Here is a 167,803-nt window from a genome sequence, read left to right on the forward strand (position 1 = left end):
GATGGAAGCCATTCGGGCGTCCGGAGGATTTGACCAAAATGGCCCAGCGCTACGTCGGCAGGCCTTGAGATATCGACATATCCCTTCGCCCTGCCTCCTTGCGCTGAGCCATTTTGCCTCAAACCTCGATGGTGCCATTTATGAGTTTACGCCCTAGCTCGGCGCTTTTCGCAACTGTAACCTCGCGCTTTGCAATGGCCCTGTCGCCATGCGCCTTCATATTGAGACCATGCTCATCCTGCCCGATCCCATCCGCGCCGTCATCTTCGACATGGACGGCACCCTCATCGCGACCGAGGCCGCGCATCACCAAAGTTATGCTCTGACATCCAGGGCGATCGGCTGGCCGCTGGAAGAAGACGTGCTGGATGCCATGGTCGGCGTCAGCCGCGACCTCAACGAGAAGATGCTGGTCGAACGGCTCGGCCCCGATTTTCCGCTCGCGCGGTTCTACGAAGAGGCCGACGCCCTGTTCTACGCGACGCTGGACAAGGGCATCGCATTGCGCCCCGGCGCCGTCCTGATTCTCGAGCATTTCCGCAGCGCCGGCATCCCTCTGGCGCTCGCCACCTCGACGATGGGCGGGCTTGCCCAGCAACGGCTGGAGAAGGCGGGGCTGCTCGACTACTTCGACGTCATCGTCACCCGCAGCGACGTTATCGAAGCCAAGCCCAGCCCCGAGCCCTACCTCCTCGCCGCCAGCCGCCTCGGCGTCCATCCGACGCAATGCCTCGCGGTGGAAGACAGCTATGCCGGGGTGCTTTCGGCGACTTCGGCGGGTATCGCCACGATCATGGTGCCGGACCTGCTCCCCGCAACCGAGGAGATGACAGCCATTGGCGCCACCGTGCTGCCCAGCCTGGAAGCGCTGCGCGACCTGTTGCTGGCACCGGTCGAGGGCTGATCGGCAGCCCATACCTGCCCCCTGATCGCAACTTAAGCGTGCGGCGCTATTGTACCGACTCGTCGATCCGTGCGGGTTCGCTCGGCACGACCTTCAGCACGCCGCGCCGGATCTGGTCGCGCTCCATGCTCTCGAACAGCGCCTTGAAGTTGCCGTTGCCGAAACCGTCGTCGCCGCGCCGTTCGATGAACTCGAAGAACACCGGCCCGACACGCGCCTCGGCGAAGATCTGCAGGAGGAGGCGGGGCTGGCCGCCTTCGACCGTGCCGTCGAGCAGGATGCCGCGCATCTTCAGCGCCTCGGTCGGCTGGCCGTGGCCGGGCAGGCGCTCCTCCAGCATCTCGTAGTAGGTTTCGGGCGGCGCGGTCATGAACGGCACGCCGAGCGCCTTGAGCTTGTCCCACGCGCCGAGAAGATCGTCGCAGATCAGCGCGATATGCTGGATGCCTTCGCCGTTGAAGGCGCGCAGGAATTCGTCGATCTGGCCCTTCCCCCCTTCCGCTTCCTCGTTGAGCGGGATGCGGATCTTGCCGTCGGGCGCCGTCAGCGCGCGGCTGGTCAGGCCGGTGTACTCGCCCTTGATGTCGAAGTAGCGGATCTCGCGGAAGTTGAAGAGCTTCTCGTAATAGTCCGCCCAGTAGGCCATGCGCCCACCGTAGACGTTGTGCGTGAGGTGATCGATCTCGGCGAAGCCCGCACCCGCCGGGTTGCGATCGACGCCGGGCAGGTAATCGAAGTCGATGTCGTAGATCGACAGCGCGCCGTCGCCGCCGCGCTCGTAGCGGTCGATCAGGTAGATGATCGAATTGCCGATACCGCGAATGCCCGGCAGGTGCAGTTCCATCGGCCCGGTCGCCACCTGCACCGGCTCGGCCGAGCGTGCCAGCAATTCTGCATAGGCGGCGCGCGCATCGCGCACGCGAAAGCCCATGCCGCAGGCGGACGGGCCGTGCTCGCGGCTGAAGAACCACGCGGGGCTGCCGGGCTCGTAATTGGTGATGAAGTTGATCGAGCCCTGCCGCCACAGTTCCACGTCCTTGGAGCGGTGGCGCGCGATGCGGGTGAAGCCCATGGCCTCGAACACCGGCTCCAGCACGCCCTTCTCCGGCGCGGAGAATTCCACGAACTCAAACCCGTCGAGACCGATGGGATTGTCGAAAAGATCGGTCATGCGAGTGCTCCTATCGGGGTTTCTTGCGGCAGCGCTTCGCCTGCCGGTAGCGGCGGTTCGTGCCGCCAGGTTTCGTAGACGGGCCCGAAATCGAGGCTGACGAGCGCCTCGATCAGCTGCGGCAGGCTTTCGAGGACGAAGTAGGTCTTCTGGAAACTGTCGATCATGTAGCCGGTGCGCATCACCCGCACCGGGTCGAACGGCAGGCGCAGCACCTCGCGGTCCTCGATCGAAAAGCGCGTCTCGCCCGCCGACGAGATGATCCCCGCGCCGAAGACCTTCAGCGCGCCGTCCTCCCGCACCAGTCCGAACTCGATGGTGTACCAGTAGATGCGCGCCAGCATGTCCAGCGCGCCCATCGCCATCGCCCGTGCCCCGGCCTTGCCGTAAAGCTCCAGGAAATCGGCGATGGTCGGATCGAGCAGCATCGGCACGTGGCCGAAGAAATCGTGAAACACGTCCGGCTCGGCGAGGTAGTCCAGCTCGTGCTCCTCGCGCAGCCAGCGGGTCACCGGGAAGCGGCGGTGCGCGAGGTGGTCGAAGAACACCGCATCGGGGATGAAGCCGGGCACCGCCACCAGCCGCCAGCCGGTCGCCGCCTGAAGCACGCGGTTGGCGTCGGCGAAGCGCGGGATGCCATCGGCGCAGTCCAGCCGTGCCAGCCCCTCGCGAAACGATGCGCAGGCATGGGTGCGCACCAGCGCGGACTGGCGCGCGTAGAGGCGGCGCCAGCGGGCGTGCATCTCCGGGGTGTAGGCATGCCAGCCCTGCGCGACGGTATAGTCGTCAGCGGCCCGGTCATACTCTCCCCGAAGGCCGCTGTTTGACGTGATCGTCGACGGCTTCTTCATAGGAGTACAATACCAGAGGCCCTGCTTCAGTTCCGTGCGATTGCGAGGGCGCAGGGACGTGCTATTGGTGGAATCACCCAAGAAAATCGATCTGGAGAGGTGATCCGTGCAACTGGACGAATTCGATCGCGGGATCATCGCGGCGTTGCAGGAAGATGCGCGCATGCCGGTCGCGCAAGTGGCGGAGCGGGTGGCGCTATCCGCTACGCCGGTCAGCCGCCGCATCAAGCGGCTGGAGGACGAAGGCGTGATCCGTGGCTATGCGCCGGTACTCGACCCCCGGCGGCTGGGGTTCGAGCTGGAAGCCTACGTGCTCATCAACCTCGTCGCTCACGTGGACGAGAACATCGCCCGTTTCGAGCAGGCGATCGCCGACAATCCCTACGTGATCGCCTGCCATGCGGTGACCGGGGACATGGACTATCTGGTCCGGGTGATCGCGCGCAACGTGGAGCATCTCTCGCAGATCACGCTGCGCACCTTGCTGCGGATCCCGGGGGTGCGCGACGTGAAGTCGATCATCGTGCTGGAGACGATCAAGGAAGACCGCGCCGTTCCGGTGGGGTAGTTCAGCCGCGCTTCCTCCCCCCTCGTCATTGCGAGCGAAGCGAAGCAATCCAGAGCGGTGCAAGACTGCCCTGGATTGCTTCGCTTCGCTCGCAATGACGAAAAAGAAAGAGGCACTCCGACCATCGCCGAAGTGCCTCCGGCGAAATCACCGCCCCAGCAGGTTCCGCGCCTGGCTGGCGATCTGCGCCAGCATCGCGGGCGTGATCGCCACCGCATTCTCCGCGCGGTGGACGATGCCCCGGAAGGCATCGATGGCGCTCTTGTGCTGGCGGCCCCATTCCTCGGTGGCGGCGAGCGGATCGCTCTTGCCCGCCTTGGTCCGGGCGAGGCCGCGCAGGAAGTCCAGCCGCATCTGCTGGAAATCGCGCGCGAGGCCCGCAACCAGCAAGCGCTCCCACGGGTCCGACGGGCTCATGAGCGCCGCCGAAGCCTGCGCCCAGTCGAGGCCCAGCCCCGCACCAACCCGCGTGAAGGCGGTGACGAGACGGCGCGGCGCAATCCCCGTCTCGGCCGAGAGCGAGGCGATCCCCACCGCGCCGTCGAGGTCGAACAGGTGCGCCACCTCGGCCGCCACATCCTCGGGCGCGCCGAGGTCGACCAGCCCGTCACGCAGCTTGCGCGAGTGGGCGGCGATACGCTCGCCGAGCAGTTCCGCCGTGTCGGTGGAGAGCGCCGCAATGCCCTTCTGCAGCCTTGCGGACAGTTCGGAAGGGGCGATCTGGCCCGCGCCCGCGCGCAGCAGGTCGGCCATGTGCCCGCGCACCGCGACGGCGACGGTATCGAACAGCGCAACGCGCGCCGTCTCGGCCATGGGCGCGGTTTCCAGCGTCTCCCACAGCGCGGTAAGCCCGAACAGGCCATCCGCCAGCGCGAAGGCGGCAGCGACCTGCGAGAGGTGTGCCCCCTCCTCTTCCGCCAATTCGAACGGCGTGACGATGCCGAGGCGGTTGACGATGCGGTTGGCCAGCTTGGTCGCGATGATCTCCTTCGCGAGGCGGTGGCCCTTGATGAACTTGCCGTACTTGTCCTGCATCGGCTGCGGGAAGGCGGCGAGCAGCAGCCCGGTCAGCGCCGGATCGGCGGCCAGCGCGCTGTCCTCGATCGCGGCCTGAAGCTGCAGCTTGCCGCTGGAGAGCAGCACCGCCAATTCCGGCCGGGTCAGGCCCCGCCCGTCCTGCGCGCGGCGGCTGAGGGCGTCGTTGTCAGCCAGCCCCTCGGTCTTGCGATCGAGGTGGCCGCTTTCCTCCATCGTCTCGATCAGCCGGATATGCGAGGGGATCGCCTGCGCCCCGCCCCGCTCGGCGATGGAGAGTGCGAGGGCCTGGAGGCGGTTGTCCTCAAGCACCAGTGCCGCGACCTCGTCGGTCATCGCGCGCAGCAGTTCGACGCGCTTCTTCTCGGGTAGCTTGCCCGCGCGCTTGGCGGCGGCGAGCGCGATCTTGATGTTGACCTCGTTGTCCGAGCAGTCGACGCCCGCCGAGTTGTCGATGAAGTCGGCGTTGATGCGCCCGCCGCGTGAGGCGAACTCGATGCGGCCCGCCTGCGTGACGCCGAGGTTGGCGCCCTCGCCGATCACCTTCACGCGCAGTTCGTTGCCGCTGACGCGCAAGCCGTCGTTGGTCGGGTCACCGACCTGCACGTTGTTCTCGGCGGACGACTTCACATAAGTCCCGATGCCGCCGAACCACAAGAGGTCCACCGGGGCCGAGAGGATCGCGGTGATCAGCGAATCCGGGTCGATCTCGGTCGCCGAGATGTCCAGCGCCGCGCGCACTTCCTCGCTCAGCGGGATCGACTTGAGGCTGCGCGGGAAGACGCCGCCGCCCTTGGAGATCAGCGCCTTGTCGTAGTCGTTCCAGCTCGACACCGGCAGGTCGAACAGGCGCTGGCGCTCGGTCCATGCCTTGGCCGGATCGGGATCGGGGTCGAGGAAGATATGGCGGTGATCGAAGGCCGCGACCAGCTTGAGCGCCTTCGACAGCAGCATGCCGTTGCCGAACACGTCGCCCGACATGTCGCCGCAGCCGATCACGCGGACCGGATCGACCTGCACGTCCACGCCCATTTCCAGGAAGTGGCGCTGGACCGAAAGCCACGCGCCCTTGGCGGTGATGCCCATCGCCTTGTGGTCGTACCCGTTCGAGCCGCCGCTGGCGAAAGCATCGTCGAGCCAAAAGTCGCGGCGGTCGGCGATGCCGTTGGCGACGTCGGAGAACTTGGCCGTGCCCTTGTCGGCGGCGACGACGAAGTATGGGTCTTCGCCGTCGCGGATCACGACGCCCTCGGGGTGGACCACCTTGTCGCCGACGATGTTGTCGGTGATCGACAGCAGCGTGTCGACGAAGACCTCGTAGCTCGCCTGACCTTCGGCCGCCCATGCGGCGCGGTCGCGGGCGGGGTCGGGCAACTGCTTGGGATAGAAGCCGCCCTTGGCGCCGGTCGGCACGATGACGGCGTTCTTGACGCGCTGCGCCTTCATCAGGCCGAGGATCTCGACGCGGAAGTCGTCGCGGCGGTCGGACCAGCGCAGGCCGCCGCGCGCGACGGGACCGGCGCGGAGGTGGATGCCCTCCACCCGGCGCGAATAGACGAAGATCTCGCGCCATGGCACCGGCTTGGGCAGGCCCGGGACAAGGGCGGAATCGAACTTGAAGGCCAGCGCCGTCTCGCCCGCTGCGGCAAAGGCATTTGTGCGCAGCATGGCCAGCACGATATCGCGGTAGGCGCGCAGCAAACGGTCGTCGTTGATCGCGTTGACGTTCGCCAGCCCGCCCCGGATCGCCTCTTCGGCGGCGCCCCGCGCCTCGGCCCGGTCGCCCTCGAACGCGGGGTCGTGGAGGGCGCGGAACAGCGCGATGATCGCGGTGGTGACGGCGGGCGCACCCTGCAGCGCGTCGACCACGGTGGGGATGCCGAAATGCGTCCCCGCCTGCCGCAAATAGCGATACCAGGCGCGCAGCCAGTTCGCCTCGCCGCTGTCGAGCCCGAGGCCGGGCACGAGCCGGTTGAAGGCGTCGTTCTCGCCCGAACCGTTGAGCACGGCGCGCAGCGCGTCCTCGATCGAGGCGGCCTGATCGAGCACGTCTGCGGGCGCGCGGCCGTCGAGCGTTTCCAGCACGAAATCGTGGATCACGCCCAGCTTGCCCTTTTCCAGAGCGGTGGGCACTTCGGCGATGACGCGGAAGCCGAAGTTCTCCAGCGCAGGCACCGCGTCGGACAGCGGCAAGCCGCCTTCGGACTGATAGATCTTGAGGTGGACCCATGTTTCGGGATCGCCCTCGCGCTTGTGGAAGCGCACGTCGCGGTGCGCGGCGGCCTCACCCTCGGTGCCTTCGCCGATCGCGATGCGGCGCAGCACGGCGATGTCGGTCGCGGCTTCGTGCGGGCCGAAATCGGTGCGGTAACCGATCGGGAACGCCTCGGCATAGCGGCCCGCGACGGCGGCCGCGCGGCCCGGCTCCAGCATCGTCGCCAGCGCCGCTTCGACCGCCTCGGTCCAGCCGCGCAGCAGGGTCTGGAGGTTATGGTCCAGCTCCTCTTCGGAAGGCTCGTGCACGCCGTCGCGAATATCGAGGGTATAGCGCAGCATCGCGAGGTTGCCCGCCTCGACCTGCATGCTCCAGTCGAGCGTCGGGGCCTGCGCCGCCTCCTCGATCATGGTCTGGATGCGGCGCTGCATCTGGGTGGAAAGCAGGTCGCGCGGCAGCCACACGAAGGCGAAGAGATGGCGCATCAGCGGCGAGCGGGTGAGCAGCAGGCGCGGACGCGGACGGTCGACGAGGCCCGTCATGGTCATCGCCAGACGCTCGACGTCGGCCTCGTCCAGCCCCAGCACGAGGTCGTGCGGCAGGCTGGTCAGCGCATGGGCGAGCGCCTTGCCGGTGTGGCCCTTGGGGTCGAACTCCAGCCGCTCGGCGAAGGCGGCGAGGTGGCGGCGCAGGCGGGGCACGCGGTCGGGCGGGGTGGCGAGCGCGGCGCTGGTCCAGATGCCCGCGTGGACCGACAGCGCGGCGACCTTGCCGTCCTCGATCACGGGGACGAGGAACAGGTCCATCGGCACGCGGCGGTGGACGGTGGCGATGCGGTTGGCCTTGACCACCAGCGGCGCGCTGACCTTGCCGGCCGCCAGCGCCTCGTCGAAGGCCGCGAAGGCGCGGTCGTAGCTGGCGTCGGAGAGCACGTCCCCCGACCGATGCCGGCAGATGCCGAGGCGCTGCTTGCGGCTGCCGTCGCGCCCGCGCGTGAGGTGGCCGAGCTGGGTCAGCATGGTCCCGGCGAACCAGCGCAGCAGTTCGGCGCCCTCTGTATCCTCGATCCGGTCAGCGTCAGCGCGCATCGCCTCGACCATCTGCGGCCAGTCGGTGACGGCCGCGCGTACGTCGGCCATCGCGCTTTCCAGCGCGCTCAGCAGTTCGCGGCGCTGGCGGGCGTCGCCGCGCGGCGTCTCGATATAGATCATCGACTCGCGGCCGGTCGCCTCCGCCGGGTCGGCGGGAATGTCGATCAGGCGGCCCTTATCGTCGCGGCGCACGGGCACGACCGGGTGCGCGAGGCGATCGATCACCAGCCCGGCCTCGGCCAGCACGGCGGCCGCCGAGTCGACGAGGAACGGCATGTCGTCGTTGACCAGCGCGATGCGCAGGATGCGGCGCTCCTCGCTGGCGGAAGTCAGGTCGATCGCGGGCTCGCCCGGCTCGCGCGCCTGCGCGGCGGTGAGGAGGAAGCGCACGGCCTCGTCGATCCACGATCCTTCCGGGTCATCGCCGGGAAGCAGCGCGTCGCGCACCTCCCCGGCCAGCGCTTTCTCAAGGGCGGCGGACGAGAGCGCCCCCCGCTTCTTCGAAGCCTTCTTGGGGACGGTCAGTTCGCCTGCGCTCATAGCTATCTCCGCGATCTTCCAACGTGTGCCGTGCCCTGCTTCTCGCGCGTCAGGACTGCGGCTTTGTGACCATATAGGCCGGTACAACCGATCCTGCATCCGGGTGATGGCAGGATTTTTGAAACGGAGGCGGGTGTAACACGATTTCCCAACCACGCAATATTCGTTCGTAGCCGATTTTGAAGGCTCCGCCTCAGAGACCGTTTGAGAAATCGCGCAAGAGCGATTTCCAAGGCGGCACCGGCCCGCTCCCCCACCCGGCCACCCATAGAATACTGCCGTTGGGTGGCCGGGTGGGGGAGCGGGCCGGTGCCGCAATGCGCCGAAAGGCGCATTCTCAAACGGTCTCTCAGGCCGAGACCGGGTGTCCTTCGAAGGCCTTCGCCGCCAGCACCAGCGAGCCCATCGGCCCGGCATCGTCGCCCAGCAGCGGCGGCACGACCATGCCCGCCAGCCGCTCACGCGTGCAATCGCGCAAGTATCCGCCGAGCAGCGCAGGCATGCGCGACACCGCCATCGGCAGCAGGTGGGGCTGCTTGCCCGCGACCCCGCCGCCGACGACGATCCGCTGCGGCGAAACCGTCAGTACCAGCATCGCCAGCAGTTCGGCGAGATCGTGGGCGACGAGTTCCCACATCGGGTTGTCCGGGTCCACCCGCGAAGGGTGCGTGCCCAGCCGCGCGGCCAGCGCAGGGCCGCTCAGCAGCCCCTCGACGCAATCACCGTGGAAGGCACAGGCGCCCTCGAACCGATCGGCGGCGGCACGGCGCAGGCGTACGTGGCCGAGTTCAGGATGGAGGAGGCCATGCGCCGGCGTGCCGCCGACCAGCACGCCCCCGCCGAGTCCCGTGCCGATAGTAAGATAGACCATGCTCTCGCAGCCCTGCCCCGCACCGAAACGATGCTCGGCCAGTGCGGCGCCGTTGACGTCGGTATCGAGGGCGATCGGGCAGCCGAGCGCCGCCACCGGGGCGACCACTTCGGCGCCGCTCCAGCCCAGCTTGGGCGTATCGAGCATCATGCCGTAGTCGGCGGCCTCTCGCGAGACGCGGATCGGGCCGAAGCTGGCGATACCGATGGCATCAATCGGCTTGTCGTCGCGCCAGCCGGCGATCGCCTCGATCGCGCGGCCGAGCGTCTCCGCCGGGTCGGTGGTGGGAAACTCCACCCGCTCGTCGATACGCCCGGGAGCGCCGAGGACAACGACGGTCTTGGTCCCACCCAGTTCGATACCCGCAAGCTTGTGCATGATCCTATCCGTTCTTCAGGGCCGCGCTCTCACCCTCCAGACGCAAGTGCAGGAAGGGGGCGAAGGTTCCGCCGAAGCGCGACCGGCCTTTCGGCTTGTGCGCGGCATCGGCATCGTCGATCCCCCAGTAATCGACGAAGCTGGTGACGGAAAGGTCCGGCAGCACCCACCAGCTGTAGCACTGGAACGGCTCGGCCGGCGGATTGGCGAAGACGAGGCCGTGCCCGTTGAGCAGTCGCCATGGTCCTTCGATACGGTCGGCCACGGCGCCGTAGAGGCCGGTCGGTGCCGAGACCCCCGGTGCGAAGACGCGGGCCTGGGTCGACCAGAACAGGTAGAGCCGGCCATCGTGGGCGACGATGTGCGGCCGTTCCAGCTCGTTGTTGACGCCCGAGGCATCGACCAACGGCGGGAGCTTCTCGAACAGCCCGCCCTGTGGATCGTAGGCGCCGCGCCGGGAGCAGCCGATGACGCCGTTGTACAGCCCCAGGTGCCGGGCGGACGAGCCGGTGAACAGCAGGTAGTCCTCACCCGCCGGGCTGCGCCAGGGCGCCGGATCGCGAAACGCCTTGATCTCGCCGAGTTCGCCGGTGCCGTCGTGGCGGCTCATGTAGACGATGTCGGCGGGGATGATCTGCTCGATCGGCTGCGACCAGCCGGTGAAGACCGCTGCGGCGTTGTCGCCATGCCCGTCGGCGAGCCGCGTCGTGGCGGCGAAGATCCGCTGCTGGAAGGTCAGCGGCGCCTCGCCTCGTTGTCCTGCGGCGGTGAAGTAAAGGGTGACGCCGCCGTGCTCGCATAGCGCCGAACCGGACCATTCGCGGCTGCCGGGGCTGAACTCGTCCGGAAAGGTCTGCCCCAGGTGGACGAAGCGCCCGTTGATGCGGTGGAAATGGTGGATGCGGGCAGAGCCATGACGCTCCTCCGGATCGGCGAAGGCGGGCGCTGCGAGTGCAAACCACAACTCGCCGCCGCGCCAGCTTACCGGCGTTCCTGCTCCATCGGCGAGGGGCCAGGCATCCCAGACGTCGAGATCGGGAGCGATCCGCCGCACGTCCGGCGCAGCCAGGACCGGTGCATGCGAGACGAAGCCATGGGCGAGCGGGAGCAGATCCCGAGCCGTCCATTGCAGAGTTGAGAAGGGCGCGGCCGGGAGTGTCATCGGCGAACGGGTTACAAACGTTTGCAGATTTCTCAAATGAAAATCTATTCCATTGTTGTGTTCAAAAATGCACTTTCAATCCTCCGCATTCGATGACGCCGAGCGGGATTACGTCGGCCACCGGGTTCCCCCACGGGCACGCTTCGCATAAGATGGCGATCTCGCACGAGGGAGATACGGATGCTCGAGGGCGCGAAGCCCCGGCTTTCCCTGTTGCGTATCGTCGAGATGAACCTGGGCTTCTTCGGACTCCAGTTCAGCTTCGGCCTGCAACAGGCGAACATGGGGCCGATCTACGGCTATCTCGGCGCGAGCGAGGCGCGCATGCCGTTGCTGTGGCTGGCAGGACCGGTCACCGGCCTGCTGGTGCAACCCCTGATCGGCGCGATGAGCGACCGCACGACCGCACGGATGGGGCGGCGCACGCCGTACTTCCTGATCGGCGCGGTGCTCTGCTCGCTCAGCCTGCTGGCGATGCCGCATTCCTCGGCACTGTGGATGGCGGCGGGACTGCTGTGGATCCTCGACGCGGGCAACAACGTGACGATGGAGCCCTACCGCGCCTACGTCGCCGACCGGCTCGCACCGGAACAGCGGCCGGCGGGCTTCATGATCCAGAGCGCCTTTACCGGGCTGGCCCATGCGCTGTCGTACCTTGCGCCATCGCTGATGGCGACGCTCGTCGATCGCGACCTGCTGGGGCCGAACGGCATCCCGGTGATCGTGCGCCTTGCCTTCGCGATCGGGGCGGTGCTGTCGATCTCGACGATTCTCTATTCGATCACCCGCGTCCCGGAACTGCCGCTCGCCCCGGCCGAGCGCGCGGCGATGGCCGGGGCCCCGCGCTCGGCCGGGGCGACCTTGCGCGAGGTGCGCGACGCCATCGCCGAGATGCCGCGCCCGATGCGCCAGCTCGCGCTTGCCATGCTGTGCCAGTGGTATGCGATGATGGTCTACTGGCAGTACATCGCCTGGGCCCTCGCCCGCTCGCTCCAGGGCGGCGCGCCGGTCCATTCGGCGGGCTTTCGCGCCGCCGTGCTGACCGCGCAGCAACTGGGGGCCCTCTACAACGCGGTCGCCTGCCTCGGCGCGCTGGCGCTGATCCCGCTGGTGAAGCGCATGGGTGCGCGCACGGTGCATGCCGGCTGCCTCACCGCATCGGGCTTCGCCATGCTGGCGCTGCCGGGGACGACGGGGCTGCCGCTGCTGGCCCTGCTGATGGTGGGTATCGGATTGGGCTGGGCGGGCATGATGGGCAACACTTACGTGATGCTCGCCGATTCGATTCCGCCGGCGCGCAACGGGGTCTACATGGGCATCTTCAATATGTTCATCGTCATCCCGATGCTGATCGAAACCGTGACGATGCCGCTCATCTACGAGCCCATTCTTCGCGGCGATGCCCGCAATGCACTGATACTTGCCGGATTGCTGATGTTGGGCGGTGCAATTGCCACCCTGTTCGTTGCGACGGGAGGGCGGTCAGGTCCGAAACCGGCAACTAACTGAACAAGTTACTTCCGGCATGCCGATCCCGGTGCTAAGGCTCTGCGCGATATGGCGGCAGGGATGGATGAGAGCAGCGGGGGACACAACGGCACGGACGCTTCCGGGCCCGACGTGGAGGTGCGCACGCTTGCCGATCTCGCCCGCGTGGCGGGGGTTTCCGCAGGCACCGTCTCGCGCGCGCTGGCGGGCAAGTCGCTGGTCAATGCCGAGACTCGCGAGCGCATCCAGGCCCTCGCCCGGCAATACGGCTTCCGCCCCAACCAGATGGCCAGCAAGCTGCGCTCGCGGCGCACCGGCGTCATCGGCGTGGTCATCCCGCTGGGGCACGAGAAGCGCCAGCAGATCTCCGACCCGTTCTTCCTGACCCTGCTCGGCCACCTGGCCGACCAGCTGACCGAAGCCGGCTACGACCTCATGCTCAGCCGCGCGATCCCGGACGGCACTTCGGACTGGCTGGAGCGCATCACCGGCTCGGGCATGGTCGACGGCGTGCTGCTGATCGGCCAGTCCGACCAGTCGGAGATCATCGACCAGGTCGTCTCGCACTATCGCCCGCTGGTCGCCTGGGGCAATCACCGCGAAGGGCAGAAGCACATCGTCGTCGGCACCGACAACGAACTGGGCGGGCGCCTTGCGGCCGAGCACCTGATCGCCTGCGGGGCCCGGCGCCTCGCCTTCTTCGGCGACACGGCGGGGATCGAGATAGCGATGCGCCTGCGCGGCGCGCGCGCGGCGGCCGAAGCTGCGGGCCTGCACATCACCCACGTCCCGATCAAGCTGGCCGACACCGAGATGGGCCCCCAGCTCGAAGCCGCCTTCGCCGCGCCGGAAGTGGACTACGACGGCATCGTCACCGCATCGGACCTCATCGCCATGTCGGCGCTCCACGTCCTGCACGAAAGCGGCCGCAAGATACCCGGAGACGTCCAGATCGTCGGCTTCGACGACCTGCCCCTCGCCCGCCTGACCTCGCCGCCGCTGACCACCGTGCGGCAGGAAATCGGCCAGGGCGCCAAAGTCATGGTCGAGAAGATCAGGGCGCTGATCGAAGGGGAGACGCGCATCAGCAAGGTCATGCCCCCGACGCTGATCGCGCGCGATACGACGCGGTCGTAGGACCGAGCGGCCGGGGACGACACCACTTCACCCTTTACCCACCGGCCACGATCCCGCTAGTCACCCAGGCATATCCAACTTTCGGGGAATAGCGTGCTTCTGAACGGATTGGCCGGCTTACGATGCTGATCGGGATCGATCTCGGCACCACCAACAGCGCGGTCGCCATCTGGCGCGGCGGCGAAGCGCAGCTGGTGCCCAATGCGCTGGGGCAGTTGCTGACGCCCTCCGCCGTGAGCATCGCGAAGGACGGCCAGGTCTGGATCGGCACCCCCGCGCTCGACCGCATGGCGACGCACCCGGCCGACACCGCCACCAGCTTCAAGCGCATGATGGGTACCCAGCGCACCGCGAAGCTGGGCGGCAAGGACTACAAGGCCGAGGACATCTCCGCCATCGTCCTCGAAGCGCTGGTGCGCGACGTCGAGGCGCTGGCGGGCGAGAAGCCGACCGAGGCGGTCATCACCGTCCCCGCCTACTTCAACGACCGCCAGCGCAAGGCCACCCGCCGCGCCGGCGAACTGGCGGGGCTGACGGTGCGCCGCCTCATCAACGAGCCGACCGCCGCCGCGCTCGCCTTCGGCCTGCAGGACAAGGGCGACCGCGAGCCATTCCTGGTGTTCGACCTTGGCGGCGGCACGTTCGACGTCTCGATCGTCGAGATGTTCGACGGCATCGTCGAGGTGCGCGCCTCGGCCGGCGACAACCGGCTGGGCGGCGACGACTTCGACGATGCGCTGGCCGCCTTCGTGCGCCCCCGCCTCGATCCGGAGGGCCTGCTCGACGCCGTGCCGCAGGAGCGCCGCGAGGCCCTGCTCAAGCGCGCCGCCGAGGCCTGCCGCCGCGCGCTCAGCAGCGCGCCCGAGGCCGAATTCGCCCTGACCGTGGGCGAAACGCGGCTGGCCACCACCGTCACCGAAACCGAGTTCGAGACCGCCTGTGAAGCACTGGTCCGCCGTCTGCGCGATCCGGTGGTGCGGGCGCTGCGCGATTCCTCGATCGAGGCGGCGGAACTGTCCGACATCGTCCTCGTCGGCGGCGCCACGCGCATGCCGGTGGTGCGCAAGGCGATCACCCGCCTGTTCGGCCGCTTCCCCAATTCATCGGTCCATCCCGATCATGCCGTAGCGCTCGGCGCCTCGATCCAGGCCGGCCTCGTCGGGCGCGACGCCGCGCTCGAGGAAGTGCGCATCACCGACGTCTGCCCCTTCACGCTGGGCGTCGAGGTGGCCGAGCACGATCGCTACGGCGGCCTGCAGCGCGGGCTTTTCTCCCCCATCATCGAGCGCAACACGCCGGTCCCGGTCAGCCGCGTCAGCACCTATCACACGATGGGCGACGGCCAGAAGCAAATCGAATTCGGGATCTACCAGGGCGAGGCGCGCGAGGTTTCGGGCAACGTCAGGCTGGGCCAGCTGCAAGTGCCCGTCCCGCCGCGTCCGGCCGGCGAAGTCAGCGCGCAAGTGCGCTTTTCCTACGACAGTTCGGGCCTGCTGGAGATCGACGTCCATGTGCCACTGAACGGCACCAAGCGGACACTGACGATCCTCGACGAGGAGGATCGCCCCGATCCGAAGGACATCGAGAAGCGCCGTGCCGTCCTCGCCAAGCTCAAGTTCCACCCGCGCGAGGAAGCGGGCAACGTCGCGCTGATCGCCCGCGCCGAACGCTGCTACGAAGACCATATCGGCGAGTTGCGGCAGGCGATCGGGCACTGGATCACCGAATTCGTCGGCGCGCTCGACACGCAGGATCCGCGCCGCATCGCCGATGCGCGCGGCTTCCTCGTCGAGCGCCTCGACGAACTCGACCGCGTCAGCCCGCTTTGAGCGTGACGGCGGCGTTCCCGTGGTCGCTGCTCGGCATCGCGCCGACCGGCGATGCCAGGGCGATCCGCAGCGCCTATGCCGCGCGGATCAGGACCATGGACCTCGATGCCGACGTCGAGGGCTACGCCGCACTGCGCCAGGCGCGCGACGCCGCGCTGCGGATCGCGAAGTCGATGGCGGCCGAGCCCGGCGCGGCGAACTTCGGCGAACAGGGCGAGGCGCCGGCAGCGGCAGCCGCCAGTCCCGCCGACAGCCCCGCCGGCACGCCCCCCGGCACTGGCGTCGGTACTGGCGCCGGCACCCCGGTGCTCGGCGGCGACAGGCACGGCGATCCCGCGCTCACCACGCAGCTCTCCCCCATTGCCGATGACGCGGCGGTCCGCTTCACGCCCACCGATGCCGGACCTGCGGCGGAGGCGGAGGCTTGCGGCGAAAGCCTGCTGCCCGTCCACCCGAACGTCCTCGCCGCGGTGCGGCTGGAGGGCCATGCGGACAGCGACGCGGTCGGCATGGAAGCGCTGCAATCGCCGTTCGCACGCCTCGCCGCGCTGCTCGATCCGGACGGCCCGCAAGGAACGGCGCCGCTGGACGACGCGCAGGATAGGCAGGCGCTGGCAATCCTGAACGCGGTGCTGGACGGCGTTCACTGGTCCCCGATCGACCGGCAGGACGAGATGGAGAACTGGCTTGCCGGCCTGCTCGCGCAGGCCTGGCCGCGCAGCGCACCGCTGCTCGAACCGGCGACCGACGCGTTCGGATGGGAACAGGAATGGGGCCGGCTCGATGCGCGCACGCCCGTCGAATACCTCGGGGCACGGCTGCGCGGCTATCGGTTCCAGCGCCGCGTGCTCGAGCCCAGCCACCGCTACCACAAGGCCTGGCTGGAACTGGCCCGCCCCGGTCGCGCCGGCCCCTTGCGGTTGCTGCGTGCCAACGGCGGCGACGTGCGGGGCCTGCTGGCCGGCGTCCGCAAGAACTTCCCCGAACTGGAAGACCACTTCGACCCGCAGCGCGTGGCGTCGTGGGAAGAGGCCAGCGGCTGGCCGACCGGGCTGATCGTGGGGGGCGGCCTGATGATGCTCGCCCTGCTGGTCGCGATCGCCGATCCGGGGCCCGCGTCGCACTCCGACTCCGGTGCGAACCCGGCCATCTTCACGCCGGCCGGAAAGGCGAGCGGTGATCCTGCGGCGGAAAAGCGCGCCGTCGACGAGGCGACGGCCGCCGCCGTCGCGGAAGTCTTCGGTCCGGACCGGGACACCGCGTGGCTCCATCGCCAACAGCCGGAACTGGCCATCGCCCTGGAGCTTTCGACCCGCGCCGAATTGCAGGACGGCAAGGGAACCGGCATCGCGGTGGAGCGGGCGGTGGAAAAGGTGCGCCAGCGCTTCTACCTCGATGCCGGAACGTTGTCGGGCGCTGACTTCGATCAGGCCATGCACCTGCGGCTTGGGTTGCTGGAGGCCGCCCGTCGGCACGGCACGGCGACCTGCCTGACGTATCTCAACGCGGGGGTGCTGGCGGCAACCGTTCCGGTTCCGGACACGCTTCGCACGCAGGAACGCGCGCTCGCAGCGTCGCTGGCGGATCGCGGCCTGCTGATCGCGCCGGGCCTGACCGGGCCGCGCACGGCCAGCGTGCCCGGCCCGCTCGTGCAGGACGTCATGCGCGCGACAGGGCTCGCGCACGGTGCGGTCGCCCAGGCAATGCAGGGCAAGGGCTCCGATGCCAACCGCTGCGCGGTCTCGATCGCGCTCCTGCAGGCGACGCTGCGCTGGAAGGGCGAACATCGCCGCGACGTGCTGCTGCTGTTGTGAGCCCGCCGGCGGTGGCGACGGCGCGATTTTCCTACATCCGCGCGGTCTGCTAGACTGGCAGCGGCTCTTTCACATCGTCGATCCGCACGCGGCCTTCGTTCATCGAAAAAGCCCCCGCGCGCATGTACTTCATCAACTAACGCTCAGATCGCCAGCCCGGCCGCCCGCGCACTGGCCCAGGCCCACTGGAAGTTGTACCCGCCCAGCCAGCCGGTGACGTCCACCGCCTCGCCGATCGCATAGAGCCCCGGCACACGCTTCGCTTCCATCGTCTTCGATGACAGTTCGGCGGTGTCGATGCCGCCTGCGGTGACTTCCGCCTTGGCGAAGCCTTCCGAACCATCGGGCACGAACGGCCAGCGCATCAGCCGCGCCTCGGCCGCGCCCAGCGCCTTGTCGGTCAGCGCGCCGAGTTCGCCTTCCAGGCCGAGCCGTCCGCACAAGGCTTCGGCAAGCCGCTCGGGCAGGCCGTCACCCAGTGCCTTGCGGAACGACAGGCGCGGCCGCTCCCGCTTGAGGGCGCGCAGCCAGCCGTCGGGACGATCGGGCAGGAACTGGGCGGTGACGGTGTCGCCGCGTTTCCAGTAGCTCGATATCTGCAGGATCGCAGGGCCCGACAGTCCGCGATGGGTGAACAGCGCCGCCTCGCGGAAGGAGGCCTTGCCGCACCGCATGACGACCTCGGTGGAGACACCGGAAAGCTCGCGGAACAGCGCCTCGTCGCCCGGCAGCGTCAACGGCACCAGCGCCGGGCGCGGCTGCACCACCTTCAGGCCGAACTTGCGAGCGAGATCATAGGCGAAACCGGTCGCCCCCATCTTCGGGATCGATGGCCCACCGGTGGCGATGACCAGCACCGGGGCGGTCTCCACCGTGTCGCCAAAGGCCACGCGGTAGAGGCCGTCGGCATGCTCGACCGAGCCCACCGCCTGACCACAGCGCAAGGTGACGTCGCCCTTGGCGCATTCCTCGAGCAGCATGGCGACGATCTGCTTCGCCGACCCGTCGCAGAACAGTTGCCCCAGCGTCTTCTCGTGCCAGGCGATGCCGTAGCTCTCGACCAACGCAAGGAAATCGGCGGCGGTGTAGCGGCTGAGCGCCGACTTGGCGAAGTGCGGATTGCCCGACAGATAGCGATCGGGTGCGGTGTGGAGGTTGGTGAAGTTGCACCGCCCGCCGCCCGAGATGACGATCTTGCGTCCCGGCTCTGGCGCATGATCGAGCAGCAGTACCCGCCGTCCGCCCTGCCCGGCCGTGGCGGCGCACAGCAGTCCGGCGGCACCGGCACCGAGAACGATGACGTCGTAGCTCACGCCCCCACCAGTTCCAGCGCCAGCGCCTCCGCCACCCGGATGCCATCGACCGCAGCGGACAGGATGCCGCCCGCATAGCCCGCGCCCTCGCCCGCCGGATAGAGCCCGCGCGTATTGAGGCTCTGGCAGTCCGCACCGCGCCCGATCCGCACCGGCGAGGAACTGCGCGTCTCCACCCCCGTCATGATGACGTCGGGATGATCGTATCCGGGCACCTGGCGGCCGAACACCGGCAGCGCCTCGCGGATCGCCTCGATCACGAAGTCGGGCAGGCACTCGGCAAGGTCGGTCAGGTGGACGCCGGGCTGATAGCTGGGGATCACTTCGCCGAGTTCGGTCGAAGCCCGGCCCGCCATGAAGTCCGCGACCTTCTGCCCCGGCGCCTTGTAGTCGGAGCCGCCCGCGACATAGGCCGCCGACTCCAGCTTGCGTTGCAGTTCGATGCCGGCGAGCGGGTGACCGGGGAAATCGCGCTCCGGGCTGATGTCGACGACGAGGCCTGAGTTGGCGTTGAATTCCGCGCGCGAATACTGGCTCATGCCGTTGGTGACGACGCGGCCCTCCTCGCTCGTCGCGGCGACCACCCGCCCGCCCGGGCACATGCAGAAGGAATAGACGGTGCGTCCGTTCTTGGCCTTGTGCGAAAGCGCATAAGCCGCCGCGCCGAGAATCGGGTTGCCCGCACAGGCACCATAGCGCGCCTTGTCCACCCAGCTTTGCGGATGCTCGATGCGCACGCCGATCGCGAAAGGCTTGGCCTCGATCGAGACGCCGCGCGCGTGCAGCACTTCGAAAGTATCGCGCGCCGAATGGCCCACCGCCATGATGACGTGCTCGGCCGGCAGGAACTCGCCGCTCGACAAGTGCAGGCCCTTCAGCCGCCGCTCGCCGCCGTCGTCGACGATCTCGAAATCATCAACGCGGGTGCCGAAGCGATATTCGCCGCCGAGTTGCTCGATCGTCTCGCGCATGCTCATCACCATGGTGACGAGGCGGAAGGTGCCGATATGCGGATGCGCCTCGGTCAGAATGTCCTCGGGGGCGCCGGCCTTGACGAACTCGGTCAGCACCTTGCGGCCCAGATGGCGCGGATCCTTAATACGGCTGTAGAGCTTGCCGTCGGAGAAGGTGCCCGCACCGCCCTCGCCGAACTGCACGTTGCTCTCGGTATCGAGCTGGGAACGGCGCCACAGGCCCCAGGTGTCGCGGGTGCGCTCGCGCACGGCCTTGCCGCGTTCGACGATGATCGGCCTGAGGCCCATCTGCGCCATGATCAGCGCGGCGAGCAGGCCGCATGGCCCGGCGCCGATCACCACCGGGCGCGGTCCCGCCCAGCCCTCGGGCGCCTGGACGGGGAACCTGTAGGCGATGTCAGGGGTCGGCCGGACGTGCGGATCGTCGGCAAAGCGGGCCAGCACCCCGGCCTCGTCGCGCACCGTCACGTCGAGCGCGTAGACCAGCTTGATGGCGTTCTTGCGCCGCGCGTCGTTGCCCCGGCGGAACACGGTCACCCGCTCCAGATCGGCCGGCGCGATGGCGAGCCGCTGGGCCACCGCCGCGTCGAGGTCTTCGGGCGTATGGTCGAGCGGCAGGGCGAGATCGGTCAGGCGAAGCATCCGCGCGCCTTTATACGCTCAGCGCCCGAAGCGCCATCGCCGCTTTGCCTCTGGCCGGGCAGGCGATTCGCATCCGTTCCGGCTCTATTTGTCGCAGCGCGGCAAAGCCGGATACGCAAGCCTCCGAAGCACTGGCATCGACCCGCACGATTCCCGATCCCGGCTCGGCCTTTCGAAACGGGGAATTTCCGTAAGTTTCCGGAGGATCGCTCCGGAGATGAGGCGATCGCTCGTTGCAAGCAAAAACGCACTCTCAAATATAGATGACAAGACAAGTCATCCCCTGATCATGGTATGACTGCAATTGTCATACTGCGTTGCAATACAATCTCTTAACTGTGTTGACTCTCTTAAAGAATCTACGGAATAAACCTGGCGGGGCAGACGTAATCAAACCTGAATGGTGGGACGAGTCCGCTTACCCGGAATTAGGGGGCGTTATGAAAAACGGTTGGGGGAAAGTGGTTCTGGCCACCGTCGGGATCGGTGCGGGCAGCCTTTGCGCAAGCGGGCAGGCGGCACGGGCCCAGGAAGCTTTGCCGGACCCATCCCAGGCGCAGTTACCGGGCCGTTCGCAGATCGAACAGCCACTGCCGACTCAAGAAGAACCCGGAAAGCCGCGCGTGCGGGTCGATACGCGCGGTGCGATCGCCGCCGGCCCCTGCGCGCTTCAGGACTCGGACGTGCGGGTCAACCTCACCGGCATCACTCTCGAACGCCCGGACGGCAGCCCGCTCCCGGCCGAACTGCAGAGCCTGCTGTCCGGCATCGACACCGAGGCGCGCGGCGACCAGCCGATCGCGGTCGTCTGCCGCATCCGTGACGACATCAACCAGCGGCTGAACGACGCCGGCTACGTCGCGCTGGCGCAGATCCCGCCCCAGCAGATCAGCAGCGGCGTGCTGCGCGTGCAGGTCGTCACCGCCCGCATCACCGAGATGCGCATCGTCGGCGATCCCGGCCCGTTCCGGGGCCAGCTGGAAACCGCCGTGGAGCGCATCCGCGCGCTCGACCCGCTCAACCGCGACGCGGCGGTGCGGCTGCTGCTGCTGACCGGGGACATTCCCGGTCTCGACGTTTCGCTGACACTCAGTTCGGCCAATGCCGCGCCCGGCGAGGTGATCGGCACGCTCAGCGTCAAGGCGCAGCGATTCGCGCTGATGGCCAACGTGCAGAACTACGGCTCGCAGCAGCTCGGCCGCTGGATCGGTTCGCTGCGGGCAGAGGCCTACGGGCTGACCGGCCTCGCCGACCGTACCTACCTCGCCTATTCCAACTCGTTCGACTGGAACGAGGTGCGCGTCGCCCAGGCCGGACACGACTTCGCGGTGACCGACAGCGGGCTGCGGCTGGGCCTGCGCGGATCGATGGCGTGGTCGCGGCCGGACCTCACCGACCTCGACTTGCGTTCGCGCTCTATCATCGCCGGGCTCGACGTGAGCATGCCGGTGATGCGCGACCTCGACCGCACGGTGCTCGCCACCGGCGGTTTCGAGATGATCGAGCAGAAGGCCGAGTTCCGCTCCAACGGCGGCACCATTCCCTACACCTTCGACAAGATCCGCGTGCTCTACGGACGCATCGATGGCGACTTCCGCTTCGACGACGGCCGCCGCGAGATCCTGCGCGCCCGCACCTCGCTCGAACTGCGCAAGGGGCTGGACGCGTTCGGCGCCTCCAAGCAGGGGGAGACGACCGCCAAGGGCGGGCCAAGCCGCCTCTACGGCAACCCGCAGGCCTTCGTCGTCAAGGGTTCGGTGGACTTCTCGCTTAAGCCCGGCGGCCCGTTCCAGCTCGACTTCGGCGGCTTCGGCCAGTGGACCGACGATCCGCTGCTCAACCTCGAGGAATTCTCGCTCGGCAACTACACGCACGGGCGCGGCTACGACCCGGGTTCGAACGGCGGCGATCGCGCCTACGGCTTCACGGTAGAGCCGCGCGTCAAGCTGCCGGTCCCGCGTTTCGGGGTCGAGGCCAGCGCCTTCTACGACTGGGTGCGACTGGAAAACCTCGATCCGGGCTCGCTGATCCCCAAGCGCACGCTGCGCTCGGTCGGCGGCGGGCTGCGCTTCATGCTGCCGCAGCGCCTGGTGCTGGACCTCACTTACGCGCATCCGCTCGACAAGGTCCTGCCCAACGATGAGAAGAAGCCGTCCGACCGCTTCCTGGTCTCGATCACGGCCAAGCTGTTCTGAGAGGGAGAGGTTCGATGACCGTCAACGCCCGCCGCACCGGCATTTCCGCTTCCCTTCGCCTCTCGCTGATGGGCTCCACCGCGCTGATCGGCTCCGCACTGCTGGCCGGGCAGGCCCAGGCGCAGACCGTGCCCAGCGTCGCCAATGCCGGCGGCGCCTCGATCGGCACCACCACCGCGCCCGGCGGCGCGGTGACGATGAACGTCAATCTCAACGATGCCAGCCGGATCATCGACTTCAACACCTACAATGTCGGCACTAGCGACACGGTCAATTATTCGACCACCACCGCCGGGCTGACCGACCTGGTGGCCGTCAACCGCGTGCTGACAGGCGGCGGCATTTCGTTCATCGACGGCACGATCAACGCCGCTGACGGCATCTCGGTGTGGCTCGTCAACCAGGACGGCATCAGCTTCAGTTCCAGTTCCAGCGTCAACTTGAGCGGCGGCAGCCTGATGCTCTCGACGCTCGACTTCGCCGACACCGTGGACGGCCCCTTCCGCACCGCCTTCGCGGCCGCTGGCGCGGCGAATGCCACCAGCTTCCGCTTCGCCAGCGGCGCCAGCAGCACCAGCCAGATCCTGATCGGCGGCAATCTCAACGTCGCCGGATCGATCGTGGCGGTGGCGCCCCGGATCGCCGCCGATTCGACGATAGACGCGAGCGCCGGTTCGGTCGTGCTGGTCGCGGCCACCGACGTCACCTTCACCAGCGGGCTGAGCAATCCGCTGCAGTTCACGGTCGGTGCCGGAACGACGCTGAGCGACGCGGTCAGCGTCGGCGGTGACGTCAGCGGGCAGTCGGTGCTGGTCGCCGGCGGCGTGCAGAACAGCCTCACCGCCGCACTTCTCAACGTCAGGGCGAGCGGCTCGCTGACGGCGACGGCCTCTGGCGGAACCGTGACGCTGGCGACCACCACGACCACGGTGGACGGCAATACCGCGACCATCACCAACGGCGCCGGAGCAGCCGGTTCGATCGCAGTGAACGGCGCTATCAGCGGCGTCGGCCCGGGTACCAACGCCGACATCGTCGTCAACTCGGCGCAGGACGTCACCGGCACCGGTACGATCACCACCCCCGGCGGCAACCTTGCCGTGACCGCCGCACGCGACATCACGGTGGCGGGCAGCGACTACACCGCCGGCATGAATGCCAGCTTCACGGCGGGGCGCGACGCCACGCTGGGCCGGGTTTCCACCGGCGGCGACGTGGCGACCTCCGCCGGACGCGACGCGACGTTCTCGGGCATCGTGACGTCGGGCGGTGAATTCTCGGTCCAGTCCATCCGCGACACCGCCATCAATGCCGCCATCGGGGCCGGCGGCGACGTATCGCTGGTGGTGCTCGGCGACACCTCGATCACCGACAACATCGGCAGCGGCGGCGCCTACAGCCTGACGCGCACGATCAACCTGACGCAATCGGGCGACGTGATCGCCGCCGGCAACGTCGATATCGCGGTGGTACAGGACGCCCTGGTCACCGGCCGCAACCAGTCGAGCGGCGGCGACCTCACCATCGACGTCGGCGGCGATGCCACGCTCGGCGCACTGACGGCGGCGAACACCGCCTCGGTCGTCAGCGGCGGCTTCACGCACGTAGACGGTGCGGTCGATGCAGGGGACTTCACCGTCACCGCCGGCGGCGACATCGGCTTCAGCGCCTCGATCGACAGCGATACCGATGTCAGCCTTTCGGCCGGCGGCGACACGCTCATCGAAGGGACGGTGAACGCCGGCCGGGACTTCCTGGTGACGCAGACGCAGGGCTACACGCAGGACGGCAACGTCTTCGCGGGTCGCGACGTCAGCCTTACGATCAGCGGCAACGCCAATGCCGGAGGATCGATCGAGGCCACCGGCGGCGCGGTCACCATCGACGTCGATGGCACCGCCGACTTCGGGGCCATCAGCGCCCTTGGCGACATCATCGCCGACGTCGGCCTCGATGCCCGCTTCATCGGCAGCCTGACGGCCGGAGGCGATGTCGACCTGTTCTCGGGCGGCACGCTCGCGGTGCGCGGCGACGTGGATGCCGGCGACGACTACCTCCTCGAGGCTGACGCGATCGAAGTCGGCCTGGCCGGCGTGCCTGTCACGCAGCAGGCGGCGCGGCGCGTGTTCTTCCACGCGGCGAGCGGCGACATCACCGGCTTCGACGGGCTCTCGCTGCAGTCCGACGCCGATGGCACCGGCCTCGCCAACCTTGAGCTGCAGGCGGACAACGGCACGGTCGCGTTCGCGCCCGGCACCACGCTCGTCGCCGGGCTCGCGGCCGGCCTGCCGACCCAGCGCAGCGATGTCGTCGTCACCAGCGCGCCGACCATCTCGCTCGGCGACGTCACCGGCGCCTCGCTCTATACCTCGGGCGACAGCGCGCTCACCGCGACGGGTGATATCACCACCGGCGCCCTCACCCTCGACAACGGGTTGACCATCAACTCGACCGCCGGATCGGTGACCACGGGTGCGATCGGCCTGCTCGGCGCCGACCAGGCCTTGGAGATCTACGCAGGCGGTGCCAGCGGCGACGTGACGACCGGCAACCTGTCCACCAACCATGGCGACATCTTCGTCTCCGCCGTGCGCAACCTCTCGGTCGGCGGGGCCTCCACCGCGCGTGTCGAGGGTGCTCCCGGACTGGGCGTGGCCGGCGACGTGGCTCTCTATGCCGGCGGCTCGATCCAGGCCGGCGCGATCGTCGCGGGTGAGGACTTCGCCGCCCTGGCCGGTGGTAACCTGACCGTCGCCAGCGCGACCGTCGGCGACGACATCGACCTGCTCAGCACCGGCGGCAACGTCTCGCTCGGTAACGGCCAGTCGTTCGCGACCGGAGACCTGGGCACCTCGATCGCCTTCGGTGCGACCCCGGGCCAGCCCGGATCGATCGGCGCGGCGCTGACCCTGCCCGGCACCTCGACGATCAGCCTGCGCTCGCAGACCGGCGACGCCGGTTCCGCGACGCAGCTCGTCACCGCCAATGGCGACGTGATCGTCAACGCCGCGCGCGACGTGTCGCTCGCCAGCGCCACCGCGACAGGCGGCGCCGTGGCCGTGCGCGCAGGCCGCGACGTCACGCAGACCGGCACCCTCACCTCCACCACCGAGGACGTAGCGATCGGCGCCGGCCGCAACGCCTCGCTCGGCGCCGTGATCGCGGCGGACGACATCGACATTTCGGCGCCCGGCACGCTCACCTGGACCTCGCTGCAGACGACCAACGCGGCCAGCGGCTCCAGCCGCTTCGTCGATGTCACCTCGAACGGCGCGGGCGCCAGCGACGGCGTGACCTTCGGCGGCGCCGACGCGCTTTCCGGCGGCAGCTTCGTGCGCATCCGCGCGGGCGACGTCGGCGGATCGGCGGCAGGGCCGGTCGGCCTGATCGCCGGAACGGTGACGACCAACAACTTCATCGGCAGCGGCGCCAGCTTCACCGCCGCCGCCGGCGACATCCGGCTCGGCACGGTCACCTCGCACACCGACATCTACGTCAACTCCGCAAATGGTTCCGTCACCGGCCTCCCCGATGGCTACACCGCCGTCTCCGGCGGCACGATCGATGGCGGCACCGGCGGCGCGGTGCTGCTCGACATCACCGGCAGCGGCGTGATCGGCGCGATCACTGCGGGTTCGGTCACCACGGCAGGCAATGCGGACACCCTGCGCATCCAGTCGATCGATGCGAACCTCGTCGATCTGAACGCGGTGACCACGCTCGATGTCGGCACCATCACCGCCAGAAGCGTCGACTTGTCCACCACCGGTGGTGCGCCCGCACCTGGCGCCAACCTCGAGATCACCGGCACCGATACGCTGCTGGCCGAAGGCTACGGCGCGGCGAACCTCTTCGCCGATGAGTTCGAAGCCTATATCGGCGTCCATGCCGCGAACGGGATCGCCCAGCTGGGGCAGGTCCGGGCGGGCGACAGCGGCTATATCTTCGGCAACGAGATCACGATCAGCGCCCGCGCCATTTCGGCCACCAGCGTCGATGCGAACGACGGATCCCTGTCGATGACGGCGAGCGACGGCCTGCTCGCGCTGGGCAGCGGCAGCGCACAGAAGTACATCGATATCGTCAAGCGCAACGACGATGGCGTCAGCGCCGGTTCGGGCACGACCACCGATATCGTCGATGTCGGCACCCTCAATGCCGGTTGGGCCATCAATGTCAGCAGCGCGACTTCGGCCAGAATCGCCTCGGCCACCGCGGGGGGGAACGATTCGCTGGCACGCGACATCCGTGTCAGCGCGGCGCAGGACATCGTGATCGCCGCGGCCGATGCCCGGTACGGAACGGTCGCGCTCCATGCCGGGGGCGGCATCACCGGCGGTTCGCTGATCGCCCGGAACGGCGACGTCGTGGCGCTCGCTGCGGGCGATATAGCGATCACCGCCGCCACGGCGAACGACGACATCGAACTGACCAGCACCGGCGGCGACATCACGCTGACCGATGGCACCGCCGGCTTCGTCGGCGGAACCGGTACCGGCGACGACTGGACCGCGTTCACCGGCACTCCCGGAAATGTAAGCTCGATCACGGTCAACCATTACGATACCGACCCGAACAGGGGCAACACGATCCTCCTGCGCGCGGAAAGCGGCGACATTACCTCGAGCGGCCTGCTGCAGACGCTTTCTCCCGGCAACGTGCTGGCCAATGCCAGCGGCGACATCGCGCTCTCCAGCGTGAACGCCCGCAATTCGATCGGCCTGCTTGCGGGCGGGACCATCGACGCGCTCAGCCTGGTCGCGGGGATCGATGTCTTCGCCCAAGGCGGCGGCGACGTGACGATCGGCGCGGCGAATGCGAACGACGATATCGACGTGCTCTCGCTGGCCGGCGACGTCTCGCTCACCAACGGTATCTCGCTCGGTTCTAGCGGGGGCACCTCGGTCACGGTGACCGGGGCCGCCGGCTCGCTCGGCGCCATCGCGACTGGCCTTGGCGAAGAGGACCAGCTCACCGGCTCGACCATCCGCCTGACCGCCGCGGCGGGCGACGTCACATCCACTGGCACTCTGGAAACGCAAGGCACCGGAGATATCTTCGCCAACGCGGCGGGCGATGCCTCCCTCAACGTGGCAACAGCCGCGCGCGGTTCGGTGGGCATGCTCGCTGGCGGCCTTGCCAGTGCCAATAGCCTCACCGCTTCGATCGACATCGGCGTCCAGGGCGGCACCGGGATCTCGGTGGGCACGGCCGATGCCGGCGACGACGTCGACATGATCTCGGTCACCGGCGATGTCTCGCTCGGCAGCGGTTCGTCGAGCGGCGCCGGCAGCAACCTCACCTCGGTCCTGTTCGGAACTGCGGGTGTGCTCGGGGACGTGGAAGTCGGAGCCCAGAACCCGCAGCTCGGCAACGCCACGATCCGCCTGCGGGCGATCGCGGGTGATGTCGTCTCCACCGGTACCTTGCGCACCAGCGGTCGCGGCGAGATCTACGTCAACGCGTTCGGCGATGCCGACCTGGCGACCCTCGATGTGCGCAACGGCTCGATCGGCGTGCTCAGCGGCACGGCGACAAGCGCGACGAGCCTCACCGCAAGCCGCGACGTGACCGTGCGCGGCGGCACCGGCGTGACCGTGGGCTCGGCCCGCGCCGGGGACGACATCGACATGGTGGCCGTCACCGGTGACGTCTCACTGGTCAGCGGCGTATCCACCGGGCTCGGCACCGGCGGCACTTCGATCACCTTCACCGGCGCGCCGGGCACCGATGCGGCACTGGGCGTCGCGGCCGGTGAGGACAGCGAACTCGCCAACGCCTCGATCCGCTTGCGCGCGGCGACCGGCGACGTGGTCTCCTCCGGAACGCTGCGTACCGAAGGCACGGGCGACGTCCTGGTCAACGCCGCCAACAACGCCACGCTTGCGCTGGCCGAGGCTCTCGGCGGCTCGATCGGCGTGCTCGCCGGGCGCGACGTCAGCGCCGGCACCCTTACCGCGAACGTCGACCTCGGCGTGCTGGCCGGACGCGACGCATTCCTCACCACCGCCACGGCGGGCGACGACATCGATGTTGTCGCCGGACGCGATCTTGGCCTCGTGACCGGCTCCTCGCTGGCGACCGCCGGGACCGGGGGCACCTCGGTGGCCTTCGGCACGGTCGGCGCGGCGAACGCGGTCACCATCGCCGGCACGGAAGACGGCCAGTTGACCGCCGCCACGATCCGCCTGCGCGCGGCGAACGGCAGCATCGCGGGCACCTTCACACCGGCGCTGGGCACGACGCTGACGACGGCGGGCGGCGATATTCTGCTCAACGCCGCAACCGACGTGAACGTGCTCGATGCCGACGCGGTGGGCTCGATCGGCGCCCTCGCGGGCGGACAGGTCACCGCCGCCACCCTGACCGCATCGCGTGACATCGGCGTGCAGGGCGGCACCGGCGTAACCATCGCCACCGCAAACGCCGGTGACGACATCGACGCCGCCGCGCTGACCGGCACCCTCACGCTCACCGATGGCACCGCCACCGGCACCGGAAGCGGGGCAACCTCGGTCCTGTTCACCGGCACCGCCGGAACGGCTGGCGCTGTGGGAACCGGTGCTGAAGACGCACAGCTCGGCGGTTCCTCGATCCGCCTGCGTGCGGCATCGGGCGATATCGCCTCGACCGGCACACTGCATACGCAGGGCACCGGCGAAGTCCTCGTCAACGCCAGCGGCAGTGCCTCGCTTGCAACCGCCACTGCGGACGGCGGCTCGATCGGCGTGCTAGCAGGCGGCCAGGTTACTGCCGCCACCCTGACCGCATCGCGTGACATCGGCGTGCAGGGCGGCACCGGCGTAACCATCACCACCGCAACCGCCGGTGACGATATCGACGCCGCCGCGCTGACCGGCACGCTCACGCTCACCGATGGCACCGCCACCGGCGCCGGAAGTGGCGGAACCTCGGTCCTGTTCACCGGCACCGCCGGTACGGCAGCGGCCTTGGGAACCGGTGCGGAAGATGCGCAGCTCGGCGGTTCCTCGATCCGCCTGCGCGCGGCATCGGGCGATATCGCCTCGACCGGCACACTGCATACGCAGGGCACCGGCGAAGTCCTTGTCAACGCCAGCGGCAACGCATCGCTTGCAACCGTCACTGCGGACGGCGGCTCAATCGGCGTGCTAGCAGGCGGACAGGTCACCGCCGCCACCCTGACCGCATCGCGCGACATCGGCGTGCAGGGCGGCACCGGCGTAACCATCGCCACCGCAAACGCCGGTGACGATATCGACGCCGCCGCGCTGACCGGCACCCTCACGCTCACCAATGGCACCGCCACCGGTACCGGAAGTGGCGGAACCTCGGTCCTGTTCACCGGCACCGCCGGTACGGCAGCGGCCGTGGGCACCGGTGCGGAAGATGCGCAGCTCGGCGGTTCCTCGATCCGCCTGCGTGCGGCATCGGGCGATATCACCTCGACCGGCACGCTGCATACGCAGGGCACCGGCGAAGTCCTCGTCAACGCCAGCGGCAATGCATCGCTTGCAACCGTCACCGCCAGCGGCGGCTCGATCGGCGTCCTCGCGGGCGGACAGGTCACCGCCGCCACCCTGACCGCATCGCGCGACATCGGCGTGCAAGGCGGTACCGGTGTGGCTATCACCACGGCGACTGCAGGCGACGACATCGACGCTGCCGCACTCGCAGGAAACCTGTCGCTCACCAACGGCACCGCCACTGGAGCGGGCGCCAACGGCAGCGGGGTGGTCGTCTCGGCCGCCGCAGGCACTGCTGCGGCCGTCGGCATCGGCACCGAGGACACCCAGCTCACCGCGCCGACGATCCGCCTGCGTGCCCAGGCCGGCAACGTCACCTCGACCGGCGCACTGCTCTCGCAAGGCAACGTGCTGGTCAACGCCGCGCAGGCGCTGTCGCTTAACACCGCGACCGCGACCACCGGCTCGGTCGGAGCGCTCGCGGGCACGACGGTCAATGCCGCAAGCCTCGTCGCCGGGCGCGACATCGGCGTGCAGGGCGGCACGGGAGTGACGGTCGGCTCGGCCACCGCCGGGGACGATATCGACGTCACCGCGCTGACCGGCAACCTCGCACTCACCAACGGCACCTCGACCGGCGCTGCCGGTGCGGGCGGGACCGGCGTGACCTTCACCGGCACGCCCGGCACCCTTGCCGCCGTCGGGATCGGCAGCGAGAACACCCAGCTTGCGGGTGCCTCGATCCGCCTGCGCGCAGCGACCGGCAGCGTGACCTCGACCGGCACCTTGCGTACGCAGGGCACCGGCGACGTGCTGGTCAATGCCCGAGGCGGCGTCCAGCTTGCCACCACCAGCGCTGCCGCCGGGTCGGTCGCGCTGCTGGCGGGCGGCAACGTGACCGCCGGAACCACCAGCGCCAGCGAAGACGTGGCCGTGTTGGCCGGCGGCGACGCTAGCCTGACCACCACCAGTGCCGGCGACGACATCGAAGTCGCCGCCATCGGCCTCGTCACCCTCGGCACCGCGACCATCACCAGCGGCGGCACCGGCCTCGATGCCCGTCATGCAGTGCTGTCGACCGCCCTGGCGGGGACCGTGAACGGCATCGGCCTGGCCGCCGGCGATCCGCGTGGAACCAAGAGCCTGCCTGCAGGATCGAGCCTCGCCAACGAAGCCAATGGCCGCAACATCATCGTCGAGGCATCCGACGTCGCCCTGAACGGCACGCTCACGGCCGGCAGCGGCCGCGCGATCCTGCGCAATACCGGCACGCGAGCGACGGTGGTGGGCGACCAGACCTCCACCGCAGGCAGCACCTTCGCGGTCAGCAACGCCGAACTCGGGTTCCTCAATGCCGATACCGTGGTCGTCGATTCGGGCGCCAATGCGCTCGAACTCGCGACGCTCACGGTCGCCGCCGATACCGGGCGCAGTGCCACGCGCTTCCTCGGTACCGGCGCGGTCGCAATCACCGGTCCGATCACCGTCGCCGGCACCACCCGCCGCACGCTGCAGATCGGCGGCCTGCTCGGCGATCTTGGCAACGATGCCGGGGCGGAAACACTCGCGACCTCGATCGTCGCCCAGCTCGACGGGGAGCATGCGCCCAAGATCATCGCCGGTTCGGCCGACGTCGAACTGCGCGGCGAGAAGATCCTGTTCGGGACCGAGGCGATGATCGCCGACTTCATCAATCTCGACAACGACGAGATCGCGAAACAGGTCTCCAACCCGGCATCCAAGCTCTACCGCGATCCCACCGCGATCAACGTCGGCGTCTTCCTGACGGCGAAGTCGGTCACGGTCGGCTACAAGAACTTCGCCTTGTTCCAGAACACGCAGATTTCCGCGAACCAGGGCGTGTCGATCAACTCGGTGACGGGCGGCGCGCCCGAACAGACGACGCTGGCACTGCGGCTCATCAGCACCGGAGACGAGGGCAACAACGCCTTCGCCATGTTCGGCGTGGTCAACAACTTCTCCGACACCACCGCCGCGCTGCTGACCAACGAGGCGATCCAGATCGTCAATCCGACCGGCAATTCGGACGACGTGCGGATCACCCGCTCGAACTCGCGGATCAACGGCTGCGTCATCGGCGCACCCGACCGCGGATGCCTGGCGACCGACGTGCCGCAGCCCAACTTCAACTTCTACGACGAGCGCAAGATCGCCCTCTTCGATACCGAGGAGGACACCACCATCGCGATCAGCCCGCTGATCGGTCGCGGCAACGACGGCCTCATCGTCAATGTCGCCGACGCGCCGGTGGGCATCGACACGCTCGAATGCCGCCCCGACGATCCCCAGTGCACCACCAAGGAGGGCAAGTAAGCCATGTCGCAGCGCAATCCCCGCTCCGGCGCCCGAGCCACCGCCCGCGCCGCAAAAGTCGCACTGGCCCTCGCCTCCTCGCTACCGGTCGTCGTCATGGCGACCCCGACGCTGGCCGCGCCCACACCCGAACGCTTCGCCCTGGGCACCAATGCCAACGGGGACTCCTGCTCCGCTTCGCGCGAGTGGGCGGCGGGTGACGGGCCGGTCCGCTATGCCGGCGAACAGTCCTACGTCATCAACTGCCGCGACATCGCCGCCGCCGACGTGCAGGGCTACGTCAGCGCGGCGGGCAAGGCCGCATCGGCCGAGAACTGCGGCGAGGCACTCTCCACGCAGCTGGCGGGCATCGGTGCGGCAGAAGTGCGCCGCTGCATTGACCCGACCCTGGGCAAGGCCGCGATCGACATCCGCTTCACCCACAAGGGCGTCGCCTGGCAAGGCGCGGTGATCGAGGGATCGGCGGGCGCGCTGGAAACCGCGCTGCGCGTGATCGTCGGCGGTGCCCAGGCGCCCAACGGCAACACCGCCGCCAAGGCCTCGTTCGATCTCGCCGCCGTCCCCGCCGGCCAGGCCGTCGCCACCGCTGGCGAGACCAAGGCGCTGACGGCGGAATCGGCGCTCGCCGACGGCGTCGTGGCGCTGCAGACCGGGCGCCTGCTCGATGCCTCGCGCACGCTGAACGACGCACTGCGCGCCTTCGCCAGCGCCGACGTTTCGACCCGCATCGACTTGCGCCTCGCGGCGGGCCTTGCGGAATCCAACCTCAGCCAGTTCGAACTTGCCGCGAACGACTTCGCCGTGGCCGACGGCCTGTTGCGCACCGGCACCGACCTTCCGCGCCGCGCCGAGCAGCTCCAGCAGTTGTCGACCTATCGCGGCATCGACCTCATCAGCCAGCACCGCTGGGCCGAGGCCATCACCACCCTCACCCGCGCGCAGGCCGAAGTCGGCAGCCTGGAAGACCCGGTGACGCTCAGCCGCCTCAACGAGGAATCGAACGGTGCAGGCGACAATGCCCGCGCCGGGCTCAGCGACCAGAACCAGCTCAACCGCTCGTTGCTGGAAGCACAGCGCTACACCGCGCTGAGCATCGCCTACCTCGGCGCCGACCGTGTGGACGAGGCGGATGCCGCAGTGCAGAACGCCGCGCGCGCCGCACGCATCGTCGTCGCCCGCTACGCGCCGGACAACATCGTCTGGCTGCGCACCATCATCGAGCGCCAGCAGGCCCGCATCGATGTGCGGCGCGGCGACATGAACAAGGCGCTGGCGCATCTCGACTGCGCGGTCGGCGGCCTCGCCGGCAGCGTCGCGGGCGGTGGTTGCCTGTTCCCCGGCGCCCGCCCGGTCAGCGATACCTTCCAGAACGCGCCGCTGCTCGCCGACACCCGCCTCGAACGCGCCTCGATCGCCTCGCGCGATCCGGCGCTGGGACAGGACAAAGTGCTTGCGAACTACCGCACCGCCGTCCAGACTCTGCCTGAACTGACCGGCACCGGCTACGTCTCGCTCGCCGCGCTGGAACGCTACTTCGGCCTGCTCACCCGCGCGCCCGAAAGCGCGGCGCGCGACGAGGAATACTTCCACGCGATGCAGATGATCGGCGAGCCCGCCATCGCCCGCGAATATGCGCAGCTTCAGAAGGTCGTCGCCGCCGACGAGAGCGTCGCCGACCTGCTGCGCCGCCGCGCCCTGCTCGACCGCCAGATGGTACGCCTTCGCACCGAGATCTCGAACCTGGGTACCAATACCGGCGCGGACTTCGACCGCCTCGAAAAGGAGCGCCAGGCCGCCGATACCGAGCGCGACACGATCAACAGCCAGCTGCTCTCGAGCAACCGCATCGGCGCGCTGCAGGACGAGCCTGCCACCGTCGCCGAGATCCGCGCGGCGCTGGCACCGGGCGAGGCCTATCTCAAGCTCGCCCAGCTCTATTCGACGATGGCGGGCATCGTCATCACCAGAGACAAGACCTGGATCTACATGGTCGATGGCGGCCTGGCGAAGACCGATGCCCTCACCAACGCCGTGCTGACCAGTGCCCGCCTCGACGAAGCGACCCGCTCGACCCGGCTGTTCAAGGTCGCCGAGGCCTCGCAGCTGTTCCAGGCGATCACCGGCCCGGCGGCCGAGGCGGTCGCCGGCGCCAGCCGCGTGGTCTACAATCCGGCGGGCAAGCTGCGCCAGCTGCCCCTCGCGGTGCTGGTAACCGATCCCGCCTCCGCCGAGGCCTATGCCAAGCAGCGCGCCAAGGGAGACTATTCCAAGGTCAAGTTCCTGGCGCGCGGCTCGGATACGGCGGTCGCCCTGTCGCCCCGCGCTTTCCTGCGCATTCGCAACGACGTCACCCCCTCGCAGGCCCCGGGCAAGTTCCTGGGCCTGGGCGAGAACGCCCCTGCCGAACGCGTGTCGGCGCAGGCGTCGGAGGACAAGATGCCGTTCGACTGCTCGGTGTCCTACGGCGCATGGGCAAGCGTGATGGCGTTGAACAAGCCGATCAGCGCGCGCGAACTGGGCCTCGCCGCCGACGCCCTGGGGGCAAGCGGCGCGCCCGAGATCACGCTGGGCGCCTTTACCGACGTCAACCTGCTCAGCGGTCCCGCCTCGGGCGAACTGGGCCGCTACCAGGTGATCCACTTCGCCACGCATGGCCTGCCCGAAACCCAGGTCGATTTGCCCCAGTGCAAGGTCCACCTGCCGCCCGCACTGGTGACGACGCTGGCGGCGCCCTCAGCCGACGGCCAGGTGTTGTCCGACGGCCTGCTCTCGTTCGACGAAGTGGCGCGGCTGCAGCTCGATGCCAACCTGGTCGTGCTGTCCGCCTGCGACACCGGCGCCGGCACCAGCACCGCCACGGCGCTGAAGGCGGGCCTGGAGAATGCCTCGCCCGCGCTGGACGGCCTCGTCCGCTCGTTCATCGCCGCCCGCGCCCGGGCGGTCATGGCGACGTTCTGGGCGGTGCCTGACTCGCAGCAGACGCAGGACCTGATGCAGACCTTCTACACCACCGGCCGCACCGCCGCGATGGGCGACGCGCTGAAGGTCGCGCAGAATCAGCTGATTGACACCCGCCGCTATTCCCACCCCTACTACTGGGGCGCGTACTTCCTGGTCGGCGACGGCGCCAAGACGATGCTGACCCAGCCGAAGATGGCGATGAAGTAAAAAACCTTCGCGGCAATCCAGCAAACGAGACAAGACGTACATGGGAAACCTATCGACGGATATCGCGGGCGGCTTTGGCAAGGCCATGCTGAAGGAAGCTGCCAAGGCCCAGGCCCGCTCCGACATCAATCGCGCCCTTCCGAACGATGCGAAGGCGGCGAAGCTGGCAGAAACCATGGTCGGCACCGTCATCGACGGACTTCACGATTCGGTCGTGAAAGGCGGTGTTTCGACCGCGACCCTGCAGGTCACGGTGTTGAAGGCGGGCGCGGCGATCTCCGGCCTCTCGAACGACGAGAAGCTCGAATGCGCCGCTGCCCTGCTTGAACTGGGCGCCAACGGGCTCACCCTGACGAAACAGGTTGGAGTCGCAGCGGGCGCCGAGTTCGCGACGGCGGGGCTCGCTACCCCGATCGTCGCCATGCAGGCGGTGCTGATCGCCAAGGCCGCCTACGACGTCACGAATTCGATCATAAAAGCGAACCAACAATGCGGTCCGCTCGTCATGCGCGGTTACACGTCACTGGAAGCGGACTGGTCGGAAGCGGTACGAGGCTTGGAAATTTCCATCACCAACGCCGTCATGGCACAATCTCTGCAATAACAAGGCAGCCTCTGGCGCCAGGTTACCCGGCGTTCGCCGTCGAACCGATTGCCGGGCAGCCGACCTTCACGAACGGATCGACGACGAAGGGATTTCCGCCCGCGAACGTGCGGATGCGAAAGTCGAAGCGAGCGCCGCCCTGGGTCAGGCTGCCCTCGCCGATCGCCGGTGAGGCACCGCCCTTGATCGCAGCCACCTTCATCATACGAAAAACGGCCCAAGGGCCGTTCCAGGTCCGCTGTGCCGGCGCGCCGCCCGCTAGAGTGAAGGATAGCGAAGCCCCCCCCGCTCCTGGCCAATCGAACGTGGAAGGGATGGCGGACTTGCCGTCGTAGCGCAGCGTCTGCCCGTCCACCTGCAGGCTCACCGCATCGGCGCCGGACAGCGCCACCGGCTCGATCTGGTACGACAGCCGCGGATTGTTGGGGTCGCTGGAAAAGAACGTGCGCGTGATGGTGTCCGCCGCCTGCATGGCGCGCACGGTGGCTTCGGTAAGGCCGATCTCGCTGGCATTCTCCTTGGCCGTCCAGGTGGGCGGCGTCTTGTCCAGATAGCCGCCGAGTTCGGTGTTTACGAAGTTCGCAAAGAGCCCCTGCGGCGAGAAGAATCGCGCGAAGTCGCCGACCGCGAGATCGACACTGGAGCCCGGCTGCACCGGATAGGCCTTCACCAGTCCATTGGCGCACGACTCGCCGAAACTGCCACTCATCGCCGCGCCCATCTGCGCCAGTCGCGCGCCGCCAAGCGCAACGTTGGCGTCGCTGGCGACGGCCTTGGCCCACAGACCGGCAGGCGCAGGCATCGAGTTGCCGTTCTGGTCGAGTTGCAGAATCGCCGCCTTGGCGTCCATGCTCTGCTGCGATCCGGTCTCGCCCCCGCCGCCCGGCAGCACCGCGATGACGTTGAGCTTGTCCGCCAGTTGCGTAAGCGTCTGCAACCAGGCGTCGAGTGGCGCGCCCGCTCCCTTGCCGACGAACATGCGCAAGGGCAGGAAGGCATCGACCACGGCCTGTCTCCCGCCGTCGCCGGTGGGCAGCATTCCCGCCTTGCCCGCCATGGCCAGACCTTGCGCCAGCTTGCCGCTCGCCTTGGGCATGCCGGCAGACGGCGTCATGTCGGTAGCCTTGGCGATCGCGGTGAGCAGCGGCTTGATCGGCGAGAGGGGCCCGCCGCCATCGCGCATGCGCTGCACGTTCTCACCCAGCGAAGAGACGGCGCGCACTTTGATCGAGGCGCTGTAGGACTGCCAGCGATCGAGGAACTCGGCGAAGTAGAGCCGTTCGAGGTCGGACTTCAGCCCCGCCAGTTCGCCCGGCGAAAGCTGCGCGGTGCCGGTATCGCCAACGACCCACTTCTCCTCTTCCAGCAGGCTCGCGCCCTTGGCGACGATCGGGGTGAAGATCTTGTCGTAGCCGCTGCGCGTGAACAGCGCCGGTACGCCCGCGCCGGGCGCGAAGGCACCGCTGGTGTCGAAGAACGCTTCGGGACGCGGCCCCGCATTCTCGCGCGCGGTCCACATTTCCTCGCCGGTTTCCAGGGCCTTGCTCTTGAGGCGGCCGTAGACGCGTACGGCGGCGGGTTGCGCGCGCAGCACCGAGCGCGCACCCTCGACGCGCGCGGCATCGATCGTCTGGGCTGCGAAGTTGCCGTCGAACAGCGCCTTGGTATGGCGTGCGAGTTCGCCGGCCTGGGTCTCGGCATTACCGCCGCCGCGCTCCATCCACGCCGGCTGGACCCAACCGACGACATGCTCACCCATCGCCGGGCCTTGTCCGCCGAGGATCAGGTAGGACTTGAGGTCATCATAAAGCGCGGTCGGGTTGTCACCATCCGAAGCCATGCGTTGTTCCGCCAGCCCGACAAGGATCGGCGCGAGACGACGCTTGAGATCGCGCCCGTAGATGCCGCCGAGATCGGCCGACAACCGGCTACCTTGCCCGAGGCCGAGGCCGAAGTCGCTCGCCTCTGCCATTTCGGTGGTCGCATCGCCCAGGATGCCGAGCGCGGCAACGTCCTCGTCCACCCCGCCGCCGCCATTGGCGCGCACGTTCGCATAAGCCTCGGCGGTGGCGAAGACCCGGTCGATCAGCGTCAGGTTGCGGAAATAGCCCCAGGTCCACACGCCGCAGCAGAGCGCCAGCGCGGCAAGGCTGGCGGCCACCGCGATCGTGTAGCGCTGTCCGGCGCGTTTCTCCGCCAGCGGGTTGCGTCCCGCCATGCCCTGTTCTGGAATCAGCAGGTCCGAAAAGAAGCGCTTGAGGAAGTAGCTGCGCCCCGTCCCCACGGTCTGCGCCGAATGCGTGGCAGGCGCGCCGACGCTGAGCAGGATGCGATCCACCGGGTTGCCGGTCTGGATCGAGGAGGCGAGATAGACGCCGCGCACCCGCGCTGGATTGTCGAACCGGCTCTTCTGGCCGAGCGCCTCCAGCAGCCTGCCGATCGGCGCCTGCAGCGAGGCGAGCTGCGCGGGGAAGGCCGCGATCTGCGCGCGCAGGTGCATCTGCGGCTCGTTCTGCATCCGCTCGACCACGCGCGAGGAAACCGAGGTGACGAGCGCCTCGAACCCTTCGAGCACAGACTGGTTATCGACTTGGTCGCTTTTGGCGGTCGCGCCGAAGACCTGATCCGATTCGCTGTCGGTGCTGGAACGGAAATACTCGCGAAAGCCCGCCAGCAGATCGGCCTTGGTGACGAGCACGTAGACCGGCAGATCCTGGCCCAGTTCCTTGCCGATTTCAGCCAGACGCGCGCGGATGTGGCGCGCGTGCTCGGCCATCTTCGCCGGATCGACGAAGTCGGGCGCGGGGATCGCGACGATCACGCCGTTGAGCGGCTGCAGCGGGCGGTATTGCTGGAGCAGGCCCAGGAACGACTTCCACCCCGCCGCGTCGGCGCTGGCGTCATCGTCCTGCGTGACATAGCGGCCCGCCGTGTCGATCAGCACCGCCTCGTCCGTGAACCACCAGTCGCAATTGGGGGTCTTGGGCTGGCCGCGCAGCGCGCGATACTCGCCCGCCACGGCGGTGGGAAAATCGAGCCCGCAATTGAGCAATGCTGTCGTCTTGCCCGCGCCCGAAGGCCCGATGATCGCGTACCACGGCAGCTGATAGGCATAGGCCCCGCGCGAGCCGACCTTGGCCGACTTGAGCATGTCGAGCGCCTGGGTCAGCTTGGCGGAGATCTCGTCCCGGTCTTCGGCGCCCGGCTCGGGCTTGAGCGCCTCCATCATCGCCGCGTTCTTCTTCTTCTCGCCCTTCACCGCGAGAAGCCAGAGCACACCGACGACGATCAGCGGCAGCAGCGCCGCGAAAGTATAGACCGGCCACCAGCCGAGCGGCCGGAACCCGGCGATCGACACCAGCGGGCCGACGAAGAACAGCAGCAGACCAAGCGCGAGTGCCCCGATCACGCGCCAGAACCAGCGGTTGCGGAAGAGTGCCTTCATCGCGTTTCTCCCCCCGGAACCGTGAATGAAGCAGCGGCCCTGCCTTCCCCGCGCCCGTCATCCTGAACGTGTTTCAGGATCAATTGCGCGATCGCGGCCGATGGCATGCGCCATGACACCGAACGCGCGGTTGGCTGTCTCGGCCTCAGGATGCGCGGCCCGATGGACCCTGAAAAGCGTTCAGGGTGACGGCGGGGCGAACGGTGAGCCTGCATCTTCATGTCCTCCCCCTCAGCGCCAGTTGATGTCATTGGCGACGCGCAGTTCGACGCGGCGGTTGAGCGTGCGGCCTTCGTCGGTCGCATTGTCGCCGATCGGCTGCGTCGCTCCGAAACCGGCGATCGACAGGCGCGAGGCGTCGACGAGGCCGGAGCCCTCGACCGCCTGCGCCACCGACTGTGCCCGCGCCTCGGACAGTTCCTGGTTCGACGGGAACTGCAGCGAACGGATCGCCTGGTCGTCCGTATGCCCCTCGACCTTGATCGGCCCCTTGGTGAGGTTCGCGGCCTCGGCCAGATGGGCGAAAGTATCGCTCCACGATCCCGATGCGTCAGCCTGCGCAGAGGCGAACAGACCCTGGTTGTGCAGGCGGATGACGATCTCGTTGCCTTCGCGCGTCAGTTCGAGGCGGCCCGCCGCCACGTCGGGCCGCAGGATGTCCTGGAACTTCTCGAACAGCGGCGTCGCGGCCTGCGCGGGTGGCGGTGGCGGCGGCGGCACGGCGACAGTGCCGACGGCGCGGTCCACCGCCTCGATCGCGGCATTGCCCCGGCTCGACAAATGCATCAGCAGCGCGGCGAAGACCAGCAGCGCGACGACGCCGATCGCTGCGAGCACCGCCCACAGCGGGATTTGCGAGCCGAAGCGGCCGGAGGCGATCTTCTGCCCGTGCCACTGCGGCGAAATCTCGCCGCTCGGCGCGGCGCGTTGGCGCTGGACCAGTGCGGCAAGGCCGGCGCGGCGCTGGACGAGGATATTCTGCCCGCGCGGATCGAGCGCCGCGCGCCCCTCGAACCCGAGCGACAAACACAGGTACAACAGTTCGATCAGGCGCGGTTCGCTGTTCGGATCGCGCTCCATCTGCTCCGCGAACTGGAACATGCGGTCACCGCCCCGCGCGTCCTTGTGATAGACGACGAGAAGACTCTGCGTGGACCACTGGCTCTGCCCGCCCCACGGGGTCGACATCACCGCATCGTCGAGAAAAGCGCAAAGGATATAGTGCGCCAACTGCACCGACTTGGCCTCCAGCCCCAGCGCGCGGGCGCGCTTGGTGAAGGCGTCGAGTTCGGCGACGGTGGTGCGGCGCAGCGCCTCCAGATCGGGGCCGACCGCCATGGTCTTGATGTGATTGGCGAGCAGGATCAGCCGCCCTGCTGCGGCGACCACCGGCTCGGGACCGTAGAGGTTTGGCTCGCCCGGCGCGAAATCGATGCGCCCGCCGCCTGCCTGCGGCGGAGCGGGAGGCGGCGGGGGCGCTCCCCACTGCGCGGCGCCGCTCGATACCGGCTGGCCCGGAGGGGGAGAAACCGGCACGCCCGGCGCGGCTGGCGGCGAGGGAAAACCCTGCGCCGGCGCAGGGCGCTGCGGCGGGAAACCGGACGGCGGCGGCGTGCCACCTCCCCCGGCGGGCCGGAATACGGTTGCGTCGTCTCCCTCGTCGTCGCCGCTCATTGCTGCTGCCCCCGGATCGCCCACATCTCCAGTTCGAGGGCGGGAATCTCACCCGCGACGTGCAGCGCCACCGCACCCGAGGTCCGCACCGCCTGCCACTGTTCATGCCGCGAATTGATGTTGAAATAGACCGTGTTGGCACGGAACGGGATCTGCCGCGGTTCCGCCGCCATCGGATAGAGGTCCGCCCCCGGCAGGTGCCGGTTGACGAGATCGCGAATATGTTCGGGCGAGCCGATCTTGCTGAGGCGCGGCATGTTGGCCCGCAACTGTTCGCTATCGACGCCCGCGCGCACCGCAAGCACGAACGAGGCGGTCGTGAACAGCGAGCGATCCTCGACCTGGCCGACGTGGATGCCGTAGCCCCGCGCGGTCAGCGGGATCGCCACCGCCGTCTGCTCGAACACCTTGCTCAGCGAACGGCGCAGGTCCGCCATCACCGCGTCGAAGCACAGGCGCGGCTGGCGATGCTGGTAGAGCGGCATGAACGTGGGCCGGTTCGAGGTCTGCGTGAACGTCGAAAGCTCCCCCGCCAGCGCGCAGAGCATGCCGTAGAAGTCCGCCGGGTGAATCGTGGGCAGGGCCGAAAGGTGCTTGAGCAGCGCCTCAGCGCGGTTGGCCACCATCAGCATGAGGAAGTCGGTGATGTCCGCCACCGCCTTGGCGCCCGGCGTCCCCAGACGTCCGGCGATCGCCTCGGCACGCTGGTGCAGCATGCCTTCGAGTTCGGTGATGAAACCCGACAGCACCGGGCTGGCCGTGACCGACACCGAACAGGGAATAAAGCCGGTATCGAGAACTACGGAATCGTCGGTGCGCCTTTCAACGACTTTCGCAATCGGTAAAGTAACGTAGCCTTCGAGCCCCTCGGCCTCGGTACGCAGCGAGAGTTGCAGGCGCCCGACGTTCATCGCCACGCGTGAACTGGCGCCGAAGACGATGTCAGCGGCCTCGAACTCCTCGCCGAGAAAGCGGGTTTCGGCCTGCGCGCTGCGGTCGAGGGCGACATCGGCGATCCCGGCGCGGCTTTCGGGGATGCACAAATGCACCACCTGATCGCGCACGTCGCGCATCACTTCGAGCGGCTTGGGCGCGGCGGCTTGTTCGGGAATGCGGAAAGGCGTGCCGTCCTCGAACACCCCCGAGCAGCGGTTGACGACGATCTTGCCGGTCTTCAGCGGACCCTCGCCGATCTCCAGCTGATGCACGCCATAGCCATGCGCGACCAGCGGACCGACACGCGATTCAAGCTGCGCCCCGGCGAAGCGTTCGAATTGCTGGAAATGCTGCGGCCGCAGGAACATGCCTTCCGACCAGACAGGCTTGTTCTCCCACGTCACAGACCAATCCCCCCCTTGCCCAAGACTTACGCCCCTAAAACGACTCTAACGTGTAGACTTCATGAACTTTTCATAGCCTTCACGGAAGGCCGAACTCATGATTCCATTGGCATTGGACGTCGCATCTTTTCGCAGGTTTTCATAGACGGTTACGTAGAGCGACCAGCGATCGATTCCGCGTTTCCCTAAAAAACCCTTCTTCTGACTTTGCGCCGCCTCGACCAGCTTTTCCATCTCTGCCGGCGCGAGGCGCGAAAAGGCGGTGGTCAGGGCGTTCTGCACGCCTGCCAGCATCGCCATCTGGTGCTTCTTGATGTCTTCGAACGAGGAGCGCACGGCCTCCTCGCCGTCCATGAAGCCGGGTAGCGGCTGGCCGATCACCACCTTGGCGGCGTCGAACGCGGGCAAGTGCTTGAGCGGATTGTTGCGGCCCATCGAAAGCTGCGTGCGCTCGACCCGGAACTCGTCCTTGAAGGTTGCGCGGTCCTGCATGATGTCGGCAAGACCAAGCACGACCTGGCGGTACAGGACACCGAGCCGGTACATCGCATCGGGCGGCAGTTTCATCTCGTCCGGCGTGAAGCCCGCGCCTTCGTAGAAGGCCGCCCACCCTGCCGCATCCGGAGCGGAGGACGCCAGGGTCGAGGGCGGCGACTGGGGTGCCGGAGCGACCGGAGCCGCAGGTGCCTCCCCGAAACCAGCGAAAGGTTCACCGGCAAATGCGTCGCCTGGCCCCGATGGCGCGGCGGCGGGCACGTCGAGCGCGGGAAACGGATCGAATTCCGGGATCGGCTGGCCGTCGCCAACGCCGTTGCCGGGGCTTGCCCAGTCCTCCGGAATACCGACGCTGCCCCCGAACGGCGCGGGATCGGCCATGATCGGGCGCGGCGCGAAAGCCTCGCCGAACGGTGTACCGAAGCCGAAATCGGCCAGCGGTGGCGGCGGCGCCCCGAAATCGATACTCGGCGCCGCCGCAAAACCGGACGGCGGCGGTGCCGGACTGAAACTGCCGCCGGAAAGGAAATCGTGGATGTCACCGCCCGCCAGATCACCAAGAAACGGGTCCGACGGCCCCGCACCCCAGATATCGTCGCCCGCCGTACTGCCACCCAGGGGCAAAGGCGGCGGTGGCGGCGCGGCGAAAGCGGCGCCCATCGCGTCGGCCGGCGTGCTGACGGTAATCACGAAGTCGTTGACGATCAGCCGATCGCCCGGTCGGATCGCCACCGCCTGCCCCGGCACGATGCGCTGCCCCGGCACGTTGAGTGCGACGCCGTTCTTGCTGGTGTCGGTCACGAACAGATCGAGCCCCATCGCCGCGATAGTGCAATGCTCGCGGCTGACGAAACCTTGCTCGTCAGGCAGGATCAGGTCGCAACTCTTCTCGCTGCGGCCGACCTTGATCTGGCCCGCATCGATCTGGCGGCGGTCGAAGAAACTGCCCGGCGGATCGTTCAGCCGAGAGAGAAGCAGGGTCCACATGCGTCTACGCGGTCTTCGCCTCGGCCAGCCTGCCTCGCAACTCCGCCTGAGCCTGGCCGCCGTTGCCGCCCGCCAGGAGCGCGAGACCGATCGCCAGCCAGTCGCCGAAGACATAACGTCCGGCAAGCGCCGTATCCTGTGCCAGCAGCAGCAACGCGATGCGCGCGGCCACCCCCGGCAGATGCGGCGGCGGCGACACCGCCTGCTGCCCCCGCGGCGCAATCGACGGGCCGGACCAGTAGGCCGCCGTCGCCACCCAGGCCGGAGCGAAATCCGGGTCGCAGGCATTGGCGATCTCGCCCGCCTGCTCGGCATCGTTGCCGCTGCCGCCCTGCACCCAGCGTTCGGCCGCGACGACGGCGGCCAGATCCTGCTTGCGCCGTTCCAGATCAGGCAACAGGCGAACCGCGAGACAGGCCCACCAGACCGCCTGCCGGTGCGGCAGGATCAGCGTCAGCACATGCACCGCATCGCGCGACAGACCGGCATCGATCAGCGCAGCGACGAGCTTCTCGGGATGCCCGATCCGCGCGAGCAGCGCCTTGCCTTCCTGTGACAGATCGGCCTTCGCCTCCAGCTCGGAACGCTGGAATCGCAACGGGATGGATATGGGGGGGCTCGACGACATCAGTTGATCTTCACCAGACTGCCCTGAGCCGTCAATATGGCGTCAGCCTTTACTTCAACCATTGCGCCCTTGAGCGAGGCCTGCGCAGTTCCCGTCATGTCGAGCTGGGCATCGGCCTTGATGGTGATCTTGGTGGATTTGATCTCGATCGCGGTCGGGGTCAGCTTGATCGATGAAGCGCCGACCTTTATTTCGATTTCTGTCTGCGATTCCAATAGGTTCTTGTCTGTAACCGTGACCGTGCGGGTCGATTTGACCTCGACCGTCTCCTTGCCGGTGACGGTGCGCTTGCGGTCGCGCTGGACCTCCAGCGTCTGGTCCCGCTTGACCGTTCCCCAATCGTCCTGGTCGATTTCGCGGCGATAATCGCGTCCAGTATAGAGCTTTATCTCTTCCTTCGTTTCCTTGTCGTCGAAGTAGAACTCCTGAATCACGGAGCCGTTCTTCTCGGTCACGGAGCGCCAGCCGGTCTGGGTGACCTTGCTCGCGGGGTCGAAGGGGTAGGCCTGGGACGGGGTATAGACGGTACCTGTGATGATCGGCAGGTCCGGGTTGCCGTAGAGGAAATCGATGATGACGCGCGTGCCGATGCGCGGGAAGAACTGCGCGCCGTGAGTCGCGTGCGCCCACTGCTGCTGCACCGGAAGCCACACGATCTGGTTGAACCCGGCACTCGAATAATCGCGCGCGTTGGAGATGGCGACGGGAATGCGCCATTCCTCGTCCACCTTGATCTCGCCCGCGACGGTCCCTTTCAGGTCGACGACGCCGAGCATCGGGCCAGGCGCCTGCTTCCCGGGATTGTCGACGCGCGGACGCACCGTCTTCGTCGCGTCGATCGCGGTGAAACGGTTCGAATAGTGCCCGGTCGCCGCCTCGCCGAACATCCACGGGTCGTAGGCGGAATGGATTACGCTGGTGAGCACCACACGCTTGGGTGCAAAGCCCGCGCCTTCTCCCTGGATCTCGACGCGCCCCCCGGCCATGAAGCTGCACTCGACCGCGCTGCCCTCGACCAGATCGGCGATCTGCTGGCCGTGCTCGTCGCTCGCCTTCTGGCGGCTGCCGACGTCGCCGGAAACGAGCGCCTCATAGCCGATCGTCTCATATTCGTGGCTGTAGACCGCCCCCCAGCTGTCGCTCGAGGAACTGTCCTTGAGGAACGGTTCGTCCAGCTTGTTGACGTTGAACGAGACGTGCTTGTGCTTGCGCGGCGCCGCCGCATAGTGGCGCTCCAGCGTGCCGATGTCGCCGATGCCGCTGCCGGCCTTGAACTCGACCGGGCCGGCGGCGATGTCGACGTAGTCGGCCGGCTTGCTGGTCACGATCATCTTGTGTCGATAGGCGCCGGCACTGCGATCGTAGACGAAGAAATACATGATGCCGTCCTGCGCCAGCAGACGGGCGAGGAAGTCGATCTCGCTCTCGTCGTAGCGCACGGCATAGCCGCGCTTGGGCGGCGAGGGGCTGACCGACATGGTCTTGACCAGGCCCGTGACGTCGGCGGTCATGCCCTCGAAGATCTCGACGCTGCTCTTGTCCTGCACGAAATGCGTGCCGCAGGCATAGGACAGCGCATGGTAGGCCGGGCGGATCTGCACGAATATGCGCCCGATCTCCTCGCTGACCACGTTGCGCGCGGCATAGATGCGGCCCGCGAAGACGCGCTCCTGGCCATTGCCCGGATAGATGTCGAACTCCGCCAGCTTGCCGATCCAGCTCGTCAGGTCCGGTTCGGCACTGGTTATCAGCTCGATCCGGTAATCGAACGGCTGGGAGATTTCCTCCCGCCCCTCGAAACCGACCAAGGCATAGTCCTCGACCGTCGCATCCGCGAGGACGCGAAGATTGAGCAGGTGTTTGTCCATTTTCGTTCGCCGCACCGGGACCGGGTCTGCGGGACGACCGCCCCTGCGGGGGCCGGCCGTCCACGCAGATCAGGTCAGCCGACCTTGTTCTCGATGAGGCTGTAGATAAGGTGAGTCGGGCTACCGCCCTGCTTGCCGTCACGGCCGGTGAACGACCAGTCGAACTTGGTGAAGTTCAGCGAGAACGATTCCGAAGGCAGATCGCCGCCGCTCGACATGCTGAAGCCCGAGATGATGACTTCCTCGAGTTCCAGCGTGGCATAGGCCACGGCCTCGCCCTTGCTCGCCGCGGTGAACGAGACGGTGCCCTTGCCGACCGACTCGCCCTTGAGCAGCGACTTGAACAGGCCTTCGGAGGCCTTGTCGACCGTCTTGGTGGCGGTGATTTCCGAGACGCTCGGCTCGCTGGTGGTACGGTCACCGCCGCGCGCGTTGCTCACGCCGACGCCAGCGCCCCACTGGAAGCTGCCGAGTTCGATCTGGTCCTCGAAACCCTTGGTGGTCGAGCTGCCCTTGATGCTGTCGATCTTGAGATAAATAGCCACTGCATGCCTCCTTCGACTTGATTATCCATACCCTCGCCGAACCTTCGGCGGGGCTTTTCACACTCAACTGATGGTGAAGGCGTAGTCCGCGCCGTCGCCTGCAGTCACCTCTACCCGGCCCACCGATTGTCCTTCGGCACGCAGTTCGAGCAGTTGTCCCGCGAGGTCGGCGAGAAGCCCGCGCTTCAGTATGTTTTCTATGTTTCGCGCCCCGCTTTCCACCTCGGTGCAACGCGCCACCAGCTTGTCGAGCAGAGCGTCGTCCCAGGTGAATTCCGCACCGTAATTGGCGACGATGCGCTTCTCGATCCGCCTGAGGTTGATGACCACGATCTCCTTGAGGATATCGGGCTCCAGCGGGAAGAAGGGCACGGTCGCGACGCGGCCCAAAAAGGCCGGCTTGAAGTATTCGAGCAGCGCGGGCCGAAGCTCGGCCGCCAGTTCCTCGGGCTCGGGCATCTCGTCCTTGCCCTTGGCGCGGCACAAGTCCTCGATGGTGTCGGTACCCGCGTTCGAGGTCATGATGATGAGGGTGTTCTTGAAGTCGATGTCGCGGCCCTGGCCGTCCTTCATCATGCCCTTGTCGAACACCTGATAGAACACGTCCTGAACGCCGGGATGGGCCTTTTCCATCTCGTCGAGCAGGATCACCGAGTAGGGCTTGCGCCGCACCGCCTCGGTCAGCACGCCGCCCTCGCCGTAACCGACGTAACCGGGCGCGGCACCGACCAGGGTGGAGACTTTGTGCTCCTCCTTGAACTCGCTCATGTTGATCGTGGTGATGTTCTGCTCACCGCCGTAGAGCAGCTCCGCCAGCGCCAGCGCGGTCTCGGTCTTGCCCACGCCCGAGGTGCCGCAGAACATGAAGATGCCGATCGGCTTCCTCGGATCGGCCAGCCCTGCCCGCGCGGTCTTCACCGTATGTGCGATCATGTCGAGCGCGTAGCGCTGCCCCTTGATCCGCGCCGCAAGCTGGTCCGCCACGGTCAGCACCGAGCGAATCTCGTCACCGCCCATCCGGCCCACCGGAATGCCGGTCCAGCCCGACAGCACCGCGGCGACGACATCGCGGTCGACGACGTCGTAGACCATGATCTCCTCGCTGCGCTTGGCAGAGAGTTCGTCCTGCGCCGCCCTGAGGTGGGCACGCGCCTCTGCGACTTTGGCGGAAATGTCCTGTGCGGGTGCCTCGATCAGCGTCGCTTCGCCATCGGACGCGGCGACCGGGGCATCAAGCACCGGCACTTCGACCGCAGCGGCCCGCGCTTCCTCGTTAAGCAGGCCGTCGAAGGCCATGCGCGCCTCCGCGACCTTTTGCACCAGTGCCTTTTCCTCGTTCCAACGGGTGGTCAGGACGTCCGCCTCGGCTTCCAGCTCCGCACGGCGATCGACACAGCCCTGCAGCGCGGCGGCATTGTCCACGCCGCTGCCCTGTTCACGCTTGAGCATCCGCACTTCGGATTCGAGCAGCCCGATCTGGCGCTGCACGTCCTCCAGCGCCGCCGGAGTCGCCGCCTGGCTGATGCCGACGCGCGCGCAGGCGGTGTCGAGCAGCGAGATCGCCTTGTCGGGCAACTGGCGCCCGGTGATGTAGCGGTGCGAGAGGCTGGATGCCGCCTCCAGCGCTTCGCCGAGGATGCGCACGCCGTGGTGCTTCTCCAGCACCGGCACAAGGCCGCGCAGCATGGCGACCGCCAGCGACTCGCTCGGCTCCTCCACCTTCACCACCTGGAAGCGGCGGGTGAGCGCGGGGTCCTTCTCGAAGTACTTCTTGTATTCGGCCCAGGTCGTCGCCGCGATCGTGCGCATCTCGCCGCGCGCGAGGGCGGGCTTGAGCAGGTTCGCCGCGTCGTTCTGGCCTTCCGCGCCGCCCGCGCCGATGAGGGTATGCGCCTCATCGATGAACATGATGATCGGGGTGGCGCTTTTCTTCACCTCCTCAATCACCGATTTCAGGCGGTTCTCGAACTCGCCCTTGATCCCCGCGCCCGCCTGCAGCAGGCCGAGGTCGAGCGAGAGCAGGCGGATGTTCTTCAGTGCCTCGGGCACATCGCCCTGGACGATGCGCAGCGCGAAGCCTTCGACCACCGCCGTCTTGCCGACGCCCGCCTCGCCGGTGAGGATCGGGTTGTTCTGGCGGCGGCGGGTGAGGATATCGACGATCTGGCGGATTTCCGGATCACGCCCGAAGATCGGATCGATCTTGCCGTCCCTGGCCTGCTGCGTCAGGTCGATGCAGAACTTGTCGAGCGACGCCGTGCTGGCCGGACCACCGGGCCGCGGCGCGGCGGAGCCTCCCGATGCCGCCGGGGCAGCCGAAGCCGCCGCCTTCGCTTCCTCGGAGTTGGCGGTGATCTTGTCGAACGCGGTCTTGAGCGTCTCGGCCGGGATCTTCGCGAACTGCGCGCTGATGTCGCGCGCGGTCCCGGTGAATTCATTGCTGAGCAGCAGCGCCAGCAGCAGGTGCCCCGAACGCACCAGCCCCGAGCCGTATTCCAGCGAGCCGACCAGCCAGGCCTCGCGTATCAGCTTGACGAGGTTGGGCGCGATCGCGGGGGTGCGGCCGTTGCCGGTCTTGAAGCCGTCGATCTGCCGATTGATGTCCTGTGCCAGACGGCCCAGGTCCACCTCGAAATGGCTGGCGATCACGGCAAGGTCCGACGTCTGCTTTTCCAGCAGCCGGTTCAGCCAGTGCTCCACCTCCACGTCGTAGTTGGTGCGCGACAGGGCCAGCCCCGCCGCCGCCTCCAGCGACTGCCGGCAGGTGTCGTCGAGTTTCCCGATGAGACTCTTGAGATTCAACTCCACGCCTCTTCCCCCAAAAGCTGCAAGCAGCCCGGCAGTTCGCCCGGCTGCACAATGACCTGCAAAACCCCCGCGTCAATTAACGTTGACTGTTATGTTGCGGCCCGTCGCAATTTGGTTCGGCGAAGAATTCACCGTGCGCGTTGCTGCAGCATGCTTAGTAACCGAAGCGACTGCACTCAACCGGTTTTTCGCACCATTGCAGTCGGATCGATGGGAATTAAGCAATCGTTCGCCACACCCCCGGACCTTTCCGGAGTACCCATCCATGTCGTCCATCCCAGCATTGCCGGTGATTCGGAATCGCCCAGCCGCAATTCGGGAATATCCTGCGTCTCGATCAGCAGCCGCATCGACGGGCGCTGCTCGATCCCTGCAGCAAGTGCGCACAATTGCGTGACCTCGCGCCGGGCCTCGCGGCGGCAGCAGAAGTCTTGCAGTTCATGGTATTTCAGCGGCCCGATCTCGACCACGTAGTGATGCTGCGCGTCCAGTACCGCAGCCCCGATCATCGCCGCCCCGATGCTCGCCGATCCGCCGACCCCCGACCTGGTGCCGGGCGAATCCTCGGGCTGTCCCAGTTGCACGAACTGCGCGCCGAAACCGCCAATGCGGGTCTGTTCGGAAGCGGGCACCGCCATCCACGTCGGCACCGCCTCCACCACGCGCAGCGGCAGGCCGGTCATGACCTGCAACACCGCCTCGACGCTCGCCGCGCTGCGCCGGGTGTCGGACAAATGGGCGACCAGCGTGACCAGCGCATTATCGCGCATGTCGAGTCGATCGCGCGCGCCGTCGTAGCCGATGCCCGCGAGGGTCACGAGCATCTTCTGCACCGGGTCCGAATCGCCCCTCCCGGCGCGCTCGGCCATCAGCGGCCAGGAGTATTTCTCGGCAATGCGCCAGAAGAACGAGAGTGCCCGGTGATCGAAGATCGCAAGGAAATGCCCGAAGGCGAAATCGCGCGCGCGCCGCCGCTGCAGCTGCAGTTCGCTGTAGGGCGGCGGCAGCGCGGGAGTAGCCCCAGCCAGGCCCAGGACATTGGCGAGGATGCGTACCCGCCCGCGCCCTGCCCCGCCGTTCTGGCCCTTCCCGCTGTCGTCCTCCGCTCCCGCGACATCGTTGGCGGGCGCGAACATGCGGTCGGATGCGGCAAAGCGCACCGGCTCGGCTGAGGGCAGATCGTCGCGCCCAAGTTCCGCCGCATTGCCGCCGCGGCGCGCCCAGCCCTGCACGGTGCGCACCGCCTGCACGAACGTCGAGCGACGCAGCCGCTCCAGCATGCCTCCCATGGCGATCATAGCGGGGGACGCCTCATATCAGTGGGCGGTCGCCGATGCGGGGCGCCCAGGTCTTCCACGCCCCGGTCTCACGCTGCAGCCGCGCGGTCACCCGCACGAAGCTGTTGAGCGCGCAGGCCCCGGCCAGGAACCGCTCGATCACCGCGCAGAGCAGGAACGAGCCCGAGCCCGACAGCCGCTCGTCGTCGATCTCCAGCGTGACGTCGATACCCGAGCACATCGCCGCATGCCCCTTGAACCGCAGGCGCGCCACACCTGGCGAGGAGCTGACCGAGATTAGCCGCTCGCGCAGATACTCGCTGTCGGGCGTATTGCCGGTGTCGTAGATCGCCAGCACCTCGCGCAGCGCCTCGCCAGAAAGTTCGTCGCCTACCAGCGTCAGGTAATTGAGCGAGAGCTGGCCGATCAGCTTCCAGTGCGCCGCAGCCCCGCGCGCCGGGCGCCGCGTCGGCGTCGGCTTGGTCAGCGCACTGACACCCGCCAGCCCGTTGATCGTGCCCGAGACTTCCAGATAGGGCCGCCCGCCGCCGAACGGCAGGCGCGCCGGCAGGTCGCGGTTGGTGGCGAGAATGCTGGTGTTCACCACCGTCGTATCCTCGGCCAGCAATTCGGCCTTGAGATCGGCGATGGTCAGGAACACATCGTCGCCGCCGCCGACGCTGAAGCTCGATCGCCGCGCGGTGGCGTGGAAGAACGACCCCAGCTCGGTCGACCCGCGCCGGAACGAATAGAGCGAGGGCGTCTCGATCCGCTCGCCGCTGGCCTTCTGCAGAGTGACGCCGGTGACCGAATGAACCTCTATCGCGTCCTCATGCTGCGCGCTGGGCACCACGCGGTACTCGACCGAGGTATGGTCGAGGTAGATCGGCTCGGCCTCCTGCGGGAACAGGTTGAGCGCCGGGGCCGCGTGCAGTTCGAAGTCGTCGGCCCGCACCACCCGTTCCAGTTCGGGCGAGATGCGGTCGAAGAAAAGATAGACCTCGAAGCGATTGCCGCCGGCATGGATCAGCCGCCGGTCGAGCCCCGATATCTCGAAGAACAAGTGCTTTTGCGGATAGGCGAAATGCTCCTGCAGCAAGGCATACGGCTTGCGCGCGGTGCGTGCCTGGGGGAGCAGCAGTTCGTCCTCGTCCAGCCCCAGCAGCCGTACGCTGTCGGGCCCCAGCGCCACTGCCTGCGGGTCCGTCGAACCGGTCGCCACGCCCATGCCGACGAGGTTCGCGCCGATCTGCTCCAGCAGGATCTGCGCGCGCCGCCCGTCGCTCTTGATGAAAAGGCGCAAGCTTTCGATGTCGAGCTTGGCGAGTTCGACTTCGGGTTTGGTCGTCTCGAACGTCAGGCGCAGCATGCCGCGCGCCGCGCTCATGCCGATCGGCGCCTCGAACGGCGGCCCGACCATCGAGGCCTCGGCCAGCCGCAGCGGCAGCAGCCGGGTGTCGCCGCACAGCCGATAGCGGCAGGCGACGCCGTCGATCGGCTCGGTGGTGATGGTCGTTCCGCCCGGCACCGTCACCGCCTCGGCCATGTCCGCGCCCGGCTCCAGCCTGACCACCATCAGCGAGGGCAGCGGCTGGATCAGATGCGGATAGAGCGTCAGCAGCAGCGCATCGGAAAGCTCGGAATAGTCCTCGTCCAGCTTGTGCCGCAGCCGCCCGTTGAGGAACGCCACCGATTCGATCAGGCGGCTGACGTGCGGATCCTCGATCGCGTCGCGGCTGATCTTGAGACGCGCAGCGTAGCGCGGATAGGCCTCGGCAAAGGCGCCCGCGTTGCGTTTGAGATAGTCCAGCTCGCGCTGGTAGTAGGCGATGAGATCGTCGATCATCCGGTAAGCGCCACCTCGATGGTGCGGTCGCCCGGGCGCACGGCGGCCTCGTAGACGACGGTTTCCTCGCTCTGCATGATGTTGAGCACCGCCGAGATCCGCAGCCGCATCCCGCGCGAGGTTGGCCCCTCGTCCATCTCGATATCGATGTTGGAGAGGCGCGGCTCGTGCTCGCGAATGACTTGCGCGATCGTCCGGCGCACGCGTTCGCGCACTGCCGCCACCGACATGTCCTCGGTCGAGAGGTCGGGAATCCCGTAACCGACGATCGTGCGGTCGAGCCCCGGATAGCGGTCGGTCACCGGCAGCCAGGGCCGCTTGGTGTTGAGCAGGCTCTCCAGATCACGGCGCAGCGCCACCTTGTAGCGCGCGACGGCGATCTCCTCGGTCTCGTGCGCGTCGGCCGAACCATCGGGATCGTCGTCGATCAGGCGGTCGACCAGCGACTGGGTGATGATCCGCGCCATCAGGCCGCAGCCTCGTTGCCGATCACCGTGGTCAGGCGGAATTCGGACGTGATCTGGTCCAGCTGGTAATGCGGGCGCAAGTGGATGTCGCAGCCGTAGCTGCCCGGCTTGCCCGGCACCTCGCGCACGCTGACGACACCCTCACGCAAGGGATAGCGCACGCGCATCTCGGGCGAGGCATCGTCGTTGCCGGTGACGTAGCTGTGCAGCCAGCGCTGCAGCAGCTTCTCGCATTCGGCCGCGTCGTTGTACTTGCCCACCCAGTCGCGGGCGATGACCTTCACGTAATGCGCGAAGCGGGCGACGCACAGGATGTAGTTGAGCATCGCCCCCATCTTGGCGTTCATCCGCGCCGCCTCGCCGTCGTAATCGGGCGGGCGGTGAAGGCTGGGCAGGTTCATGAAGGCGGCGTTGCCGGTGAGGTGCAACTGGCGCAGCACCATCAGCCCCTGTTCGTTGAGCGCGACTTCCTGATCCTCCGAAATCGCGTTCTCGATCGCGTAGCGCGCGACGAAACCGGTGCGGTCGCTCGGCAGGAAATGGCGGATGGGGCCATCAACGATACCCGCCTCGCCCGGCGGCACGGTGCCGCGAATGGCAGCAGGCCAGCGGTGCCGAGCCATCGCCCGCGCGGTGACATGGGCGACCCCGAAGCCGCCGTGAAGCCACAGCAGTTCGCGCGGGCCCGAGACCTTCTCGTCATAGACGAAGCCGAGGCGCGGATGGTCGCGTCCGCGATGCGGGCGGCGCACCAGCAGGCGCGGGATCACCGCGCCGAGGAAGCGGCTGTCGGGCCGCGAACGGATGCGGTTCCAGCGTGAAAAGGACGGGTCGACGAAAGTCGCGCTCAGATCCTGCCGCAAGTCGATCTCGTCCAGCCCGTCGAGCGATAGCATCGAGGGATCGACCCCGAAGACGAAAGGACAGAACGAGGCGGCGGCGACTTCCATCAGCCCTTCGAGCACTTCGACGTCATCGACCTTGCCGCGCCCGAGCCGGTGCGAAATCGCATGATCGACCACGACGACGCCATAGGGCTTGCCCCCCGGCATGCCGAATTCCTGGGTGTAGACGAGGTCGAACACCGTGCTCTGGTCGAAGTCGAGCGCACGTTCGAGATCGCGGGCGATCTCGGTCCAGCGCACGTCGAGGATGCGCAGGGCCACAGAAGGATCGTCGATACCGTCCGCCAGCCAGGCGACGCCGCGCCAGAGCGCCTCCAGCTTCTGTAGCGCCGGATGGTGGAGAATGGCGTCCAGCTGGCGGCCAAGATCGCGGTCGATCCGCGCGATCAGCCCCGCCGCCGTGGCGCGCAGCCGCGCATGCCGCTCGAAAGCCTTGGATTCGCGAGAGGATTGCGAGCCGGTCGCGGCCGCCTCCCCGTCCCCGGCAGTTGCAGGAGACACGTTTTCACGGGCCTCGCTTTCGCAAGACCGTTCCTGAGGCTCCGGTGGCTCCGCCCCGGCGCCCTCGGGCAACGGGGCGGCGAGCGGCGGAGCGCCAGGCACCGCAGAGTCCATCGGCGTCGTCGCCTCCTGCCCTTCGGCGATCAGAGGCGACGACGCCATGGCTTTGGCCGGACCGTCAGGAGGCGGTCGGGATGCGCGCGACGAGGCGCATCGAGGTGGTCAGTTCCTCGAACTGCAGCCAGGGCCGCAGATGCGCGACGGCGCTGTAGGAACCGGGCGAGCCCGGCACTTCCTTGACCTCGACCCGCGCCTCGCGGAGCGGATACTTGGCGCGGGCTTCCTGGCCGGCACCCTCGGTCGCGTCGACGTAGTTCTTGATCCAGCGGTTCAGCCAGGTCTCGCAGTCGCTCGCCTCCATGAACGAGCCGATCTTGTCGCGCGCCATGACCTTGAGGTAATGCGCGAAGCGGCTGGTCGCCATGATGTACGGCAGGCGCGCCGAGATCGCCGCATTGGCCGTCGCCTCGGGACGGTCGTACTTCTTCGGCGTTTGCGTGGTCTGCGCCCCGAAGAACACCGAATAGTCGGTGTTCTTGTAGTGGCACAGCGGCAGGAAGCCGAGGTCCGACAGTTCCTTCTCGCGCCGGTCGGTGATGCCGATCTCGGTCGGGCACTGGGTGTCCAGGTCGCCATCGTCCGACTGGAAGACGTGGGTGGGCAGGTTGGAGACCTTGCCGCCGCCCTCGGCGCCGCGGATCGCGGTGCACCAGCCGTATTGCGCGAAGGCATCGGTCATGCGGGCCGCCAGCGCGTAGGACGCGTTCATCCAGCAGTAGTCGTCATGATCCATCGCCTTGGGCGCGCCGGCGAGGTCGCGCGGGGCTTCCTCGTACTCGAAGGCATCCACCTTCTTGGTATCGCGCCCGTAAGGCAGGCGCGCCAGCACGCGCGGCATCGTCAGCGTGACGAAGCGCGAGTCTTCCGACTGGCGGAACGAATTCCACTTGGTGTAGTCGGCAGTCTCGAACAACTGCTTCATGTCCATCGGCTTGGATAGATCCTTATAGGTATCCATACCGAAGACATTGGCGTCGGCCGCCGAGATGAACGGGGTGAAGCCCGATGCCGCAACGCTCGAGATGTTGGTCAGCAGCTCGACGTCGTCGGGGTGCTTGGTGAAGTAGTAGTCGCCCACCAATGCGCCGAACGGGGTGCCGCCGGCCATGCCGAACTGCTCCTCGTAGACCTTCTTGTAGAGGGTCGACTGGTCGAAATCAGTCGCCTTCGACAAGTCGTTGGCGATTTCCTTCTTGGTTGCGTTGAACAGCTGGACCTTGAGCGTGGTGCTGATCTCGGAATTCTTGACGAGATAGTTGAGGCCGCGCCAGGTGCCTTCCAGCTTCTTGAACTTCTCGGCATGCATGATCGCCGCGAGCTGTTCGGAAATCTGCGCGTCGATCTTGGCGATCGCCTCCTTGAGCGTGACCGTCATGTTCTTGTTGAACTGGACGGTGCCGCTCATCGCCTCTTCGGCGAGCGTGCGCATGAGTTCCTCGACGCGCGAGGGCTCGGTCTGCTTGGTGACGCTGATCGCCTCGTCGAGCAGGCTGATCGGCGCATCGACGGTCTCGGCCTGCGCCGCACCGCCGCCCTGGGTTTCCAATTCGGACATGTCTGATTACTCCGCGGGCTTGTCGGTGCCGAGCTGGGCGGACAATTGCCCCAGCTTCTCCTGGTCGCCCAGGATCGTCTCGAGCAGGTTTTCCAGCTCTTCCGAACTGTCGGCCTTGGCCATCAGGTCACGCAGGCGGTTGCGCGTTTCCATCAGCTTGCGCAGCGGCTCGACCTGCTCGACGACCTTCTCGGGCTCGAAATCGTCCATCGACGAGAACTTGAGGTTGACCTCGAATTCCTTGCCGTTCTTCTCGAGCGTGTTCTCGACCTTCATCTTCACGGCCGGTTCGATCCGGGCCATGACCTGGTCGAACTTGTCCTTCTTGAGATCGATGAACTTGCGTTCCTTGAGGCTCTTCTTGGGAACCGTGGAATCGCCCGAAAAGTCGCCCATCACGCCGACCACGAAGGGCAGTTCCTTGACTTCCTGCGCACCTTCCGTCTCGACGTCATAGGTGATGTGGACGCGCGGCTTGCGCACCCTCTTGAGCTTGTCGTGTACCGAGTCAGCCATTGTGATCTCCCTCGACTACGTCGCAATTGCGAGGCGCCCGACTTGCAGCGCCCCGTGGCCCCCACCGGGCCGTGACTAGTAACCGTCGCTGTTCGCTTCTTCTTCCGCAGGCGGCTTGATACCCGAACGCCAGTAGAAGTCCCTACGCGCCGAGTCGTCGGGAATGAGCTCATTGAGCAGGTCATGAAGACTCATTCGCGCCCTTCGGTCAACCTCGCGCAGCGTTTCTCCAAGCGGGGATAAAGGTTCGAACTGGCTGAAGTAATCGGCCGCCGCCGCTACTGCCTTCAACGCATCTTCGCGCCGCGTGATCTTGCCCGCCACGAAACCGGGGCCCGCCGCCGGCGCGCCGCCGACGACCGCTCCACCGGCTTCGGCTTCACCTTCGGGCGCCGCCGCAGCGTCGTCGGCGCCGGCGGACGTCGGCGCCAAGGCGGCAAGCCAGGCGCGGATCGCCTTCAGTTCCTCGCCCAGCCGCGAGGCTGCGGGAAACTGCGGCTTCGTCCGCTCCGAAATGAACCCGATCGCGCGGCGCCAGCCATCGTCGGCCTCCCCCGCGAGCTTCGCCGCACGCGACAGCACTTCGCCGGAAACCCGCCGCCCGTGCGCCTCGATCGTGCGATAGAGTTCGTTCGCCTCCGCGATCCGCGCGCTCTTGGAATCGCCGGAAAGCCCCTGCGACGCGGTCATCGCCGCATCGGCGCGGACCTTGTCGAGATGACGCAGTTCGCCCTCGCTGCTGCGTGCGATCGCCAGCTTGCGCACCGGCTGGATCAGCGCGCCGTCCTTGTCGTTGCTGCCGCCGGAAAGCCCCGAAAGCGGCTGGAACCGCGCGGAAACGCCGTCATCCTCATCCTCGGGAGGGTAGAGGCCCTGATCCCAGAACGCCTCGACGAAATCGGCCAGCAGCGTCATCGCCGCCGCCAGATCGCCAAGGCCGTCGCTGCGCGCGGCAGCCTCGACCACGACGCTCAGCGGCTCGAGATCCTTGCCGTGTACCGACAGGTATTCGATCGAATTCTCGGCCAGGGTTTCCCAGTCCCAGCCGCCGTCGGGAAGCACGAATTCGTCATCGGTCATCGCCGCGGCCTGCTCCAGCCGGACGATCGCCTTGCGCTGCGAGCGGATCTCGCGCAGCAGATCGCCCGCCGCGCCTTCGTCCTCGCGACCGTCAAGACCGACCGAATCGTCGATCGGCGCAAGAATCGCCTGCCTGCGTTCTTCGTCGATAAGCACGATTTGTCCCAACTCCCCCAGTTAGCGCGCTGAATTTACAGCTTTCGCTCTTGCACACCACTTCTTTTTTGCATGCTGACAGCACTCGTCATAAGTTGCAGCGCGAAATCGGACTATAAGGTACTTCATGCCACCCGCATCACGACTTACCGACATGCATACCTGTCCGATGGTGACGGGTGTGGTCCCGCATGTAGGCGGCCCGATCCTGGCCCCCGGCGCCCCCACCGTGCTGATCGGCGGACTGCCCGCCGCGCGGGTGACCGACCAGTGCGTCTGCGTCGGCCCGCCGGACGTGATCGTGAAAGGCAGCGCGACGGTGCTGACCTCCAGCCTGCCGCAAGCCCGCATCGGCGACATGACCGCTCACGGCGGCGTCATCGTGCTCGGCTGCCCCACCGTCATCGTCGGCGGCTAACCCCTTACCTTGCCCCGAATGCTGCACTTCGATGTTGCAGCATTTTAATGCGCGACCAGGCGTTCGGGACGCGCGGAAAGCCCGGACGGCCTGTGCCATCCGGGCCCTCCCCCGACGGAATGACCGTCAGTAGCGAACGATCTCGACGCGGCGGTTGCTGGCATCGGCCGCCGTGGTGCCGTCACGCGGGTGGTCGAAGCCATAGCCGACCGCGCGCAGCTTGCCGGCCGGGACGCCCTGGCCGACGAGGTAGCTTACCACTGACTGCGCACGCTCACGCGAGAGCTGGCGGTTGTAGGCGGCCGAACCGACATTGTCGGTATGCCCCTCGATCACGAACTGGCGGGTGCCCGCCGCATCCTTGATCTGGCGCGCGAAGGCATCCGCCTGCGCGCGGGCCGCCGGTGTCAGCGTGGCCGAGGCCGTTTCGAACGACAGGCGCATGTCCAGCGACTTGCGCGTCGCCGGCATCGCCAGACGCGAGGCGCCGGCCACCTTGCCAGCCACCTTGCCGCCCGTGCTGGCCGCATAACGCGGGGCCGCCGGGCGTGCCGCCGAACCGCCCGGCTTGGTGGCCGCCTGCTTCGCCGGCGCGCCGGTCGAGAGGTGGAAGCCGCGCGTCTCGCCGACCGGGCAGATGCCCGAGGTCATGCATTCGTCGTCGTCACCCGCCTTCGCTTCTGCTTCGTCCGAAGCTTTCGCTTCATCGCAGCCAGAAACGAAGCACTTGATTTCTTCCTCACTCACGGCGTTCTGAGCCGAGGCGACTTGCGCACCTGCGAAAATGGACATGCCGAGCAGTGCCGCAATCGAAGCCCTGACCATGACAGACTTCCCCTATCCACCATAAAATCGAATCAATTTCGTCCGTGTACTCCCGCTACGAGTCACAAACAACCTTCGTGCAAGGGTTTAACAACGCTCGTCATGTACAGAAACAGTCCTTGTCATGCTAATGCGCACTTGAGCACGGATCGAATTCGGCTTGCCGACCTGGCCTTTTGTGCGATCCAGCGACGGCATTAAGTCAAAAAGGGGGCGGAACGTCGATGGTTAGGGCGCAATCGTCGGCCGGAATGGAGCCGGGACGGATCGAATCGCGACAGGTCGAAGCGGGCCATCCCGCCTGGGGGCTCGCCAGCCTGGCCATCGCCGCCGGTGTCGCCGGGGCGGTGCTGCTGGGGGTGCCGTACCTGTTCGGACGACTGCTGGAACTCCCTTCGTTCGCCGCGATGGCGCCCGCGACGCTGGAAACCGCGTTCACTCTGGTGGTATTCGGGCTGCTCGGCGCTTTCGCGCTGCTGGCGGTGCGCTTCTGCATGCTGCCGCTGCCGGTCGTCCCGGGTGCCGCCGCCTGCACCGCCGTCCGCACCGCCACCGGGCTGGGTATCGGCGTGATCGGCCTAACCGTCTCGGTCGCGTTGTGCGCCATCGCCGGAACGGCACAGACGGGGGCGGGATCAGGCGGAGGCCCTGGCCTGCTACTGCTCGAAACCGTGCTGCTGGTGATCCAGAGCGGGGCGGAGGAACTCTACTTCCGGGGCTGGCTGCAGAAGGATCTGGAACGCCGCTGGGGGGCATGGCCGGCGCTGGGCGCGGCCGCGCTGCTGTTCGCCGCGCTGCACTTCGTGGCCGCCGCCAGCGAGCCGCTGACCTTCGTGACGATGCTGCTGGGCGGTCTGCTGTTCGGCCTCGCCTACCTCAGGTCGGGCTCGATCCTGCTGCCTTGGATGATCCATTTCGGATGGAATTGGGCGGAGGAGATCGGCTTCGGGCTCACTCCCAATCCGGGCACCGGCACTTTCGGCGCGCTGATCGACCTCGACCTCGTCGGCTCGACCTGGTGGGGCGGCGGCGCCGAGGGGCTGAACGCCAGCCTGTCCCCGGTGGTGGTGCTGCTGGCGCTGATCGCCGCCATCGCCGCCTGGCCGAGCGGGGAAGCGGCACCGAGGCTGAAGTTGTATTCGGCGTAGCGGGCTGGACAAGCCCGCTATCGCGGCGATGGCGACTTACGCCCCGTTGCGGACGTTAGGTGCTAATGCCAAACAGTGCCGATGAACGGATAGGGAATCTGATGGACGCATTACGCTTGAAGCGTGCTCGACGCCGCATCCGCATTTACTTTCTCGGCGGCGGGATCGTACTGGCTTTCCTGTACCTCATCTGCGCTGCGTTTCTGGTCCGCATTATTGGCGTTGAATTGACGCGTTACTGGTCCACGGTGATGATGGCGGCTGGCGTCATGCTTGGTGGAACATATGGCATCGTCTTCTTCACATCTCTGGCCATTCACGTCGTTAGGCGATTGGCAACGGGGCGACCAGTAATGGCCCCGGAGGATTAGCCCTCGGTCTACTGCCCACCCCAATAAGCGCCTAAGCCGCCCCCTGCGCCCGGCTGACGTCGATCCGGTCCCGTACCTGCTCGAATTCGCGCATCTGCGCGGCGTCCAGCGCCTTGCTTTCCGAGGGGTCGGGCTGGAAGCTCAGCGGGTCGATCTTCTCACCGTTGACGTGGATCTCGTAGTGCAGGTGCGGCCCGGTGGTGCAGGTGCCGGTGGTGCCGACATAGCCGATCGTGAAACCCTGCGGCACCTGCTGCCCGGCGTGGAGCCCCTCGGCATAGCGCACGAGGTGGAAGTATCGCGTCTCCATGCCGTTGGCGTGGCTGATGATGACCATGTTACCCGCGCAGGCGCTGGGCGAGGCGCTCGTCACCGTGCCCGCCGCCGCCGCATAGATCGGCGTGCCGATCGGCGCGGCGAAGTCCACGCCGCCGTGCAGGCGGGTATAGTGCAGCACCGGATGGAAGCGCATGCCGAACTTCGAGGTGATGCGCGCACCATCGACCGGGGTGCGCATCAGCGACTTGGCGACGGTGCGCCCGCTGGCATCGTACCAGCCCTCTTCCCCGCTCGGGGGGGTGAAGCGGTAGACCGCCGCCGACTTCGCCTGCGTCGTCATCGCGGCATAGAGCAGGCGCGCCGCCCCCTGGGCCTCTCCGGCGGCATTGACCGACTGGGCATAGGCGAGTTCGAAGGCATCGCCCGCCGCGACCTCGCGCTGGAAGTCGAAGTCGAAGGCCAGCGCCTTGGCGAACGGCGAGATCAGCGAGTTGGGCACCCCGATCGCCACCGCCGAGGTGTAGAAGCTGTCCCCGTCCATGATGCCGTGCATGACGGTGATCTTCTCGCTGACTTGCGCGGCGAGGCGGGTGGTTTCGAACGCGCCGTCCTCACCCAGCCGCACGGCCGCGCCCGAACTGTCGGCGTTGGACGCCTGCAGGCGGTAGAACCGGAGCGCTCCGCCCTCGCGCGTGACTTCCAGCACCGCGCGCACTTCGCCCTGCGGCGCGAGCGCGGGACGGACTTCGGCGGCGACCTTGGCCGCGGTGACGGCGTCGATCCCGAACCCGGTCAGCGCGCCTTCCAGTTCGCCGGCATTGGCGAGCAGCAGCGTGCGGCGCACCGTCTCGGCTGCAGGCGCGGCCTCCGCTGCCGCATCGCCGCCGGAAGCCACCACGGCATCGGCCGTCGCCCCTCCATCCGGACGCGCCAGCCATGCGGCGAGCACGCCGGCCAGCACGATCGCCCCGCCCGCGCCCAGCCCAGCCAGCCGCCGCCGGTTCGACGCGCGGCGCGCCTCGCGCACCTCGAGCGGGCGCCGGGGCGACCATGCCGCCGCCCAGCGACGCGGATCGTAGGAGTCGACGAAAAGCTCAGTCATGCCTCGGCACCCCCCATATCCGCCCCATCTCTGGCACCCATGTCCGGCACACGTATTTGCCCCGGTTAAATAATGACAATAGTTATCCAATGAATAGACGCTGTTGCCCAAATTGGAAACGCCGGTCTATGACCTGTCGGGGACACCCGCATTACGGGCTCAGGAGGGGGATCGGTGATACCTATTCGTGCGGAATGGCAGGCGCTGACCGATGTGGGCGCCGTACGCAAGCACAACGAGGACCGCTACTTCGGCTCCGACACGCTTGGGGTGTGGCTCGTCGCCGACGGCATGGGCGGGCTGGAGCGGGGCGACTGGGCCTCCACCCAGGTAGTCGAGGCGGTCGGCGCGCTCGGCTGGCAGGACGGGGTGGAGGACGTGCTGGAAGCGGTCCGCGCCGCGCTGGTCCAGGCCAACGAGACGATCCTGGCCGAGGCGGAGCGGGTCGGCAAGCAGATGGGCTCCACCGCCGTCGCGCTGGTAATCCGCGAACGACGCTTCGGCATCGGCTGGGTCGGCGACAGCCGCGCCTACCTGCTGCGCGGCAAGCGGCTCTACCGGCTGACTCGCGATCACAGCCAGGTGCAGGATCTGATCGACCACGGCGTCATCGACGAGGCGGCGGCCGCCACTCACCCCTTGCGCAACGTGCTGACCCGCGCCGTCGGCGTCGCCCGGCCGCTGCAGATGGACACGATCGTCGATACGCTGCAGGATGACGACCTGCTGCTGCTCTGCAGCGACGGCCTCTACGGCGTGATCGGCGAACAGGAAATGGAAGCGACCCTCTCCACCCAGAGCTTCGAGCGCGCGGCCGAGACCATGATCGCGCGCTGCCACGAACTCGGCGCGCCCGACAACATCACCGTGATCGGCGTCTCGACGGCGGAAGTCACGCTGATCCAGTACGGCAGCGAGGCCTGACGTGAGCGACGAGAAGGACGAGACGGTCTTCCAGCCCTCGCAGTTCGGCAATGATGCCACGCCCGCGACACCGCCGGCGCCGCCTGAAGACGACGAAGGCACCGTCTTCGCGGCCGGTCCGGCTCCGAACCCGACGCCCAATCCACCACCCGCCGTCGCCGAGGAAGCGGAGGAAGGCACCGTCTTTGCTGCACCCGCCGCTGCAGCATCGCCGCCGCGCGAAGCGACGCCCCCCCCTTTTACCCCGCCGCCCCCTCAGGCACCGCCGCAACCCGCCCGCACCGGCACTTCGGCCTCGATCGCGGTGGGCACCGTGCTCAACCACATGTTCGAGGTGAAGCGCTTCCTGGCGCGCGGGGGCATGGGCGAGGTGTTCGAGGGCGTGAACATCGCCAGCGCCGAGCGCGTGGCGATCAAGACCATCCTGCCCGAACTCGCCGCCGACCCCAACGTCATGGCGATGTTCCAGAAGGAGGCGCAGGCGCTCACCCAGCTCTCGCACCCCGCCGTGGTACGCTATCGCGGCTTCGCGCTGGAGCCGCAGCTCGGCCTCTATTACATCGCCACCGGCTTCATCGAAGGCAGCAACCTGTCCGACCTGCTCGGCAAGTCCACGCTGACCGAGGAGGAACTGTTCGGCCTCACCCGCAAGCTCGCCGAGGGGCTGCGCGAGGCGCACGAGCTGGGCGTCGTCCACCGCGACATCTCGCCCGACAACGTGCTGCTCGACGGCGACCGGCTGGACCGGCCCAAGATCATCGACTTCGGCATCGTCAAGGAAACCGACCCCGGCTCCAAGACCATCATCGGCGATGGTTTCGCGGGCAAGCCCAGCTACGTCGCGCCCGAGCAACTGGGCGATTTCGACAAGCAGGTGGGCCCGTGGTCCGACGTCTACTCGCTGGCGCTCGTCACCCTGGCGATGGCGCAGGGTCGCAAGCCCGACCTCGGCGGCCTGCCCGCCGAAGCGATCATGAAGCGCCGCAACGGGGTGGACACCAGTGCCGTGCCCGGCCGCCTGCGCGCGGTGATAGACCGCATGCTCGCCGCCGATCCGCAAAAGCGCCTGCGTTCGATGGACGAAGTAATCGCCGCGCTCGATCACGCCAAGGCCGGCAAGGCTCCCCGTACGAAGAAGCCGGCCAGGGCCGCCGCGCTCGGCGAAGGCGGTGCGAAGAAGCCCCCAAAAGCCGCGTTGATCGGCGGCGGCGCGGTGCTGGGCGTCGCGCTGCTGGCGGGCATCGGCTACCTTGCCGCAGGAGGGAGCGACAAGCCCGCCGAACAAGCCGCGACCTCCGGCACCGCCCCGGCCGGCCTCTCGCGCACGCAGGTCGATGCGGCGGTGCAGACCGCGTTGCCGACGATCCCCTGTTCGTGGATGCGCGTCGCCACCGATCCCGCCGGTTCGGGGTTCTCGCTCACCGCCAGCGGGGTTTCGGGCGATCCGCTGGCGGCCGGCAACAGCGTGCTCCAGGCCGTGCGCAAGCTGGGCATCGAGCCCGATTCCGATGCCACCGGCGTCGCCCGGATCGACCCGAGCTACTGCCCGATCCTCGACGAACTGGCGAAATTCCGCGATCCGTCTCCCGAACGCATGACGCGCAAGCAGCCCGAGTACGAACTCGACATGGTCGATCAGGGCGAATACGCAGGCCAGATCGGCACCCACGTCGTCACCGACCTTGCGCTCGACGGGATCGCCGGGGACTATGCGCTCTATTCGATCGAGAAGTCGAACGTCATCACCCAGTTCGTCGACAACCGCAACGTGCTGCCGGGCAACGTCAACGGCACGACTATCCAGAAGCTGCCGGGCACGGACAACTACAGGCTCGACATCGAGACCAACGCCAAGCCGGGCTGGTCGGGCATCGTCCTCGTCACCGGCCGGGGCGGCTTCACCCCGGACGCGCTGAGCGACCTCGGCACCCCCGCCGGCCGCGCCGCCTTCGAACAGCGCGCGAAGGCCAACGACTGGAAAGTGCAGATTGTGTGGTATCGCTTCGTCGACAACCAGCCGAATACGGGGGCGCCGGCGGCAGCGCCACCGTCGTGACCGGCCCTCGCCTCAGATGAACGGCACTTTGAGATTGGCAGGTGCCGGACTTATCTGGGCCGGGCCGCTGTAACCACCTTTGACGACCACCGCCTTGTCCGCTTCCCAGAACAGGCCACGGCGATAGAATATCGAGCGACGAGGATCGCTCAGCAGATCGGCGCCGCTGATGCGGATCGTCGCGACATCGCCGTCGTCCCCATCGCGATAGGCCTGCGCGCCAAGTTGATCCGCGTCCGGCTCACCGAGGAAGAAGTAGGTATAGGACGTAAAGCCCTTGCCCGTGGCATCCTGGAACACGTCGAAGTTGACGACACGCAGATCACGCAAGGTGGCACGCATCAGCGCCAGCGGATCCATTCCGAAATTGCCGGTCATATCGATCCGGTAGACCGCCTGACCATCCGGACGCGCATAGACGCCATCGATCATCCGGGACAGATATTTCACCTTGGTCTTGTGCACCAGCGTGCCGACGCGGATCAGGTCGAGAATGTCCTGCGATGCCGGCACGGCCATCGAGAAACCGAATTTCAGATACTTGACGATGTCCATGCCCCGCCCCTTGTCGATCGTTTATGGCCGTACGTCTCCGTAGCCCTTGGCAAAAGCCTGCGCGAAGACCTCCACGAAGCCATCGTCCTTCGCCGCGAAGGCGCGTTCGTAGAGCTTCCAGGCCTCGGCATCGCCGCGCGCGTTCGTCAGGATCGCGGCGGGGGAGAACTGGTCGAGCGCATGGTGCAGGCTCGCCTGCATCGCCCCCAGCACCGCGCGCTGGTGCGCGTCGATGCCGCCGCACAGCGCGCTCACTTGCGCGGCTGCCTCGGCCGGGGGGAGCGCGAAGAGGCGCTGCAGCAGTTCCTCGGCGGAGCCGGCATCCTCCAGCCCGGTCGAGGCGCCTGCCCCCAGTTCCTCGCGCGCCTTGCGGCGGTCCTGCGCCAGCCGCACCAGCCCGGCGAGCGCCGCGCGCAGCACCGCTCCGGCAACGCCCGCGACGTGCGCATCCGCCGCGCCGACCTGCGCCCGCGAAAGGCCCGCTCCCTGCAACAGCAGGCTCACCGCATCCTGCGCCGCCGGGTTCAAAGCTGGGGCCGCGCCGTTCCAGCCGCCCGGCACTTGCGTGGCGGCGGCAGGACGTCCCCAACTGTCGCGCCCCGCCGGATTGGCCGCCGGATGGGCCGCCGGAGCCGCCCCCACCGCCTGCCCCTGCTCCAGCGCGACCGCGATCTCGGTCGCGCCGACACGGATCACGTCGCCATGGCGCAGGAATTGCGGCGCGGCGATCTTCTGACCGTTCACGAAAGTCCCGCCGCTGCTGGAATCGACGATGCGCCAGGCCTGCCCCTCGCCGCTGACGGTGCAGTGGCGGCGCGAGACCGCCTGGTCGCCCAGCAGCAGCTGGGCCCCCGCGCCCCGACCGACGACCACTTCCCCGCGATCGAGCCTGAGCGGCGGCGGCAGGTCTCCCGCCTGACCGGAGGCATTGCGCGCGGCAAGAATAACGGACATTTTAACTCCGATTCCGTTTACGGCATTACTATAGAAACAGAAACGCCGCGCAAGTACCGGGGGAGAGCGAACTTGCCACACGGGCCTACCGTCTACGACGAAGTGCAGTATCCTTCCGCGCTTTATCGCACCACGCACCCCGAACATCTCGCCGCGATCGCGCGGCTGCATGGCCTTGGCGCGGCCGACCCGCGCCGCGCGCGCGTGCTGGAGATCGCGGGGGGAGACGGGCTCAACGTGATGGCGATGGCCGCCGCGCTGCCCGACGCGCAGTTCGTCAACATCGACCTCGCGCCCAGCGCCATCGCGCGCGGGCAGCAGTTGGCCGCCGCCTGCGGGCTCGCCAATGCCCGGATCGAGGTGGCCGACGTGATCGCCGCCGCCGAAACCTGCGCCGACGACTGGGGGGGCGCGTTCGACTATGTCATCGCCCATGGCCTCTACGCCTGGGTGCCCCCGGCGGTGCAGCGGGCGACGCTGCGGCTGATCGATCGCGTCCTCGCGCCCGAGGGGGTGGCCTATATCAGCTACAACGCGATGCCCGGCGGCTACTTGCGCATGGCCCTGCGCGACATGCTGCTCTACGAGATGGGCGATACCACGGAAGACGCCGGGAACGATGAGGACCGCGCCCGGCAGGCCATGGCGATCCTCGGCGACTATGGCCGCGATCGCGACAGCGATACGCTGGAACAGGCCGCGCTGCGGCGCATGGCCCGGCGCATGACCGACAAGGATCTGCACTTCCTGTTCCACGACGAACTGGGCGCGGTCTACGACCCCAAGGCGCTGCATCGGATCGTCGCCGAAGCGGGCGCGCACAACCTTGCCTACCTGACCGAAGCGCAGCCGGGCGGGCTGTTCCACGGCATGCCAGGCGAGGCGCTCGACGATGACGCCGTGGTGCGCCGCGCGCAGATCGCCGACTACCGCGACTTGTGCTTCTTCCACCAGTCGCTGTTCGTGCGCCCCGGCCGCGCGCCGCTGCGCGTGCCCGACTGGCGGGTGTTCGAGACGCTGCTCGCCGGGGTGCCCGCCGGCCTCGCGCGGACCGGGCCCCGCGAATTCAAGATGGCGAACAATACTTTCGAGATCGGCGATGCCACGCTGGCGGATTTCATGGAACTGATGATCCGGCGCGCGCCCGCGCGGCTGCCGCTGGCCGCCTTCGCGCAATCCCCGGAACATGGCGAGGCGATCCTGCGGCTGGTCGACCGGGGCATCCTGGAGCTGCATTCGCTGCCCTTCCCCGGCGCGCTCGACGCCGGCGAGCGGCCGCGCGCCAATGCCCTGCTGCGCGCGCTGATCGCGCAGGGCGAAACGCGGCTGTTCACGCTGGACCACCGCGCCATCGCCATCGACGAGGAAGGCCCGCGCCTGTTCCTCTCGCTGCTCGACGGCAGCCGCGACCGCGCCGAACTGACCCGCGAGTGGGAACGCTCGGGCCGGCCGGAGCAGACCGACGTCACCAGCGCGCTGCGCCAGTTCGCGCGCGCGGGCATGCTGTCGGAGTGAGCCCCCGTTCCTCGGGACATTTCCGGATGTCGATGGCAACCGGGCGTCAGCCGCGATCGGGCATGCCGATGCGATGGCGCGCGAATCGCACAGGAACGAGGCAGACTACGGCGCGACGTCGACGCGGGGGCGGCGCGGCAGCAGCCGGCTGCGGGTGCGCCTGGCCGCGCGGTTGGTGACGCGCACCGAGACCTGGAACGTCGTGCTCTGCGATCTGTCGCGCCATGGCGCCCGCGTCGTCACCGGGCGGGCACTGGCGCCGGGGCTGGAAGTCATCCTCGAATGGGGCGGCTTCGATGCTTTCGGCGAAGTGGTCTGGTGCGACGGTGATCGCTGCGGCCTCGCCTTCGTCGAGCCGATCGAGGAAGCCGCGCTGATCGCCACGCGCGGCCTCGACGACAGCGCCCGCCTGCCGCGCGACAGCGACCTGGTGCGCGATCTCGCCCGCCGCTGGGTAGAAGGTTCGGCGCGGCTGTAGATGGCCTGAGGCGTCCGCTCGCGATGACGAGGGCCGCTGGCTTCAGATCGGTGCCGGGGCGGTCAGGGAGATCTCGGCGAAGTAGCGGGCCATCGCCTGCACCGCCTTGTCGCTGAGGTCGATGAAGGCGCGGCGCTTGTCGGTGCCGTCGCTCAGGCGCACGAACAGCCCCGCGTCGACCATCTGGCCGATCCAGCGCAGCGCCGTTGTCGGCGGCACCCCGGCGGCGATGCACAGCGAAGTGACCGAGACGCGCTTGCCCTCCAGCCGCGAGGCGGTGAGATCGAGCAGCATGTCCCAGGCGGGATCGGCGAACAGATCGTTGTCGAGGAAGCGCCCACGCAACTGGCGCTGACGGATGATGCGCCGCACCAGCCGCGCATCGGGCAATTGCGCCGGGGTTGCCGGGCCGCCCGGCAGCAATGGCGGCGGCGCCTTGGCCGGCGGGGCAGGTCGAGGCCCGGCGGCGCCAAGATCGAGCCGGTCGATCCGCCCGGCGATCTGGCCGACCTGCTCGGTCAGCCGCACCAGCATCAGGCGATCGTCGTCGGAGAGTTCGCGTACGCCGCCCGCCCCTCCACCTGCAGGCATCGCCGCCAGCACCCGGCCAAGCGCCAGGACACGCTCGGCCCGGTCGGGATCGACCAGCAGCACCGGCGAGGACTGGTCCATGCAGGCGAAGACATCGTCCAGCGCCTCCACCCCGGTCGAGACGATCAGCCGCATCGTCCCGCTCGCCGCGCGCATGTCCAGCCGGGCGAGCGCCGCCAGCACCCCGGCATCGACCTGAGGGCAATCGACGAGGATCACCTCGGCAAGCCGGGCCTGTGCCAGGTTCTCCCCCAGCGTGACGAGATCGGCCAGCGGCGCCGCCGCGACGAGGCGCATACCGGCAGCCTCGGCATCCTCCCTCAGGCTGGCGCGCAAGTGGGCGCGGTTGGCGTAGATGGACAGGCCGGGGCCCGGTCCGCCGCGCCCCACCGGTGATGTCGCCCCGCCGCCATAGGCAAAATCGGGCCGGAGAAAGTCCGCGTCGCGCATGATCCAAGTCCTTCCCTCTAGCCGGGAACAGAATTGGAACAGACCGCCGCCGCCGGACAGTTAAATTGCTGCAACCCAGCCCGAAAGCTCGCGCCGCACGAGGGTTTCGAGCATCGCCATGCCCGGCGCCCGGTCGTTCAGGCAGGCCAGTACCGCGAGCCTTTCCCCTCCCGCCTCGACGAAGACCTCGCGGCCCCGGATGGCGAGTTCCTCCAGCGTCTCCACGCAGTCGGCGGAGAAGCCCGGAGCGAGCACGGCGATGCGGCGGGTGCCGGCTTTCGCCTCTGCCGCCAGCACCGTCTCGGTCGCGGGTTCGAGCCACTTCGCGCGGCCGAAGCGGGACTGGAAGCTGGTTTCGATGCGCAAGCGGGGGAGGCGCGCGGCCAGCCGCTCGGCCAGCAGGCGCGAGGTTTCGCGGCAATGGTCGTGATAGGGATCGCCGAGCTGGCGCGTGCGCTCGGGCATGCCGTGGTAGGACAGCAGCAGCAGTTCGGGCGTGAAGTCCAGCGCCGCCACTTGCGCGACCACGTCCGCCTCCAGCGCGGCGATGTAGGCAGGGTCGTCGTAATAGGGCGGCAGGGTGCGCAGCGCGGGCTGCCAGCGCATCGCGCCCAGCGCTTCGCCCAGCTTGTCCATCACCGAGGCGGTCGTGGCGGCGCAGTACTGCGGATAGAGCGGGGCGACGAGGACGCGGTCGCACCCGGCGTCCTTCATCGCCTGCAGCCGCACGGGGATCGCCGGATTGCCGTAGCGCATCGCCCAGTCGACCCGGGCCGCATCGCCCAGCGCCGCCTGCAGCGCGCGCGCCTGCGCGGCGGTGATCGCGGCGAGCGGCGAGCCTTCCGGCGTCCAGACCTGGCTATAGGCATGGGCGGACTTGGCCGGACGGGTGCGCAGGATCACACCGTGCAGGATCGGCTTCCAGGCGATCGGCGGGATTTCCACCACGCGGCGATCGGAGAGGAATTCGGCGAGATAACGGCGCACCGCCGCCGGCGTCGGCGCATCGGGAGTGCCGAGGTTGACGAGCAGGACGCCGACCCTGGAGGCTGGAAATCGATCGGGCATCATATGTCCTCGGCAAAGAAGGGCAGGCGGCGCAGGCGCAGGCCCGTCGCCGAAAAGAGCGCGTTGGCAAGCGCGGGGGCGACGGCGGCGACGCCCAGTTCGCCGGGATCGGCTGGCTCCTCGCCGCTCTCGATGAATTCGACGTCGATCGCGGGGCACTCGGCGAGCGTCGGCAGGCCCATCGTGGCGAGGCTTTCGTTGTCGGGGCGCCCCCCGGCATAGCGCACCGAGCAGCCGAGCGCGAGGCCGAGGCCGAACACCAGCCCGCCCTCGACCTGCTGGCGGGCGATATCGAGATTGACGATGCGGCCCACGTCGGCAACCGCGCTCAGGCGATCGACGCGCACGCCATCGGCCTCGCGCCGGGCGCCGGCGATCACGGCGATGCGGCCCCTGCGACCTTCCGGCCCGATGACATGGCAGGCAAGCCCCTGCCCGCTGGCGTCGCTACCGCCGCCCCATTGCGCCAGCGCCGCGACGCGCTGCAGGCAGGCGGCGAGGCGCGGATCCTGGCCGAGCATCGCCATGCGGTAGGACAAGGGCTCGCGCCCCGCCTTGTGCGCCAGTTCGTCGACGAAGCTCTCGTTGAAGAAGGCGGTCCAGCCGTGGGCGTTGCCGCGCATGCGTGCGGTCGGCAGGCCGATCCGCACCGGAACATGGTCGATCGCGAGGTTCGGGATCGCGTAAGGCGGCACCGCGCCTTCGAGCGCCATCGGATCGGCATCGCCCGCCACTGCTTCGAGCGCCGCGAACGGGGTGTCGCCGCCGAGCACGCGGCGGCCGAATTCGCGCGCGGTGGCGGGGACGGCGATGCGCGCGCGCCAGCCGGCGATGTTGCCCTCGGCATCGGGCCGCGCCGCCATGACCGCCAGCACCGGCGCGCGCGGCAGGCCGGCGCGGAATTCCTCGCGCCGGGACCAGGCGAGCTGGACCGGCTTGCCGACCTCGCGCGCGATCAGCGCCGCCTCCACCGCATGGCCGAATTCGAGGCGGCGGTCGAAGCTGCCGCCGATGCCCAGCGGATAGAGCACGACATCGCGCAAGTTCATCCCCAGCGCGCGGGCAACGGCCTCGCGCGTGGCCTGCGGCGCCTGCGTGCCCACCCAGAGTTCGAGCCTGCCATCATGCAGCCAGGCGGTGGCGGCGGCGGTCTCCACCGTGACGTGGAGCGCGGGGGCGACCTCGTAGCCGATCTGGACCGGCAGGCGGTTCTTCACTTGCGAAGCGTCGCCCGCTGCATGGATGCGGTGGGCCCGCGCGCCGTGCAGCGCCTCGTCCATGGCCATGTCCACGGCGTCGGATTCGGCCCCGGCGGCGGCGCGGAAGCCCGGTTCCATGCGGGTGAGCGCCTGCTCGGCGGTCCAGCCGTCGGTGGCGACGGCGGCGATCCAGGCGGTGCCGTCCTCGCCCGCGCCTGCGGGACTGCGCACGGTGCGCAGGAAGCCCAGCATGTCCCTGGCCGCGCCTTCGTCGAGATCGGACTGGAACGCCTTGCGCGCCAGCGGGCCGTGGCGGATCGCCGCGAAGACCATGTCGGGCAGGCGCACGTCGCCCGCGAAAGTCCACGATCCGTCCACCTTGGAGGGCAGGTCGAGGCGCGGGTAGCGCAAGGCCGCGCCGGGCGGGAATTCGCCGGGCCGCTCGGCCATCGGCTCGGCCCGAAGCGGCGGCGTCGAGGGCGGGGAATAGCGCGCCGCTTCCTCGGCCAGCGGGCCGAAGGGGAGCCGCTTGCCCTCATGGACGATGAAGCCGTCCTTCGCCTCGCATTCCTCCCAGGCCACGCCCCAGCGCGCGGCGGCGGCCTGCGTCAGCATCGCGCGGGCAGAGGCGGCGGCGGCGCGGGCGGCGGCCTCGTAGGCGGCGAGTTCGGTGCCGTCGGCGGTGACGGTGAAACTGCGCCCCTCGGCCCAGCGGCGGGTGAGCAGGTCGCCGGGTTCGTCCGCCAGAGAGGGCAGCAGCGGCATCCAGGTCGGCAGCCACAGCGGCGCCCACTTCGCCGCCAGCGCGAGGTTCGCGTAAGCCGGGCTGACCGGGGCAGGCTCCACCGCCACCTGCCGCCAGTCGGCGCCGAGTTCGTGCGCGACGATCTGCGGGATCAGGGTGGTGACGCCCTGTCCCATCTCGACTTGCGGGACCGAGACGGTGACGACCCCGCCCTGCCCGATGCGGATCCAGGCGTCGTAGGCGAACTCACCCTCGCGCGGCTCCAGCGGCTGCGGATAGCTGCGCGGGCGCAGCATGTAGCCGAGCGCCAGCCCGCCGCCCGCCAGTACACCGACCAGCACGCTGCGACGGGTGACCGCCATCAGGCCCGGCTATCCGCTGGCGTCGCATGGAGCCGGGCATCCAGCCAGGCGGCGACTTGCGCGGCGAGCGCCGTGAACGCCTCCGCCTGCGGGCCGGTGCCGGCGGCGGTCGGGGTGCCGGCATCGCCTTCGCGCCGGATCGCGATGTCGAGCGGAATGCGGCCGAGGAACGGCACGCCCATCTCCTGCGCCGAGGCCTCGGCGCCGCCGCAACCGAACGGATCGCTGACTTCGCCGCAGTGGGGGCAGGCATAGCCCGCCATGTTCTCGACCACGCCGACGATCGGCACGCCGCCCTTGGTGAACAGCTCCACCGCGCGCGTCGCGTCGATCAGCGCGAGATCCTGCGGGGTCGAGACGATCACCGCGCCCGCCGGCTTGCAGCGCTGCAGCATCGTCAGCTGGACGTCGCCGGTGCCGGGCGGCAGGTCCACCACCAGCACTTCGGCGCCGTCCCAGTGGCCCTCGACCAGTTGCAGCAGCGCGCCCGAGATCTTGGGCCCGCGCCAGGCGATCGCCTGTCCGGAGGCGGAGAGGTGCGCCATCGACAGCGCGGGCACGCCCCAGCGGCTCTCGACCGGCACCAGCCGCCCCTCGTGCGCCGTGGCGCGCTGGCCCTCGGTGCCGAGCAGCCGGGCCTGCGAGGGGCCGTAGATGTCCGCATCGACGAGGCCGACGCGCCGCCCCATCCGCGCCAGCGCCACCGCCAGATTGGCCGAAAGGGTGGACTTGCCGACCCCGCCCTTGCCCGATCCCACCGCGAGGATGAGCGGGCCCTTCGGAGCCGCGGGCCTGGCCGGGACGTCCGCCTTGTCGGCCATCATCGCCACCCGCACGTCGCCGACCCTGCCGGCAAGCGCCTCGCGCACCTCGGCTTCCAGCGCGGCGCGCGCGGCAGCGTCGAGGCCGGTGGCGTCGAGCACCAGCGTCGCACGGTCCTCGGCCGCGCGCAGCGACTGCAGCCGTTTGACCGCCTCGGACCCCAGGAGTGCCTTCAGGTCGTCGCCTTCGGTTCCCGCTCCACTGCTGCCCGCGCTGCTCACACTTGTCTCCAGTCGATTGCCGGCTCGTTTCCGGCCCACGCATCATGCCCGTCTGTCACCCGGCGTTCGCCGCTCAGGTGGCGTACGCGGGGAAAAAGGGCAAGAGAGGCACTGTTATTTGGCCGAGGGGTACTTATAGATAGCCCCATGAAAGCTATCGGTGGCGCAGACACGCCCGGCCCAACGTCGCATCCGTTGCCGGGGGAGGAACCAGGAATTTCCGCTATGGCGGGGCCCAATAGCCCTTGGGGCAATGGCGGCGGAAACGACGGCGGCAGCAATGGCGGCGGCGACAGCTCCGGCGAGCCCGGAGCCGAAGGCGCCGAGCCTTCGCCCGACCGGGCCCCCGACCGGAAGGGCCCGCGCAACCCCTGGCTGCCCAGCGGAGAGGGCGCGCCGCCGCGCCGCTCGGCCAGCATCGAGGACATCTTCCGTGGCCGCGGCGAGCAGCGCCGCACCGGCGGCGGCGGTCCGCGCGGCCCCGGCGGCTTCCCCAACTTCCCGCAGCGCCCGGACGGCAAGTCGTGGCTGCCGCTCGGCATCGGCGTGGCCGTGCTGGTGGTGCTCGGCTTTTCCAGCGTGCACATGCTCGGCCCCAAGGAACAGGGCGTCGTCACCACGCTCGGCCAGTATTCGCGCACCGTCGATTCGGGCGTGAACCTCACCCTGCCCTGGCCGATCGAGCAGATCGACGTGGTCGACGTCAGCTCGTTCACGGTGGACATGATCCCCGACAACGAGAACGAGAAGCTGATGCTGACCAGCGACAAGAGCCTGGTCGATCTCAGCTACCTGGTCCGCTGGAACATCAAGGATCTGAAGAACTACACCTTCCGCCTCGCCGATCCCAAGGAGACCGTGCGCGAAGTGGCCGAGGCGGCGATGCGCGCCTCGATCGCGCAAGTCTCGCTCGGCCAGGCGCTGTCCGGCGCGGGCCGCGCCCAGGTCGAGCAGGACGTGCGCGAGCGCATGCAGCGCATCCTCGACTTCTACCAGTCGGGCGTCGCGGTGCAGGGCGTCGAGATCAAGAAGGCCGATCCGCCGGCCAAGACCAAGGGCGCGTTCGACAACGTCAACGTCGCCCAGCAGGAAGCCGAGCGCGACCGTTCCGAGGCGCGCGCCTGGGCGCAGCAGGTGATCGCCCGCGCGCAGGGCGACGCCAGTTCGTTCGACAAGGTCTACGCCGAATACAAGCTTGCCCCGGAAGTGACCAAGCGCCGCATGTACTACGAGACGATGGAACGCGTGCTGCGCGATAACGACACAGTGGTCGGCGAAAAGGGCGTCAACACCGTCCTGCCGCTGCCCGAGATGCAGCGCCGCGCCGCGCCCTCCCCCGACGCATCGGTCAGCGCGCCGACCAGCACGGGAGGCCAGTGATGAGCAGCCCGATGAACCTGTGGCAGGACTACAAGGCCGCCTGGATCGCGGCCGGCGTCGTCGTCGCCGGCCTGATGATGAGCACGATCGTGGTGCCCGAGGACGAGCAGGCGGTGGTCGTCCAGACCGGCCGTCCGGTGCGCGTCTACAACCCCTTCGTGGCCAACGCCGCCTATGGCCAGACCGGCGCCGGCGTCCATTTCCGCATCCCGCTGGTCGAGCAGGTGATCCGCATCGACAAGCGCCTGCTCTCGGTGGACATGCAGCAGCAGCAGGTGCTTTCCACCGACCAGCAGCGGCTGAACGTGGATGCCTATGCGCGCTACCGCATCGTCGATCCGGTGCGGATGGTCCGCTCCGCCGGCACCAGCGAGCGGGTGACCCAGCAGCTTGAGCCGATCCTCTCCTCGGTCGTGCGCCAGGAACTGGGCAAGCGCACCTTCCAGTCGCTGCTGACGGCGGAACGCGGCGCGGCGATGGAGAACATCCGCAAGCTGCTCGATGCCGAGGCGCACGAATACGGCGCCCAGGTGGTGGACGTGCGCATCAAGCGCGCCGACCTGCCCGAGGGTGCGCTGGCCGCCGCCTTCGTGCGGATGGAGGCGGGCCGCCAGGAAGAGGCGAAGACGATCGCCGCGCAAGGACAGCGCGACGCGCAGATCATCCGCGCCGAGGCCGAGGCCCAGGCCGCCGGCATCTACGCCGCAAGCTTCGGCAAGGACGCGCAGTTCTACGACTTCTACCGCGCGATGCAGAGCTACGCGGTGTCGTTCGGCAAGGGCCAGCCCGGCAACCCGAGCGGCGCCAAGACGATCCTGCTCTCGCCGGACAACGCCTATCTGAATCATTTCCGGGAGCCGTGAGCGGTTTCGGTCGTTGCCCCTCCCAGGTTGACGGCCAAAATTGCGTAGAAGTGGCGGATTTCCGCATCATTCAAATCCGGTTAAGCTCCTGGAGCGTGAAAACGACCCGGGGTTATTGTCGGATCCGGCGCCAGTCGCCGAAACGGAGGAATCAAAGGACGTGAAGCCAGTGCGATATGCTTATGGACTGACCACTGCACTCCTTCTGGGAGGCATGACCGCATCACTCGTCACCGGCTACCCCGCAGGCGCGCAGGTGGCCCAGAACGAGGCCAGCGAAATCTCCAGGGTGGTGCCGCGTGCCGGCGCGCCCTCGGGCTTCGCCGACCTGACGGCGCAGCTCCAGCCCGCCGTCGTCAACATCTCGACCCGCCAGAAGGTGCAGGTCGCCGGCAGCGGCGGCAATCCCTTCGCCGGCACCCCGTTCGAGGGGCTGTTCGGCGGACAGGGCGGTGGCGGCGCCGCGCCGCAAACGCGTGAGGCGCAGTCGCTCGGCTCGGGCTTCATCGTCTCGGCCGACGGCTACGTGGTGACCAACAATCACGTCATCACCGCCGAGGGCAAGGGACAGGTCGAATCGATCACCGTCACTATGCCCGACGGGACCGAGTATCCCGCCAAGCTGATCGGCAAGGACGCCGCATCGGATCTCGCGGTGCTCAAGATCGATGCCGGCAAGGCGCTGCCCTTCGTCAAGTTCGGCGACAGCCGCAAGGCGCGGGTCGGCGACTGGATCATCGCCATCGGCAACCCGTTCGGCCTGGGCGGAACGGTGACGGCGGGGATCGTCTCGGCGGTCTACCGCAGCACCGGCACCAGCGGCGCCTACGACCGCTACCTGCAGACCGACGCGGCGATCAACCGGGGCAACTCGGGCGGCCCGATGTTCGACATGAACGGGCAGGTGATCGGCATCAACAACGCGATCTTCTCGCCCACCGGCGGCAGCGTCGGTATCGGCTTCGCCATTCCGGCCGAAACCGCCGCCCCGCTCGTCCAGAAGCTCATCAAGGGCGAGACGATCGAGCGCGGCTACCTGGGCGTGCGCATCCAGCAGATCAACGAGGATCTCGCCGATTCGCTGGGGATCGAGCACAACAAGGGCGAGTTCATCCAGCTCGTCGAGCCTGACGGTCCGGCCGCCAAGGCGGGCCTGCAGGCGGGCGACGTGGTGGTCAAGGTCGACAACAAGGAAGTCACCAAGGACCAGACGCTCTCCTACATCGTCGCCAACACCGCGCCCGGCGCCCGCATCCCGGTCGAAGTCATCCGCGGCGGCAAGCGCCAGACCCTCACCGCCATGGTCGCCAAGCGCCCGAGCGAGGACGAGCTGTCGCAGTCGTTCGATCCCAGCCAGGACCAGGACGACGACGCCTTCAACAACCCGGCACCGCAGCAGCAGAAGGGCGTGATCGAGAACGCCCTGGGCCTGACCGTGACCCCGCTGACCTCGACCATCGCCCGCCAGCTCGGCGCGGCGGACGGGACCAAGGGCGTGGTCATCGTCGCCGTCGATCCCAGCTCGGATGCCGGCCAGAAGGGCTTCCAGCGCGGCTTCATCATCCTGCAGGCGGGTAACCGCCCGGTGCTCACCGCGGCCGACCTGACCGCCGCGATCAACGCCGCCAAGGCGGAAGGTCGCACCGCCCTGCTCCTGCGCGTCCAACCGCGCGGCCAGCAGGCGACGTTCGTGCCGGTGCGCCTGCGCTGATACGGACCCAGACTGAAAACGAAACGCCCGCCGGAGCGATCCGGCGGGCGTTTCGTATGGGGCGGGGGCGACGGGGCGTTGACATTTATAACCAAATAGGATATATGCCCCAGCATCCGGAGTGACGAGGTACACGTCGCTTCGGTGTATCGGGTCGGCGTCGTGGGCCGGGATGCGGTTTTAGCCGCGATCGCGCAAACCACGCGTCCGTTCGAAGACCCGAAGTGCCCCCGAGCTACTGGAAAGCGTCGTCCATACGTTCCTGCGACACACGGCAGGACATTGGAAGGCCCCGCCGGATAGCCATCGGCTGATAACGCTGCGAGCCCTAACAGACGGCCACATGGGACACTTCGATGGAATGCAGGTCGAGCCGGGCTGACCACCGCTACCCGGCCGCTCGCCAGAGCAGGTGGAAAACAAACCCCCGCGTCCCAGCTTGGACGCTCCCGGCGCCGACCCGATGTTCTCGGATGCGTTGATCCTCCCCCGGCGTTAGGCCCGCACTCGCCAGCGGGCATTGCCATATGCGCAGTTCAGTTCCTCCCCGGAACGGGGAGGGGGACCACCCGCAGGGTGGTGGAGGGGCACCCTCGGCGATGCGCACGCCCCCCTCTGCGCGCCCACGGAAAAAGCGCTGTCCTTCCAGCATCCGCGATCTGCCGCGTGCCCCTCCACCATGCTGCGCATGGTCCCCCTCCCCCGCAGGGGGAGGAATTTATGGCTGCGGTGTGGGGGGAACGCGGGTCGGCACGACGCGGGGGACGTTCGTGCCCTGGCCCGGACGCAGGCCCGGATCCTCGGGGCGCCCGGAGGCCCGCCCGGTCGCGCGGTCGAGGAAATCGTTGCCGGCGGCCGGCGGCGCGCCCGGCGCCGCGCCCTGCGGGCCGTAGTCGGGCGGGACCATGCCGCCCGCCCCCGGCTGCGCGCCCTGCTGCGGACCCTGGCCCGGCACACCGGCGCCATAAGGCGGCTGGTCGGGCGTGCTGCCGTCAGGCCGCACGAGGTTGCCGTTCTCGTCGGTGTAGTAATAGTCCTCGGGGTTACCCTGCATCTGCTCGTCGTCCGGCTCCAGCTGCCATTCGGGCAGCTTGAGCTGGGTATCGAACTGCTCGACCGGGCGCTTGGCGACGGCGACCTTCATGTAGTCCGAGAACGCCCGCGCCGGCGCATGGCCGCCGGACAGGCCCGCGACTCGCTTGGCATCGTCGCGGCCCATCCACACGCCGGTGGTGACCCCGCTGGAAAAGCCGAGGAACCAGCCGTCCTTGTTCGAACTGGTGGTGCCGGTCTTGCCCGCCACCGGACGGCCGATCTGTGCGGCGCGGCCCGTGCCGATCGCCACCGCCGTCTGCAGCAGGTCGGTGATCCCCGCCGCCACGTAATGCGGCACCAGCACCTGGCCCTGCACCGACTTGTGCTGGTAGAGCAGCTCGCCCGAAGTCGTGGTGACCTTGGTGATGCCGTAAGGCTCCACCGAAGTGCCGCCGGCCGAGACCGCCGCGAAGGCGCGCGTCATGTCGATCACCCGCACTTCGGACGTGCCCAGCACCATCGCCGGCTTGGTGTTGATCTCGCTCGTGATGCCGAAGCGCTTGGCCATGCTGGCGACGGTGCCGAAGCCGACCTCGTTGCCCAGCTGCGCGGCGATGGTGTTCTTGGAGTAGGCGAAGGCGGTGCGCACGTCGATCTGGCCGGCGAAGTTGCGGCCGTCGTTCTGCGGGCTCCAGCCCTGGATCGTCACCGGCTCGTCCACGACGCGGTCGTCGGGGGTGTAGCCCGCCTCCAGCGCCGAGAGGTAGACGAACAGCTTCCACGCCGAACCCGGCTGGCGCAGCGCCGAAGTGGCGCGGTTGTAGTTCGAGTTCACGTAGTCGGTGCCGCCGACCATCGCCAGCACCGCGCCGTCGCGATCGAGGCTGACGAGCGCGCCTTGCGCGCCTGCCGGCACGTTCCTGTCGATCGCCTTCGTCGCCGCGTCCTGCATGCCGACGTCGAGCGTGGTCCAGACCTCGATCGGCTCGTTGTTCTCGGGCAGCAGCATGTCGAGCTGCGGCAGAGCCCAGTCGGTGAAGTAGCGGACCGAGTTCTGGCCCTTTTCCTTGGCCACCGCGACTTGCGAGAAGTCCACGCTGTCCGCCTCGGCCTGCGAGATCACGCCTTCACGCGCCATCAGCCCGAGCACGACCTTGCCGCGGCCCTTGGCGGCCTCGACGTCGGCGGTGGGCGAATAGTTCGACGGCGCCTTCACCAGCCCGGCGATGATCGCCGATTCGGCGGTCGACAGTTCCGTGGCGGGGTGGCCGAAGAACTTGCGGCTGGCCGCGTCGATGCCATAGGCGCCGCCGCCGAAGTAGACCTTGTTGAGGTAGAGTTCGAGGATCTGGTCCTTGCTGAACTTGCGCTCCAGCGCCAGCGCCAGCACCATCTCGCGCGCCTTGCGGGTCCACGAGCGGGTGTTGGTGAGGAAGATGTTGCGCGCCAGCTGCTGGGTCAGCGTCGAGGTCGCCTTGGCGCGGCTGTCAGTGGTGACCGACATGTAGACCGCGCGGCCGAGGCCGAGCACGTCGATGCCGGGATGCTCGCGGAAGCGGCGATCCTCGACCGAGACGATGGCATCGCGCATGATCGCGGGAATCTGGTCATAGGGCAGCCACTTGCCGTAGCTTGGGCCCAGCGAGACGAGTTCGCGCCCGTCGCGCGCGCGCACGACGATCATCTGGCCGTTCTGGCTGCTCTTGAGCGCGGAATAGTCGGGCAGTTCGCGCATCGTGAAGAACACGGCGGTACCCAGGAAGATCACGCCCAGCAGCGCCAGCGCGCCGCTCCAGATCAGCAGCCCGCGCATGATGCGGCGCCAGAGGGGTTTCCTGTCAGCCGATGCGCCGCGGGGCGAGCGGCCGCCCCCGGAGCTTTGCCGGGAGCCTTGGGGGCCGGAATTCTTGGCCATGGGTAGGATGCAAACCCCAGTAAGGACGAAAGTGTCGGGTCGCTCCTACACCTTGCATGACGATTTGTAACCCGAGGTGAACACGCAAGACCGCGATTGCATGGGAAATCCTCCCCACCTGCATTTCGGCAGACGGGGAGCCGATTCCCCTCAGTCCTTCGGCTCGAAATCGAGCGAGGCGCTGTTGATGCAGTAGCGCAGCCCGGTCGGCGCCGGACCATCGGGGAAGACATGGCCGAGATGGCCCTCGCACCGGGCGCAGGTGACTTCGGTGCGGATCATTCCGTGCGAGGTGTCGCGGTGCTCGTCGATCGCGGCCTCGTCGATCGGCGCGGTGTAGCTGGGCCAGCCGCAGCCGGAATTGAACTTGTCGTCGGATTCGAACAGCGGCGCGCCGCAGCCGGCGCAGAAGTAGGTGCCTTCCTGCTTGTTGCCGTCGTACTTGCCGGTGAAGGCGCGCTCAGTGCCGGCCTGGCGCAGGACATGGTACTGCTCGGGCGTCAGCTTCTCGCGCCATTCGGCATCGGTGAGGTGGATCTTGTCGGTCATCGCGAAAGGCTCTCCTTTGGCGGTGGATATGGGACAGGAAAGCCCCGAATTCCAGAGCATCAGCGCATCCGTCCGGTCGGATAGGGCGTACCGTCCTTGTGGAAATAGCCCTCGCCGTCGAACTGCATGTCGATGTCGGAATAGGCGCCGCTGCCGCCGGGATCGCCCGCGCTGATCGCGATGAAGGTGCAGTCGGCATCGCTCTCGTTGATGAGGTGGTGGCCGTCGCGCACGCCCTTGGCCCAGGCGCAGACGTCGCCGGGGCGCAGGATCGTCCTGCCGCCATCCTCCACCAGCACCGCCTCGCCGGTGAGCATGACCAGCAGCTCGTCCTCGTCGTCGTGCCAGTGGCGCTGGCTCGACCACGCGCCGGGCTTCAGGACGACATGGCTCGCGCCCATCTGCGTCAACCCGCCGGCGGGGGCGAGGCGGCGCCACCAGCGTCCTTCCACCGCCGCGTCGAAGGGCGCCGGATAGCCGGTGCGGTTGGCTTGGGGAATCGCCTCGATGTCGAGCTTGGGCACGGGTGTCACCTATGGTCATGGCGCGCCTTTTCTGCGATGGCGCTGCGCCTATGTCCCAGACCGCTCCCACCACCGCAAGCGTCGCCGATCTCGCCGAGGCGCTGATCGCCTGCCCCAGCGTCACCCCCGCCACCGGCATGGTGTTCGACTGCCTCGAAGGCCAGCTCGCCCCGCTCGGCTTCGAAGTGACCCGCTTCGTCGCGGGTGAGGCGCCGGACGGTCCGGTCGAGAACCTCTTCGCGGTGCGCCGGGGCCCGGAGGGTTCGCGCCACTTCGCGTTCGCTGGCCACCTCGACGTGGTGCCGCCGGGCGAAGGCTGGACCAGCGCGCCGTTCCTGCCCGAGCGGCGCGGCCCCGAGGGCCAGGAACTGCTCTACGGACGCGGCGCGGTGGACATGAAGGGCTCGATCGCGGCGATGGTCGCGGCGGCGGCACAGATCCCGGCCGAGGCGGGGACGGTCAGCTTCATCATCACCGGCGACGAGGAAGGCCCCGCGCGCTTCGGCACCGTCGCGCTGATCGATCTGATGCGCGAGAAGGGCGAGATTCCCGACCTCTGCCTCGTCGGCGAGCCGACCTCGGTGAACCGGCTGGGCGACATGATGAAGGTCGGCCGGCGCGGTTCGGTCAACATCTGGCTCGACGTGGACGGCGTGCAGGGCCACGTCGCCTACCCGCACCTGGCCGACAACCCGATCACCAAGCTGGTGGCGATCCTCGCCGAACTGGACGCCATCGTCCTCGACGAGGGGACCGACTGGTTCCAGGCGAGCAACATCGAGATCACCGACCTTGCCTGCGGCAACCCGGCGACCAACGTGATCCCGGCCCGGGCAAGCGCGCGCATCTCGATCCGCTTCAACGACCTGCATACCGGCGAAGGCCTCGCCGCCCGCGTCGCCGCGATCGCCGAGCGCCACGGCGGCACGGCCCGCCCGGTGATCTCGGGAGAGGCGTTCCTGACCCAGCCGGGCGCGTTCTCGGACATGCTGGCCGAGGCGATCCGCGCCGAGACCGGGGTGGAGCCGGAACTGTCGACCAGCGGCGGCACCTCGGACGCCCGCTTCCTCAAGGACGTGGCGCCGGTGATCGAGTTCGGCCTGTGCAACGCGACCATGCACAAGCGCGACGAGGCCGTGGCGGTGGCCGACCTGGAAGCGCTGGTGCGCATCTACCGCCGGGTGACGCTGGCCGCGCTGGCGGGATAGTCCCGCCGGGGAGGCGCCACCCGGCTGCGACCCCGCTCGCTGTTTGCTGTCGCTCCTCCCCTGCCCCTGTCCCAAAGCCCCGTCACCCTGAACTTGTTTCAGGGTCCATTGTGCTGATAGCCCGGCGCGCGGAACGTGCAAACCGACAGTGCCGGTGGCGACGCGACCGACCGGATTATGCTGCCCGATGAACCCTGAAACAAGTTCAGGGTGACGGGGGAAGAGCGACAGGGGGGTGCATCCACCTTTATCCCGCGCCGCGCCCCCCCACCCATCCGGGCAAATCGCCGGCCCCCTCGTTGACCCCCCGGGTCATGATGTTAGGTTCGCCCGCAATTTCATTGCGAGGTATTCATGGGCAGGCGCCTGACGCTCTACATTCTGATCGGCATGGTGCTGGGCATCGCCACCGGCTGGGTGCTCCACGCGAGCATCCCCGCCGATGACCCGCGCCTGGCCGAATGGGCCGATCATTTCCGGCTGCTGCCCGACGTCTTCCTGAAGCTCATCAAGATGATCCTCGCCCCGCTGGTCTTCGCGACCATCGTGACGGGCATCGCCGGCATGGGCGACAGCACCGCGCTCGGCCGCATCGGCGGCAAGGCGCTGGCCTGGTTCATCACCGCCAGCCTCGTCTCGCTCGGCCTCGGGCTGATCCTCGTCAACCTGTTCCAGCCCGGCGTCGGCGTCGGACTGGAGACCGGGACCGACATCGGCGACCTCGAGATGGGCGAGTTGACGCTGCGCCACTTCATCCTCGAGATCTTCCCCGCCAGCCCGTTCGAGGCGATGGCGCAGAACCACATCCTGCAGATCCTGGTCTTCTCGGTCTTCGTCGGCGTCGGCCTCACCGCCATCGGGACGCGCGGCGCGCCGATCGTGCGCGGCGCCGAGGCGCTGTCCGAGCTGATGCTGCAGATCACCGGCTACGTGATGCGCTTCGCCCCCTTCGCGGTGTTCGGCGCGCTGGCGGCGGTGATCGGCACGCGGGGCCTCGGTATCATCGTGACCTACGGCGTGCTGGTCAGCGAGTTCTACCTCGCCATGGGCCTGCTGTGGGTGCTGCTGTTCTGCGCCGGCGGCCTGTTCCTGGGCAAGCGGGTGGTCACGCTGTTCCGCTACATCCGCGAGCCGCTGCTGCTCTCGTTCTCCACCGCCTCGTCGGAGGCGAGCCTACCCAAGCTGTTCGAGCAGCTCGACCGCTTCGGCGTGCCGCGCCGCATCTCGGGCTTCATCCTGCCGCTGGGTTACAGCTTCAACCTCGACGGCTCGATGATCTACATGACCTTCGCGTCGATGTTCATCGCGCAGGCTTACGGCATCCATGTGCCGGTGATGACGCAGATCCTGATGCTGCTGACGCTGATGGTCAGCTCCAAGGGCATCGCCGGGGTGCCGCGCGCCAGCCTCGTGGTGATCGCCGCGACGCTCACGCAGTTCGGCCTGCCGGTGGAGGGCATCGCCCTGTTGCTGGGCGTGGACACCTTCCTCGACATGGGCCGCTCGGCCACCAACGTGGTGGGCAACGCAGTGGCGACGGCGGTGATCACGCGCTCGGAAGGCATGCTGCAGCCGCTGACGGACCCCGATGCGGAAGTGCTGCATTCGCCGAGCCACACCGTCGCCGATGGCCGGCGCGGGCTCAACATCGATCCGGAGCAGTACGAGGGGTAATTCCCACCCTCGTCATTGCGAGCGTAGCGAAGCAATCCAGGGCGGTTTGGTACTGCCCTGGATTGCTTCGCTACGCTCGCAATGACGAATCAAGGGGCCAGCTTCACCGGCACGAACGGTCCCATGCCGCAGCCGCCCATGCGCTGCCACGATCCGCCGATCTGCTGCAACGGATAGATGATGTCCTGCCGGCACAGCTGCGACAGCCAGGTCTCATACGTGAACGTCCCCGCCGACTTCAACCCGCTGCATCGGTTCGGCAACGTCACCCGCCAGACCTGTCGACCCGCGCCGCCGACGAAATCGATGGTGTAGTCGTCGCGGATGCGCGTCTGGTTGAAGCGGGTGAGCGACAGGCAGTCCTGCGCCTTGCCGATCACCTCGGCGGCAGGCGACACGGGCGGTGCCTCGCCCGGGCCTTCCTGCGAGCAGGCGGTGACCGCGAGCGCGGCTATCAGCAGAACGGCAGGGTTTTTCATCGGCTTATCCTCTCGCTCAGCGAACGTCCGGCGAGGCCCATTGGCTCCCCGAACGCCGCCTTCGTCAAGAGGACGGAGCCGTCACGCCGCAGCCTTTCTCGCGCCGCGATCGAGCACCTTGTCCTTGAAGGCGCAGAGGTCCACCTCGGGGCAGCGCCAGCATTCGGGTGTACGCGCCTTGCAGATATAGCGGCCGTGCAGGATCAGCCAGTGATGCGCGCCGACCCGGAACGGCTGCGGCACCTTCTTCTCGAGTTGCTTCTCCACCGCCAGCGGCGTCTTGCCCTTGGCGAGCCCCGTGCGGTTGCCGACGCGGAAGATGTGCGTGTCGACCGCGAAGGTCTCGGCCCCGAAGGCGCAGTTCATCACCACGTTGGCGGTCTTTCGGCCGACGCCGGGCAGCTCGACCATGGCATCGCGGTCCGCCGGAACCTCGCCGCCATGCCGGTCCACCAGGATCTGCGAGAGGGCGATGACGTTCTTGGCCTTGGTGTTGAACAGGCCGATGGTCTTGATGTGCTGCTTCAGCCCCTCTTCGCCGAGGTCCACCATCTGCTGCGGCGTCTTCACATACTCGAACAGCGCGCGCGTCGCCTTGTTGACGCCCACGTCGGTCGCCTGCGCCGAGAGCGTGACGGCGACGAGCAACTGGTAGGTATTGCCGAATTCCAGCTCCGTCTCGGGCGAGGGATTGGCCTCGGCCAGACGCCGGAAGAATTCGAAGACGTCCGCCTTCTTCAAAGACCCAGCACCTGCGGCATCGTGTAGCGCCCCGGCCCCTGAGCCAGCAGCCACTGCGCCGCCTTCACCGCTCCACGCGCGAAGATGCCCCGGTTCTCGGCGAGGTGCGAGAGCGAAAGACGCTCGCTATCGGCCAGGAAGTGGACGGTGTGGTCGCCCGCCACCGAGCCGCCGCGCAGCGCCGCGAAGCCGATGGTGCCCGCCTCGCGCTTGCCGGTGATGCCGTCGCGCCCGCGCACCGCGCTGTTCGCCAGCCCGACGCCGCGCCCATCGGCGGCCGCCTCGCCCAGCAGCAGCGCGGTGCCGGAGGGGGCGTCCACCTTCATGCGGTGATGGGTCTCGACGATCTCGATGTCCCAGTCCTCGCCCAGCCGCGTCGCCGCCTCGCGCACCAGATGCGCGAGCAGGGTGACGCCGAGCGAGGTGTTGCCGGTCTGCAGGACGGGAATGTGCCCGGCCGCCGAATCGATCAGCCAGTGGTGGCGCTCCTCCAGCCCGGTGGTGCCGATGACGATCGGCAGCCTGGCGGCGATAGCGGCATCGAGGTTGCCTTCAAGCGCCGAAGGGCTGGAAAAGTCGATCAGGATATCGGCGTTGGCCGCGACGGCGGAAACGTCGCCGTCCTTGTCGACGCCGCCCGCGAGATCCTCGCCCGCATCGGCGATGGCCGCCGCGATCGCCTGGCCCATGCGCCCCTGGCTGCCGATGATTCCGATTCGTGCCACGTCCGATTCTCCGCCGGCACGTCATGCTGAACTTGTTTCAGCATCCATCGTGCCCCAATCTCAGGGCTGCGAATGGCGCACAATGGACCCTGAAACAAGTTCAGGGTGACGCGAAAGACGAACTCTTGGCTGGAATCCGCAACATCGTCATCCTCACCGGCGCGGGCGTCTCCGCCGAGAGCGGCATCGACACCTTCCGTTCCGAAGGCGGCCTGTGGGAACAGCACCGGGTGGAGGACGTCGCCACGCCCGAGGCCTTCGCGCGCGATCCCGACCTCGTGCTGCGCTTCTACGACATGCGCCGCGCGGCGATCCAGACCAAGCAGCCCAACGCCGCGCACCTCGCGCTGGCGAAGCTCGACCGCGAATGGAAGGGCGATCTCCTCATCGTCACCCAGAACGTCGACGACCTCCACGAGCGCGCCGGGGCGAAACGGGTGCTCCACATGCACGGCGAACATCTGAGCGTCTGGTGCACCGCCTGCGACGCCCGCTCGCGCTGGACCGGGCCGCTGATCGACCGCCCCGCCTGCCCTGAATGCGGCAAGACGGCGCTGCGCCCCGACATCGTCTGGTTCGGCGAAACGCCCTACGAGATGGACGCGATCTACGCGGCGCTGGAACAGGCGGACTTGTTCGTGTCGATCGGCACTTCGGGCGCGGTCTACCCGGCGGCGGGCCTGGTGCGCGAGGCGCGGCAGGCGGGCATCGCGACGCTGGAACTCAACCTCGAACCCTCGCAGGGCACGCGCTGGTTCGACGAGGCGCGGCATGGTCCGGCGACGGAGGTGGTGCCGGCGTGGGTGGAGGAAGTGTTGCTCCGGTAAGGAACGCCCTGCCGCGTGGGGCTTCGACAAGCTCAGCCTGAGCGGGATCGGAAGGGTTCAAACCATCTCCGCGCAGCCTGAGCGGAATTGGGAGACTTGCACCACCTCCGCTCACCCTGAGCTTGTCGAAGGGTCAGGCGCAGCTCGCCGGATTACACCCCCGGCACGCCGGATCGCGCGCGATCTTCAAGGGCCGCATCGAAGGCGCCAGCCCGTCGATCAGGTGCAGCGTCCCGAACTGCGGCTCGCCCAGCGCCGAGCGGCCCGCCAGCAGCACCCGCATCGCATGCATCGCCGCGAACGTGCCGACCATGCCGACCATCGCCCCCAGCACCCCGTCGGCGGCGCACGTATCGCAGTCCACCGCATCGAAGGCATCGCCCACGAAGCAGCGGTAGCAGGCCTGCCCGTCCAGATGCCCGGCGAAGTTCGCCACCTGCCCCTGGAACCGCCCGATCGCCGCCGTGGTCAGCGGCACGCCCAGTTTCACACAGGTATCTGACACGAGCAGCCGAGTCGCGAAGTTGTCACAGCCGTCCAGTACGAGGTCCGCGCCGGAGAGGACGTCGTGCGCGTTGTGATCCCCGAGCCGCGCGACATGCCAATCGACCTCGAGGCCAAGATCAAAACGCCGCACCCATTCGGCTGCCGCTTCCGCCTTGGGCCTGCCGATATCCGACGGCGTATAAATCGTCTGCCGCTGAAGGTTGCTGACGTCGACGACGTCATCGTCCACCAGGGTAAGACGGCCTATGCCGGCTGCGGCGAGATACTGAAGCGCAGGACTGCCGATCCCGCCGCAGCCGACCAGCACCACATGCGCCTCGCTCAGCGCCACCTGCCCGGCCCCGCCGACTTCGGGCAGCACGATATGCCGCGCGAAGCGGCCAAGGCGCTCGGCGGTCAGGGTCATTGCGCCTGCTCGTCCCCGCCTTTGGCCCCGCTTTGGGCCGCGCCCTTGGCTTCGGCCAGCTCAGGCAACCGTTCCTTGACGAAGCCGTGCATGCCGAACCACCACTGCGTAGCGATCACCGCTCCCTTCGCGGGCTGGAGCATGCCGACCATCATCGCGATCGCCAGCGGCACCAGGATCGCCACCATCGCCCAGGGGCCAAGTCCAAAATCCACCGAAAGCGCGATGATCAGCGGCGCCATCAGGTGACCGGTGACGATCATCGCGATGTAAGCGGGAAAGTCGTCGGCGCGCTGCGGCGTCAGGTCCAGCGTGCAGACGGGGCAACCGGTGCGCGGCTTGAGCCACTTGCGAAACAGGGAGCCCTCGCCGCAACGCGGGCACCGGCTGCGAAGGCCGCGAAGCAGGGCCTGCGAGAAGGTGGCTGGAATCATGCGGGAAGCGCTACAGCATGCAACGCGGCCGGTGAAGCAAATAGCGGACGCGGAACCTACAGCCCGAGGATCTGCACCTGGTTGCGCCCGCCGTTCTTGGCCGCATAGAGCGCGGCGTCGGCCTGCTTGGTGGCATCGCCAAGCTGCGCGAAGCTGCGCACCGGCGCCAGCCCGCACGAGAACGTGACGGCGCGGTCCTCGACGCCGAGGTCGGTATCCAGCGCCACGGTCGCGCGCAGGCGCTCCATCACCAGACGCGCCTCGTCGAGGGTGGTGTCGGGCAGCAGGACCGCGAACTCCTCGCCGCCCCAGCGCGCGGCGATATCGCTGCGGCGCAAGTGATCCTCGATGCGGCGGGCCAGCGACTTGAGCAGCACGTCGCCGGTATCGTGGCCGAAATCGTCGTTGATCCGCTTGAAGTGGTCGATGTCGATCAGCGCCACCACCGCGTTCGAGCGCCCGCGCAAGACCTGCTCGGCCGAATCGAGGAAGCCGCGGCGGTTGCGGATGCCGGTCAGCGGATCGCGCTCGGCGGCATCGACGAGGCGCTCGATGCGCGCCGCGCTCTCGTTGGCGGCGATCGTCACGCCGCTGAGGAGCCGGCCGACGAGATCGTCGGCGCCTTGCGGGATCGCCTGGATACGCTCGCCCATCTGGATCGCCTGCAGCATCAGCGTGGCCTGTCCGACCGGAGCCAGCAAGGCATGGATCGCGGCCAGGCCCATCACCGTCCCGGCAAGCGTCGCGACGAGCAGCGTGAGCAGGGTATCGAGTTGCCAGTGCCCGGTCGCGGCCTGAAGCACGATGCAGGCGATCAGCGGGATGTGGACGGCGCCGAAGCAGACGAACAGGATGCGCCGCTCGTAACTTCGCGGGAACAGGAAAGTCGTGGCCTGGTAGAAGCGCATGGGGGGGAATGCCTCTTCTGCTGGAGCTGAAAATGAGACGCGGATGCGTTCAGCGGGGACGCTAGGGAGAGGGACTTATCCAAAAGTTAATTTGTGTGATGAAACGCACCGTTAACGCTACGAACCGAGCACGGGTCATCACGCCCTGTCGAATCCCCTGGCGCCGATACGAAACAAGGGGCGAAGACCATGTCTCCGCCCCTTGTGGAAAACCTTAGGGATAAGGCGTGAGAAAGCTGTGGCCGGCTTGATGAAAGCCCGGAAAACTCAGCTTTCGAGCTGGCGCAGCAGCGAGCGCACGTCGCCGTCCATGTCGGCATCGCGGGTGCGCAGTTCCTCGATCAGGCGCACCGCGTGGATCACCGTCGAGTGATCGCGGCCACCGAACTTGCGGCCGATTTCGGGGTACGAGCGCGGCGTCAGCACCTTGGCGAGGTACATCGCCACCTGGCGCGGGCGCACGACGGCGCGGGCGCGGCGCTTGCTGCTCATCTCGGTGCGGTCGATGCGGTAGAACTGGCAGACCGTGCGCTGGATCTCGTCGATGGTGATCCGGCGGCGGTTGGCCGAGAGGATGTCGGTCAGCTGCTCTTCGGCGAGCTGGAGCGAAACCGCCTGCCCGGTCAGCTGCGCATAAGCGATCAGCTTGTTGAGGCCGCCGACCAATTCGCGCACGTTGCGATTGATCGTGCGCGCCAGGAACTCGATGACGTCGGCGGGCACTTCGACCGAGGCGAAGCGGCCGAGGCGATTCTCGAGGATCGAACGGCGCAGCTCGATATCGGCGGGCATGATGTCGGCGACGAGGCCCATCGACAGGCGCGAAAGCAGGCGCGGCTCGACGCCGTCGAGCGCCTGGGGCGCACGGTCGGCGGCGAAGACCAGGCGCTTGCCTTCCTGCAGCAGCGCATCGATCGTGTAGAGCAGTTCCTCCTGGGCCGATGCCTTGCCGATGATGAACTGGATGTCGTCGACCAGCAGCAGGTCGAAGCCGCGCAGGCGCGACTTGAACTCGATCATCTGGTTCTGGCGCAGCGCCTGCACGAACTCGACCATGAAGCGTTCGGCCGAGCAGTAGAAGATTCGCGCATGGGGATGCGCCGCGAGATAGGCGTGGCCGATCGCGTGCAGCAGGTGCGTCTTGCCCTGGCCGGTGGCGGCCTTGAGGTAGAGCGGCGAGAACTGCGGGGTCTCGGTGGCGGCCATGCGCTGCGCGGCGTTGCAGGCCAGCACGTTGGACGTGCCGGTCACGAAGCTGGTGAAGGTCTGCGAGGCGTCGATGCCCGCCGGACCCTGGCCGAGCGAGGCGAACGATTCGCCCGCCAGCGCGACCGAAAGCGGATCGGGCGCACCGACCGCCGAATCGTTGGCAGGCGCGCTGGCCGGACGACCGTTGCCACCGCCCAGACGCAACTCGGGCAGCTGGCGGCGGCCGGGGTGCACCAGAATACGGACGTGGCGCACGTCGGGACGCGCGATCTTCCAGGCCAGCGAAAGGCGATCGGCGAATCGGTCGTTGACCCAGTTCGCCGAAAACTCGGTCGGCAGGTACAGATCGAGCGTGCCGGTTTCCTTGCACCAGTTGCCGGGCTGGATCGGCTTGATCCACTGGCTGTGTGCCTGATGGCCCAGATCCTTGCGCAGGCCCTGGCTGATGTCCGCCCAGTCCGCCGCCAGGTTCACGGCTTCCTGATCTTCTTCCATCGCCACTCGCACCGCCTTAGACTTCCTATTCAAGTTCGTACTTTCAACCAAGGGAACCACCGAAGCGGGTGCCGCAGAGGGTTGTCCTGAAGACGTATTCGACATGGTTTCGAACCCCCTTTGCGTGATCCCGCCGGTGACGCGAAACGGGTCGCCAGCGCCGTGCAGAGTAAAAACTTCCCCCAACCGCGAACGCTTGTTCGCGGCCGTTGTTCCACACTGGATCGCTGTTTCCCCGGCCCGTTCCGCAACGGCCGAGCGCCCTTTTAGGAACCGGTTTGCGCCGCAGGCAAGACAGCGGTCCCCAAATAAAAAAAATTATGAAGGTTGACTCACGTAGGAGTGCCCAAAATCCGTAGCCAAACTGTAATGTGCTTAAAATTCAGAACGTTGCGCAGTGCAGCAGTCCGAATCGCAGCATTTCCGGCAGTTTACCCCGGGACATGCTGCGATGCCGCAAAAACAGGAACGGAGCCGGGATCGCATGATCCCGGCTCCGTTCCTGTTTCGTCCTGATAGCGCCGTTCCGGTACTAATCGGAACCGCGAATCACCCCCTCCGATCAGAGGGCGTGACTCGAATCAGAGCGCGGCGACGCGCTTCGTCAGGCGCGACATCTTGCGCGCTGCGGTGTTCTTGTGGAGCACGCCGCGGGCAACGCCGCGCGCCAGCTCGGGCTGCGCTTCCTTGAGGGCAGCCACAGCGGCATCCTTGTCGCCACCGGCGAGAGCGCCTTCGACCTTCTTCAGGAAGGTGCGGATGCGGCTGACGCGGTTGGTGTTGATCTCTGCACGGCGATCGTTGCGACGGATGCGCTTGCGAGCTTGCGGCGTATTGGCCATCGATATTCCTCTGTCTGGGCGGCCAACACGGTGAGCGGCCCCATTTGCCTAACGAATCTATTCGGCGAACGGACTCGCCGGAAAGCGCGCCCCTTACAGTTCGAGGGGCCTTGCGTCAACCCGAGGCAGGCCTGCGAAACCGCCTATTTCTGGCGTTCGTGGCCGCAAGCGACCACGCTCAGACGCCGCGCGGGCTCAGGCGCTACCGCTGGCAGCGCCGGCACCAGAACGTGCTCCGTCCGCCCTGCACGAAGCGCAGCACCGGCGCCCCGCAGCCGCACGGATCGCCTTCGCGGCCGTAAACCTGCCACGACGCCGCGAAATAGCCGAGTTCGCCATTGGGCTGCGCGTAGTCCTTGATGGTGGAGCCGCCGGCGGCGATCGATTCGCCCAGCACCGCCTTGATGACGGGCACCAGCCGCGTCAGCGCCGCCGGACTGACGCGGCCCGCCTCCTTGTCCGGGCGTATCCCTGCGCGGAACAGCGCCTCGCAGACATAGATGTTGCCGAGCCCGACCACGATCGTCTGGTCCAGCAGCATCTGCTTGATCGGCGCGATCCGGCCGGAGAAGGCGCTGCGTAGATGCGCGGGGGTCAGATCGTCGCCCAGCGGCTCGGGACCGAGCGCCGCGAACGGTCCCCAGGCATCGAGGGTCGCAGTGGCCGCCAGATCGACCGAACCGAAGCGGCGCGCATCGTTCAGCGCCAGCACGTGACCTGAAGCCGTCTCCAGGACGAGATGGTCGTGCTTGTCGGGCGTCTCCGGCTCGATCCGCCAGCGACCGGACATGCCGAGGTGGAACACCATGGTCTGCTCACGGTCGGTATGGATGAGGCCGTACTTGGCGCGGCGGCCAAGGCCGGTGACGCGCGCACCGGTCAGCACCTGCACCAGATCGGGCGGGAACGGACGGCGCAAGTCCGCGCGGTTGAGCGTGACGCGGGCGATTCGCTCGCCATCAAGAAAGCGCTCGAGGCCGCGTACGGTGGTTTCGACTTCGGGAAGTTCAGGCATCGGGTGGTAGATAGGGTGCTTGAGGCCGGACGCCAATCGTGAACGCGGCGCTTCACCGATGGGGCTTCGACAAGCTCAGCCTGAGCGGTGCGGAGAGCATTGCACTACCTCCGCTCACCCTGAGTTGGTCGAAGGGTCAGAGGATATGCCCCGTCCGGTCGCGCTTGGTTTCGAGATAGCGCGCATTGTGCGGGTTGGGCGGCAACTGGTGCGGCACCCGCTCCACCACCTCGACGCCGACGCCTTGCAGCGCCGCGACCTTGGCTGGGTTATTGGTCATCAGCCGGATCGCCCGCACCCCCAGCAGGTCCAGCATCCGCGCCGCCACCGGGAAATCGCGCGCCTCGGTCGGCAGGCCAAGGCGGTTGTTGGCGTCCACCGTGTCGTAGCCCGCATCCTGCAGCGCATAGGCACGCAGCTTGTTGACGAGGCCGATGCCGCGCCCCTCCTGCCGCAAGTACAGCAGCACGCCCCAGCCCCCCTCTCCGGCCTCGGCCGACATTGCCCGCAGCGCTGCGTTGAGCTGCGGCCCGCAGTCGCACTTGAGGCTGCCGAGAATGTCGCCGGTCAGGCATTCGGAATGGAGGCGCACCAGCGGCGGCCGGTCGCCGTCCTGCGTGCCGATGACGAGCGCGACGTGCTCACGCAAGTCGTCGAGCGCGCGGAAGGCGACGATCTCGGCATTCTCCGCCGCCTCGACGGGCAGCCTCGCGCGCGAGGCGATCGCGAGGTGCGCGGTGTCCTTCCACGCGGCGAGGTCGGCACTGGAAACGTCCTGCGCCTCGCCATCCTGATTCGGTGCGACGAGGAACGCGGGCAGTATCCCGGCAAGGCGGGCCAGTTCCATCGCGGTGCGCGCCGCATCGCCTTCCTCGATGTGCTCGGCCGCGAACGGGCCTTTCATCGGGTAGGCGAGGTCGAGCGCCGGATCGGCCACGGCGCGCGCGGTGTCGAGGTCGAAGGGCTCGGCGGCGCGGATCAGCACCGGGGCTTCGGGCACCGCCGCCTCGCGCTGGTTGGCGAGCTTCAGCGTCGCCGCGCGGGCGGCCGAGATCAGCATGCGCGGGGCAGTGACGCCGGGCGCGAAGGCCGTCTCGGCGGGAAGCAGCACCGCGCCGCCGGCCACCCGCACCGGCCAGCCATGGCGCAGCGCGTCGAGCGCCATCGCCACGCGGCGGGTAGAAGGAGCCTCCGCGCTCAGAGTTCGAACTCGGTGACGAGCGGGATGTGGTCGCTTGGCTGGTCCCAGCGGCGGGTTTCCTCGACGAAGTGGTGCCCGCGCGCCTGCGGGGCGAGGTCGGGCGAGGCCCACATGTGATCGAGGCGGCGGCCCTGGTCCTTCTGGCGCCAGTAGCTGCGGTAGGACCACCAGGAATAGTTGCGTTCCGGCGCCGGGATGAAGCGGCGGCCGAGATCGTCGAAGCCCGCCGCGTCCTGCAGGCGCTTGAGGGTTTCCACCTCCAGCGGCGTGTGGCTGACGACCTTGAGCAGCGCCTTGTGATCGTAGACGTCGGATTCGAGCGGGGCGATGTTGAAGTCGCCGACGATCAGGGTCGGGCGGTCGATCTTGTCGGCCCAGCGGGTCATGCGTTCCAGAAAGTCGAGCTTCTGGCCGAACTTCGGGTTCACCTCGCGGTCGGCGACGTCGCCGCCCGCCGGGATGTAGACGTTCTCCAGCACCATGCCCTGCCCGGGGCCGAGCAGTTCGACGCCGATGTGCCGGGCCTCGCCGTTGTCCTGCCAGTCGTGCTTCGAGAAGTCGCGGAACGGCACTTTCGAGACAGTCGCGACGCCGTGGTAGCCCTTCTGGCCGTGGATGGCGCGGTGGGTATAGCCGAGGCGCTCGAACATCTCGTGGGGGAACAGGGGCTCCGCCACCTTGATCTCCTGCAGGCACAGCACGTCGGGGGCCTGCTCGGTGAGGAAACGTTCGACCTGGTCGATGCGCAGGCGGACGGAATTGATGTTCCAGGTGGCGATCTTCATGGGCGTGGCTTTAGGCATCGCCTGCGGGAATTGCCAGTCCCCGACCTCGCGTAAACCGAGGGTGCCCCTCCACCATCCTGCGGATGGTCCCCCTCCCCGTTCCGGGGAGGATGCGTGTGTTTTTCTTGGGTCAGGATTGGCTCAGGCCGGAGCGAGAATGGTGCCGAGCGGGAACCGGAGCGCAGCGTACTCCAGTACGTGAGCACCGGAAGCGCAGAACGGTGCCGTTCGCAGCCCGGCATGGGCCAATCCTGAACCAAGAAAACAGAAAACCCTCGAGCCGGGGGCAGAGGCTCGAGGGTTCCTGTAAGCGTTCGTCACGCTAGTATCAGAGCGGTCACTCAGGAGGCGCGGGCAACAGGGGGGAAACCCGCCTCACAACCGTTCTGACAAGACCTATGTAGGGTGGGCTGCCTGACTGCCAAGTGAACGAAATTAAGAAAACTGTCGCAGTCTGTCGCTAGACCCGCACGACCCGCGCCGAAGCGCCCTGCTGCGGCGACGGTCCCCCGATATTCCACCCTCGTCATTGCGAGCGAAGCGAAGCAACCCAGGGCAGCATTAAGCCGTCCTGGGTTGCTTCGCTTCGCTCGCAATGACGATTCAGGGTCAGCGACGGGTCTTGGGTCGCGGGTCGGTCCAGCGGAAGTCGTTGGCGGTCACCGGCACGCCGTAGCGCTGGTTGGACAGGCTGATGGTGGTGCGCTTGTTCTGCGAATCGAGCGCGACCCAGTACGTCAGTTCCAGCCCGCCGGGCGCCGAGGGCTTGCGGGTGAAGATCAGCGTGATGACGCCGTATTCGGGATGCGAGCGATCGCGCACCTCGATGCTGGTGACATTGGGGTTGCCGGTCTGCAGCACGCGGCCGAACTTGGCCACATCGCGGTTGGGATCGAGCAGCGCGCCGAGCGGGCTGTTCTTGATCGGCCAGCGCTGCACCTGGCGCACTTCATAGTCGATGAAGTTGAGCGCATTGCCATCGCCGACGATCAGCATCTTGGCGCTGGGCTGGTACTGGAACCGGATCTTGCCGGGGCGCTGCATCGTCAGCACGCCGCTGACCGACTGGCCGGAGCGGTCGGTCTGGACGAAGTCCGCCTTCAGCGTGTCGATGGCGCGAAGGGCCGCGACCGCCTGGTCGAGCTGCTTCGCGTCCTCCGGCGAGGCGGCGATGGCCTGCACCGGCGCAAGAACCGCAGGAATGGAAAGCGCGGCCAAAGCGGCCGCGCTGACACAGGATCGAAAGGTTTTCAGGGTGTGGTTCATGGCTCTCCAGGTGGATTCACAGCCTTGAACCGACCGTGAACCTTACTTGATCTTGGCTTCCTTGAACTCGACGTGCTTGCGCACGACGGGGTCGTACTTCTTGAAGCTGAACTTCTCGGTCGTGTTCCGGGGATTCTTCTTCGTGACGTAGAAAAAGCCGGTGTCGGCGGTCGAGACCAGACGGATCTTGACGGTTGCGGGCTTCGCCATGGCGGTTCCTGTACTCTCTAAGTTTCAGCCGCCCTGGCAGGCCGGCGTTTCGACAATACCGATGAGGCGGCGCGAGCCACCCCGTAAGGCTGCGCCCCTTGCTGGATAAGCCCCGCAAAGTCAAGCGCGAGCCGCCGATTCGCTGCCAATTCAGGACAGCGGAAACGGCCGGATCGGCTCCAGCACGCCGAATTTCTCTTTCTTCGGCTTGCCGTCGAGTGGCGGCAGGTCGATTTCGGCGGCTTCGCAATGGGTATCGGGCAGCCGGTCGAGCAGATCGCGAATCAGGGTGAGGCGCCCCCGCCTCTGGTCGTTGAAGTCCACCAGCGTCCACGGCGCATGGGCGGTGTGAGTCGCCTCCAGCATCGCCTCGCGCGCGAGGGTGTAGTCGGCGTACTTCTCTCGCGCGGCGATATCGATGGGGGAGAGCTTCCAGCGCTTGAGCGGATCCTCCAGCCTTTCGTGCAGGCGCTCCTCCTGCTTGTCCTGATCGCAGGTCAGCCAGTACTTGAACAACAGGACGCCGTCGTCGATCAGCGCCTTCTCGAACAGCGGGACATGGCGCAGGAACGATTCGACCTCGGCCTGGCTGGCATAGCCCATCACCCGTTCGACCCCGGCGCGGTTGTACCACGAGCGGTCGAACAGCACGATCTCGCCCCGCGCGGGCAGATGCGGCACGTAGCGCTGGAAATACCATTGCCCCTGCTCACGCTCGCTGGGCGCGGAGAGCGCCACGGTGCGGCACTGGCGCGGATTGAGCTGGCCGGAGAACGCCTTGATCGCCCCGCCCTTGCCCGCCGTGTCGCGTCCCTCGAACAGGACGACGATGCGCGCGCCGGACACCTGGGCCCAGCGCGCCATGCCGACGAGTTCCTCCTCCATCGGCTCGAGGAGTTTCTCGAAGTCCTTGCGGCCGAGTTTCTCCCCGTTGCTCATGTCTTTTACACCCTCGACAGCAGGAACAGCGCCAGCGCACCGGCGACGATACGATACCACGCAAAGGGCGCGAAGCCAGACTTGCTGACGAAGGCCATGAATGCCTTGATCACCACCAGCGCGACGATGAACGAGACCACGAAGCCGATGGCGATCTCATCCCAGCCCACCGGGCCGACGCCTGCCATCAGTTCCTTGTGGTGCTTGAGCAATTCCAGCGTGGTGGCGCCGACCATGGTGGGCACCGCGAGGAAGAAGCTGAACTCGGCCGCCGTCCGGCGCTCGATGCCCATCGACAGCGCGCCCATGATCGTCGCGCCCGAGCGGCTGACGCCCGGCACCATGGCGAGGCACTGCGCGAAGCCGACGCCGATGCACTTGATCGCGGGCAGTTCCGAAACGCCGGTGAGCGGGCCGGGCTTAGCGACCTTCTCGATGCCGAGGATCGCGATGCCGCCGATAATGAGCGCCCAGGCGACCACGGCGGGCTCGCCCAGCAGGCCCTCGATGAAGTCGTTGAGCAGCAGGCCCAGCACCGCCGAAGGGATGAAGGCCAGCAGCACGTTGCGCACGAAGCGCATCGAGGTGGGATTGAGCTTGAGCAGGCCCATGCCCACCGCCCAGAAGGTGCGCCAGAACTGGACGATCACGGCCAGGATCGCGCCGAGCTGGATGACTATGTTGAAGGTCGCCCACTGGCTCGAATCGTAGCCGAACAGGCGGGTGGCAAGGATGAGGTGGCCGGTCGAGGAGACGGGCAGGAACTCGGTGAGGCCCTCGACAATGCCGAGGAGGATCGCGGTTAGGGTCAGGTCCATAAGCTGGAGGTCATGCCGCACCGGGCGGGCAAGTCAACCGGGGACGTGCTGCATTGCAGAAATGTGAGGTGGAGAGAGGAAATTCCTCCCCGAGCTAGCTCGGGGAGGAATTGCGGAGATCACCAGATCCGCACGCGGTCCTTGGGCGCGACGTAAAGCTTGTCCCCCGGCTTGACGCCGAACGCCTTGTACCATTCGTCGAAATTGCGGACGATGCCGTTGACCCTGTACTGCGGCGGCGAGTGCGGGTCGACGACCAGGTACTGACGTGCCTGCTGCTCGCGCACCTTCGAACGCCAGACCTGCGCCCAGCCCATGAAGAAGCGCTGGTCGCCGGTGACGCCGTCGATCACCGGGGCCTCCTTGCCGTTCAGCGAGAGCTTGTAGGCGCGGTAGGCGAGGCTGAGCCCGCCAAGATCGCCGATGTTCTCGCCCATCGTCAGCTTGCCGTTCACGCAGGTCTTGCCGTCGTCGAACGGGCAGAAACCGTCGTACTGCGCCGCCAGCGCCGCCTGCAGCTTCTGGAACGCGGCGAGATCCTGCGGCGTCCACCAGTCGCGCAAGTTGCCGGTGCCGTCGTACTTGGCGCCCTGGTCGTCGAAGCCGTGGCTCATCTCGTGGCCGATCACCGCGCCGATGCCACCGTAGTTGACCGCCGGGTCGGCGGAGAGGTTGAAGAACGGCGGCTGCAGGATCGCCGCCGGGAACACGATCTCGTTCATCGCCGGGTTGTAGTAGGCGTTCACCGTCTCGGGCAGCATGCCCCATTCGGTGCGGTCGACCGGGCCGCCGATGCGGTTCATGTCGAAGGCGGTCTGCCACTTGCCCGCCGCCATGGTGTTGCCGAGCGGGTCGGTCGCCGAGAAGGTCAGGCCCTCATAGGTCTTGAAGACATCCGGCTGGCCGATCTTGGGCGTGAAGGCGTCGAGCTTCTCCTCGGCCTTTACCCGCGTGACCGGGCTCATCCACTTGAGATCCTTGAGGTTGGCGGCCATCGCCTTGCGCAAGTTGGCGACGAGGTCGGCCATCGCCGCCTTCTGCGCGGGCGGGAAATACTTCGCCGCATAGAGCTTGCCGACGAGTTCGCCCGCCATGCCCTCGACCGCGTCGATGCCGCGCTTCCAGCGGGGGCGCTGCTCGGGCTGGCCGCTCAGGGTCTTGCCGTAGAAATCGAAGGTGGCGGCATCGATGTCGCTGGGCAGGACCGAGGCGTTGTCGCGGAGGAAGTGCGCGGCGAGGTAGGCCTGCCAGGTGGCGATCGGGGTGGTCTCGATCAGCTTGACGACGGCGGGCATGCCGGGGCCGAACTTATCGCCCGCCTTGGCCGGGTCGATCCCGGCGGCCTTGAACTCCTCGGCGGTCGGCGGCATCTCGCCGATCAGTACGTAGCTGGCCTTCTCCGCGCCCACGGCCGACAGGAACGCCTTGACGACGCCGGGCGAACCCATCGCCTCGAACTCGGCAAGCGGCACCTTGTTGTAGGTGAGGTCCGGGTTGCGCGCGGCGGCACGGTCCCAGTCAGCCTTGGCGAGCTGCGTTTCCAGCGCCAGCACCGAAGCGGCGGCGGCCGGGGCATCGGCGTAGCCCGCCTTGCCAAGCACGAACGTCAGGTAGGCCTTGTACTTGTCGCGCAGTTCCACCGAGCGGGCGTCGGTCTTCAGGTAGTAGTCGCGGTCGGGCAGGCCCATGCCGCCGATATTGGCGTTAAGCGCATAGATGTCGCTCTGCTTGTCGTCGGCGCCGACATAGAGGCCGATCGGCGAGGCATAGCCGGGCTTGCCGAACAGCGTGGCGATGTCGGCGGGGGTCTTCGCCGCCTTGATCGCGGCGAGGTAGGGCTGCGCCGGGGCGAGGCCCGCCTTGTTGATCGCATCGACGTCCATGAACGCCTTCCACGCGGCGGCGATGCGCGCGGCGTCCGAGCCCGGCGCCGGGTTCGCGGCCAGCAGGTCGTCGAGGATCGCGTGGACGCGGTTCTCCGAAAGGTCGCTCAGTTCGATGAACGAGCCCCAGCGGGTGCGGTCGGCGGGAAGTTCCGCCGTCTTGTTCCAGACGCCGTTGACGTAGGCGTCGAAATCGTCACCCGGCTTGACGGAGGTATCGATCCACTGGGTCTGGACGCCGAACTTGCCCCAGTCGGTGGACGGCGCCAGCGCGGGCCTTTGCGCCGGAGCGGCATCCTGCGCGGAGATGGGAGCAGTGAAGGCGAGAACGGAAAGCGCGGCGCTCGCGAAGAGCGCCTTGCCGGCATAACGAAGCATGTCGTGACCTTTCGGACGGGGGCGACAGGATATTTCGGCCAGGTCAGGACGACCGGCGATGCCACGTAACTTAGTTACACGCGCGCGCAACGCCAGTGAAAAAGCAGCAGTGATGGAGGTAAATCGCGCGTCGCCCCGGACGTGATCCGGGACCGGTGAAGGTCTTCAAGCGACACGCGCGGCTGATGGGGCTTCGACAAGCTCAGCCTGAGCGGGTTCGAGGGGCGAAGGCTTTGCGATCGCGGGCTTTAGATTCCTGGAGAAGAACCAAACCCCGCTCACCCTGAGCTTGTCGAAGGGTCTGGCCAGCCCCCGCCGGAGCAGCCTCAGCCCAGCGGCGTGATCGGATGCCCGGCAACGACAGTGTCGAACTGCAGCGACGCCAGCCGTGCATAGAGGCCGCCCTGCCCACTCAGGCTTTCATGCGTGCCCTGCTCGACGATACGGCCGCCGTCCATCACGACGATACGGTCCGCCTTGCGCACGGTGGCGAGGCGGTGGGCGATGACCAGCGTGGTGCGCTGCGCCATCAGCGTCTCGACCGCGTCCTGCACCAGCCGCTCGCTCTCGGCATCGAGCGCGCTGGTGGCTTCGTCGAGCAGCAGGATCGGCGCGTCGCGCAGCAGCGCGCGGGCGATGGCGATGCGCTGGCGCTGGCCGCCCGAAAGGCGCGCACCGTCTTCGCCGAGGAACGTGTCGAGGCCCTGCGGCAGCGCGCGCAGGAAACCTTCGGCGTTGGCCGCGCGGGCCGCCTGCCAGATCGCCTCGTCATCGGCGTGCCAATTGCCGTAGCGCAGATTGTCACGCGCGGAGGCGGCGAACAGCACGCCTTCCTGCGGAACCAGGGCGATGCGCTGGCGGATCTCGGCCGGATCGGCGGAGGCGAGCGGGACGCCGTCGATCTTGATGGCGCCGCCCTGCGGGTCGTAGAACCGCTCGGCCAGTTGGAACAGCGTCGACTTGCCCGCACCGGAGGGGCCGACGATGGCGACGGTCTCGCCCGGCTCGATGGTCAGATTGAAGTCGTGGAGCGCCGGAAGTTCGGGCCGCGAAGGATAGCGGAAGGTCACCCGCTCGAACGCCAGCTTGCCGCGCGCCGGGCTCGGCAGCACGAGGGCGCGCGCCGGGGGAGCGATACTCGGATGCTCGCTCAGCAGTTCGGCGAGGCGGCTGGCCGCGCCCGCCCCGCGCACGAGGTCGCCGTAGACTTCGGTGAGCGAGCCGAACGCCCCCGCGACGATGCCTGCCGTCACCACGAAGGCGGCGATGGTGCCGCCGGTGATGGTGCCCTCCGCCACGCCGATCGCGCCGCGCCACATGATGAGCGTGATCGAGCCGAAGATCAGGAACATGATCACCGCGGTCATGATCGCGCGGATCAGGATGCGGTGGCGACCGGTCTCGAAGGTGCGCTCCACCGCGGCGGCGAAGCGCGACTGCTCGCGGCCTTCCTGGTTGAACGCCTGCACGACCTTCAATGCGCCCAGCACTTCGGCGGTCAGCGCGCCGATGTCGGCCACGCGATCCTGGCTGGAGCGCGAAACGGCGCGCAGTTTGCGGCCGAACGTGGCGATCGGCAGGATCACCACCGGAATGGCGATGACGAGGCCCGCCGTCAGCCCCGGTTCCAGCGCGAAGAGGTAGATCACCCCGCCCACCGCCATGATCGCGTTGCGCAGCGCGACCGAGACGGTGGTGCCCACGATCTGCTCGATGATCGCGGTATCCGCGGTCATGCGCGAGGAGATCTCCTTGGGGCTGTTCTCCTCGAAGAAGCTCGGCGCCAGGGTCAGCAGGTGGCGCTGCACGCGCAGGCGAATGTCGCCGACGACGCGCTCGCCCAGCCACGAGACAGAGTAGAACCGGATCGCGGTGGCGATGGCGAGCACCACCACCACGCCCATCAGCATCAGGAACCACGAGCGGATCGCCTCAGGGTCCGCGCCTTGCGCGAAGCCCTGGTCGACGATCTGGCGGAATCCGTAGGGAATCGCGAGGGTGGAGGTCGCCGTGGTTATCAGCGCCAGCCCGGCGGTCGCCATGCGGCCCGGATAATTGAGCATCTCGCGCCAGACCATGCGCAGCGGCCCGAGGCTGCGGCGCGGTTTGATCGGGGCCGGATCGGCCGCAAGGTCATTGTCCGCCACGTCTATCGTCCCAGCCTGCGCCATCCGGGAATTGCTGCCTTGCGTCCCATCCATGCGCCGCGCCTTACAGCCTGGCAGCGCCGAGGAAAAGCTCTCCTTGGGCCCATGGACATCATGTCCGATTCGCGGTGAAGCGGTGCTGGCATGCGAAGATCACCTGCCTGAAATCGGAATTGCCGCGTTGCAACGGTAACGCTTAGTTCCCTAATCATGGGGTAATCCCCCCGGTAAGGGCCTTCCGGCCCAGGAGAATCGACTTGCTCTACAATGCCTACGAGTTGCAGCGCGCCATGATGAGCAGCGCCGCCGCATGGGCTTCGGTCGGCGCCGAACTGCTGACCAACCCCGCGTTACCATTCGGTTATTCGGGTCTCGGCCCGGTCATGGCCTCGGCCCTCGACGTCTTCGCCCACGCCGCCAGCCCGCGTGGAAAGCCCGCCTTCGACATCGAGACCGTGACCGTCGGCGGCAGGGTCCACCCGGTCACCGAATCGATCGTGGTCCACAAGCCTTTCGGCAATCTCCTGCGCTTCGACCATCCCGGCCTGCCCAAGGACGCGCCCAAGCTGCTGATCGTCGCACCGATGAGCGGGCACTACGCCACCCTCCTGCGCGGCACCGTCGCCCGCATGGTGGAAAGCGCCGAGGTCTACATCACCGACTGGGCCGACGCGAAGATGGTGCCGCTGAGCGCCGGCCGTTTCGACCTCGACGACTACATCGACTACGTGATCGCGTTCCTCGAGCACATCGGCCCGGGCACCCACGTCCTCGCGGTGTGCCAGCCCTCGGTCCCGGCCTATGCCGCCACCGCGATCATGGGCGCCAGGGAGCACCCCTGCCGCCCCGCCACCCTCACCATGATGGGCGGCCCGATCGACACGCGAGAGGCGCCCACCAGCGTCAACGACGTCGCCATGCAGCAGCCGCTCTCGTGGTTCGAGCAGAACGTCATCGCCACCGTGCCGATGACCTATGCGGGCTCGGGCCGCCGCGTCTATCCGGGGTTCCTGCAGCTCGCGGGTTTCATGGCGATGAATCTCGGCAGCCACATGATGAGCCACTACGGCATGTTCAAGCACATGGTCGCGGGCGACGGCGACAGCGCCGATGCCACCAAGCGGTTCTACGACGAATACCGTGCCGTCTGCGACATGACCGCCGACTTCTATCTGCAGACGGTCGAGCATGTGTTCCAGAAGCACTCGCTGCCCAAGGGCGAGTTCGTCCACCGGGGCGAGCGGATCGACCTGTCTGCCATCCGCGACACCGCGCTCCTCGCGGTCGAGGGCGAGAACGACGATATCTCGGGCATCGGCCAGACCCGCGCGGCGCTGCACCTTGCAAGCCACCTGCCCGATGCGCGCAAGAAGTACTACCTTGCCGAGAGCGTCGGCCACTACGGCATCTTCAACGGCAGCAAGTGGCGCACACGGATCGCGCCGGTTCTCGAGGACTGGATCGCGCAGCATCGGCGCAAGCCGCTGAAGGTCGTCGCCTGACAGGCTTGCGATGACGATAGGTTGAACGCCGTTCGTCATTGCGAGCACAGCGAGGCAACCCAGGGCAGCGTAACCCGCCCTGGGTTGCCTCGCTGTGCTCGCGGGTGACGATCTGAAGTTTGGGCGCTGTGGGATGGTACTGCGAAATTCGGCTATGGCGAATTTCCGGGCAGTCTCCTAAGCCTCGCCGCGCCGTCTACCGGCTATCAGGAGTTTCAGAGACATGCTCAGTCCGGATCAGGCGAGGGATCGCGCCCTTGACTTGGTGGAGCGCGCCCGCCGCGCCGGTGCCGATACCGCCGACGCGGTCTACGGCGCCAGCTCGTCGGAAGGCATCCAGGTGCGTCTGGGCAAGCTGGAGGACGTCGAGCGTTCCGAGAGCGAGCACATCGCCCTGCGCGTGTTCATCGGCAAGCGCTCGGCAAGCATCGGCTCGTCCGACCTATCGCCCGCCGCGCTCGACGAACTGGCCGCCCGCGCCATCGACATGGCCCGCGCCGCGCCCGAGGACGCCTATGCCGGCCTCGCTCCCGAGGAACTGCTGACGCGCGGCCCCTGGCCCGAACTAGACCTCGTCGATGCCCACGAACCCAGCCCCGAGGCCTTGCGCGAAGCCGCGCTGGCGGCCGAGGACGCGGCGCGCGCGGTGTCCGGCGTCACCAATTCGGACGGCGGCACCGCCAGCTTCGGCGGCGGCGTCTTCGCGCTCGCGACCAGCCACGGCTTTTCCGGCGCCTACGGATCGACCAGCCATTCGCTGAGCGCCTCGGTGGTCGGCGGCGAGGGATCCGACAAGCAGCGCGACAATGCCTGGCGCAGCGCGCACCATCACGCCGACCTGCCCTCTCCCGCCGAGATCGGCCGCCTCGCGGGGGAACGCACCGTCGCCAAGCTCGGATCGGGCAAGGTCAGGAGCGGCGCCATGCCGGTGATCTTCGACCCGCGCGTCTCGGGCTCGCTGGTCGGCCACCTGCTCGGCGCGATCACCGGCAACGCCATCGCGCGGCGGTCCAGCTTCCTGCTGGAGAAGCTGGGCGAACAGATTTTCGCCCCCGGCCTGACGATCGCCGACGATCCCCACACCCCGCGCGGCCTGCGCTCGCGCCCGTTCGACGGCGAAGGCCTCGCCACCAGCGCGCGCGACATCATCGCCGATGGCCGCCTGACCGGGTGGCTGCTCGATTCGGCCTCCGCGCGGCAGCTGAACCTGGCGCCGACCGGCCATGCCGCCCGCAACGGCGGCGGCGCGCCGGGTGTGTCCAGCGGCAACGTCCACCTCGCCGCCGGGACGCTCTCGCCGGCGGAGCTGATGGCCGACGTCAAGGAAGGCGTCTACATCACCGAACTGATCGGCCAGGGCGTCAACGGCGTGACCGGCGACTACAGCCGGGGCGCGGCCGGCTTCCGCATCGTCGACGGGCAACTGGCGGAGCCGGTCGCCGAGTTCACCATCGCCAGCAACCTCCTGCGCATGTTCGCGCAGCTGACCCCGGCCAGCGACCTCGAATGGCACCGCGCGATCAACGTGCCGACGCTGCGCGTGGACGGGATGACCGTGGCCGGGGACTGATCCCCCCGGATTTCGCGAGGCGCTCGGTACGGATTACCGCCCCAGCGCCTCGCTGAAATGGCGGCGGCACAACGCGACGTAGCGGTCGTTGCCGCCGATCTCGGTCTGGGCGCCCTCGCTGACCGCGCGGCCGGTGTCGTCGACGCGCAGGTTCATCGAGGCCTTGCGGCCGCAATGGCACACCGCCTTCAGCTCGACGAGGGTGTCGGCGATGCCCAGCAGCACGCCCGCGCCGGGAAACAGCTCCCCCCGAAAGTCGGTGCGCAGGCCGTAGCACAGCACTGGAATGTCGGCCTTGTCGGCGATGTCGGCGCATTGCCACGCCTGCGCCCGCGTCAGGAACTGCGCCTCGTCCACCAGCACGCACGACAAGGGCTCCACCGCATGCGTGGCGCGGACCTGCTCGAACAGGTCGGTCTGCCCGCCGAAGCGATGCGCCGAAGCATGCAGGCCGATGCGGCTTTCGATCGCGTGGTCGGCGCCCATCCCGGCGCTGCGGTCGTCGATCGCGGCGGTCCACAGCATCGTGCGCATGCCGCGCTCGTGGTAGTTGAAGTTCGCCTGTAGCAGCGTCGTCGATTTGCCCGCGTTCATGCTGGCATAGTAGAAATAGAGCTTGGCCATCGGTTGCTGGGGATAACACCGCCCCGAATGCCGCGCACGGTCTTTCCCGGTCTTCTCCCCGGCTCGATTGGCCTTAACAATCAAGACCAAGGAAGGAACCGGAAGATGGGGCAGGTCGCATGAAGAGACTGTTGGCGGCGCTGGCGGCCTTCGCGGTGCCCGCGATCCTCGCCGCCTGGCTGGCGCTGGCGCCGCTGGGCGGAGATTACGCCGGGCTCGATCCGCTGGCCGAGCGCGTCATCGCCTTCCAGGGCCGCAATGCGGCAGTCTTCGCACTGCTGCTGGCGGGGATGGGCCTTGCCGTGCTCGCCGCGCTCGCGGTGCGCGGCAAGCACGCCGAGCGGCTGACCTACCAGCCCGACCTCCCGCCCCAGGAATTCGGCCGTCGCCGCAGCCTCCGGCCGCTCGCCGAAGAGGAACCCCCGCTTGACGAAGACGCGCCGCTGCCCGGCCTCGCCGAGGACATTGCGGCCGAGCCCGAGCCGCCCGCCCCGGAGCCCGTCTCCCCCGTGCCCGCGCCGACCCCGGTGGTGCTCGTACGCAAGCCGCGCGAGCGGCGGCGCGACTGGTTCGCCGATCGCAGCTGGTTCGGCGGCCTGCCGCGCCTCGGCGATCAGCCCTGGCCGCGGGACGCGCATGGCTCCCCGCTGCCCTTCGCGGCGCAGATCGACCTCGCCGAACTCGCCGCCGCCCGGCCCGATGCTCCGCTGCCCCAGGCCGGATCGCTGGCCTTTTTCCTCGGCGACGGCGCGGTGCTGCACGTCGCCGACGGCCAGCACGACTTCAGTGAGCCGCCTACCGACCTGCCTCCCGCCTACGAGGAAGGCGGCGCTGCCCTGGCCGCCCGCCACACGCGCCTCAGCCGCTGGTTCTTCCCGTTCTGGCCGGTGACGCCGATAGCCGTCGATGCGAACGAACCGCTTGAGGACGACGCCCTCGCCCGGCAGGTCGGCGTCGCCACGCGCGACCATCCCTTCTACGCTGCCGGAGTGGGCGCACCGGTGGACGTGCTGTGGTGGCATTCGGTGCTTCACCTCACCGACCAGCTTCACGAAGCTCTCGACGACGCGCCGCGCCTGCTGGCCCTGCACCGCGACGAACTGGCGCGCCAGCACGCGGAGAAGGCCCGCCTGCGTACCGATTCCGCCGCGATGCCCTATGCGCTGGAAGATGCGCACGAGATCGCCGAGCAGATGGAGGCGCACTATGCCGTGCTCCAACAGCAGGGCGCGGCCCTGCCGGAGATGGTGGCGGCGCTGGACCAGTTCGTCGCCGGCCGCGATCCGCTGGCGCGACTGTCGCCTGACGAACTGGCCATGGTGGGCGACATCCTCGCCGAGATCCACGAGCGCTACGGCGACCTGGTCGCCGCGCATGCCCCCGGCACGCTGGCGCAGCTCGCCACGATCTCCGTGCGCGCGCTGGTCGCCGGCCCGCCCGAGACGCTGGCGGCGGTCCCCGATGCCGTGCTGACCCGGATCAACCGCGAATACCGCCTGCCCCCGGTCCACCAGCACTGCATGCTGGCGGCCGCCGACGACGCCGTGCAGCTGCTGCAGATCGGCTACGACGACATGATGGAATGGTCCTGGCCGGAAACCGGCACCTGGCGCTTTCGGATCTCCGCGCCGGCCCTGGCCGCCGGCGACTGGGGGGCCGCGACCCTGTCGTTCGAAAGCGACTGAGCGGCCCCTTCAGTTTCGGACGATCACTCCTCCAGATCGCGCTTCACGCGCGGATCGTTGAGCAGCGCGTCGATCCGGCGCGCCTCGTCGAAGGTCTCATCGGCGTGGAACTGGATCTTGGCGGCGAACTTCAGCTTGAGCCGCTGCGCGACCTCGCGCTGGAAGAACGCCGTGTTGGTGCGCAGCGCCTTGAGCACGGCGTCCTCGTCCTCGCCCAGCAAGGGCTTCACGTAGACCGCCGCCTGCCTGAGATCGGGCGTCATACGCACTTCGGTGACCGAGACCGTCCGGCTCGCCAGCGTGTCGTCGTGGACCTGCTGACGGGTGAGAATCTCGGAAATGACGTGGCGCACCTGCTCGCCCACCTTGAGCAGGCGGACGGAGTGCTGTTCGGGAGTTACCTGGTGTTTTGCCATCTTGATGCGTCCATTTGGGCGGCTCGCGACAATTTGCAACAAACTGTTACGCCTCCTGACCCGGTATTCGGCGTTATCGCGGATGGCACCTGTCGTCAAAAGGAGACACACGACATGAAGAAGTTCACCGCAGCCCTGCTCGGCGCCGCCCTGCTGGTTCCCAGCCTTGCCGCGCCCGCCATGGCCCAGCCGGCTCGCCACGACGACCACCGGCCCGGGCAGAAGAACGCCGGGCCGCAGAAGGACTCCTACAAGACCTTCCGCAAGGGCCAGAAGTTCGATCGCCGCTATGCCCGCAACTATCAGGAAGTCGATTATCGCAAGTACCGCAACGTCAAGGCTCCGCCGCGCGGCTATCGCTACGTGCGTTCCGGCAACGACATGCTGCTGGTCGGCATCACCAGCGGCATCATCGCCTCGGTGATCGCCGGGCAGTTCCGCTAAGCGGCTGGCTTCGGCCGGAAGAAAAGGGGGCGGCCGCGCGTGCGGTCCGCCCCTTTCTCATGCCATCTTTGCCGCGATCCGCGCCAGCGACCGCACGTTGCGCGCCGTCCCCCGGCAAGCGAGCCGCCGCTCGATGAAGGCATTGGTGAGCTTCGACGATCCCGCGCCATCGACGTAATCAATATAGAGGCAGCGCGGCCCCTTCGCGATCTTCTCGGGGCCTCGCCCGGCATGATCTGCCACCAGCTTGTCGAACGCAGCCTGGTCGGCATCGCGTTCAAGGAACAGGGTATGGACATAATGGTCCTGCCCGATGCCGGTGAAGGGGTTGTCCTCCACCGCCGCGCGCACCTCGGCTGCGTTGCGCACCGCCGCGAAGGTGTTCATGTCGAAGCGATCGAGCATCATGTGCGCGAAGAGGTCTTCCAGGCCGTCGGTCGGCCGCTCGTCGAAATCGAACAGGACATTGCCACTGGCCACGACGGTCTCGACGTTCTCGAACTCCTCGCGCTCGAAGGCATAGCGCAAGTCCGCCATGGTCAGGCGGTTGCCGCCCACGTTGATCGCGGCGAAGAAGGCGCAGTAGCGGGTCATCTTGAATATTTTTTTCCGAATCTTGAAGGCCGCACCGCCTACCACGATTGATGCGCCCGGTTAAAGTTCCGCAAGGCCCGGAAGGCGCGGCCTTGAAAAGGGCCATGGATCGATATAATTTGTGGCCGTTACCGTGGTTTGAATGTCGATTCCACTTGCCGAGCCCGGACGTTGCAGCGTTCGGGCTCTTTACCTATCGCGGGCCGGACATATCGGAGGCCGGCGTTGCAGCGCCGACCTCCTCACCGGTTATTTACGCCCCAGTTCGATCAGCTTGATCGTCAGGGTCACGAGCGCGACCATCAATGTCGCCACGCCCAGAACCAGTGTTACCGTCGTCTGCAAATCCATCCACATCACCTGCCTTTCCGTCGCAGTTGCGACGGGGAACGCATAGGCAGAAGATGGTTGCCGCCCTCAGTTAAATCCCGGCAAACGAAAGCGGCCACCGCCGGGTCTCCCCGACGATGGCCGCGTTCATCAGCATCGATGTGAAGCGAAGCCTCAGCCCACCGTACGTTCGCGGTGGCTGACTTCGAAGACTTCGAGGTGGTCGCCCGCCTTGATGTCGTTCGTGTCGGCCAGCACCACGCCGCATTCCAGGCCGGCGCGCACTTCGTCGACGTCGTCCTTGAACCGGCGCAGCGACGAGATCGTCGTCGCCGAGACGATGACGTCGTTGCGGGTGAGACGCGCGCTGAGACCCTTGCGGATGTAGCCCTCGACCACCAGCAGACCCGCTGCCTTGTCCTTTTTGCCGGCCGGGAAGACCTGCTTGACTTCGGCGCGGCCGACGACGGTTTCGATGCGCTCCGGCCCCCAGATGCCCGCCATCTGCTTGGCGACTTCGGCGGTCAGTTCATAGATGATGTCGTAGTACATCATCGGCGTCTTGGTCTTTTCCAGCAGCTCGCGCGCCTTGGCGTTCGGGCGAACGTGGAAGCCCACGATCGGCGCGCCGCTGGCCGCTGCCAGGTTCACGTCGGACTCGGTGATCGCGCCCACGCCGGAGCTGAGGATGCGGACCTTGATCTCGTCGTTCGACAGCGCGTTGAGCGCGGCGCCGATCGCTTCGACCGAGCCCTGCACGTCGCCCTTGATGACCACCGGATACTCGATGATGGCCTGCTTGGCGGCGAGCGCCGAGAACATCGTGTCGAGGCTGGTGGGCGCGGACGCGGTGCGCTTGGCGGTCGCCTGCTCCTGGCGCCAGGCCGAGACTTCGCGGGCGCGCTGCTCGCTCTCGACGACGGTGAGCATGTCACCGGCCATCGGCACGCCGCCGATGCCCAGGACTTCGACCGGCATCGCGGGCGGGGCGACCTTGATCTGGCGGCCCTTGTCGTCGAGCATGGCGCGCACGCGGCCGCTCTCGGTGCCGACGACGAGGATGTCGCCGACCTTGAGCGTACCACGGTTGACCAGCACCGTCGCGAGCGGACCCTTGCCCTTGTCGAGCTTGGCTTCGATCACGGTGGCTTCGGCCATGCGGTCCGGATTGGCCTTGAGTTCCATCAGTTCGGCCTGGAGCAGGATCTTCTCGATCAGCTCGTCCAGACCCTTGCCGGTCTTGGCCGAGACTTCGACGTCCTGCACGTCACCCGACATGTCCTCGACCACGATCGAGTGTTCGAGCAGGCGCTCGCGCACCTTCTGCGGGTTGGCTTCGGGCTTGTCGCACTTGTTGATCGCGACGATCATCGGCACGCCCGCCGCCTTGGTGTGATTGATGGCTTCGACCGTCTGCGGCATGATGCCGTCGTCGGCCGCGACCACCAGCACCACGATGTCCGTGACGTTGGCACCGCGCATGCGCATCTGCGTGAAGGCGGCGTGGCCCGGGGTGTCGAGGAAGGTGACGAAGTCGCCGCCCTTGGTCTTGATCTGGTAGGCGCCCATGTGCTGCGTGATGCCGCCAGCCTCGCCGCGCACGACGTCGGTGCCGCGCAGCGCGTCGAGCAGCGAGGTCTTGCCGTGGTCGACGTGGCCCATGATCGTGACGACCGGCGCGCGCGCCTTGAGCGTATCCTCGGGATCGACATCCACGGTATGATCGATGTCGATGTCGCTCTCGGACACGCGCTGGATGTTGTGGCCGAATTCCTCGACCAGCAGCTCCGCCGTATCCTGGTCGATCGTCTGGTTGACGGTGACCATCATGCCCATCTTGAACATCGACTTGACGAGGTCCGCAGCCTTTTCGGCCATGCGGTTCGCCAGTTCGGCGACGGTGATCGCCTCAGGCACGATGACGTCGCGAACCTGCTTTTCGCGCGGCTGCGAACGGCCGCCGTAGCTGGAGCGACGCTCCTTCTCGCGCGCACGCTTGAGCGCGGCGAGCGAACGGGCGCGGGCGCCCTCGTCGTCGTTCAGCGCGCGGCTGACGGTCAGCTTGCCGGCCTGGCGGCGGTCGCCGCCCTTGGCGTTGCGGTCGTTCTGCGAACTTGCGGCGGGGCGGGCCGGCGTTGCCGGGCCCTTCTTGGCGCCAAGCGGGGCACGGGCGGCACCGGCGGCAGTGCTGCCGCCGCCCGCATTGCCAGTGCCGGCTGCTGCGGCAGGCGCAGCGGGTTCGGCACGGCGCGGCTCGGGACGCTGCACCGGGGTGAAGCGACGTGCAGCCGGGACGGGAGCCGCGACCGGAGCAGGAGCAGGAGCAGGTGCGGCGGCCTTGGCGACCGGCGCCGGAACAACTGCGGGAGCCTCCGCTACGGGAGCGGGAGTGGGCTCGGGCGCGGCGACCGGGGCTTCGACGGGCGCGGCGGCCTCGACGACTTCGGGAGCCGGCGCGGGCTCGGGCGCCTTGGCCGCTTCGGACTGGGCCGCAGCGGCAGCCGCTTCCTCTTCGGCACGGCGATTGGCTTCGACGCGCTGCTTCTCTTCGTCGATGGCGCGCTGGCGCTGTTCCTGCTCGCGGCGGGTCGCCTCCTCGAGCATCTGCATGCGGGCTTCCTCAGCCTCGCGCTGCATGCGGGCGACGCGTTCCTGCGGGGTTTCGTTCGAAGGCGCGGGGCGGCGGACGGGCGGCGGGGGCGGAGCCGCAGGACGCGGTGCCGCAGCCTGCGGAGCAGGTGCCGCAGCGGCGGCCGGGGCCGGATTCGCTTCGCCTTCGGGCTTGCCGCCGGGCATCAGCTTGCGGCGCTTCACCTCGACCACCACCTTGTTGGTGCGGCCGTGGCTGAAGGTCTGCTTGACCTCACCCGCTTCCACCGAGCGCTTAAGCCCAAGCGGCTTGCGGCCCAGGGTCGGTTTGTTGTCGGTCTCGCTCATATTTCTCGTCTTCGCCCTTCGCTCAATTCGTCGTGACGGAGGCGACCGGGGCCGCTCCGTTCTTCTCATCCATGCCGGTCGTGCCGTCGTCGTCCCCGTTCGAGGCTCCCCGGCTGATGACCTGCCCTTGGAAATGCAGGAGGCGCTTTAGCAGCGTTTCGACTCGGTCAGCCGCTCCGCGATCGTTCAGCGCCAGGTGAACGACGTTGTCGCGGCCCAATGCCACAGACAACGTGTCCCGGTCCAGAGGCAAGGTGACGCCTCGCAGACCGGATCCTTCCGCCTCGCTCCCGACCCGCCAGGCCTGGTCGAGCTTGCGCGAGCCGTCCTCGCGCGCGTCGGCGGCATGGGCCAGCCACTCGACCCGGCCCTCACGCGCGTTCTGCGCGATGCGGTCCGAGCCCATGAGCAGCCTGCCCGATTTCAGTTCAAGCCCCAGCCGGTCGGTCAGCGCGCGGGAGAGCGCAGCCTCGATCCGATCCGCCAGGTCGTCGGGGATGGTAATGGGCGCGCCCTTGTAGGCCCGCGCCAGTGCTCCCTTAAGTTTGTTCTTCGACACCGCGATTTCAAGGTCTGCGCGAGAAACGCCGATCCACGCGCCGCGCCCGGGGGCACGCGCGTGGATGTCGGGAAGAACCATGCCGTCAGGCGAGATCGCCAAACGGATGAACTCTCCCCGCGCAGCTTTCCCGCCGGAGAGGATGCAAGTCCTCTCCGTGGGGGTGCCTTCGATGTCGGAGCTTACGCGCTCATTGCGAGGAATCCGCATCGGCGGCCTCCTCAATCTGGGGTTCGTCTTCGAACCAGTGCGCGCGGGCCGCCATGATGATCTCGTTGCCCTGCTCTTCGGTCAGGCCGTATTCGCCGAGCACGCCGCCCTTGTCCTCGTCGCGGCCAGCGCGCTTGTTCACCGAACCGTCGCGGCGACGCTGTTCGGTGCGCTTCTTGGCGATGAGTTCGTCGGTCGCGAGGTCCGCGAGATCGTCAAGCGTCTTGATGCCGCCCTTGCCCAGCACGACCAGCATCGCTTCGGTGAGGTGCGGCAGTTCGGCCAGCGCATCCTCGACGCCCAGCGCGCGGCGGGCTTCGCGGTTGGCTTCCTCGCGGCGATCGAGCGCTTCCTGCGCACGGTTCTGCAGTTCTTCGGCCAGCTCTTCGTCGAAGCCTTCGATGTTCGCCAGTTCGGCGGCATCGATATAGGCGACTTCTTCCAGTTCGCTGAAGCCTTCGGCGACCAGCAGCTGCGAGAGCGTCTCGTCGACGTCCAGCTCTTCCTCGAACATCTTCGAGCGCTCGACGAATTCCTTCTGGCGCTTCTCCGAGGATTCCGCCTCGGTCATGATGTCGATCTGCGAGCCAGTCAGCTGCGAGGCCAGACGCACGTTCTGGCCACGGCGACCGATCGCGAGGCTGAGCTGATCGTCAGGCACCACGACTTCGATGCGGCTTTCTTCCTCGTCGATGACGACGCGGCTGACGGTCGCGGGCTGCAGCGCGTTGACCACGAACGTCGCGGTGTCCTCGCTCCAGGGGATGATGTCGATCTTCTCGCCCTGCATTTCCTGCACGACGGCCTGGACGCGGCTGCCCTTCATACCGACGCAGGCGCCGACCGGATCGATCGAGCTGTCGTGGCTGATGACGCCGATCTTGGCGCGCGAGCCCGGATCGCGGGCAGCGGCCTTGATCTCGATGACGCCGTCGTAGATTTCGGGCACTTCCTGCGCGAACAGGCGCTTCATGAAGTCCGGGTGCGCGCGGCTGAGGAAGATCTGCGGACCGCGGTTCTGACGCTCGACGCGCAGGACCAGGGCGCGCACGCGCTCGCCGACGCGGGCGGCTTCGCGGGGGATCTGCTGGTCGCGGCGGATCACGCCCTCGGCGCGGCCGAGGTTGACGATCACGTGGCCGAACTCGACCGACTTGATGACGCCGGTGATGACTTCGCCGGCGCGGTCCTTGAACTCTTCGTACTGACGGTCACGCTCGGCATCGCGGACCTTCTGGAAGATCACCTGCTTGGCCGACTGCGCGTCGATGCGGCCGAGGTCCACCGGGGGCAGCGGGTCGACGATGAAGTCGCCCAGCGCAGCGCCCTTCTGGAGCTTCTCGGCCTGCTTGAGGTCGACCTGCTTGAAGTAGTCCTCGACCTCTTCCACGACTTCGACGACGCGCCACAGGCGCAAGTCGCCGGTACGCGGATCGAGCTTCGCGCGGATGTCGTTCTCGGCGCCGTAACGGTTGCGGGCCGACTTCTGGATGGCTTCTTCCATCGCCTCGATGACGATCGACTTGTCGATCATCTTTTCCGAAGCAACGGAGTTCGCAATCGCGATCAGCTCGGCGCGGTTGGCGGAAATCGCACTGGCCATGACTTAGTCTTCCTGTTCCTCAAGAATGTCGTCCGCGCCGCCAACGATTTCATCTGCACCAGATGTATCCTGCGGGCGGCTTGCTGCGATGAGCCTGTCGGTAAGGATCAGCCTTGCCGACTGAACGTCTGCGAGCGGGAAGGACACGCGGCCGGACTTCTTGTCCTCCAGCGTGACCACTTCGCTTCCTGCCTCACCCTCGATGCCGACGAGGTCGCCGTGCAGGCCCTTGCGGTTGCCTTCGACGGGATTGATCAGGTTGATCTTCGCCTCATGGCCCGCCCAGTTGGCGTAGTCCTTGATGCGGGTGAGCGGACGATCAATGCCCGGCGAGCTGACTTCGAGGCGATAGGCCTCCTCGATCAGCGTCTCGCCCGCTTCCTCCAGCGCATCCATGCGGTCGGAGATGCGGTGCGACAGCGCCGCGCAGTCGTCGAGCACGAGCTGGCCGGTCTTCGGGTCTTCGGCCATGATCTGGAGCGCGATCTCGTCGTCACCGACTTCGCTCTTGCCGAAAATGCGCACGCGCACGAGATCGAAGCCCAGGGCATTGACCTCCGGCTCGATGACTTCGGTAAGGCGTGCGATATCGACCAATCTGGCTTCCGTTTCGTTTGTGCTTGCCGTGTGATGAGCAACGCGGTTTCGCGCCGGCCCCTACCGGCGCCAGCCCGTTCGTTGCTTCACCAATTACGGGATGACGGCCAGATAGGCGCGATTCTGGAAAAATGCAAGGGGAGAAGGGTCAGTACCCGGAGATGAGCATGTCGAGGGCATTGCCGATCGTGAGATCGTGTTCATGGAGCGAAGTCACCCGAATCCGTAACTCGGTCAGAGGAACGGACCCCATGAACTGTGTCGTCATGACGAACGATGCACCTTCGATTTCAAACTTCGGATTAAGTCGCAGAGCCATCCTGGGCGCCTCCTCCTCTGCAAGGAGAGGGGCTACCAGTCGCGTATTCAGTTCGCTCAGCAGGTCCGACTGGCAATCGAGATAATATCCGTTGCCCGCCGCCATGCGGTAGACATCGAACTTGGCCATCAGAAAGGGCGATAGCGGGCCAGCGGAAGACCGTGACGTTCGACATAGGCATTGGACGAAGCGATGGCCTCGGCATTTTCCCGGCGCCAGCGTTCGGCGCGGGTTTCCGCGACCTGTTCGGCAAGACCCCGTTCGCAGGCACTGGATACGTCCACATCCAGAGCGCGCGCCTCATCGAGAAGCGCTGCATCCAGCGAAACGCTGGCAGCCTTGCGGACCACGGGAGCAGAAGCCTTGGACATGCCTGCATCCTACATGCGCAGGCAACGCGCCTCAAAGCATTAAATTTCCGATATCGGACCTAAACCCGCCCCTGATGCAGCCCGTGCTTCTTGAGGCAGTGGCGCAACTGGTCGTAAGTCAGGCCCAGCGCGCTCGCCACCTTGCGCTGGTTCCAGCGCAGGCGCTCCAGCGCAGCCAGCAGCAGGCCGCGCTCGTGCGCCTCGACCGCGTCGCGCAGAGAGGCCGGGGCCTCAGACGGCATTTCCGGCACCGCCGCGCAGGGCAGCGGTGCAGGCACCACCTCCGCCATGGCGCGCAGCCCCCATGCACTGACGAAGGGATCGAACACCACTTCCGCGATCGGCGCAGTCTCATCCCCCCAGCGGTAGACCGCGCGCTCGACCACATTGCGCAGCTCGCGCACGTTGCCGGGCCATTCGTGGGCCTCCAGCGCCTCCATCGCGGCGCCCGAGAAGCCGGGGAAGCGACCCCACTCCAGCTCGCTGGCCATGCGGCGGCCATAGTAGTCGGCCAGTTCAGCGACGTCGCCTTCGCGCGCGCGCAGCGGCGGCAGGGTGATGACCTCGAAGCTCAGGCGGTCGAGCAGGTCGGCGCGGAAGGTGCCCTCGGCCGCCATGCGCGGGAGGTCGGCGTTGGTGGCGGCGACGATGCGCACGTCCACCGTCACCGCGCGCGAGGAACCGATGCGCACGACCTCGCCATATTCGATCGCGCGCAGCAGGCGCTCCTGCGCCGCCATCGACAGGTTGCCCAGTTCGTCGAGGAACAGGGTGCCCCGGTCCGCCTCCTCGAAGCGCCCTGCCCTTGCCCGTGTGGCCCCGGTGAAGGCGCCCGCTTCGTGGCCGAACAGTTCGGCTTCGATCAGCGTCTCGGGCAGCGCGGCGCAGTTGAGGGTCACCAGCGGCTCACCCCAGCGCGGCGAGAGGTGGTGCAGGCGCTGGGCGATCAGTTCCTTGCCGGTCCCGCGCTCGCCGATGACGAGGACCGGGCGGCGCACGGCGGCGGCGCGGCTGGCCCGCTCGACCGCATCGAGGAAGGCAGAGGACTGGCCGATGAAATGGGTGTCGCGCTCCATTCCTGAAAGTTAGCGAAATTTCCCATTCATTGGCAATTCATTTTGCGCGCACTTTCGCACGGAAAGATCAAACCATCGGAAATCCGCCATTCGCGCAGTTTGGCACGGGGGTTGCTAATACATCGGCAAGACCAAGTTCAGGACTAGAGGAAACTTCGACATGCTCCCGATCACTGCGAACAGCACCGGCCAGGGACGCTCCACCACCCCGCGTTCGACACTGGCCCGCACCAAGCTCGACTGGGCGATCATCGTCAGCCTTCTGGCGATGGGCGCGCTCAACCTCGTGGCGCTGGCCGACAAGGTTGCGGTGCCCGAGGCGCACGCCGCTTCGGTGCGTTCCTGCGGAGCGCCGCTCGCATGAGCAGGCTCGACGCGGAGATCGAAGTGCTCCAGAATCCCGCCCCGAACGCACACTTCAATACGGGGCGCGCCTACCGCTTCGACGCCGATGACATCCGGGCCACGACGGGTACTTTCACCTCGGGCCGCAGCTTCACCACAGGAACCACCGCCATGGGCATCTTCTCCCGCACCCGCGACATCATCGCCGCCAACTTCAACGACCTGCTCGACAAGGCCGAAGACCCGGCCAAGATGATCCGCCTGATCATCCTCGAGATGGAGGAGACGCTGGTGGAAGTGCGCACCAGTTCGGCCCGCACGATCGCGGACCAGAAGGAACTGCGCCGCCACGTGGGCAAGCTGGACAAGTTGCAGGCCGACTGGAACGACAAGGCGCAGTTGGCGCTGTCCAAGGACCGCGAGGACCTTGCCCGCGCCGCGCTGATGGAGCGCAAGAAGGCCGCCGACATGGCCGAGCAGCTCTCGGCCGAGATCCTGGTGCTCGACGACGCGCTGCGCGCCTACGAGGCCGACATCGAGAAGCTGCAGACCCGCCTGCGCGAGGCCCGCAGCCGCCAGTCGTCCATCGCGGCCCGCTTGCAGAGCGCGGAAAACAGGGTCAAGCTGCGCACGCTGCTGGCGAACGAGCGCGTGGACGAAGCCATGGCCCGGTTCGACCAGCTGGAGCGCCGCGTCGACTACGCGGAAGGCCGCGCCGAGGCCATGAGCCTCTCCGACCGCCGCCAGCCGACGCTCGCCGAGGAAATCGCGGCCTTGGCCGATGGCGACTCGATCGACGCGGAACTCGCGGAGATGAAGCGCCAGATGGCCGACAAGCAACAGTAAGACATTCGAGGGAAGGGAAAACAAGCAATGTCTCGCGGACAATTCTATCTCGACAAGTCGAACGCCAAGATCTCGGGCGTGTGCTCGGGGATCGCGGACTACACCGGCGTCGATGCGCTGTGGATCCGGCTGGGCGCCGTGCTGCTGCTGTTCGCCGGGTTTCCGATCGTGATCGCCATCTACTTCGGCGTGGCCTGGCTGGCAGACAGCCGCCCGATGGGCCTCTATTCCGAGGACGAGGAAATGCGCCTGCTGCGCCGCATGGAACGCCGCCGCGCCCGCAAGGGGCTGACGAGCGGGGGGCTGAATTTCAGCCAGCCCTCCACCTCCAGCCGCCTGCGCACCGACTTGTCCGACATGGACCGCCGGATCGCGGACATGGAAGCACACTATTCGAACAGCAACTCGCGCCTTGCGGCCGAGATCGACTCGCTGCGCTGACACGCAGCCATCCGGGCAACAGGGACACGACGACATGGAAGACGCAATCTGGGTGCTGATCCCGCTCGCACCGTTCATCATGGGCGGCTTCGCGATCTGGACCAAGCACCAGCGCAAGCTCGCCGAACTGCAGATCGAGGCGACCGCAGAAAAGGCCGCGCAATACGCCTCGCACAGCCGCGAACTCGAAGAGCGCGTGCGGGTGCTGGAGCGGATCATCACCGACGGCGCCTATGACACCGCCCTCCAGATCGAGGCGCTGCGGGACCGGCGCGAGGTCGAAAGCGCCCGCACGGCCGAGCCCAAGATCAACTGAGGAGACCGCCATGCAATGGGGTGGACCGGACTTCGTCCTCGTCATCGTCGGCATCTGTACCGGCGGCTGGGTGCTCAACAACTGGATCCGCGCGCGCCACGGCTATGCGCTGGAGGACGAATGGGGCGGCAAGACCGAGCGTACGGATCACGCCGCTGGGGCGCGACTGGCTGAGGAAAACGCGCAGCTGCGCGCCCGGCTGGAAGCGCTGGAGAGCCGCACCGCCAGCCTCGAAACCATCGTCACCGATACCGGATACACGACCGCCGCGCAGATAGAGAGCCTGCGCGCGCCCGAACAGAAAGTCACCGCCCGATGAGACCCGGCGATTTCTTGAGCCTGTGCGCTGTCATGATCACCATAATCACGGTCTTCGCGATCCTGGCCGGCGCCTACAAGCGCCGCCTGGCCTTCCTCGAGCGCAAGCTGGAGATCACCGTCGGCGCGACCGCCGAAAAGGCCGCGCAGTACGCAGCGCAAAACAGCACGCTTGAAAATCGCGTGCGGGTGCTGGAAAGAATCATCACCGACGGCGGCAGCGGCCACGACATCGCGCTCCAGATCGAAGCGCTTCGAGGCGAGGACGCAGGCGACGGCGATAGGGTGAAGGTGACCAAGCAATGAGTTTCTGGACTGCCGTAGTCGTTCTTTTCGCCATCGGCTGCGTGACCTGGCTCAAATCGCAGCGCTACCGCGCGCTGGGCGACAAGCGATCGCGCGCCGCGAGCGGCGATTACGATCACACCGCCCGCGAGCACGAACTGGAGCGTGAAGTCGAGGCCATGCGCAAGCGCATCGCAGTCCTCGAACGCATCGCCACCGACGAACGGCGCGGCAAGGATCTGGCGCGCGAGATCGACGCCCTGCGCGATTGACATTTATCGCCAAATAGGTTATGTGGCCCGACATCCGATCCGGCGATGATCACGCCGGAAAGGTGTATCGGGTCGGCGTCGTGGGCCGGGATGCGGTTTCAAGCCGTGATCACGCACCCCACGCGTCCGTTCGAAGACCCGGTGTGTCTCTGAGCTACCGGAAAAGCCGTCCATACGATCCTGCGAAACATCGCCGGACTTGGGACGACCATCCCGGATAGCCATCGGCCGATAACGACGCGAGCCCTAACGACGGCCACATGGGACACTCCGATGGAATAGAGGTCGAGCCGGGCTGCCCGCAGCTACCCGGCCGTTCGCCAGAGTGAGCGGAACACAAACCCCCGCGTCCCGGTGAGGACGCCCCCGGCGCCGACCCGATGTTCTCGGATGCGTTGATCTTCCCCCGGCGTTAGGCCCGCACTCGCCAGCGGGCATTGTCGTATGTGCAGAGTTCAGTTCCTCCCCGAGCTTGCCTCAGGGAGGTGGCGCCGACGCAGTCGGTGACGGAGGGGTAATGCCCTGCCTCTCCCCCTCCACCACCCTTCGGGCGGTCCCCCTCCCCGAGACAAGCTCGGGGAGGAATTCACATTCACGGCACCCGTTTCTCCAGTTCCGCCAGCCACACCGCCGCACTGGCGTCGGATGGCGCACGCCAGTCGCCGCGTGGGCTGAGGGCTCCGGCAGTGGACACCTTCGGGCCATTGGGAATGGCCGAGCGCTTGAACTGGCTGAACGCGAAGAACCGGCCCACGAACTTCTCAAGCCACGAACGGATGACCGGCAGTTCGTAGGCGTTCTTCTTGGCTTCCGGGAAGGCGTGCGGCCATGCCCCCGCCGCCGTGTCGCGCCAGGCGTGCCAGGCGAGGAACGCCACCTTGGACGGCTTCTGCCCAAAGCGCATGACGTGGTGCAGGAAGAAGTCGTTGAGTTCGTAAGGCCCGATCTTCGCCTCGGTGCTCTGGATCGCGCCGTCGGCCCCTGCCGGAACCAGCTCGGGCGAAATTTCCGTGGCGAGGATTGCCAGCAGAATCTCCTCGGTCGAGGCGCTGAACTGGTCGGTCGTGGCGCACCAGCGGATCAGGTACTGGATCAGCGTCTTGGGCACGCCCGCGTTGACCGCGTAGTGGCTCATCTGGTCGCCGACGCCGTAAGTACACCAGCCCAGTGCCAGTTCCGACAAGTCGCCGGTGCCCACCACGAAGCCGCCGTGCTGGCTGGCGAGGCGGAACAGGTAGTCGGTGCGCAGCCCCGCCTGGACGTTCTCGAACGTCACATCGTAGACCGGCTCGCCATTGGCGAAGGCATGGCCGATATCATGGAGCATCGTCGTCGCGGCGGGCCGGATGTCGATCTCCTGCGCGGTGATGCCGACGGCGTCCATCAGCTTCCACGCGTTGGACTTCGTGCCCTCGCTCGTCCCGAAGCCGGGCATCGTGTAGCCCCGGATGAAGCTGCGCGGCAGGCCCAGCCGGTCGCAAGCGCGCGCCGCGACGATCAGCGCATGGGTCGAATCGAGCCCGCCCGAGATGCCGATCACCATCGATTTCGCCTGCGTCGATTCGATGCGGCGCATCAAGCCGTCGACCTGGATGTTGAACGCCTCGTAGCAGTCGGCGTCCAGCCTGTCGGCGCGCGAGGGGACGAACGGGAAGCGGCTGACCGGGCGCACGAGGCCGATGTCGCCACCGGCAGGCGCATGGCGGAACGGTACGGTGCGGAAAGTTTCCTCCGGCTTGCCTGCCACATCCGCCGCATCGTTGAAGGTGGGGCTGCGCAGACGATCCATGACGATGCGGTCGCAGTCCACGTCGGCCACGCACAGTTCCGCTTCCAGCGAGAAACGCTCCGATTCCGCCAGCAGGTCGCCGAGTTCGTAGACGATGCCCTGCCCGTCCCACGCGAGATCGGTCGTGCTTTCGCCGTGTCCCGCCGCGCAGTAGATATAGGCCGCCATCGCGCGCGCCGACTGGGCCCGGCACAGCATGTGACGCTCGTCCGACTTGCCGATGACGATGTTGGAGGCGGACAGGTTGGCCAGGATCGTCGCCCCCGCCATCGCGCCCAGCGACGAAGGCGGCGTCGGCGCCCAGAAGTCCTCGCAGATCTCGACGAAGAAGCGGAAGTTCCTCAGCACCTCGGAGGCGAAGACGAGATCGACGCCGAACGGCACCTCCTGCCCGTTCACGGTGATCGTGGAACCCCGGACGGTCTTGCCGCTCGCGAACCAGCGCTTCTCGTAGAACTCGCGGTAGTTGGGCAGGTAGGACTTGGGCACTACGCCCAGCAGCCTCCCTCCCGCGATCACCAGCGCGCAGTTGTAGAGCCGCCCCTTCCTCTCCAGCGCGGCGCCGACCAGCAGCACCGGCGAGAGGTCGGCGCTGGCATTGACGATCTCAGCCACCGCGGCCTCGACCGCCTCGATCATCGCGCCCTGCAGGTGCAGGTCGTCGATGGCGTAGGAGGACAGGCTGAGTTCGGGGAAGACGAGCAGGTCGACATGCGCCGCATGGGCCCGGCGCGCTTCGGCAAGGATCGCGTCGCGGTTGGCGGCGACGTCGGCGGTCTTCACGCGCGGGGTCGAGGTGGCGACGCGGACGAAGCCATGCTCGTGCATGGAGTAGAACGGGTGGCTGGTGTCGGTCATCGGCATTCCTCGAATTCGTCGTCCCGGACTTGATCCGGGACCGCTGGCCGTGAACAGCCCTTCTCTCGGCAGGGCGCCCTGCACGATGAAGCTCACCTAAAGACCGCCAGCGGTCCCGGATCAAGTCCGGGACGACGGTTGGCCTTTGCGAAATGTTCGCAATATCCTCTTGCCCTCGCCGCGCCCGCCTCTAAATGCCGGGTCTATGCGTGACCTGGACGATATCCGCGAAGAGTATGAATTCCTCGATGGCGACGAACGCTATCGCCTCCTGATCGAACTGGGGCGCGAACTGGACGATATGCCCGACGCGCTGAAGACCGACGCCACCAAGGTGCGCGGTTGCTCCGCCAGCGTCTGGGTCTATCCCATGGCGCGCGAGGACGGCACCCTGCACTTCCTGGCGGACAGCAACGCGGCGATCACCAAGGGCATCGTCTCGCTAGTGATCGCGGCGGTGCAGGACAAGCCTGCCGCAACGGTGGCCGCGACCGACATTGCGGCGGCGCTCGAACCGTTCGACTTGCGCAACCAGCTATCGTCCAACCGGACCCAAGGCGTGCCCAACATGATCGCGCTGATCCGGGAAACTGCCGCGCGATATGCCCAGGGCTAGGAAATATCTCTGGATCGCGACGGGGGTGATCCTCGTCGGGATCGGCACGCTGGGCATCTTCCTGCCGCTGCTGCCGACGACGATCTTCTGGATTCTCGCGGCCGGATGCTTCTCGAAGAGCCACCCGGAATGGGCGGAGCGGCTCTATCAACACCCGAAATACGGCCGCCACTTGCGCGAATGGCGCGACCGGCGGGCGATCAGCCGCAAGGGCAAGATCGCGGCGATCTCGACCATGGGCCTGAGCGTCGCGATCGTATGGTTCACCGCTGGCGAGATGTGGGCGCTGATCCCCCTCGCGGTGCTGGCGACGATCGGGACGTGGATCTGGACGCGGGCGGAATAAATCCTCCCTGAGCTTGCTCGGGGAGGGGGACCGCCGGCGCAGCGGGTGGTGGAGGGGGAGAAGACCCCTCCGTCAGCCCTGCGGGCTGCCACCTCCCCATTCCTGCGGAACAGGGAGGATAGACCTAGTCCACCGCCTCGCGCAGCACGGCGATGCCCTGTTCGCGCTGCGCCCGCAGTTCCCGCTTGAGCACCGCCGGATCGCGCGCGACGACGAAGCCGAAGCTGACGCCGCCTTCCTTGCCGATGGTCGCATGGTGCAGCTTGTGCGCCTGCACCAGCCGCTTGGCATAGCCGCGCTTGGGCACCCACCGGAAATAGCGCTGGTGGACGAGGCCGTCGTGGATCAGCGTGTAGATCACGCCGTAGACCAGCACGCCCAGTCCGATCCACGTCCCCGGCCACCACGCTCGCTCCCCCATCACCAGCGGCGAGCCCAGCGCGAACATCGAGATGCTGATCGCCGCACCGAACACGGCATAGAGGTCGTTCTTCTCCAGCATCTTGTCGTGCGGCTCATGATGGTCGCGGTGCCAGGCCCAGCCGAAGCCATGCATGATGTACTTGTGGCTCGACCACGCGACGAACTCCATCGCGGCGGCGGAGGCAAGGACGATCAGGACGGCGGCAAAAGCGGACATAGGGGGCTTATAGGCTCCCGCGACACTCTCTTACAATCGCACACACCCTTGCGACGGGTCATCTATCTGGCGTTCAGTTTCACAAGTCTAATCCTGAATGCATCGGAAGCGACCTTCCGAAAACAGTTTCCAGCAAGGAGTGCGACCCATGCGTCAGTTCACCAAGTTCATCGCCCCCGCCCTGATCGCCGTCACCGGCCTCGGCGCCATCGCCCCAGGCATCGCCGAGGCCGCGCCGAACCGCCACGTCCAGGCAGCCCGCCACTACGACATTCGCTCCGACATCCAGGGCCTGCGCGCCAATATCGACCGCGCCGCCGCCCGCCGGACGATCTCGCAGCGCGAAGCCACGGGCCTGCGCCGCGACGTCGTCGATATCCAGCGCCTCTACGGCCAGTATTCGCGCGGCGGCCTCTCCGCGCAGGAGACCCGCATCCTCGGCAACCGCGTCAACAAGGTCTACGCCTCGCTGCGGATGGAGCGCCACGATTACGACCGCCGCCGCGGCTGATCGGCGACCGGGAATGCCACGTAGCGGATTGACCCAGCAGCCTTTGCCGTAGCCCGCGGTTTCCTTCCCGGCAGAACAATCCCCCCACACAGGAATCCCCCCATGAACAAGCTGACCAAGATCATCGCCCCGGCCCTCGTCGCGTTGCTCGGCGGCGCCTCGCTGGCCCCCGCCGTCGCCGAGGCCGCACCCTACCACCACGCCCAGAGCGCCCATGCGCGCAGCAGCCACCACGCCCCGCCGCGCTACGTGAAGCATCACCGTCCCGCGCAGCACCACACCTGGCGTAACGACCGCCGCCATCACGACAACGGCCACCATCGTTCGCGCTACGATCGCCACCACCGCTAACAGAACCGGGCGGGTCCCCCCTCGCCCGCCCCGTTCCTCCCGAACGCGCCCGGCTGCAAGGACCGGGCGCGTTTCGCATGAACGTGCGAGAGCCTCGCGGCAGCAACGATCGGTCGTCAGATATATCCGGATTGAATGAAAGTTTCATCCGAACGGCGGCACGAATCGCCCTGCCCCTTGAATTTCGCGAGGGTGGGGCCTAATCGCGCCTGATCATGACAAACGCACCCCGCACCCTCTACCAGAAGATCTGGGACGCCCACGTCGTCGATAGACGCGACGACGGCACCTGCCTCATCTACATCGACCGGCACATCGTCCACGAAGTGACGAGCCCGCAGGCTTTCGAGAGCCTTCGCGCCGCCGGTCGCCCGGTGCGTCGCCCCGATCTTACGCTCGCGGTGCCTGACCATAACCTGCCCACCACCGCGCGCCGCGACGCGAACGGCAACCGCGTGCCGATCGCCGATCCGCAGAGCGCCCAGCAGCTCGACATGCTGGAGAAGAACGCGCCTTCGTTCGGCATCCGCTACATCGGTGACGCCGATCCGGAACAGGGCATCGTCCACGTCGTCGGCCCCGAGCAGGGCTTCTCGCTGCCCGGCGCCACCATCGTCTGCGGTGACAGCCACACCGCCTGCAACGGCGGGCTGGGCGCGCTGGCCTTCGGCATCGGCACCTCCGAGGTCGAGCACGTGCTGGCCACCCAGACGCTGCTGCTCAAGCAGTCGAAGACCTTCGAGGTCCGCGTCGAGGGCACGCTCGGCGCCGGGGTCACCCCGAAGGACGTGATCCTGCACGTCATCGGCGTCATCGGCACCGCCGGCGGCACCGGCTACGTGATCGAGTACACCGGCAACGTCTTCCGCGAGATGTCGGTCGAAGGCCGCCTGACCGTGTCGAACATGTCGATCGAGGGAGGCGCCCGCGCAGGGCTCGTCGCACCGGACGAGACGACTTTCGCCTACGTCAAGGGCCGGCCCTACGCGCCCAAGGGCGCGGACTGGGACAAGGCCGTCGCCTGGTGGAAGAGCCTGGCGACCGACGAGGGCGCGACGTACGACAAGTCCGTGTTCATCCGCGCCGAGGACATCCAGCCGACGATCACCTGGGGCACCAGCCCCGAGGATACTTCCGCGATCGGCGGCGTCGTCCCCAGCCCTGAGGACTTCGCCGACGCCTCCAAGCGCGACGCGGTCAGGCACAGCCTCGACTACATGGGCCTGACGCCCGGCACCAAGCTGACCGACGTGGAAGTGCAGAACATCTTCATCGGCAGCTGCACCAACAGCCGCATCGAGGACATCCGCGCCGCCGCGCAAGTGCTCAAGGGCCGCCACAAGGCCGACAACGTGAAGTGGGCGATCGTCGTCCCCGGATCGGGCCTGGTCAAGGCGCAGGCCGAGGCCGAAGGTCTGGACAGGATCATCATCGATGCGGGTCTGGAATGGCGCGAGCCGGGCTGTTCGGCCTGCCTTGCGATGAACCCGGACAAGGTTCCGGCGGGCGAGCGCTGCGCCTCCACCAGCAACCGCAACTTCACCGGCCGCCAGGGCCCGGGTGCCCGCACCCACCTGATGAGCCCCGCCATGGCCGCCGCCGCCGCCGTCACCGGCAAGCTGACCGACGTGCGCGATCTGGCGCCCGTGACCGAACCGGCCTGAACTGATAAGGTAATCCCATGTCCAACGACTCCGACAACTCGCTCGCAGGCCGCGCCGCCATCGCCGCCGGTGCCGCCATCGGTTCGGCCGCCATCGCCGCCGCCCTGCTCTTCGTGAAGCGCCGCAAGGACAAGAAGGCGCAGGATGCGCAGCCGCCCAAGACCGACACGGCGCCGCACTACCCGGCCGAGACGGACTGATGCAGGCGATCAACCACGTCGCCGGCAAGGCGATTCCCTTCGGCCGCAAGAACGTCGACACCGACGTCATCATCCCGGCGCACTGGCTCAAGACGATCACGCGCGAAGGCCTCGGCAAGGGCGCGTTCGAATCGGTCAAGCTGGAAGAAGGCAACGTCTTCACCGACCCGGCCAACGCTGGCGCGCCGATCCTGATCGCGGGCGACAACTTCGGCTGCGGCTCCAGCCGTGAACACGCCGCCTGGGCGCTGCTCGACATGGGCGTGACTTGCGTGATCGCGCCCAGCTTCTCGGACATCTTCTCGGGCAACGCCTTCAAGAACGGCATCCTGACCGTGGCCCTGCCGCAGGAAGCGATCGACCGGCTGATGGAAGTGGCGCTGACCGATCCCATCGACATCGACCTCGATACCCAGTCGGTGACGACGCCGTTCCAGGACCGCTTCCCCTTCGAGATCGACGCTTTCCGCAAGCACTGCCTGCTGAACGGCCTCGACGAAGTGGGCCTGACGATGGCGCAGGGCGACACGATCGCGACGTACGAGGGCAAGGCGCGCGAAGCGCTGCCGTTCCTGGCAAGCCCGGTACTGGCGGGCTGACCCTTCGACAGGCTCAGGGGGAGCGGGGGTGGTGCAGGCATCACAACACCGCACCGGCTGAGCTTGTCGAAGCCCCACCGATCATGCGCGCGCCTTCTCCTGTAGGTCGCTATTGCGAATCAAGGATTGCCCTGCGCCCCGGCGTTCCCTATCGGCAGGGATGACGTTTCACCCCGAGGTTGACCGATGATGAGTTTCCAGCACGGTTCCGGCCCCGAACACGAGGCCGACACGTTGTTCCGCATCCAGGCGCGCCGCAACCGCCTCCTCGGCGAATGGGCGGCCGCGCGCATGAAGCTGTCGCAGGCCGAGACCGACGCCTATGCGAAAGCCGTCGTCCAGGCCGACTTCGAGGAAGCGGGCGACGAGGACGTCATCCGCAAGCTGCTGGGCGACATCACCGCCGCCGGCGTCGAGACCACCGAAGCCGAGGTCCGCGCCGCCCTTTCGGACAAGCAGGCCGAAGCGCGCCGCCAGTTCCTCGGCTGATTCCGAGGCCAAGGATACATAGAATGGGCATGACCGCCACCGAGATCGAGACCATGATCCGCGCCGCGCTGCCGGATGCGGAGGTCACGATCACCGACCTCGCCGGTGACAACGATCACTACGCCGCGCACGTCGTCTCCGCCGCTTTCGCCGGCAAGCCCCGCGTCGTCCAGCACAAGCTGGTCTACGAAGCGCTCGGCGGACGCATGGGCGGCGTGCTCCATGCCTTGCAACTCACCACCGCCGTCCCCAACTGACGTCGCAACACTTCCCAAGGGTTTCAAACAATGTCCGACGTCAACGCCCGCATCGGCGACATCGTAAACAGCAATGACGTGGTCCTCTTCATGAAGGGCACCCCGCTGTTCCCGCAGTGCGGCTTCTCCAGCCGCGCGATCGCCATCCTCGAACACCTCGGCGTCCCCTACGAGACGGTCGACGTGCTGCAGGACATGGAAATCCGCCAGGGCATCAAGGCCTTTTCCGAATGGCCGACGATCCCCCAGCTCTACGTCAAGGGCGAGTTCCTGGGCGGCAGCGACATCATGATGGAAATGTACGAGGCCGGAGAGCTGCACCAGCTCATGGCCGACAGCGGCATCGCCGCTCAGGGCTGACCCCCGCATCACTGCGCATGAACGAAGGCCCGGGAAGCGATTCCCGGGCTTTTTCGCGCTCGCCGTCATTCATGGCGCATGCGCCGGGCCGACGGGAAAATTGCCGATGCTGTCAGGGAGAACCCCGGGGAGGCGGGGCCGGGAGACTGTCCGGCCCCGCCTCTGTCGAGACTGCTTCTCGGGGTACGATACACCTAAAGCATGCCTCGTGCCAGTTTCGATTTTCCCTGCAATTCAGCCATTTCCTTCGCGCGGCCGTCAGCAAGACCGTCAGCAACTGTAAAACCTGCCGACACCGCGACCATCGCCCCCGCGGCGCATGACGGTCGATTTCCCCTTGCTCCGTCCCGTACAGCGGGCAACATCCCGAGGATGACCATTCTGCCTCCGTCGGACCAGCCGATGCCCGCCGAGGGCCCGGCCGTGGTGCCCGCTGCCACTCTCGTCGTGTTCCGCCATGCCGCCGCCGGCGGGGCTCCCGAACTGCTGATGCTGCAGCGATCCGACGGCATGCGCTTCGCGGGCGGCGCCGCCGTCTTCCCCGGCGGCCGCGTCGATCCCGCCGACCGCGAACTGGCGCAGCGCCTGATGCCGGATGAACCGCACGAGATCGCCGCGGCCCGTGTCGCCGCCATCCGCGAGACGCTGGAGGAGAGCGGCCTGATGATCGCCACCCGCCAGCCCGTCGCCGCCCGCGAGGCCGCCGAGGCGCGCGCCCTGCTGCTGGAAACCGGCCGTCTCGACACCGTGCTCGATCGCTTCGGCTGGCAGCTGGACCCGCAGGCGCTGACTTTCTTCGCGCACTGGTGCCCCGTGTGGGACAAGGCCTTCGACACGCGCTTCTTCGTCACCGACATCGGCACCGGCGCGGTGGACGTGACGGTCGATGCGACCGAGAATTCGCACCTGTTCTGGGTCAGCGCCGCAGAGGCGCTGGCCATGGCCGACCGCGGGGAGATCTCGGTGATCTTCCCCACCCGCCGCAACCTCGAACGGCTGGCACGATATGCCGGCCACGACGAGGCGCTGGCCGACATCGCCGCGCATCCCGTCGCGCGCATCTCCCCCCGGACCGAGATGCGCGAGGAGGTCGAGTGGCTGGTGATCGCGGATGGGCACGGCTACCCCGTGCTCGGCCAGCCCCGGGCGACCGCACGGCGGGGCTGAACGCCCGGATACCGCCGGTTCAGGCCCGGCTGTGCTCCGGGGCATGGGTTGCGGCTATATGTTCCAGCACCGGGCCGTAGAGGGGACGGTCGAACTCCACCCCCGCAAGATCGCTGGTCACCCAGCGCACGACGCCGGACATGCCTTCGAGCCCCTTGGGCCGCACGATCAGCCGGGCTCCGACGCGGAAGTAGATCCCGCGCATGCGCAGGCAGCAGCCCTCGGCCGAGATGTCGGAAATCTCGCCGTCGTCCCTCAGGCCGCTCTGCGTGCGGCACTGGACCGCCAACGCCACGGGGCGTCGCTGCGAACGTCGGGGAAGAACGGTGCGGGTCATGAGGAGGAGAATACGACCGAACGGTTTATTATGGCTTAAGCAAATGGCGCGCCCGACAGGGTTCGAACCTGTGACCCCAAGCTTAGAAGGCTCGTGCTCTATCCAGCTGAGCTACGGGCGCGCGCCCGGTTCCCATAGCGTGCTTGCGGCCGCGCGCAAACCGCCCAGGCGCGCAAACTTGTGCTTTGCGCCGCAGCAAAGCCGCGTTACGCACAGGCAATGAGTGCCGCCACCGAAGACACCGCCCATCTCTCCCGCATCGACGGCCTTTCCGGCGCGCGGCGGCACTTTCGCTATTTCGATTATGTGATGGCGGCCTTCGTCGCGATCCTGCTGCTGTCAAACCTGATCGGCGCCTCCAAGCTGGCGAACTTCGGCGGCGTCACTTTCGGCGCGGGCATCCTGTTCTTCCCGGTCAGCTATGTCATCGGCGACGTGCTGACCGAGGTATACGGGTACGCCAACGCCCGGCGCTGCGTGTGGGCGGGCTTCTTCGCGATGATCTTCATGGCCTTCATGAGCTTCGTCGTCGTCGCCATGCCGCCCGATGCCGGCTGGACCGGACAGGCCGCCTACGAAGCAGTGTTCGGATCGACCTGGCGGATCGTCCTCGCCTCGCTCACCGCGTTCTGGGCGGGCGAGTTCGTCAATTCCTTCGTCCTCGCCAAGATGAAGCTGATGACCGGCGGCAAGCACTTGTGGACCCGCACGATCGGCTCGACGGTGTTCGGGCAGGCAGTGGACAGCGCGCTGTTCTACCCGATCGCCTTCCTCGGCACCTGGACGCACGAGCAGGTGCTGACCGTCATGGTCACCAACTGGGCGATGAAAGTGGCCTGGGAAGCGGTGCTCACCCCGCTGACTTACGTGGCGGTCGGCTGGCTCAAGACGCGCGAAGGCGTCGAGGTGTTCGACGACAACGTGGACTTCTCGCCTTTCGCCAAGGCGAAATCGGTCTGAATCGCAGCCTGCTCCATCGTCATTGCGAGCAAAGCGAAGCAATCCAGGGCGATTTGCGTCCGGCTGGATTGCCGCGGACCTTCGGTCCTCGCAATGACGGGTAAGTGGCGCTAGTCAGCCGGCGATGAGCCTCGACCGCATCCTCCTGTCCCGTTTCCGCAACCACCGGGAGACCGCCGTGGAAGGCACGGCGCAGTTCAACCTGCTGGTCGGCGAGAACGGCGCCGGCAAGACCAACGTGCTGGAAGCGATCAGCCTGCTCGCACCCGGACGCGGCCTGCGCCGCGCGCAGTTGGCCGACGTGCCCGCGCAGGACGGCGACGGCGGCTTCGCCGTCAGCGCCGCGCTCGCCATGGCGCAGGGAGAGCCGGTCCGCCTCGGCACCGGCGTCGCGGCGGAGCGCCCCGGGCGGCGGCTGGTGCAGGTCAACGGCGCGCAAGGTTCGGCGCTGAGCCTGGCCGAGTGGCTCTCGATCGGCTGGCTGACCCCGGCGATGGACCGCCTCTTCGTCGAGAGTGCGGGCGCGCGGCGGCGGTTCCTCGACCGGCTGGTGCTGGCGATCGAGCCTGCCCACGCAGCCCACGCGGCGCGGCTGGAAACGGCGCTGCGCGAACGCAACCGCCTGCTGTCCGACGAACGCGCGCCCGATCCCCACTGGCTCGACGCCATCGAAGTGCAGCTTGCCGAGGCCGGGGCGCTGGTCGGCACCGCCCGCGCACGCCTCGTCGCCCGGCTGGAGGAAGCGCTGGCGCTGCTCCCCGATGCCCCGTTCGCGCGGCCCTCGCTGGCCTACCAGCCCGGCGGGCCGCTGGAGGCGGGTGCGCTCGCCATCGCCCTGCGCGACGGCCGCGCGCGCGAGCGCGCCGCCCAGCGCACCCTCACCGGCCCGCACCGCGACGAACTGGCGGTGACGATGGCGGGGAAAGGCCAGGGGAAAGGTCAGTTGGCGGCGGAGTGCTCCACCGGCGAACAGAAGGCGATGCTGATCGCCATCACGCTGGCCCATTCGCAGCTGCTGGAAACGGCCGAAAATCTTGGCGGCGAGAACCGCCCGCGCCTGCTGCTGCTGGACGAGGTCGCCGCGCACCTCGACCCGCTGCGGCGCGAGGCGCTGTTCGACCGCCTGCGCGAAGGCTCGGCGCAAGTCTGGCTGACCGGGACCGAGATCGCGCCGTTCGCGGCGATCGCCGGGGAAGCGGCGGTGTGGGAAGTCAGCGCCGGGACGGTGCGGCGGATTTAAGCCGATGGGGCTTCGACAAGCTCAGCCTGAGCGGAACCGGGAGGTTTGCTCTACCTTCCGCTCACCCTGAGCGGAATTAGAGGTCATTACGCTGCCTCCGCTCACCCTGAGCTTGTCGAAGGGTCGCAGCCGAGCCCGCCGAAGCCCCTCACCCCTTGGGCAGCGCATCCGCCACGTCGTCCACCGTCGCCGCGACGATCGCGTCGATGCCGATCGCGGTGGGGTGGACGTGGTCGCCCTGCATCAGGTCGGGCTTGTCGATCACCGGCTGGAGGAAGAACGGCACCAGCACCGCGCCGTATTTCTCGGCGAGCTGCGGATAGATCGGGTTGAAGTTCGCGGCGTAGTCCCGCCCCAGATTCGGCGCCGCCAGCATGCCGAGCAGGACCACGCGGATATCGTCCTGCTTCAGCCGCTGGAGGATCTTTTCCAGATTGGCGCGCGTCTCGGCCGGGGGGAGCGAGCGCAGCATGTCGTTGCCGCCCAGGCTAATGATGGCCAGCAGCGGCTTCACCGGCTGGCTCTTCAGCGTGAAGTCGAGCCGCTGCAGCCCCGCCGCCGTGGTATCGCCCGAAACGCCCGCGTTGGAAATCCTCGCATTGATCCCGCGCGCCCGCAGCGCCTGCTCCAGCCGGTCGGGATAGCTCTCGCCGTCGTCCAACCCGTAGCCCGCCAGCAGCGAATCGCCGAAGGCCAGGATCGGCCGCTCCGGCCCCATCACCGGGATCTGCGGCGGTGCATCGGCCGCGCTTTCGCTGGCCTGCGGCGGGGGCGCCGGGGCCTTGTCGCAGGCGGCGAGCGCCAGGCAGGAGACGGCAAGCAGCGCGAGGGAAACGGGACGCAAGGCAATCTCCTGAAAGGGCCGACTTGTAGGAAGCACAGGTGCTATCCCATATGGGCACAGTGACAAGCCCTGCCCATCCCTCTTCGCTCGCCCCGGCGCCCGCCCCCGACCTCACCATCCTCGCCACCGACCTGCGCCTGACGCTGGGTTCGGGCGAGAGCGCGGTGGAGATCCTCAAGGGCATCGACCTTGCCGTGCCCGGCGGCCAGACCCTGGCGCTGCTCGGCCCTTCGGGTTCGGGCAAGTCGTCGCTGATGGCGGTGCTCTGCGGGCTGGAGCGCGCCAGTTCGGGGCGGCTGGAGGTGGCGGGGCAGGACTTCGCCGGGATGGACGAGGACGCGCTGGCCCGCGCCCGGCGCGGCCGCATCGGCGTGGTGCTCCAGGCGTTCCACCTGCTGCCGACGATGACCGCGCTGGAGAACGTCGCCACCCCGCTCGAACTGGCGGGAATGCCCGATGCCCATGCCCGCGCCGAGGCGGAGCTGAAGGCGGTCGGCCTCGGCCATCGCCTCTCGCACTATCCCGCGCAGCTTTCGGGCGGCGAGCAGCAGCGCGTCGCCATCGCCCGCGCACTCGCCCCGCGCCCGGCGCTGGTCTTCGCCGACGAGCCGACCGGCAACCTCGATGGCGCCACCGGTGCGGCGATCGTCGACCTCCTCTTCGCCCGCCGCGCCGAGACCGGCGCGACGCTGCTCATCATCACCCACGACGAGAGCCTGGCGCACCGCTGCGAGCGCGTGGTGACCATCGGCGACGGCAGGATCGCGAGCGACACGCTCGCAAAGAACCAGATCGTGAGCGATACCCTTGCCTGACGCCCTCCCTTGGCGCACCGCCTGGACGCTGGCGCGGCGCGATCTTTCCGCGCGATTCAAGGGGCTTCGGCTGCTGCTGGTGTGCCTGTTCCTCGGCGTCGGGGCGATCGCCGCGATCGGGACGCTGACCGGCTCGATCGAACACGAACTGGGATCGCGCGGGCGCGAGATTCTTGGCGGCGACATCGAACTGCGCGTCTGGCAGCGCGCTTTCGGCAAACATGAGAACGCCGCTCTGGCGCGCCTCGGCACCGTCTCGCAGGGCTTGCGGATGCAGGCGATCGCCTCGAAAGGCGATGCCACCGCCCCCGTCGCGCTGAAGGCGGTGGATGCGCGCTGGCCGCTCTACGGACGGCTGGAACTGACCGACGGCCGCCGGGTCGGCGCGCCGCCCGCCGGCACCGTCTGGATCGCGAAGGGCACCGCCGCCCGCCTCGGCACCGCGCAGGGCGGGCGCATCGCCATCGGCGGCGTGCCCGTCACCGTCGGCGGGATCATCGCCGCCGACCCCGAGCAGATGAGCGAGGGCTTCGCGCTCGGCGATACCGCCGTGGTGCCGCTGGACCTGCCCGCCCGCGCCGGACTGACCGCGCCCGGCGCGATGTACCGCAGCGTCGCACGGGTGCGCTTCGCCAGTCCGGGGCGCGACCCCGAGGCGGCGGTCGATGCCCTCAAGGCCCGCTTCGGCGACGACTTCGACACCCGCACCCGGCTCGCCGCCTCGCCTTCCACCGAGCGCTTCGTCACCCGCATGGGCGAGTTCCTGGTACTGGTCGGCCTCGCCGCGCTGGTGATCGCCGGGATCGGCATCGGCGGCGGCGTCTCCTCCTACCTCGAGGCGCGGCGCAGCTCGATCGCGACGCTCAAGGTGCTGGGCGCGACGAGCGGCGACATCGCGCGTATCTACCTGCTACAGGTCGGCGCCGCCGCGCTGGCCGGCAGCCTTGCCGGGCTGGCGGCGGGCGTGGTGGTGACACCGCTGCTCGCCTCCGCACTGCGCAGCCTGCTGCCGGTCGAGGCCGGGTTCACCGTCTCCCCGCCGGCATTGGCGACGGCGGCGGCCTATGGCCTGCTGGTCGCGCTGGTCTTCGCGGCGCCGCCGCTCGTGCGGGCGCGCAGTTGGCCGGCGATGGCGCTGATGCGCGCCCGCGTGGCGCCGCTCGCGGCCGACCGCAGGGCGCTGGCGCTGCCGGTGGGCCTCGGCCTTGCCGCGATCGTCGCGCTGGCGCTGGCCAATGCCGCGCAGCCGCTGGTGACGCTGGGCTTCCTCGGCGGCTCCGCCGCGATGCTGGCACTGCTCGCGCTGGTTGGCCTCGGCATCCGCAAGGGAACCGCCCGCCTGCCCCGTCCGCGCAGTGCCATGCTGCGCGCGGGGCTGGCGAACCTCCACCGCCCCGGCGCGCAGACCGGCGCGCTGGTGACCGCGCTCGGCTTCGGGCTTTCCGCCTTCGTGCTGATCGCGGCGGTGCAGACCAGCCTCGATGCCAACATCCGCCGCACCGTGCCCGATCGCGCCCCGGACTTCTTCGTGCTCGACGTGCCCAAGGACAAGGCCGGTGCGTTCGGCAACGCGGTCGAGCGGACCATTCCGGGATCGACGCTCAAGCTGGTGCCGAACCTGCGCGGGCGCATCCTTGCTTATGGCGCCAAGGAGCGGATGACCCGCGTGGCCAGCCTCGGCAAGGATCTGCCCGATGGCGCCTGGGCCCTGCGCGGCGAGCGCGGACTGACGTACTCGGTCGGCGTGCCAGAGGGCAGCACCGTGACCGCGGGCGCATGGTGGCCGACGATCTACCGGGGCGAGCCGCTCGTCTCGCTCGACGAGAAGCTGGCCGAGGCGATCGGCGTCAAGGTGGGCGACTACGTGACCGTCAGCCTGCTCGGGGTGGAGCGTACCGCGCGGATCGCCGCGCTGCGCCGGATCGACTGGGACAGCCTGGGCTTCAACTACGTGCTGGTGTTCTCGCCCAATGCGCTGGCCGATGCCCCGCACAACCTTGCGGCGACGATCGAGGTGCCGCCGGGCGCCGCCACCGCCGGGCTGCTGCCCCGGCTGGTGCGCGCCTTCCCCTCGACCTCGGTGATCGAGACCGGCAGCCTGCTGCGCGATGCCCGCAAGCTGCTCGACCAGATGTCGGCGGCGATCCTGGCGGCGGCATCGGTGGCGGTGCTGGCGGGGCTTGCGGTGCTGCTCGGCGCGATCGCCGCGGCGCGCGCGAGCCGGACCTACGACACCGTGATCCTGCGCGTGCTGGGCGCCAGCCGCGCGCAGCTGCTGGCGGCGCAGATGGCCGAGTACGGCCTGATCGCGCTGGTGCTCGCGGCGGTGGCGCTGGCGGCGGGCAGCGCGATGGCCTGGGCGGTGGTGGTCGAACTGTTCGAGTTCGCCTGGATGCCCGACTGGCCGCGCGTGCTGGCAGTGCTGGCGGCGGGCCTCGTGCTGATCCTCGGCTTCGCGCTGGGCGGAACGCTGCCGCTGCTGCGCGCGAAACCGGCGCAGGCGCTGCGGGAGTTGTAATCTCTCCCGCCGTCATTGCGCTCGCAATGACGATGTCAGGCGAACAGCTTCATCAGCTCGGGGTCGTCGTCCGGCCCCGGGCCCCAGCCGTTCTCCACCCGGTCGCTCTCACGGCAACCCAGGATGATCCACACGATCCAGCCGACATAGGGGATCAGTGTCCACAGGTATGTGGTGCCGCCTTGGCCCCTATCGTGCAGGCGGCGCACCGTCAGTGCGATGCGCGGCAGCGCCGAGCCGGCGATGAACACGAAGAACGCCGTCACGAACACGCCCTCGGCCAGATCCTCGCCGATCACTGCCGAGGCCGCCGCATCGCAGAGCCCCAGCATGCACAGGAACAGGACGTAGCCCAGCTGATAAAGCCAGAAATCCCGGCGCGACGTCCGCCCGCTGAAATCGGCGTAGCGCCGGTAGGGTTCCAGGCAGACCGCGATCATCCGCCGCCGCTCAGGCGAAGACGTCGTGGTTGTCGAACAGCATGGCCGGATCGCGGGTCTTGTAGACCAGCGTGCCGGCGATGAAATCGTGCAGCCCCTGCTTGCGCCCGGTGAAGGCGATCATGATGAAGCCGATGAAGAAGGTCGCATAGGACAACAGCTTGGCGAAGAAGCGGCCGCTCGCGCGCAGGAACGTCAGCCGCTGGCCGTCAAGGTCGGTGACGACGACGCCGACCGCCAGCTTGCCGACGGTGGCCTGCAGCCTGGAACTCTCCATCAGCGCGAAATAGAGCCAGTAGGACGCCAGCATCGAGCCGACCATGCCCAGCATCACCGTCCACAGCATCGTGACCTGGTCGGCCCCGAGCCCGGTCAGCGGGACGGCGAGGCCGAAGCCGAACAGCCCGCCGATGAACGAAGTGGCGACCTGAAGGATGATCCAGTCGAGGATGAAGGCCAGGAAACGCCACCAGAAACCACCGTACGGAACCATGCCTCGCCCCTCAGCAACGACCCAAGGCGGGCCGGACCATGTCGGCCAAGTTCACACCGGCACCGGAAAAATACAAAAGCTTTCTGCATCATAGTCGATCGACCGGCAGAAAGAGGGGCGCGAAGGCCCTGCCCCCGCGCCCCTTCCCAGTCTTGCGCCATCGGTATCCCCGCCGCTTCTCCTCCCAGAGCAGATCCTCCCAGATCCGGCGGGGCGAGGCGCAGTCGCGCTCCGGTCAGAACCGGTAGCGTGCCGCCACGCCGTACGTGCGTGGCTGGTTCGGATAGCCCGAGATCGAGCCGGGCTGCGCCGGGCTGTCGAAGATCTGCAGGATCGTGCGGTCGTTCAGCAGGTTGCGGCCCCAGACGGTCAGTTCGAGGCCGTTCGCCATCGCGTATGTCAGCGAGGCGTTCATGTCGTTGATGTCCTGCTTGAACTCGCGCGCGGCAGCCAGCGCGGCCGAGACGTCGGTGATGTTGCCCGCGCTGTCGGTCTCGACGAGGCCCGGCAGGCCCTCGACCAGCTTGAACTGCGCTTCGTAGTGATAGTCGCCGCGCAGGATCAAGCGGTCCCCGCGCGAGCCCACCGGCTGCACGAACTCCGCCCCGAAGGTGACCGACAGCGGCGAAACACCCGCCGGCCGCGTGCCCGAAAGGTCACCGAAGGCTGAAAGGTTGAAGCTGTCGTACTTGGGATCGAGGTACGTCCAGGCCATCGTCAGCGTCAGTTGGTCGACCGGCTTGGCCGAGCCTTCGAACTCGATGCCGAACGCCGACTGCTTGCCCGCATTGGCGAGGAAGAACCCCGAGCCGGTGAAGATGTTCGACTGGAAGTTCCTGATCTCCTGCTTGAACACCGCGACGTTCGCCGAAACGATGCCCCAGTTGCCCTTGAGGCCCAGTTCGTAGACCGTCGAATTCTCGGCATTGGCGAAGCGGCTGCCCGAGGTCAGGTTGGTCACCGCCAGGCCCTGCGCGCGCAGTTCGACGAGGTCGGCGGGCGTCGGGCGGCTGTCGCGCGAGAGGTTGATCGAGGCCGCCTTGTAGCCGGTCGCCCAGGCCGCATAGAGGTTCACGGTCGGGGTCACGTCCCAGGCGACGCGGGCGGTGTAGCTGAAGTCGCCGTCGCTGACCTTGCCCGGCTCGACCGCATTGGGCACGTTCATGAACTGCGGGAAATACTGCAGCGCGCGCAAGGGGTTGAGCGGGTTCGCGTCCGGGTTGTTGGCGTTGCCGTTCGCGAAGGCGACGAGCTGCTGGTAGACCGGCGCGGTCTGCGGATTGGTCGCGAAGGCGATGATCTGCGCGGTATTGGTGGGATCCACGCCCACCGAGCGCAGCGCCCCGCCCAGCAGCAGTTGCTGGCGGAAGGCGGAATAGCGCGGATCGTCGAAGTCGATGCCCGAGAACACGTCGTTCGAGGTCGTGTCCGTGGCGAAGCGCTTGCGGTCGTGCGTGTAGTTGAGGCCGCCGGTCACCGTCAGCCCCGGCGCGACCTCGAAGTCGAGCTGGCCGAACACCGACCATGCCTCGTTCTTCAGCTTGTACGCTTCGGTCAGGCCGGTGCCCGAGGCGAAGAACTGGCCCGCGTACTTGGCCGGATTGCCTTCGTAAGCGCCGAACGCGGTCTCCAGCGAGGGCACGCTGAGCGCGCCGCCCGACAGGCTCTGGACCAGCAGGTTGGCGTAATTGCGCGCGTCGTCGCCCCAGTAGACCTCGTTGTTCTGGTCGATCTTCTCGTTGAAGTAGTAGCCGCCGATCAGGCCGGTGATCTTCTCGCCCAGCTCGAAGTTGGCGCGCAGTTCCTGGGTGAAGGTCTTGATCCGCAGATCCTGCCAGTTGCGGCCCAGCAGGTCGGCGCTGGAGAAGTCCGAATCCTGGTTGGTCAGCGCATTGGTGCGGCGATACGAGGTGATCGAGGTCAGCTTGGTGCCGCCCAGATCGTAGTCGAGCTGGCCGGAGACGCCCCAGTTCTCGATCTTGTTCGACGATTCGAAGTTGTTGTAGACGATGTTGTCGTACTTCTCGCCCGGCTGGTTGACCGCCCCGCCCAGCGCGAAGATCGCCGCCGTGGGGGTCGCCTGCCGCAGGTTGACGACGGCGCAGCAGTTCTCGTCGATCTTGCCGTAATCGCCGATCAGCCGCAGTTCGAGGCCGTCATGGTTGTCGAACAGCAGCTGCCCGCGCCCGAACCAGCGGTCGCGCTCGTTGGTGCGCTCTCCGGTGGCCAGATCCCTGACGATGCCGTCGCGCTTGTTGAGCCCCCCCGCGAGGCTGAACGCCACGTTCTCGCTCAGCGGCCCGGTGACGGTGCCCTTGACCACCACCGCGTCGTAATTGCCGTAGCTCGCCTCGATATTGCCGCCGAATTCGAACTGCGGCTTGCGGGTGACGATCGAGATCACGCCCGCCGAGGCGTTCTTGCCGAACAGCGTGGACTGCGGCCCCCGCAGCACCTCGATGCGCTCGACATCCGGGAAGTCCGCGATCATCGAGGCCGAGCGCGAGCGGTAGACGCCGTCGATGAACAGGCCGACCGAAGGCTCGATCCCCGCGTTGTTGGCGCCGTTGCCGAAGCCGCGGATGTAGAAGTTGGTGTTGGCGCTGGACTGCAGCTGGTTAACGCGCAAGCTGGGCACCAGCGATTGCAGGTCCTTGAGGTCGCGCATCTGCGCGCGCTCCAGCGTCGCCCCGCTGGTCACCGAGACGGCGACGGGGACGTCCTGCAGCGTCTGCTCGCGCTTGGTCGCGGTGACGATGATGGTGCTGCCGTACTCTTCCTCGGCCGCCTGGGGCGCCGCGTCCTGCGCCAGCGCCGACGGTGCCCAGGCGAGGCCCAGCCCCGCCCCCGCCAGCAGCACGATCCTGCGTTCGCTGAAGATGCGCGTACCGCGCGTGCCGATGCCCGCCAAAACACCTTTCATCTGATCCCCTGTCCCTTCCTGCACGGCTGCCCGCATCGTGATGCGCGAAACTCGCCGCAGAGCGTAAGACGATCAGTTTATGCGGTTCCGGGGCGCCTCACAATGAAGAGCTGTGAACAGGTGCGGACATTCGGCGCCACTGTTGCGCCGCCGCCACATCCTCAACCGGCCTTCTTCGCCTTGTGCTCGGCCAGCAACTTGTCGAGTTCGGCGATCCGGAGCCGTTCGGGCGTGCCTTTGGCGAGACCCTTCAGCCGGCATTCGGCCCACAGGCTGCGGCGTTCGGATTCCAGCGCCTTGAGATAGAGGTCAGCCATTGGTCTTCTTCCTTCTTCTGCCGCCGGCCGAGGCCGGGCGTCGCCCGCCGTTGCCTGGCGTGTTTTCGGCATCTTCGTCGCGCAGCTTGCGCCAGCGCTCCAGCCGTTTGGGTTCGAGGGTGCCGTCCCGGAGCGCTGCCAGCACCGCACAGCTCTTCTCCGTGGTGTGGGTACAGTTGCCGAAACGGCACGCCTGAGTCAGCGCGGTGATGTCGTCGAACACTTCGGCGATGCCGGTCGCGGCGTCGGGCAGGTGAAACTCGCGCATGCCCGGCGTATCCACCAACCAGCCGCCCTTGGCGGGGCCGTCGAGCGGGTACAGCTGCCGCCCCGTCGTCGTGTGCCGACCCTTGCCGTCGATTTCGCGGATCGGCTGGGTCTCGATCTCATCGGAGCCGCGCAGGCCGTTGATCATCGTCGACTTGCCCACGCCGGACGAGCCCAGCAGCGCCACCGTGCGGCCCTTGCCGCAGTACCGGGCGAGCCGCCCGACGCTCGCCGGATCGCGGCCGTTGACCATCTCCACTTCCAGGTCCGGCTGCAGCGCGCGCGCCGCCTCCAGGAACCGCTCGGGCGCCTCGGCGAGGTCGACCTTGGTGAGCACCACCACCGGCCTCACCCCGACCTCCCGCGCCATGACGAGGTAGCGCTCTAGGCGCGCGACGTTGAAATCCTGGTTGCAGGAGGTCACGATGAACAGCGTATCGACGTTGGCCGCGATCAGCTGCAGCCGGCGCTGGTCGGCGGGCGCCTTGCGCTTGAACAGGTTGACCCGATCGAGGATGCGCACCGGCTCCAGCCGCGCCCGGTCCACCAGCAGCCAGTCGCCCACGGCCGCCCTGTCCTCAGGCCCCTCGGACACCGGCAGGGCGGAGTTGATCATGCCGCCAAGGCCGCTTCCGGCGATGTCCACCATGCCGCGATGAACCGCCATCACGCGCACGGGGCACACCTCGCCCCCCTGCTCCTCGGCCGAAAGCTGGTCGGCGAAGAAGGAATTCCAACCGAGGTCTTCGAGGGTGGGGCCGGATGCTTCCATCGTTACGACATGGGCTTTCTTCATGGGACGAGACGCGGGAGAGCGCGGCGCAGCCGCCTGACGGACGCCTTGCAGCGGCCCCGAAATGCCCTTCCGTTCAGCCCCTAGTACGATATCGACCGGCACGCCATGGCGCTCGGCAGGGTTTTCGCCCGATCCTGAATCGCCCGGCCCGACGCACACCGCTTGCCGAAATGCGCGTCATAAGGTAAGGGCGCGCCAATTTTGCGGTGCAGCACACGATGGCTGGCCGCCCCGGCCCTCGTACAGAGAGAACAACAATGTCCGCCCCGCTTCCCTTGCGCAATATCGCGATCATTGCGCACGTCGACCATGGCAAGACCACCCTCGTCGACCAGCTGTTCCGCCAGTCCGGCACGTTCCGTGACAACCAGCGCATCGAAGAGCGCGCGATGGACAGCAACGACCTCGAAAAGGAGCGCGGCATCACCATTCTGGCGAAGCCGACCTCGATCGAGTGGAACGGCTATCGCATCAACATCGTCGACACGCCCGGACACGCCGACTTCGGCGCCGAGGTTGAGCGCATCCTCTCGATGGTCGACGGCGTCGTTCTGCTGGTCGACTCGTCGGAAGGCGCGATGCCGCAGACCAAGTTCGTGACCGGCAAGGCGCTCGGCCTCGGCCTGAAGCCGATCGTCGTCGTCAACAAGATCGATCGTCCCGACGGCCGCCACGCCGAAGTGCTGGACGAAGTGTTCGACCTGTTCGTCAGCCTCGACGCCAACGACGAGCAGTTGGACTTCCCGACCCTCTACGCTTCGGGCCGCAACGGCTACGCCAGCTACGATCCGGACCTGCGTGAAGGCAACCTGACCCCGCTGTTCGAAAAGATCGTCGAGCACGTCCCCGCGCCCGACCTCGACGTCGACGCGCCGTTCTCGTTCCTCGCCACCCTGCTTGACCGCGACAACTTCATGGGCCGCGTCCTGACCGGCCGCGTCCAGTCGGGCACGCTGAAGGTCAACGACCCGATCCGCGCCATCGACATGGACGGCAAGGTCGTCGAAGTGGGCCGCGCCACCAAGGTGCTCTCGTTCCGTGGCCTCGACCGCGTGCCCGTGGAAGAAGCCCGCGCCGGTGACATCATCGCGCTCGCTGGTCTCGAAAAGGCGACCGTGTCGAACACCATCGCCGATCCTTCGGTCACCGAGGCGATCCAGGCGCAGCCGATCGATCCGCCGACCCTGGCGATGCGCTTCGCCGTCAACGACTCGCCGCTCGCGGGCCGTGAAGGCGACAAGGTCACCAGCCGCATGATCCGCGACCGCCTGATGCGCGAAGCGGAAACCAACGTCGCCATCCGCGTCACCGAATCGGCCGACAAGGACAGCTTCGAAGTCGCCGGTCGCGGCGAACTCCAGCTGGGCGTCGTGATCGAAACCATGCGCCGCGAAGGCTTTGAACTCGGCATCAGCCGTCCGCGCGTGCTGTTCGGCACCGACGAAAAGGGCGGCCGCACCGAGCCTTACGAAACCGTCGTGATCGACGTGGACGACGAGCACTCGGGCACGGTCGTCGAGAAGATGCAGCGTCGCAAGGCAGAGCTGACCGACATGCGTCCGTCGGGCTCGGGCAAGACCCGCATCACCTTCTCGGCCCCTTCGCGCGGCCTGATCGGCTACCACGGCGAGTTCCTTTCGGACACGCGCGGCACCGGCATCATGAACCGCCTGTTCGAGAAGTACGACGCCCACAAGGGTCCGATCGAGGGCCGCCAGAACGGCGTGCTGATCTCGAACTGCACCGGTGAAGCGGTCGGCTATGCGCTGAACAGCCTTGAAGATCGCGGCGTGCTGTTCATCAAGCCCCAGGAAAAGATCTATGAGGGCATGCTGATCGGCGAGAACGCCAAGACCGACGACCTCGAAGTGAACCCGATGAAGTCGAAGCAGCTGACGAACTTCCGTTCGACCGGCAAGGACGACGCCATCCGCCTCACCCCGCCGCGCGTGATGACGCTGGAGCAGGCGATCGCCTACATCGACGACGACGAGATGGTCGAAGTCACCCCGCAGTCGATCCGCCTGCGCAAGGTCCACCTGGACCCGAACGAGCGCAAGAAGCAGAGCCGCAAGAAGGAAAGCGCCTGATTTTGCCCTCCCCTGCGGTCGGGCTTTCAAAAAGCGCGATCGCGGGGGGATGCATCGAAGGTCGAACGAAAGGCCGGGGCGCACAGGCGCTCCGGCCTTTTGCTTTTCCGATGCGCGGGGATCGCTGCGCCGGCACGGCACAGCCGCAGACAGCGATCCTGCGAAGCCTGGCGAAGCCGCATCGCGGCCGCAAACGCAAAAGGCACCCACCGATTCCCGGTGAGTGCCCTTTGACGATCAGAAAACCTCGGTGGGTCGGACTACCTCCGGCCCTTGGTTCACGCCCCTCCCGGAGGGGCCGAACTCACTCCCACTCGATCGTGCCGGGCGGCTTGCTGGTGTAGTCGTAGACCACGCGGTTGATGCCCTTGACCTCGTTGATGATGCGGGTCGCGACGCGGCTCAGGAACGCGGCGTCGAAGGGGTAGATGTCCGCCGTCATGCCATCGGTCGAGGTGACCGCGCGCAGGCCGCAGACGCTGTCGTAGGTGCGGCCGTCGCCCATTACGCCCACCGTCTTGACCGGCAGCAGCACCGCGAAGGCCTGCCAGATCGCGTCGTAGAGGCCGGCGTTGCGGATTTCCTCCAGGTAGACCGCGTCGGCCTTGCGCAGGATGTCGCAGCGCTCGCGGCTGACTTCGCCGGGGATGCGGATCGCGAGGCCCGGTCCGGGGAACGGGTGGCGGCCGACGAAGATGTCGGGCAGGCCCAGTTCGCGGCCCAGTTCGCGCACTTCGTCCTTGAACAGCTCGCGCAGCGGCTCGACGAGCTTCATGTTCATGCGCTCGGGCAGGCCGCCGACGTTGTGGTGGCTCTTGATCGTCACCGAAGGACCGCCGGTGAACGAGACGCTCTCGATCACGTCAGGGTAGAGCGTGCCCTGCGCGAGGAATTCGGCGCCGCCGATCTTCTTCGCCTCGTCCTCGAACACGTCGATGAAGGTCTTGCCGATGAACTTGCGCTTGGCCTCGGGGTCGGTAAGGCCTTCGAGCCCGTTGAGGAACAGCGTCGAGGCATCGACGTGGACCAGCGGGATGTTGTAGTGGCCGCGGAACAGGCTGACGACCTGATCGGCCTCGCCCAGGCGCATCAGGCCATGATCGACGAAGACGCAGGTGAGCTGGTCGCCGATCGCCTCGTGGATCAGCACCGCCGCCACCGCCGAATCGACGCCGCCCGACAGGCCGCAGATCACCCGGCCCGAGCCGACCTGGGCGCGGATCTCGTCGATCTTGGTCTTGCGGAATTCGGCCATCGTCCAGTCGCCGGCAAGGCCGCAGACGTGGCGCACGAAGTTCTTGAGCAGCTTGCCGCCGTCAGGCGTATGCACGACCTCGGGGTGGAACTGCATCGCGTAGATGCGCTTCTCGTCGTTGGCGATCACCGCGAAGGGCGCGCCGGGGCTGGAAGCGACCGGGCGGAAGCCGGGGGCAAGGCTGGCCACCTTGTCGCCGTGGCTCATCCACACCTGATGCGTCTCGCCGACCTTCCACAGGCCGTTGAACAGCGCGCACTCGTCGGCGATCTCGATGAAGGCGCGGCCGAACTCACCGCCGTCGCCGCCGGTCACTTCGCCGCCCAGCTGGTGCATCAGCGACTGCTGGCCGTAACAGATACCCAGGATCGGCAACCCGCTTTCGAGGATGACCTCCGGGATGCGCGGGCCGTTCTCGTCCAGCACGGAGGCGGGCGAGCCTGACAGGATGATTCCCACCGGCTTCATGCGGTGGAACGCTTCCTCGGCAGCGTTGAAGGGCGCGATCTCGGAGTAGACTCCGGCCTCGCGCACGCGGCGCGCGATAAGCTGAGTCACCTGGCTGCCGAAATCGACGATCAGGACGGATTCGGTCGAGTGGATATTCATGGCGGGCCACTAGTATCGTGCGCCTTGACTGTCCAGTCCCCGAAGGATCGCGAATCGCACATAGTGCGCCGCAATCCCGTCACCGCGCTGCCATTTTCATCGGACGGCAGGGCATCGGCAATTCTCTATTCGCATTGCAACATCGCCTTGCTCTCGAATTGCTGCCTATTTTTTAGGCAGAAACCTCAATCGGACCGGGGGCGGGGCTTGGCGGAGCGGATGAAATATCCTGCCAACCGGTGATCTTGCGACGCAAAACTGCTGATTTCCGGTACTGACTTGAGGAACTTGCACACCGATTTGAGCCTTGGTTGCGCAAGATGCAACTTAGCTTGCCGCTTTTGAATTTGCGCAATTTTTGGGCATCGCTATTTGCCGCGTCGCAGCATGAGGCGCCGGAACGCTTCATGCGGCAAGCAGTACGGAGCGCCGGAACGCCCCGTACATGCGATAAAACAAAAGAATGTTTGCAGGAGCCATTATCATGACCCTCGTCCACCGGACGTTCGGGTTCGCTGCCGCGCTGGGCACCAGCGCGCTGGCGTTCGCGCTCACCCTCGCCTGATCCGTCAGGCGCTGGGAGCGTTACCCTGAATTACCCACGAGAAGGGCGGCCTCACGGCCGCCTTTTTTCGTATGCGGGTCAGGCCGCCATCTTGAGCGGGGCAGCGGGGACGTCAGCCGTCGCAGCCCGGCCCGGTCGCACGCGTTCCAGCAACCGCCCCGGCCGGGGCAGGTCGAACAGCCAGCCGGCCCGCACCCGCATCAGCGCGGCGTGCACGGCAAGGGCCACGGCGACGACGAGCGGGACCGCGAGCACCGGATAGGCCGCGCCGAGCCAGAAATTGCCCAGCAGCGGACCACCCCACCGGCCGGTCGCATAAGCCAGCACCGGCAGGATCAGGAAATGCAGCAGGTAGATCGGCAGCGTCCGCTGCGCCAGCCAGGCAGCCGGCGCGGTCAGCCCGGCGACGCGGCGCGCCGCGATCGCACAGAGCGAGGCCCCCGACGCCACCGCGAGCACATCGACCGGCAGCAGGAACGTGTTCGCCCGCAGGCAGATCAGTGCCCCCACCGCGTAGCCCACGCAAAGCGGCAAGACCCGGCGCGGCGAGGCGCGGGCGACGAAGGCGAGGATCGGCTCCTTCATGCGCACGCCGGCCACGAAGAAGATCGCGCAGCGCAGAACCTTGTGCTGGTGGCCGACCAGGTCCGGCGCGTAGACCGTGCCCAGCACCGACAATCCCGCGCACAAGGTCAGCACGACGGGAAGCGGCAGCCGCAACGTCATCCGCGTGAACACGTAGTAGATCGCAAGGGCGGCAAGATACCACGACAGCACCACCAGCAGCAGGATCGGCAGGAAGGCATTGTCGAGCGAGGCGGAGAACCAGGCCGGATCGTCCTGGATCGGGATCAGCGCCTGATAGGCCACGCCCCAGGCGAGATAAAGGTAGAGCGGGCGAACCAGGCGGTTGCGCTCGGTGTTCTCACGCGGGTGCAGTATCGAATTCGACGCGAGTATGCCCGAGACGAGAAAGAACAGCGGCATCCGCACCGGCCGCACGAAACCGTTGATCGCCAGCCACGCGCGCGCCAGTTCGTCCTTGTGCGCCCAGGGCAGCGTCAGGATATGGTCGCCGCAATGCATCATCACGACCAGCAGGATGCAGGCCGCCTTGGCCACGTCCGGCCAGACCAGGTCGCGCTCGCTTCGATCGTTTCGCATGAAAACCCACCCCTTCGGGCAGAATACCTACGTAAATAGCCCTAATCAGAGGTTAACCGAGGGCACCCTTGCAACCTGCCGGCACCCGCTTTCACCGCCCCGCCGCGACCTTGTGGAAAACCGCCGGGCCAGAGGCGCTTTCGCTTGGGTTTGCGCGCCCCAAACCCTATATGCTCGGCATGTCCAGCACTTCCGAAAACAAGAACCAGAACTCCTACGGCGCCGATTCGATCAAGGTCTTGAAAGGCCTCGACGCGGTCCGCAAGCGCCCCGGCATGTACATCGGCGATACCGACGACGGCTCGGGCCTGCACCACATGGTGTTCGAGGTTTCGGACAACGCCATCGACGAGGCGCTCGCGGGGCACTGCGACCTGGTGCTGATCGAACTGAACCCCGATGGCTCCGTTTCGGTGGAAGACAACGGCCGCGGCATTCCCACCGGCATCCACTCCGAGGAAGGCGTCTCGGCGGCCGAAGTCATCATGACCCAGCTCCACGCCGGCGGCAAGTTCGAGAACACCTCGGACGACAACGCCTACAAGGTCTCGGGCGGCCTCCACGGCGTCGGCGTCTCGGTAGTGAACGCGCTGTCGGAATGGCTGGAACTCACCATCTGGCGCGACGGCCAGGAGCACTGGATGAAGTTCGCGCACGGCGACGCCGTGGCACCGCTCATCGTCAAGGGCCCCGCCCCCAAGGCCGAGCAGAACCCGGACGACAACGGCTTCAAGAAGGGCACCCGCGTGACCTTCCTGGCCTCGACCGAGACGTTCAAGAACGTCACCGAGTTCGACTTCGACAAGCTGGAGCACCGCTACCGCGAACTCGCGTTCCTTAACTCGGGCGTGCGCATCAAGCTGCGCGACAAGCGCCACGAGGAAGTCAAGGAGCACGACCTGTTCTACGAAGGCGGCATCGCCGCTTTCGTGAAGTACCTCGACCGCAACAAGACCGCGCTGCTGGCCGAGCCCATCGCGATCTCGTCCGAGCGTGACGGCATCGGCATCGACGTCGCGCTGGAATGGAACGATTCGTATTACGAGAACGTCCTGTGCTTCACCAACAACATCCCGCAGCGTGACGGCGGCACGCACCTCGCCGCGTTCCGCGCGGCGCTGACCCGCACGCTCAACAACTATTCCGAGAAGTCGGGCCTTCTCAAGAAGGAGAAGGTTTCGCTGACGGGCGACGACATGCGCGAGGGGCTGACCGCGATCGTCTCGGTCAAGCTGCCCGATCCCAAATTCTCGTCGCAGACCAAGGACAAGCTGGTCTCCTCCGAAGTGCGCCAGCCGCTGGAAAGCCTGATGGCGGACCGCATGAACGACTGGCTGGAGGAGAACCCCGCCCATGCCAAGTCGATCGTCCAGAAGATCATCGACGCCGCCGCCGCCCGCGAAGCCGCCAAGCGCGCCCGCGAACTGACCCGCCGCAAGGGCGCGATGGACATCGCCAGCCTGCCCGGTAAGCTGGCCGACTGCCAGGAGCGCGATCCGTCGCTGTGCGAACTGTTCCTGGTCGAGGGCGATTCGGCAGGCGGCTCGGCCAAGCAGGGGCGTGACCGCAAGACGCAGGCGATCCTGCCGCTCAAGGGCAAGATTCTGAACGTCGAGCGCGCGCGTTTCGACCGCATCATCTCGTCCAAGGAAGTCGGCACGCTGATCCAGGCGATGGGCACCGGCATCCGCGACGATTTCACGCTCGACAAGCTGCGCTACCACAAGATCGTCATCATGACCGACGCAGACGTCGACGGTGCGCATATCCGCACCCTGCTGCTGACGTTCTTCCACCGCCAGATGCCGGACATCATCCGCGCCGGGCACCTCTTCATCGCCCAGCCGCCGCTCTACAAGGTGGCGAAGGGCCGCAGCGAGGTCTATCTCAAGGACGGCGCCGCGCTGGACCGCTACCTGGTCGAAGCCGGGCTCAACGGCCGCATGCTCGAAACCTCGGGCGGTGCGCGCATGGGCACCGATCTTGAAAGCCTGGTCGAGCATGCGATCCGCATGCGCAATCTCATGGCCTTCGTGCCGCGCCGCTACGATCCCACGATCATCGAGGCCCTGGCGCTGGCCGGCGTGTTCGAGCCCGAGCTGTCGACCGACGCCCGCAGCGCGGCGCTCGCCCGCACGGCGGCCTGGCTCGATCGCGGCGACACCGAGGCCCGCTGGTCGGCCCGCTTGTCCGAGGACGGCACCGTCGAGGTCGAGCGCGTGTGGCGCGGCGTCACCGATCACCACAAGATCGAGGGCAGCTTCCTGTCCAGCGCCGAGGCCCGCAAGCTCGCCCGCCTCGCCGCCGAGAATGCCGAAGTCTACGCCGGAACCGCCCGCTTCGTGCGCGCCAGCGCGGCGGAGACCGAAGCCGAACCGACCACCGACACGGACGGCGAGGAAGAACCCGTCGCCACCGCCCGCCCGACACAGGGTGCGGACGTCATCACCCGTCCCAGCCAGCTGCTGACGCTGGTGCTCGCCGCCGGTCGCAAGGGCCTGTCGATCGCCCGCTACAAGGGTCTGGGCGAGATGAACGCGGACCAGCTCTGGGAAACCACGCTGGACCCGGAAAACCGCATCCTGCTGCAGGTCAAGGTCGAGGACGCCGACGTCACCGACGAGATCTTCACCCGCCTGATGGGCGACATCGTCGAGCCGCGCCGCGACTTCATCCAGGAAAACGCGCTGAACGTGGCAAACCTGGACGTATGACAATTCCTCCCCGAGCTTGTCTCGGGGAGGTGGCAGCCCGAAGGGTTGACGGACGGGGTTTTCGAGTTCTCCCCTCTCCACCACCCACTGCGCGGGCGGGAGGAATTTTCAGGCCTGCAGCAATTCCGGCAGCTTGCCCGACATGCCGCGTGCCTCGTCCATGAAGAAACGCTTGAGCAGCGGGGTGCGCTGCACCGTGCCCATGCCGAGGCGGCGCACGGCGCTGGCCGTCCGGCCCGGTACGCCGAACAGGCGGGTCAGCCCGTCGGTCGCGGCCATCACCATCAGGCTGTCGAGGCTGCGCCACTTCTCGTAGCGCGCCAGCATCTGCGCATCGCCGGGTTCGAGGCCGAGGCGCATGCCCTCGACCAGCACTTCCACCAGCGCGCCGACATCGCGCAGGCCCAGGTTCAGGCCCTGCCCGGCGATCGGGTGCATGCCGTGAGCGGCATCGCCGATCACCGCAAGGCGCTCCTCGACCACGCGCCCGGCGTGGTGGAAGCGCAAGGGATAGCTCATGCGCGGGGCCGAGAGTTCGATCTTGCCGAACACGCCGTGCATGCGCTCGAACACTTCGTTGACGAACATCGCATCGGGCATGGCGCTGACGCCGGCCGCATCCTTTTCCGCGACGGTCCAGACCAGCGCGCTGCGATGGCGGCCATGTGCGTCGTCCAGCAGCGGCAGCAGCGCGAACGGCCCGGCCGGGTAGAAGATTTCCCAGGCGGTGCCGTCATGCGGCTTTTCGTGGAACAGCCCGGTCACGAAGGCGCGGTGGTGGTATTCCCATTTCGCCAGCGCGAAGCCCGCCTCATCGCGGGTGGGCGACTGGCGCCCTTCCGCCGCGACCAGCAGCGAGCCGCGAATGACGCGGCCGTCCGAGAGTTCCACCTCGACGCCGTGCGGGCCGCGATCCTTGCGCACGGCCTCGGTGCGCACGTGCCAGGCGATGTTAGGCTCCTGCCGCGCCGCATCGAACAGGGCGATGCGCAAGTCGCGGTTGGCGAACATGCGACCCAGCGAGCCCTCTTCGGCCTTGGGCGTGAAGTCGATGCGGCCGGGCTTCATCCCGTCGGTCACCGCGATCGAGGCGATCGGGCAGCCCAGCTTCTCCAGCGCTGGCGCGAGGCCGATGTTGGTGAACAGGTTCCAGCTCGCGGTCGAGATCGCCGAGGCGCGGCCGTCCGCGCCTTCGGCCACCAGATCCGCCGGGTCGGCGCGGTCGATCACATGGGTGGTGATGCCCGCCCGGGCGGCGGCAAGCGCCAGCGTCATGCCGACGAGACCGCCGCCCAGGATGATAAGATCGCGCCTTTCAGGCGCCGTGCCAGTCGTATTCGAGTCGCTCATCGCGAGCAGCTATCGGCCTCCCCGGCGTAGATGTCGAGGCACCTTCCGTCCCATGTGCCCGCCGGTTCGCTCAGGCCCACCAGTGCGGCAAGGGTCGGCGCGATGTCCACCGTCTCGACCGGCTGCGCCTGCTCCATGCGGTTAATTCCCTTGCGCCAGAACAGCATCGGCACGCGGCGATCGTAGTCCCACGGGCTGCCGTGGGTGGCGGTGTAGCCGGGGGCCGGCCTGGTGCCCGGCACGACCGCGCGCTTCGTCATCATCAGCACTTCGCCTGAGCGGCCCGGATAGAACGAGGCGGCGACGCGCTCGATCTCGGTCCAGTCCTGCGGGTGACCGGCGGGCACCTTGACCTTCTTCAGCTCATCGGCGGTGTAGACGCCCGAGATCTGCGGGTTGGCCTTGAGCTGCGCGACGAGGGTGGCGACGGCCTGCTTGTGCTGCTTCGGCGTGAGGCCGGCATTGACCCAGATGTCGCCCGACCCACCGGCGCCGTAGAACAGCGGGCCGTCCTTGGGCACGATGCCGGTCGCCTTCGACACCGAGGCCGAAAGCCCCTCGTCGGTCAGCGACGGGTCGAGGCGGCTGGCCTCGGGCACGCCCTGCAGCTTCATGCGCTCGGGCGCGTCGGCTCCGCCGTGGTCGGCGCTGAGCACCACCGCATAGTCGATCCCGCGCGCATCCAGCGCAGCGAGGAGCTTGCCGATGGTCTGGTCCAGCACGTTCATCTGGATGCACATCTCGACGCCCTCGTTGCCGTAGGCGTGGCCGACCTTGTCGGTGGCCGAGTAGCTGACCGAGAGCACGTCGGGCACGTCGTCCTTGCCCAGCGGCATCTCGTCGAGCAGGCGGATGGCCATGTCGGTGGTCATCTCGTCGGTGCGCGGGCTGGCGAAGAAGCCCTTGAAATCACCGGCCTTCAGCGGGAAGCGATACGTGCCGATGGTGAAGCCGCCCGCCGGACCGTTCAGCGCGATCGCATGGTCGACACCGCCGCACCAGCCCGGCACCGGCAGTTCGGGCGCGCCCGCGGTCACGGCGGCGGCGATCGCCTGGTTCTCGGCGACGACGGCGGGGGAGACCTTGCGGTCCTCGAAGGTGACGAAGCCCTTGCCCTTGATCCAGTAGGCGGCGTCGGCGGTGTGCCCGCTCATCATCACCACCGCGCGGTCCTTGAACGAGACGGCGGCGTTGATCGTCTTCGGGTTCTTCGCCTTGAGCAGGTCGCCCAGCGTCGGCGCCATCAGGTGATCGGGCTTGATGACCGAATCCTCGGAGTTGCTCTTGGGATCGGTCTCGTCTTCTGAACAGTAGACCTTCTTGTCGGCGCGGGCGATGCCGGGGACGTACCAGTCGTTGGCGACGATGCCGGTGCGGCTCGGGTGCACGCCGGTCAGCAGCGTCGAGTGCCCGGGGCAGGTCTCGGTCGCGGCGTGCGACTGGAAGCCCGAGGGGAACACCGCGCCCTGCAGCAGCCGGCCCAGGCCCTGCGAATAGTGCTCCCGGTACTGCTGGAACAAGTCCGCCGAGAACTGGTCGACCGAGATCGCGACGATCAGCTTGGGCGGAGTCTGCGGCGGAGTCTGCGTCTGGGGCGAAGGCGCGGGCGCCTCGGCGGGAACGGGAGCGGCCTGCTGCGCGAAGGCGGGCGGGGTCGATGCGAGCGCGAGGGCGGCAAGGGCGCACGTTGCGAGCGAGGAGAACGGCAGGCGCATCGGATGGGGGTTCCTTGAAAAGTCCGGGCGTTAGGGGCAGATGCTTCGATGACCGGATCGCCGCCCTCTGACAAGGGCCGCCAAAACGCCACGGAGCATCATGCAAACGCGCCGCTACCGCCTGCTTGTGACACTCTTGTGTCATGCCATGCTCCTTCTGGGTGCCGTTCTGTCCCTTTCGGTGCCCGCCCGCGCGGCGCCGACCCACATCGCCGCCGAACTCGTCGCCGGGCCGGTCAGGGACGGCCGGACCACCCTCGCCATCCGCATGACGCCCGAGGCGGGCTGGCACGGCTACTGGATCAATCCGGGCGACGCGGGACTGGGCATGCAGCTGTCCTGGGAATTGCCGGAGGGCGCGAAGACGGGCGAACCGCGCTATCCGGTGCCCGGCACGCTCGTCGTGCAGGGGCTGATGAACCACGTCTACGAAAGCGAGTACGCCGTGCTCGTGCCCGTGACGCTGCCCGCCACCGCCACCGGGCGCCTGCCGGTCCGCGTCAAGGCGCAGTGGCTGGCCTGCACCGAGCAGATCTGCGTGCCCGAGCGCGCCGAACTGGCGACCGAGATCGTGCCCGGCGCCCCTCACGACGCCCGCTTCGACGAATGGACCCGCGCACTGCCCGCGCCGCTTGACGCGCCGGCAGCCTTTTCCCTGAACGACAAGACCTTGCGGATCGCGATCCCGCTGCCGGCGGCCGTGGCGCTGGATGCCCCGCACGTATTCGTGAAGCAGGACAAGCTGGTCGACTACGCCGCCCCGCAGGCCTTCGCGCGCAAGGGCGACCTGCTACTGGTGACGATCCCGCGCGCCCGCTTCGCGGCGCAGGGCGCGCAGGACATCGACGCGGTGCTGCGGCTCGACGGCGCCGGCAACGGCATCGCCCTGACCGCCCGCCCGGGCACCGTCCCCTCCGGCGGCACCCCGATCGCGGCGACGGACGCGCCCGAGTTGCCCGCACTGCCCTGGCTGCTGCTGGCGGCGGTGGCCGGCGGCCTGCTGCTCAACGTGATGCCCTGCGTGTTCCCCATCCTCTCGCTGAAAGCGCTGAGCCTGGCCCGCGCGGGCGAGAGCGAGGCGCATGCGCGTGCGGAAGGCCTCGCCTACGCCGCCGGGGTAATCCTGGCATGCCTCGGCCTCGGCGCGGTGCTGCTGGCGCTGCGGGCGGGCGGCGAGCAGGTCGGCTGGGCGTTCCAGCTGCAGGAGCCGGTGGTGGTCGTCGCGCTCTTCGCGCTGGCGGTGGCGATCACGGTCAACCTGCTGGGCCTGTTCGAATTCTCCGTCCCCGGCTTCGCCTCGGCCGGATCGCCCCAGAGTGCCTTCGCGACCGGACTGCTGGCCGCCTTCGTCGCCACCCCCTGCACCGGACCGTTCATGGCGAGCGCGATGGGCGCGGCGCTGCTGCTGCCGATCGTCCCTGCCATGACGCTGTTCGCCGCGCTCGGCCTCGGCATCGCCTTGCCGTTCCTGGCGGTGGCCTTCGTGCCCGCCCTGCGCGCCCGCTTGCCCAGGCCCGGCCGCTGGATGGTCACCTTCCGGCGGATCATGGCGGTGCCGATGGCGCTGACGGCGGCGGCGCTGGCATGGCTGATCTGGCGCCTCGGCGGATCCGCCTCGCTCGCGTACGTGGGGGCGCTCGGCGCCTTGCTCATCGCGCTGCTGGGACTGGTCGGACGGGCCCAGCGCGCCGGGCGGCGGGCGACGATGCCCGCGTTCGCCACCCTTGCGGTGCTCGCGGTCGGCGTGCTGACGATGCCCGCCCCGCAGCCCCAGTCGCACGAGACCGCATCGGTCATCGCCGCCCGCCCCTTCTCGCCCGAGGCCCTGGCCAGGGCAAGGGCCGGCGGCAAGCCGGTCTTCGTGTGGATGACGGCGGACTGGTGCCTGACCTGCAAGGTCAACGAGGCCGCCGCGATCGAGCGCGAGGACACCCGCGCGGCATTCGCGAAAGCCGGCGTCGTCGTCCTGCGCGGCGACTGGACTCGGCGCGACCCGGCGATCACCCGCTACCTGACCGAGCAGGGCGCGGCCGGAGTTCCGCTCTACGTCTGGTACGGCCGGGACGGCCAGGCCGAGACGCTGCCGCAAGTGCTGACGCCCGCGCTGCTGGCGGAAAAGGCGGCCGGGTAGCGCCCTGCCGCCGGGGCTTCGACAAGCTCAGCCTGAGCGGGAACGGGAGCATGGGCGCCACCCAACTCCGCTCGCCCTGAGCTTGTCGAAGGGCCTCGCGCTACGCCGGGACGTTACTTCTTCGGCAGCTTCGGCGCGATCTCCGCGACCTTTTCAAGCTGCGGGCGCACGCTTTCCAGGGGCCCGACCACGACCACGCTGAAACCGCCCACCGGCAGCTCGCGCTTCGCCGCCGCCTGGAAATCGGCGGCCTTGAGCGCGCTCGCCTTGCCGACGTAGCCGTTGAGGTAGTCCACCCCCAGCCCCTGCACGTCGAGGTTGGCAAGCGAGCCCGCCAGGCCATCGCGCGAGGACAGGCCCAGCACGAACGTGCCGTTCATGTAGTTGCGGATGCCCTGCACTTCGGCATCGGTGGGCAGGGTATCCTGCATGCGCCGGATTTCCTTGAAGATTTCGGTGATCGCCGGGCCGGTCGATTCCGAGGCGATATCGGCATCCTCGGTCCAGCTGGTCCCCTGCACCCGCTGCGAAAGCGACGCGGAGGGCGAATAGGTATAGCCCTTGTCCTCGCGGATGTTGCGGGTGATGCGCGAGGAAAAATATCCGCCCAGCAGGGTACTGGCGGCCCGGAAGTCGAGGTCGTAGCCCTGCCGGGCGACGCGCTTGCCGATCAGCACGGTCGATTGCGGGGCGCCCGGGCGATCGATCAGCAGGACTTTCGGACCCGGATCGGCGGGCACCGGCAGGCTGCTGGGCGCCGCACCGGATGCCCAGCCGCCGAACGCCTTCTCCACCGCCGCGCGCACCGCCGCCGGATCGAACTGGCCCACGATGTAGAGATGCGTGCGCGCCGCGCCGAAGTTGGCGGCATGGAACGCCTTGACCTGATCCAGCGTGTAGCCGGAAAGCTGCTCGGGCGCCGGGAACAGGCGGCCATAGGGATGGCCGGGGTAGAGCGCCGCCGAATAGGCCTCCGAAGCGACCGAGCCCGGCGTCGACTTGGCCACCATGAGGTTGCGCAGCAGGTCGGCGCGCACCTTGTCGAGTTCGCCGGCCTCGAAGTCGGGGTGCTGGAGCAGGTCGGCGACGAGGCCGATCGCGGCAGGCGCCGATTCGGCGAGCACGTCGATCATCGCGGAGGACGAATCGAGCCCGGTCGAAAGGCCCAGCGTCCCGCCCATGCCCGCGGCGAGTTCCGCGAGCTGCGAGGCGTCGCGGCCGCCGGCGCCCTTCTGCATCAGGCCTCCGGTCAGGTCGGCCAGCCAGACGTTCGCGCCGTCGTCGATATTGCCGGTGCGCACGCTGGCGACGATGGTGACCTTGGGCACCGCGCCGTGCTGCGCCATGGTCACCTTCATGCCGTTGGCGAGGGTGAACTCGGTCAGCGGCGGCAGCGCGAAAGGCCTGGCCGGGGCCGCGGCGGGCGGAGCTTCCCTGGCGAAGGCGGGAGTCGCCAGCGCCAGCGCGGCGGCGGAGAGCAGCAGGGTCCGGGCCAGGGTCAGATTCGGGGTCATCGCTGTGCCTCCCTTACTTCGCTGCAGCCGGGGCCGCAGCGGCGCCGGGCTTGAGGCTGATGACGGTGCGGTTGGTCGCCCGCAGGTATTCGCGCGCGGTCTTGCGGATCAGGTCGGGGGTGACCTTGTCGATCTCCGCCTCCAGCCGGTTGATGCGGCCCGGATCGTCGTCGAACAGCGCGAAGCTCGCCAGCAGGTTGACGATGCCGAAGCGATAGCCGTCGCCCACCGTGTCGTAGAGTTCGGAGCGCGCCTTGGTCTTGGCACGGGCCAGCTCGGCCGGGGTGACGAGGGTGTCCTGCAGATCCTTCACCACCGCGTCGATGTCACCCAAGATGGCATCGTCGGTCACTTCCGGCCCGTGGATCAGGAATGCCGACCACAGCATCGGCCCGTTGTAGTCGTAGGCGCTGCCCAGCGGCCAGTTGATGCCGCCCGAGACGTCCCCGGAATAGCCCTTCTGGTTGACCAGCACCTTGGTCAGGCGGCTGTCCGGCCCCTGGATCAGCATCAGGTCGATGAGGCGCATCGCCGCCCATTCCGGCGTGCCCTTGGGCGGGACGTGATAGGCCCAGGCCAGCGCCGGCTGCGGCGCCAGCGCGTCGACCTTCTCGGACCGCTTCTCAGCCGTCTGGCGCGGCTCCGAGACGTCCGGGAACTTGAGGTTGGCCGAAGCCGGGATCGGGCCGAAATACTTTTCGGTCCAGGCCATCACCTGCGCCGGATCGACGTCTCCGGCCACCACCAGCACCGCATTGTTGGGCGCGTAGTAGTCCTTGAAGAACGCTTGCACGTCGGCCAGCGTCGCCGCGTCGATCTCCTTGAGATCGCCGTAGAAGTTATGCGCGTTGTACCAGTTGACGTTGGCCTTCTGCGGCAGGTCGAGCCACGGGAAGCCGCCGTAGGGCTGGTTGAGGACGTTGACCTTGACCTCGTTCTTCACCACGCCCTGCTGGTTGGTCAGGTTGTCCTGCGTGATGTCGAGGCCCTTCATGCGGTCCGCCTCGGCCCACAGGAAGGTCTCGGTCGTGTTGCTGGGGATCGCCTCGTAGTAGTTCGTGAAGTCGAACCGGGTCGAACCGTTGAGCACGCCGCCGTTGGCGTTGACGAGGCCGATGAATTCGGCCTTGCCCAGGTTCTTCGAGCCCTGGAACATCATGTGCTCGAACAGATGCGCGAAGCCGGTGCGGTCCCTGGGCTCGATGCGGAAGCCGATGCCGTAGTAGACGCCGATGGTGGCGGTGGGCACCGAATGGTCGGGCGAGATCACCACTTTCAGGCCGTTCGCCAGCTTGTGATACTCGACCGGAACTTGCGCTTTCGCGGGCGCCGGGGCGGCCTTCGGCGCGGCGGCGGTGGAAGCGGCGGCGGGAGCAGCGGCGCAAGGCACCGCCAGCGAGGCGGCGGCCAGCAGCATGGCACGGCGCATGGACCAGAGTTTCATGACGAACGAATGCTCCCGGATGTGTCCCTGTTGAAGCGCATCGCCCCGGCGAGAACCGGCGTCCCTGTCGATGCGCGATGCCTGAGAACTGGCAGACTATCGCACCGCCGCCGGATTTCAATCGACCAGCGACATTGCCCCATCGACCAACGACTTGCGCGGTTACAGCCCGTTCATCCGGGCCGCGCTCACCCGAGCGCCCCCTGCCCGAACACCCCCTACCCGAGCGCCCCCTGCCCGAACACCCCCTACCCGAACAACCAGTGCCCCAGCAGCCGGTTGAAGGGGAACGTGAAGAAGCCGGCGATCAGCAGCGCGCCGATGATGAGGCCGCGCACCGTGCGGCGATGGCGTACCACGTTGCCGCGCCGCGCCGCCAGCACCAGCACCGGGACCATCACCAAGGTGAACACCGAAAGCAGGTGGATCGGGCTGAAATGGCCGGGGTTGGTCTGCACGAACAGACTGTCGAGCGCGGTCAGGAACATCGCCGCCGCCCAGCCGTAGCCCAGCGCGCGGTGTCCCGGCGTGCCGCGCGGGCGCCACAGCAGCACCGGGGTCAGCACCAGCGCCGCGACGATCGTGACGAGGTGCAGCCAGATGACCGCCGGGATATCGCCCCACTGCGCCATCCCCTTCGCCACCGCGACGAGGATGAACCCCAGCATGACGAGCGCGAGCACCCCCAGCGCCCTTTCCAGACGATCGGGCGCGATCGACTTGACGGCGGCGCTCATGCGGCACCCTTGCGGTGGAACGCGAGGCGCCACAGCGGCAGCGTCAGCATCGCGAACTGGCTGACCTGCGGATAGACGAAGGTGAGCGCGAGTGCGAGCAAGGCGGCGGCGATCACGCTGGGCGAACCGCTATGGCGATGATCGGGACCGGGCACCGCCAGTCCCTTGCGCTCGATCCAGAACATCAGGAACCAGGTCAGCACGCCGGTCGCCAGCAGGTTCAGGTTGTAGCACAGCGCCGGGACGAACGTGTTGTGCCCCGCCGCGATGAACGCGGTGGTGAAGGGCATGAAGCCGATCGTCAGCAGGTACAGCAGGTTCGGCCAGACCAGCGCGACATCGAAATGCGTCACCCGGCTGAAGATCTGGTGATGCGACAGCCAGAACCGCCCGATCACCAGGAAGCTGAGCAGGAACGCCAGGAAGCTTGGCACCAGCCCGCGCAACTCGTGCCAGTATTCCGATACCGGCGCGTCGATCGGCAGGTGCGGCACCTCGATCTCCAGAACCAGCAGGGTGATGGCGATGGCGAAGACCGCGTCCGAAAAGAACACGACCCTTTCCAGCGCGAATTTCGCGCCGCCGTGCGTCTCTGCTCCCGACATCAGAAGCCTGCGCCGCTCGGCCAGCCTTGTGCGGCCAGCCCCATCACCTTGAATAGTGCCCCCATTTGCCCCTCGTCGATCAGTCGATCCTTGTCGGAGTTTATGGCAGAAGATTGCTGCGGTGCAACGCTACATAATTGCGCGGCGCGGGTTTCGATGCCGAGCGCGCGCAGGAAGGCCCCTTGCGTCACCGTGCCGAGGTGGCGCGCCCCGCCCGCGACGGCGACTTCGGCCGCCGTGGCGAAATCGACGAGGCAGGTCAGGTCCGCCTCGCCCGGATGCGCGAAGGGATCGACCTTGGTGTGCGCGCGGATCGCCTGCAGGGTGGAGCCGGTGCGTTTCTCGGCATAGCCGTAGTCGATCAGCAAAGCCGCCCCGCCCTGCGATACCAGGCGGCGGGCGATCTCGTCGGTCACGGCGGCGGCGCCGGGGCAGGTCTCGATCAGGGTCTGTTCGGGCGCATCGAGCAAGTGCTCGGGCACCGCCGCGTCCATCGGGCGATCGCCCGCGACCGGCACGAAACGGTGGCCTTCGAGGCCGACCATGCGATCGCGCCAGCCTTCCGCGGTCTTGACCATCTGGCGCACCGGCAGCGCGTCGAGGAACTCGTTGCCGACCAGTAGCAGCGGCGCGTCGGTGGGCAGGCTGGCCATGTCGTCGTGCCACCGCGCATCGGGCACCAGCCTCGCCTGCACGCCGCGCAGCGCGGGCGAGCCCTCGACGAAGTGGACCTGCGGGCTGAGCCCCTGCCGCCGCATCACCCGCAGCGCATCGCGCGCCAGAGTGCCGCGACCGGGGCCGAGTTCGACGTAGTGCACCGTTTCCGGCGCGCCCGCGCGCATCCAGATATCGGTCAGCCACAGGCCGATCAGTTCGCCGAACATCTGGCTGATCTCGGGCGCGGTGACGAAATCGCCCGCGCCGCCGAGCGGATCCTTGCCGGAGTAATAGCGGGCGTTCGATTCGCCCATGTACTGCTGGAGCGAGATCGGCCCGTAGTTGGCGATCAGCCGCCGGAAGACGGCTGAAAGCGTCTCCTGCTCCATCAGGTGATCTCGATCGGGCGCCGCATCGACAGTTCGGGCTTGCTGAGAGCGCGGGCGATCAGGAACAGGCCGAGCAGGATCAGCGGGATCGTCAGCCACTGGCCCATCGACAGGCCGGTGACCTGTGCGAAGCGCTGCAGCTGTGCGTCGGGCTCGCGGAAGAACTCGACGATGAAGCGGGCCGAGGCGATGCCGGTGGTGAACGTGCCGACCAGCAGGCCCGGACGGAACCGCGCGCGCGTCTTCCAGAACAGCGGGAGCATGATGCAGATCATCAGCAGGCCCTCCAGCCCCGCTTCGTAAAGCTGGCTGGGGTGGCGCGGCAACGGCCCGGCGTCGGGGAAGACCATCGCCCAGGGCAGCGGCCCGGAAACGACGCGGCCCCACAACTCGCCGTTCACGAAGTTGGCGAGGCGGCCGAACAGCATGCCGAAGGGCACGCAGACCGAAATGAAGTCCGCCACCCGGATCAGGCTGAGCTGGTTGCGCCAGGAAACCCAGGCCATCGCCAGGATCACGCCGATGAGGCCGCCGTGGAAGCTCATCCCCCCGTGCCACAGCTTCACCAGTTCCGCCGGATGCGCCCAGAGGCTGGGGATGTCGGAACTGCCGCCGGTGTAGAACGTGGCATAGCCCAGGCGTCCGCCCAGGATGATGCCGATGGTGCAGTAGAAGAACAGGTCGTCGGCATGGCGCTGCGCCAGCGGGGCGCCGGGCTGCCGGATCATCCGGCTGAGGTGCCAGTAGCCCAGCACGATGCCCACAAGATAGGCCAGCGAGTACCAGCGCAGCTCGAAGCTGCCGATGCGGAACAGGTAGTTCTTGAGGCCAAGCTCGACCCAGTAGATGGGCTCTGGCGCCTGGGCGGCGGCGGCAAGCAGTGTCAGGGACAAGTGGTGGACCTCGTATGCTTCATCGCGCGGCCTTCTGGCATAGGCCGATGCGCGATGGTAGCGGGGTTTTCACTTTCCTGCGCTATGCCGCTCATGCGGATGGGGCTTCGACAAGCTCGGCCTGAGCGGGTTTGAGAGGTTTAACACTACCTCCGCTCACCCTGAGCTTGTCGAAGGGTCAGGCTGAGCTTGTCGAAGCCCCATCCGGTAAAGCAGGTCCGGGACGACGAATATCTTCCCAAATGCAGGGCAGTCACTAGATCAGGGCACCATGAGCAGCGTCATCCGAATCCACCACCCCCGCGCCGTCATCGACCGACGCGATCTCGTCGCCCGGATCGAGGCCGTGGTAGCGGACAAGGGCGCCACCAAGGGCCGCAAGGACATCGTCGACCTGCTGCGCGGGGCGCTGGACACCGGCCGCACCGAAATCGCCCGCCGGCTGGTGGAAAAGCCCTCCGCCGGGCACGAGGTGGCGGAGGCACAGGCCTTCCTCACCGACCAGCTGATCCGCGTGATCCACGACCACATCGTGGCCAACGTCTATCCGCCGAACAACCGCTCCAAGGGCGAGCGGCTGACGATCATGGCCGTCGGCGGCTACGGCCGGGGCGAGATGGCGCCGCATTCGGACGTCGACGTCGCCTTCCTGACGCCGATCAAGCAGACCCCATGGTGCGAGCAGGTGATCGAGGCGATGCTCTATTTCCTGTGGGATCTCTCGCTCAAGATCGGCCATTCCAGCCGCTCGCTCGACGACATGGTGCGCATGTCGAAGTCCGACCTGACGATCCGCACCGCGATGCTGGAGGGCCGCTACGTCTGGGGCGATCAGGACTTGTACGAGGAAGCGCGCGCCCGCTTCTTCAAGGACGTCGTCTCGGGCACCGAGCGCCAGTTCGTGGTCGAGAAGCTGGCCGAGCGCGAGGAACGCCACAAGCGCATGGGCGACAGCCGCTACGTCGTCGAGCCCAACGTCAAGGAGGGCAAGGGCTCCTTGCGCGACCTGCACACGCTCTACTGGATCGGCAAGTATATCCACAAGGTCCGCTCCCCCGCCGAACTGGTCGACGTGGGGCTGCTGACGGCCAAGGAATACCGCAGCTTCCGCCGCGCCGAGAACTTCTTCTGGGCGGTGCGCTGCCACCTCCACACCATCACCCGCCGCGCCGAGGACCGCCTGACCTTCGACCTCCAGCGCGAGGTGGCGGCGCGGATGAACTTCTCCGACCGCCCCGGCAAGAGCGCGGTCGAGCGCTTCATGCAGATGTTCTTCCTGCAGGCCAAGGTCGTCGGCAGCCTGACCGGCGTGTTCCTGGCCCAGCTCGACGAGCAGTTCGCCAAGCGCCAGCCGCGCGGGCTTCTGGCCGGTTTCCGCGCCCGCGAACGCGTGGTCAAGGGCTACAAGGTCTTCGGCGGCCGCCTGCGCGCCCCGTCCGACGACTGGTTCGAGGCGGATCCGGTCCGCATGATCGAGATCTTCGTCCTCGCCGAGCGCGAGGGGCTGGAAATCCACCCCGAGACCCTGCGCCTGATCTCGCGCGATGCCGCGCTCATCAAGGACGACGTGCGGCACGACAAGCGCGCCAACGAGCTGTTCATGGAACTGCTCACCAGCCGCCGGAACCCCGAAGTGGCGCTGCGCAGCTTCAATGAGGCAGGCGTGTTCGGCCGTTTCGTCACCGAATTCGGCCGCGTCAACGCGCAGATGCAGTTCGACATGTACCACCACTACACGGTGGACGAGCACACCATCCGCGCCATCGGCCTCGTCTCGCGCATCGAGAAGGGCGAGTTGAAGGACGACCACCCGCTCGCCCACGAAGTGATCCAGAAGGTCCGCTCGCGCCGCGCGCTCTACGTCTCGGTGCTGCTCCACGACATCGCCAAGGGCCGCAAGGGCGACCACTCGGTGCTGGGCGCAGAGATCGCGCTCAGGCTGTGCCCGCGCTTCGGGCTGGACGAGGAGGAGACCGAGCTGGTGTCCTGGCTGGTGCGCCATCACCTGCTGCTCTCCGCCACCGCGATGAAGCGCGATCTGTCGGACGGCAAGACCATCGCCGACTTCGTCGAGGTCGTGCAGTCTGTCGATCGCCTGCGCCAGCTGACCATCCTCACCATCGTCGACATCCGCGCGGTGGGCCCCGGCACCTGGAATTCGTGGAAGCGCCAGCTCATCGCCACGCTCTACGGCGCGGCGGAGGAACGCCTGCGCCTCGGCCACGCCGAATTCGGCCGCCCCAAGCGCGTCGAGGCCAAGAAGGCCGCGGTCGAGGCGATGGGCGGCGACTATCCCGCGCTGATCGAGAAGGTCGGCGGCAAGTTCGGCGATGCCTACTGGATCGCCGAGCCCGAGGACGTCATCGCCCGCAACCTCGTGCAGTTCGACGCCTCCGAGGACGAGCCGCTGTCGATCTCGACCGAATACTACCCCGCGCGCGGCGCCACGCTGGTGACGGTGATCGCCTCCGACCACCCCGGCCTGTTCTACCGCATCGCCGGGGGCATCCATCTGGCCGGCGGCAACATCATCGACGCCCGCATCCACACCACCCGCAGCGGCCGCGCGGTCGACAATTTCCTGGTGCAGGATCCGCTGGGCCGCCCTTTCATGGAGTACGGGCAGCTGCGCCGCCTCGAACTCACCATCGAGAACGCGCTGGCCAACCGCATCAAGATCCTGCCGCAACTGGTGGCCCGGCCCGATGCCCGCCCCCGCGCCGACGCCTTCGAGGTCCGCCCGCGCGTCCTGTTCGACAACAAGGCGTCCAACCGCTTCACCGTGGTCGAGATCAACGCCCGCGATCGCCCGGCGCTGCTCAACCGGCTGGCGCATGCGCTGTTCGAATCGAAGCTGATGGTCCACTCCGCCCACATCGCGACATATGGCGAACGCGCGGCCGATACCTTCTACGTGACCGACCTGCTGGGCGAGAAGATCACCGCCGTCCCGCGCATCAAGGCGATCGAAAGCCGCCTGCTCGAAGCCACCAGCGAGCCGAGCCTGGAGGAAGCGGTGGCGTGAGAAGAAAAGCCCACCCCAGTCCGGGAGGGCGCAAGGCCAGCCTACCGTTCCCGTCACCCTGAACTTGTTTCAGGGTCCATCGGGCAGTCGTGCCCGATGGCCGGCGTCACCATCGGCGCTCCCGGTTTGCCGCGGCAAAGCACCCAGCCTGGGGCTCGATAGACCCTGAAACAAGTTCAGGGTGACGGGGGAGCAGGTTGGTCCCTATGCGATGCCCCTCTCGCAAATGCACATTGAAAGGAACCGCAGACTGCCCCACATGTTGCACCGCAACAGGTTCCTCTCAAACAGGAAAGCGCCGTGAACGCACCTGATCCCGATCCCCAATCCGTACTCGTGCTGCAGGGCGGCGGAGCCCTTGGCGCCTATCAGGCCGGTGTCTACGAAGCACTGGCGAAACGCGACATCGCCCCGAACTGGATCGCGGGCATCTCCATCGGCGCGATCAACGCCGCGCTCATCGCCGGCAACGCCCCCGAAGACCGCATCCCCGCGCTCCGGAAATTCTGGCACGGCATCTCGCGCGAACTCCAGTACCGTCTCGACGAGCCGATCGGCTTCGCCCGCCGCGCCTTCAACGAATGGTCGGCGCAGTACGCCGCCAGCTTCGGCCTCCCCGGCTTCTTCACCCCGCGCTGGCCCACGCCGCTGCCCGAGTGGCCAAACCACCTCTCGCGCCTGAGCTACTACGACACCGCGCCGCTGCGCCAGACGTTGCTCGACCTCGTCGATTTCGACCGCCTCAACCGCGCCGAGACCCGCTTCAGCGTCGGCGCCGTCAACATGCTCAACGGCAACTTCGCCTATTTCGACAACACCGAGCGCACCATCGGCCCCGAGCACATCATGGCCAGCGGCGCCCTGCCCCCCGGCTTCCCGCCGGTGGAGATCGACGGCGAATGGTACTGGGACGGCGGCCTCGTCTCCAACACCCCGCTGCAATACGTGCTCGACAACCGATCGATGCAGGAAATGAACGTCTACCAGGTGGACCTGTTCTCCTCGCGCGGGATCGTGCCCACCTCGATGGCGGACATCGCCCAGCGCGAGAAGGACATCCGCTATTCCAGCCGCACCCGCCTCAACACCGACATGTCCAAGGCCCTGCAGAAGACCCGCGCCGCCGCCAAGCGCCTTGCCCGCAAGCTGCCCGAGGAATTCCAGGACGATCCCGATCTCGCCCGCCTGCTCGACTGCCGCCCGGCCGGCGCGGTGGCGGTGATGCACCTCATCAACCGCGCCCACGGCTACGAGACGAACTCCAAGGACTACGAGTTCTCGCGGATGACCCTCGACGAGCACTGGCACTGCGGACACGTCGATGCCGACCACTCGCTGCGCCACCCCGACTGGGTGAACCGCGACGTCAGCCCCGACGAGATCGTCACCTTCGACCTTTCCGGCGACCGCCCGGGCGAGCGTCTGCGCCGCCCCCTCGCATCGAACTAGCGCAAACGGAGAACTCGCATGAAGCTCAAGGACAAGGTCTGCATCGTCACCGGCGCCGCCAGCGGCATCGGCAAGGCCATCGCCGATATCTATGCCGGTGAGGGCGGCAAAGTGGTGATCGCCGACCTCAACCTCGAAGCGGCGCAGAAGGCCGCCGACGATATCGTCGCCAGCGGCGGGCAGGCCATGGCCGTGGCTATGGACGTCACCAGCGAGGAGCAGGTGAACGACGGCGTCGCCAAAGTCGTAGCGGCCTGGGGCACGGTGGACGTGCTGGTCTCCAATGCGGGTATCCAGATCGTCAACCCGGTCGAGAACTACGCCTATTCCGACTGGAAGAAGATGCTGGCGATCCACCTCGACGGCGCCTTCCTGACCTCGAAGGCGGTCCTGCCGCACATGTACGCGCAGGGGTCTGGCTCGGTGATCTTCATGGGCTCGGTGCATTCCAAGGAGGCGAGCCCGCTCAAGAGCGCCTATGTCACCGCCAAGCACGGGCTGCTGGGCCTCTCCCGCGTGATCGCCAAGGAAGGCGGCAAGAAGGGCGTGCGCACCAACGTGATCTGCCCCGGCTTCGTGCGCACCCCGCTGGTGGACAAGCAGATCCCGGAGCAGGCCAAGGAGCTGGGCATCTCCGAGGACGAAGTCATCAGCCGCGTGATGCTGGGCGGGACCGTGGACAGCGAGTTCACCACCGTGGACGACATCGCGCAAGTGGCGCTGTTCTTCGCCGGCTTCCCGACCAATGCGCTGACCGGCCAGTCGCTGGTGGCAAGCCACGGCTGGTTCATGGAGTAACCCAATTCCTCCTCGAGCTAGCACTACTTTGGCAGAAGTTTGAAATGCGTGACTGATAGGCTCCCACCGCAATGAGGGCATTGGTCTGGCGGAGGTCTTGATATTCGGTCAATGATGGCCTGTCGGATGGCGGGCATGCTCGG

At 67.7% G+C, this 167,803-nt stretch carries 134 protein-coding genes and 1 tRNA gene; 55 read left to right on the forward strand and 80 right to left on the reverse strand.

Going from position 1 to position 167,803, the window contains the following annotated elements:
- The first annotated feature begins 208 nt into the window (after window positions 1-208).
- Complete coding sequence (locus tag V2S85_RS12235) at window positions 209-904, forward strand: HAD family phosphatase (protein WP_330703140.1); 696 nt, start codon at window positions 209-211, stop codon at window positions 902-904.
- Between the two features lie 46 nt (window positions 905-950).
- Here V2S85_RS12235 and hppD read toward each other — a convergent pair whose 3' ends face one another.
- Window positions 951-2,075, reverse strand: coding sequence for a 4-hydroxyphenylpyruvate dioxygenase (gene hppD, locus V2S85_RS12240; RefSeq protein WP_330703141.1), 1,125 nt, complete (start codon window positions 2,073-2,075; stop codon window positions 951-953).
- The gene (phhA, locus tag V2S85_RS12245) at window positions 2,072-2,926 is read right to left on the reverse strand and encodes a phenylalanine 4-monooxygenase (protein ID WP_330703142.1); all 855 of its coding nucleotides are present in this window, start codon (window positions 2,924-2,926) and stop codon (window positions 2,072-2,074) included. The genes hppD and phhA overlap by 4 nt, the downstream gene beginning before the upstream one ends.
- A gap of 106 nt (window positions 2,927-3,032) precedes the next feature.
- On the opposite strand from phhA, the gene V2S85_RS12250 reads away from it, so the two are divergent.
- Window positions 3,033-3,494, forward strand: coding sequence for an Lrp/AsnC family transcriptional regulator (locus V2S85_RS12250; protein WP_271184543.1), 462 nt, complete (start codon window positions 3,033-3,035; stop codon window positions 3,492-3,494).
- 147 nt (window positions 3,495-3,641) lie between these two features.
- Here the strand turns inward: V2S85_RS12250 and V2S85_RS12255 are convergent, their stop codons facing one another.
- The 3 genes from V2S85_RS12255 to V2S85_RS12265 all read right to left on the reverse strand — a co-directional run bounded on the left by V2S85_RS12255 (window position 3,642) and on the right by V2S85_RS12265 (window position 10,786).
- Window positions 3,642-8,375, reverse strand: a complete 4,734-nt coding sequence (locus V2S85_RS12255) for an NAD-glutamate dehydrogenase (RefSeq protein ID WP_330703143.1) — start codon at window positions 8,373-8,375, stop codon at window positions 3,642-3,644.
- 349 nt (window positions 8,376-8,724) lie between these two features.
- Complete coding sequence (locus tag V2S85_RS12260; RefSeq protein WP_330703144.1) at window positions 8,725-9,624, reverse strand: ROK family protein; 900 nt, start codon at window positions 9,622-9,624, stop codon at window positions 8,725-8,727.
- A gap of 4 nt (window positions 9,625-9,628) precedes the next feature.
- Complete coding sequence (locus V2S85_RS12265) at window positions 9,629-10,786, reverse strand: glycoside hydrolase family 68 protein (RefSeq protein WP_330703145.1); 1,158 nt, start codon at window positions 10,784-10,786, stop codon at window positions 9,629-9,631.
- Between the two features lie 180 nt (window positions 10,787-10,966).
- On the opposite strand from V2S85_RS12265, the gene V2S85_RS12270 reads away from it, so the two are divergent.
- The 4 genes from V2S85_RS12270 to V2S85_RS12285 all read left to right on the forward strand — a co-directional run bounded on the left by V2S85_RS12270 (window position 10,967) and on the right by V2S85_RS12285 (window position 17,054).
- Window positions 10,967-12,295 (forward strand): MFS transporter, encoded by a 1,329-nt coding sequence (locus V2S85_RS12270; RefSeq protein WP_330703146.1) that lies wholly within the window; start codon window positions 10,967-10,969, stop codon window positions 12,293-12,295.
- Between the two features lie 60 nt (window positions 12,296-12,355).
- Complete coding sequence (locus V2S85_RS12275) at window positions 12,356-13,411, forward strand: LacI family DNA-binding transcriptional regulator (RefSeq protein WP_330703147.1); 1,056 nt, start codon at window positions 12,356-12,358, stop codon at window positions 13,409-13,411.
- 122 nt (window positions 13,412-13,533) lie between these two features.
- On the forward strand, window positions 13,534-15,240 hold the full coding sequence (locus tag V2S85_RS12280; RefSeq protein WP_330703148.1) for a molecular chaperone HscC: 1,707 nt from the start codon (window positions 13,534-13,536) through the stop codon (window positions 15,238-15,240).
- Window positions 15,241-15,242: 2 nt separating this feature from the next.
- Window positions 15,243-17,054 carry a hypothetical protein gene (locus V2S85_RS12285; protein WP_330703149.1) on the forward strand — a complete coding sequence of 604 codons (1,812 nt, stop codon included), beginning with the start codon at window positions 15,243-15,245 and terminating at the stop codon, window positions 17,052-17,054.
- 143 nt (window positions 17,055-17,197) lie between these two features.
- Here V2S85_RS12285 and V2S85_RS12290 read toward each other — a convergent pair whose 3' ends face one another.
- Both V2S85_RS12290 and V2S85_RS12295 read right to left on the reverse strand, forming a co-directional pair.
- Window positions 17,198-18,367, reverse strand: coding sequence for an NAD(P)/FAD-dependent oxidoreductase (locus tag V2S85_RS12290; RefSeq protein ID WP_330703150.1), 1,170 nt, complete (start codon window positions 18,365-18,367; stop codon window positions 17,198-17,200).
- Window positions 18,364-19,983, reverse strand: a complete 1,620-nt coding sequence (locus V2S85_RS12295; protein ID WP_330703151.1) for an NAD(P)/FAD-dependent oxidoreductase — start codon at window positions 19,981-19,983, stop codon at window positions 18,364-18,366. Before V2S85_RS12295 ends, V2S85_RS12290 begins: the two co-directional genes overlap by 4 nt.
- 623 nt (window positions 19,984-20,606) lie before the next feature.
- Here V2S85_RS12295 and V2S85_RS12300 point away from each other — a divergent pair.
- Genes V2S85_RS12300 through V2S85_RS12315 form a run of 4 tightly spaced genes read left to right on the forward strand, consistent with a single transcriptional unit; the run spans window position 20,607 to window position 35,729 of the window.
- Window positions 20,607-22,178 carry a ShlB/FhaC/HecB family hemolysin secretion/activation protein gene (locus tag V2S85_RS12300; RefSeq protein WP_330703152.1) on the forward strand — a complete coding sequence of 524 codons (1,572 nt, stop codon included), beginning with the start codon at window positions 20,607-20,609 and terminating at the stop codon, window positions 22,176-22,178.
- 14 nt (window positions 22,179-22,192) lie between these two features.
- Window positions 22,193-31,957: a filamentous hemagglutinin N-terminal domain-containing protein gene (locus tag V2S85_RS12305; protein WP_330703153.1), complete on the forward strand. Its 9,765-nt coding sequence runs from the start codon at window positions 22,193-22,195 to the stop codon at window positions 31,955-31,957.
- Between the two features lie 3 nt (window positions 31,958-31,960).
- Window positions 31,961-35,125, forward strand: coding sequence for a CHAT domain-containing protein (locus tag V2S85_RS12310; protein WP_330703154.1), 3,165 nt, complete (start codon window positions 31,961-31,963; stop codon window positions 35,123-35,125).
- Between the two features lie 40 nt (window positions 35,126-35,165).
- Complete coding sequence (locus V2S85_RS12315) at window positions 35,166-35,729, forward strand: hypothetical protein (protein WP_330703155.1); 564 nt, start codon at window positions 35,166-35,168, stop codon at window positions 35,727-35,729.
- A gap of 22 nt (window positions 35,730-35,751) precedes the next feature.
- On the opposite strand, the gene tssM is transcribed toward V2S85_RS12315, so the two are convergent.
- The 15 genes from tssM to V2S85_RS12390 form a co-directional block, all read right to left on the reverse strand.
- A complete protein-coding gene (tssM, locus tag V2S85_RS12320; RefSeq protein WP_330703156.1) occupies window positions 35,752-39,174 on the reverse strand; it encodes a type VI secretion system membrane subunit TssM in 3,423 nt (1,140 codons plus the stop codon).
- Between the two features lie 231 nt (window positions 39,175-39,405).
- Window positions 39,406-40,848: a type IVB secretion system protein IcmH/DotU gene (gene icmH, locus V2S85_RS12325; protein WP_330703157.1), complete on the reverse strand. Its 1,443-nt coding sequence runs from the start codon at window positions 40,846-40,848 to the stop codon at window positions 39,406-39,408.
- Window positions 40,845-42,188 (reverse strand): type VI secretion system baseplate subunit TssK, encoded by a 1,344-nt coding sequence (gene tssK / locus V2S85_RS12330; protein WP_330703158.1) that lies wholly within the window; start codon window positions 42,186-42,188, stop codon window positions 40,845-40,847. Before tssK ends, icmH begins: the two co-directional genes overlap by 4 nt.
- 45 nt (window positions 42,189-42,233) lie before the next feature.
- On the reverse strand, window positions 42,234-43,670 hold the full coding sequence (gene tagH, locus V2S85_RS12335; RefSeq protein ID WP_330703159.1) for a type VI secretion system-associated FHA domain protein TagH: 1,437 nt from the start codon (window positions 43,668-43,670) through the stop codon (window positions 42,234-42,236).
- A gap of 4 nt (window positions 43,671-43,674) precedes the next feature.
- Complete coding sequence (locus tag V2S85_RS12340) at window positions 43,675-44,298, reverse strand: DUF6931 family protein (RefSeq protein WP_330703160.1); 624 nt, start codon at window positions 44,296-44,298, stop codon at window positions 43,675-43,677.
- Window positions 44,298-46,166, reverse strand: coding sequence for a type VI secretion system Vgr family protein (locus V2S85_RS12345; RefSeq protein ID WP_330703161.1), 1,869 nt, complete (start codon window positions 46,164-46,166; stop codon window positions 44,298-44,300). Before V2S85_RS12345 ends, V2S85_RS12340 begins: the two co-directional genes overlap by 1 nt.
- A gap of 74 nt (window positions 46,167-46,240) precedes the next feature.
- Complete coding sequence (locus V2S85_RS12350; protein ID WP_330703162.1) at window positions 46,241-46,711, reverse strand: type VI secretion system tube protein Hcp; 471 nt, start codon at window positions 46,709-46,711, stop codon at window positions 46,241-46,243.
- Window positions 46,712-46,774: 63 nt separating this feature from the next.
- Window positions 46,775-49,519 (reverse strand): type VI secretion system ATPase TssH, encoded by a 2,745-nt coding sequence (tssH, locus tag V2S85_RS12355; protein ID WP_330703163.1) that lies wholly within the window; start codon window positions 49,517-49,519, stop codon window positions 46,775-46,777.
- 176 nt (window positions 49,520-49,695) lie between these two features.
- A complete protein-coding gene (gene tssG, locus V2S85_RS12360; RefSeq protein WP_330703164.1) occupies window positions 49,696-50,817 on the reverse strand; it encodes a type VI secretion system baseplate subunit TssG in 1,122 nt (373 codons plus the stop codon).
- Window positions 50,818-50,830: 13 nt separating this feature from the next.
- On the reverse strand, window positions 50,831-52,642 hold the full coding sequence (gene tssF, locus V2S85_RS12365; RefSeq protein WP_330703165.1) for a type VI secretion system baseplate subunit TssF: 1,812 nt from the start codon (window positions 52,640-52,642) through the stop codon (window positions 50,831-50,833).
- Window positions 52,639-53,109, reverse strand: coding sequence for a type VI secretion system baseplate subunit TssE (gene tssE, locus V2S85_RS12370; protein WP_330703166.1), 471 nt, complete (start codon window positions 53,107-53,109; stop codon window positions 52,639-52,641). The genes tssF and tssE overlap by 4 nt, the downstream gene beginning before the upstream one ends.
- Window positions 53,109-54,677, reverse strand: a complete 1,569-nt coding sequence (gene tssC, locus V2S85_RS12375) for a type VI secretion system contractile sheath large subunit (protein ID WP_330703167.1) — start codon at window positions 54,675-54,677, stop codon at window positions 53,109-53,111. Before tssC (V2S85_RS12375) ends, tssE begins: the two co-directional genes overlap by 1 nt.
- Window positions 54,678-54,693: 16 nt before the next feature.
- Window positions 54,694-56,190, reverse strand: coding sequence for a type VI secretion system contractile sheath large subunit (tssC, locus tag V2S85_RS12380; RefSeq protein WP_330703168.1), 1,497 nt, complete (start codon window positions 56,188-56,190; stop codon window positions 54,694-54,696).
- A gap of 6 nt (window positions 56,191-56,196) precedes the next feature.
- Window positions 56,197-56,706 carry a type VI secretion system contractile sheath small subunit gene (gene tssB, locus V2S85_RS12385; protein WP_330703169.1) on the reverse strand — a complete coding sequence of 170 codons (510 nt, stop codon included), beginning with the start codon at window positions 56,704-56,706 and terminating at the stop codon, window positions 56,197-56,199.
- 75 nt (window positions 56,707-56,781) lie between these two features.
- A complete protein-coding gene (locus V2S85_RS12390; RefSeq protein ID WP_330703170.1) occupies window positions 56,782-57,942 on the reverse strand; it encodes an ImpA family type VI secretion system protein in 1,161 nt (386 codons plus the stop codon).
- A 181-nt stretch (window positions 57,943-58,123) separates the two neighbouring features.
- Between V2S85_RS12390 and V2S85_RS12395 the strand changes: the two genes are divergently transcribed.
- Window positions 58,124-58,360, forward strand: a complete 237-nt coding sequence (locus V2S85_RS12395) for a PAAR domain-containing protein (RefSeq protein WP_330703171.1) — start codon at window positions 58,124-58,126, stop codon at window positions 58,358-58,360.
- 126 nt (window positions 58,361-58,486) lie between these two features.
- Here V2S85_RS12395 and V2S85_RS12400 read toward each other — a convergent pair whose 3' ends face one another.
- Window positions 58,487-59,152, reverse strand: a complete 666-nt coding sequence (locus V2S85_RS12400; protein ID WP_330703172.1) for an OmpA family protein — start codon at window positions 59,150-59,152, stop codon at window positions 58,487-58,489.
- 257 nt (window positions 59,153-59,409) lie between these two features.
- On the opposite strand from V2S85_RS12400, the gene V2S85_RS12405 reads away from it, so the two are divergent.
- Window positions 59,410-60,333, forward strand: coding sequence for a CPBP family intramembrane glutamic endopeptidase (locus V2S85_RS12405; protein WP_330703173.1), 924 nt, complete (start codon window positions 59,410-59,412; stop codon window positions 60,331-60,333).
- Window positions 60,334-60,434: 101 nt separating this feature from the next.
- The gene (locus tag V2S85_RS12410) at window positions 60,435-60,704 is read left to right on the forward strand and encodes a hypothetical protein (protein WP_330703174.1); all 270 of its coding nucleotides are present in this window, start codon (window positions 60,435-60,437) and stop codon (window positions 60,702-60,704) included.
- Between the two features lie 31 nt (window positions 60,705-60,735).
- Here the strand turns inward: V2S85_RS12410 and V2S85_RS12415 are convergent, their stop codons facing one another.
- Window positions 60,736-62,085, reverse strand: coding sequence for a M23 family metallopeptidase (locus V2S85_RS12415; RefSeq protein WP_330703175.1), 1,350 nt, complete (start codon window positions 62,083-62,085; stop codon window positions 60,736-60,738).
- 174 nt (window positions 62,086-62,259) lie between these two features.
- Here V2S85_RS12415 and V2S85_RS12420 point away from each other — a divergent pair, with 174 nt between their 5' ends.
- Complete coding sequence (locus V2S85_RS12420) at window positions 62,260-63,009, forward strand: PP2C family protein-serine/threonine phosphatase (protein WP_330703176.1); 750 nt, start codon at window positions 62,260-62,262, stop codon at window positions 63,007-63,009.
- A gap of 1 nt (window position 63,010) precedes the next feature.
- Window positions 63,011-65,065, forward strand: coding sequence for a serine/threonine-protein kinase (locus V2S85_RS12425; protein WP_330703177.1), 2,055 nt, complete (start codon window positions 63,011-63,013; stop codon window positions 65,063-65,065).
- 12 nt (window positions 65,066-65,077) lie between these two features.
- Here the strand turns inward: V2S85_RS12425 and V2S85_RS12430 are convergent, their stop codons facing one another.
- Window positions 65,078-65,620: a hypothetical protein gene (locus V2S85_RS12430; protein WP_330703178.1), complete on the reverse strand. Its 543-nt coding sequence runs from the start codon at window positions 65,618-65,620 to the stop codon at window positions 65,078-65,080.
- A gap of 21 nt (window positions 65,621-65,641) precedes the next feature.
- The gene (locus V2S85_RS12435) at window positions 65,642-66,574 is read right to left on the reverse strand and encodes a type VI secretion system-associated FHA domain protein (RefSeq protein ID WP_330703179.1); all 933 of its coding nucleotides are present in this window, start codon (window positions 66,572-66,574) and stop codon (window positions 65,642-65,644) included.
- A gap of 72 nt (window positions 66,575-66,646) precedes the next feature.
- Here V2S85_RS12435 and V2S85_RS12440 point away from each other — a divergent pair, with 72 nt between their 5' ends.
- Entirely contained in the window at window positions 66,647-68,089 is a 1,443-nt protein-coding gene (locus V2S85_RS12440; protein ID WP_330703180.1) for a class I SAM-dependent methyltransferase, read from the forward strand.
- 73 nt (window positions 68,090-68,162) lie between these two features.
- Window positions 68,163-68,567 (forward strand): PilZ domain-containing protein, encoded by a 405-nt coding sequence (locus V2S85_RS12445; protein WP_330703181.1) that lies wholly within the window; start codon window positions 68,163-68,165, stop codon window positions 68,565-68,567.
- A 42-nt stretch (window positions 68,568-68,609) separates the two neighbouring features.
- Here V2S85_RS12445 and V2S85_RS12450 read toward each other — a convergent pair whose 3' ends face one another.
- The 4 genes from V2S85_RS12450 to V2S85_RS12465 are packed head-to-tail and all read right to left on the reverse strand — an operon-like array spanning window position 68,610 to window position 74,025.
- On the reverse strand, window positions 68,610-69,608 hold the full coding sequence (locus tag V2S85_RS12450; protein ID WP_330703182.1) for a MarR family transcriptional regulator: 999 nt from the start codon (window positions 69,606-69,608) through the stop codon (window positions 68,610-68,612).
- Between the two features lie 60 nt (window positions 69,609-69,668).
- Window positions 69,669-70,676: a ferrochelatase gene (gene hemH, locus V2S85_RS12455; RefSeq protein ID WP_330703183.1), complete on the reverse strand. Its 1,008-nt coding sequence runs from the start codon at window positions 70,674-70,676 to the stop codon at window positions 69,669-69,671.
- The gene (locus V2S85_RS12460; protein WP_330703184.1) at window positions 70,676-72,982 is read right to left on the reverse strand and encodes a xanthine dehydrogenase family protein molybdopterin-binding subunit; all 2,307 of its coding nucleotides are present in this window, start codon (window positions 72,980-72,982) and stop codon (window positions 70,676-70,678) included. The genes hemH and V2S85_RS12460 overlap by 1 nt, the downstream gene beginning before the upstream one ends.
- Window positions 72,982-74,025: an Mrp/NBP35 family ATP-binding protein gene (locus V2S85_RS12465; protein WP_330703185.1), complete on the reverse strand. Its 1,044-nt coding sequence runs from the start codon at window positions 74,023-74,025 to the stop codon at window positions 72,982-72,984. Before V2S85_RS12465 ends, V2S85_RS12460 begins: the two co-directional genes overlap by 1 nt.
- A gap of 225 nt (window positions 74,026-74,250) precedes the next feature.
- Between V2S85_RS12465 and V2S85_RS12470 the strand changes: the two genes are divergently transcribed.
- The 3 genes from V2S85_RS12470 to V2S85_RS12480 all read left to right on the forward strand — a co-directional run bounded on the left by V2S85_RS12470 (window position 74,251) and on the right by V2S85_RS12480 (window position 77,979).
- Window positions 74,251-75,405 (forward strand): protease modulator HflK, encoded by a 1,155-nt coding sequence (locus tag V2S85_RS12470; protein WP_330703186.1) that lies wholly within the window; start codon window positions 74,251-74,253, stop codon window positions 75,403-75,405.
- Window positions 75,405-76,268, forward strand: a complete 864-nt coding sequence (locus tag V2S85_RS12475; RefSeq protein WP_330703187.1) for a protease modulator HflC — start codon at window positions 75,405-75,407, stop codon at window positions 76,266-76,268. The genes V2S85_RS12470 and V2S85_RS12475 overlap by 1 nt, the downstream gene beginning before the upstream one ends.
- Before the next feature lie 214 nt (window positions 76,269-76,482).
- Window positions 76,483-77,979, forward strand: a complete 1,497-nt coding sequence (locus V2S85_RS12480; protein WP_330703188.1) for a Do family serine endopeptidase — start codon at window positions 76,483-76,485, stop codon at window positions 77,977-77,979.
- Window positions 77,980-78,697: 718 nt separating this feature from the next.
- On the opposite strand, the gene V2S85_RS12485 is transcribed toward V2S85_RS12480, so the two are convergent.
- The 3 genes from V2S85_RS12485 to V2S85_RS12495 form a co-directional block, all read right to left on the reverse strand.
- Entirely contained in the window at window positions 78,698-80,929 is a 2,232-nt protein-coding gene (locus tag V2S85_RS12485; protein ID WP_330703189.1) for a PBP1A family penicillin-binding protein, read from the reverse strand.
- Between the two features lie 150 nt (window positions 80,930-81,079).
- Window positions 81,080-81,478: a peptide-methionine (R)-S-oxide reductase MsrB gene (gene msrB, locus V2S85_RS12490; RefSeq protein ID WP_330703190.1), complete on the reverse strand. Its 399-nt coding sequence runs from the start codon at window positions 81,476-81,478 to the stop codon at window positions 81,080-81,082.
- Window positions 81,479-81,537: 59 nt separating this feature from the next.
- Window positions 81,538-82,002 carry a cupin domain-containing protein gene (locus V2S85_RS12495; protein WP_330703191.1) on the reverse strand — a complete coding sequence of 155 codons (465 nt, stop codon included), beginning with the start codon at window positions 82,000-82,002 and terminating at the stop codon, window positions 81,538-81,540.
- Window positions 82,003-82,052: 50 nt separating this feature from the next.
- On the opposite strand from V2S85_RS12495, the gene dapE reads away from it, so the two are divergent.
- A complete protein-coding gene (gene dapE, locus V2S85_RS12500) occupies window positions 82,053-83,210 on the forward strand; it encodes a succinyl-diaminopimelate desuccinylase (RefSeq protein ID WP_330703192.1) in 1,158 nt (385 codons plus the stop codon).
- Window positions 83,211-83,564: 354 nt separating this feature from the next.
- Complete coding sequence (locus tag V2S85_RS12505; RefSeq protein WP_330703193.1) at window positions 83,565-84,884, forward strand: dicarboxylate/amino acid:cation symporter; 1,320 nt, start codon at window positions 83,565-83,567, stop codon at window positions 84,882-84,884.
- An 89-nt stretch (window positions 84,885-84,973) separates the two neighbouring features.
- On the opposite strand, the gene V2S85_RS12510 is transcribed toward V2S85_RS12505, so the two are convergent.
- From V2S85_RS12510 to dapB, 3 genes are all read right to left on the reverse strand, one after another.
- Window positions 84,974-85,363 (reverse strand): hypothetical protein, encoded by a 390-nt coding sequence (locus V2S85_RS12510; RefSeq protein ID WP_330703194.1) that lies wholly within the window; start codon window positions 85,361-85,363, stop codon window positions 84,974-84,976.
- Between the two features lie 81 nt (window positions 85,364-85,444).
- Complete coding sequence (gene nth, locus V2S85_RS12515; RefSeq protein ID WP_271184523.1) at window positions 85,445-86,104, reverse strand: endonuclease III; 660 nt, start codon at window positions 86,102-86,104, stop codon at window positions 85,445-85,447.
- Window positions 86,101-86,829 carry a 4-hydroxy-tetrahydrodipicolinate reductase gene (dapB, locus tag V2S85_RS12520; RefSeq protein WP_330703195.1) on the reverse strand — a complete coding sequence of 243 codons (729 nt, stop codon included), beginning with the start codon at window positions 86,827-86,829 and terminating at the stop codon, window positions 86,101-86,103. The genes nth and dapB overlap by 4 nt, the downstream gene beginning before the upstream one ends.
- Window positions 86,830-86,954: 125 nt before the next feature.
- Here dapB and V2S85_RS12525 point away from each other — a divergent pair, with 125 nt between their 5' ends.
- Window positions 86,955-87,656: an NAD-dependent deacylase gene (locus V2S85_RS12525; protein ID WP_330703196.1), complete on the forward strand. Its 702-nt coding sequence runs from the start codon at window positions 86,955-86,957 to the stop codon at window positions 87,654-87,656.
- Window positions 87,657-87,789: 133 nt separating this feature from the next.
- On the opposite strand, the gene V2S85_RS12530 is transcribed toward V2S85_RS12525, so the two are convergent.
- From V2S85_RS12530 to V2S85_RS12595, 14 genes are all read right to left on the reverse strand, one after another.
- On the reverse strand, window positions 87,790-88,569 hold the full coding sequence (locus V2S85_RS12530) for a HesA/MoeB/ThiF family protein (RefSeq protein ID WP_330703197.1): 780 nt from the start codon (window positions 88,567-88,569) through the stop codon (window positions 87,790-87,792).
- Window positions 88,566-89,003 (reverse strand): DUF983 domain-containing protein, encoded by a 438-nt coding sequence (locus tag V2S85_RS12535; RefSeq protein WP_330703198.1) that lies wholly within the window; start codon window positions 89,001-89,003, stop codon window positions 88,566-88,568. Before V2S85_RS12535 ends, V2S85_RS12530 begins: the two co-directional genes overlap by 4 nt.
- A 56-nt stretch (window positions 89,004-89,059) precedes the next feature.
- Window positions 89,060-89,911 (reverse strand): GGDEF domain-containing protein, encoded by an 852-nt coding sequence (locus V2S85_RS12540; RefSeq protein WP_330703199.1) that lies wholly within the window; start codon window positions 89,909-89,911, stop codon window positions 89,060-89,062.
- Between the two features lie 267 nt (window positions 89,912-90,178).
- The gene (gene dnaA / locus V2S85_RS12545) at window positions 90,179-91,615 is read right to left on the reverse strand and encodes a chromosomal replication initiator protein DnaA (RefSeq protein ID WP_330703262.1); all 1,437 of its coding nucleotides are present in this window, start codon (window positions 91,613-91,615) and stop codon (window positions 90,179-90,181) included.
- 581 nt (window positions 91,616-92,196) lie between these two features.
- Window positions 92,197-92,457 (reverse strand): 30S ribosomal protein S20, encoded by a 261-nt coding sequence (rpsT, locus tag V2S85_RS12550; protein WP_008829123.1) that lies wholly within the window; start codon window positions 92,455-92,457, stop codon window positions 92,197-92,199.
- Between the two features lie 202 nt (window positions 92,458-92,659).
- On the reverse strand, window positions 92,660-93,472 hold the full coding sequence (mutM, locus tag V2S85_RS12555; protein ID WP_330703200.1) for a bifunctional DNA-formamidopyrimidine glycosylase/DNA-(apurinic or apyrimidinic site) lyase: 813 nt from the start codon (window positions 93,470-93,472) through the stop codon (window positions 92,660-92,662).
- A gap of 136 nt (window positions 93,473-93,608) precedes the next feature.
- Window positions 93,609-94,637 carry a GTP cyclohydrolase II gene (gene ribA / locus V2S85_RS12560; protein ID WP_330703201.1) on the reverse strand — a complete coding sequence of 343 codons (1,029 nt, stop codon included), beginning with the start codon at window positions 94,635-94,637 and terminating at the stop codon, window positions 93,609-93,611.
- A gap of 32 nt (window positions 94,638-94,669) precedes the next feature.
- A complete protein-coding gene (gene xth / locus V2S85_RS12565; RefSeq protein WP_271184516.1) occupies window positions 94,670-95,458 on the reverse strand; it encodes an exodeoxyribonuclease III in 789 nt (262 codons plus the stop codon).
- A 609-nt stretch (window positions 95,459-96,067) separates the two neighbouring features.
- A complete protein-coding gene (locus V2S85_RS12570; protein ID WP_330703202.1) occupies window positions 96,068-96,724 on the reverse strand; it encodes an outer membrane lipoprotein carrier protein LolA in 657 nt (218 codons plus the stop codon).
- A gap of 42 nt (window positions 96,725-96,766) precedes the next feature.
- Complete coding sequence (rpmG, locus tag V2S85_RS12575; protein ID WP_008831595.1) at window positions 96,767-96,934, reverse strand: 50S ribosomal protein L33; 168 nt, start codon at window positions 96,932-96,934, stop codon at window positions 96,767-96,769.
- A gap of 150 nt (window positions 96,935-97,084) precedes the next feature.
- Window positions 97,085-97,873, reverse strand: a complete 789-nt coding sequence (gene ppk2, locus V2S85_RS12580; RefSeq protein ID WP_330703203.1) for a polyphosphate kinase 2 — start codon at window positions 97,871-97,873, stop codon at window positions 97,085-97,087.
- A 5-nt stretch (window positions 97,874-97,878) separates the two neighbouring features.
- Entirely contained in the window at window positions 97,879-98,691 is an 813-nt protein-coding gene (locus V2S85_RS12585) for an undecaprenyl-diphosphate phosphatase (protein WP_330703204.1), read from the reverse strand.
- Window positions 98,692-98,810: 119 nt separating this feature from the next.
- A complete protein-coding gene (locus tag V2S85_RS12590; protein ID WP_330703205.1) occupies window positions 98,811-100,952 on the reverse strand; it encodes a M13 family metallopeptidase in 2,142 nt (713 codons plus the stop codon).
- 326 nt (window positions 100,953-101,278) lie between these two features.
- On the reverse strand, window positions 101,279-103,123 hold the full coding sequence (locus V2S85_RS12595; protein WP_419198196.1) for an ABC transporter transmembrane domain-containing protein: 1,845 nt from the start codon (window positions 103,121-103,123) through the stop codon (window positions 101,279-101,281).
- A 233-nt stretch (window positions 103,124-103,356) separates the two neighbouring features.
- Between V2S85_RS12595 and V2S85_RS12600 the strand changes: the two genes are divergently transcribed.
- Window positions 103,357-104,601 (forward strand): polyhydroxyalkanoate depolymerase, encoded by a 1,245-nt coding sequence (locus tag V2S85_RS12600; protein ID WP_330703207.1) that lies wholly within the window; start codon window positions 103,357-103,359, stop codon window positions 104,599-104,601.
- 223 nt (window positions 104,602-104,824) lie between these two features.
- Entirely contained in the window at window positions 104,825-106,171 is a 1,347-nt protein-coding gene (locus V2S85_RS12605) for a TldD/PmbA family protein (RefSeq protein WP_330703208.1), read from the forward strand.
- A gap of 33 nt (window positions 106,172-106,204) precedes the next feature.
- Here the strand turns inward: V2S85_RS12605 and V2S85_RS12610 are convergent, their stop codons facing one another.
- A complete protein-coding gene (locus tag V2S85_RS12610) occupies window positions 106,205-106,795 on the reverse strand; it encodes a thymidine kinase (RefSeq protein WP_330703209.1) in 591 nt (196 codons plus the stop codon).
- Between the two features lie 119 nt (window positions 106,796-106,914).
- On the opposite strand from V2S85_RS12610, the gene V2S85_RS12615 reads away from it, so the two are divergent.
- On the forward strand, window positions 106,915-108,480 hold the full coding sequence (locus V2S85_RS12615; RefSeq protein ID WP_330703210.1) for a DUF1963 domain-containing protein: 1,566 nt from the start codon (window positions 106,915-106,917) through the stop codon (window positions 108,478-108,480).
- 23 nt (window positions 108,481-108,503) lie between these two features.
- On the opposite strand, the gene rbfA is transcribed toward V2S85_RS12615, so the two are convergent.
- Entirely contained in the window at window positions 108,504-108,896 is a 393-nt protein-coding gene (gene rbfA / locus V2S85_RS12620; protein ID WP_330703211.1) for a 30S ribosome-binding factor RbfA, read from the reverse strand.
- 114 nt (window positions 108,897-109,010) lie between these two features.
- On the opposite strand from rbfA, the gene V2S85_RS12625 reads away from it, so the two are divergent.
- The gene (locus V2S85_RS12625; protein WP_330703212.1) at window positions 109,011-109,340 is read left to right on the forward strand and encodes an RcnB family protein; all 330 of its coding nucleotides are present in this window, start codon (window positions 109,011-109,013) and stop codon (window positions 109,338-109,340) included.
- Window positions 109,341-109,397: 57 nt separating this feature from the next.
- On the opposite strand, the gene V2S85_RS12630 is transcribed toward V2S85_RS12625, so the two are convergent.
- The 8 genes from V2S85_RS12630 to pspF all read right to left on the reverse strand — a co-directional run bounded on the left by V2S85_RS12630 (window position 109,398) and on the right by pspF (window position 117,936).
- Entirely contained in the window at window positions 109,398-109,934 is a 537-nt protein-coding gene (locus V2S85_RS12630) for a DUF1697 domain-containing protein (protein ID WP_330703213.1), read from the reverse strand.
- A gap of 504 nt (window positions 109,935-110,438) precedes the next feature.
- Window positions 110,439-113,201 (reverse strand): translation initiation factor IF-2, encoded by a 2,763-nt coding sequence (infB, locus tag V2S85_RS12635; RefSeq protein WP_330703214.1) that lies wholly within the window; start codon window positions 113,199-113,201, stop codon window positions 110,439-110,441.
- A gap of 22 nt (window positions 113,202-113,223) precedes the next feature.
- On the reverse strand, window positions 113,224-113,970 hold the full coding sequence (locus V2S85_RS12640) for a DUF448 domain-containing protein (protein WP_330703215.1): 747 nt from the start codon (window positions 113,968-113,970) through the stop codon (window positions 113,224-113,226).
- Window positions 113,951-115,573, reverse strand: coding sequence for a transcription termination factor NusA (nusA, locus tag V2S85_RS12645; RefSeq protein WP_330703216.1), 1,623 nt, complete (start codon window positions 115,571-115,573; stop codon window positions 113,951-113,953). Before nusA ends, V2S85_RS12640 begins: the two co-directional genes overlap by 20 nt.
- 3 nt (window positions 115,574-115,576) lie before the next feature.
- A complete protein-coding gene (gene rimP / locus V2S85_RS12650; protein ID WP_330703217.1) occupies window positions 115,577-116,170 on the reverse strand; it encodes a ribosome maturation protein RimP in 594 nt (197 codons plus the stop codon).
- A gap of 148 nt (window positions 116,171-116,318) precedes the next feature.
- Window positions 116,319-116,618, reverse strand: coding sequence for a CcdB family protein (locus V2S85_RS12655; RefSeq protein WP_330703218.1), 300 nt, complete (start codon window positions 116,616-116,618; stop codon window positions 116,319-116,321).
- Window positions 116,618-116,860 carry a type II toxin-antitoxin system CcdA family antitoxin gene (locus V2S85_RS12660; RefSeq protein ID WP_036530234.1) on the reverse strand — a complete coding sequence of 81 codons (243 nt, stop codon included), beginning with the start codon at window positions 116,858-116,860 and terminating at the stop codon, window positions 116,618-116,620. Before V2S85_RS12660 ends, V2S85_RS12655 begins: the two co-directional genes overlap by 1 nt.
- A 59-nt stretch (window positions 116,861-116,919) precedes the next feature.
- Complete coding sequence (gene pspF, locus V2S85_RS12665) at window positions 116,920-117,936, reverse strand: phage shock protein operon transcriptional activator (RefSeq protein ID WP_330703219.1); 1,017 nt, start codon at window positions 117,934-117,936, stop codon at window positions 116,920-116,922.
- A 160-nt stretch (window positions 117,937-118,096) separates the two neighbouring features.
- Here pspF and V2S85_RS12670 point away from each other — a divergent pair, with 160 nt between their 5' ends.
- The 7 genes from V2S85_RS12670 to V2S85_RS12700 are packed head-to-tail and all read left to right on the forward strand — an operon-like array spanning window position 118,097 to window position 120,759.
- Window positions 118,097-118,300, forward strand: coding sequence for a hypothetical protein (locus V2S85_RS12670; protein WP_330703220.1), 204 nt, complete (start codon window positions 118,097-118,099; stop codon window positions 118,298-118,300).
- On the forward strand, window positions 118,297-119,127 hold the full coding sequence (gene pspA, locus V2S85_RS12675; RefSeq protein WP_330703221.1) for a phage shock protein PspA: 831 nt from the start codon (window positions 118,297-118,299) through the stop codon (window positions 119,125-119,127). The genes V2S85_RS12670 and pspA overlap by 4 nt, the downstream gene beginning before the upstream one ends.
- Before the next feature lie 27 nt (window positions 119,128-119,154).
- Window positions 119,155-119,568, forward strand: coding sequence for a PspC domain-containing protein (locus tag V2S85_RS12680; protein ID WP_271181916.1), 414 nt, complete (start codon window positions 119,155-119,157; stop codon window positions 119,566-119,568).
- A gap of 34 nt (window positions 119,569-119,602) precedes the next feature.
- On the forward strand, window positions 119,603-119,884 hold the full coding sequence (locus V2S85_RS12685; RefSeq protein ID WP_330703222.1) for a hypothetical protein: 282 nt from the start codon (window positions 119,603-119,605) through the stop codon (window positions 119,882-119,884).
- A gap of 10 nt (window positions 119,885-119,894) precedes the next feature.
- Complete coding sequence (locus V2S85_RS12690) at window positions 119,895-120,203, forward strand: hypothetical protein (protein ID WP_330703223.1); 309 nt, start codon at window positions 119,895-119,897, stop codon at window positions 120,201-120,203.
- A gap of 14 nt (window positions 120,204-120,217) precedes the next feature.
- Complete coding sequence (locus V2S85_RS12695; protein WP_419198194.1) at window positions 120,218-120,508, forward strand: hypothetical protein; 291 nt, start codon at window positions 120,218-120,220, stop codon at window positions 120,506-120,508.
- Window positions 120,505-120,759 carry a hypothetical protein gene (locus tag V2S85_RS12700; protein WP_211149786.1) on the forward strand — a complete coding sequence of 85 codons (255 nt, stop codon included), beginning with the start codon at window positions 120,505-120,507 and terminating at the stop codon, window positions 120,757-120,759. Before V2S85_RS12695 ends, V2S85_RS12700 begins: the two co-directional genes overlap by 4 nt.
- A gap of 592 nt (window positions 120,760-121,351) precedes the next feature.
- On the opposite strand, the gene V2S85_RS12705 is transcribed toward V2S85_RS12700, so the two are convergent.
- Window positions 121,352-123,412 carry an NAD(+) synthase gene (locus V2S85_RS12705; RefSeq protein ID WP_419198195.1) on the reverse strand — a complete coding sequence of 687 codons (2,061 nt, stop codon included), beginning with the start codon at window positions 123,410-123,412 and terminating at the stop codon, window positions 121,352-121,354.
- A 199-nt stretch (window positions 123,413-123,611) separates the two neighbouring features.
- Here V2S85_RS12705 and V2S85_RS12710 point away from each other — a divergent pair, with 199 nt between their 5' ends.
- Window positions 123,612-124,022, forward strand: coding sequence for a SufE family protein (locus V2S85_RS12710; protein ID WP_330703225.1), 411 nt, complete (start codon window positions 123,612-123,614; stop codon window positions 124,020-124,022).
- The gene (locus tag V2S85_RS12715; protein ID WP_330703226.1) at window positions 124,009-124,368 is read left to right on the forward strand and encodes a YbaN family protein; all 360 of its coding nucleotides are present in this window, start codon (window positions 124,009-124,011) and stop codon (window positions 124,366-124,368) included. The genes V2S85_RS12710 and V2S85_RS12715 overlap by 14 nt, the downstream gene beginning before the upstream one ends.
- Before the next feature lie 124 nt (window positions 124,369-124,492).
- Here the strand turns inward: V2S85_RS12715 and V2S85_RS12720 are convergent, their stop codons facing one another.
- Window positions 124,493-125,008: a sterol desaturase family protein gene (locus V2S85_RS12720; RefSeq protein ID WP_330703227.1), complete on the reverse strand. Its 516-nt coding sequence runs from the start codon at window positions 125,006-125,008 to the stop codon at window positions 124,493-124,495.
- A 148-nt stretch (window positions 125,009-125,156) separates the two neighbouring features.
- Between V2S85_RS12720 and V2S85_RS12725 the strand changes: the two genes are divergently transcribed.
- The 9 genes from V2S85_RS12725 (at window position 125,157) to V2S85_RS12765 (ending at window position 130,606) form a co-directional block, all read left to right on the forward strand.
- Entirely contained in the window at window positions 125,157-125,519 is a 363-nt protein-coding gene (locus V2S85_RS12725; protein ID WP_285021237.1) for a hypothetical protein, read from the forward strand.
- A gap of 102 nt (window positions 125,520-125,621) precedes the next feature.
- Window positions 125,622-125,870 carry a hypothetical protein gene (locus V2S85_RS12730; RefSeq protein ID WP_330703228.1) on the forward strand — a complete coding sequence of 83 codons (249 nt, stop codon included), beginning with the start codon at window positions 125,622-125,624 and terminating at the stop codon, window positions 125,868-125,870.
- A 215-nt stretch (window positions 125,871-126,085) separates the two neighbouring features.
- Entirely contained in the window at window positions 126,086-127,534 is a 1,449-nt protein-coding gene (gene leuC / locus V2S85_RS12735; protein WP_330703229.1) for a 3-isopropylmalate dehydratase large subunit, read from the forward strand.
- A gap of 17 nt (window positions 127,535-127,551) precedes the next feature.
- Window positions 127,552-127,734, forward strand: coding sequence for a hypothetical protein (locus tag V2S85_RS12740; RefSeq protein ID WP_330703230.1), 183 nt, complete (start codon window positions 127,552-127,554; stop codon window positions 127,732-127,734).
- Window positions 127,734-128,333, forward strand: coding sequence for a 3-isopropylmalate dehydratase small subunit (leuD, locus tag V2S85_RS12745; RefSeq protein ID WP_330703231.1), 600 nt, complete (start codon window positions 127,734-127,736; stop codon window positions 128,331-128,333). Before V2S85_RS12740 ends, leuD begins: the two co-directional genes overlap by 1 nt.
- A 189-nt stretch (window positions 128,334-128,522) precedes the next feature.
- Entirely contained in the window at window positions 128,523-128,822 is a 300-nt protein-coding gene (locus V2S85_RS12750) for a DUF1476 domain-containing protein (protein ID WP_330703232.1), read from the forward strand.
- A 23-nt stretch (window positions 128,823-128,845) separates the two neighbouring features.
- On the forward strand, window positions 128,846-129,079 hold the full coding sequence (locus V2S85_RS12755) for a BolA family transcriptional regulator (RefSeq protein WP_330703233.1): 234 nt from the start codon (window positions 128,846-128,848) through the stop codon (window positions 129,077-129,079).
- Between the two features lie 30 nt (window positions 129,080-129,109).
- Window positions 129,110-129,439, forward strand: coding sequence for a Grx4 family monothiol glutaredoxin (gene grxD / locus V2S85_RS12760; protein WP_330703234.1), 330 nt, complete (start codon window positions 129,110-129,112; stop codon window positions 129,437-129,439).
- A 372-nt stretch (window positions 129,440-129,811) separates the two neighbouring features.
- The gene (locus V2S85_RS12765) at window positions 129,812-130,606 is read left to right on the forward strand and encodes an NUDIX hydrolase (protein WP_330703235.1); all 795 of its coding nucleotides are present in this window, start codon (window positions 129,812-129,814) and stop codon (window positions 130,604-130,606) included.
- A 19-nt stretch (window positions 130,607-130,625) separates the two neighbouring features.
- Here V2S85_RS12765 and V2S85_RS12770 read toward each other — a convergent pair whose 3' ends face one another.
- Both V2S85_RS12770 and V2S85_RS12775 read right to left on the reverse strand, forming a co-directional pair.
- Window positions 130,626-130,943, reverse strand: coding sequence for a PilZ domain-containing protein (locus tag V2S85_RS12770; protein ID WP_330703236.1), 318 nt, complete (start codon window positions 130,941-130,943; stop codon window positions 130,626-130,628).
- A 44-nt stretch (window positions 130,944-130,987) separates the two neighbouring features.
- A tRNA-Arg gene (locus V2S85_RS12775) sits at window positions 130,988-131,064 on the reverse strand.
- A 98-nt stretch (window positions 131,065-131,162) separates the two neighbouring features.
- Between V2S85_RS12775 and V2S85_RS12780 the strand changes: the two genes are divergently transcribed.
- Entirely contained in the window at window positions 131,163-131,903 is a 741-nt protein-coding gene (locus tag V2S85_RS12780; protein ID WP_330703237.1) for a queuosine precursor transporter, read from the forward strand.
- A gap of 124 nt (window positions 131,904-132,027) precedes the next feature.
- Window positions 132,028-133,143, forward strand: a complete 1,116-nt coding sequence (gene recF / locus V2S85_RS12785) for a DNA replication/repair protein RecF (protein WP_330703238.1) — start codon at window positions 132,028-132,030, stop codon at window positions 133,141-133,143.
- A 148-nt stretch (window positions 133,144-133,291) separates the two neighbouring features.
- Here recF and V2S85_RS12790 read toward each other — a convergent pair whose 3' ends face one another.
- Window positions 133,292-133,987 carry an arylesterase gene (locus V2S85_RS12790; protein WP_330703239.1) on the reverse strand — a complete coding sequence of 232 codons (696 nt, stop codon included), beginning with the start codon at window positions 133,985-133,987 and terminating at the stop codon, window positions 133,292-133,294.
- A 50-nt stretch (window positions 133,988-134,037) separates the two neighbouring features.
- On the opposite strand from V2S85_RS12790, the gene V2S85_RS12795 reads away from it, so the two are divergent.
- Both V2S85_RS12795 and V2S85_RS12800 read left to right on the forward strand, forming a co-directional pair.
- On the forward strand, window positions 134,038-134,802 hold the full coding sequence (locus V2S85_RS12795; RefSeq protein ID WP_330703240.1) for an ABC transporter ATP-binding protein: 765 nt from the start codon (window positions 134,038-134,040) through the stop codon (window positions 134,800-134,802).
- Complete coding sequence (locus tag V2S85_RS12800; protein ID WP_330703241.1) at window positions 134,795-137,320, forward strand: ABC transporter permease; 2,526 nt, start codon at window positions 134,795-134,797, stop codon at window positions 137,318-137,320. The genes V2S85_RS12795 and V2S85_RS12800 overlap by 8 nt, the downstream gene beginning before the upstream one ends.
- Before the next feature lie 35 nt (window positions 137,321-137,355).
- Here V2S85_RS12800 and V2S85_RS12805 read toward each other — a convergent pair whose 3' ends face one another.
- The 5 genes from V2S85_RS12805 to rsgA form a co-directional block, all read right to left on the reverse strand.
- A complete protein-coding gene (locus tag V2S85_RS12805) occupies window positions 137,356-137,760 on the reverse strand; it encodes a DUF805 domain-containing protein (protein WP_330703242.1) in 405 nt (134 codons plus the stop codon).
- A gap of 10 nt (window positions 137,761-137,770) precedes the next feature.
- Window positions 137,771-138,253, reverse strand: a complete 483-nt coding sequence (locus V2S85_RS12810; protein WP_330703243.1) for an RDD family protein — start codon at window positions 138,251-138,253, stop codon at window positions 137,771-137,773.
- Between the two features lie 235 nt (window positions 138,254-138,488).
- A complete protein-coding gene (locus tag V2S85_RS12815; RefSeq protein WP_330703244.1) occupies window positions 138,489-141,176 on the reverse strand; it encodes a TonB-dependent receptor in 2,688 nt (895 codons plus the stop codon).
- Between the two features lie 161 nt (window positions 141,177-141,337).
- Complete coding sequence (locus tag V2S85_RS12820; RefSeq protein ID WP_172705113.1) at window positions 141,338-141,493, reverse strand: hypothetical protein; 156 nt, start codon at window positions 141,491-141,493, stop codon at window positions 141,338-141,340.
- Window positions 141,486-142,556, reverse strand: coding sequence for a ribosome small subunit-dependent GTPase A (gene rsgA, locus V2S85_RS12825; RefSeq protein ID WP_330703245.1), 1,071 nt, complete (start codon window positions 142,554-142,556; stop codon window positions 141,486-141,488). The genes V2S85_RS12820 and rsgA overlap by 8 nt, the downstream gene beginning before the upstream one ends.
- Before the next feature lie 257 nt (window positions 142,557-142,813).
- Between rsgA and typA the strand changes: the two genes are divergently transcribed.
- The gene (gene typA, locus V2S85_RS12830; RefSeq protein WP_330703246.1) at window positions 142,814-144,646 is read left to right on the forward strand and encodes a translational GTPase TypA; all 1,833 of its coding nucleotides are present in this window, start codon (window positions 142,814-142,816) and stop codon (window positions 144,644-144,646) included.
- A 304-nt stretch (window positions 144,647-144,950) separates the two neighbouring features.
- On the opposite strand, the gene guaA is transcribed toward typA, so the two are convergent.
- Together guaA and V2S85_RS12840 are read right to left on the reverse strand one after the other, a co-directional pair.
- The gene (gene guaA / locus V2S85_RS12835) at window positions 144,951-146,510 is read right to left on the reverse strand and encodes a glutamine-hydrolyzing GMP synthase (protein ID WP_330703247.1); all 1,560 of its coding nucleotides are present in this window, start codon (window positions 146,508-146,510) and stop codon (window positions 144,951-144,953) included.
- 643 nt (window positions 146,511-147,153) lie between these two features.
- Entirely contained in the window at window positions 147,154-148,239 is a 1,086-nt protein-coding gene (locus V2S85_RS12840; protein ID WP_330703248.1) for an acyltransferase, read from the reverse strand.
- A gap of 179 nt (window positions 148,240-148,418) precedes the next feature.
- Between V2S85_RS12840 and gyrB the strand changes: the two genes are divergently transcribed.
- Window positions 148,419-150,953 carry a DNA topoisomerase (ATP-hydrolyzing) subunit B gene (gene gyrB / locus V2S85_RS12845; RefSeq protein ID WP_330703249.1) on the forward strand — a complete coding sequence of 845 codons (2,535 nt, stop codon included), beginning with the start codon at window positions 148,419-148,421 and terminating at the stop codon, window positions 150,951-150,953.
- Window positions 150,954-151,061: 108 nt separating this feature from the next.
- On the opposite strand, the gene V2S85_RS12850 is transcribed toward gyrB, so the two are convergent.
- Together V2S85_RS12850 and V2S85_RS12855 are read right to left on the reverse strand one after the other, a co-directional pair.
- The gene (locus tag V2S85_RS12850; protein ID WP_330703250.1) at window positions 151,062-152,303 is read right to left on the reverse strand and encodes an FAD-dependent monooxygenase; all 1,242 of its coding nucleotides are present in this window, start codon (window positions 152,301-152,303) and stop codon (window positions 151,062-151,064) included.
- On the reverse strand, window positions 152,300-154,018 hold the full coding sequence (locus V2S85_RS12855; RefSeq protein ID WP_330703251.1) for an alkaline phosphatase family protein: 1,719 nt from the start codon (window positions 154,016-154,018) through the stop codon (window positions 152,300-152,302). The genes V2S85_RS12850 and V2S85_RS12855 overlap by 4 nt, the downstream gene beginning before the upstream one ends.
- Before the next feature lie 100 nt (window positions 154,019-154,118).
- Here V2S85_RS12855 and V2S85_RS12860 point away from each other — a divergent pair, with 100 nt between their 5' ends.
- On the forward strand, window positions 154,119-156,149 hold the full coding sequence (locus V2S85_RS12860; protein ID WP_330703252.1) for a protein-disulfide reductase DsbD family protein: 2,031 nt from the start codon (window positions 154,119-154,121) through the stop codon (window positions 156,147-156,149).
- A gap of 113 nt (window positions 156,150-156,262) precedes the next feature.
- On the opposite strand, the gene V2S85_RS12865 is transcribed toward V2S85_RS12860, so the two are convergent.
- The 6 genes from V2S85_RS12865 to lgt form a co-directional block, all read right to left on the reverse strand.
- Window positions 156,263-157,663: a pitrilysin family protein gene (locus tag V2S85_RS12865; RefSeq protein ID WP_330703253.1), complete on the reverse strand. Its 1,401-nt coding sequence runs from the start codon at window positions 157,661-157,663 to the stop codon at window positions 156,263-156,265.
- Between the two features lie 13 nt (window positions 157,664-157,676).
- A complete protein-coding gene (locus V2S85_RS12870; RefSeq protein WP_330703254.1) occupies window positions 157,677-159,107 on the reverse strand; it encodes a pitrilysin family protein in 1,431 nt (476 codons plus the stop codon).
- Between the two features lie 248 nt (window positions 159,108-159,355).
- Window positions 159,356-159,844, reverse strand: a complete 489-nt coding sequence (locus V2S85_RS12875; protein ID WP_330703255.1) for a hypothetical protein — start codon at window positions 159,842-159,844, stop codon at window positions 159,356-159,358.
- The gene (locus V2S85_RS12880) at window positions 159,841-160,449 is read right to left on the reverse strand and encodes a TMEM175 family protein (RefSeq protein WP_330703256.1); all 609 of its coding nucleotides are present in this window, start codon (window positions 160,447-160,449) and stop codon (window positions 159,841-159,843) included. Before V2S85_RS12880 ends, V2S85_RS12875 begins: the two co-directional genes overlap by 4 nt.
- Window positions 160,449-161,495 carry a class I SAM-dependent methyltransferase gene (locus V2S85_RS12885; RefSeq protein ID WP_330703257.1) on the reverse strand — a complete coding sequence of 349 codons (1,047 nt, stop codon included), beginning with the start codon at window positions 161,493-161,495 and terminating at the stop codon, window positions 160,449-160,451. The genes V2S85_RS12880 and V2S85_RS12885 overlap by 1 nt, the downstream gene beginning before the upstream one ends.
- Window positions 161,495-162,388, reverse strand: coding sequence for a prolipoprotein diacylglyceryl transferase (lgt, locus tag V2S85_RS12890; RefSeq protein WP_330703258.1), 894 nt, complete (start codon window positions 162,386-162,388; stop codon window positions 161,495-161,497). The genes V2S85_RS12885 and lgt overlap by 1 nt, the downstream gene beginning before the upstream one ends.
- Window positions 162,389-162,659: 271 nt before the next feature.
- Here lgt and V2S85_RS12895 point away from each other — a divergent pair, with 271 nt between their 5' ends.
- The 3 genes from V2S85_RS12895 to V2S85_RS12905 all read left to right on the forward strand — a co-directional run bounded on the left by V2S85_RS12895 (window position 162,660) and on the right by V2S85_RS12905 (window position 167,660).
- A complete protein-coding gene (locus V2S85_RS12895) occupies window positions 162,660-165,413 on the forward strand; it encodes a [protein-PII] uridylyltransferase (protein WP_330703259.1) in 2,754 nt (917 codons plus the stop codon).
- A 300-nt stretch (window positions 165,414-165,713) separates the two neighbouring features.
- Window positions 165,714-166,862 (forward strand): patatin-like phospholipase family protein, encoded by a 1,149-nt coding sequence (locus V2S85_RS12900; protein ID WP_330703260.1) that lies wholly within the window; start codon window positions 165,714-165,716, stop codon window positions 166,860-166,862.
- Between the two features lie 18 nt (window positions 166,863-166,880).
- Window positions 166,881-167,660: a 3-hydroxybutyrate dehydrogenase gene (locus V2S85_RS12905; protein WP_330703261.1), complete on the forward strand. Its 780-nt coding sequence runs from the start codon at window positions 166,881-166,883 to the stop codon at window positions 167,658-167,660.
- Window positions 167,661-167,803 lie beyond the last annotated feature (143 nt).

It is taken from the genome of Novosphingobium resinovorum (genome assembly GCF_036352595.1).
GTDB lineage: Bacteria > Pseudomonadota > Alphaproteobacteria > Sphingomonadales > Sphingomonadaceae > Novosphingobium > Novosphingobium resinovorum_B.

Coding starts and splice junctions, on each gene's coding strand:
- V2S85_RS12235 (WP_330703140.1), top strand. CDS start 209: ATGCGCCTTCATATTGAGACCATGCTCATCCTGCCCGATCCCATCCGC.
- hppD (WP_330703141.1), bottom strand. CDS start 2,075: ATGACCGATCTTTTCGACAATCCCATCGGTCTCGACGGGTTTGAGTTC.
- phhA (WP_330703142.1), bottom strand. CDS start 2,926: ATGAAGAAGCCGTCGACGATCACGTCAAACAGCGGCCTTCGGGGAGAG.
- V2S85_RS12255 (WP_330703143.1), bottom strand. CDS start 8,375: ATGAGCGCAGGCGAACTGACCGTCCCCAAGAAGGCTTCGAAGAAGCGG.
- V2S85_RS12260 (WP_330703144.1), bottom strand. CDS start 9,624: ATGCACAAGCTTGCGGGTATCGAACTGGGTGGGACCAAGACCGTCGTT.
- V2S85_RS12265 (WP_330703145.1), bottom strand. CDS start 10,786: ATGACACTCCCGGCCGCGCCCTTCTCAACTCTGCAATGGACGGCTCGG.
- V2S85_RS12270 (WP_330703146.1), top strand. CDS start 10,967: ATGCTCGAGGGCGCGAAGCCCCGGCTTTCCCTGTTGCGTATCGTCGAG.
- V2S85_RS12275 (WP_330703147.1), top strand. CDS start 12,356: ATGGATGAGAGCAGCGGGGGACACAACGGCACGGACGCTTCCGGGCCC.
- V2S85_RS12280 (WP_330703148.1), top strand. CDS start 13,534: ATGCTGATCGGGATCGATCTCGGCACCACCAACAGCGCGGTCGCCATC.
- V2S85_RS12295 (WP_330703151.1), bottom strand. CDS start 19,983: ATGCTTCGCCTGACCGATCTCGCCCTGCCGCTCGACCATACGCCCGAA.
- V2S85_RS12305 (WP_330703153.1), top strand. CDS start 22,193: ATGACCGTCAACGCCCGCCGCACCGGCATTTCCGCTTCCCTTCGCCTC.
- V2S85_RS12310 (WP_330703154.1), top strand. CDS start 31,961: ATGTCGCAGCGCAATCCCCGCTCCGGCGCCCGAGCCACCGCCCGCGCC.
- V2S85_RS12315 (WP_330703155.1), top strand. CDS start 35,166: ATGGGAAACCTATCGACGGATATCGCGGGCGGCTTTGGCAAGGCCATG.
- tssM (WP_330703156.1), bottom strand. CDS start 39,174: ATGAAGGCACTCTTCCGCAACCGCTGGTTCTGGCGCGTGATCGGGGCA.
- icmH (WP_330703157.1), bottom strand. CDS start 40,848: ATGAGCGGCGACGACGAGGGAGACGACGCAACCGTATTCCGGCCCGCC.
- tagH (WP_330703159.1), bottom strand. CDS start 43,670: ATGTGGACCCTGCTTCTCTCTCGGCTGAACGATCCGCCGGGCAGTTTC.
- V2S85_RS12340 (WP_330703160.1), bottom strand. CDS start 44,298: ATGTCGTCGAGCCCCCCCATATCCATCCCGTTGCGATTCCAGCGTTCC.
- V2S85_RS12345 (WP_330703161.1), bottom strand. CDS start 46,166: ATGGACAAACACCTGCTCAATCTTCGCGTCCTCGCGGATGCGACGGTC.
- tssG (WP_330703164.1), bottom strand. CDS start 50,817: ATGATCGCCATGGGAGGCATGCTGGAGCGGCTGCGTCGCTCGACGTTC.
- tssF (WP_330703165.1), bottom strand. CDS start 52,642: ATGATCGACGATCTCATCGCCTACTACCAGCGCGAGCTGGACTATCTC.
- tssE (WP_330703166.1), bottom strand. CDS start 53,109: ATGGCGCGGATCATCACCCAGTCGCTGGTCGACCGCCTGATCGACGAC.
- tssC (WP_330703167.1), bottom strand. CDS start 54,677: ATGGCGTCGTCGCCTCTGATCGCCGAAGGGCAGGAGGCGACGACGCCG.
- tssC (WP_330703168.1), bottom strand. CDS start 56,190: ATGTCCGAATTGGAAACCCAGGGCGGCGGTGCGGCGCAGGCCGAGACC.
- tssB (WP_330703169.1), bottom strand. CDS start 56,706: ATGGCTGACTCGGTACACGACAAGCTCAAGAGGGTGCGCAAGCCGCGC.
- V2S85_RS12400 (WP_330703172.1), bottom strand. CDS start 59,152: ATGTCCATTTTCGCAGGTGCGCAAGTCGCCTCGGCTCAGAACGCCGTG.
- V2S85_RS12405 (WP_330703173.1), top strand. CDS start 59,410: ATGGTTAGGGCGCAATCGTCGGCCGGAATGGAGCCGGGACGGATCGAA.
- V2S85_RS12410 (WP_330703174.1), top strand. CDS start 60,435: ATGGACGCATTACGCTTGAAGCGTGCTCGACGCCGCATCCGCATTTAC.
- V2S85_RS12415 (WP_330703175.1), bottom strand. CDS start 62,085: ATGACTGAGCTTTTCGTCGACTCCTACGATCCGCGTCGCTGGGCGGCG.
- V2S85_RS12430 (WP_330703178.1), bottom strand. CDS start 65,620: ATGGACATCGTCAAGTATCTGAAATTCGGTTTCTCGATGGCCGTGCCG.
- V2S85_RS12435 (WP_330703179.1), bottom strand. CDS start 66,574: ATGTCCGTTATTCTTGCCGCGCGCAATGCCTCCGGTCAGGCGGGAGAC.
- V2S85_RS12445 (WP_330703181.1), top strand. CDS start 68,163: ATGGCGCGCGAATCGCACAGGAACGAGGCAGACTACGGCGCGACGTCG.
- V2S85_RS12450 (WP_330703182.1), bottom strand. CDS start 69,608: ATGCGCGACGCGGACTTTCTCCGGCCCGATTTTGCCTATGGCGGCGGG.
- hemH (WP_330703183.1), bottom strand. CDS start 70,676: ATGCCCGATCGATTTCCAGCCTCCAGGGTCGGCGTCCTGCTCGTCAAC.
- V2S85_RS12460 (WP_330703184.1), bottom strand. CDS start 72,982: ATGGCGGTCACCCGTCGCAGCGTGCTGGTCGGTGTACTGGCGGGCGGC.
- V2S85_RS12470 (WP_330703186.1), top strand. CDS start 74,251: ATGGCGGGGCCCAATAGCCCTTGGGGCAATGGCGGCGGAAACGACGGC.
- V2S85_RS12475 (WP_330703187.1), top strand. CDS start 75,405: ATGAGCAGCCCGATGAACCTGTGGCAGGACTACAAGGCCGCCTGGATC.
- V2S85_RS12480 (WP_330703188.1), top strand. CDS start 76,483: ATGACCGCATCACTCGTCACCGGCTACCCCGCAGGCGCGCAGGTGGCC.
- V2S85_RS12485 (WP_330703189.1), bottom strand. CDS start 80,929: ATGGCCAAGAATTCCGGCCCCCAAGGCTCCCGGCAAAGCTCCGGGGGC.
- msrB (WP_330703190.1), bottom strand. CDS start 81,478: ATGACCGACAAGATCCACCTCACCGATGCCGAATGGCGCGAGAAGCTG.
- dapE (WP_330703192.1), top strand. CDS start 82,053: ATGTCCCAGACCGCTCCCACCACCGCAAGCGTCGCCGATCTCGCCGAG.
- V2S85_RS12505 (WP_330703193.1), top strand. CDS start 83,565: ATGGGCAGGCGCCTGACGCTCTACATTCTGATCGGCATGGTGCTGGGC.
- V2S85_RS12510 (WP_330703194.1), bottom strand. CDS start 85,363: ATGAAAAACCCTGCCGTTCTGCTGATAGCCGCGCTCGCGGTCACCGCC.
- V2S85_RS12530 (WP_330703197.1), bottom strand. CDS start 88,569: ATGACCCTGACCGCCGAGCGCCTTGGCCGCTTCGCGCGGCATATCGTG.
- V2S85_RS12535 (WP_330703198.1), bottom strand. CDS start 89,003: ATGATTCCAGCCACCTTCTCGCAGGCCCTGCTTCGCGGCCTTCGCAGC.
- V2S85_RS12540 (WP_330703199.1), bottom strand. CDS start 89,911: ATGCGCTTCTACCAGGCCACGACTTTCCTGTTCCCGCGAAGTTACGAG.
- dnaA (WP_330703262.1), bottom strand. CDS start 91,615: ATGGAAGAAGATCAGGAAGCCGTGAACCTGGCGGCGGACTGGGCGGAC.
- rpsT (WP_008829123.1), bottom strand. CDS start 92,457: ATGGCCAATACGCCGCAAGCTCGCAAGCGCATCCGTCGCAACGATCGC.
- mutM (WP_330703200.1), bottom strand. CDS start 93,472: ATGCCTGAACTTCCCGAAGTCGAAACCACCGTACGCGGCCTCGAGCGC.
- ribA (WP_330703201.1), bottom strand. CDS start 94,637: ATGGCGCTCGACGCGCTGCGCCATGGCTGGCCGGTGCGGGTGGCCGGC.
- xth (WP_271184516.1), bottom strand. CDS start 95,458: ATGAAGATCGCCACCTGGAACATCAATTCCGTCCGCCTGCGCATCGAC.
- V2S85_RS12570 (WP_330703202.1), bottom strand. CDS start 96,724: ATGAACCACACCCTGAAAACCTTTCGATCCTGTGTCAGCGCGGCCGCT.
- rpmG (WP_008831595.1), bottom strand. CDS start 96,934: ATGGCGAAGCCCGCAACCGTCAAGATCCGTCTGGTCTCGACCGCCGAC.
- ppk2 (WP_330703203.1), bottom strand. CDS start 97,873: ATGAGCAACGGGGAGAAACTCGGCCGCAAGGACTTCGAGAAACTCCTC.
- V2S85_RS12585 (WP_330703204.1), bottom strand. CDS start 98,691: ATGGACCTGACCCTAACCGCGATCCTCCTCGGCATTGTCGAGGGCCTC.
- V2S85_RS12590 (WP_330703205.1), bottom strand. CDS start 100,952: ATGCTTCGTTATGCCGGCAAGGCGCTCTTCGCGAGCGCCGCGCTTTCC.
- V2S85_RS12595 (WP_419198196.1), bottom strand. CDS start 103,123: ATGGCGCAGGCTGGGACGATAGACGTGGCGGACAATGACCTTGCGGCC.
- V2S85_RS12605 (WP_330703208.1), top strand. CDS start 104,825: ATGCTCAGTCCGGATCAGGCGAGGGATCGCGCCCTTGACTTGGTGGAG.
- V2S85_RS12610 (WP_330703209.1), bottom strand. CDS start 106,795: ATGGCCAAGCTCTATTTCTACTATGCCAGCATGAACGCGGGCAAATCG.
- V2S85_RS12615 (WP_330703210.1), top strand. CDS start 106,915: ATGAAGAGACTGTTGGCGGCGCTGGCGGCCTTCGCGGTGCCCGCGATC.
- rbfA (WP_330703211.1), bottom strand. CDS start 108,896: ATGGCAAAACACCAGGTAACTCCCGAACAGCACTCCGTCCGCCTGCTC.
- V2S85_RS12625 (WP_330703212.1), top strand. CDS start 109,011: ATGAAGAAGTTCACCGCAGCCCTGCTCGGCGCCGCCCTGCTGGTTCCC.
- V2S85_RS12630 (WP_330703213.1), bottom strand. CDS start 109,934: ATGACCCGCTACTGCGCCTTCTTCGCCGCGATCAACGTGGGCGGCAAC.
- infB (WP_330703214.1), bottom strand. CDS start 113,201: ATGAGCGAGACCGACAACAAACCGACCCTGGGCCGCAAGCCGCTTGGG.
- V2S85_RS12640 (WP_330703215.1), bottom strand. CDS start 113,970: ATGCGGATTCCTCGCAATGAGCGCGTAAGCTCCGACATCGAAGGCACC.
- nusA (WP_330703216.1), bottom strand. CDS start 115,573: ATGGCCAGTGCGATTTCCGCCAACCGCGCCGAGCTGATCGCGATTGCG.
- V2S85_RS12655 (WP_330703218.1), bottom strand. CDS start 116,618: ATGGCCAAGTTCGATGTCTACCGCATGGCGGCGGGCAACGGATATTAT.
- V2S85_RS12660 (WP_036530234.1), bottom strand. CDS start 116,860: ATGTCCAAGGCTTCTGCTCCCGTGGTCCGCAAGGCTGCCAGCGTTTCG.
- pspF (WP_330703219.1), bottom strand. CDS start 117,936: ATGGAGCGCGACACCCATTTCATCGGCCAGTCCTCTGCCTTCCTCGAT.
- V2S85_RS12670 (WP_330703220.1), top strand. CDS start 118,097: ATGCTCCCGATCACTGCGAACAGCACCGGCCAGGGACGCTCCACCACC.
- pspA (WP_330703221.1), top strand. CDS start 118,297: ATGAGCAGGCTCGACGCGGAGATCGAAGTGCTCCAGAATCCCGCCCCG.
- V2S85_RS12680 (WP_271181916.1), top strand. CDS start 119,155: ATGTCTCGCGGACAATTCTATCTCGACAAGTCGAACGCCAAGATCTCG.
- V2S85_RS12685 (WP_330703222.1), top strand. CDS start 119,603: ATGGAAGACGCAATCTGGGTGCTGATCCCGCTCGCACCGTTCATCATG.
- V2S85_RS12690 (WP_330703223.1), top strand. CDS start 119,895: ATGCAATGGGGTGGACCGGACTTCGTCCTCGTCATCGTCGGCATCTGT.
- V2S85_RS12700 (WP_211149786.1), top strand. CDS start 120,505: ATGAGTTTCTGGACTGCCGTAGTCGTTCTTTTCGCCATCGGCTGCGTG.
- V2S85_RS12705 (WP_419198195.1), bottom strand. CDS start 123,412: ATGCCGATGACCGACACCAGCCACCCGTTCTACTCCATGCACGAGCAT.
- V2S85_RS12710 (WP_330703225.1), top strand. CDS start 123,612: ATGCGTGACCTGGACGATATCCGCGAAGAGTATGAATTCCTCGATGGC.
- V2S85_RS12715 (WP_330703226.1), top strand. CDS start 124,009: ATGCCCAGGGCTAGGAAATATCTCTGGATCGCGACGGGGGTGATCCTC.
- V2S85_RS12720 (WP_330703227.1), bottom strand. CDS start 125,008: ATGTCCGCTTTTGCCGCCGTCCTGATCGTCCTTGCCTCCGCCGCCGCG.
- V2S85_RS12725 (WP_285021237.1), top strand. CDS start 125,157: ATGCGTCAGTTCACCAAGTTCATCGCCCCCGCCCTGATCGCCGTCACC.
- V2S85_RS12730 (WP_330703228.1), top strand. CDS start 125,622: ATGAACAAGCTGACCAAGATCATCGCCCCGGCCCTCGTCGCGTTGCTC.
- leuC (WP_330703229.1), top strand. CDS start 126,086: ATGACAAACGCACCCCGCACCCTCTACCAGAAGATCTGGGACGCCCAC.
- V2S85_RS12740 (WP_330703230.1), top strand. CDS start 127,552: ATGTCCAACGACTCCGACAACTCGCTCGCAGGCCGCGCCGCCATCGCC.
- leuD (WP_330703231.1), top strand. CDS start 127,734: ATGCAGGCGATCAACCACGTCGCCGGCAAGGCGATTCCCTTCGGCCGC.
- V2S85_RS12750 (WP_330703232.1), top strand. CDS start 128,523: ATGAGTTTCCAGCACGGTTCCGGCCCCGAACACGAGGCCGACACGTTG.
- V2S85_RS12755 (WP_330703233.1), top strand. CDS start 128,846: ATGGGCATGACCGCCACCGAGATCGAGACCATGATCCGCGCCGCGCTG.
- grxD (WP_330703234.1), top strand. CDS start 129,110: ATGTCCGACGTCAACGCCCGCATCGGCGACATCGTAAACAGCAATGAC.
- V2S85_RS12765 (WP_330703235.1), top strand. CDS start 129,812: ATGACCATTCTGCCTCCGTCGGACCAGCCGATGCCCGCCGAGGGCCCG.
- V2S85_RS12770 (WP_330703236.1), bottom strand. CDS start 130,943: ATGACCCGCACCGTTCTTCCCCGACGTTCGCAGCGACGCCCCGTGGCG.
- V2S85_RS12780 (WP_330703237.1), top strand. CDS start 131,163: ATGAGTGCCGCCACCGAAGACACCGCCCATCTCTCCCGCATCGACGGC.
- recF (WP_330703238.1), top strand. CDS start 132,028: ATGAGCCTCGACCGCATCCTCCTGTCCCGTTTCCGCAACCACCGGGAG.
- V2S85_RS12795 (WP_330703240.1), top strand. CDS start 134,038: ATGGGCACAGTGACAAGCCCTGCCCATCCCTCTTCGCTCGCCCCGGCG.
- V2S85_RS12805 (WP_330703242.1), bottom strand. CDS start 137,760: ATGATCGCGGTCTGCCTGGAACCCTACCGGCGCTACGCCGATTTCAGC.
- V2S85_RS12810 (WP_330703243.1), bottom strand. CDS start 138,253: ATGGTTCCGTACGGTGGTTTCTGGTGGCGTTTCCTGGCCTTCATCCTC.
- V2S85_RS12815 (WP_330703244.1), bottom strand. CDS start 141,176: ATGAAAGGTGTTTTGGCGGGCATCGGCACGCGCGGTACGCGCATCTTC.
- V2S85_RS12820 (WP_172705113.1), bottom strand. CDS start 141,493: ATGGCTGACCTCTATCTCAAGGCGCTGGAATCCGAACGCCGCAGCCTG.
- rsgA (WP_330703245.1), bottom strand. CDS start 142,556: ATGAAGAAAGCCCATGTCGTAACGATGGAAGCATCCGGCCCCACCCTC.
- typA (WP_330703246.1), top strand. CDS start 142,814: ATGTCCGCCCCGCTTCCCTTGCGCAATATCGCGATCATTGCGCACGTC.
- guaA (WP_330703247.1), bottom strand. CDS start 146,510: ATGAATATCCACTCGACCGAATCCGTCCTGATCGTCGATTTCGGCAGC.
- V2S85_RS12840 (WP_330703248.1), bottom strand. CDS start 148,239: ATGCGAAACGATCGAAGCGAGCGCGACCTGGTCTGGCCGGACGTGGCC.
- gyrB (WP_330703249.1), top strand. CDS start 148,419: ATGTCCAGCACTTCCGAAAACAAGAACCAGAACTCCTACGGCGCCGAT.
- V2S85_RS12850 (WP_330703250.1), bottom strand. CDS start 152,303: ATGAGCGACTCGAATACGACTGGCACGGCGCCTGAAAGGCGCGATCTT.
- V2S85_RS12855 (WP_330703251.1), bottom strand. CDS start 154,018: ATGCGCCTGCCGTTCTCCTCGCTCGCAACGTGCGCCCTTGCCGCCCTC.
- V2S85_RS12860 (WP_330703252.1), top strand. CDS start 154,119: ATGCAAACGCGCCGCTACCGCCTGCTTGTGACACTCTTGTGTCATGCC.
- V2S85_RS12865 (WP_330703253.1), bottom strand. CDS start 157,663: ATGACCCCGAATCTGACCCTGGCCCGGACCCTGCTGCTCTCCGCCGCC.
- V2S85_RS12870 (WP_330703254.1), bottom strand. CDS start 159,107: ATGAAACTCTGGTCCATGCGCCGTGCCATGCTGCTGGCCGCCGCCTCG.
- V2S85_RS12875 (WP_330703255.1), bottom strand. CDS start 159,844: ATGAGCGCCGCCGTCAAGTCGATCGCGCCCGATCGTCTGGAAAGGGCG.
- V2S85_RS12880 (WP_330703256.1), bottom strand. CDS start 160,449: ATGTCGGGAGCAGAGACGCACGGCGGCGCGAAATTCGCGCTGGAAAGG.
- V2S85_RS12885 (WP_330703257.1), bottom strand. CDS start 161,495: ATGGAGCAGGAGACGCTTTCAGCCGTCTTCCGGCGGCTGATCGCCAAC.
- V2S85_RS12895 (WP_330703259.1), top strand. CDS start 162,660: ATGAGCAGCGTCATCCGAATCCACCACCCCCGCGCCGTCATCGACCGA.
- V2S85_RS12905 (WP_330703261.1), top strand. CDS start 166,881: ATGAAGCTCAAGGACAAGGTCTGCATCGTCACCGGCGCCGCCAGCGGC.